The sequence below is a fragment of the Bacillus sp. BS1807G30 genome (assembly GCF_040047675.1).
Taxonomy (GTDB): Bacteria; Bacillota; Bacilli; order Bacillales; family Bacillaceae; genus Bacillus; species Bacillus altitudinis.
In genome coordinates, this window is the sequence record NZ_CP157353.1 from 1,957,037 (window position 1) to 2,187,722 (window position 230,686).

Consider the following 230,686-nt stretch of genomic DNA (forward strand, 5'->3'; position numbering starts at 1 on the left):
GTTTTTCTTTTGGCAACTGGCTCATTTTATTAAAAGCGCCTCTTAATTTAAAAGAACGAACAACTTGCAGGTCCTCTCTTTTTAAGTAGACATTACATTCATATCGTTCAGAAAGTCGCTCATTTTTTTGAAGTGGTGTATGAATCACTACATCCTTCAAATTTTGATGGGCTTTTAAGATGTCTTTCACTTGAATTAGCGTGTTTTCTTTGAGCAACGGTTTCATGTACAAGATCCTTTCTCTTTAACCTTATTTAATTTGTCATTATAACATGAATATTCAAAAAATAAACCAATAGATCATGGATCGGAGATAAATTTCATGAACTTTTTCGTTTTTCTATACATTTGTTCTAATTGGGTGTTATAATAAAACCAATTAGAACCAAAAGAAAGGAATCGCTCGATGACCACACATCCGTTTGCTTCTATATATGGAGAACACCAAGATATAAAACACGCCATTCATTTGGCTAAACAATTCACGAAAAACGATGAGCCTGTGTTGATCACAGGTGAAATTGGAACAGGCAAATCACGCTTTGCAAAAGAAATGGCCAATACATTTGCTGCGCAGGCTTCGATGAAACATATCTACTGCCCCATTGTAGATGAAGTGACTTTGCAGGAAGCATTTACTCATGCGGCAAATCATGTGCTTTATTTAGACGAAATCAGCGCATTCAGTATTCCTATGCAGCATCAGGTCATTCGTTTTCTCGAAGTTTCTCCTGCAACAAAAATCATTGCTTCTTCGTCTTTATCATTAGAGGCGATGAGCGTTTCGTCCAATTTTTTACCTGAGCTGTTTTATCGGCTCAATGTGCTTCATATCCCTCTCCCGCCGTTAGAAGATCGAAAAACAGATATTCCTATTTTAACCGCTGCTTTCTTTCAAGAACTGAACATGACGCCTGACATCGACTCAAGTGTGTGGGAAGTCTTACAGCAATATTCGTTTGAAGGGAATGTCCAAGAGCTCAAAAATATCGTTCATTATGCAGCCGCGATCCTCGAAGGGCAAACAGTTTTCTTGCATCACTTGCCACCTTTTGTATTATTACCTCAACAAACAGCTGGTAAAGGAAAAAAAGAAGAACACCAGCTCACGCTTATGGAGAAACAAGAATTTGTTTTCTTACTCGAAGCCATTAAGTCTCTAAATGAAAAAGGAGAAGCAGCCAGCAGACGTATCTTGTCTGAGTTAAGCAAACAAGGCGACATCCCGCTGACCCCTCAACAAGTAAGGAGTCGATTAGATGATCTTGAGAAAAAAGCCTATGTGACGAAAGGGAAAGGCAGAGCTGGAACGAAGATTACACTTGAAGGTCTCTCATTTCTGAAGTCGCTTGATGGTTATATACCGGTTCAATAAAGGAGGACATCCATTGTTTACTGTAAAAGAAGAAATTGCCAACGCGATTACACATGGCATTGGCGTCATTTTATCCATTCCCGCCATTGTTTTTCTCGTTTTATTCGCTGTTCAATACGGCACTGTCACTGACATTATTAGCTTTTCGATATTTGGCGCGTCGATGCTGCTGCTTTATTTAAGCTCTACTTTGCTTCATAGCATTCGGCACAAAAAAACAAAAGATGTATTTGAAATCCTTGACCACTCTGCGATTTATGTATTGATTGCTGGTACATATACGCCATTTTTGCTTGGCCCATTAAAAGGCGCACTTGGCTATACTCTTCTTGCAATCGTATGGGCGCTTGCTGCAGGCGGTATCGTTTTTAAAATCTTTTTCGTCAAACGGTTTATCATTGTATCCACCCTTGTTTATTTATTGATGGGCTGGATGATTATCATCGCAATTAAACCTCTGTACATTCAATTAACAGGAGCTGGATTCAGCCTCTTACTATTAGGCGGTATTTTGTATTCAGTCGGAACGATCTTTTATATTTGGCGGAAAATTCCCTATCATCATGCGATTTGGCACAGCTTTGTTCTCGGAGGAAGTGCATCCATGTTCTTCTGCATTCTATTTTATTGCGTCAACATCCCAGCATGATCAAAAAACCAGCATCCGAATGTGGATGCTGGTTTTTTCTATGCACGCTTTTGTGCGTAATCACTCATCTTGACCGGTGCTTTTATATGGATATCGACATTAACTGGACGAAGTCTTTTGACGATCTTCCCTGTTAAAAGACGGTCTGTGCCGCTTGTTTCAACCGGAACAATTGGGCAGTTACATTCGTCAGCAAGCGTTTCTGCCATGACACGATACTGTTCAGAAAGCAACAGACTCTGGCCAGATAGAACTCTTTCCCTTGCTTCTTCTAATAGCGCCTCATCAGATTGATTCTGCTTGATCACCGCCATCTTCTTCAACCATTGTTTTAAGATGGGATAGCGAAACAGATGCGGTTTTGCCATAAAAGCAAATGGCTTCTCTAAGTGACCAATCAGCAATGTCGTCGTCACTGGATGATGTGCTTCTGTGACATAAATAACAGGGCCATCTGGCAGCCTTTTTTGCTGATGAATGGTCATGACGGATCCTGATTGATCAATACACCCTCTGGCAAACCTTTTTGCATGCTCATGGATGAGATGCATTCGTTTCGTATAGGAAATGCGTGGATCCGTTAATTCATGATCATACAAATGCCTTATACTTTTAAAAAAGGATACAACAACATAAATCGTTAAAAACCAATAACGAAACAACCGTACTCCTCCTACTCACTTATCCTTCTTTTCTGTCATACACGACAAATTCATAATTGTAGGGGTTCTTTTCGTCACGATGGCCTTTTTCACGTGATACAACCGTCCAATCATCTTCATCGTAATAAGGGAAGAAACGGTCGCCTTCAAATGAATGATGAATGTGCGTGATATATAGACGATCTGCGTATGGCATCATTTCCTCGTACAGCTTAGACCCGCCAATGATCAATAATTCTTCCTCGGTCTTCGCAATGGTTAAAATATCATCGATTGAATGAACTACCTCGCATCCTTCAGCTTGAAAAGAAGAACTTGTGGTTAACACGATATTCCGGCGGTTAGGCAGTGCTCGTCCAATTGATTCAAACGTTTTTCTGCCCATGACAATGGAATGGCCACTTGTGACTTTTTTAAAATACGCTAAATCAGCGGGTAAATGCCAAGGCATTTGATTATCTTTGCCAATGACTCTGTCTTTTCCTGTCGCCACTATCATGGAAATCATACACTGACTTCTCCTTTAATATGCGGATGTGGATCATAGTTCTCGAGCACAAAATCATCAAACGTAAAATCAAAAATACTTTTGACATCTCTAGTGATGCGAAGCTGCGGAAGTGTGCGCTCCTCACGCTCTAACTGCATTTTGACCTGCGGAAGATGATTTTGATAAATATGAGCATCTCCTAGCGTATGAATAAACTCTCCTGGCTCAAGGTTTGTCACTTTGGCAATCATCATCGTTAGAAGTGCATACGAAGCAATATTAAAAGGCACACCTAAAAAGATATCTGCCGAACGTTGATAGAGCTGGCACGATAATTTACCGTTTGATACATAAAATTGAAACAAGCAATGACAAGGAGGCAGCGCCATCTGATCAATTTCTCCTGGATTCCACGCACTGACAATCAATCTTCTCGAATTAGGATGATTCTCAATATCATGGATCAGCTTGCTGATCTGATCCACTGTCTCTCCGTCTCCGCTCGCCCATGATCTCCACTGCGCACCATACACACGCCCTAGCTCTCCATTTTCATCTGCCCATTCATTCCAAATACGGACACCATTTTCTTGAAGATATTTGACATTTGTATCACCTTTTAAAAACCACAGTAACTCATGAATGATTGATTTCAGGTGTAATTTCTTTGTTGTTAATAGAGGAAATCCTTCCTGTAAATCAAATCTCATTTGGTAACCGAACGTGCTGATAGTGCCTGTTCCTGTTCTGTCACCTTTTTCATCCCCGTGCTGTAATACATGACGGCATAACTCTTTGTATTGTTTCATTTTTTTCATCCTTTATTTATGTTCTTGTTGTAGTTTACCTTATTTCTGCTTTTGTTGAAACCAATTGAAACCAAAAAAACATGTCTGCATGATGAGCAGACATGTTTTTCTTTTTATGCTTGATTCACTCGATCCTGCTCTTCGTCCTTAATATCTTGGTGAGAGTGAGCTATGCGGCTTGCTGCTGCTGCGGCAAGCGCAGCGACAAGGTCATCAAGGAAGGTGTGTACTTCACCAGGACGACCTTCATCTAATTCTCTAATAATACCAAATTTCTCTTTGTCTAGGTAACCGAAGTTGGTCAAACCGATTGATCCATATACATTGACAATGGAAAGCGGAATAATCTCATCAATTCCATATAGCGGTTCATCTGTTTCAACTAAATGCTGCAAAGGTTCTGGCAAAAGCTTTTTTTCTGCCAGCTGATCAAGAGCAAGTCCTGTCAAAACTGCGTGGACAATTTCCCTTTTATTCAGCACTTTTTCAACATTTTCAATGCAGACACTAAGTGGAAGATTTGGGTTGTATTTCTCTTGGAGTTTCAGCACAATATGTGCAATATCTTCTATTTTCACTCCACGCTCGTTTAACATCTGTTTTGTAATGCGAACCATTTCGTTCATTGTATACTTTTTCAATTGGCATGACATCTCCTTCTAGTGGCTCATCCAGCTCGGCGGGGTGTTTTTATCCCAGTAAATATTACCGAGTTCATGATGCGTCTGGAATCCATCTTCTGCTGTATGGTAGTGAAAGTTAAACCAATATCCGCTGTGAGGCGGCTGATCTCTCCTGACATGAAAACGAAGCAAATCTTCTCCAGTCTTTCTATTATAAATGTGGAAGATTTTTTCCCCATTTCCGCTTGAAGGCTGATCAGTTAAAACAACATCTTGAAATTTTTCGTCATCTTTGAAATTTGTTAAAAAGTCGGTTAACACTTGTTCAATTTTGGGTTGAATCTCTTCTCTATACTCGTCCTCAATGACAGGTGTGATTTTACGACCAAATTTGAGAAAGGATTGGTTTTCTGCACTTGATAGAACCTCTTGCTTATATTGCTCAAAGGGGTCTACCCGCTCTTTGTTGTCTTCTTGCGATAGTTCCCAGCTGCGCGTATCATCTGATGTATCATAAACTGCTGTATAAGGTGATTTATCAGATGAAGAAAGTTCAGATGGCTTGTCTGTCATCAAAGCCGATGGAGGAGAGATTAAACCAAAAGTCGCAATCGTAAAGAGTGCAACAAGCGTTTTTCTCATCCACATTTTCATGATATCTAATTCCTTCCATAAGTTATCATACTGCTATTCTAGCATATAATGAATTTTCAGTCATTCAATTTGGTCATTGAGTTGAGACTTTCTTTTTCATGATAAAACGTTTACAATGACAGTAACGACGACTAAAATTTGGGAGGAATGGATATGCTTGAAGGGTTTTTCATCACAGCTTCCTTGCTGACGTTATTTTATTTTGTCTATATGGAGATCACCGATTAAAAGCCCTGAAATAGGGCTTTTTTTATTGTTAAGAGTGATTAAAGTTTTGTTGATTTGTCTTCTTCTATTGAGATATATCCGTAATGGAATTGGGCGGTTTTACGTTTCATCACCTGAAATTGATAGGAATCAGTGGTAAATCGTGTGCTTTTCCAATGATCTTTTAAAACCACTCTTTTTCTAGCCACTCTCATTGCTTCTTTCACAGCGGTTTCATGGTCAAAATGATGCTCAGCTGCATGACGAAGCGGCATCATACTAGCAGACTCTTGTATGGTTTCTTCAAACATTGGATCAAAATAGACGATATCATAGGATCGATCAGGGAGCTTCTTTAACTGCTCAATACTATCCCCGCTGATGACAGATATCCGTTTCATCGCTTCGTCTGCCTCTCTCACACCTGTTTCCCATGTGCTGAGTCCTTCTCGAACAAGCAATGCCGTCATCGGATTTTTTTCAATGCCTGCCACTTCTCCATTGGCGCCTGTAGCGCAGCTTGCGGTAATCGCATCTGATCCTAACCCAAGCGTACAATCTAAAAAGGAATCGCCCGGCTTTAATTGTGCTGCTTCTATTAATGGATCTTTTTCACCACGAAGGACCCGCTTCACCCTAAACATCGCTGAGCTTGGATGGAAAAAGAACTTTTCACCATTTGGCTGATACCATTCAAATCGTTCTTTCCCAACAACGAGTACATCCCCCTGCTTAATCGCAAGCTGTTTGACAGATTGTTTACGCCGCTCGATATACTCACCATGCAAGTCCTTTGCGAGGGCCTTTGCCGTTTCAATTGTTTGTTCATTTGCTCTAAAGCTTGTTGTAATGAGCATGTCGTTCCTCCATCATAATCAAGAAAAAATGCCCTGATTGGATCACAGGACATTTCAACACTTGTATTAGCAATGTTTTTCAAATGCAGATAAGACGTTCTTCATAATATCTTCCATTTCATGACCTTCAATTTCGTCACGCGGGATAAAATGAACGAGTTCATTTCCTTTTAAAAGTGCCATAGACGGAGAAGATGGCTCCTCACCTGTGAAGTATTCTCTCATTTTAGCCGTAGCTTCCCGGTCCTGACCAGCAAAGACCGTCACAATTCGATCTGGTGCTTTTTCTGCTTTCATGACAGCTTGAGTAGCAGCAGGGCGTGCTAAACCGGCAGCACATCCGCATACGGAATTGACGACAACAAATGTTGTTCCTTCTGCTTCCTGTATCGTTTTTTCTACTTCTTCTTCAGTCGTCAATTCTTGAAACCCTGCACTTGTCAGTTCTTGGCGCATTGGTACGACGAGCTGACGCATATATTCTTCATATGCCATTGACATAAAAAAGCCCCCTCTATAATCCTTATGTTGTGAATAAAGGATACTATAGAGAGAGCCAATTTTCAAATGTTCAATTTCAGATTAAATTTTCATGATTCCGCCTGTATTGGCTGATGTCACAAGTTTTGAGTATCTGGCAAGGTAACCTGTTTTTACTTTTGGCTCAAAGCCTTTCCAGTTTGCTTTTCTTTTTTCCCATTCTTCTTCCGGGACATCTACGCTTAAAATGCGTTTTTCGATATCGACAACGACATGATCACCATTTTCAACAAAGGCAAGCGGGCCGCCTTCTGCTGCCTCTGGAGAGACGTGTCCAATAGACAATCCGCGAGAAGCACCGGAGAATCGTCCGTCTGTAATTAAAGCAACCTTTGGACCAAGTCCCATTCCAACAATTTGTGAAGTTGGTGCAAGCATTTCAGGCATGCCTGGACCGCCTTTAGGTCCTTCATAACGAATAATGACAACATGTCCTGCTTCTACTTTTCGATTAATGATTCCTTCAAGTGCTTCCTCTTGGGATTCAAATACGATCGCAGGTCCTTCATGACGCGTGATGCCGTCTTGTACACCGCCTGTTTTAATGATCGCTCCATCTGGCGCAAGGTTTCCAAATAAAACGGCTAAGCCGCCCTTTTCAGTAAATGGCTTGTCAATTGGATAAATGACGTTATAATCTTTTACCTCATGCCCTGCAATGTTCTCGCCTAACGTTTTCGCTGTGACGGTCATGGTATCTAAATGAAGAGCCCCCTCTTTTTTGGACAATTCATTTAGTGCAGCGGTCACTCCGCCAGCTTCATGTAAATCTTCAATATATACATCTGAAGCTGGAGCGAGTTTCGATAAATGCGGCACTCGTTCTGCTACTTCATTAATACGCTCAAGTGAATATTCAACGCCCGCTTCGTTTGCAATCGCCAATGTATGAAGAACTGTATTGGTTGAACCACCAAGTGCCATATCTAAAGCAAATGCGTTATCGATCGCTTTTTCCGTGACAATATCACGTGGTTTAATGTCTTTTTTGATTAGCTCCATCAATTGTTTTGCTGACTTCTTCGCAAATTCTCTTCGTTCTGGTGATGTCGCCAGAATGGTCCCATTTCCAGGAAGAGCAATCCCAAGCGCCTCTGCTAGACAGTTCATTGAATTTGCTGTAAACATACCAGAGCAAGATCCGCATGTTGGACAGCCAAACTGCTCTAATTCGTTTAATTCCTCTTCATTAATTTTCCCTGATTGGTATGCCCCTACGCCTTCAAAGACAGAAGAAAGAGAAATTTTCCTGCCATCACTTGTTCTCCCAGCTTCCATCGGTCCACCACTGACAAATACAGTTGGGATATTCACACGCATGGCAGCCATCATCATACCTGGCGTGATTTTATCACAGTTAGGAATACAAACCATGCCATCAAACCAGTGTGCAGACACCACGGTCTCTACTGAATCAGCAATGATTTCACGGCTTGGCAATGAATATCTCATCCCAATATGCCCCATCGCAATACCATCATCTACCCCAATTGTATTGAATTCAAATGGAACACCGCCAGCTTCACGAATGGCTTCTTTCACAATTTTTCCGAATTCCTGAAGATGGACATGCCCTGGGACAATATCAATATAGGAATTACATACGGCAATAAACGGCTTGCCAAAATCCTCATCTTTTACCCCAGCTGCTCTTAGTAAGCTTCGGTGAGGTGCTCTGTCAATTCCTTGTTTAATCATATTACTGCGAAGTTCTGCCATCTGTTTAAAAAGCCTCCTATACTACTAGTCTTGTTGACTGTATGATTTTGAGTTGATTTTATTTTACAAATTTTCTGTTTATTTAGCCACCTATAATAGATAGTGACTTATTTCTCTGCTGAAGCAAGTGCTCAGCAAGGATTGTGTCATAAAATCTGACCTCCAATATTCTATATTGGTACTACTATATAGAGTTTTTTCTCATATTTCAACAATATTCAAAATAATTTTTCTAAAAAAATTTTTCTGCCAATAAAAAAGCCCTTTTCAGAAAACAAGCTGCCTTTTATTGGCAGCTGTCTCATCGTCTTATGATTCTGATGCATTTTTTCTACTTTCTGTCATTTGCTTCCACACAGAGCCTTTTGCTTCTTCTCCGTGCTCAATTCGTTCGATGGCCATTTTCACTTGAAGACTGACTTCAAATTCAGGGTCCTGCTCCGCTTCTTTTAAAGCTTCGAGTGCTGTTTCGTCACCTTCTTCATAAAGGAACATGGCCGCACGCCAGCGGACAAGCTTACTTGGGTCCTTTAAGGCTGCGATCATCGCTTCAATCGCACTAGAATCACCAAGATCTGAAATACAATCTCCAGCAGTTCTTCTAACCGTCACTGTTTTATCTTCAAGCCCTTTATATAAAATAGGCAAAATGGCTGGATCTTCAATCATGCCAGCATTCACAACAGCTTGTCTGCGAATCGATGTTTTTGGATCCTCCATCGCTTTCATTAAAACAGGTATATCTTTTTTCTCTGGCTGCATTTGCTCTAAATGAGCAAAACGTTTCTTCCAATCTTCATCGCGCAGCATCTCTTCTGTCACATCATATGCTTTTCGGTTCACTTGTTTATCTACAGCCTCTTGACCTTCCTTCACTGCCTCTGTTAAACGGGATAAACGCTCGTCGTCATATGCAGCTTGAAGCTCTTCTGTGACTTCTTGACCGATATCAGCAAATTCTCCAAAACGTACGCCATGTTCTTTCCACACACGTTCAAATACAACATTATCTGAACTGCTTCTTAGCTTTAAAATCGCTGCCTGGAAACGTTCAGGCATTCCAAATCGTTCTTCTCTTTCACCGTCTGTCAGCTTGACCTGCATCGGAATTCCATTAAACATTTGAACAAACACTTTGACTTCTCCAAATGTGTCATCACCTGACTGCGATTCTCCCTGAAGACCTTCTGTTTCTTGTCCAAAGGCTTCTCTGACTTGCTGTAAAATACCCTGCCAGTCAAATTTCGCATTACGCTCAACCGCTAAGAAATCGGCTACATGGTAAACACCTTTTACACCTTCAATGGTTAAAATGCGCTTAATCATCTCTGGCGCTTCGTCTTTTTGATCTTTTTTGTAGTTATTGCTTTTTCCGCCTGCAAGCGCTTCTGTCAAAATGACTTTCATTGTATTCGGGCTTGGCGTTGGTTCTATGGCAGTTATTTTCATCTATACATCCTCCTTACACACATAAAGACCCTACTCATCTGTAAGGCCGCATTCTTCTTTCCATGTCTTGATAAATAGACACATAAACTCATGCCGCTCATGAGCCAGCTGCTTTCCAGCACGTGTGTTCATCAAGTCTTTTAATTGAAGCAGCTTTTCTTGCATATGCACAAGTACTGTGCCTTGGTGAGCACCTTCTGTATAGTGAGGCTCCCCTTTTGCACCTGCATATGTAAACACCCTTGCAATCCCAGTTGCTCCTATCGCATCCAGCCGATCTGCATCTTGAACAATGGCCCCTTCTAATGTCACTGGCTTATGTTGCATATGCCGGTGCCGAAAAGACATCGTTGTAATGATATCCATGATATAGCGAATATCTCGCGTGTTCACTTCCCACAAAAGGAGCTGCTGCTTGAGATCATGCGGTGAAAGCTTCCATTCACTAGACAGCTTCTCATCAATGACATCATGGACAATCGCCGCCATTTCAATGACAAAAAGCGACCCGCCCTCCTGTTGTGCAATATGGACGGCAAGCTGGCGCACACGATTGATATGAACTTCATCGTGTCCAGTCGGTTCATGCTTTAGCTGTTTTGAAACAAAGGAGGCAGCTGCCTCCAATTGTTCTTGCTGCTTACTCGAATACATGCTTATTTCTCCAAAAGAGCGATAATGGAGCTTTCTAATTCTTTTGGTGGTGTTTTAGGAGAAAATCGTTCAGTCACTTCTCCGTTTTGATCAACGATAAATTTTGTAAAATTCCATTTCACCGTTTTTGTACCAAGCACACCTTTCGCATGACTCGTTAAGTATTTGAAAAGCGGATGCGCATTGTCACCATTGACATCTACTTTTGCAAACATCGGGAAGGTCACACCATAGTTCAACGAACAGAATTCTTGAATTGCTTCTTCCCCTTCTGGCTCTTGATTCATAAATTGATTGCACGGAAATCCTAAAATTTCAAGGCCCTTTTCATGATATTGATCGTATAACTCTTGTAATTGTTTAAATTGAGGGGTCAGTCCACATTTGCTCGCTGTGTTAACGATGATCAGTACTTTCCCTTTGTAATCTGCCATTGATTTTTCCTGACCGTTAATGGTCTTGACCTGAATATCATAAATTGACATCTCATAGCCTCCTAGGATTCACTTTTTCCTATCGTAACATGCTTCTTTTAGAAAATCGCTTTTTATGCTTCCTGCTAAAAGAGTCCAGTCACATTGCCGTCTTCTAATAAATCCATCTCAAGTGCCGCAGGTTTTTTAGGGAGACCTGGCATGGTCAGAATGCTTCCCGTTAGTGCAACGATAAAACCTGCTCCTACAGATGGTTTTAACTCTCGAATCGTAACGGTAAAGCCTTTTGGTCTGCCGATTAAAGCCGGATCATCCGATAGTGAATATTGCGTTTTTGCCATACAAACCGGCAAATGGGCCCAGCCATTTTTCTCAATTGCAGCTAGCTGCTTTCTTGCTTTTGATGTAAGGTTGACGCCGTCTGCACCATAAACCACTTTGGCGACTTTTGACAACTTTTCTTCAATGGAATCTTGCTCCTCATATAAATAAGAAAAGCTGTTTTCATTCTTTTCAATGAGTGTCGTGAGCTCTTCAGCAAGTGCTGTACCGCCAGCTCCTCCTTCTTCCCATACATTGACGGCTTTGACTGGATGTCCATTCGTTTCGCACCAGTTTTCTATTGCTTGAATTTCTTCTTTTGTATCGGTAATAAAACGGTTCACTGCAACGATGTATGGTAGACCGAAGGCTTGCACTGTTTCAATATGCTTCTCTAAATTATGTATACCTTCTAATACAGCCTGTGCATTTGCTTCCTTGAGCTCTGTTTTCTGCATTCCGCCATGCATTTTAAGCGCCCTAACAGTTGCTACAATGACAACAGCGCCTGGTTTAAAATCACCGGCTCTTGTTTTGATGTGAAGAAATTTTTCCGCGCCGAGGTCTGCACCAAATCCCGCTTCTGTTACGACGTAATCTGCTAGTTTCGCCGCCATTTTTGTGGCAATTAAACTATTGCATCCATGTGCAATATTGGCAAAAGGACCACCATGAACAAGGGCTGGAGTTCCTTCAATCGTTTGAACAAGGTTTGGTTTCAGCGCATCTTTTAAAAGCAAGGTTAATACGCCTTCGTAACCTAGATTTTCAACTGTGACCGGTTCACCTTCTTGATTGTAGGCAACAACAATAGAAGAAAGACGTTTTTTTAGATCGTTTAAGTCGTCTGCTAAACAGAGGATGGCCATCATTTCGGATGCAACCGTAATATCAAACCCATCTTCTCTAGGGTACCCATTTAATTGACCGCCAAGTCCAACGACCACTTGTCTTAGAGCACGGTCGTTTAAATCTAACACTCGTTTCCATACAATTCGGCGTGCGTCGATCCCAAGCTCATTTCCGTGATGGATATGATTATCAATAAAAGCAGATAAAGCGTTATGTGCAGATGTAATCGCATGAAAATCCCCTGTGAAATGAAGATTGATTTCTTCCATAGGCAACACCTGTGAATATCCGCCGCCAGCTGCACCACCTTTAATACCCATTGTAGGCCCTAGTGAAGGTTCACGCATGGCAATGATCGCTTTTTTCCCAATTTTCTCGAAGGCTTGACCGAGGCCAACTGTTACGGTGGACTTCCCCTCACCTGCTGGCGTTGGGTTGATCGAAGTCACAAGAATCACATTTCCTTCTTTTTGTTCCTTTAAACGGTCAAAAATAGTCAAAGATATTTTCGCTTTTGTGAAACCATAGCATTCTAATTCTTCGTCATGTATTTGTAATTTTGCTGCGATGTCTTGAATCGGTCTCAGCTTTGCCTTTTGAGCAATGTCAATATCTGATAAATGCTTTGTGATCATGATTAATGGCCTCCTTTTTTGACAGAAACAGCTTTCTTTTTTGCTCTATTTTTCATTGTAACATAATTGAAACATTGAAATATCGCCAGAAAGTTCCTATAATGAAGTGAAATTAGCTTTGGTTCAGGGGGTGGCGAGTTGCCTATTAACATACCAGTTCATCTGCCAGCAAAACAAATACTAGAGAGCGAAAACATTTTCGTCATGGATGAGACAAGGGCATTCAAACAAGATATCCGTCCTTTGAATATCGTGATCTTAAATTTAATGCCAAAAAAAATACAAACTGAAACGCAGCTGCTGAGAATGCTCGGAAATTCTCCTTTGCAAGTGTATTTTACATTTTTGATTCCAAGTACACATACACCGAAGAATACATCGAGAGAGCATCTAGATGAATTTTATACGACCTTTGACTCGATTCGCCATAAAAAATTTGATGGCATGATCATTACAGGTGCACCAATTGAGCATTTAGCTTTCGAAGAAGTTTCCTATTGGAAAGAACTGCAGGACATTTTGGACTGGAGTAAAACGAATGTGACGTCTACTCTCCATATATGCTGGGGGGCACAGGCAGGTCTATATCATCATTATGGCATTGAAAAAATCAAGCTTCCAGAGAAAAAATTCGGTGTCTTTGAGCATCTTGTCAAAGAGAAAAAAGAAAGATTAGTAAGAGGTTTCGATGAAGTATACTATGTCCCACATTCTAGGCATACAGATATTAATACAGAACAATTAAAAAACACGCCGAATCTAAAAGTATTGAGCACGTCTGAGGAAGCTGGTGTTTGTTTAATTGTTTCAGATGATGATAAACAAGTATTTTTAACTGGACATCCTGAATACGATACAGATACATTGAAGCAGGAATATGAAAGAGATTTGTTGAAACATGATACAGTCAAAAAACCCGTCCACTATTTCATAGAAGATGGAGACACATTAGTCCCAGTGAACCGCTGGAAAGCCCATGCTACTTTGCTGTTTATGAATTGGCTTAATTACTATGTTTATCAAGAAACACCATATGTGTGGGAATAAAATAGACTGTAGTCTGATGATAAATGCTTAAAATGTGTTAAAATACAAATGGCTCTGTCTTCCATTATCAATTTAGTCTGTTTGTTTTTTAAAATTAGTTTAATTCTTTCGTAACGAATGATATGCTCTCGCTGTTTATATGTTATCTTTATGTATATGTAGACCTATGAGATTTATAGTTTTCGTACGAAGTTTTGTTGTTGTTGATTACATTTGAGGTGAATATTCTTGAATACCAATAAAAAAATATTAATCTTGACCGCAAATTATGGAAATGGACATATGCAGGTTGCAAAAACACTGTATGATGAATGCAAATCCCAAGGGTTTGAACATGTGATAGTTTCTAATTTGTATCAAGAATCAAATCCCATTGTGTCCGAAGTGACTCAATATTTATATTTAAAGAGCTTCTCCATTGGGAAACAATTTTATCGCTTGTTTTATTACGGTGTAGATAAAATTTACAATAAACGCAAATTTAACATTTATTTAAAGATGGGAAATAAGCGTCTTGATGAATTAATTCAATTACACAATCCGGATATCATCATCATTACATTCCCGATGATTGTTGTACCTGAATACCGAAACAAAACAGGTAAAGTCATTCCAACATTTAATGTGATGACAGACTTTTGTCTTCATAAAATTTGGGTACATGAAAACATTGACCGATACTATGTTGCAACCGATTATGTGAAACAAAAGCTAGTAGAAATCGGCACACATCCAAGCGATGTCAAGGTAACAGGCATTCCGATTAGACCACAATTTGAAGTAGACGTGCCTAAATCGATCATCTATAAAAAATATGGATTATCATCAGACAAAAAAGTCCTTCTCATTATGGCGGGTGCCCATGGTGTACTAAAAAATGTGAAGGAACTGTGTGAAGCACTACTTCTTGACAGTGAAGTACAAATTGTTGTTGTGTGCGGTAAGAATGCAGCGCTGAAGCAATCGCTTAGCGAACTTGAACAAGCACACCCAAATCAATTGAAGGCGCTTGGATATGTGGAACAAATTGATGAATTGTTCAGAGTAACGGACTGTATGATTACAAAACCGGGCGGGATTACATTAACAGAAGCAACAGCAATTGGTGTCCCAGTTATTCTTTACAAACCTGTTCCAGGACAAGAAAAAGAAAATGCTCTTTTCTTTGAAGATTACGGCGCTGCCATTGTCATCAACAGACACGAAGACATTTTAGAATCTGTCACCAACTTGTTGCAAGACGAAGAAAAGTTAGAATCCATGAAACAAAACATCAAAAAATTACACTTAAAACAATCTTCTCAAACCATTTTAGAAGATATCGTCGAACAATCAGATCTGATCATGAGCAACAAATCGTATGCTCAAGCATTATCATAAAAAGGTGTCCGTCAATGACGGACACCTTTTTTCTTTTAACCTTGATTCCCATTCGTTGTATACACTTCTTCAAACGGCTGCACGACAACAAAGCCACTTCCGCTAAACTTCATTTGAATGGACTCTCCGCTTCCCCTGCCAATAAACGTTTTGAACGATACATCTGTCACAAATTCAGTCTGCAAATCTCCTGACCATGCGACCGTCGCATTCGGATCTGTATAAACAGAATCACCTGGCTGAACAATCAGCGTCAGCGGTTCGTAATGACTTGTGATTGCCACAAGACCTGGTCCTTCAAGTTTGACATTAAATAATCCACCTGCAAGCATGCCAGATACCTTTTTCATTAATTTAATATCCCACCGAACTGACGGTTCAAATGCGAGCAGGTCGTTTCCATTAACGAAAATAGACTCCCCTTGAGCCAATCGAAGAATCGAGATTTTTTTCCCTTGGTCTGCTACATATAATTTCCCATCACCTGTGGCCTTCATCAAAGAGGTTCCTTCTCCTGATAACATTTTTTTGAACATCTTTGACACACCGTGTTCAAACACACCTTCACGTTCAAACTTTATTTTCCCGCGATATGAAACCATGGAGCCTGTCTTTGCCCAAATGGTATCCGTTAAATTAATTTCTAACAATCTTGGTGTTTCAAGTTCGAAGACCCCTTCCCCTTTGTCTTCTTGCTGCGTATTCTGAACAAACTCCTCAATTGTGTAACGATTCATGACGCACCTCTTTCTGTATTTTTACTATATACGGACAAGTTATACATTAGGTTTCATGAGATTAGGACGTTTTATAGATAAATGTCATTCACTAAAAAAACAAAAAAATCAAACATTCTGCTCAAAATTTGGCTTGCCTGCTTGACGCTTTACTTTTGATGGTGTATAGTGGAACCATCATTTAACAACTGCTTAAGTCGTTAGGTGATGAAAAATTTTTTTTAGTATGCCAAAAGGTGTGCTACAGTACTAGGAGGAAAAAGCAATATGCAAAACGGTAAAGTAAAATGGTTCAATAATGAAAAAGGTTTCGGCTTCATTGAAGTTGAAGGCGGAGACGACGTATTCGTTCACTTCACAGCTATCGAAGGTGACGGTTACAAATCTCTAGAAGAAGGACAAGAAGTTTCTTTTGAAATCGTTGAAGGTAATCGTGGACCTCAAGCTGCAAACGTAACAAAAATCTAATCAACTCAATCAATGATGAAACGACAAAATAAAGAGAGGCGTATGCCTCTCTTATTTGATTTTCAGCTGAATTTCAATCGCTAAAATATTTTGCTTTAATCTTTGTTCAATTTCAGAGATATCTTTTTCGAGAAAAGGTCTTCCCTTCTTTGCTACATCTACCAGTTGCTCTAGATCACTGTACACCTCTTGAAATGTCCGATGTAATACCGTTTCAAAATCCTTATTATCCATGCCGGCCTTCCCCTTTTCCTCTATTATCCGTCACTTAGTCAAAAAGTAACTCAACCAAAACTTTCTATAGTTATATCGGCTCATTTTTCAGAATATGTTCTTTTTTTACACATTCTATTCGTTTTTTTTCGTGAGCGTATGATACATCTAGAGGAAAACCGGAGTGTACGCTTATTTTTTGAGTAATTCATTCCCGTATTGTTTGATCTTCTCTCCTACCGTGCATTGCTGTATACAAAAGGAGTGCGCGTATTTTTTGCCAAATTCTTTGCGAAAGTGCTTCTTAATCAAGCAATCTGAACAATACGTGTCTTGAAGATCTGTTAATTCTTTTACTGCTGTTTTTTTATCCACTTTATTCAGCTCCGTCTGCTTCTAATTTCAACTTACTTTCGATGGGGACGTCTGCAAGTATCTGTCTGGCAAGCTGATCTGCTTCTGCATTTTGTTTACGATCGATGACTTCATATGTTGGCGTGAGCTTCAGCTCTTTGATCGCAGCCTCAATTCGGTCGAGCCATTTGTTATGTATATCATCATAACAAGGCCATTCCCCTTTGAGCTGATTCATCACAACAAGAGAATCTCCTCTAATCGTAACAGAGTTTCTGCTGGCTCCCAGTTCTTTTAAAGCTTTTACCGCTTCAAATAAAGCCGCATACTCTGCCTCATTGTTCGTGGTGCTCTGAAAAGGCTGATTCTTCCTTAACCGGTATGCATCCTGTCCGAGCTGATAATACACGACAATTCCAAGCCCAGCATCACCTGTTTCTTTGCGAAAACTCGCATCAAAATAGACCTGAAGCTGATCGGGTTCAAGCCTAAGTTCTTCGTTTAGCTTTTCAAGTTCTTTCATCGACCACATCGCACCCTTTTCATCTTCAAATGATAGAAGTGACTGCGGTTCTTTTTTGTCTATATGTTTTGCTAAAAGCAAGGCTTCTTTGAGCTCCATCCAATCTTCTTGGAAAAAAGCAATGGACCCAATCGATTTCACTTTCATTGTATAGTGTGCTCTTAGTTTCATTGATCACATCGCCTTCCCGTACTTTTAAGGTAAACGTTCGTTATGCTATAATCAAAAAGTTACATTTTACATTTAGAAAGGAAGTTCATGTCACTTGTTTAATGAAGGTATTTGGATCTTATTTGCGATCATTAATTTTATCATTGTTCTTCTATTTTATAAAGGATTTGGCAAGATGGGGCTTTTCGTCTGGATTGGTTTTGCAACAGTTGCTGCCAATTTACAAGTGGTCAAAACCGTTGAATTATTTGGCTTAACGGCAACACTTGGCAACATTTTATACGGCAGTGTGTTCTTTGCAACGGACGTCCTCAATGAAAAATATGGACAAACCGAAGCGAAAAAAGCTGTCTGGATTGGCTTTGCCACCCTTTTAACATTAACTGTTGTCATGCAGGAGGCTTTGCTTTTCCATCCCGCTCCATCTGACATTTCCCAATCATCATTAGAAACGATATTTGGCTTTATGCCAAGGGTCGCTCTTGGTAGTCTTGCTGCTTATATCATCAGTCAAATGTTAGATGTTTATGTATATTCGTTTATTCGCCGGATATTTCCTTCAGACGGTGCGCTCTGGCTGCGAAATGCGGGGAGTACAATGATTAGCCAGCTGCTTGATACACTCGTTTTCACAACCATTGCCTTTCTTGGGACCTACCCATTCCATATATGGATCGAAATTTTCATCACGACTTATGTGATTAAATTTATCGTCGCTGCCATTGGCACACCTTATGCCTATGCGGCGAAAAAAATGGTTCCAATTGATGAAAGGGGGAAATAAATTGCCAGCTGAAATATATATTGACGGTGCTAGTGCCGGAAACCCAGGTCCATCTGGCATCGGCATTTTCTTGAAATATGACGGAAAAGCTGAGTCTTTCTCCATTCCTCTTGGCATCATGAGCAATCATGAAGCAGAGTTTTCTGCGCTCATTGAAGGCATGAAAATATGCGTAGAAAAAGGATTACGGACCGTTTCATTCCGCACAGATTCACAAGTAGTGGATCGTGCAGCCAATGCAGGATTTGCTAAAAATCCATCTTTTCGTCATTTTATCGATGAAATGCTGCAGCTTCAAAGCGAATTTGATTTATTTTTCATTAAGTGGATTCCGAGCAAGGAAAATCAAGTGGCTGATCAGCTCGCTAGAAAAGCGATTCACCTTTCAAAAGGATGAATCGCTTTTCTTTTGGTTATGCTAATGTGTGAGGTGATACGAATTGGATAAAGAGAACAGAGGCCGTGTCACAAACGGAACGACTCCTCAAGGTGATGCGCAGACAAAAGATAAACAGCCAATATCGCAATTAGAAAATAAGGCGAAAAAAAGCAACACAAAGGGCTAATACATGTAGCCCTTTGTTTCTTTTCTGCGTAAGAACAACCTTAACTGATTCCTAATTGACTTAAGCGGTTAACCATTGGTTCGATCCCTTTAATTTGATGCAAGCGCAGCATCGCGGCTACCCGCTCTGGATTGATGTTCATTTTTGTTTGATCAATCGGACAGCTGAGTGGTACATCACATTTAATTTCTGCCAGTATACGAGAAAGCTTCAGATCTTCTAAACCTGCTTGCATTTTCTTTTGCTGAGCTGCCGTTAATGCATGAACATTTTCTAACAGTCGATCAATCGTTTCATACGTTTGAATAAATTTCAATGCTGTTTTTTCGCCGATTCCTTTTACACCAGGGTAATTATCGCTAGTATCACCCATCAGCGCTTTCATATCAATCAGCGCCTTTGGAGAAATGCCCATTTCCTCTTCAAAAAGGGCTTTTGTATAATGCTTATAATTCCCGATGCCTTTTTGCATTAAAGCCACGGTCACTTGTTCATTCAAGATCTGCAGCAAATCTTTATCTCCTGTTAAGACGGTCACACGTGCTTCGTTTTGATAGATAGATGCAAGCGTTCCAATACAATCATCTGCTTCAAAACCTGTCACACCAATGTTCATGATCCCAAGTTCTTCTGTCGCCTCTTTTGCTAAATCAAACTGCGGGACAAGCTCAACAGGCGCCTCGCCTCGATTGGCTTTATAATCTTGAAACAATTCGTTCCGGTATGTCTGGCTTCCCATATCCCAGCAGCAAACGATATGAGTCGGCTCAAATGTTTGGACAGCTGTTAACAAATGCTTCAAATAACCATTCACTCCATTTGTCGGCACACCACGATCATTTATCATAAAATTGCGATGGACAGCCGTCGCATAAAACGACCTAAAAAGAAGGGCCATTCCATCTACAAGTAATACGTGTTTATTCATTCATCTAAACTCCCTTTTTATAAACAATACTCCTATTCTATCATAGAACATCGAAACGAACATAAAAAAGGCGCCTTCTTCTTTTTGATAAAGAAGAGGCAGCACGATTACTTTTTACCATATTGCATTTTTTTCGTTTCCGCTTCTGCGTAGGATGGCATGTCTTTTTCCTTCGGCATGCGCTCCTCCTGCTGCTTTACGTTTTGCTTGTTTGCCATGATCATTCCCCTTTCTGGTTCATTTGTTAAGATGACCAAAAATGAGAAAGTTACTCTTTACTTCTGTTTACGCTGGGTGTATTCCTCCACCATCTCAATCGTGACATGTTTACGAAGCGGAACAATTCCGCCTCGGGCAAGCTCATTCATTTTAGACGTAATGGCATTGATCTCATCTGTTGAAAATGGTTCATTGTGTTCACATTTTTTCACAGCCGATTCAATCGCCTGCTCTCTTTTTTGTTCAAGTGCAAGAAAAGATTGGATATGGGCATGTTGTTTCTGTGAATGTGCAGAAATTTCTTCGTGTACGCTCGTCATCGTCTATCAGCTGCTTTCTTTTTTATATAGTCTATCATGAATCATATCGTTTTCAACTGGTTCTTCCATTCATTTGTTTGTTCATAAACTTGTTCAATGATCGCCTGTTTTTCAGCATCTGTTGTAAGGCTCGTCATAAATGTCTGTTTTTGCTCATTGAGCTGTTGGAGAGCATCTTGTTCGTACCTTTCCGTATAGGTCTTCACTAGCTTTTCATATCTGCTCAGCAACTCTTCTTTTTCGTTATCTGCCCAACGTGTTGTCATTTGATGTAGAACATCTCGAATGGCTTCAATAAACGTAGCCTTTTCATTTTGCTCAAAAAAGGCTTTCGCTGATTTTTGTTTCTTTAAAAGCGGCTCAAATGGTGCAATCTCTGCTTCGACTTCAATTTGTTTTAGCTCACCGTTTTTCTCCTCAGGGGCTGACAGGCTGAGAGAAAAGTAAGGATCTTCCGCACATGCAGCCTGCATCCCTTTTTCCCACTCCTCTTGGAAATAATGGTGGATAAACGATTCCATTCGGATATCAAGCGCCTTGAGCTCCTGCACAAATTCAAATTCATACTCCTTTAACGCTTTCTCAAGTGCCTTTTTTAACTGCTGACCAAAATTCCCTTGAGATATGCCAGGATAAAAGGCCGACTTTAACAGATCATTCGCAAATAATGAAAGCCGCTGTACAATATGATAGAGCTGTTCATGCACGTCTTTTTTTACGCTTTCGGTCACTAGCTTAGACCGTTTCACATCTTGCATTTTTTCGAGAATGGCTTCATAGGATGTCTTGATGTTTTTCTTTTCAGCTTCTTTCTCATCTTCTGATTGATGCAAGGTCGCACGTAGTCTATCGACCGTTGTACATAATGTACTAGCTTCAAAATGCAAAAGTTCAATGGCATCTTTCGTTAATTCTTCCTCAATAAAATAGTCGAGCTGTTTTCTCAGTGTTGCATATTGATTATAAGATGTCGGCTCTTTCCCTTCGATCTCTTCCTTACTAGACACATGATGCAGGTTTGGATTGCGGATGCCTTCTTTTGTGAGCTCGCTTCGTACATAGTCAAATACGGTTTCAAGCTCTGCTTGATCCTTAGCCAAATCAGCTGCATTGATGATAAAGAACATTTTATCCATGCTAAAGGAATCTTTTACGAGTCCAAGCTTCCGTAAAAATGAGCGATCAGCTTTTGAGAAAGAATGCTGATAATACGTTAAATAAAGAAGGGCGTCTGCATCCTTCATATACTGGAAGGCGATTTCTGTATGACGCTTATTCATACTGCTTGCACCTGGTGTATCGACAATCGTCAGCCCTTTATCTGTCAGAGGTGTACTTAAATACACCGTCACTTCCTTCACCACACAAGAAACAGATTCTTCCGCTACATAAGGCTTTAATTCTTGAAGTGTGACATGTAAATTGGTTTGGTTGTCAATGTCATCATGAAACTTGGCATAGGCTTGTAGAAAATGTTCTACAATGATTCGGTGATCCTGTTCGAGCTGCCGTTTTTTCAGCACTCTTTCCAGCTTTGCCTTAAACGAATCTCCTTTTTCTGTTGAGATCGAAAATCCAAGAATCTGATCGAGTTCCTCTAGAATGTCCTGCTTGGTTTTAAACACCACTTTGACACTTTCATGAGGATGATCTTCCGTAGGTCGTGTCAGTTTGTTAATTGTTGCAGTTGTTGGCGTAGGAGATGATGGTAACACCTTCCGTCCAACAAGCGCATTGGCAAAAGAAGATTTTCCAGAACTAAAAGCGCCAAATAATGCGAGTGTAAATTCTTTTGCCTGTAGCCGTTCTGTTCGTTTTTCAAAGGAATCTCTTTGAGACTTTAGAATATCTAAAGGCGATAAAATGCGGGAAAGCTCTTTAAATTGTGCAATCGATTGTGCTGTCGTTAAATGCTGCGATTGACGGTAATGATTGCGCTCTGTCCGGTCAGCAGCTAGATCGCTCTCTTCAGCATGAATTGATGCGTGATTCTTCTCCAGCTGGTCGTGCTGCATCCATTGCTTTTTCGCATAAAACCAGTCACCCGGGATATGTTCATCCGTTCCGTTTTGCCAAATATCCCATATATGCTGAATATCTAGTCTTATTTTTTCATTTTTTTCGTTGTACCCCTCAAGGCTCTGAAGCTCTTGTTTCGCTTGTTTCCATTTTTCCTCTTGCTTCTCTTGTTCATTCCGGAGCTGGTCTTTCAAGGTCTCAATCATCTGTTCAATCAATTGAAGCGCTTGCTGTTTTGCCTGTCTTTTCAATGCTTCACCAGCATCTTTCGCATATTGAAGAACGTATTCGTTAGAAAAAGTTGCCCCTTGGTGAATGACCTTTTCAAGCACGGATTCTTCAATAGGTGTCTCAAATGCCATGGCTTTGTCTAATAACGCTTCGCCAAGCTGATGCTGTTTTATTTCTTTTTTAAGGAGCTCGGCAATGTGCCAGTCAACTTCCGCTTTCATTCTCTTTTTTACATCTGCTAAGAAATCATTTGCCCGCTTTTCCTTTTCCTGCTCGGTTTTATTTTTTGCAAAAAGTAAACCCACTTTAAAGCCAGGTGCTTTCGATTCGATATAGTCACTTGCAAGCTCTCGCATCTTAAATGGCGTGAGGTTTGCATTTTTTAAGATGTTCTCTACTTCAGAAGACACTCCATCTTCTACCTGCTTTGCACCATTTTCAATAAATCGGCGTTTCTCTTCTAGTTCTTTCACTTCATTCCTTTTTTCTTGAAGCTGCGCGTCAAGGTCCTCTTCATGCAGTTCTTCTTTTAACGAGTCCATATGTTCTTTTAAAACATGTTCAATTTTCTGCTCTGTATAGGCTCGAAGCGATGCTTTAGGCATGGTTTGTAATTCTTGTAGTTTCTTCACTAAACGGATCATTTCGTTTTTTGGGTGTGCCTCATCCGTCACAGAAGTAAAATATAGATGTTCTTCTTCAATGCCTTCTTTTAAAAGCATCTCAACGATTTGTTTTTTGTAGTCTTCAAAAGTTGTCTCTTGTTCATCATGCCGATCCACTTGATTGACGATGAAATAAAGATTAGGCACTTTCTCTTTAATCGAGCGAATGAAGCGAATGTTTTCTTCAGAATGGACATGGTTATAATGAACGACATAAAAAAGAGCATCCGCTTGATGAAGAATAGAAGCGGCGGATAAAAAGTGCGCATGATCCGTTGAATCAATTCCCGGTGTATCGATGAGTGCCACTTTTTCTTCAAGTCCACTATAATCACCGCTAATTTCCACCATCTCAATTTGTTCCCCATCTTTACAAAAACGCTGCACCGCTTCTTTATCATAAGAACCGCTCATTTTTGCAAAACGTCCATCAGACGTATGGAGCTGAACTTCACTGACCCCTTTCCTGACAACAACCAAGTTTGCACTCGTTGGAATTGGGCTTGTGGGTAGGATGTGATCATGAAGAAGATGATTCACTAGTGATGACTTACCAGCAGAATAGTGGCCGGTAAATGCGATATACACTTCTTCTTCAGCTTCCTTTTTCATAATAGATGCAAGTTTGGCTGCGCGCTCGTGATCATCCCTTTTCAGAAGGCTTTGATATAAAGCACCTGTAGTTTGAACGAGCGAATCTCGAATAGACAAGTCTTTCATGACGATAAACCCCTTTGTTTTTAGAAAAGTCAGTTATGTATGTGTACCATTTTACACAAAATAAAGAGATTTTTCTTCTGATCTGAGGAAATAAAAAAAATCTGCTGCCCGATCAGTCACAATGGACTGCAATCAGGAAGCAGATTTTTTTGAAACACCTTTTAATACGAAGCCAATCAATAAGCTGTATACACAGACCGTACCGAGTAAGAAAATCATTGTCATGTGATCACCGTCCATCCTTCATGATTGAGAATGTTTATCATTAATGAAAGTGTAGCACAATTGATAATGATTTTCAATATTAATTTAGTAAATATTGATTCAGCGCTTTTTCTTCTGTTTGTATTCTGACCATCATCATCCATCCATTTAAACAAGTAAACAAAATGGCAGTAATAAATGCGTTAAATAGCAGCGGAATGAACATCAGTTCAATCGCCACCACCACATAGTTAGGATGTTTTAACCAGCGATACGGCCCCTTTTTCACAATCATCGCATTGGGAACGACTAAGATTTTTGTATTCCAATACGTCCCAAGTGAACATAGTGCCCAGTACCGAATCACCTGGGTAGCAAGCAGGAACACAAGCAGCAATAGGAAAAAACGAGACGGTTGACGATGCAGCAGCCATGTCTCTCCAATAAGCGAGAGGAAAAATGCTGCATGCATAGCGACCATATAAGGATAATGGCTTGCACCAAATTCGATCGCTCCGATCGCCTTCACCTTCTTTTCATTTCTTTTCGCCACAAGCATTTCAATGAGGCGCTGACAAATGAAAATGCCAATCACTATCCAGAAAATCATCACGAGAGCCCCTCCCATTTCATGAGCAATAATTCTGACGAAAAGCCTGGACCAAGTGCTCCGCAAAGCCCCACCTGTCCTGCATCTAGTGACTGATGTTCAAGAAAATGCTTCATGACATATAAAACGGTGGCAGAGGACATGTTTCCATGCTGTTTCAGAACCTCTTTTGAAGAAAATAGCTGATGATCTTGTAAAGATAGGCTTTCAAGATAGGCATCAATCACTTTTTTTCCTCCAGGGTGAGCAAGAAAAACGGATACATCCTCTGTTGAAAACCCTAGCTGATGTAAAAATTGATCCACTTGCTCTTTTAACCACCCAGAAATGATGGACGGAATATCACGTGAGAAGATGACCCGAAATCCGTCGGCGGTAAAATCCCATCCCATCACATCCTCAGAATCTTTCATGGTCACTGACTGCGTACCAAGCACTTTAGGTACTGTTTTTAACCGCGTATACTTAGAGGCAGCCTTTTTTCCAGTTAAAAGAACGGCCGCAGTCCCGTCACCGAACAGTGAGGTTCCAATTAAATTGCTTTTTGATTGATCTTGCGGCTGAAAAGTGAGGCTGCAAAGCTCGCAGGCAACAACTAGCACTTTCGCTTCTGGATACGCCCTGATGTATTCATAAGCTCGGGATAAGCCTGCCGCCCCGCCCCCGCAGCCTAACCCCCAAATTGGCACTCGTTTCGTATAAGGAGAAAATGGAAGAACATTCATCAGCTTTGCATCAAGACTTGGCGTTGATAACCCTGTACTGGAGATGAAAAACAAAGCATCAATCTCATCAAAAGGAACTGGCTTTGTAAGGAACGCTGTTTCATGCAGACAGTGAAAAACGGCTTCTTTCGCATGAGCCAATGCTTTTTCGACATAGAGATTATTTTTCTCTTCAAAAGAGTGATGTTCTTGATACCAATCAATAGGCTGGACAAACTGCCTGCTCTCTATTTCGCCATTATTAAAAGCTTTTAATAGTCGATCAATGTCTTTAAACGATCGTTTAAATTGAGATCTTGCAAATTGAGCAGCTGCTTGCTGATCCACATGATGTTTTGGCAGACTTGTTCCAACTGAAAGAATGTATGCCATCGGCTTCACCTCTTTTTTCGGTTAATATCCCCAATCAAAAAAAGGATATACATGCCAAAACGACACAATTCAGTCAAAATATTTTCCTCCGTCTAACTTTTTGTCTTGACGACAATTGATAAATATTGGATAATATAGGTGAAAACATGATGTAGTTTTCCTCCTTCACAGGTTCGTTCCAAGCCAAGCGAACCTGCTTTTTTTATGCAATTTAAGTTCAAAAATAATGTTGATTTAATGAAAAATAAAAGAACTCCGTTAATTGGGAGTTCCTCTGTGAATGACCTCTCTTAAGAACATCTAAAGAGCAAACCCTCACCTAAATCTTTTCAAGGATTGACTTAATAAAATCAGTTTTTTCATGTGCGTATTTGTGTTTGTCATTTCCATGTAAACTTGATAATTTAAGTTTAAGCTGTTGGTACTCACTTCTAGCTTGCTCATTATTTCTCAAGTAATCTCTGAAATTTAACTGTTCAAGTAAATACTTATTATGTCTTTGGTACATATGGATTTGATGTGTTCGTGGTTCTCCTTTATTAAAGTAGTGTCTTTCAGGTAATACGTTTGTTCCTTTATATGAGTAACCGAGTCCTTCCAACGCTATTACACATTTTTCTCCATCAAAAAAATGTTCTATTTCAATTGCAATATCAATAATTGGCTTAGCGCTTAAACCTTTTACTGCCGTACTTCCAATATGATGTACATTCACTATGTATGGACCAATATCACCTATAATCTGTCGCTTTTCTCTTTCAAATTCTTTTGTCCACTCAATTGACCAAGGCACTAAAAAAACTTCCCCTCTTGGTAATCCCAACATTTACTTATCCCACCTTTTAACACCCATTTGGAGAATGTTAATAAACCAACTTTATCATAGGTCCCATATGGAGAGAGAAGACAGATTTCAACAATCATCCTATTCGTTTAGATCTATTTCTTGGTTGATGTCATTCAATACGATTCTTAACAATTCACTCTCATCTTATTTTATATCTAAAGAACAAAAATTCCCTTCAACCGATTATTAATAGAGTTATTTAACATAGCTTTATACAAAAAAAGACCTCTCAAATGAGAAGTGCAGACCGTAGACAAACCCCACCTTTCATTTAAACATGAATGGATCACCTTTTTTCTGATCAACACAAATAAATAACCATAAAATGCTAATTTATTTGATAATTATATATGAAAAGGGGGTTTTTTCCTGTATACTTAATCAATATGAGCATCATGAAAAACAGTGGAAAAAGACAGAATCTACTACATGATTCGGCACAAAATTTAATTGACTGGAGTGATTGTCATGAAAAAGGTGTCCAAAAAACAAACACCCTACAACACGATATTTCTCTCGAAGATAATTGGTTTAGTGCTTCTTACACTGTTTCTCTTTTTTATCTGGGATATGTCTAAACCCCATTTGCAGGCGACAAATGGGCAAGCAAAAATTGTTACTAGCAGTGACTTCCGAGACACAAGTATCAGTCTGAAAGCAAAAGATCATTCTACAAGAACATTGGATCAACAATTTAAGACCAATCCAAACCAACAGACAACGAATAAAACGGTCTTTTTAACATTTGATGATGGTCCTTCTGCTACATCAAATCAGCTGTTAAATGTCTTAAAAGCACATCAAGTGAAGGCGACATTCTTCATGCTTGGACCGCAAATCCAAGCTCACCAAGCAGCTGTGAAAAGACTTTATCAAGAAGGACATCAATTAGGGCTTCATGGCATGACGCATGATATAAACCGCTTTTATCAAAACAGTGAGTCTCCCGCAAATGAAATGAGAGAAGCTCAGCGCATTCTTGCTTCTGTTACAGGCGGTTACACCCGTCTTGTGAGAACACCTTATGGCAGTGTTCCAAATTTAACATATGATCAAAAAGTACGCTTAAACCAATATGGCTTTATCTACTGGGATTGGACGATTGATAGCCTTGACTGGAGATATAAAAACTCACAATATGTTCAAGAGGTATTGAATCAACTGCAAATGTTTGAGAAAAATAAACCATGGGAACCAAAAGTGATTTTAATGCATGATCAACCCTCTACCACGAACTATTTAGATAGCCTGATTACACAACTAAAAGCAAGGGGCTATACATTTGCAGTCATTAACGAAACAATGCCCCCGGTACAACATTAATAGCACTAATCACAAGAAGCCCGTATCCAAAGGATGCGGGCTTTCAGCTCTCCAAAGAGAAGTGATTACATAACAGATTGCTTAGGTTCTTCCGTTAGCTCCTGCTCTGTTTCTTTTTTAAAAGGAATCATGTGATAAATAATATGAAGCAAAATAGCGGTAAAGCTTCCGGCGACAATTCCGTTACTTGTTAACAATTTAATCGATTCTGGCAAATGCTCAAACATTTGCGGCACAACCGTTACTCCGAGCCCGATGCCAACTGAGCATGCGACAATGAGTAAGTTTTCCTGTTTGGCAAAATCGACGCGTGAGAGCATTTTAATCCCATACGCAATGACCATGCCAAACATGGCGACCATTGCACCGCCTAGAACGGATTTTGGAATAATCGTTGTAAATGCCGCGATTTTAGGAAAAAGGCCAAATACCATTAATAATACACCTGTCACCACAATGACCTGATTTTTCTTCACACCTGTTAATTGGATCAATCCAACGTTTTGGGAGTAGGCTGTGTATGGAAAAGCGTTGAAGATACCGCCTAATAAGACGGCAATTCCCTCTGCACGATATCCCTTTGCTAAATCCTTCTCTTTTAATGAACGATTCGTTAAATCTCCGAGCGCAAAGTATACACCCGTTGATTCGACTAATGACACAATGGCAACTAATGTCATTGTCATGATTGGTGCAAATTCAAAAGTAGGCAGCCCAAAGTAAAAAGGCTCAATGATGCGGAAAACTTGTGCATTCGCCACTTCTGCTGTCTCCACCTTCCCTAAGAAAGCAGCAACTGCTGTCCCAAGTAGAATGCCGATTAAGATGGCAATGGCTTTCATGAATCCCTTTGTAAATCGATAGAGAAGGACAATGATAAACAATACAAGAAAAGCAAGTCCAAGATTCTCAAAAGAACCATAGTCTGCACTTCCTTCACCACCTGCCATATTGTTCATGGCGACCGGAATTAAGGTAATTCCAATGATCGTGACGACGGAACCTGTGACAACGGGCGGGAAGAATTTCACAAGCTTCCCAAAGAAAAATGAAAGAGCAATGACAATACACCCTGCGGCGATAATACTTCCATATATAGACGAAATTCCATATTTAGAGCCAATCGCAATCATAGGAGATACCGCAGTAAATGTACAGCCTAGTACAACAGGCAAACCGATGCCAAAAAAGCGGTTTTTCCATACTTGAAGCAGTGTGGCGGCACCGCACATGAAAATATCTGCCGAAATTAAGTACGTCAGCTGGGCTGGCGTGAGCCCAAGCGCATCTCCTACAATGAGCGGGACAAGAACCGCACCTGCATACATCGCCAGTACATGCTGTATCCCTAGCGAAAGGGTTTTGGCTTTTTTAGCGGCACTCATGATTGTACCTCGCGTACAAACGTGACTTTTCCTTCCTCGAGCGATTCGATACGTGCGAGTGACTCGACTCTATAGCCCATTTGCACAAGTTCTTTTCTTCCAGGCTGGAATGATTTCTCGATAACAATTCCAAAACCAGCTACTTTTGCTTTCGCTTGCTTTGCGATGGCAGCTAGTCCCTTAGCGGCTTCTCCATTTGCTAAAAAGTCGTCGATAATTAACACACAATCATCCTCACTAAGGTGCGTGTTAGAGACAGCAATCGTACTTTCTACTTTTTTGGTAAAAGAATACACACTTGCTGTCAAAAGGTTATCCGTTAAAGTCAGTGATTGCCGCTTTCGGGCAAAAACAACTGGCACATGAAGGGCAAGTCCAGCCATTACAGCAGGTGCAATACCAGAAGATTCGATTGTGATAATTTTAGTAATTCCATCATGCTTAAATAATCTAGCAAACTCTTGACCGATCTCATGCATTAACACAGGGTCAATTTGATGATTTAAAAAAGCATCTACCTTTAGCACTTGATTTGACAGAACGATTCCTTCGTTCTCGATCTTTTGACGTAACAATTCCATCATTCTTCCTCCCAGCATATTAGCAACTTTCATTTTTTTGCATAAAAAAAGCATTGCTGTCCATTAAGGAGCAAGCAATGCGAAAACGATCCACGGGATCTTCAGCTCATACAAAAGCTGTTTCATTTTGCTCACTCATAGTCGGACGGTATCGGTGTCCGGTAGAAACTTGCGTGCCTTCATCACGCGATTATATGAGTGTTTCATAGTGTTCAAATTATAACAAGATTTCAGACACTTGGAAAGCACTTTTCTAGAAAAATACCGAACTTAAATAATCATTAAGCTTTAAACGTTCGTTTTTAGAATATTCAACCAGCAAAAAAGCACCCTTCTGATCAAAGGGTGCCTTTCATTTATGATAAATATAGTTTCGTGTACTTATCTGTTAAATAATCAATTAAGTATTGAACATTTAATTCTTCACCAGTTGCGTCTTGAATGATCTCAGATGGCTTTTTCCGTTTTCCATGCTTGTGGACATGTTCAGTTAGCCATTCTTTTATCGGTGCAAAAGACCCATTTTGAATCAGTTCATCAAAACCCGGTAAATCTTTGATCATTTGCTGCTTTAATTGCGCCGCATACATATAACCAAGTGCATATGAAGGGAAATAACCAAAACTACCATCAGACCAGTGAACATCCTGCAAAATACCAAGCGCATCGTTAGGCGGCGTAATGCCAAGATATGCTTGGTATTTTTCATTCCATAACGCTGGCAGATCTTCAACGGCTACTTCTTCATTAAAAATGGCTTTTTCAATTTCATAGCGAATAATAATGTGAAGCGGATACGTGAGTTCATCTGCTTCAATTCGAATGTAAGTCGGCTTCGATTCATTCACCGCATGCACAAATTCTTCTAAAGTGACATCTTTAAATTGTTCAGGAGATGCCTCTTGCAGCTTTTGATAATACGTTTTCCAGAAATCTTCATGTCTGCCGATAAAGTTCTCAAAGAAAAGAGACTGTGATTCATGAATACCCATTGATGTGCCGTCACATAAGAGCGTTCCGCTCAGTGCCTCATCAATATTTTGTTCATAAATGGCGTGGCCGCATTCGTGAATGGTGCCAAAGATCGCCATGCGAAAATCGTGCTCATCATAACGCGTCGTCACACGTACATCCCCTCTGCTTAATGTCACAGCAAATGGATGAACCGTTGTATCAAGTCGTCCTGCGTCAAAGTCATACCCTAACTCTTTTAAGAAAAAGAGACTCAGCTCTTTTTGTTTGTCGATCGGGAAGCTTTTCGATAAAAATGATGTATCTGGTTTATTTGGCGAAGCTTCAATTTTTTTCACGAGAGGAACGATGGCGTCTCGAAGTGCGCCAAATTTTTGATCGAGTTGTTCAACCGTCATATCCGGCTCATAATTATTGAGCAGCACATCATATGGCGTTTTTTTCACGCCCCAGTATTGAATGAAACGCTTGTTAAAATCAATCAGCTGTTTTAAATAGGGCGCAAAGAGTGAAAAATCTGATTTCTCCCTTGCTTCTACCCAAACATGTTCTGCTTTTGATTGTAGAATGGAGTATTCTTTAAATTCTTCTTTTGGAATTTTACTGTTTTCATCATATTCTTTTTGCGATAATTCGAGTGCCTTCTGTGTGTCTTTTGACAGCTCTTTTTTTTCTTTATTTAAAGCATCAAGAAGATCTTTCATTTCATCAGAAGTCTTCATATTAAAGATATCGCTGGATAATTGACCGATGGTTTCTGCTCTGAAATCAGCGCTTTTTTTAGGCGCTTGTGTTCGAGAGTCCCAATAAAGTAAATGAAGCGCCTCTGTATAATGGGCGATTTTTCCTAGTAATTGATAAAACGCTTTCTCTTTTGATTCAAGACTCATGCGTTCGTTCCCCCAATCAATAAAATATGTATGTACGTTTCAAGGCTACTTCAATAAATGTTCTTTTGTCAATGAAAAAGGAGGATACGCTGATCGTATCCTCCTCTTATTGAATGGTTTTCTATCATTAAGAGATCACTGGCTTTACTGGAAGAACGGATTCAATTTTACTTTGCAGCTCAATATCTTTCTGACTGCCAAAGTAAATATGAATGCTGCCAGCATCTTGGCTTGTCCGAATCAGTCTCCCAATGCCCTGCCTTAGACGAAGCAACATGTACGGAAGATCCACTTCAGTAAATGCATCTTTCGCTTCATTCCGTTTTGCTTCAAATACTGGGTCATGCGGTGGATATGGAAGTCCCCAAATGACCACATTTGTTAGCGACTGTCCTGGAATATCCAGCCCTTCCCACAAGTGAACGGAACATAACACAGATGTTTCATCCGCTTGGAACTTTTGAACAATGGTACTGATCTCCTCGTCTCCTTCAAAATACACATGGAAAGGCAGTGATTCATTTGATTCATCGAGCTGCTTTCTAAATACATGCAGTTCATCAAATGAAGGGAATAAAATAAGAGATCGACCGCCATTTTCTTTTACCTGAGATAGCACGTGCTGACCTTTTACAGCTGACTCTGTCATTGGCTGCTGAATTCCGTGGAAATACATTTGCATTTGCTCCTCATAATCATACGGCGAAGCCACACTCATGGATAAATAATCTTTGATCCCAAGGCTTTCAGCTAAATAATCAAATGATTGATTTTCAGACAACGTAGCAGATGAGAAAATATAAGGGATTTTTTGTGAAAATACCTTTTCACCAAGCACCTCTGCTACCGTTTTTGGCATGACGACAAAGGTTGTATCTAATTCCTGTTTCTCCAGCCAGCTAATGGCATTTTTCTGATAAAGCGACAGAGAATACGCCATCTGTTCAATGTACTCTTCCACAACAGACAATTCATATTGATCAATTGTGTACATCTCTGATTCAAATACGAGCGCTTCTCCAATCTTCTCAAGCAAATCACATAATTCACTTGCTGAACGCTTCACCTCATCTACACGACCAATTTCAAGACGGTGTGATCCTTTGATTTCTTTGGCATTCGTTTTTAAGAGGTAAAAGAACTGATCGTTTGTTGCAAGTGCATCTTCAACAAGTTCTGCAAACTCTTCACGAATGTCATTTTGCAAAAGACGCTCTAAAAACGTTTCTAGTGTTGATTGCTTCACTCGGTATGTTAGCGCTTTTTGTGCTGCAAACTCAAGAAGATGTCCTTCATCAAATACAACAGAGCTATGCTCAGGAAGGAGCGGCAGCTGTCCTTCACGTTTACGTGACTCCTTTGTCCATACATGCTCCATGTAAAAGTCATGAGAACAAATGATGAGGTCTGTGGCTTTTCGGTAATGGTCTCTTGATAAATTCAAGCCACAGCGGTGCCGCATGTCGCACGTTAAGCAGTCCTGAAAAGAGTCATAACCAATTCTTGACCACTCATCATTTGTTAATTCTGGATACTCTTTTCGATCACCATACGGATAAAATGTCTGCATCCCATGAGATTCATGAACAAATGAAGGAAGCGATTCATAAATGTCGAGCCACTTCTCATCATCTTCACGTTGCATCGTTTTCTCTAGTTTCTTTAAGCACAAATATTGATCATGCGATTTACTTAATCTCGCATCTATTTGAATATTAAGGTGATTGGCAATTTTATAGATATCACCTTCTTGTTTGACCAGCTGTTCAATTAACGTTTCGTCTGCACATGCAATGATCGCAGGTTTCCCTGTATATCTTGCATATGTGACCGCAAATAAAAGGTAAACGATTGTTTTGCCTGTGCCTACCCCAGCTTCGGCAAACATCACACTTTTTTCTTTAAAGGCTCTTTCTAACTGAAAAGCCATGAATATTTGTTCATCTCGAAGATCAAAGCCCTTTTCTGGCAAGATGTCATAAAACACATCACCAATCCAGTTGCCCAGTTCTTCGTAAAAATTATGTTCTTTTGTTAATGAAAAAGGCAAACGAGATGCTGTCACCTGCTCCAACCCCCAACTTTTGAATCATTCAGACATTCAATAGTAACATTTATGCTGGGGTATGACAATCTTTTTTTAAGAGCGCAGGCGATGCTGGTAGCTTTCCTTCATTAAAAATGCGTGCTCTGAATGGTCTATGTAGTTTTGAGCCATTGCCAAGTTCTCGATGGCTGCCGTAAGTTTAGCAGATTGTCCTGTTTCAACCCCTTCTATTTCTCGGGCTGTTGAAGCGAGTGCTTTTTGAATTAACTGAAATTGATCATAATGAATCATGAAGACACCTCTTTTTTTAAAATCAAGTTCAGTTTATTCCGTCCCATCAAGACTTATACCTGTTTAGCATAAAAAATCCACACCTTCTCGTGGTGTGGACATTTGTTACGATTCAGTTGTTTGCTTTCTAGGCCGGCGTTTTCCCCAGTATTGATAATAGTCTGTTTTAATAAATCCATTAAACAGTTTTCTCTTTTTCGTCGCTTTTCTTCCGAAACACTCTTCGAATTTTTCATGTGACGTTAAAATGTAAATGGACCACGTATCTAGGTTCTTCAATGCTTCGCCCATGCCTTGATACATTTTTTCCACAGCTGGCTTATCGCTGAGACGTTCACCGTAAGGCGGATTTCCGACAATCACACCATACTCATCTTTTGTTTGGAAGTCTTTCACTTGCATTTGCTTAAATTGTATCAGTTCACTAAGTCCAGCTTCTTCTGCGTTCAGTTTCGCAATCTCTATCATGCGATGATCAATATCGCTCGCGATAATGCGAAGCGGCTGATCATAGTTCGCCTTTTCTTCTACTTCAAGGCGTGCTTTGTTCCAAACGTCCTCACCGATCCATTCCCATGATTCAGATGCAAACTCCCGGTTAAATCCAGGGGCAATGTTTTGTCCAATCATCGCTGCTTCGATGGCAATTGTTCCTGATCCGCAAAAAGGATCGACAAACGGACGGTCAGGTGTCCAGTTCGTTAATAAGACAAGCGCCGCTGCAAGGGTTTCTTTAATCGGCGCCCCGCCTTGATCTGCACGGTATCCACGTTTATGAAGACCCACACCAGACGTATCGAGCGTCAGCAATACTTTATCTTTTAAAAGCGCTACCTCGATTTTGTATTCAGGACCCGTCTCTTCTAGCCATTCAGACTGTATGTTGTAAGATGATCTAAGTTTTTGCGCGATAGCCTTTTTGACGATACGCTGACAATCCGGCACACTGGCAAGCTGAGATTTAACAGATTTACCAATGACAGGGAATGTACTATTTTTCGGTAAAAAAGCGGCCCAGTCAATGGCTTTTGTCTGCTCAAAAAGCTCGTCAAATGTCCTGGCCGAAAATTCAGCAACTTGGACCTTGATCCGATCTGCTGTACGCAGCCATAGATTCGCACGGCAGATGGCAAGTGCATCTCCTTGAAAAATGACTTTTCCATTATCTACAGTGCACTCATACCCGAGGTCTCTTACTTCTTTTGCAACAATCGCTTCAATTCCCATTGGAGCTGTTGCGATGAGTGTATAGGTTTTCATTTGTTTATCACCTGTTTTCTCGTTCTATTCTGTAATCAAGATAAAAGCTCTCCATATGTAGAAATAGGAGAGCTTTGATTTCATCATGTTTATGATAACGGATATAACGTTCTGTAAGCCATGTTTTGTTCCATCGTACTGCAAACGGCAAAAGCCTCGTACTCAGGTGGTAATCATCTATCTACAGAATTCTCTGTCCTTCTCTCCGTTTGGTTCCTTTGAGAAAGTTCCCCTACCAAGTTTGGGTTTCTCGCTCGAGGGGTTTACCGCGTTCCACTCTCAACATTTCTAGTGAGACTTCGTCACTGTGGCACTTTCAAGGATACTTTGCCATATCCTAAAAGGACGTAGGCATTTTTCCTGCCGTCAGCCTTTCCCAGGCTGCCCTGGCTTATTTTTTCGCCAGGCACGAACACTACGGGCATCTCAGCACCGTGCGAGCATGGACTTTCCTCTGCAATGTCAAAGCATTACAGCGATTACCCGAACGTTAATCAACATGCGTTATTATAAACGACAATGTCATCTGACACAAGCTTTTTTGGTATTACTCAATCATAAAGTTTGCTACCGAAAACGTGTTTCTCAAGATTAGATAGTCTTTTTAAAATATCAAAGTTTGTTGTATTGGACTGTGCAGGCTGTCTTTTCCCTTGCTCAACCGCTTCTTCAAGCTGTTTTGACAAGTGAAGGTTTTCTTGTTGGAGTTTTTCAATTTCTTGATGGAATGTCTCATAGTCTTTAATGACCATATCTAGAAATTTATCGACTTCTTCTTGTTTATACCCTCGGACACCTGTTTTAAATTCTTTTTCTAAAATTTCTTTCGCAGAAAGCTTTACTTTATCAGCAAGCATCTTTTTCACCTCATATCGTGAATTCATAGTATATTTTTTCAGAAATACGTGACGTTGTCAAATTTTCTCTTGCTTTTAGTCAAAAAACGGATCTTCCGCCTCAACCTGTGCTCTTAAATCATCCATTGTAATATACATAATTGGGTAGTCGGTATAGGTTTCAGCTTCTTTGATCATATATTTTGGCGAGCCTTCGTGCTCGGGATCATATAAGACGAGAAGGCCGTCCGTTTTTTCAATAAAAAAGCGGTTCTTTTGTTTAAATTGTGCCGGACTTTCATACGGTCTATGCGTGACACTTTCTACAAAATCAGCTTGTGCAAGAACGCCTTCATACAGCTCTTTATTTTGTTCATTCCAGCGCTCTTCCTGTTCATAAAATGGTGTAATGACAGCAAGTTTTAAATCTGGGTACTCCTCTTGAAGCTCAAAGACCACTTCAGCTGTCCATATTTCTGCCCCTAACTGACCTGAAATGAGCACCCATTCTAGCCCGTCTTCAATGAGTGCCGCCAGCCTTTTCCGAAGTTCCGCTTTTATGTATTGAAGTGCAGGCTCGTCTTGTTTGAAGATCCCAAGCTCAAATGGCTTGTACCCTGTGACAGCGATAATTTTCATTTTTTCACCTGCTTTTAAAAAAAGGGACTTATAAAAGTCCCATTTCACTTTATCTGTTACAGCAAGGTCCACCGCAGTTAAAGTGTTGATGTGTTGCCGGGTCCACCTGAGAAAACGTATGCGGGAAGTAGTGAACATGTTGGAAATTTTGGTGATGAACATTTGTTACATGCTGCGGGTGGATGTGCGGCACAATTGTAGTTGACTCACTGTGCGTACAGCAGTGATTCGTTGGATGTACAATTGGCTGTGTAACATTTGGATTGCAATGATGATGATGATACATGTAGCATTCCCCTCTCCTTGATTTTCTTACATTAACAATGTATGAATCAAGAGGTGTACATGTACTAATGCATTAACCTATTTTAAAAGTTTGCAAGAAAAACATCTTTATAGTTTGAAAAAACAAAAGCGACCAATATGACAACAAGAAAAAACAAGTAGAAAAGACCCTTATACATGCTCTACGCTCCTCATTCAATATCTAACGTTATTTTACAGGATTCGTGACTTTTCTACAATAAAAGTGCTAAACAATTTTTATTTTCGGCCGAGAGCCGAACGTTGTCATTTTTTGCGCTTTCCCAGGCAATAATTTCATTGCCTAGCTTTTCTTAAGAGCCGCTTTTCTCGCTTGTCAAGTTCCACAATGTCTCGTTCACTTAAAGACGATTGTGATAACAATGTTTGGGTAATGGAAAGGGCTGCTTTTGGATCTTTTTGACGGTGTTCTTCATACTTTGCAAGCTCTACACCCGCTTTTAATCTTACATGAACATCACTTGATTCAAATAGACGTTTCCATATGCATGCCGCTTCATCCCATTGTTTTAATCGCTTGTACTGTAACGATAGATCATAAGCTGCTTGATCCGCATGCTCAAACGCTGCTCCTGTTAATTCTTGCAGGTGCTTTGTTGCTTCCTGTACATCACGGTGAGCAAGATGCCACTTAGCTAATGCATATTTCTCATCGTCTTCCTTCACCGCATCTTTGGATAAGATTTTTTTAGACAAATGAATGTAGAGACTGATTAACGATAAGACATCAAGTTCATTGTGAGTCAAAATTCCTTCAATCAGTTTCGGGTTTTGTTCCTTTAAAAAGTGAAAATAGATCATTGGTGCGAGGAACCCTGGTGTATCTCCCTCTCGATTGACGTGCAGTTCCTCTTTTTCTACAACCGAAAGAGCCATACGCTCATATTTATGTTTCCACAATCTCCTTGACCCATGCAGAAGGTCAAAATGACCAAATTCAGGTAGAGCAGGTATTTGATCGCGTAATAATGTATGCCTCGTTTTGACTTGAGGCCAGTCAAATGATTTTCCATTATATGTCACAAGTGATTCGACATCCACCTCACTAAGAAAGCTTTTGTAAAGTGCCGCTTCATTTCCTGGATTCGTCAGCAGATGTTGTTTTACCACCACTTTATCTGAATAAACTCTCGCATGCCCAAGCAAAAAAATCATATTTCCCGTTCCGCCAGATAGTCCTGTTGTTTCTGTATCGAAGAAAAATAGCTCGTGAGGCTTGTAGCCTTTTGCAGAAAGAGAATGCTGAATCTCACTTTTGTTCCATGCACTCACCATCTCCGGCAGTTCTGCAAATGAATATCGCCCATGCTGATGGTCAAGTGGATAGGTCACTTCCCGAATGAGGCAGAAAGAGTCTTCAAAGTAGTAAGGAGCTGCACCTAATTCCCCCCACTCTTTTAGAAATGGAATCGTTTCAGCCGTCACAGTGTGCGTTTGTCCCTTTTTTACTGCCCCACGCTTTTCATCTGACTGATTGTGCGACAGGTGTTTTTTCATTCTGTTTAATTTTCCTTTTAATGACATGAGTAGGTCTATTCCTCCTTTCCCTTAAAATCCTGCCATCAATTGAATGATACTGCTTTTTCCATTGATCTCTTTCATTTCCATGCCAATACAAGATGGGCAGCCGTTCTCGCAACTGCATCGCTCAATCAGCTGAGTGGCTGCACGGGCAATTTCATCAAAGCGAGCCTGGACCTCTTTACTTAAACCGATTCCACCTGGGTAATGATCATATAAAAATACGGTCGGTTTCCCGGTATGGGCTGCCTTTATTTGAGAAATGACATGAATGTCTGAACGGTCACACATGACAAACGCCGGAACAATATGCTGAAGAACATTGGCAATACCGAGCAAGAGCTGTTCAAGTGTTTTTTCTTCAAATGTCCGTTCTGCTTCATGTAATTCAAACCAAGCAGCACTCGTATGAATCTCTTCTTCAGGTAAGTGAATCGGGCCGGAACCGATATTTTCCCCAGTTGATAATCGAATTTTTTTGAAAATGGTCGGCATTGCATTGACGGTCACATCACCGTAGTGAACAGATACCGCCTCCTTCTCTGTTGTCTGATCAATTTCAAGCACCTTGAGCTGAACTGCTAAATTCGCATCTGTATAATATTCTACATCGACTTGTTTCACATAAGCCTTAAGATGCTCATAATCTAGCTTTTCCACTTGATACTGAACCCCTTCATGTAAATAAATCGCTTCATCATGAAGTAAGGTCATCGCACTGAATCGATCCATCTCCCCAATAATTCGAACGTTCGCTACATCGGATTGATCGACAATGACGACATTTTCCTGACTTGCAGATCTCAGACTGATGCCATGAGCCGGGAACGATTGATCTGACCAATAATAACGGTTCCCGCTGAAATGAAGAACCCCTTCTTCATGTAAGTATTGCAAGATTTCTTCTACTTCCATACTGCCAAACTGTTCATCTTCTCGAAACGGTAGCTCGTAGGACGCACATTTTAGATGATCGACTAAGATGATAAGGTTCTCAGGATTGATTCTTGCCGATTCAGGTGGTCTGTTAAAGAAGTATTCAGGGTGTCTGACAATATATTGGTCAAGTGGCGATGAGCTTGCGACCATGATAATGAGTGCTTCCTCATGACGCCTTCCAGCTCGTCCAGCCTGCTGCCACGTACTCGCTACACTGCCAGGATATCCGGTCATGATACAGACTTTTAGCTGTCCAATATCTACTCCTAATTCTAGTGCGTTTGTGCTGACAACACCGAGAATGTCTCCTTCCCTTAAGCCTTTTTCAATCATGCGCCGCTCTTTCGGCAAATAGCCCCCGCGATAACCACGGATCGATTTAGGACCAATTTCTTTTTTCACTAGTTCTTGAATATGACTTAGGATGACTTCAACTCTTACCCTACTTCTAGCAAAAACAATCGTTTGAATTTTTTCTTTTAAAAATGTTTTAGCGAGCTGATTCACAACAGTGGCCGCACTTTGTCTAATATTTAATGGCTTATTGACGACTGGCGGGTTGTAAAAGACAAAATTCTTTTTACCGCTAGGCGCTCCGTTTCGTTCAATGAGATGCACCTTGCTTCCGGTCAGCTGCTCTGCAAGCTCTTTCGGATTCGCTATGGTCGCTGAAGTACAAATAAAGGTCGGGTCACTTCCATAAAATGCACAAATTCGCTTTAGTCTGCGAATGACATTGGCGACATGACTGCCAAACACGCCTCGGTATGTATGAAGCTCATCAATGACAATATACTTTAAGTTCTCAAATAAACTGACCCATTTCGTATGGTGAGGCAAAATTGCTGAATGCATCATATCTGGATTTGTGATGACAATATGTCCTGCCTGTCTGACGCGCTGGCGAATCGCTGGGGAGGTGTCCCCGTCATAGGTTTCACTGTGAATTGGAACATCCATCTCATGAATGATTTCGTTTAATTCACTTTTTTGATCTTGCGCGAGTGCTTTTGTTGGAAATAAATAGAGGGAGCGGCTTGTCTGATCTTCTGCGATCGACTGAAGAACTGGCAGATTGTAGCAAAGCGTTTTACCTGAAGCTGTAGGTGTCACAGTCACCACATTCTCACCATCCATCACACGTTCAAAGGCTTCCTTTTGATGAATGTATAGTTCGCTCACACCTCTTTTTTCAAGCGCCACTTTGAGCCTGTCATTTACTCTTTCAGGAATTGGAGAAGTCCGTGCAGGCTTCGCTTCAATTTCATGCCAATGCTCGACCTGTTCATCTTTTTTTAAATCTTCTATGAGTTCGTTCATTGTTTTCTTCTTCATCTGGTATCCACCTCTCATTCTAGTGTACCGAATATTTGTTTGCATGACTAGGCGGCAATTTTTTGATGCGCCGCTTGTGAGCAAATATTTTGATGTGTTGTAACAGGATCTATTACACTTCTATAGTGAAATGATTTTATTAAGGAAGAAGATGATGAGATTGAAAAACGAATTTAAGCCTTTATTTGAACCTTTTATATTCCCAGGGGGTGCCTCTATTGATGGCCGTTTAGTCGTTGCACCAATGACACACTTCGGTTCTCATGAGGATGGCACGATCTCAAAGGAAGAAATTGATTTTATTACCGCTAGATCAAGCGAAATGGGCATGGTCATTACCGCATGCGCAAACGTGACGCCAGATGGTAAGGCGTTTGAAGGACAGCCTTCTATTGCAAGGGATGAAGATATACCCGGCCTTCAAAAGCTTGCTTCTGCGATTCAAGCGAAAGGAACAAAAGCCATTATGCAAATTCATCATGGCGGCTCTCAGGCTCTCCCTCATTTAGTCCCAAACGGTGATGTCGTTGCGCCAAGTGATGTATTCAAAGATGGAAAACAAATTGCGAGAGCTTTGACAGAAGAAGAAATTCCTCACATCATCGACTCGTTTAAAGAAGCAGCAAGGCGCGCGATCCAAGCAGGATTTGATGGGATCGAAATCCATGGAGCGAACGGATATTTATTACAGCAATTCTACTCCCCGCATAGTAATCAGCGTACAGATCAATGGGGCGGAAGCGAAGAAAAGCGTCTCGCATTTCCAATTGCAGTAGTAGATGCAGTGAAAGAAGCAATCAAAGAGCATGTAACAAAACCATTTATCTTTGGATACCGATTATCACCTGAAGAACCAGAAACACCTGGTTTAACCATGACAGAAACATTTACTTTAGTAGACGTACTTAAGACGAAAAACCTTGATTACTTGCATATTTCTTTAATGGAGATTGACGCTAAAGCAAGACGTGGTGCTGATACAAGTAAGACGCGGATGGAGCTATTAAAAGAGCGCTGTGGTGACACGCTTCCACTCATCGGTGTCGGCAGCGTCATTACAGCTGAGGATGCACTGAATGCATACAATCAAGGGATTCCACTCATCGCTGTTGCAAGAGAAGTCATTGTTGATCCCGATTGGGCAGTAAAGATTAAAGAAGGCAGAGAAAACGAGATTGAAACCGTCATTAAACGCAGTCAAAAAGACAAGTACTTGATTCCAGAAGGTTTATGGACTGTCATGGAAGCAAGTAAAGGCTGGGTTCCAATGGAGGATTAATCTCCTCAATAAAAAAACTACCCTATCAACTCAGGGTAGTTTTTTTGGATTATTTCATTTTCACTGTAAAAAGTTTGGACGTCTGCTTTTCTACAGAGCCCTTAGGTTCTTTGGTAAGATGTTCTACTAAATCACCATTCATTATGACAATTGGTGTCACTGTGCTTGCCGCTTTTTCTTCGATCAGCGCTAAATCACACGTAATGAGAGGATCACCTGCTTTCACTTTATCCCCTTCTTTTATGTGTGCTTCAAAGCCTTCACCATTTAATCCAACCGTTTCAAGTCCGATATGAATCAGAAGCTCAAGCCCCGAGAGTGTTCGAATCCCAATTGCATGTTTTGTATGGAAGAGTTGAATAATTTCACCATCTACTGGTGACACAATGGTGCCGTTTTTTGGTTTTACAGCTACGCCGTCTCCCATCATCTTTTGAGAAAAAACGGGATCTGGTACATCGGTCATATCCATTAACTCTCCATCAACTGGAGAATAAATGACTTCTTCCTTTACATCATCTTGGTTTTTTCCGAAACCGAATAATTTTTTCAGCAATGTTCATTTGCTCCCTTCAAGCTTTGCTTCTAGATCTATTTAGCGTATAAACACCTTCACGCCCATACACCTTGCTTCATTCAACACTATTTAATCATAATTTTTTCCTCTCATCAATTGATAACCGCCTGAGCCCCTTTTGCATAGGCTATAGATGAGAGGTGATTCAAATGAAACATGAAAGTGAAAAGAAACACGAGTTGTTAGCAAATGAAGACATTCTATATGAAGCGATTGAACAATTTTTTGCATCATCGCCGTTTCACGACATTTTAAATAGTGCGGAGGCGCTGATGACCACAAGCCATTCACTTGCGTCCATTACAACCGATGTGGCAGAAGATGATCAATATGTATATATTGAGATTCGATTTCCAGACCATTTTGTCGAAGGTGATATCGCACTAGAAGTGAAAGCGCAATATTTACACTTATCGGTACAGGAAAAAATCAAAACAGACATGACTTCCTCCTATTCGAGCTTTACCAAAACCATTTTAATGCCTGCAAAAATAGATGAAACCAATATGAAGAGCGTTTGGAAAGATCAATCTCTTCGTGTGACTGCGCCAAAACAAACAACCCAATAGATGTATATCTATTGGGTTTTGCTATGCTTTAAAAATGCTTGTAAATCCTTTCGCCAATGAGCCCACTTGATTCATTGTACTCATCATTTGTCCAGCAGTATCAAACATTTTATTAAAATCGTATTGCCCATTCGTTTTTTTAAATTGTGACAGCACACTTTTAAATTGAGATGATTGCTGTTTTTGTGGCCTTGGCAAAGGATAAGGATTCATAGGTTGCTGCATAGGCATCATGCCCGGCGGCTGCATTTGCGGCTGATTCATTGCTTCAGGCTGCGGCTGATAAGGCTGGAAGTTTTCCTGATATCCAAAAGGCGGCTGATAGCCTGCAGACGGCGGCTGGTTCATTTCACCTTGATATGGAGGCATGAAATATTCTGGAGGCTGCGGAGGCTGCTGCATATCTGGATACGGAAAAGGCCGTTGCTGAAATTGATTCATTTCATAAGATGGCTGGTTTGAATAAGGGAACATGTATCTCGCTCCTCTCGCTCTGAAAACATATTGAAGTCAATGATATATTATGTTCAGGAAGCAGAAGATGTGCCTACAGCAGCCATAAGAAAAACGCAGACTGTTTCATCAGCTGCGTTTGTTGATTTCTTCTATTAAAAGGTTCAGTGTATAAATCACTGACTCAACTAAATTTTTCACACGAGGTGCATGCTGTTTGCCAAAATAAGATTGCAGCACAACCTCTTTTCCATTTTCTTGGACGGCTTCAAGCTGTTCTTGATGTAAGTATCTAGGTTTGGCCTGATGAATAAATGAGGTAGCAGCAGTAAGCCACTCTTCCATTTGCTGATCAAATTTGACAACGGCCGGCTGAATATCGTTGTAAAAATCATAAACTGGGTATTCCTCTTCTGCCTTTCCCTTAAGGTACTGCTCGTATGCTTCTTCGATCCACGTGATCAACTCTTGTGTATGTTTCAGTAATGTTTGATTATCCAAAGTGTTCACCTCTATGAACCATCCTATCAAACGTTTACTTATTGCTCAAATAGAAAAGCTATCCGGCGTGATATGCGGGTCTTGCCGCCAGCTTATACTCTGCTGCATGAATTTTCAATTCACATTCCTTCACTTCAGATTCAAGACGGTCAATGATTTGTTCTTGCTCCTCTACGGCAGCGTTTTTTGTTTTTTTGACAGCTAAAGACAGTTCTTCTTCCACCTCATCAATCTTTCGCTCAATTTCCTCTAACAACTGCATAATGGATTCTTTTGATACAAATTCGCTCATCATCAGATTCCTCCTTTATCATCTCTCGTTACATTCTCTTTTCTTTTACTCCCTCCTTCATACATGACAAAACTAGAACTAAATCGCCAATCTAAGTGAAGATAAGCGCAATTTCTTCCATTTCGACACGTGCTTGTCCTTCTTTGTATGATCGCGTCCGATTGTGTAAATTCTAAGGACAAAGGAGGTAGATGTCATGAAAAAGCAGCAAGCACCAAAAGAGCAAAAAACAAAAGGGAAAGAAAATAGTACAGATCAGCTTGATAAAAAGCTCGGCGGCCCTAACCGTCCATCCACGTAAAAAAAGCAGGTACCCCCTGCTTTTTATTTATGCAAAAAATAGTGTTCTAATGAGAAAAGAAAACGAAGCTGCCTTTTTTTATGAAAATACCAGTCGGTCAGCTCAATTTGTTTTGGTAAACGCTCTGCTTCAAACAAGGATGGACTCAATTTCTTTTGAAACCAATCTTCCCTTTGATCGTCTAATGAATGTGTCATGACTGGATACACCGTTCTGAGGAAAGGGCTTGACCTTCGCGCAATCCCTAAAAACGATTCAAAATCAAATCGAGATCCCGTATGCGGCACGGTATGCAAAAAATGATAAAAATCCGAAAACAAATCGGCTCGAAACAATAGTTTTGCTAGTTTTTTCCCTAACGTAATGCGCTCTTTTACTTGGGAAAACTTTCGTATGGTTAACCCGTACAAATGCCCGTCTACTGTCGGAAAAACGACAGTTTGAAAATGTGCCCACTCGCTGAAAAGATATTGAATCGAGTGAAAAACATTCTTTTTCAGTAGAGGATTTTGTATAATAGGAGATTGTATAGTATATTGTTCATTTATGATGAGTGCATGCAGCAATCGCTCTCTGTCACGCTTTTGCCAAAATCGTTCCCACTCAGCGCTCATAAAACGAGACACACCGAAATGGGACAGCAAATGAAATAAAGGTTTGCGGCACCTTTTTGACCATTCATACAAGAGAAGCTGCGGGTAAGCATCTGAAAAGATCAGCCAATTCGCTCTTTCATACGCTGTAAAGAACAGATGCCCTTGCTGATCCGTTAAACCCGGATGGAAGAGCTCGCCTTTTAAATCTGTCATGGACCATCCAGCATTTCTCGAGACAAAAGAAGCAAGCAGAGACCATTTCATCTCTGGATGACGGTCATAAAAGCGCTTGTACGCATTTGTCCTTGTCAGGTTGTCCTTATTTTTCGCTTTCGTTTCATGTAAAATATGCTGGGTAATCATGTGCTCTTGTTGTGACAACATGGTGATCTCTCCAATACAAAATGCATTAAAAGGAGGCTGAAACTTGATGATTCGGTATCCTAACGGAAAATCGTATCAGCCCATTCAACAAATTGGGACAAAAAAAAGAATCAGCGGCGAATCATCTTATAGTAACCGCGGGATGACGCTTGAAGCTGACTTAAATGAAACGAACCAGTACTATTTGGTCAACGGGATCGCAGTCATTCATAAAAAGCCTACCCCTGTTCAAATTGTCAATGTGGATTATCCAAAAAGAAGCGCTGCTGTCATTAAAGAAGCCTATTTTAAACAATCCTCCACAACAGACTACAACGGGGTATACAAAGGGCGCTATATCGATTTTGAAGCAAAGGAAACCAAAAGCACCACCTCGTTTCCGCTCAAAAATTTCCACAACCATCAAATTGAGCATATGAAACAGGTTGAAAAGCAAGGCGGTATTTGTTTTGTTATTATATCCGCATTTGGTTCCGTTTATTATTTGTCCGCTTCTGACCTCTTCTTCTTTTGGGAGCGGCAGCAGCAAAACGGCCGTAAATCCATTAGCAAGGATGAATTAATGGAAGCAGGCCACCTCATGACACTTGGATATTCGCCAAGAATTGATTATATTAAAGTAGTGGAGACACTTCATTTTTCGGATGAAAGCAAGCAGCATTTACGTTCGAAAAAGGTTTAACACGAAAGGTTGAGATGTGATGTCTGATCAATTTACAAGTCGTGAACAGCGACGTAAAGCAAGTCAAGAAAACAATAAGAAGCAAAAGAACAAAAAAGGCAAAAAGAAAGCAGGTCTATTTAAAAAAATATTTTTATCTTTACTCGTGATCGGTCTTCTTTGTTTAGTAGCCGGAATCACAACTTTTGCCGTTTTTGCATCAAGCGCTCCTTCTATTGATGATAGCAAGCTAAAAACGCCGTATTCTTCAAAACTTTATGATAAAGACAAAAAAGTCTTTGCAGAAGTCGGGGCGGAGAAAAGAACGTATGTCTCGATTAAAGATATACCCGACGTGGTAAAAGATGCGTTTATTGCAACTGAGGATGCACGTTTTTATAAACACCACGGGATTGATCCTATCCGTATTGGCGGTGCTCTTGTCGCAAACGTCGAGGACGGTTTTGGAGCAGAAGGTGGAAGTACGATTACACAGCAGGTTGTGAAGAACTCCCTGCTTAACAATCAAAAGACGTTAAAACGTAAAGTTCAGGAAGTGTGGCTCTCGATTCAGCTTGAGCAAAAATACTCTAAAGATGAAATTTTAGAAATGTATTTAAACCGTATTTTCTTCTCTCCTTATGCTTATGGGGTTGGGAAAGCGGCTGAACAATTTTTCGGAGTGACAGATTTAAATAAACTAACTGTAGCACAGGCTGCTACACTTGCGGGTATGCCGCAAAGTCCTTCTGCCTATAACCCTGTGAAACATCCAGAGGCAGCGGAAAAACGCCGTAATATCGTTTTAGGTCTAATGAAAAAACAAGGCTATATTTCAGAAAAAGATTATGAGGAAGCAAAAGCAACACCTGTCAGCAAAACCGTTGTTTCAGCTGATAAATATAAGAGTCAAAACTCAAGTAAGTACTCTGCTTATATTGAAGAAGTCATGGAAGAAGTACAGAAAAAAGCCAAAGTAGATGTATCAACAGATGGATTAAAAATCTATACTTCTCTTGATCGAAAAGCACAGGATCATCTGGATGACATCATCAATGGGGATTCAGCCGGATTTACGAAAGGTATGCAAGCTGGAGTCACCCTGCTAGATACAAAAAATGGTGAAATTCGTGCCATTGGCGGTGGACGTGATGTGCCAGCCGGCGGCTTTAACTATGCCACTGATGCAAAACGCCAGCCGGGATCTACAATCAAACCAATTTTAGATTACGGCCCTGTAATTGAAAACAAAAAATGGTCAACATATCAGCAAATTGATGATGCGCCTTATACGTACTCTAACGGTACACCAATTAACAACTTTGACAGAAGACACTTAGGGAAAATGTCGATGAGAAGTGCTTTGGCACAATCACGAAACATCCCTGCTTTAAAAGCTTTCCAAGAAGCTGGTACAGATAATGCTGTTCAATTCGCCAATAACTTAGGTCTGGACTTACCTTCTGACATTCCTGAGTCTTACTCAATCGGCGGATTTGACGAAGGTGTCTCTTCACTTAAAATGGCTGGTGCATTTAGTGCATTCGGTAACAACGGATACTATAATGAACCGCATGCCGTAACGTCTGTTGAATTTAATGACGGAACGAAGCTTGACTTAACTCCAGACTCTAAAGCAGCCATGAGTGATTACACTGCATTTATGATCACAGATATGCTGAAAACTGCTGTACAATCTGGAACAGGTACACTCGCACAAGTACCGAATGTTCAAGTAGCTGGTAAAACAGGTACAACCAACTTTACACAAGATGATATTAATAAATACAACATCCCTTCTGGTGGTGCGAAAGATTCATGGTTTGTCGGTTACACGCCGCAATACACAGCAGCTGTGTGGACCGGAATCGGCAACTCAAAAGATGCGGACGGCAAAATGTGGCTCACGGATTATGAACAACGTGTTGCCAAAGTGGTCTTCCAGAAATTAATTTCTCAAATTGATGATGGAAGCGGCTCATTTGAAAAGCCAGACAGTGTCGTTGAAGCAACGGTTGAAAAAGGATCAGATCCAGCGAAGTTAGCTGGACCAAACACACCAAGTGATAAGAAGACAACGGAATACTTCGTCAAAGGAACTGTCCCAACAAAAGTTTCTGACACATATGAAAAGAAAGAAGCTGACAAACCATCTGACTTAAAAGCGGTGTATGATGAAGAGAAAAAATCGATTACACTCACTTGGGGTTATGATGACGATGCAGATGCAACATTTAATGTGAAGCAAGCGGTCGATGATGGCGGCTATAAAGACATTCAAAACAGCTCTTCTAAAGAAGCCGTCATCTCTGATGTAAAGCCAGGATCCACCTATAAATTCCAAGTGACAGCGACTGTAGACGATGTCACAAGTAAAGCTGCTTCTACCTTCCTCACCATTAAAGATGACGAAGAAGAGGAAGAAAAAGCAGATGATGAGAACAAAGAAGAAGAAGAGCCACAGCAACCTGATGATGAGCAGACAGATCAAACAGATGATAATCAAAACCAAGGTGGCACTGATGAGCAGAAGCCTGATGATAAAAAAGATCAAGGCGGAAATACCGAAAATGGTGATGGCTCAGACAGTACAAATGGAAACAGCAACTCACAGAGCGATGCCAATAAAGATAAAAAGAAAGACGACGAGAAAGCCAATTCTCAAAGCTCAAATACTCAGTCAAATTCTACTTCACGCAAAGAAAACGAGTAACAAAAAAGCACTTGCCCTATGTGGCAAGTGCTTTTTTAACGATTTTGTTTTAACTTTCTGAGTGCTTCATATTTTCCATACTGCTTTTTGAGCTCTGTGTATAACTCGTCCAATTGAATAAAGCAATGATATTGAGTAGGTTTAAGCAAAATAAACTCTAATCGTTCTGTCCAGTTAATGGGGGCTACTGGAAACGTCTGTTGTTTGATTTCCTCCCAATCAATGGTTTGAAGCTTCTCTCCTTTGATCCAGTAAAACATTGCAATCATACTGACAATGCCTTGCAGCATATCATCCTCTTCACACCGAGATTTTCTCGTTTGAAAGCGAGGAAGCATGTTGTCTTTTAATTCATTCCACAGATCAAACATCAAAGGAACAAATTCTTCCGTTTTCTGCCACGGTTGCTCATCTAGTAAAGATTCTGAAGATAGATCAAATGCGAGTGGATTAATTCTTAATATATCCTTTATTTCGCCGCTTATCTCTACCTTTTTCTCTTTAAGCTTTTCGACATATGAAGTGAAAACAGATGCTCCGCTCATGCCAGTTTCACCAGCCCTTTTTTCAGCCTCTTCTGCCCTTCTCTGCACATATCAAGAAGTGGACAAGATTCACACTGCGGCCGCTGCGCCTTACAGTGATATCTGCCGAAAAAGATGAGACGATGATGGGTCAAGGACCAATCCTCTTTTGGCACCTTCTTCATTAAGGTTTGCTCTACCTCAAGAACAGAATCCTTCCAGCGGCAAATCCCAAGTCGTTTGCTGACACGCTCGACATGTGTATCTACTGCAATGGCGGGAATTCCAAAAGCGACAGACACAACGACATTTGCTGTTTTCCGTCCAACCCCTGGGAGCTTAATTAGCTCATCTCGATCTCTTGGCACTTCACCGCCATAATCTTCAATCAGCATTTGGCTTAATTTTTGAATGTTTTTTGCCTTATTACGATAAAGACCGATCGAACGAATATCCTGCTGCAACTCTTCAAGCGGCACACTTAAATAGTCTTCTGGTGTTTTATATTTTTGAAATAGATGTTTGGTCACTTTGTTCACTAGAACATCTGTACATTGCGCTGAGAGTGCGACAGCAATCACTAGTTCAAATGGATTGGAATGAACAAGCTCACACTCAGCCTCTGGAAACATATCTCCTATAATATCTAAACATTCATTGATTTGTTTTTTTGATAACATGCCTTCTCCTTTATTGGTTATTGTTCCAGCCAATTATAAAAAGGAACTTGTCGTTTATATGAAGATGTTTCTTCTTTTGAAGGTGGGGCTTTTTGCTGTGAACGGAAATGCTGGCTATGCTCTTTCGCTTCTTCCGCTGTTTTCAGCCCTTTCTTTTTCCACTCAAATAAAATTCGATCGATATAGCGGAAATTTAATTTTCCTGATAAAACGGCTTCTCTTAGAGCAAGACGAATCATTTCAGCATCATGATGGTCTTGGTCCATCCAGATCGAGAGTGTTTCCCCTTCAAGAGGAGAAAGTGGTCTGCCAAACTCATCTTCAAATAGCGCATATAAAGACTTTTCAGCCTGGACATGATTTTTTTGTACGTCTTTCGCCTGTTTTGCTTCTAAAAAGTCATACAGCACACCCCATAAGGGTTCTACCGAGTACCGGTCATGCTGAATACCAGACCTGTCTTCAAACGGCTGGATCGAAATAAACCCTTTTTGAATCAAATACTGCACCATATAAGCACATTCTTCGGCCGAAATGGTCATACCATGTGAAAGCTCTTCAAATGTCTGAAAAAAGACGCCTTGTTCTTCATTCATTTTAATCTTTAACATGACCATCATTTGTGACTCATTCAGTCCTAACTGCTCATAATGAGCAATCAGCAAATTAGGCAAACTGGTCGAACCCATTTTCTGCATATCTATAAATTGCTGCCTTTTCATCGGATACACCTCTTCACTTTCAGTATATCACGTTTTTTCATACGTGCTGTCCTTAAGACGTTTGAAAAAGCCTCCATATATTGGAGGCTTTCACGTCTTAAGGATATAAACGGTTTAATAATCTTGGGAATGGAATTGTTTCACGCACATGCGGCGCTCCGCTAATCCAAGCAACTGTTCGTTCAAGTCCAAGACCAAAACCTGAATGTGGTACAGAACCATACTGTCTTAATTCTGTGTACCATTTGTACGTTTCTTGATCTAACCCATGTTCTTTTAACCTTGCTTCAAGCAGATCTAAATCGTGAACACGTTCAGAACCGCCGATAATCTCTCCATAGCCTTCTGGCGCAATTAAATCTGCACAAAGGACGACATCATCACGGTCTGGTGCAGGCTGCATATAAAATGGTTTTAATGAGGTTGGGTAATGAGTGATAAAGACTGGTTTATCATAGCTTTCGGCGATCGCTGTTTCGTGCGGCGCACCGAAGTCATCTCCCCATTCAATGTCATCAAATCCTTTATCCTGCAAGAATTTAATCGCTTCATCATATGTGATGCGCGGGAATGGTGCTTTGATGTTTTCTAATTTTGCTGTATCACGGCCAAGTGTGTGCAGTTCTACTTTACAATTTTCAAGTACACTTTGAACAACGTGAGACACATAATTTTCTTGGTACTCAAGGTTCTCATTAAATTCAACAAATGCCATCTCAGGCTCGATCATCCAGAACTCGATTAAATGACGTTTCGTTTTCGATTTTTCAGCTCTAAATGTTGGACCGAATGAGAATACTTTTCCGAGTGCCATCGCAGCAGCTTCCATGTAAAGCTGTCCACTTTGAGAAAGGTATGCATCTTCATCAAAATATTTAGTAGCAAACAGCTCTGTTGTTCCTTCTGGAGCACTTCCTGTTAAGATTGGCGGATCCACTTTCACGAAGCCTTCTTGATGGAAAAACTCATATGTAGCACGAATAATTTCATTACGGATTTTCATAATGGCATGCTGTTTTTTAGAACGCAGCCATAAATGACGGTGATCCATTAAGAATTCTGTTCCATGTTCTTTTGGTGTAATTGGGTAATCTGTTGCTTCGTGAATCACTTCAATGGATTTCACTTGTAATTCAAAACCAAGTGGTGAACGTTCGTCTTTTGTTACTTGTCCTGTGACATAGACCGATGTCTCTTGTGTCACTGATTTCGCAAGTTTAAAGACTTCCTCTTCCACCTCTGCTTTTACAACGACTCCTTGAATAAAGCCTGTCCCGTCGCGAAGCTGCAAGAATGCAATTTTCCCGCTTGAACGTTTATTGGCAATCCATGCGCCGATGGTTACTTCTTCATCGACGTGTTTGAACACTTGATTAATAGTTGTTTTCAACATATTTCCCTCCAAAGCCAGAAAGAAACTCACCTTGTTAGATAGGTGTGATTCTTTTTTCATACATTTTATTATAACCGTTCTAAATCAGCATGGTCAACGCAAGACAGAAGAAACTATGGTGTTAAATTTTTTTCCACTCGTCCTGTCGTAAAATCAACATAGCTGAAACTATATTGGTTGTTCTCATTTAAGTACGTTACTTCCCAAAGGAGGACGTCACCTTCTCGTGCTAATTGAACATTTTTTAGCTTAGAAATGGTGTTCTCCTTTTGAACGGCTTGTACTGCTTGGTTTGAAGTAATGCCTTCTTTTGCTTTTTTAGCAATGACTTTTTCTTTTTTGCTGGCAGGTACCCACACATAGATCGCTTCGTTTTGTTTGTTTTTACCTTCCACAATAAATTGCTTTTCTTTCCCAACAAAGGTATCCACTTGCTCTACTTGTGCTAATGATGCTTGCTTTTTTGCTCGTTCAATCGCTGACTCATGACCTTCTTCTTTTTGTCCCATGGCCATTTGATAAATCCACGAAAAGCTAATGATGCCAATGAGTAAAACGAGCGCAGCAACGGATGAAATAATCCAAACTATTTTTTTCATGTCAAGCTTCCCCTATGTGCGATATATGGTAAATATCGCTTGATTTTGATCTTCTTGATCTAATGCTAATCCAAACATAAGATCTTCCCTTTTAAGCGTTCTGTTGAGCAAATCGACGATTTTGTATAGGTCTTCTGAATGCTTAATTTGAACAGTTGAAAGTACCTCTATTTTACTTTCCACTTCTAATTCCTCCTCGGTACGTAAATATTGTTAGTCATACTTTTCAATGTGAGAACCGATACTATTTTTACAACGGAACATAAAAAGCCGTTACGATAAATTAACTCCAAACCCACACCAGCGAAAGGCCGCTTATGACAGCGGCTTTTCGTTGTTAAGCTTTTCTATATACGCCTCAAGCGACTCTTTGGACATCTCGTGAACTGGCGCATGATGAAGTGATTCTAAAAATAGTTTTCCATACGAAGCGGTTTTCACTCGGCGGTCTAAAATCAGCAATGTTCCGATGTCTTTTTCCGAGCGAAGCAAGCGGCCTGCTCCTTGCTTAAAAGTTAACACAGCTTCCGGGAGAGCGACGGCTTTAAAGGGATTCTTCCCCTGTTTTTTTGCCGCTTCACATTTTGCTTCAATGAGCGGTGAATCGGGCGGGCGGAAAGGCAGCCTTGCCATAATGACGGTCGTTAGCTCTGAGCCAGGAAAATCCACACCTTCCCAGAAACTCCCTGTTCCTAGCAAGATGGCTTGCTTAGCCAATTTGAACATTTTCGTCAATTTTACAGGGCTCCCACCTGTCAAACCTTGAGCAAACAATGCCGATTGCATACCTTCTGATTTCAGCTCTTCATACACTGCTTTTAACATCTCATGTGAATTAAATAACACCAATATTTTCGCTTGATCCTGCTTTTCCATGATCTTAATATATTTTGCAGCTTGCTTCACATAATCGCGTTCATCACGGTTTGTGATCGGTGGCATGTCAGCCGGTACAACGACCTTAAGCTGTTTTTCAAGTTCAAAAGGTGAATCAATTTGGACAAGGTGTGGATAAAAATCTTGCAGGCCAAATCGTTCCAAGCAATAATCAAAGCGTCGATTGATGGTGAGCGTCCCTGATGTGAGGACGACGCTTTTCTTGTTCATAAAGAACCGATCAGCTAGCAGCTCCCCTGTATCCAGCGGCTGTGCGTGCATAAAGACAGCATTCTTGGCACCCTTTGCATCAATCTCAATCCAAACGGTTTCATCATTGTTTGGTTCAAAGATAAACCGGTACAGCGTACTGCAGAATGTCTGCATAAACGACATCACTTGATCGTATTCTTCTGCTTCAAATGCAAAGTGTTCTATGAACTGATCACTTTTGTGAAGCAGCTCATTTTTTTGCTGCTCATACAGTTTCTCACAAGCAATTAATAATGAACAAAGCTTACTCGCTGATTCTTTAATTCGGACCCACTGAGCATGTTTTGAATGATGACGGACTCTATGAATGAGACGATTGATGTCCGCTTTTGGTTTTGTCCTTTTGACAAAAGAATGAACGGTACTAAAAAATGCGTCACTTTCCATCTGAAGCTGCTGAAGATACTCGTCCATTTCAATAAAGGTGTCAGTTGATAAACCTGCCCCATGAAATCTCTTTTTCAATTTCTTAAGCAGCCCGCCATGCAAAGAGCCAAGCTGCGTTAATTTCGCATGAAGCTGGATATAAGACGCACTGTCACCTAGCGTTTCATTGGCTGTTTTTTCAAATTGATGGGCCTCATCAATCACATAGACGTCTGCATGCTGAAAGATAGAAGCTCCTTCCGTTTGGGATAAAAGCAGGCGGTGATTCGTCAAAATTAAATCAGCGGTTTGAGCCTTTCGTTTAGCCCGTTCATAAAAACAATGTTCTTTAAAACGGCGTTTTTTCGATGTAAATGGCATGTGTACACAAGAGATACGGTCTTTTATATTTGCAGCTCCTGACGGTAAATTCAGTTCAGACAAATCACCTGTTTCAGTGACAAGAAGCCACATTAAAATTTGCGCTTTTGTTAAGACAACATCATAGTTATCATCTTCCTCATGCAGGACATGCTCAAACTTATCTAAACAAATATAATGTGCCCGCCCTTTAAACACACAGGCGGCTGGCTCAAATGGGAGCAACTGCTTGAGTAGCGGAACATCGCGCTGAAGCATTTGCTGCTGCAGTAAAATAGAATATGTACTGATAATGACAGGTTTTCCTGATTTCTTTGCTTCTAAAGCAGCTGGTATAAGATAAGCGAGTGTTTTCCCGATTCCCGGCGCCGCTTCAATTAACGCATAAGCTCTTTCATGGAACGCATCTCTTACTTTGTTCATCATCGTGAGCTGGCCTTCTCTTACTTCATAGCCTTCTAATGTTTGAGGAAGCTTCTCTTTTATCTCCTCAAACAGCTGCTCGTCGTCAGCGCCTACTGCATATGTCGATTCAGTGATAGGATTGGTCACATCTTTCACAGCAAAAGATCCTACTTCTACAAGCGAATCATCCTGACTCGTGTGATTGGTTTCAAGCTGCTTAATTAAAAGTCCTATATCACTTAGAAGATAAGAGGATAACCTGCGAAGCTGTTTTAACACATTTGGCGGTGTATTCCTTAATTGATGTAATAAGGTTAAAAATAACATGGCAGTAACTTCCGCATCACTATCCGCCCTGTGCGGGTGGTCATGTGGAAGCATGAGCTCTTCGCTTAATTCAGTTAGCTTATAACCTTCAAGCTCAGGATAAAGAATTCTAGAAATTTCAACCGTATCAATCGCTAGCACATCCAGCTCATTTTTCCCGCATGCTTTTAGTTCATCGTTTAAAAAGTTCAAATCAAAATGAACATTGTGCGCAACAAAATAAGCGCCCTGTATGAGATCATACACCTCTTGGGCAATGTCCTCAAAAAACACCGCGTCATCAACCATGTGCTGCTTAATACCTGTCAGCTGTTCAATAAATCCAGGAATCGTTTTCCCTGGGTTCACATATTTTGAATACCGTTCGACAATTTGTCCATTTTCAATGACCACCGCAGCAATTTGAATGATTTTATCACCTTTTTTTGGTGAATTCCCGGTGGTTTCAATATCAACGACAACAAACCTTTGATCGGTCATAAAATGGACACCTCAATTCCTCGTTCCACTCATAGTGAAACACACTCTGGGCAATATAGCTGAAACAGAACAGCTTCCTTATGATGAAACTGTTCTGTTTCCATGTGAGCGTGCGTTATAAAATCGTTCTCGCAGGCTCTTGCCCAATCATTTGTTCAATTTGATTTTGTTTATTTAACACGACCACTTTAGGTGTGTGCGATTTCGCTTCTTCCTCTGACAACATCCCATAAGCGATAATAATGACTTCATCTCCTGGCTGAACCAATCTTGCTGCCGCACCATTTAAACAAATGACACCGCTCTTTCTTTCTCCAGGGATGATATATGTTTCAAGTCTAGCACCATTGTGATTATTGACAATTTGCACTTTCTCATTTGCCATCATGCCTGCCGCATCAAGCAAATCTTCATCGATAGTAATACTGCCTACATAGTGTAAGTTTGCTTCAGTCACTGTCGCTTTATGAAGTTTCGAGGTCATAAAAGTTCTATACATGTTTTTCACCGCTTTCAGGAACATGGAAAATCACATTATCAATCAGTCTTGCCCGGGAGAACTTCACAGCAATGGCAATGATCACTTGCCCCGTTAAGTGCTGAAGGGGTTCAAGCTCTGGATAGGAGTAAATCTCAATATAATCGATTTCTCCACTTGTTTGAAGAATCTCCTCTTCCACTAATTGATAAATACGATTTACATCATGTTCACCCTTTTCTACAGCTGTCTGTCCTTTTTTTAATGCCCGGTATAAAGCAGGTGCTTCTTGCCTTTCTGTTTCAGACAAATACACGTTTCTTGAACTTTTCGCTAAACCGTCTTCTTCTCGAACAGTAGGAACAGACACAAGGTGAAGATCAAAAAAGAAATCCTTGATCATCGCATCGATAACAGCGACTTGCTGTGCATCCTTTAGACCAAAGTATACATTGGTTGGTGCGACAAGGTGAAACAGCTTTGTGAGCACCGTGACAACGCCGTCGAAGTGTCCTGGGCGTTTCTTCCCGCATAAGACGTCTGTACGCTTTTGAACAGTCATCGTAATCGATGGCTCATCTTTGTACATTTCCTTCACATCAGGTGTAAATAATATATCTACTCCAGCTTCTTCAGCAAGACGCTGGTCTCTTTTCATATCTCTTGGATAGGATTCAAAGTCTTCATTCGGTCCAAATTGCAATGGATTGACAAAGATGCTCATCACCACAATGTTATTTTGATCTCTTGCTTCTTTTGCAAGCGTAAGATGTCCTTCATGAAGGAAACCCATTGTAGGGACAAATCCAATGGAATGCTGCTTCTTTTGATGCTGCTTGATCATTTCTTTTAATTCATGAATATGGGAAACAACCTTCATTCCTTGATCCCCCCATATAAACCATCAAGGACTTCTTCTTTCATATGAAAGGTATGAGCATCCTCTGGGAATGTGCGTGCTTTTACTTCTTTTGTATATTGTATGAGCGCTTCTTCTAATACAGCATCGATTTGCGCGTATTGTTTCACAAATTTAGGTGTTCTAGACACGCCGTACCCTACCACATCATGGTAAACGAGAACTTGTCCATCTGCTTCAGCCCCTGCCCCAATTCCGATCACAGGAATCTTTAGCATGTCAGTAATCCGTTTTGTCAGTTCACCAGGTACACACTCTAACACAAGGGCGATGGCACCTGCTTCCTCACATTTTAGACTATCTTCAATCAATTTCTGTGCACTCTCTTTGTCTTTTCCTTGCACTTTATAGCCGCCAAGGACACCGACTGATTGAGGGGTGAGCCCTAAATGGCTTACAACAGGAATGCCGCCTCTTGTAAGTGCTTGAATGGATTCAAATACTCCGTCTCCACCTTCAAGCTTTAAGGCATCAGCACCGCTTTCTTGCATAATGCGTGCTGCATTTTTCATCGTTTCTTCTAATGAATAATGATAAGACATAAATGGCATATCCGTCACAACAAATGTGTCTTTTGCGCCTCTTTTGACTGCTTTTGTGTGATGAATCATATCATCCATCGTCACTTGCACTGTGGAATCAAGTCCAAGGACAACCATCCCAAGTGAGTCACCAACTAAGATCATGTCGACTTCCGCTTTTTCCGCTTGCTTTGCAGCTGGATAGTCGTATGCTGTCAGCATCACGATAGGTTCGTTTTGTTCTTTCATTTTGAAAAAATCTAACTTTGTCTTCATTTGTTCCTCCTCATTCTGGAGAGGAGATGGCTTGTCTGATCTCACACGCTTTTATCTCTCATGTGCAGACGAATCATCCCTCTGTCCAAGTCCCTTAGGATCAAGGCAGAAATTTATCGAATTTTTCTTCCTAACAGGTACAGTTCTTTTTCAGATACTGCCCACACGAAGTATATCAAAAATGTGCCGGGTGTTCCACTTAAGTTGACTTGATCTCAATGTCAGCGGAGTAGATGTTTTGGATTCCGCCCTCCGTTTCGAGTAAGAGAACGCCTTCATCATTAATCCCAAGCGCCGTTCCAACATATTGTCCATTGACGGTGCGTGCGATGATACGCTTTCCAATGGTCATCGCATACGATTCCCATAATTGTTTGATCGGAGCAAAACCATATGTCATATATTCATCATACCTTTTTTCAAAGGTGGACATGATGGTTTGAATCAGTGCCGCTCTGTCTACCTTTTCACCCAGCTCCATTTGCAAACTCGTCGCAACATCCTTTAATTCTTCAGGAAAATCATTTGCCGTCTGATTCACGTTAATGCCTGGGCCAATAATGACTGCGTGAACTTGGTCAGCTTCTGCTTTTAATTCAGTCAAAATACCAACGACCTTTTTTCCGTTTAGCAAAATATCGTTTGGCCATTTGATCGATGGACTGAGACCCGTTTGCTGCGCTATGGCTTCAGCGATCGCGACAGATGCTAAAAGCGTCATTTGCGGCGCTTTGTGCAGCGGTATTTCTGGCCGGAGAATCAAACTCATCCATATGCCTGTCCCATTTGGTGAGTGCCACGTTCTTTGAAGGCGTCCTTTTCCGTTTGTCTGATGATCACTGACAACAAGCGAGCCGTGCGGGGCTCCTTTATTGACGAGGTCATGGGCAATGAGCTGAGTTGAGGCGACTTCTTCTTGAAAATAAATATGCCTGCCAAACAGCTCTGTTTCCAAACCAAACAGAATTTCGTCTTCACTAATTTTGTCCGGTTTACGAAGCAGCCGGTATCCTTTTCTTCTGACCGCTTCGACCTCATATCCCTCTTTTCGCAAATCCTCTATATGCTTCCATACTGCCGTTCGGGAGCAGCCAAGCTCATCACATATTTGCTGGCTTGAGACAAAATCTTGCTCAGATGCTGTAAATAGTTCAATTAATCGTTTTCTAATCGCTGATCGCACGCTATGAGCCACTCCTCTATGGCTTCTTTTCGGTTTTCAAGCTGGTTTTGCAAAACGGCTTTTTTCACAGAAGCAAGCTCTTCTGCAATCCATTTACCAGCTGGCTTTTGCCGAAAGGCCATCAAATCTTTTCCTGACACTGCAAGGTCTTGAAGCTGTTTAATCGGCAGCGCATCATATGAACGTTTCGCCGCCTCCAGCTCATCAAAGAAAATGCGACGCTCATGTTTGAGCTGCGTGATTTTCATACTAGAAAGCAGGACATGTTCACCAGCTTCAAACATTTTTTCCGCATCCCAGTCACAATCAACATATTTGCTAATGGCAACGGCTTCTTTTAAAAGTTTCGTTGATAACTTCCATTCTTTTAAAAAGGACACCGCCTCCGCCTCATCTAGACCAAGTAAATGGATAAAGGCTCCCCACACCTCATCTAACCCATCCAATAAATAATACGGGAAAGCTTGGAACGTTTCATTCAGCTGATCCTTTTTGAGGCCAGGCAATTCTTCATACAATTTGGTGGAGATGAGCACCTTGATGGCTTGCTCACAGTAGCGTCCTTTTAAAAGTTTTTCCATTTCAATCTTTTTGCGCTCAACAGATATGTTGGCAAGCAGGTGTTTATCTTTTTTCATGGCTTCTTCCGTCTCTTTAGAAAGCTCAAACCCGAGCTGGCTTAAAAACCGCACCGCTCTCATCATCCGAAGCGCGTCTTCTTGAAAGCGGCACGCAGGATCTCCAACCGTTTGAATTCGTCTCCGCTTAATATCCCGCTTACCGCCTACATGGTCAATGATGTCACCATGAATATCCATGGCTACTGCATTGATCGTTAAATCTCTTCTTAAAAGATCTTCTTTTAGTGATGAAATAAACGCCACTTCTTTAGGCCGGCGAAAGTCTTCATATTCTGATTCAGTCCGAAACGTAGTGACCTCATAGCTGACCCCGTCAAGTAAAACAATAACAGTGCCATGCTCTTTGCCGACATCTACTGTTTTATCAAATAAAGACTCCACCACATCAGGTGTGGCATCTGTCGCAATATCGATATCCCCAACTTCCCTGCCTAAAAGGACATCTCTCACCGCACCGCCGACAAAATAAGCTTGATACCCATGTTCGTGCAGCGTATGTAAAATAGGGATCGCATGTGTGAATGGTTCATTCATCTTCAACATCACCTTCGATCAATTCTAAGTAAAGCTCTTCATACTCTCTCACAATTTTGTCAGAAGAGAAATTGGCTTCCACACTAGACTTGGCTGCCATCGATATTTGCTGATGGTGCGCATTGTCTTTCAGAATAGTGATGGCATGTTTTGCTGCTCCATCTACATCACCAAGCGGAACAAGGAATCCTGTCTCTCCATGTGCAATCACCTCTGGAATTCCTCCAACGTCTGTTCCTATACAAGGTACTCCGCATGCCATTGCTTCAAGTAGTACAAGACCAAAACTCTCTTTCTCAGAAAGCAGCAGCTTCAAATCACTAATCGAATAGAGCTCCTCCACCTTCTCTTGCTTGCCTAAAAATAACACGCGGTCCGTTAATCCAAGCTTTTTCACAAGCTCGCAAACAACCGATTTTTCAGGGCCGTCCCCAATCAGTAGCAGTTTTGCATTCACCTGTTCAGAAATCTGTTTAAACACATGGATCACGTCATGCACCCGCTTCACTTTACGGAAATTTGATACATGAATGACGACCTTCTCATCCTGCAGAAGACCATAATGCGTCTTCAGCACTTCGTGATCTTCACGCAAATATACGCGCTCATCGACGAAATTATGGATCGTATCAATTTTTTTATTCGGTTTAATCAGATCGTATGTCTGCGCAGCTAATGAATGTGATACAGCCGTTACGCGGTCAGATGATTCGATCGCAAACCGGATGACTTCCTTTAAAGATGGGTCATAGCCTAAAACCGTAATATCCGTGCCGTGAAGCGTGGTGACGACTTTGACAGACTGTCCAGTCATTTGCTTAGCTAAGAACGCACAGACGGCGTGAGGGACCGCATAATGCGCATGAATAATATCAAGCTTCTCTCGTTTTGCCACTTCTGCGAGTTTACTTGCCAGTGCAAGGTCATAAGGCGGATATTGAAACACAGCATATTGATTGACATCCACCTCATGAAAATAAATATTCGGATACACTTTATTGAGTCTAAACGGAATACTCGAGGTAATGAAATGAACATCGTGCCCTTTTTCAGCTAAACGTTTTCCAAGCTCTGTGGCAATAATGCCCGATCCGCCAACACTTGGATAACAAGTGATTCCGATCTTCAATTTTTTCATAATTACCCCCCAAGTAAGTCATCATCCATCAAAAGTGGCTTCTTTGTCAGAAACCCTTCTGCAAAAGGTTTATTGACTTCCCTTCCATACATCGACTCTCTCATTTTGACAAAATCAATATAACCATTTACAAGCGGTGTCTCCACTGAACTCTCTGTTTTGACAAATTGGCTTTTATACGCATGTAAGCTATCAATTTTTTGGTTCATCTCGTCTGAGATATCGATCACAAAATCTGGACGATGGTGGCCGTTAATCATGTAATAATACATCTGGCTTATTTTATGCGCTGGCTGCTTGTATGAATCTTCAAATTTATGTATACCTGCAGAAAAAGCGGCCTCTTCTACAAGTGAACCCGCATGACCATGATCAGGATGTCGATCTTGGTGGTGCGGGGCAAAAATAAGTCTCGGTTTGTATGTTCGGATGACACCTGCAATTTCTTTCATCGCTTCGTCATTGAGATAAAGTCCTCTATCTGGCAGCGTGAGCTGGATTCGAGTCGTGACGCCTAAAATGGCAGCGGCTGCTCTGGCTTCTTCTTTTCGGCTTTCAACCGTTCCATTTGAAGATAATTCAGCCTGAGTCAAGTCACAAATCCCAACACGTGCCCCTTTTTTTACGTATTTTGCAATCGTTCCACCCATACCGATCTCTACATCATCGCTATGGGCACCGAATGCAAGGATATCAAGTGGTTTCATGTGTTCCTCCGTTTTTTGCTACATCTCGAAAATCAAACGTACCTTTATTTAAATTCCTGACTAAAATTTCGGCAGTCCCCATATTGGTCGCTAATGGAATGGCATACACATCGCAAAGCCGGATGAGTGCAGATACATCCGGTTCATGCGGTTGTGCAGTGAGAGGGTCTCTAAAAAAGAGCACAAGATCCATTGCATTATCAGCAATCATGGCACCAATCTGCTGATCCCCTCCAAGTGGTCCTGATTGGAAACGATGAACGGGAAGCCCAGTCGCTTCTTTCACTCTTAAACCTGTTGTTCCTGTTGCATAAAGTGTATGATCTGCCAAAATATCTCGATACGCAATGGCGAATTGAATCATGTCACTTTTTTTCTTATCGTGAGCGATTAAAGCAATGTTCATCAGGGGTCCACTCCTTATTAGTCGATAATATTTTCTAAGCCATAGACGAGTTGATCAATATGCATCACCTGTTCAACAGAAAGCTTCACACCTGACATAAATGATGCACGGTTATAAGAGTCATGACGGATCGTGAGCGTCTGTCCGTCCATTCCAAACAGCACTTCTTGATGAGCAATCATGCCTGGAAGCCTTACGCTGTGAAGGCGGATGCCATCATAATCTGCTCCTCGTGCACCTTCGATTAGTTCTTTTTCTTCAGGGTGCCCCTGTTTTTTGCTTTCTCTTACTTCAGCAATCATTTCAGCCGTTTTTAATCCTGTACCGCTCGGAGCGTCCAATTTTTTATCATGATGAAGCTCAATGATTTCAACATCAGGAAAATAATTTGCTGCCATTTTGGCAAACTTCATCATTAAAACAGCACCAACAGCAAAGTTAGGCGCAATAATACAGCCTATCCCTTTTTCTTCTGTTAATTGCTGAAGTTCTTTTAGGTCGTCTTCTGAAAAACCTGTTGTGCCTACGACTGGACGTACGCCATGTTCAAGGGCTTTTTTTGTATGTACTTTCCCGATTTCTGGGGTCGTCAAATCAATTAATACATCTGGTGCTGTTTCTGAAAGACACACGTCAATATCCGTATAAATGGGCGCATCAGATGTTGTATGAAGCACATCAGATAGCTTTTTCCCCTCATGTGTGTGATCAAGTGCTGCTACCAGTTCAAAATGGCTTGTTTCTTCTGCCAGCTTGACAGCCTCTATCCCCATTCTTCCTCTTGCTCCAGCGATTACGACTTTGATGGTTTGGTTCGTCATCTTCTCTACTTCCCTTCTTTTTTCGTCCAGCGGTCTTTGTCTCTTGTATTGAATTTATGCATCACACGATCATGGGCTTCTTCAAGTGATATATTGAGTGAATTGGCAAGGCATGTTAACACAAACAGCACATCGCCAATTTCTTCTTCCATGCTTTTTTCTGTTTCAGTTGTTTTTTTCGGCTTTTCTCCATAGTAATGGTTAACCTCTCTTGCCAGTTCACCTAATTCTTCTGTCAGACGGGCCATCATGGCAAGCGGGCTGAAATAGCCTTCTTTAAATTGTCCTATGTAATCATCTACTTCTTGCTGCACGTGACGCAGCGTTTTTTCATTCGTCATGAAGCTCATCCTCCTATCCATCTCTTACATGTTAGCGAAATCATAAATATTTGACAAATGTTTAAAACTCAGTTTGCTTGTTTCTCTTCCATACCATATAATATTATCGCTGTCTAAGCAAAAAAAGGAGTGATCTTTTGCTAAAAGAAATTCGTCTTAAAAATATCGTGTTTATTTTAATAGGATCTGCGATTTTTTCTTTCGGCCTTGTTCATTTTAATATGCAGAACAACTTGGCGGAAGGCGGATTTACAGGTATCACACTGCTTTTATATTTTCTATTTCACATTGACCCATCTATTTCAAACCTTGTGTTAAACATTCCGATCTTTTTTATCGGCTGGAAAATGCTTGGCAGAACCATGTTTACATATACAATTGTAGGAACCGTCAGTCTTTCTGTCTTTCTAGCCATCTTCCAGCGCTTTCAAATACATATGCCTCTTCAGCACGATTTAGCCTTAGCCGCACTCTTTGCAGGTGTGTTTATCGGAACAGGCCTCGGGATCATCTTTAAATTCGGCGGGACAACAGGCGGCGTTGACATTATTGCAAGACTGATCAACAAACATTATCAAGTCGCAATGGGAAGAACGATGTTTATCTTCGATGCGTGCGTCATTACCATCTCTCTCACCTATTTAAATTACAAAGAAGCCATGTATACACTTGTTGCCGTATTTGTTGCTGCAAAAGTCATCGACTTCATGCAAGAAGGCGCTTACGCTGCCAAAGGAGCGATGATTATTTCTGAAAAGGATGACATCATTCAAAAGAAAATCACAGAGGAAATGGAGCGCGGAGTGACCATTTTAAAGGGTGTCGGCTCCTATACGAAACAGGAACGCAACGTCCTTTACTGCGTCGTTCCAAAAAATGAGCTTGTCCACCTCAAGAGCGTCGTAACTTCCGTCGACCCTCATGCCTTTGTATCAGTGAGTGACGTGCATGACGTACTTGGTGAAGGCTTCACATTAGATGAACATAAAAAGCCGCTCAATCCCCATTAAAAAAGAAGCCCGATAACGGTGCTTCTTTTTTTATGACTTTGGATAATCGGCTTGTCGCTTTTGCTTTTTTTCTTTTTCAGCACGGTATTTCCTAAACCCAACATACGTTAAAGTGAGTAAAATCATACTTCCTGTTGTTAAAATGACCCATAAAAGCGATGGATCCGCTTCATCTTGATCAACGTTCGCAAACACACTTGATAAATCTTCTTCGAGTTTCGTGAGACGCTCAAGCTTTGTCCCACTCGATGCTTTTAAAAATTCACCTTGTTCAATTACTTCCATGTGCTGCTTAATCGTTTGCAGCTTTTCAGGCGAGATATCAATGGTTAAACTCGGATAAATCATATCATACAATGAAACCAGCTCATTCCAAGTTTCATAGAACGTCGTCGATTCTGGATCTTTTACTTCTTTCTTTAATGTCGGAAAAGACCCCATAATCGGCTTCTCGAGAGATCCCCAAAGAGGTTCTGAATTTGATTGTATCGCATCGAGAAGCATTCTAAACTGAGAGGCATACCGAAGTTTTTCGCGCTCATTTAAGTCTTCCTGCGGGAGTCCTTTAATGATATCTTGATAGCCAAGTGTAATTTGCCGAACCTGCGTATTCGTCAGAGTTCCACGCCAATTCTCAGCTTTAAATGTCTTTTCAGCATACAATGCAACTTGTAATGCCTCATCATATTTAGCTTGTCTCGTTAATTGAAAGATTGAATCTGATAGTTCCGTTAATTCTTGCAGCGCTTTAGCAGCTGTTGTTTCCTCACCTTTTGCAGCAGCTGGATGCAAGACAAGAAATAATAATAGAATCATCGCGATTGACTTTCGTTTCATGCAAGTCCCTCCTAGCCTTTCTCCATACAGCGTATGAAGAAAAGGACAAGGTTAGACCAACATTGTTAAGGGAGTTCAAGCTTGACCGATTTTTTCGAGAGGACAAGATAATACGAAACAAGAAGAACGGCAATACTTAACCAAAACGTCACGTAGCCGATCTCATTTGAATAGGCAGAAAGCATAGAATAACGCGGCATCATTCCAAATACATAATCAATCACATCATTATGTAAAATCCATATGCCTGCTACAACCAAATGACGCATGTGAAAACGATAATACGGCGCAAATAACACAGCCTGTACCGCCATCGCAAAGTGCGAACCAATTAGCATATATCCTTCCCACGGAAAATCATCAACAGAAACGAGCACGAAAAGATTCATCCCTACAGCCCATAATCCATATTTGATCAAGGTGACAAGGGCCAGTGCTTCAAAATAAGGAGCATGGCGTTTCATTAGAAAGGCTAGTAATACAAATAAAAAGAAAAAGCTTGCCGTCGGACTGTCTGGAACAAAAGGTAAAAAGATAGCCGGCGTCTCAACGAGCTGCGGGATATACCAGTAGTAGCCGTACACAGTACCAAGAAAGTTGACAATGAGCACCAGCACAAGCATGTAGCGTGTGGCTAGCAGATATTGAATCCATCTCATATTTCTCTTCACTCACGATCTGTTAAAATCAGAAAAAAGCTGACAGCGCCAGCTTTTTTCTCCTTTTGAGTATATCCTTGTACTTGCATTTAAACAACTGAATTATTTAGATTTGACCTCAGATAAATATTTCGAGAGCTTTTCAAGTTCTTCATCGCTGCCTTTAAAAATGCCCTTAGGCATGTTGCCTTTACCTTCTACAGCGATTTTCGCAATTTCCTCTGGTGCTAAACCATTGTCAACAAGTGACGGTCCAGCTGCCCCGCCTTGCATATTATCTCCGTGACAGGAGATACATGTCTGCTCTTGATAGATTTTATACTCTTCAGCTGAGGTATCAATCTCTGCTTCTTTCTTGATTTCACCTTGCTTCGCAGCTGCTTCCCAGTCATGAGTAGCAACAGACTCCCATGTTAAATAGGTTGCTGCACCAACTGCAAGAATCATCATCCCAACTGCAATTGGTCTTCGATATGGCCTGCGTTCAGGACCAGAATCAAGAAATGGCGCGAGTAAAAGAGCACCAAACGCAATTCCAGGCATAATCATTGCGCCAACTACCGTATAACTCCCTGCAGCAAACTCATATTTTAACAACTGGTACAAAAATAGGAAATACCAGTCTGGCAGCGGAATATAGCCCGTATCTGTCGGATCAGCCATCCGCTCAAGCGGAGGTGCATGAACAACAGTTAGGACAAGAAATCCAATTAAAAAAACAGCACCTACAAGCCATTCCTTTAAAAGAAAGTTCGGCCAAAAGGCTTCGGTTTTTCCCGGATATTCGGAATAGTCTTTAGGTATGTTAGGTTTTCTTTCTGCCGGTATTCTGGAATCTCCGACAAACTTCATCCCTTTTCCCCTATGCAAAGTCATCCCCTCCTCATTGAACATTCATCAAACGCAAAATTTTACAGCGGTCCAGAAATTCCTTGCTTACGAATCATAATAAAGTGGGCAGCCATCAGCCCAAATAATGCCGCTGGCAAGAAAAAGACATGGATAGCGAAAAATCTCGTCAGCGTTTGTGCACCTACAATGTCAGGATGACCTGCAAGCAGCGTTTTAATCTCTTTCCCAATGAAAGGTGTCGCCTCTGCAATTTGAAGACCAACCTTCGTCGCAAATAGCGCCTTCATATCCCACGGTAAAAGATATCCTGTAAAACCAAGTCCAAGCATCACAAAGAAAATGAGCACACCGACAATCCAGTTTAGCTCTCTAGGCTTTTTATACGCCCCTTGGAAAAAGACCCTCAGCGTATGTAAAAACATCATAACAATGACTAGACTCGCACCCCAGTGGTGCATCCCTCTTACAATCTGTCCGAATGCCACTTCATTTTGCAAATAATAGACAGATTCCCATGCGTTTTTAATATCCGGTACATAATACATCGTTAAAAACATGCCCGAAAGGACTTGAATGACCGTCACAAAAAACGTTAAACCGCCAAAACAATACACAAAAGCAGAGAAATGATGTGCTGGATTGACGTGCTCAGGCACTTCATGATCCGCAATGTCTCTCCATATCGGTGTGATGTCCAGCCGCTCATCTACCCAATCGTAAATCTTGTTAAGCATCGTTACCCTTCCCCTTTCGGCACAGCTTTTCCAAGATAGAGGTATCCGTCCTTCACTTGCTGCTTATAATGATCAAGCGGTGCAAGCGGTGGAGTTCCGGGTACGTTTGTACCATCCTTGTCGTACAGCCCATAATGGCATGGGCAGAAAAATTTGTTTGGATTTTTCGGATCACTGTTCCAGTTCACTGTACATCCCAAATGTTTACAGATTGGCGATAAAGCGACAATTTCATCCCCTTCTTTGTACACCCATGCAGACCTAGATTCCTTTGACTCATACCATGCATCTACTTGATCAATTTTAAAGTCAAAGCGCTTCGGTTCTTTTGTCAGTTCATCTACACTGACAACTTGAACCATATCCTGATCCTCTGTTCCTTTTAGCACAGGGTCAAGCGCAAAGCGAACCATAGGCATGAGCATTCCAGCGGCCATAAATCCCCCCACGCCGGTCAACGTGTAATTCAAAAATTGACGCCTGGACACTCCATGTCTCTTCTCGCTCATTTTTTTCTCCCCCCTCAGGTCGTCAGCTACTTTATAACTGAATTAGAAAAAATTTCATAAAACTAGGACACCCTCATAATATATCAATCTATTCACAAGGTCAACAGCCTAAAAAGCTATGTACAATGCAAATGTAAGGGTTTTTATGAAGGGTTCCATTTTTGTAACAAAAAGTTCAAAATTTGTTCTACACTGTCTTGAATGACTTTTTGCTTTAAATTGACCTTTAAATGCTCAAGCGGAACAGACTGCAATATAAATGCCGATTCGATCACTTCTAGCTGTTCTTTCCATTTGTTGTCAGATGTGATAAACACAACATGCTGAAAATGTTCTTGCAATGATTGTTTTACTGCAAGTATGTCTTCTTGCTTACGATTATTTACTTCTAAATATGTATGTGGAGGAAAAAGAAACACTCTGCCTTTCAGTTGCCTTTCAAGATCCTCTGCCACAAGCATTGTAAACTCACCTAAAGACACGGTTTGTTTGATATGGCTTGCATCTATCCCAACTAATGGAATGATAGCGGTATCAATGTAATCTTTAGATTGTAAAAAGAGATCCGCGTCCTCCGCCTGAAACTTCATCTAGTTCCCCTCTTTCATCACATAAGCCCTGCCTGTATAGGGCAAGGCTTATTGGCTTGGTTTATGATAATAGGCTTAATTCTTTTGCTAACTTATTAAATGTTTCTTGATCATGACGGTCAAGCGCTTCATCGATTTCTTTCATCAGCCGTTCTTTTTGGAAAGTAGCGATAGAATGCTCTAGCACTTTCTCAGCAAGATCTTTATCTTTTTCATTTTCATAAAGATCTTTAGGAATATGAGGATTTGTTTCAAGTACAGCGGCATATTCCGGCGAACGATATGCAGATCGGAAATTCAATTGAATAAACAAGTCTTGCTGTTTATTCAAACGAATATCATGAAATGATTTTTCTGCATCTGTCGTCATGATATTTTCTTTATAAAATCTAAAGGGAACTTCATCCACACAGTGTGTTGACATAATAATTCCCCTTGGGCAAAATTCTGCTTGCTCTACAAAATGAACCTTTTCCATCAAAGAGTCGTGACTCATTAAATAATTTAATATCCAAACACACTCTCTTCGCTTTAACTGATAATGGTTTAAGAACCACCGGATAAATTCCTTCTTTTCATTGACAGAAACAGGGGTCTGCATGTTATTCCCTCCTCTATCGTAAATTAAATTGCTATATATGAATTATTCAACAAACCAGTTCTTCATTCCTGCAAACTATAAGGAAATTTCGTCTTCAATTCTTAAAATCGTTTCTTCAATTTCTTCATTCGTGCCATCTTTCTGAAGAACTTTTCGTAATAACGGCAAGGCTTCTTTTTGTCTGCCTTCTTCTAAAAGGAACGAAGCATATTCATATAAAAAGTCACGTTCCTCATCAAAATCAGGCAGAGCAAGTTTGAAATACTCAGCGGCTTCATCGTATTCTTCTCGTCCGACAGAAGCAGAAGCAGCATACCAATTCCATTTTGGATCTTCTTCCCCAAAGCTTTTAACCTCTTTAATCACATCCAGAATTTCATCAAACAGCTCTTCATTTAAATAGATCGCAAGCAGCGTTTGAACCGCTTCAATATATCCTGGATCAAGAGCAAGTGCTTCTTGAAGCAATTTTTTCGCATCTTCCGAATGGCCATTTTTCAAATCAATCTTTGCCCCATATAAATATAACTCTTTGTTATACTCATCCACTTTAATTCCTTCTTTTACTATCTCTAAAGCTTCATGATATAGTCCTTCTTCCTCATAGCTTTTGGCTAAAGGCATATAAAGCGACGAATACGAAGGATCAATATCTTTTAGTTCAGAAAGCTGCTGAATAGCCGTTTTCGTTCTGCCAGCCCTCATCGCTGTAAATCCGTAGCCAAAAAGTGTATTTGGATCCACTTGATCCTTTACAGCCTTTTCATACCATTCAAGGGCATCTTCAAATTCTCCAGCTGTGCTTAATGATTCAGCGAGCCGCTGATATACATTGACACCGCCAATTTCATTTTGTTGATCGGCCACTTTGTAGAAATAGTCGGCTGCTTTCTTTGAAAGACCTTGAGAAATATACAATTCCCCTAAAGCAAAATCAATGACGGCTTCATGAGGTAGTAACTCTTTCGCTTTTAAAAGCTTTTGTTCACTGACTTCAAATAGTCCTTGCATTTGATACAAATCTGCCATTAACAATAAACTCTCTGGATACGCATCGTCATCTTCAGGAATCGTTTCAAGAACTGCTATTGCCTTCTCTTCTTCATCAGAGTCTATTAACAGCTCTGCATAAAAACAGGTTAATCCTGTTTCTTCTGGATATAAATCATGTAAATCACTAATGAGATTCCGTGCTTTATCAATATCTCCCCAGTCATAATATAACTGAGCTGCCTGCGCTTTTTCTTCATCATGAAGATGCTTCTCTGCTTGAGCAAGTGTTTGGAGTCCCTTTTCAGTCTCACCCGCCTCAACTAATTTTATGGCTTCTTGTAATGAACTATTCAAATCAAACCGTTCCTTTCTGTTTCCAAAAACCTAAACTGTTGTTACTTCATATCATAATCGACAGCTGCATATCCAGCAAATATGTTGCTCTTTTAACATGAAGCCATTTTTGTGTTTTGAAGACTCTTTTTCAATCAATACTTTACTAAACTGACGATTTGTAAACCGAATACGCTAAAAAATTGTTTTTGAATCAGCAAAATGCTCTTTTTCAAGGTTTCACCTTGAGACAAGCTATGCTATAGTTCTTTCAAATATGCAAAAGGAAAGAAAAAGCCTGAGGAAATCCTCAGACTGTTTGCGTTAAGTATTCAATGTGTTCAAAGAAATTTGGGTAAGATACACGTACTGCATCTGTATCTTCAATCTCGATTGCTTGCTCTGTTATACAAGCCGCAATTCCTAACATCATACCAATTCGATGATCTCCGTAGCTTGAGACGACTGCGCCGCCTTTAAGGCTCGTTTTACCATGAATCTTCATTCCATCATCTGTTGCTTCAATATGAGCACCTAGTTTTTTAAGTTCTGAAACGACTGTATCAATACGATTGGTTTCTTTCACTTTTAATTCAGCGGCATCTTTAATGATCGTTGTTCCTTCTGCTTGAGTAGCTAGGAGCGCAATAATAGGAATTTCGTCGATGAGTCTAGAGATCATATCACCTGAAATGTCGATCCCTTTTAATGAAGAGGTAGAGATCGTTAAATCACCGTACGGTTCTCCGCCTTTAGCATCCACTTCTTGAATGTCGAGGTCTGCACCCATTTGTTTTAGCACATCTATAATACCAGTTCTCGTTTTGTTCAAACCGACATTTCTCAATACAATCCGGCTGTTTGGAACGATAGATCCAGCCACTAAGAAAAATGCAGCTGAAGAAATATCTCCAGGGACAAATACATCTGTTGCTTTTAACGTTTGTCCACCTTCAATTGCAACACTTTGTGCATCTTCATGTAGCGAGACACCAAACATTGATAACATTCTTTCGGTATGGTCTCTTGATTTATGCGGTTCAGTTAACGTCGTTGTTCCTTCTGCCTGCAGTCCAGCTAGAAGGACAGCCGACTTAATCTGGGCACTGGCAACTGGAGACTCATAAGAGATAGCTTTTAAATTGCCCCCACGAATAGAAAGCGGTGTATACTCGCCACTTGCTCTGCCATCTATCTTGGCTCCTAATTGTCTTAGCGGACCTGTTACCCGTTTCATCGGTCTTTTGGCAATACTTTCGTCTCCGATCAGCGTACTGTGGAACTCACAGCCAGCCAAGATTCCCATCATTAAACGAATAGTCGTGCCAGAGTTACCGACATCGAGAATATCACTCGGCTCTTTAAGTCCTTTTAGTCCCTTACCATGAATGACAACATCTGTACCTTTTTGTTCGATGTCGACACCCATTTTTCTAAAACAATCAATCGTGCTTAAACAATCAGCGCCAGGAAGAAAGTTTTTTACTACTGTAGTACCGTCAGCAATAGCGCCAAACATCACAGATCTATGAGAAATGGATTTATCTCCTGGAATATGAATTTCTCCATTCATAGGAGCACTTTTATGAATTTTCATGTTCCTCACCTCAATCAGCATAAAATGTATCGTAATTTGCTCTATTTTTTATACAGAGTTCTGCCCGCTTTCGATCGTCATCTGTTTGAAAACTGATGCGTAAAATCCCGTTAATGTCTTCTCGCGTTTCAATAATACGGATATTTGTAATACTAATGTTTTCATTTGCTAGATATCCTGTAATTTCCGAAATAACACCAGGATGATCAGGCACATCGACATAAAGATCATAAAAAGCAGGGATAGCTCCTTTTTTCCTTAGAGGCAGGCCGTCGCGATATTCCTTGGCCTCTTGGAAATAAGAGAATAACCCCTCAGCATCTTCTTGTTGCACAAAGGATTCAATGCGGTCAATCTCTTTTTTCCATTCATAAAACCGGTCTAAAATCTTGTTTTTATTGTGCAAAAGGATATCGCGCCACATTGCAGGATTACTTGATGCAATACGGGTAATATCTCGAAAGCCTCCAGCAGCAAACCGTTTTACAAGAGGAAATTCTTCTTCAAAATGATGCGCTTGATGCACAAGACTGGCAGCGACGATGTGTGGAAAGTGACTAATCACACTTGTCACAGCATCATGTTCTTCGGGTGTCATTTCAATGAAATGAGCATTGGTTCCCTTCAGCAGATCCTTCAAACGGTCAACAGCCTGACGACTTGTTACTTTTGCTGGCGTTAAAATGTAGAATGCATTTTCAAATAAAAAGTCTTTCGCTGCAATGACACCTGATTTATGAGACCCTGCCATCGGATGCCCGCCAATAAATTGGTAATGATCAGGCAACGTTTTTTCAGCAAAGTGAACGACCTTTTGCTTTGTGCTCCCTACATCCGTAATCGTGAGCTCTCTTTCAATTCCAGATACTGCAATATCACTTAACATTTTGACGGTTTGTTGTACTGGCGTTGCCAAAATAATCGTTGCTGCTTCATTTAAGCCTTCTATAAAGGACTCGGCAGTCGCGTCGATGATCCCTAGTTTTGTTGCAGCAATCATTTGTTCTTTAGAGACATCATAGCCTACAATTTTTTTATGTGGAAATTCTTTTTTAATCGACAGTGCAATAGAACCACCAATTAAACCAAGTCCAGCGATTAATATGGTTTCGTTTGCTTCATTCATGTTCATCACCTGATTTTTCGCGAAAATTAAACAAGCTGTTTCAATAGCTTATATGTATATTGGATGAGTTACAACGAAAGCCATATCCCATAAACAGGATATGACTTCATTGTTATGCTACGCACGAATGCCTTGTAATAAATCGGCAAGTGTAGTTAAGATTTCTTCATTTTGCTCCTTTGTTCCAACAGTAATACGCAAAGAAGTTGGGAATCCGAGAGCTTGACCAGATCGAACGATATAGCCCTTTTTCAAAAGTGCATTGAACAGCTCATCTGCATCTCTTTTAAAGTCAATCAGCACAAAGTTTGTTTGAGATGGATAGATAAATAGTCCAAAACGTTCCGCAAATTCTTGATATTGCTTGAGACCTGCTTCATTTTTTTGTCTGCACGATTGAATGAAGTCTTGATCTTTAATGGCTGCACGTGCAGCTGCCTGAGCGATACGACTTGTATTAAAGGGCTCTCTCGCAGGTTCAATGGCGGTGATCAATTCCTCTGAAGCAACCCCATAACCTACTCGAAGTGCCGCAAGTCCATATGCTTTAGAGAACGTGCGCAGTACAATGACATTTTGATAGGCTTTTAATAGAGATAAACTGTTGGGAAAGTCTTCCGCACGAACATATTCAAAATATGCTTCATCTAAAACGACAAGCACGTGAGCAGGCACTTGATCTAAAAACGATACGAGCTCAGATTCTGACAAATGATTTCCTGTCGGATTGTTCGGGTTACACACCCAAACGACTTTTGTGTTGTCATCCATCGCATCCAGCATTCCCTTTAGATCATGAGCTCCTCCATTTAGAAGTGGTACTTCTCTAATCTCTGCATGCTCAATTACTGCATTGTGACGGTATTGCGGGAATGACGGAGATGGGATCACCGTATTTGTATGTTGATCAAGGAATGCCCTAGCAATAATTTGCACAAGTTCATCTGAGCCATTCCCGAATATTAATTGTTTTTCATTTACTTGAAGAAACTCAGCCAGTTCCGTTCTTAAACTTGCACTGTATCCGTCTGGATAAATCGCTAAATGTTCGAGTTCAGCTTGTATGGCCTCTCTTGCATGTGTGGAACATCCAAAAGGGTTTTCATTTGAAGCCAATTTCACAATTTTGTCTAATTGATATTCTTTTTTGACCTCTTCAATTGGTTTCCCAGGTTGATACGGTTTTAGCTGTTTTAATTGATCTTTGATTTGCAAAATGTTTCACCTCATTTGAATGAATAGAGGGGACTAAATGTTTTTGCATATGTTTCAAATTCTCTTAAAGCCTCTTGGCGTGTATCACTCGCTACTAATTGTTCTTGAAGCTCTTCAATTTTTTTGACAAGTGCACTGCCGACAACGACACCATCACTCATTTTATTCATTGAGTCTACTTGTTCTCTTGTTGAAATACCAAAACCTACAGCAACTGGTATTTGACTCAGCTGTTTCACTTGTTGAATAAAATCTGTAATCGATGCGTCGAAAGATTGTCTGACACCTGTGACGCCGAGAGATGAAACACAATACACAAAACCTTCTGCCTGCTCTACAATTTTTTCTAATCGTTCCTTGCTTGTTGGTGCAACGAGTGATATATATGAAATGTCGTGTGCTTGACAGTTCTTCTGTAGCTCGCTGCTCTCTTCAAAAGGCAAGTCGGGTGTTAAGAGTCCCGAAATATGATTTTTGCGCAGTAAAGCGAAAAAGTATTCTGTGTCTAATTGTAACACAGGATTATAATACGTAAATAGAATTACAGGAATTTTTACGCCGTTTTTTTTCATCTTTCCTGCTAATTCTATCGCTTTTACGATATTCATACCATGATGAAGTGCTCTTTTAGAAGCTCTTTGAATGACAGGGCCGTCCGCTAACGGATCGGAATACGGCACACCTAGTTCAATCGCATGTGCCCCTGCTGCTTGAAGCGCGAGGGCTAAATCAATGGTGATCTCTTCTGATGGATCACCCGCTGTAATAAATGGAATAAATAATTTCTGACCTTGCTCTAATTGAAATGTGATCATTTTGTTTCACCCTCACTTTCAAGCACATTCATTAATGTATGCACGTCCTTATCTCCTCTGCCTGACAAGCAGACAAGAACAATGTCGTCTTCACTCATGTTCTCGCTCATCTCAAACGCTTTTGCTAAAGCATGTGCAGATTCGATCGCTGGCAGGATTCCTTCTTTTTCTGTGAGCAGCTTTAACGCATCTAGTGCTTCTTGATCTGTCGCACTCACATATTGAACCCGGCCGCTCGCATGCAAGTACGCATGCTCTGGCCCGATCCCCGGATAGTCTAATCCAGCTGAAATGGAATAGGGCTCAATAATTTGACCAAATTCGTCTTGGATCAAGTATGTCAAAGATCCATGTATGACACCTTTTGTCCCTTTCGTGATGGTTGCTGCATGAAGCGGAGTGTCGATTCCTTTCCCAGCAGCTTCTACCCCAATGATATCGACCTCTTCATCTAAGAACGCCCGGTACATTCCTATCGCATTGCTTCCGCCGCCAACACAGGCAACGACTTTATGAGGAAGCTGCCCTTCCTTTTCAAGTATCTGTGCTTTTGCCTCATCTCCGATCATCCGCTGAAATTCACTGACGATTTGAGGATACGGATGAGGTCCAACGACTGAGCCGATCATATAAAAGTGGTCACTGCAATGCTGGACCCAATAGCGGATGGCTTCATTGGTTGCATCCTTTAATGTTCCGTTCCCGCTAGTAACAGGTATGACTTCAGCGCCGAGTAGTTTCATTCGGAACACATTGAGTGATTGTCTTTCCACATCTTCTTTTCCCATAAATACAGTGCAGGATAAACCGAATTTTGCCGCCACTGTTGCAGCAGCTACACCGTGCTGACCTGCTCCTGTTTCGGCGATGATATTTGATTTCCCCATTTTTTTCGCTAGCAGTGCCTGCCCAAGCGCATTGTTAATTTTATGAGCGCCTGTATGGTTTAAATCTTCTCTTTTTAAATAGATTTTAGCACCGCCGAGATATGCCGATAATTGATCAGCATATGTGAGTGCGGTTGGTCTGCCTGAATAGTTTTTCAAAAGCGATATATATTCCTTTTGAAAAGCAGGGTCTTCTTTTAATTCACGAAAAGCTTGTTCGATCTCTTCTAGTGGCTGCATGAGCGTTTCAGGAACGAATTTCCCTCCAAATTCTCCGTATCTGCCAATCTCATTTGGATATGCGTACATGGTTCAACATCCTTTCTTCGAGCACTTTCATCTTTGTACTGCTTTTCTTCCCGTTTTCTTCTATACCGCTTGAAAGGTCTATGGCGTCTGGACCAAAAGCAAGCAGATCTATTATGGTATCTGGCGTGATCCCGCCAGCAATGGCGCAAGTTTTCCCCAGTTGTTTTGCATGCTGAACATATGAAGGCACTGCCTCCCATGCAAAAGCTGTTCCAGAACCGCCTCTCATTCCTTTCACTTTCGCATCAATGAGAAAACCGTCGACACTTGGAGCAAATGCCGTCATATGTTCAAGTGTGTCGTTTACATCGGGGTCGTGATGGAACACTTTCCAAACGAGCGCCTTCGTTTGTTGTTTGATGTCGCTTGCATCTTCTGGCGTCTCATCACCATGAAGCTGCACAATATCTAAGGGGAGGTTGTTTGTGATCTCGCACACTTTTGGTGTTTTTTCATTCACAAATACGCCCACTATCTCTTTTTTGCATTTTACTTGTGACAGCCAGTGTTTCACTTGATCTGGATCAACTCGTCTTTTACTCGGCGCAAAAATAAAACCGATGGCATCCGCTTGTGATTGCGAGATGCATGCGACATCCTCTTGTGAGACAGCCCCGCAATATTTTAAATAAGGTTTCATCCTATTCATTCTCCGAACAATGCCTGAACGGCTTTCTCCTGTGATTGTTCCCTCATTAAAGATTCACCAACAAGAACGGCGTTTGCTCCGTGCTGTTTCACAAAGGTCAGATCATCAAATGTCTTTATGCCGCTTTCACTTACTAGTAATACGTCTTTTGGAACAAGTGGCGCGATCTCTTTTGTTTGTTCAACTGTTGTTGTAAACGTATTGAGATTCCGGTTGTTCACACCGATGATCTCAGGAGTGAATAGGTGTAAGATCTTTTCTAGTGTATGTGCTGCATGTACTTCAACGAGGACATCCAGTCTTTTTTCTTTCGCTTCTGTATAGAGCTCATACAGCTTTTGCGGCTCAAGCACCTCTCCAATTAATAAAATGGCATCTGCCCCTATCCGTTTCGATTCTTCTACTTGTATAGAGTCAATAATGAAATCTTTTCTTAGAATAGGACGTGTGATGTGTTCTTTAATAAGAGACAAATATTCGTTTTTCCCTTGGAAAAACGGTTCATCCGTTAAGACAGATAAACAATCTGCATTTGATGCTTCGTATGCTTTTGCTGTCTGTAAAGGATCAAAATGAGGCTGAATGATCCCTTTGGAAGGAGACGCTTTTTTCACCTCAGCAATCAGTCCAATCGAGCGGTGAGGATTCATAAGGGATTCTTTAAATGATCGTCTTTCATAATGTCCATCCTCAGGTAATTGCAAGGTTTTCACATGTTCTTTTTTACGGGCGATAATTTGATTAAGCATAGATCTCTTCCTCTTTCGTTTTTTGTTTTAGACGGGCTAATTGTTCTTTAGCTGATCCGTTTTTGATCGTTTCTAATGCTTTCATTGTTCCTGCCATCAGACTCTCTGCTTTTCCTGCCACATATAATGCGGCCCCAGCATTAAGCGCTGTAATATGAAGCGGTGCTCCACCCGCTTGATAATTCAATATATTCTGAATCAATTTGGCGCTTTCTTCTGGTGATTGGACCTGAATGTCTGATAAATGCCCTTTTTCAAGTCCGAAGTCTTCTGGGTTTAACGTATATTCTGTCATGACACCTTTTTTGAGTTCAATGATGTATGAATTTGCTGTAATGGTTAATTCATCCAGCCCATCATCTCCGCAAACAAACAGGACATGTTCTGGCTCTAAAGGAGCAAGAGCTTTCGCCATGAGCTTTGCCTTTTCCTTTGCATACACACCAATGATTTGCTTTTTGGCCTGCATCGGGTGGCAAAGCGGTCCTAATAAGTTAAATACCGTCCGAAATCCGAGCTGCTTGCGTACGGCGGCTACTTGTTTCATAGAAGAATGATAGAGCGGTGCAAATAAAAAGCCCATGTTTTTCTGCTGTATTTGTCGTCTTGTTTCTTCAGGTGTGGATTGAATTTGAATACCAAGACATTCTAGCACGTCAGCACTCCCGCTTTTAGAGGAGACGGAACGATTTCCGTGCTTGGCGATTTTCGCCCCAGCAGCCGAAGCAACGATGGCAGCAGCTGTTGATATATTAAATGTTGATAAACCATCGCCTCCTGTCCCGCACGTATCAACGACATCAAGTGATCTTTCTACTGGTGCTGCATGCTGCCTCATGGCTTTCACGAAGCCTGTCATTTCTTCGGCTGTTTCTCCTCGATGCGCTAAAATAGATAGACTAGCAGCGACTTCAGCATCTGTTAACGAGCCGCTCATCATATCATGCATCAGGCCATTCGCTTCTTTTTCTGATAGTTTTCCTCCATTAACAAGAGCTGATAGTCGTTGATTCATTTGGCACACTCTCCTTTTCTGAGAAAATATGTTCAGCAAGCTGAATGGCTTTTAGAAGTGCTCCTGCCTTATTGCACGTCTCTTCCCATTCGTTTTCTGGAACGGAATCAGCGACAATGCCGGCACCTGCTTGTATAGAAGCAGTCTGATGTTTGACGCTCATTGTGCGAATGGTAATACAGGAATCGATATTGCCGTCGAAACCAATATAGGCAATACAGCCGCCATACGTCTCTCTTGGCTCAGGCTCCATTTCGTTTAATAATTGCATCGCCCTAATTTTTGGGGCGCCTGTCAATGTGCCTGCTGGAAAAGCGGACATAAGCGCGTCTACTGGATGTGTATCCTGCTTCAGCTTCCCTGTCACAATAGAAATAATGTGCATGACGTGCGAAAAGTTCACGACTTTTGTAAAAGTTGGGACAGACACACTGCCATATTCTGCCACACGCCCCACATCATTTCGAGCCAGATCCACTAGCATGTAATGTTCTGCTTTTTCTTTTTCATCATCGAGCAACTCTCTTGCTAGTGCATCATCTTCTTCTTTTGTCATTCCTCGTTTTCTTGTACCAGCAATTGGATGGATTTCTAAGTGACCGTTTTTCGCATGGATTAATCGTTCTGGCGAGCTTCCGACTAAGTCTCGATCTTTTAATTTCATAAAATACATATACGGTGATGGATTGACAATCCGAAGCACACGATACAATTCAAATGAGCTCACTGTCACTGGAATGTCAAAACGCTGAGAAAGTACACCCTGGAAGATATCACCCGCTCGAATGTACTCCTTGATTTTTTCGACATCCTTTAAAAATTTTGCTTTTTCATAGGTAGACGTCACCTGTTCAAACGAAGGGGGTTCATTCATATTCCCTGAGATAATCAGTTCTTTCATATCAATTTTTGTATGAAGCTGCTGTACCATCAGTTCAAGCTGCTTTTGATTTTCTCGATAAACCAGAATTTTTTCTTCGTCTGTTTCATGACCGTTCAGCTGCGTGTACTGAATAAAATGAACTTGGTTTGTTTCGTGATCAAATGCGATCATTGTTTGGCAAACAAATAATGTGCAATTATCTGTCGTTGATGCATTCGGATGCGGCTTGACAGACGGCTCAATGTTTGGAATGAGGTCGTAACTTAAGTACCCTACGGCTCCACCAGTAAATGGGATATCAATTTCAGGTGTCTTGATTAGATATTGCTCTTTCATCCAGTCAAGCAACTCTTTCAGCTCCGCTTTTTGCATCACTGACTTTCCCGCAGCGTCACGAGCAACATAATGGTCTTGCTCGTCATGTAATGTTAAAAAAGGATGTAATCCGATAAAGGAATATCTCGACCAGCTAGAAGATTCGTCTTTGCTTTCTAGCAAATACACAATATCCTGTTTCAGTTTCTCGACAATTTGAATGGGTGAGAGCGTATCAACTGTAATGGTTTCAACAATCGGGATGGTTTTGTAAAACTGACTGTCTCTTAAAAATTGGGTAAGGTTTGATTGGGATTTCATAAGCACACTCCTTAAATGGAATTAAGGAGAATGAGGGGACATCTTGAGGATTTGTTTGAGTATACGAAATAAGCCTAAAAGAGGCTTCGCTCTTTTAGGCAGTATGATTAAATAGAAGTATCGTATCTCTGCTCAACTCTACTCATCTCAACTACCCTAGTCTCATTCTCATCTTCTCTAAGCTTGCAATGCCGTTCACACCTGTGTGTAAACTTCGGCTGTTCATATCGTATTATAATTCCTTGTTTTTTGTCAACTGTAAATCAGGCCGAAGCGTGACAGCCTCTTCCAAGTATATGTGCTGTATGTCTTCCTGCTTGACATCTGTCTGAACGGTCATTAAAACGCGAATACACTTCTTTAGACCTCCATCAATGTCAAGCTCTTGCATACAAGTGACAGGCACATAGGTCCATCCTTCAAACTGCCTGAGTGCTTTTGCTGGAAAAACGGAGTGAATATCTTGTGTAGCTGAAATCAAGATCTGCACGACACGCTCTGGATCTACTTGATTTTTTGAAATGATCGCTTCTAGCAGCTGCTTCGTTTTGGTTAACACTTCTGTTTCTGTATCTTCTGTCACAGTTGTAGCCCCGCGTATCCCGCGAAACATCATAGACAGCCCTCCTCCCGTTTCCATTCTTCGAGCCAGTGATACAGCTCATCTTTTGTGAAAGATTGCAGGGTGACGTCTCCAACTTGTTTTAGCAAAACAAACTGAACACTCCCGCCTCTTGCCTTCTTATCACCAATCATGCGATCGACAAATGTTTTGGTTGAAATCGTTTGTGTGACTTGTACTGGGAACCCTAGTTCTTTCATCCACACTTTAAGTTTCTCGCGATCTAGGCTGAGTCCTTGCTCTTTTTCACTGACATATAAAGCAAACTGCATGCCAATTGCAATGGCATCTCCATGCGTGATCGCACCGTATCCATACTCCGCTTCAATGGCATGCCCTAGTGTATGACCTAAATTCAAGTATGCCCGCACACCTTGTTCTTTTTCATCTTCTTGAACAATGGATGCTTTCACTTGAATCCCTTGATAAAGCATATGTGCCAGTTCATCCTTTGATAATTCTGTCAACGAACGAATGGACATCAGTTCTGATAAAAAGACTTCACTTGAAATCAGTGCATGTTTTATCACTTCTGCAAAGCCTGATCTCAGCTCTATTGGTGAGAGTGTCTCTAGCATACTTGTATCATAGATGACAGCAGCCGGTTGATGAAACGCACCAATTAAATTTTTGCCGAGCGGATGATTGATTCCGGTTTTTCCGCCGACTGCACTATCATGTGCAAGCAGCGTGGTCGGTACTTGAATAAAATCAATGCCTCTCATATAAGTGGCAGCAGCAAAGCCAGCCAAGTCTCCAATCACCCCGCCTCCTAATGCAATGATGCATGAGGAGCGGTCGAGTTGAAATTGGATGGCTTTCGTATGAATCTGCTCAAACTGCGCAAAAGATTTTGATTGTTCTCCGTTTGGCACCACTACTTTTTGTACAGACCATTTCTGTTTCAGTAATTGAACCATTTCATCTCCATAAAGGGCATCGACGGCTGAATCTGTCACGATAAAGAGCTTCGTGTAGGATCGCCCAGTGGAAGTAATCAATTCTACGATATTTTGTCTAATCCCATCACCGATATATACAGGATAAGTGGCTGAAGACGTCTTCACTTCCAGTGTTTTCATTAAAACTCCCTCTGAAGCTGGCGCATTTTGTCCACATTTTCTTTAATGCGATCAATTTGATCAAGGCCAAACTGCTCAACTACAGCATTGGCGATTTCCCATGCAACGACTGCTTCTGCCACAACACTTGCGGCTGGAACAGCACAGCTGTCAGAACGCTCAATACTTGCAGAGAAAGGTTCTTTTGTTTCAATATCCACGCTTTGCAATGGTTTGTATAAGGTTGGGATTGGTTTCATAACCCCTCTTACGACGATCGGCATGCCAGTTGACATTCCGCCTTCAAGACCACCTAAGCGGTTTGTTTTTCTCGTATAGCCTTTTTCTTCATCCCAGATGATTTCATCATGAACTTCACTGCCATTTTTAGAAGCTGCCTCAAAGCCAATACCAAATTCAACACCTTTAAAAGCGTTGATACTCAGTACTGCGCCTGCAAGCTTGCTATCCAGTTTGCGGTCATAGTGCACATAGCTGCCGACTCCAACTGGCATCCCTTCAACGATGACTTCGACAATACCACCAATTGAATCGCCGTTTTTCTTCGCTTCGTCAATGGCATCCATCATTTTTTGACCAGCTTCACTGTCATAGCAGCGAACAGGTGATTCTTCTGTTACTTTTTGCAAATCTTCAATAGATTTATAAGCGGTATGGGAAGCTTTTACTCCACCAATTTCAAGGACGTGACCAGCCACTTTGATTCCAAGGTGAGCCAAAATTTGTTTAGCTACTGCACCTGCTGCTACACGAACCGTTGTCTCGCGTGCTGATGAGCGCTCTAATACGTTTCTCATATCACGGTGACCATATTTAATCGCACCATTTAAATCCGCATGTCCTGGTCTTGGACGAGAGATTTGACGCTTCATTTCACTCTCTTCTTCTTCAGTAATCGGCTCTGCACCCATGACCTTTGTCCAGTGCTTCCAATCATTATTTTCAACAACAAGTGCAATAGGAGAACCTAATGTTTTCCCGTGGCGAACACCACTTAACACTTTCGCTTGGTCTTTTTCAATCTGCATTCTTCTTCCACGGCCATGACCTTTTTGTCTTCTAGACAGTTCATAATTGATGTCATCCTGCTCTATGTAAAGTCCCGCTGGAACTCCTTCAATAATTGTGGTCAGTTGTGGACCATGTGATTCACCTGCTGTTAAGTACCTCATGACTTATTCTCCCTTCATCGCATTAACGCTTTTAAGTAAAACTATGATAACACACTTCCTACTAAAAAGTCAGCTACTACCCCTTCTTTTGATAAAAGAAAGTATCAGCAGAGGTTAATCCAAACTTTTCTGGGTGAAAAATTTGTTCTGTAGAACCAACAAATAATACGCCATTTTGCTTTAAACTGCTGCTCATTTTTAAGTAAATTTCTTCTTTCGCCTCTTCTGTAAAGTAGATGAGAACATTTCGGCACACGATGAGATCCAGCTGTTTTTCATATGGATCCGCTAAAAGGTTGTGTTTCTTAAATTGAATGTGCTTTCGAATCTCATCCTTCACCGTGTAAAATGAAGAATCTTCTTTTGTGAAATATTTTTGCTTGATTTGATCTGGCACCTCTTGCAAAGATCGTTCATGATATCTTCCTTTTTGCGCGGATTGCAAGACTTTATCATCAATATCCGTTGCAATAATTTGGAAGTCTTTCACAAGCGGATGGCTTGATAGCAGCATTGAGAGTGTATACGGCTCTTCTCCAGTAGAGCAAGCTGCACTCCATATTTTTAGGGTGCCACTGTTTTTTGAAAGCAGCGGCAGGATTTTTTGATCAAGTACTTCCCAGCGCTGATAGTTTCGGTAAAATTCTGACACATTGATCGTCATTCGATCCATCGTTTCATCTAATAGCGCTTTGTCCTTTTCAAGAGCAGACGCAAATGCCTCAAAATCTTTATATCCTTTTTTATCATAAAGGGATGTTAATCTTCGTTTCATTTGTGCTTCTTTATATAAGTTCAGATCTATCCCAGTTAGTTTTTTCCATTTTCCAACAAATACTTGATACTGATCCATCAATGTCCTCTCCTGTCTCATCTATCTTTGTCCTAGTATAGCTGTTTTTATCATAAATTTGTATCATCTCATGCGAAAATTCGTATAGAAATCTCAATATAAAAAAGCCAAAGTGATCATTTGATGAACACTTTGGCTTGAACATTAATAAATCCAGCTGGAGATCGTTTGATCCCAGTTTGTCAGTTCTTCTTGTTTAAAGAAAAGGTTGATTTCTCTTTCGGCACTTTCTGGTGAGTCTGAGCCATGGATAATATTTTTGCCAACAGTTAATCCATAGTCACCTCTTATCGTTCCCGGAAGCGCTTCCTTCGGATTTGTCTTTCCAATTATCTGCCTTGTTACGTCTACGACTTGTTCACCTTGCCATACCATCGCAAATACAGGTCCTGACGTAATAAAGTCAACCAATTCACCGAAAAATGGTTTTTCTTTATGCTCTCCGTAATGTGTTTCTGCTACTTCTTTTGGAATGCTCATGAGCTTTGCTCCAACAAGCTGAAGCCCCTTTTTTTCGAATCTTGACACAATTTCACCGATTAATTGTCTTTCCACACCATCAGGCTTGACCATAAGAAATGTTTTGTCCATATACGTTTTCCACCCCGTCGTTATGTATGTATAGGCTTACATTGTTACAAAGTGATCGTATCATTTTTTTTTATAATAATCAATTTTTGACAAAAAATTTCACAAAAAAACCAATCAACGAAACGTTGATCAGAATTTTCGTTTACCAATATATTTTGCAATCGACGCTAATGATGATTTAGCCCGCCCGCGCGGAAGTTGATCGAGCTGTTCAAATGCTTTTTTCAAATACATTTCACTCACTCGAATGGAACGGTCGATCGCATCTGTTTGTTTGAGATGTTCAATTACAGGTTTCAGCTGCTTTTCTGTCGTTTCACTATTGATCAGCTTCAACTGACCTTCTAACGTCGGGTTCTGAAGCGCATATAAAACAGGAAGAGTGACATTTCCTTGTAAAAGGTCCCCACCAACAGGTTTGCCTAATTCTTCTTCAGTTGATGTAAAATCAAGGACATCATCAATGATTTGGTACGACATACCAACATAGTACCCAAACCAGTAAAGGGCTTTATGTGTTTTTTCATCTGTTCCAGCTGCAATCGCGCCTAATTGACAGCTGCCTGCAATAAGCAAAGCTGTTTTTCGTTTAATTCTTCTTAAATATGTACGAAGGTTTTGGTCCATGTTGTATTTATCTTTGACTTGTTCTATTTCCCCAAGACAGAGCTCGACGACCATTTTTGACAAAATTTCATGTGCCATTGGGTGATTGATTTTCGTCATGTACTCGAGTGACCTTGCAAATAAGTAATCCCCCGTGTACATCGCAATTCTGTTGTCCCATTTTGCTTTAATCGTCGGTTTTCCTCTTCTTAGTTCTGCATCATCAATGACATCGTCATGGACAAGTGATGCCATATGAATTAATTCAAGCGCTACGGCTACATATTTAATTTTATTAATATCATAGTCACCAAACATGCCTGATAGGAGAACAAAAACGGGGCGGATTCGTTTCCCGCCCGCTTGCAGCAAATGAAGACCGGCTTCACTTAATAATGCATAATCAGAGCGAACGGTTTGTTCAAGCTCTTTTTCAATTATATCGATATCATGATTTAGAAAAGAAATCATTGCTTTTAGTTTCATTATTTTCACCCAAATATCGTTTATTCAAAGCTTCTTTCCGATATGTGTTGCTGCTACACCGCCTGTAAATGGATGATACGAGACATCAGATAGACCGGCCTCTTCAAAAAGAGACGCCAGTTCTTTCATGCCAGGGAACGTTTTGGCTGATTCTTGAAGCCATGAATACTCCTGATAGCTTTTGGCAAACAGCTTGCCAAAGAGCGGCATGATGTATTTGAAATAGACATAATACCCTTGTTTAAACCCAATCATCTCAGGCTGTGATGTTTCAAGGCAGACAACCATTCCACCGGGTTTTACCACTCGTGTCATTTCCTTTAGCACTGTTAAGTAATCAGGGACATTTCGAAGGCCAAAACCGATTGTGACATAATCAAATGAGTTGTCCTCAAAAGGGAGCTCCATTGCATTGCCGTGGAGCAGCTCAATTTGATTGTAGCCGCCTGTTTTCACCTTTGTTTCGCCAACACTCAGCATATTTTTACTGAAGTCAAGGCCTTTGACCTCGCCTGTTTCTCCAACAGCGTCTGCAAGCGCAATTGTCCAATCGGCAGTTCCGCAGCATACATCTAGTGCTTTGGCTCCTTTTTGAACATTCATGAGCTTCATTGTTTTATCGCGCCATTTTTTATGCTGTTTAAAGCTAATGACAGAGTTCATTTGGTCATAGTTTTTATAAATTTTTTCAAATACACCGTGTACTCGCTGTTCTTTTGATTGCTGCATGACTTACCCTTCTTCCACTTTCTGATGGTACGCAGGTTCATTTTTCATATGATCCAAGCGATTTAATAGCTCTTTTTGAACGATCGGAGAAGAAACTAGATGCTCCTTGATTGATCGTTTGGCCTTTTCATAGCCTTCATTCTCAAAGTTGTCAAAACATGTATAGGCGTCCGTATAGCTATCGTTCAAAAAAAGTTTTAAATGTTTGTCGTCTTCTGCTTGTTTCATAAAACGTTTATAAACAAGGAAGCGACTTGCAATTTCATTCCAATGCGTCAATTGAAAGTGCTCAGAAATTCTTTGGAATAGCGCAGATTCCACTGTAGCAACACTTTTATAAAAGTGGGCTGCATCTTGAATGGATCGATCATATAGTCTAATTTTATGTTCATTAATCTCTTTGATCGCCGTGGCGAGAGTGCGGATCATGTAAATATCTTTCATGTCAGAGAGAAGAGAGTAATAGAGACCGCTGAAATAGTCTCCTGCTAGGATGGTCAACTGACGATTTTTGAACTCGTCTTGTTTGATGGCTGCAGCAGTTGTGACTTCGTCATGGGTATCAAGGGCAATTTGCACAAGCATCGCCGTTAAAATATAATTTTCTTTTTTCTCAGCATCGATTTGAGCTTCATCAAACATTGCATGAAAAAGAAGGAGCTTATCTTCATCGATGAGCGGCGCACGCAAATGCTTCGCCAAATAAGGATGAGAAAGCTTTTTGTTTAATTTTATATTCAGATTAGATAAAATTCCGTAGATGTCTTGCAAAGATATCACCCTTGTCCCAAAAATTACAGTTTCATATGTAGCTCTCTAGATTGTATAGAGATTTATTATACCATATCAGGCCTGACTTTCATGCTATCAAGTGCATAGTCGTGCGTTATTTCTTTGCTTCGCTTTGAATTTCACCAAAGCTTGTTTGAATGACAGCATCGCCCCGCACTTTGATGGCTGATGTGTGCTCAGTAAATTGTGCGATAATGACTTCACCTTTATCGAGCTTTTCGGAATGGTGAAATCTTGTATCGGAACCTCTAGTTAAGCCGATCACATTGACACCATTATCAATGGCTTTAATCACCACAAAATCAGATGCTTTATTTTCACTCAATCTGTTCACCTTCCATCTATGGATTAGTCGTTTTTAATAAAGGAAAGCACTTCTGCTCTTGCTGCCGCATCATTTGCAAATGTACCGCGTACGGCTGAAGTGACTGTTTTAGCGCCGGGCTTCTTCACTCCGCGCATCGTCATACACATATGCTCTGCTTCAACGACAATCATCACACCATGTGGATTTAAAGTTTCCACCATACTATCTGCAATCGTTGATGTAATGCGCTCCTGAAGCTGCGGGCGCTTTGCCACGGCTTCTACTGCTCTTGCCAGCTTGCTGAGTCCCGTTACTTTTCCGCCGCGCGGAATATAAGCGACATGGGCTTTGCCATAGAATGGCACAAGATGGTGTTCACACATTGAATGAAAAGCAATATCTTTGACAAGAACGAGTTCTTCATGATCTTCACCAAAAATGGTTTTAAAATGTTCTTTTGGATCTTCATTTAATCCCGAGAACACTTCTTCATACATTTTTGCTACTCGTTTTGGGGTATCAAGAAGTCCTTCACGATCTGGATCTTCTCCGATTGCTTTTAATATATCGCGTACTGCGTGTTCGATTAATTCTTTATTTATTTCACTCATGTATTATATCCTCCAAAGGCGATTACATTTCATTCAGATTCTAGCACACTTCAGATCCTAAAAGCAAAGGAGAGCGTTCTAAACAAACCATTTGATTCAAAAGGAAAAGCCCCTTATCAAAGGGGCTTTTCTAGACCAGTGTGAAACTGTATATGTATAACTCCTTCAATAGGATCATTACACATAACGATTATTTACCTGCCACCGCGTCTTTAAGTGCTTTACCTGGTTTGAAAGCAGGTACTTTGCTTGCAGGGATTTCGATCTCTGCACCAGTTTGTGGGTTACGTCCTTTACGAGCTGAACGCTCACGTACTTCAAAGTTACCAAAACCAATAAGTTGGATTTTGTCACCATTTTTAAGTGCATCTAAAATTGTATCAAAAACAGAATCAACTGCTTTTGTCGCGTCTTTTTTAGATAACTCGCTTGCTTCAGCAACCGCGTTAATAAGTTCTGTCTTGTTCATGCCTTTCACCTCCTCCCAAAAATATGCATTCAATAGATTGTTATCATTTCTTCACAATTCATCTTCTTTCTATACACTTTTTTTGAAAAAAAGAGCGTCTAGAAAGCGTCATACATGGCTTTTCATTAGAAAACTTCTCTTTGAAGGAATGTTTGTCCAACAAAGTGAAGATTTTCTGTAAGTAGATTAACACATATGAAATACCATATCAAGCATTTTAAAGGGAAGAATCCTTATTCGTCAAGGATTAAGGGCACTTTTGCGAACGAATATTCCTAATTTCAGCCTGAATCTGACTAATCTTTATACAATTGTCTTTTTATGACTTAACCCGCACGCAAAAAAAGACCCCCATCAATGAGAGGTCTCACATCCTATAGAATAATCGCGATCAGACCGCCTGATCCTTCGTTAATAATTCGTTCAAGCGTTTCCTTTAGTTTATACCTTGCATTTTCCGGCATCAGCGAGAGTTTTGCTTGAATGCCTTCTCTGACAAGCGAGCTGAGTGAGCGTCCAAATATATCGGAATTCCAGATAGAAAGCGGATCATCTTCAAAGTCTTGCATTAAGTATCGGACGAGCTCTTCACTTTGTTTTTCTGTTCCGATAATCGGCGCAAACTCACTTTCTACATCTACCTTAATCATATGAATAGATGGCGCGACTGCTTTTAATCTGACGCCGAATCTTGATCCTTGCCTAATGATTTCCGGCTCATCTAAACTCATATCCGACAAAGCTGGTGCCGCAATTCCGTATCCAGTCTGCTTCACCATTTTTAAAGCGTCAGACACTTGATCATACTCCGTTTTCGCATGTGCAAAATCTTGCATGAGCTCAAGAAGGTGATCTTTGCCCCTAATTTCCACACCAACCACTTCTTTTAGGATATGATCATATAGATCATCCGGCGCATACAGATCAATTTCTGCGATCCCCTGACCCATTTCAATGCCTGCTAAGCCTGCTCTTTCGATAAAATCGAATTCACTGAACTGACCTACCACTCGGTCAACATCTCTTAATCTCTTAATATCCTTGACGGTTTCTTTCACTGAATCCTGATAACTCTCTCTTAGCCAATGATCTTCTTTTAGTACCATGACCCAGCTTGGCAGGTTCACATTCACCTCAAGCACTGGGAATTCATATAATGCTTCACGAAGTACACTGAGGACGTCTTGTTCTCTCATACTTTCGACACTCATCGCGAGTACAGGAATATCATATTTTTGACTAAGTTCCTGCCGCAGCGCTTCTGTTTCAGGGTGATAAGGTCTCACAGAGTTGATTACCATAATAAACGGCTTTCCAACTTCTTTGAGTTCGTCAATGACACGTTCTTCTGATTCAATATAGTCATGTCTTGGGATTTCTCCAATTGATCCATCTGTTGTAATCACAACACCAATGGTGGAATGCTCTTGAATGACCTTGCGTGTACCAATTTCCGCTGCTTCATGAAACGGGATTGGTTCTTCATACCACGGCGTATTAATCATTCTCGGACCATTTTCATCTTCATAACCACGTGCACCAGGCACGGTGTAGCCTACACAATCGACAAGCCTAATGTTGACATCCAGGCCGTCACTCACGTGAATGGATGCCGCTTGATTTGGCACAAATTTTGGTTCTGTGGTCATAATGGTTTTTCCTGCTGCGCTTTGCGGCAATTCATCCTGTGCTCTTGCACGGTCTGCCTCATTATTGATATTCGGGAGCACCACGAGCTCCATAAACTTTTTAATAAACGTAGATTTCCCTGTACGAACAGCTCCAACGACTCCTAAATATATATCGCCTCCTGTTCGTTCAGCGATATCCTTGAAAATATCGACTTTTTCCAAGTGATCCCCTCCCGGACTTGCTATCCTCGTTTTCAAATAAAATACTCTATACTTCAATCAAACGGTGCTTGAAAGGTGTCAGGACAATATATGTGTATGACGTTGTCCTATTTGAATATGACACCTTTTTTGTTTTGAGAGTATGTTTAGCCATAAAAAAACCTTTCTCCTCATTTATATGCAGAGGAGAAAGGTTCATTCTTGTTTATGACGTCTTTTTTTCTAAAAAAGCCGGCTCACCTTTTTTGTTGATCGTATATGGAACAGAAAACGCTGGTACAAACGGGGTTTCCTGCCAATAGACATCTTGAATATTTTCACCTGGTTTCAGCTTTTGTTTCGTATTTTTCAAAATCTGGGCAAAATCACTGCGATAGTCAACATAGATTTCGCCATTTGAGGAAATCAGTAATGGAAGTGATTCACCCGTGACAGGGCTCGTCACTGTAGGCGGTGCTTTTAACCCTAGTTTTTTTTCATTTAACGTATATAAATCTTTAGAGACTACTTTGCCATATGGCGGATATGTATGTTCATCTTGATATATTTTGATCCTTAGACGTAATTCACTGATCGTTTGTGTCATTTTGACATCAAGCAGTTTCACCGTTGGGTTTTGTTCGACGTCTGTGAGGACATAGATATATTCGCCCCCGCCTTCAAAAGATGTCGACGGTACATCGTGTAAATATCTTGGTGACAGACGCTTAAAGTCAATGACATACTTCTGATAAATAGGTGTGTCGCCTTCTTTTGTTTCAATCGGTAAAAGGCCATTTGTCGCTTTTTGAAAATCTTCAATTGCGGTCTGCACACTTTGCAGCTGCTCTTTATATGGCACGCGGTTTTCAGCTTTACGATTCTCTGGATAGAGGCACCCCGTAAGTAAAATAAGTGTTAACAGCATGACACTGATTTTTGCTTTGATCATCACATTCTTCCTTTTTCTTTATTCATTGACTGGTCCGCTAAATACAACTAAAAACACAATGATACCTGATATGAGCATTAAGCTGTACGCGACAGTTGAGGCTGTTATTTTCAGAAACCGGCTCTTCAGCTTAAACCTACTCAGATAAATGGTTACAACGGCTAAAAACATGAGCCCCATTGAACCAAGCGCAAACCACATCTTGATTAAAGCAAAACTCATCGTGCCTGTCCCCCTTTAATACAAACGAATTGTAAGCGTTTATATTTCATTCTAAACCAAAATTAAGTAAAATATCAATCATTTTTCCAATCAATTCAGAAAAAAGTGCATAAAAAAACTGAAGCAAAGAGGGGGACTCTGCTTCAGTCATTAGGTCGACTATTTTTCCTCATTCTGTAGAGGCAAAGCTCTATTCAAACTTCATTGTTATGTTATGCAAGTCTTCCCCTTCTTGCATCCTCTACACGCCTAAGTTCAGTCTTCCAATTATTTTGTTTGGTTTTCGAACATGTTCACAAGGTCTTCCATCTCATGTGTTTTCACACGTGCCATTAATGATTCTACAGCATCGTCTACCTTTTTCCCTTCAAATAGGACGCCGTAAAGAGCCTCTGTAATCGGCATGCTGACCTTGTATTCTTTGGAGAGCTGATAAGCGCCTTTTGTTGTGCGGACGCCTTCGACAACCATCCCCATTTTTTCAAGCACTTCTTCGAGCTTATATCCTTTACCGAGTAAATTCCCGCAGCGCCAGTTACGCGAATGAACACTTGTACATGTGACAATCAAATCTCCAACACCTGTTAATCCGGCAAACGTAAGAGGGTTTCCTCCCATTTTTGTGCCGAGGCGGGCGATTTCAGCAAGACCCCTTGTGATGAGCGCTGCTTTCGCATTATCGCCATATCCGAGTCCGTCTGTGATCCCTGCCGCAAGAGCGATGATGTTTTTCAGCGCCCCGCCAATTTCCACACCAATCACATCAGGGTTTGTGTACACTCTGAAGTTATTGTTCATAAACAAATCTTGAACAAATTGAGCCGCTTCAATATGTTCTGATGAAACTGTAACAGTTGTCGGATGACGCAAGCCAACTTCTTCAGCGTGACTTGGTCCTGACAGGACAACAACTGCTTCTCTTTTTGCTTCTGGGACTTCTTGTTCGATCATTTGAGAAATTCTAAGAAGTGTATCTGGTTCAATTCCTTTACTGACATGAACAAATGGCACCTTTGACGTAATGAACTCATTTGCCTGTTTCAATACTTCTCGAATGGCCTTTGTTGGCACAGCGACAATAATCGCATCTGTCCCTTCTAGTGCCTGTTTCATATCTGTTGTCGCTTGAATAGACGCTGGTAATGCAACATTAGGCAAGTAATCATGATTTTCATGTTTCTCATTGATTTGATCAATTAATTCTTGTCTATGTCCCCACATGTGTACATCATGATGATTATCAGCTAATACAAGCGCAAGAGCTGTTCCCCAGCTCCCTGCTCCAAGTACTGAAATTTTCTTCATCCTGCTCACCCTTTTTATTTTCTCGCTCTCGCAAATATTTTAATTGGTGTTCCTTCAAAACCAAATGCATCTCGAATTCGGTTTTCTAGGAAACGCTCATAAGAAAAGTGCATAAGTTCTGGATCATTTACAAACACAACAAAGGACGGCGGTTTGATCGCCACTTGTGTTGCATAGTAAATTTTCAGACGCTGTCCGTTATGGGTCGGCGTTGGGTTCATTGCTACGGCATCCATGATAATATCGTTTAGAATGTTCGTTTGAACGCGCATCGCATGATTTTCACTAGCGGTAATGATTGTTGGCATTAACGTGTGAATTCTCTTTTTCGTAAGAGCAGACATGAATAAGACAGGGGCATAATCAAGGAATTGAAAATGCTCACGAATGTTTTGCTCAAATTCCTTCATTGTACGCTCGTCTTTTTCAACAGCATCCCACTTGTTCACAATGATCACAACGGCTTTACCCGCTTCGTGTGCGTAGCCGGCAATACGTTTATCCTGTTCAATAATGCCTTCTTCACCATCAAGAACTACAGCGACAACATCCGATCGATCAATGGCTTTCAACGCACGGAGTACACTGTATTTCTCTGTTGTTTCATAAACTTTCCCTTTTTTCCTCATACCAGCTGTGTCGACAATGACAAAGTCACGTTGGTTGTACGTAAACATTGTATCTACAGCATCTCTTGTTGTACCAGCGATGTTGCTGACAATGACACGTTCTTCACCGAGCATCGCATTCACCAAAGAGGATTTCCCTACATTTGGGCGGCCAATTAAGCAGAACTGTACCACTTCTTCATCATACTGTGTATCTGGTAAGTTTTTGAAATGCTCTGCGACAGCATCAAGCAGATCACCTAGACCGAGTCCGTGCGTTCCAGAAATCGGATACGGTTCGCCAAATCCAAGTGCATAAAAGTCATACACGTCGCTTCTCATTTCAGGGTTGTCCAATTTATTGACAGCAAGTACGACAGGTTTTTTCGTGCGATATAAAATTTTTGCGACTTCTTCATCCGCAGATGTGACGCCATCTCTTCCATTGACCATAAAGATAATAACATCCGCTTCATCCATTGCGATTTCAGCCTGATGGCGAATTTGCGCCAAAAACGGCTCATCTCCAATATCAATTCCACCAGTATCTATTAAATTAAAGTCATAATTTAACCATTCAGCAGAGCTATAGATTCGATCTCTTGTTACACCAGGTGTGTCTTCTACAATCGATATTCTTTCGCCTGCGATTCGATTAAAAATTGTAGATTTTCCAACGTTGGGCCTTCCAACAATGGCTACGACAGGTTTACCCATAGTACCCTTCCTTTCAATCCAGCCGCGATTCAATATGTTCATCATCATGTTTCAACCGGGATTTATAATTTTCATTCAGTTTTATGAAATAAACCCTTCAAACATGAAGGGTTCAACTTATATATTATATCAATTTTTAATCAGACCACAATGAATAACTTAAAAATGTTTGACGATCAAGTAAAGATCTTCTCCAATGCCGTGTGCAATTCCATCTAAAATGGCCTCTAAATTCATGGCATACATGTCGAGCTCTTCTTTATTTTCACAGAAAAAAACGGCTGTTCCGCCAATGACCCGCTCTTTATTTGTTGTCGCCACAGCCAATATAAATTGTTCAATGGTGTTCGCCATGCCCTATTACCTCACTTTCTTTTTAATGAAATCTGTCGGCATTCTAATGGCATTTTCTAAAATAGGCACCTCTTCTAATACACGGACAGCCAAATCTTCACGCTGCCATTGCGGTAAAATGAATACGCCAAGTGTGCCATTATTCAGATCACGTTTTGCGAGCGGACAAAGCGATGGTTCACCAGAATCTCGGTATACACCAAGCACGTTGGATAAATCAAATAAGATGGCTTGCCGCTGCCCAAGGTTTGCGATGGTTGTGGCCGAGTTAAAATTCTTTGGAGTCAAGATGAACCCCATTCCGTGCTCTAAAATCAATTTTTGCTTTTCAGGCAGCCCGATATTCATAATGTAAATATCATTTACGTAAAGTCCTGCGCCGTCAAAGCGAAGTTCCCCTTTTTGAATATTCACGATATCCTTTAATTGGCTCCCTGACATTAATAGTTTTGCCATGAAAAAACAAAGAATACCGACCACTGTCCCAACGACGAGCGAGAAGAAAATACAGGCGGTCGTTGTAATAAGGGCAGTAAGAATGGCAATATAATTTCGACTTTCAAAGGCAATCGCAATGCCTTCGATATATGTACTGCCTCGTGAGACAAGCTCGTACGAATCCATTTGGGTCAATGTATTTCTTTCCATATTACGCACATCACGAAATTGCGTGGCTGCAAGCGTCAGAAAGGTAATAGCAGTGAATTCTTCCTGGATCAGTGCAGGCATAATAATAGCACCAAGCCCTGATGCGATAAAACCAAGCGCAATGTGAATCACTTGTCCATGAATATATGTGGGATATTGCCGATAATCAGTTCTTAGCATATAAAGCCTAGCCGCCATCCCAAAGATGACACCAATAATCACAGGAAACGTGTAATCCGTCATGTTGATTTTGCAGCCCCTTTTACTGGTTTTCTAGATGAACGGGTGTTCAAGAGTTTTTCAAGCTGACCTACACCTAATAGAAAAACAGCTCCTTGAACAGCCATGGAAAGAAACGAGAGATCTCCTATGACAATGGAAGATGTGAGGCGATGAATCGTAAGCACATAAAGGGCTTCCCCCAGACATATAGCCATCATCCATAAAGTGATCCGTTCCGTTAACTGATGCCCATATGTTAAACACATCAAGATCAGCAAGGCAAATACAACCCAGTCCACCTTTATTATCGTGAACCAAACTGGATCATATAATGCAAAAATCATAAAAAAGGCATACGCACTGACCATGGAACCTAATTGCATGATTCGCATGATTCGATGAGCAGGCCGAAAGATCACGAATGACATGCAAGCATATAAAAAGGTCATCAAAAATCCTGCATTGATCCTAATGTCTAAAATAGAAACCATGACATGACTGCATATAATATGAATGAGAACACATACGCCCAGCACATTGCGCCATGTGCTTTTCTCCATGATAAATGTCACCATAATCCAAACGAACCATATTGACCAATAATAGTACAATGCCTCCAACCCTCATCACCTCAATTACATTATGGGAAAATCTCCAGTTTTTAAACGTATGAGAAGGTGCGGGATTTGCATGAAATAAACAAGAGGTGACACCCTAATAGTTGAGGAGGGATGTATGATGGGTAAGGATAGACAGGAAAAACGCCTAAAGGCATCAAGAAGAGTTGAATCTGACCGTGATCAATCCATTCATCACAAAGGGGCAACAACTTTAGAAGGCCCGGAAGACGCTCGCAAAAGAAATCAATAAAAAAAGACATGTGATCATCACATGTCTCAGCGTGTAGACAAACCCTCGCATTCGATGTCAGTCCTGCGCGCTGGTGCTCACGAATGTCAAATTCGCTCCGCAAAAGTAGCTGTCTTTCATAGACTGTAAAGGTTTTCTTTCACGCTGAAAAGAAGACAAAGGGCTAAAATTTCATTTAGTCCTTTGTCTTCTTATTTCTTAAACTATAGTACGTAGTATCCACGCCTCTTTCTTTCAGCCAATGACTTGTTTCCCCTGTAAGCACAATCGGAGCTTGCCGTAGCTCCTCAATTGTCTTCATGCCAAGTACTGTCATCAACATCTTCACATCATCTTGTAGATCAATGATATCAGAGATGAGGTCCTTTTCTCCTCCACTCGTCAGGGATTTTAAGAAAAAGCCGGCTAATCCAGCGGCAGACGCACCAAGAGCAATTGATTTTGTCACATCAAGTGCATCTTGAATGCCTCCAGAAGCTAGGACGGTTTGATCTGGAAAGGCTGTATGTACTTCAGCCAGACTCGCTGCAGTTGGAATTCCCCACTGGTCAAAATAGCGAAGTGCTTTTTGACGGCGCAGGTTCTCGATTTTAGAAAAATTCGTTCCCCCAAATCCGCCTACATCAACAGCAGCAACTCCAGCATCAAATAATTTCTTTGCTGTTTCCTTATTCATCCCAAATCCAACTTCTTTGACGACAACAGGTACCTCAATTGATTCAGTGATGGCTGCGATCCGCTCAACAGCACCTCTGAAATCACGATCTCCTTCAGGCATGACGATCTCTTGAATCACGTTTAAGTGAATTTGGAGCATGTTTGCCTCCAGCATGTCAACGGCATCCCGTGCTTGCTGAATTGTCGCCTCACTGCCTAAATTGGCAAAAACGAGTCCATCCGGATTCATCTTTCGAACCACTTCATACGTACGACGTTCGTCTGCATCTTTCAGTGCAGCCATTTGTGATCCGACTGCTACTGGAATATTGGTTTCCTTCGCTGCGATAGATAAAGAGCGATTAATCTCATAGGTCGATTCTCCGCCTCCACCAGTCATTGCATTGATAAAAATTGGCGAACCGAAAGTCAGTCCGCCAATTGTCGTATGTGTATCAATTTGTGATGTCGCAAGATCTGGTAAACTGGCGTGAACGAAGGAAACATCTTGTAAACCTGTTGCTGCATGCTGGCCAGTCGACAAAGCATGCTCAATATGCTGTTTCTTTCTTTCTGCTCGCGTCAATTTTGATCACCAAATTATTTTAGTTTATTGAGTTTATCACCAATCAGGTCACCAAGCTGGAATCCGCTTGTATTTTCTTCTTTCGCCTGATATTGACGGTAATCCTCTTCGATTTGTTTTTCAGGATTCTCTTCTAATTCACGAATGCTAAGTGAAATGCGCTCTTCATCTTCATTGACATCAAGCACTTTCACTTTCACAGTCTGCCCTTCTTCAAGGACTTCTTGAGGAGTACCAATATGTTTGTGTGAAATTTGGGAAATATGCACAAGTCCTTCTACACCTGGCAGAATTTCAACAAATGCACCAAAGCTCACAAGACGTTGAACGGTTCCTTCAAGAACATCACCTTGTTTTACCTTTTCACCAATTTGGCTCCAAGGTCCTGGTAATGTTTCTTTAATAGATAGTGAGATACGTTCGTTATCGCGGTCAACAGCAAGAACTTTGACTTTCACTTCCTGTCCTTCTTCAACAACGTCAGATGGCTTTTCGACATGCGCATGGGATAGTTGAGAAATGTGAACTAATCCATCAATGCCGCCAATGTCAACAAATGCACCAAAGTCAGTCAGGCGCTGCACTTTTCCATCAATCACACTGCCTACTGCAAGCTTTTGCAGGAAGTCTTGCTTCTTGTCTAATTGTTCTTGCTCAACGACTGCACGATGCGATAGAATCACGCGGTTTTTTTCGCGGTCAAGCTCTACCACAACAAGCGAGAGTGTTTTTCCTTTGTAGTCAGTGAAGTCTTCTACATAGTGTGCCTCAACAAGAGACGCAGGAATAAATCCGCGAACACCAATGTCGACCACTAGACCACCTTTGACAACGTCTTTTACTTCTGCTTCAAATACTTCTTTTGTTTCAAACTTTTTCTCTAGGTCTTCCCAAGCGCGGTCTGCATCAACAGCACGTTTCGATAAAATCAAAGCATCGTCTTCGACCTTTGTTACTTTAAGCTCTAACTCGTCGCCATCTTTCACGACATCTGATGCTTTTTCAACGTGAAGACTTGATAATTCACTGATTGGGATGATCCCAGGTTGTTTCACATTGACGATATCTACATTGACATGCTTGTCCTCAACTTTAGAAACAATCCCTTTCACTACATCTCCAACCTCTGGTACCTGAACATCGATTTGATTCATTTCCTCTGTCATTTCGATAACCTCCTTGGTCCAAACCTACACAGCTTAGTTAAAACGACTGGGTGAATATGTGTCCTTAGCATGATGATTGCCAGCCGAATATGTATTATAGAAACATTCAAATCAACAGAATTGCTTGAATGATCAATAAAAATAGTATTAGTATAAACTTCTAATAAAAGACCTTGTTTGTCAAGAGATAAACCTCTAACTTATAAAAGTTTTCTAAAATTTCTTACTGTTTTTCTACACGCTCTGCTGCATCTAAAATTTTACCTGCAACCTCTTGAATAGAAAGAGAAGTCGTGTCAATTTCAATGGCGTCATCTGCTTTCTTCAGCGGTGATACCTCCCGCTCAGAATCAAGCTTGTCACGTCTTGCAATCTCTTCGATCAGCTGATCGTAGTTGACATCATAGCCTTTTTTCTGATTTTCTTCAAAACGACGTTTTGCTCTTTCCTCTACTGACGCAAGCAAGAAAATTTTCACTTCTGCATCTGGAAGAACATGCGTGCCAATGTCTCTTCCATCCATGACGACACCGCCTCGGTTCCCCAGCTCTTGCTGCCTGCGGACCATTTCTTCCCTAACAGCTCGATGCTTTGCAACAACAGAGACTTGATTGCTTACGCGGTCTGTTCTGATGTCTTCTGTGACATCGATCGTGTCTAAATGTACTTTTTGACCTTCGTCAGTTGACACAAGTTCAATGACTGTGTTTTTCAATAACGCATCAAGTGCCTGTTCGTCTTCAAGATCTACGCCTTGATTGAGTGCCGCAAGTGTAATTGCGCGGTACATCGCACCTGTATCGATATAAATATATGATTTTTTCGCTGCGACAATTTTTGCCACAGTACTTTTTCCTGCTGCAGCAGGACCGTCAATTGCGATAGATAATTTCTTTTTCATAATACCTCTCCTTGATTGAATCTCCCTTATGAATTGTAACACGATCACCGCTCAAACGGGGGAATTTTCTATCAATCCTTTTGCTTAAATGTCTCAATCCAATCTTCAATGCTCATGTTATTCACACCCTCGTATTGTACGACTTTTGACAAAAATAGTTCTCCTTTCGTCAAGTGAAGGGTGACCTGAACCGCTAAAAGCAGAATGAGCTGAATGAGCACTGCTTTGAATAGCCATCTTTCCATTGTTTTCATACAAAAAGCCTCCAACGCTAGATTCTTTCTCTCTAGTATGGAAGCTTTTGACAACCTTTATTCTTATACTTTTTTCACACGTGTTAGAAGCTGCTGCTGGAAGCAGTACTTCATGATGTGCTGCTGGTGGTCGTTTGTGATTTCAGTAAATTCCATGATCGCTCTTGTTTTCCCCGTCTGTTCATCTTGATAAACACGATTCATTTCTGCAATCGCTTTAATTTTCACTGGTTCTTTAAGTGAAAGTTCAAACTCTGTGACGACCTCGCCATATTCTTTTAGTGAGACACCTTCTGGAACAGCAATTGCTACACCGCCAGCACTCATATTGACAATAAATGTGTCGAAGGTTTCTTCACCATTTTGCGTAATGGACGCTTTCACCATCGTATCCACTCGAAGATATTCTCTTCGCTGAAGCCGGATCATTTCTTCTTTTGGCGGAATCGAAACGACAATCATCGGGATATCTTCTTTTCTTTTCCCAATGACTTTGCTTGTACATTTGTATGGAATTTGATTTTCATCGAAAAAGAAGACGGTGATTTCTGTTTCTTGATTTAAATAGATCGTGCGCCCCGTTTCTTTATCAGCTGGATAATTAATGCAAATATCATCGTTATTATTTTCCAAAACTTTCGATTTTGCAGTTTTCACTTCTTTGTTCTCATTGACATACTCAATTGTGATTGCATCCCCTATTTGTAACATTCCTCATCACTCTTTTCATCTGTGAAATCGTATCCTCTCTTATATTAAACCATGTATAAAACAAAAGGAAAAGGCTTATTCGCCTTTTCCTCGCTTCCTTTTCTATAGGTCTTTATATATAGGTTCTGCATTTTTTAGTTTATCTACTCTTTCTTCTTTTCCAGTATCTGCATTAATGAACATTCGGTACGTGTCGTTTTTAATGGTTCCTAAAAACTCATAGCAGAGAACTTCCTCTGACATATCATTTTGAACAAGAGCTACATGTGTATCCTCGATCTTCACATGTTTATTTAAGGTCTTTTCAGCTTCTTTTTGAGAAATTTTTGGTGCTTTCATGTCACGTTTTCTGTGATTCATTAAATAGTCTTTCGCTGAGAATCCCACAACCTCTCCATCATCTAAAGCGACTTTCATTCGAATACTATCTGGATAAAGCAATACGTTATTCTGTAAAGGGACATAGGTAAATACGCCGATATTATCAAATTGTGCACTCTCATCTAAATGAAATGATTCAGTATCGAATCCATGCTTCTTTAAGAAACTTAGTGCTTTTTCTGAGGCATCATTTAAACTGATTTTTTGTTTGTTCACTTCACGGTTCTGAAGAAGATAAACAGGATGGCCTCCTTTTTCAGTCAAGTCTAAATAAAAGTTTGCCCGGTTGTCAGGGTCAGACATTGACAGGCTGTAGACATCACGGTTCGTTTTACTCCCACTTTTTCTCACCTTAAAATCTTGGTTATGGTCAGGCGCAAATTGCTGGGCGATGCGGATCGCTTCTTTTTTTGAAATCTTTTGGCCTTTTAAGTGGTTGTAGCCTTGCGTTTCTGATTCAGTTGACACATTTGTAGGGCCGAGATCAACATCTGCAAACGCATCAGCATTTCTCTCAACGGTTTTCAATCCGTCAATGATGGTGTTGTCGTTTTTTCGATCTCCATCAGCCAGTGCCATTTCAACATCCATCCATTTTAAATTTTTGTTGAGTACGAGATGCTGCACTTGTCTAAGCTCGTTTTGAATATCTGCCGCTTGATCATATAAAGTGGTAATGGTTTTGTGTGTATCCTTGTTTAATGGTTCATCTGATAAAGATTTAAGTGACGATTTGTAGCTAAAGTCACCGACATTCGCTAGAAACTCTTCTGTTTTGTTAAAAGGCATCAATGTGAGCGGAAGCTGGCTGACATTGTTATGCGCTTCTGATGACATTCTCCATACATCTGCAAGTGCTGGAGATATAGATGTTTGGCTGTTCATCGCAAGTGTTGCGCCAAGTTTATCGTGCAGCTGATCGACTTGATACGTTAGATCATGGAAGGCTCTTTGATAGTTGTTCTCTGCATGAAGCAGCACTGCATCTTTTTCTTGATGCTCCTTATAGCCCCAGTATCCTGTTGAGATGACAGCAATTCCTAAAATAGCAATCAATATTCCTCTGATCATTTATTTACACCTCTTTTTATTCACAGAAAATATGTTTCCCGATTCGTTTAATTTGTGGCCTTCCCCAAATCCATGGGCTTGTTGCTGTATCAGGATTAAAGTAATAAACGGCGCTTTCAGATGGGTCCCAGCCATTAATGGCATCAAATACTGCCTTTTTAGCGGTTTCATTTGGCGCCATATAAAATTGTCCATCTGCTACAGCGGTAAACGCAAGCGGTTCAAAAATGACACCAGCAATCGTGTTTGGAAAGGTCGGGTTGTTTAAACGGTTTAAGATGACGGCTGCGATCGCTACCTGTCCTTCATAAGGTTCACCTCTCGCTTCACTATAAACAGCTTGTGAAAGGAGCTGAATGTCATTGCTTGAAAAACCACCTGGCATGTTGGCTGCTGTTTGTTTCGGCGTTTGATTTGCTTGACCATTTCCTGACTGCTTTCCAGACGAGCTGTTTCCTCCGCTTTGACTTTTTTGATTCTCTTTTGCACCTTGTGCTGTCTTTTTTTGCGTGTTTCTTTGCGCAGGAGCCTTTGTTTGCTGATCAAGAGGTTTCCCGCCATAGTGCGTAAACTGATTCCCTTTTTGCAACTGCTGTTGCACAAACTCTTTATAGTATTTCGTCTTTTGAACTAATAGGCTTTTTGTTTTTTCCCCTACGAGTCCATCGACTTTCTTTACACCAAACTGGCTTTGAAAATTGCGCACGGCCCAGTAAGTTCCCCAGCCATACACCCCGTCTATTTTTCCATTGTAAAAACCATTGTATTGGAGCCTTGCCTGGAGCTCGACGACATCTTCTCCTGTAGCTCCCCGCTGAATCACTTGATTTGTGAAAGCTTCACTTTTTTCAGCTGTCATCAATGAAGACGCGAGCAGAACAATTGAGAAGATAAGGACGATTTGTTTCATGAAACGAGCTTTGTCCATATTTGATCCTCCTGTACTTTTGATGTTTGAATATATGTTTCTTCCGATCCCTATTTTTATACATTCATCACAGGAGGGAATTGGATGGAAAAGACAAAAAACGCCCTAAAGACGTATAGGACGTTTTCCAATTTAAATTTGTACCATCTTCACCGCACGGGCTTTTTTGGCTTTCCGCAGACCAAACCACCATAAAAAAATCATGAACGGCAACATGATATATCCCCAATTTTTCATGCCAAGAAGAATGAAATCATATAAACCATGAAAAAGGATAGGAAGTATTAAAGAGAGAATCAGCCATTTTCGCTGCTCTTTTTTATCAGAGAAACGAGCTTTACCTATATAAAACCCCATCACCACACCAAATAAAGCGTGGCTTGATACAGGCAGCAAGGCACGTGTAAACGCGTACTCTACCCCATGACCAACTAAGTACAGAATATTTTCAAGTGTCGCAAATCCAAGCGAGACACTTGTTCCATAGACAATCCCGTCATAGTGTTCATCAAACTGTACGTGCGCATAGACACTGACCATTAAAATAAACCACTTTAATGATTCTTCTAAAAAACCCGATGTCACAAATGAAATCACGATAGGATTCGTGGCGATATTTTCCTCTTGGAGGACATACTGAATAAACATGGTTGGAAACACAAGTATGACACCTAGCATAAAAGATCTGATGACCATATGAACCGGCTCATTGTCGTATTGATCTTTCAAATAAAAATAACTTAAAAGTGCGATGCCGGGAGCTAAACCTGCTGAAATGATTGCGATCATAATCAGACCTCTTTCCCTACATTATCCTTTATTATCGTACCACGAATCACCCCTTTTTTATATGACTCGAGCCCATTTTCCCAAAAATAATCTTCTATATAATCCCAATTTACATAAAAAAGAACTGAATCCCTTAGAAGGACCCAGTTCTTTTTTTACCCGTTGATTCTTTTGTTGATTTCTTCTGCAATTAACCCGCCATGAAATCTTCCATTTTCAATAAAAATTTCGTTGGCGTTGTTACCAGCTGCAATGACCCCTGCAATGAAAATACCTTCTACATTTGTTTCCATTGTTTGTTCATCAAATGCTGGGCGGCCTGATTCTGGATCGATTGTTACACCCATTTTTTCTAAAAATGAATGATCAGGATGATAACCTGTCATCGCAAACACATAATCACTTTTCACTCGATCTGTTTGGCCCTGCTGGTTTGTAAAGACAACATCCTGTTCTGTGATTTCCTTCACCTCTGCACCAAACTCCATTCGAATGGTGCCATTTCGAACAAGCGCTTCAAACTCTGGTAAAATCCAAGGTTTGATGCTGGATGAATATTCAGTTCCTCTATATAAAACCGTCACCCTGCTTCCGCATTTAACAAGTTCCAGGGCAGCATCAACACTAGAGTTCTTCCCGCCGATCACCGTCACATCTTTATCAAAGTAGGGGTGTCCTTCTTTAAAATAATGATACACATGAGGAAGGTCTTCCCCTTTTACATTCATATAGTTAGGATGATCATAGTAGCCAGTCGCAATCACAACATAGTCACATGTATAGTCGTCTTTTGATGTATTCACGGTAAAATGGCCATCTTTTTTCGTCACAGCGTTTACCTTTTCAAAAGCATTCACACGCAGGCTTTTTCGTCTGACCACCTCTCGGTAATAGGAAAGCGCCTGAATACGAACGGGTTTCCGGTTTTCAGTGATAAAAGCGACATCACCGATCTCAAGCTTTTCACTTGTACTGAAGAAGGTTTGGTGTGTAGGGTAATGATAAATACTGTTGACCACATTGCCCTTTTCAATCACAAGTGCATCAATCCCAATTTGCTTGAATGCAATGGCAGCTGATAGACCGCACGGGCCGCCTCCTATTATGATCGCTTTTTCTTGTTTCATTTGTTCCACTCCTGTCGTTTCACTGCAATAACAATTGCTTGGCTGTTTGATTCTTTGCATAATCCCAATAAAAAAATCTCCTATTTAAGGATAGGAGATTTTTAGGCGCGATGCAAATAAGTCGCTTAAATCCAGCCTCTGAATCGAGAAGCTTCAGCCATTTTACGTACACCGACCATATATGCTGCTAGTCGCATATCAATACGGCGGTTTTGCGCCATTTCATAAATATTATTAAATGATTTCACCATCATATCTTCTAAACGAGTTTCCACTTCTTCTTCTGTCCAGTAGAACCCTTGGTTATTCTGAACCCATTCAAAGTAAGAAACAGTCACTCCACCCGCACTTGCAAGTACGTCTGGAACAAGCAGTACACCACGATCTGAAAGAATTTTTGTCCCTTCCAATGTCGTTGGTCCATTTGCTGCTTCTACGACAATTTTGGCCTTAATGTTTGCCGCATTATCTTCTGTAATTTGGTTTTCAATGGCTGCAGGTACTAAGATATCACAATCTAGCTCAAGCAGCTCTTGGTTTGTAATTGTATCATTAAATAATTTAGTGACGGTTCCAAAGCTGTCACGTCGGTCAAGCAAGTAGTCAATATCTAGACCATCTTCATCATACAAACCGCCGTAAGCATCTGAAATTCCTACGATTTTCGCTCCGGCATCATACATAAATTTAGCCAAGTAACTTCCTGCATTTCCGAATCCCTGAACGACAACACGAGCCCCATTGATGTCAATTCCTTTTTTCTTCGCCGCTTCTTTGATACAGATCGTTACACCTTTTGCCGTTGCAGTATCACGTCCATGTGAGCCTCCAAGAACAATTGGTTTTCCTGTAATAAATCCTGGCGAGTTAAATTCATCAATTCTAGAATACTCATCCATCATCCATGCCATGATTTGAGAGTTTGTAAACACATCTGGTGCTGGAACATCTTTTGTTGGTCCAACGATTTGGCTAATTGCGCGAACATAGCCGCGGCTTAGTTTTTCAAGCTCCCTAAATGACATTTCTCTTGGATCACAGATAATACCGCCTTTTCCTCCGCCATAAGGAAGATCCACAATACCACATTTTAAACTCATCCAAATTGAAAGCGCTTTTACTTCTTTTTCAGTAACGTTCGGGTGGAATCGTATTCCGCCTTTTGTTGGACCGACAGCATCATTATGCTGCGCACGATAACCAGTGAAAATTTTCACCGATCCATCATCCATACGTACTGGAATTTTGACCGTTAATAGGCGAATTGGCTCCTTCAGCAATTCATACACTTCTTGCGGATAGCCCAATTTATCAAGCGCTTTATGTATGACGGTTTGAGTTGACTTTAAAACATCTAGCTTATCTTCTGCGTTATGAGCGGCGTTTTGATCGGCTGCCATTAAAATAAACCCCCTAGAAATCTTTCATGATCTACTGCTCCCTTTCAAGCAATAGTATACACCTTCGTACTGGTAAAGCAAAGGTAAAAAGCGTTTTTTATCAAAATAAAATATCAGCGTTTATAAATATAAAAATGGATATAAAAAAATACTGTTGTTTCATCACAACAGTATTAAATATAATAGAAAAAAGTGATTAAAAATACAGTTGAATCGTTTTCACTGCATCTTCCTGCATGATCACTTTTCCGTATTCTTTTAACCGGTGAATGGTTAATGTCGTCGGTGAACCGAACTCCGCTAAAATAGAAATGACCGTATCTGCAGACAGTTCTTCGAAATCATCTAGGCTGAGAAAATATTGACCTTCATAATGGTAAACTGTACCCCCTAAAAGTCCAATACGACTTAAACTATGGGACAGTTGAATCACATCTTCAAACGAGGCAAATTGATAGAGCACATGCTTGCTCTCGTCGAGCTTGACTTGCATCTCAATGTAATCTTCATCAAACTCATCATCAGCATCTTCCTGCTGACTCTTTGTCACAATGACGACCATCCCCTGCGCCTGAAGAGAAAATACTTCAACAGCAATCGGTCCATTCGCTTCAAAACCGAGCTCCTGATTCGCTTCGTTCATCATGTCTTTAAACAGCTGATGAACTTTGAACGAATCTTTCCAAAGGTCTTCTTTCGTAAGACCTCGGTCTGTCAGATCATCTAGTGTGAGAAAAATTTTGATTTTATTATAATTCAGACGCTCTAGCCGCATAACGTTCCCTCCTGCCTCTTCTAACACACATCATACTGTAGTATATGAGATGATGAGTCATAGGTTCTTAATTTTGTATTCAGTTTACACTGTGTCAAGACGGAAGACAAGCATGAAGCTATGCTTACGGTGACTTTTATGGAAAATATTGATGGGGCATCAACTTAGCGCATTTTTAGCGGCATTAAATAGATCAGATGGGTTTCTGGTTCTGCTCCAAGTCGCATCGGAATCTTTGTTGTTCCGTAACCATTACTAATCAGAAAGAAAGCACCTTTGACTTGGCCTGTTCTTCCTTTTTCATACGGACCAAATTTCCCAATACGAATTTGACCCCCATGGGTATGACCGCTCAAAACAAGATCAATTCCCTCTTCTTCACTCATCAAGTGATGCACATCTGGGTTGTGTGATAAAAGGATATTCACATCTTCTTTGACAAACTCCGGCCGTATCGCTTCATAATCTGCTTTTTCAAGCCGGATATCATCGATTCCGCCTATTTTAATGGGCTGTCCTTCAAAATCCCACACAGCCGTCTCATTTTGCAATGTCGTCACCTGATAGGTATGGAGGATGTCTTTGAGTTTTTGCTGATGCAGCTCATGGTCATTATTCCCCCACACAAAGTACACCGGGGCAATCCTTGCTAAACGTTTCACATTTTCTTCGACTCTAGCATAAGGGACTCCCTTTTCAGCTAAGTCCCCGCCGATCATAATGACATCAGGCTGCTGCTCTTCCACTTCCGCTAATAAAGTATCACTAATTAGACGGCGATGTGTATCAGAAATAAAGAAAATGACAGCAGGTCGATCTGACTTAAGTCCTTCTATTGTAAAGTAATGCTTTTTAATGTTGTTTTGTTTTGCCGTTTTCACCATTTTCGCTGTTACACACACACCTGTTGTCACAGCCGCTATGGCAGCAGTAAATCCGATGGCATATTTCATTATGAATGACTCCCTTGTATCAGCTTTCTTTTATAGGACGCTTGAATGAAAAAAGACGTTTCAACTGTTTAAACGTCTTTTGCTCAATTATTTACTTTCATAATAGAGGTTGATGTCATATTGCGTCTGCATGAAGTGAAAAACGGCCTCGCGCTCTTTCCACTGATTTGATTGAGGCCATAAATCTGTGCTTTTCTGTATAATTTCACATCTGAGCTTATGATATTCATCCTCAGCCTTTTCTTCTTTTTTCTTATAATAATACGATGCGTAAAAAGCAAACACTTCAGCCATGATCCAAAACAGAAACACCTCATGGCCAAGCAATGTGGCAATCATCGCTTCCGGCTGCAGGGAGCCCCCGCTATTAGCTGTTATCACAAAATAAAACAGAAGAATCGCAAGTGATAAAAGGGCTGTCCATTGCCACCTTTTGCATTGTTTTGCAAACCCCTCGTATTTGCGCTTCCTTTTGATCAATGTTTCAATCATTTTCTGTGTCGGCTGATCCATATAGCGGCTGATTGCGTGCAATGTCATCACATACACCCTTGTCCCTTTTTTCTACATATGTATGTGCTTTTCGATTCATTCATGTCAAATATTAATTTTCTAATGGGATATTCAATACTTGTCCGCTGTACACGCTATTTCCTTTTAAATGATTGTAAGCTCGAATTTTCTCTTCCCCTGATCGGTTTTGATAATACTTCATGGAAATTCGATACAAGTTTTCCTCTGGTCCAACAGTATGCTGCACGACACGAACAGGCTTTTCTTCCTGCTTCTTCTTCTCTTCTGCTTCTTTTCGCTTTTTTTCTTCCTGCTGTTTTTGAAGAGCGAGCTGCTGCTGCTCACGCTTTTTTGCAGCTTCGGCCTTTTCACGCTCAGCCTTCTCTTTAGCGGCTTGTTCTTTTTTCTTTTGCTCTGCTTTTTCTTTTGAACGCTGCTTTTCTTTATCAGCATCTTTCTTTTTCTTCTCATCATCAGACGCATCCGCTTTGTCAGCGCTTGAATCATTTTTTGTGTCAACAAGTGCTGACGGGACTGGATCTGTGTCAGCACTCGATGTTTTATCAATATAAACACCTTGATTGTTGTTATCGTTAATTTCCTTTGATGTGTAATAAATCAACAGGAAGAAAACCGTGACGACAATAATAGGAAAGATAATAGCCAGTGTCGTAAACAATGGATTACGCACCTTTTTGGTTCGCTGCTTTTTATATTCATGAAAATCTTCTCGTGTAGGAAAGTGAGAGTCATCTGAAGGATGCACTTTTTCTTCTTCAAGATTTTCCTCTACATCATCATCATGAATGTTTGTCAGCTGCTGCTTTTTTCTCTTCATTCTCGACATTTCTTCCATGTTCATCCCTCCCCCAATATTTAAAACGAATTTGACATGCAAAGACTAGGTCAATGACAAAGTGTGTCATGACAGGAACGAATAAATTTCCTGTCCACTCGTATAAAAGTCCTAAAAAAATACTAATAGAAACCACAAGGATAAACAAGAGTATTTTTGACAAGTAGCGAAAGTGAAGAAGTGCAAACACAATGCTTGCAATCTCCAGTCCAAATTGCTGCTGAACGATCCCGCGAAATAAAATTTCTTCTGAAAAGGCAATGAGCAGCGTTAACCAAACAATATGCGGGATGCTGCGGTTTTTGAACATTTTTTCATTTAATCCGCCATCATCATACATATGAGCCGGAAACACCTTCATGACAATAGCGTCGACAATAATCACAAGCAAAGCGCCGCCAATTCCATAAGTCAGGATACGCATATCTCGGATCTGCCATAGGGCTGTAAAATCAGTCCAATGATCAAACATAAACATCCCTAGTAAAAAAGAGACAATCAGCATGAGCAGCTGTGTGAAATACAACTGTTCTACTACTTGTCGATCGGTTAATTTTTCAATAATACGGCGATGTTGTTCAATCAATGCTGCGCCTCTTTTGTCAGGTGAAACAGACGATCCAGCTCGGTCTTCCAGTGTTTCATTTCATTCAGCTCCAATGGTTGATCTTTTTTTTCGTAATCAGACAGGTCAAGTCCGCATGAAGAGCAGCAGTTCCCAAATGAAGCGTCCTCCGTTAGATCAAGCTGCTCATCAAAGTATGATAACAGAGATTGCCTAAAGCAGCGATGGCCAGTGATATGCTCTTTAAACTGCCACACTTTTTTTAGCTTTTCTGTTTGTCTATCCTGCAGCTTTTCTTTCAGCTTCTTCATGAGCAAACGGGGCAGTTCAGTTTGGTACATCATGTAATAATGCGAGAGCATTCGCGCACGCGTCTCCTGAAGCCCTGCTTCCATCAATTGTTCACGTAATTTCTTTTCATCATTTATCGGCATTTGTGATACTCGGGCTAAGAAAAAATCAATTTCTGGATCATCAAAACCTTCTGCTTGAATCAAATGACTTTGAATATCCGCATCCTCTTCTGTATATAAAAGAACGCTCACACTATTTTTCCCGTCCCGTCCAGCTCTTCCAATTTCCTGCATAAATGCTTCAATTGACTGAGGCGGACTCATATGAATCACAAAGCGTATATTTGCTTTATCAATTCCCATTCCAAAAGCACTTGTACAGCAAATGAGATCAATTTGACCACTGATAAATTGCTGCTGGATCAGCATGCGGTCCCCTGACTCCATTCCGCCATGATAAAACTCTACACGTTGATGCGTTTTTTGTTTCACCAAACGTGAAATATCTTCTGTCATTTGCCGGGTCGGACAATAAATCAGCCCAGGCCCTTGAAGGGTTTCCACAAGCTCAAGTGCTCGTTTCTCTTTTGCTTCTTTCGTTTCATGCGCCTCTTTTAATAGTGCAATATTCGGCCGGTTGACTGAATGAATATGAACATCTGGATGCTCTAGCCGCAACGTTTGCACAGTATCTTTTAAGGTTTGTTTCGTCGCAGTTGCCGTTAGTGCTAAGGCGACAGGATTGCCGAGCGCTTCTCTCCATTCTCCAAGCTTGGAGTATTCCGGGCGGAAATCATGTCCCCATTCCGATATACAGTGAGCTTCATCTACAACGAATAGACCCACATGCATCGCTTTGAGCTGCTCTACCAATACCTCTGACATAAGCGCTTCAGGTGCGACAAATAAAAATTTATATGATGGCAAATGCCGAATAATATGTCTTCTTTCCTGAAAGGACAGTGTACTGTTAAGCGCAGCCACTCGCTTTTCACCGCGCATTTTCATGCGTTCTACTTGATCTTCCATGAGTGATAAAAGAGGTGAAATGATCAGCACTAACCCGTCTGTCAAATAGCCCGGAATTTGATAACAAAGGGACTTCCCGCCACCAGTAGGAAGCATGGCAACCGTATCTTTTTGTTGAAGTACACTTCGAATAATGTCCTCCTGACCTGTTTTGAAGGCATCATAACCATAATATCGCATCAGCGTCTGATGAAGCTTATCCATTTGCTTTCACCATCCTTGTCAATGCCAATCGTATTTGAAAATAAGTAAATGAATGCTCGAGACTTTCTTTGATCAGCTTCATCTTGTTGGTTTGGAGCTGACCGGCTACCTCATGTATCGCCTTTTGAGCTTCACTGCTGACATATGGTTCAATCGAGAAGCTCGGCTCATGTATCGAGAGCTCCACAATATGATCTTCGATTGTCGCTTTTTTTAATGAACGAATATGAGCAATTTGATCAATACTGAACCCTTTTTGTACAAGCTCAAGCGTTTTATGGGTAGAGGTGGTCAGCACACGTTTGAATTGAAGATCATCTATCATTCGCTGGATGATCGGTGCCTCACCTTTTTGCGCACATTGAATAAAATAATGGAGCACATTCCAAAAACGCAAGTAAACATACCATACATCTTCTTTCATCCATTCCGCCATTTGCTGATACGTCCGTCCGATTCTTTCATTTGAAGTCAATGAATAAACAAAAAGCAGTGCCTCTTGATCAGTTAAATGAGCAAGAAGTGTTTCAAGCTCATGATGGATATCTTCAGAAAGCTTTTTCTTCTGGTGATATTGCGAGAAGAAGAATTTCGTCCAGCTTTGAACCGATACATCTCTTTGAATCGGCACATAGTGTTGTGACCTCGCTGCATGATGTGAAAGGACCTGCACAAGTAAAGACAGCCTCATCCATAACACCTTTGCTTTATCATGATACTTGGCACCATCAAAATAAACTGGCATCGGTTTTTCAGTGAAACACTGCCTGAGCATACTTATTCCTGCATCTGTGGCGATGAATGTATCCCCTGCCTTTCTGATGAAGTGCTGCTCTTTTAGCCTTTGCACAGAGCGGTTCAGCTGATCCCTCGTAAAAGCTGGATAGCAGCCGAAGTAGCTAGAAAGCTGAAACAAACTTGCATCCTGTATCGTTTGTGATGATTTTTTCCCTTTAAAAAGATGGTAGACAGCACTAATGGAGCGTTCGCCGTTCAATTTATGTACGCTGTCCATCAACATGACATCCAAGTAATGAATCGTCATTGACCAAAGCACCTGTCTTCCTGACAAAATTCGAATATTTTCTCCCTTTATTTTAACAGATTTCATTGAAGAAGAAATGTTTAAACTCAATTAATGGGGGAAAGTTATGAACAAACCCTTATGTGATAAGCATTCTCAATCACTTTACAGTTGAAATGTGAATTTAAAATCATTACAATAAGGTTTGAGGAAATTGGTTTTTTATCGGTGAAACTAAAAAGGTTAAACCATTTGTTCCATCGAACAATCTGGGAGGTATTTTTTTAACATGGCAAAATATACAATTGTAGACAAAGACACATGTATTGCTTGCGGCGCATGCGGTGCAGCTGCTCCAGACATTTATGATTATGATGATGAAGGCATTGCATTTGTCACGCTTGATGACAATCAGGGGACTGTAGAAGTTCCAGAAGTACTTGAAGAAGATATGCTTGATGCATTTGAAGGTTGCCCAACTGACTCAATCAAAGTTGCGGACGAAACTTTCGATGGTGATCCACTTAAGCATGAATAGGATAAAAGCCCCTTTAAAAGGGGCTTTTTTTATATTAACTATTTTGAAGTCGGCGTTTATTTTCAAACCACGGACGCATTTTGACAAAAATGAAACTAAAGACAATGGTGATGATGATTCCTTTAATAAAGTTAAAAGGTAAGATTCCTGCTGTAATGGTTGTTTTAAGCGCATGATCTGATAGTTCAGGTGCGTTTAAAAACCATGTGTACGCTGGAAGGAACAAGAAGTAATTTAAAATGCTCATCATGACGGTCATAAGCACTGTACCGATGACCATTGACCACGCCATTCCTCTTGCTGATTTGATTTTTTTAAACATAAAAGCGACTGGCAAAATGAATAATGTGCCTGCAATGAAATTGGCTACTTGCCCAACAGGAACACCGGACATACTGCCCTGAATGAGGTAATGTAGTACATTTTTTAAAGCCTCAACGGCAATCCCTGCACCTGGCCCATAAATCAAAATCGCAATAATCGCCGGAATATCGCTAAAATCAATTTTTAAATACGCTGGAAGTCCCGGAAAAGGGAAATCTAATAAAATTAATACAAACGAAATACTGCTAAGCATACTGGTAACAACTAAACGTTTTACTCTACTTTGATTCAATATTCTCTCTCCTTTTCGATCAAATCTTTCGAAAAGAGGATTGTTCAATTTTAGCCACAAAAAAACCGCTCTGAATACATACACAGGAGCGGGAAATTTAGGCTACACAAATAAACGTATAAACAGACATGTTTTCAACGTTTACGAACCTCCATCTTCTCCCATCCAGACTATACTGTCGGCTTCGGAATCACACCGAATCCTGCCAAAAAAGGCTCGCGGGCTTAGAGACTATGCCTCATCACCGCCGGTAGGGAATTACACCCTGCCCCGAAGATTGATCATTATTCAATTCGACATCATTATATATGATATATGAGCATTTGTACAGATAAAAATCCTGAGCAAATTCATCAGTTTTAAGAAATCGTAAAAAACCTAAAATTTATAATGACAAATGCGTAAAAATTGGTTATCTTTTGTTTAAAGGTGTCCATTCTTGATCAAGACACTAAAAAATGTTCGTGTTTTCTTTTTCGCTTTACTGCTTTAATTTGATTGACACAGTGAAAAGGAATATGGTAAATTATCAGATATTTATGACGTTTATTTTAGGAGGAAATCTTACGATGTTTCGAGTATTAGTCTCAGATAAGATGAGCAATGATGGTCTTTTACCACTATTAGAATCAGATTTTGTTGAAATTGTTCAAAAAAATGTAACAGAAGCAGAAGATGAATTACACACGTTTGATGCCTTACTTGTCAGAAGTGCCACAAAAGTGACAAAAGAACTTTATGAAAAAATGACTTCATTAAAAATTGTTGGCCGTGCCGGTGTGGGAGTCGACAACATTGACATTGATGAAGCAACAAAACACGGTGTGATTGTCATCAATGCACCAAATGGAAATACGATTTCAACGGCAGAGCATACGTTTGCGATGATCTCATCTCTCATGCGTCATATTCCTCAAGCGAATATTTCTGTTAAATCAAAAGAATGGAACAGAGGCGCATATGTCGGTGCTGAGCTTTACGGAAAATCTCTTGGGATTGTTGGCTTAGGCAGAATTGGAAGTGAAATCGCCCAGCGTGCAAGAGCATTTGGCATGACGGTCAACGTATTTGACCCTTTCCTCACAAAAGAACGTGCCGAAAAAATTGGTGTCAATGCAAAATCACTTGATGAAGTGCTTGAAGTATCAGATATTATTACAGTACATACACCTTTAACAAAAGAAACTAGAGGACTTCTCAATAAAGAAACAATCGCAAAAACGAAAAAAGGTGTTCGTCTAGTGAACTGTGCACGTGGCGGCATCATTGACGAACGAGACCTTCTTGAAGCACTTGAAAATGGTCATGTCGCAGGGGCTGCTCTCGATGTATTTGAAGTAGAACCACCTACTGAGAATCCACTTGTGGATCATCCAAACGTCATTGCCACTCCGCATCTTGGTGCATCTACAAAAGAAGCACAATTAAATGTGGCGGCACAAGTCTCTGAAGAAGTTCTTCAATTTGCAAAAGGACTCCCGGTCATGTCATCTATTAATCTACCAGCGATGACAAAAGACGAGTTCAAAAAAATCCAGCCTTATCATCAATTTGCAGGAAAACTTGGACGTCTTGTTTCTCAATCGATGAGAGAACCTGTAAAAGAAGTCAGCATTTCATATGAAGGATCTATCGCAAAACTCGAAACATCGTTTATTACAAAAAGTCTGCTTTCTGGCTTTTTGAAAGAGCGTGTCGATTCAACTGTAAATGAAGTCAATGCTGGTATGGTGGCAAAAGAACGCGGCATTAGCTTTAGCGAGAAAATTTCTTCAAGCGAATCTGGCTATGAGAACAGCATTTCCATTGAAGTCAAAGGTGACCTTTCTACCTTTACATTAAAAGCAACGTATATCCCGCATCTAGGTGAACGTGTCGTTTCTATTAATGGTTTCAATATTGACTTTTACCCAGATGGGCACCTTGTCTATATTCAGCATACTGACGCACCTGGTGTCATCGGTCAAGTTGGAAAGATTTTAGGCGACCACGATGTGAACATCGCAACAATGCAAGTAGGCCGTAAAGAAAAAGGCGGCGAGGCCATCATGATGCTTTCTTTTGATAAGCACCTTGAAGATGAAATTGTCCAAACGTTAACTAAAGTGAGCGATATTCTTTCTGTACGTCTGATTGACCTATAAAAAAATGGTAAACCTCATGCTTTTGCATGAGGTTTATTTTGTTGAAACGATTAAACGTTCACCTGTACGTATGAGATTCTTTGTCAGTGCATTGATTTTCTTCAATTGATCAACGGTCATTTGATGTGCTTTAGCAATGGACCAGAGCGTGTCCCCTCGTTGTATGACATATGTATGTTTCTCATATCCATCTACATGAAGGGCTGGCTCTTGGAAACGATCTCTTGCAATGATTGTGAGCGGATCTACTGCATCTTCTTTATTAACTGACCAATTACCCCTGTGCACCTCAAAATGCAAATGAGTGCCCCTAGAAGCGCCTGTGTTGCCTATGATGCCGATCGGCTGCCCTGTTTGTACATGATCACCATTCTTCACAAAACGCGCATTTAAATGCGCATAGACGGTTTCATATCCATTGGGATGCCGAATAAATACAACTTCTCCATATGTAGCAGATACATAGGAACGAGTAACCACACCTTCGCTTGCAGCAAAAATGGATTCTCCTTCTGGTGCAGCAATGTCTAACCCCTTATGCGAACCACCTCTTGTCCCAAACAAATCAGTGACTTCACCTTTGATTGGTTCCACCCACTCGGTTGTTTTCTCTGCATGGGCAAACGGTGATAAGGTCAAGAACAAGAAACAGCTAGCACATATGTAGCAATACCTTTTCATCAGTGACTTCCCTTCTTTGAAGTTCTTTTCATGACAGCTTAGTATACCTCAAGGAAGCCCTTTTCTATACATGAAAAAAGAACGCAATAAGTTGCGTCCTTTAGCGTTCTTTGATAACAACTGGGTTTGGCAGTGCCGGTACCTCTAGCGGTTCTTTTAATTCATATGGTCCTACTTGATCTGTTCCTGCATTTTGTATCGTGACATCTGTAAAACCGAAATCTTTCGCTGTGAGCAGCAGCCCTTCAATAAGTAAAATATGATCAATTGAGTCCGTTAATTGTGCTGATGCTCCAAACGTGATGGTTGCATGTTTTCCTTTTGATGTCACCTTTTGAATAGGCTCTTCTTTAATGAGTGGATCGAGTCCTGCATCATTCGCCCGCTTCATCGCCTCTACCGCATCTTTATAAGAAGGATAATCATCTTTTGAGGGCACCAAAAATGTCCCGCTCTTATTTTCTAAAACGTAGTAAGCGTGCTTTGTTTGTTTATTAATTGAAATGGTACCAAGACGGCCATTCGTCCCTAATTGAAGGTGCGAGCCATTGACAGACTTGACCTGTACTTGTTTATATTGGCTCCATTTTAACGTTTCTTTTACCATGTCTTTAAAACGGTTGGCTTCTTTTAATGTATCAAGAGACAAATCATTTTTCAGCTGAAAAATCAGTGTGTCTCCTTTTTCACTCACATCCACCATATCCATATAGGCTTGAAGAGGTTTTGTCATTTCAGGCAGCTCCAGTTTTTCATATGTATCAAGAAGCGCCTGCACATCGTCATGCTTATTTTCTTTTTGAATACTGATTGGGACAACTTGAGAAGTCGATTCATCTATGTATGAAATCGTCATATACTTTTCTTTGTCAGATGCATAAGCAACATGTGAAGGATCATTTGTGTTTTTTACAGCCTCTAATGTAGCATTCACCTGTCCTTTTTCAGCACTCGAGTCCATTTTCACTTTCTTTATATCTTGAGCAGCCGGCTGAAATAAATGAGGAGAAATCAAAAACGCCATAAATAAGACCACAACGGTTGCGACCGCTGGACCGATCCATCTGGCACTTTTCTTTTTCTTCCCGCTTGCCATCAGCATTTGCTGGTAAATCTGCTTAGATGAACGGTTGTCCTCCACCTTTGGAAGCTGACTGAGTAATACTTTAATTCGTTCTTCGCTCCAATTGGACCTGTTCGTTTTCATTCACTAGCTCCTCCTTCAAAAGCTCCATATGTTTTCGGAGCACTTTCAGGCCTCGGTGCTGCGTTGTTTTGACTTTGCTTTCCGAGAACTTTAGCGCCTTGGCCGTCTCCATGATTGAGTAGCCTTGGATAAACCTTAAAATGATGACGGCTCGTTGATCAATGGTGCAATGATCAAGTGCGGCATAAATTTCTTTGATATTTTCATCCTGTACAGCCAATTCATCTGGGAGCAGGTCTGGATCTTTTACATCCTGTTTATCCCAATCAAACGTGCCGAGCACCCGTTGTCTGATGGTTTGCTGTTTGCGAAACCAGTCAATTGCCACATGCCTTGCAATTGAAAACAGCCATGTTTTCTCGCTGCTTCTTCCTTCAAAAGTTTTATATGAGTGAAGTACCCGAATGTAAACCTCCTGCACGAGATCCTCTGCCTGATTTTTATCTTTTACCATATAAAATAAAAATTGGTACAAATCTTGATGGTACGAATCATATATTTTTTGAAAGGTTTCATGCATAGGAAACCCCTCCGTTCACTTATTTTTGTCGAGTGACTCTCACAAAACGTTACATTACAACTTTATGACAAATATATTACAAGATCGACAATTTGGAAAGGGCTTTTTGTTTAACTTCTCCTTAAAAATATGAAAATAGAAAAAACACTTCATTTTCTTTCGAAAAGAAGTGTTTCTCATGTAACAAGATTCTTCGTCAAGATTAGACGAGTTCCTGCTTTTTTTTCGGAATATAGAAAGTAAAGTGAGTACCTGTTCCAGCTTTACTATGTGCATGAATGGAGCCTTGATGCGCTTCTACGATGTTCTTCACAATCGCAAGGCCCAGCCCCGTACCGGAACGTCCTCTTGTTCTTGCTTTATCTGCTTTATAGAACCGTTCAAAAATAAATGGGAGATCCTCTTCAGGAATGCCGCTTCCCGAATCTTTCACATCCATCTTGAGCCCATTTTCCACCGATTGAACTGAGAAGTGAACTTCTCCGCCTTCAGGTGTATGACGAATGGCATTATCGATGAGATTTGTAAAAACCTGTTCTATTTTATCTGGATCAAATACAAAATACGGTTCTTCTACTTGAATTTCATACGTCAGGTTGATTTGTTTTTCTTTCGCAATTCCAAGGAATTTACGGTAGATTTTTTCAGTTAGCTCTTCTGTATCAGTTGATTCAAGATTCAGTGTAATATGACCAGCTTCCATACGTGCAAGATCGAGAAGATCATTCACAAGACGCCCCATTCGAAGTGATTCATCATAGATAATTTGGGCAATCTCTTTCTTTTCCTCTTCTGATCCGGCAATGTCATCGACAATCGCTTCACTATAGCCTTGCAGCATAGCAATAGGTGTGCGGAGTTCATGACTAACATTTGCAATGAAGTCTTTTCTTAGCTTATCAAGTCTTCTCTCTTCTGTCATATCGCGAAGTACCGCTACCGCCCCTCTGACATCTTGCTGGTTATAAAGCGGAGACATGAGAAGAACCCAAGTACGCCCTTGCAGGGTGACTTCGATCATTTGCTCTTTTTCCGTACTGACGGCAGTATGAAACAATTCACGCGCTTCTGGCGGCAGTTCATCCCCATCTTTGATCTTCATATTTTGCTCGTAATACCAAGCCTGCAAGAATCTTTCTGCAGGAGGGTTTGTCATGAGGATCGTTCCATCAATATTGATCGTGATGACACCGTCTGCCATACTGCTGAGAATGTTGGACAAATGTTCTTTTTCTTGATTTAAAGCGGTTATATGAAATTTAAGCTGCTTACCCATTTGATTAAAGGCGATCGCCAGTTCCCCAATTTCATCTTGCGTTAAAATAGGAATCTTTGTATCAAATTTCCCTTTCGCCAAATCTTGTGCTCCCTCTCTCATCTTTCTGAGAGGATAGGTGACACGAGTGGATAAGAAGAAAGCGAAAATCGTGGTGAGCACAATCGCAATTCCGGCTGCGAGGAAGATATAACGCGTCGTATGTTTTGTTGTCTGCTCTACTGCGAGGAGGGATTGAGAAAGAAAGACCATCCCTTTCTTTCCGTTCGCCTCGTAAGGAACACCTACTACAATGCGTTCATCCTTCTGATTGCCTGTATCAGATTCAGCTCGTTTACTGATTTTTTTTCGTTCTGTCAGTGCTTTGTTCAAATCTTTGTCTGCTTCAATTTGTTCTTTTGTGATCGCAGGAAGCTTCCCGCCTTTTTCAGACGAATACCATTCTAGTCCATCCTCTTGAACAATCGCGATACTTGTCAATTTATCAGCTAGTTCTGATGTAATCGATCTTGCAAGTGATTGATCCTCATGGCTTTCTAAAATGACTGCTACTTTGTTGGCCATTTGTGTTAAATCAGACTTTGCTTCTTCCACATGGTAATTCTCAATGAACTCTAAAAGAAGCACAGTTAAAATCGATAAAACAATGAGCACGAGGAAAAGAATGGTTAACCATAGCTTTCCTACGACACTTTTCCACAGCTTCATTCAGCGCCGACCTCAAATTTGTACCCGACACCCCATACTGTCACGATTTTTTTCGCTGCTTCTGGTGACACTTTATTTAGTTTTTCGCGTAGCCTTTTGACGTGGGTATCCACTGTTCTCAGATCCCCAAAGAATTCATACTGCCACACTTCTTTGAGAAGCTTTTCCCTGTCATAGACCTTATCCGGCGTTTTTGCTAAGAAGTACAAAAGTTCGTATTCCTTCGGCGTGAGGCTAACTTCTTTTCCATCTGCAGTGACCCGGTGTGCATCATGATCAATGGATAGATGAGAAAACACAAGAACATCTTTTGTGGTTGTTCCAGTATTGAGATATGACGTTTGAGACGATCTTCTTAACAGTGCTTTCACACGAAGAACCACTTCACGCGGACTGAAAGGTTTGACGATATAATCATCCGTTCCTGCCTCAAAACCTTGCACACGGTTGGCTTCCTCACCTTTTGCTGTCAGCATAATAATTGGTGTGGCTTTTTTATCTCGAATTTGATTACACACTTCGATCCCATCTGTCCCAGGCATCATTAAATCAAGCAAAATGAGGTCATAATCGGTTTGAAGTCCTTTTTGAATGGCCTCATCCCCATTTTCCGCTTCATCAATTTCATAATTTTCCCGTTCTAAATACATTTTTAAAAGGCGACGAATTCTTGCCTCATCATCGACGACTAATATTTTCGTTTGAGTTGTGTGTTCCATTAGACAATCCTCCTGCTTTCTCCGTTGTTACATACATTTTAACAAAAAGCCGAATCGAATCATAAAAGTTGGCCTTTTTCATGCGATTACGCGTAAGAATGAAGCCCCGCAATCACTAGGTTGACAAAGATGAGGTTAAACATAATGATCGCAAATCCGATCACAGCAAGCCAAGCGGACTTTTCACCATGCCAGCCTCGTGATAACCGAAGGTGGAGATAGGCGGCGTAAAATAAAAATGTAATTAAAGCCCATACTTCCTTCGGGTCCCATCCCCAGAATCTCGTCCATGCAATTTGTGCCCAGATCATCGCAAAAATAAGACCGCCTAACGCAAATACAGGGAATCCTATGGAAACAGCCCTGTATCCAATTTCATCGACTAAATCAAGATTCACCTGTCTTACGAGCGGCTGAAGCAGCGCACTTAGTCGTTTGCGAATGATCAATCTTAGCAGTCCATAAATGATCAGCCCAACGCCAAATGACCACAGCACTGTATTCACCTTTCTACCTGAAAAAACAGGCGGCAGATCAACCACAGGCTCTAAACGATCTTTTGTGATAAGTTCTCCTTTATGAGGTCCTACTAAGGCAGGCAGCTCATAGACCATGACGCTCTCTTCTTTATTTTTATCTACCCAATTAAATTCCGCTTCATACCCTGTCATTCTAAAGATGGACGTGACAGCGATAAATGCAAGGGTGACCACAATCATAAACATGACCAGCTCTAAGCCAAAGGTTTTCTTCCCCGGTTTTGTTTGATCGACATGCTTCAAAAGAAAAATCACACCTGCCACAAAACTGATCGCCAAAATGGCTTGACCAAGCGCTGCTGTCGTGACGTGAATATATAGCCAATTACTTTGAAGCGAAGGAATCAGCGGTGAAATATCCGATGGAAACATGCTTGCATAAGCAATGATTAATAAAGCGATTGGAAGTGTGAATAAACCTAGCACAGACACTTGATAGACAAAATATAAAATAATAAATGCGAGCACCAGCATCATGCCAAAGGCTGTGGTGAATTCAAACAGATTACTGACTGGTGCGTGACCAGACGCGATCCACCTTGAAATAAAATAGCCAAATTGACTCAAAAAACCAATGATGGTGAGCGTTATGCCGATAAGTGCCGCCTTATTTTTGCGCGGACCCTCTTCTTTCTTTTTTCCTTTAATGGCCCCTCCAAAAAAAGGAACTGCCGCTAAATAAAATAGAAAAGCTGCAAATAACAGGTTTTCACTGACTGCCGCCATCTAACCCTTCCCCCTTGCTTTTGCTGATACTTGTTGTATCAGGCAGTTCTTTTTGATCCACTGGCTGTTTGATGCCACTGCCGTGCAGCAACACCTTAAGATCAGACTTTAAGCCGAACCAGTTTTTGTTTGTATGTCCTGCCACAAATACTTTTCCATCCTTTGCCGACAGCCAGATTCTTCTATGCTGCCAGTACATCCCTTGTACGACACCAATCATAAAGATGATTCCGCCAATAATAAGTACCCCGAGTGTTAAGTCTTTTCGAACCGTTAAACCTGTCACGTTTTTTGTTTCAACCCGGTCAAATTTCATTTTATAAAGATTGTTATCAGAACCCTCTACTGTCTCTTGAATTGCGACAAAGCTTTTTTCACCTTTTGGTTTTTCAGGAGAGATCATTTCAAATACGAACGCAGGATTATTTGGATTCCTCGTTTTCGTACTAGGTGTGCCATCTTCGTCAAAATAAAAATCAGGCAAATAACTCATCACCTTGACTTTGTAACCGCTACCAAGATCATATTCTGACTTAGGCTCCAGCAGATTAATCTTCACTGTTCCGAAAGATTTCTCAGTATCTTTTCGAATCAGCTGAAAGACCATTTGATCGAGTTCATTTTGTTTAAAATCCACTTGATATAATGAGAAATTGTCAAACTTAAGCGGTTCATTCACTTTAATATCGTGTTCTGTTACCTGCTTTAGCTTTGGCTTTTCACCAAAAACAACTTCCCCTTCACGTTTGTATAAAACGGCATCGGTTTTATAACTTTTGACGACTTGACCATCGCCAGCCTTTTCAATCGCATTTTCAAAGACTTCTTTTTCTTTTTCAGATTCATAGCGGTCAATTGAAAACGCGTTATTCTTTAAGAAGTATTGGCCTCCCGTCCCTGGGATTGGTGCCGTTTCGCCTTCTCTTACCCATAATGTTTCATCCACGTACATTCCCGGAACAAACCGGAGCATGGATCCAATGAGAAATATAATTAATCCAATATGATTGACGTAAGGTCCCCAGCGGGAAAAGCGGCCTTTTTCAGCTAAAATATGTCCATCTTCTTCTCGTACGCGGTAACGCTTTTGTTTCATCTTACTAACGATGCCTTCATATGTATGTTGATCTAATGTTTTGTTTGTTTCGCTGAAAAGACGCTGCCTTCTCATAAAACCTTCTTTTTTGACAACCCCTTGATTTTTGAGTGCACGATAAAGTGGAATCACTCGATCAAGGCTGCAAATCACAAGGGAAATTCCGATAGATGCGACAAGGGCTAAAAACCACCAAGAATTATAAAGATCATGGAATCCAAGGATGTAATATAACTTGCCAAACGACCCATACTGCTCCTCATAATAAGTGGAAGCTGATGCACCTGGCGGAATAAACCGCTCCTGCGGAAAAATAGTTCCTAGCGAAGAAGCTAACAGTGTGATGACAATGAGCCACACACCCACTTTTACGGAAGAAAAAAAGTTCCATACTTTATCAACAATCGTTTTGTTGTATGTTTGCGAGCGTCTTGCACTGCCGTCATATCTCATATCAAGCAGCTTTGATGAATTTTTCTCTTTTGCTGCAATGGGATTCCCGCATGATTCACATAGAACAGTACCGATTGGATTAATATGTCCACACTCGCACTTTACCTCTTTCATTCTATGACCCCTTTGGTTTAATCAAATTCATATATTCATAGACATTACGTTCTGTCATCGTTCCCTTTATGACTTTGATTACTTTGCCTTCAGGATTAATTAAAAATGTGGTTGGCAGCGGCGTAATATCATATGCCTCTGTCACTTGACGATCTTTGTCCATGGCAACAGGAAAATTCACGCCATAAGCATCCATAAAGTTCTTCACAGCAATATTGGATTCCCCCACATTCACGGCAACAATTTCGACACCGCGATCCTTGAACACTTCATACTGATTTGCCATATAAGGGAATTCCTGCTTACATGGACCGCACCATGTACCCCAAAAATTGAGAAAGACGCCTTTGCCTTTTAAGTCCTTTAATTCAATCCGTTCCCCATCTACCGATTGAAGGACAAAGTTAGGCGCAATAGATCCTTCTTTGACTTGATCCTGTTTGGCAAATACTGAGTTATACATCGTATAACATAGTGCAGCAAGCATCACGAGGAGAATGCCCGTCCGTATGAAAAATCGTCTTTTCTTCATCTGAAGTACCCCTTCCCCATAGACATTCAGGTAAATTATAGCATTCTCCTTCTTTTGATGCTTCTTCATTTTTTGAAGTTTATGTGAAAATTAAAAAGCGCTTTTCCCATGATCCGCAATCGCTCTTAGGCGTTTTACTTCATGCGGCGTCAATTCTCTGCGATCTCCTGGTCTCATGCCTTCAATATGAAGGAAAGCATATTGCTCTCTTTTGAGTTTTAAAACGTCGTGTCCGATTGCTTCAAACATGCGGCGAACCTGTCTGTTTCTGCCTTCATGAATGGTTAATTGCACAATACATGTTTGCTTTCGTTTATCAATCGAAAGCATTTTGGCACGGGCAGGTGCTGTTTTTTTATGGTCTAACATGATTCCTTTTTCTAACTTTCTAAGCAATTCTTTTGAAGGGATGCCTTTTAGTTTCGCTGCATACGTTTTATCAATTTGATATTTCGGATGCATGAGCTTATGGGCAAATTCGCCATCATTTGTAATCAAAATTAAACCGCTCGTATCATAATCCAACCGGCCGATTGGATACAGACGCTGCGGAACATCATCAAAGAAGTCTGTCACGACTTTGCGTCCTTTATCATCCTCGGCAGCTGAAATGACGCCGCGCGGTTTATAAAGCATAAAGTAAACCGGTTCTTCTCTTTCAAGCTTTAAGCCATTGACTTCAATTTTATCTGAAGAGCCCACCTTTACTCCGAGCTCTGTCACTGTTTCACCATTAACGGTAACTCGTCCTTCTTTAATTAATTCTTCAGCCTTTCGTCTAGAAGCGACGCCGGCATGGGCAATTACTTTCTGTAAACGTTCCATTTGTCTTTCACCTCATGTACTATCTTACTTGCTTGGCTTGAAACAAACAAGCATTCGTGGAAAAATAAGCGTTTCATCTGTCTAATTTCAACAAAAAAGCTGTTTTCCATCCACGAAATAAAAAAAGCACCTGATTAGGCGCCGCTAAATAACAAACTGACGATAATAATCGATGCAATGATCCCAATCAGGTCTGCTAACAGCCCCACTTTCAGTGCATCTCCCATTTTTTTAATACCAACTGCTCCAAAATAGACGGTTAAAATATAAAGGGTCGTATCTGTTGACCCTTGCATAACGGCGGCAAGCTTGCCGATAAAAGAATCTGGACCATAAGTCGCAATTAAGTCTGATGTCATACCAAGCGCCGCTGTTCCTGATATAGGGCGTATCAAAGCTAGCGGCACCACTTCTGTAGGAATACCAATCGCTGTAAACACAGGTTTCAATAATTCCATGACAAAGTCAAGGGCACCTGATGCTCGGAAAATCGTAATGGCGACAAGCATACCGACTAAATACGGAATGATTGAAAAGGCAATTTGAATGCCTTCTTTCCCGCCTTCTACAAATGTTTCGTACGTCGGTACTTTTTTAATCGTCCCTGCAATCAATATTCCTGCGATGATCAGTGGAATCAAAGCAAGTGACAGCCAGTTAATAAATGCCACAAGATCACCCCCGCCTGCTTCTGCGATAGTGGAAATAGCGATCAATCATAATCGCACCGATACCTGAAATAAGTGTCGCCAAAATGGTTGGACCTACAATATCTGTTGGCTGATCTGCGCCATAGGTCATACGAATGGCAATGACAGTCGTTGGCACAAGTGTGATAGAAGATGTATTGACTGCTAAAAAAGTGATCATAGACCGGCTCGCCTCATTTTTTCCGCCATTTAATGCTTTCATCTGCTCCATCGCCTTAATCCCAAGTGGAGTGGCGGCATTGCCAAGGCCAAAGAAATTTGCCATGAGATTGGACAGAATATACCCCATCGCTGGATGATTCGCAGGAATCTCAGGAAATAGTTTTGAGATAAAGGGCCGGCATAATTTACTAAAGAAATGTAACAACCCCGCTTCTTCTGCGATCTTCATCAATCCTAGCCAGAATACAAGAACACTAATCAACCCAATTGAAATGGTGACCGCTTCTTTTGATCCTTTAAAAACAGCTTCGTTCACTTCATGCATCGTTCCGTTAAACATTGCATAGACAAGACCGATGACCGTGAGGAATACCCAGATCAGATTGACCATGAAGATCCGCCTATCGATGTCTGAAAGACAGACTTAAACATTTCTTGAAAGCTTTTTTGAGGCATTCGGTTGCGTTTATTTTCATAAAAAATGGGGACTTGCTCAATCACCTGACCATCGAGTAAGAACGTCATTTTCCCTACTACATCTGGGATCGCTTCTTTGTTTTTCTCCCATTTCTTTTCAGGCGTCAGCATTTCCGTTTCGATTTCCACTAGTTTTTTCTCATCTTCATTTAAAAAATAGTCCACATCCCGCTTAATAAACGCTTTTTTTTCGTAAAAAGTCCCTTTTAACGAAGCGAGCCTGCCTTTTTCAGCAAGCACATACGTTTTATAGTGATCAAATGCATACTCAAACATTGAGATGTGATCCTTCCAATCATCCGGTGCATTAATCGTCACAGCAATGAGCGCAGCATCTCCTTTTGCAGCTGTGGAGACAAGCGTGCGTTTTGCAAGTTTTGTATATCCTGTCTTCCCTCCAGTCGAATATTGATATAAACCAGTGAGCAGCTTGTTTTTGTTTTTCCAATAACCTTCGATTGTTTTTGCTTTATAAAAGGTGGTACCGGCAATTTTTTGATATTGCTGATGCTTCATGGCGTATTTCGTTAAGATTGCCATATCATAAGCTGATGAATAATGGTTTTTATGATCATCGAGTCCATGCGGATTTTGAAAATTCGTATTCTCCATGCCTAGTTCAGAGGCCTTTTGGTTCATCATAAAAATAAAGCCTTCTAAGCTGCCACCAACATGTTCTGCAATGGCAACAGCTGCATCATTTCCAGAGCGCAGCATGAGCCCGTATGTCAAGTCTTCTAAGCTCACCTTCTGTCCTTCCTTTAAATAAATCGAAGAACCTTCCGCTTGAATCGCACGTTTTGACACTTTGACCATGTCGTTCATTTTTCCTGATTCAATGGCTAATACAGCCGTCATAATTTTTGTGATACTGGCGATTCTTCTTTTTTCGTGCTCGTCCTTTCCAAATAGGACTCTGCCTGACTGTCCATCTATTAAAATGGCGCTTCTCGCACTCACCGATAATGAAATGTCTGCTTGAGCGTGTGAGGAAAAAGGCAGTAAGAGTGTCAATAGAAGAAGGACTGCTGTTCCAATTTTTAAATAGGGCATGTTCATTCACGTCCTTGTCCGTTTTGTACAAGTGTATGCGCGGCTGAAAAAGTTATGATGCCTCGTCCATAAAAAAAAGCAACTCTCATGTGAGAGTTGCCTTGTCTTCTTTATACCATTTTCATTTGCTGATGAGATGTTGTATATTCCAGCTCTTCTCTCATCGTTAAAAACTCTTTTTCTAATGAAGAAAACAAACATTTGACTTCAGCCGATACTTCATGATGGAAAACAATGCAGCTTTTTCCTGTGTAGGCTGAACGGCTATCTTCATACCATGTATCCTTTTTTGGTGTAAAAAACTCTTCAATACATTGATGATAAATACGATGAAGCGTCTGCTGTGCGGCTTGCTGCGGGAATGTCTGCTGCTGCCCGATTTTCCTGCAAACCGCCGCGGCATCCTCGCTATAAACTGCAAGCTTCCGCAATGTACTTAATATGTCACAATAATAGGCTTCCGCTTCCGGGTTTAATCGTTTCAAGCTTGATAAGGTAGCTTCGTTCAGAAAATCATTCATTTCAACTGCAACCTTTGATAAAAAAACGCCTGCTTGATCAACTTGAGCCTTTACATTCATATGTGCCATTTGTTTCGTGTTTACCTTCCCCTCATGGCTTTGTCACCATTTTATCTTTCAAACAAAGGTTTTAGACCTAAAATCTTTGTTATATTTTATCATACATTTTTCCTTATTTTGAACTATTTTATCTCTTCAAATGTTTGATTGAAGTTTTCAAAAAAGAGATCAGCCTCTTCTTGCACCCCATCTGCTTCCACATTCTCTGGAAGTGGCGGCAATTCATCTAAGGCTTTTAAACCAAATTGCTCTAAAAAGGTAGGTGTTGTCCCATAAAGGATCGCTCGTCCCGGTCCATCGGCACGTCCTACTTCACAGAGCAGTGCTTTGGCAACTAAACTATGTAGCACTCGTTCTGATTTAACGCCTCTGATCTCCTCGACTTCGCTGCGTGTAATCGGTTGTTTATACGAGACAATGGCGAGCACTTCTAGCGCTGCCTGTGACAAACCTTTCGATGGTGTCTCTACTAATTTTTTTAAATATACGCTGTATTCTTTTTTCGTCAGCAGCATATATGAATCTGCATATTCAATGAGCTCAATTCCTCGTTCTTGTTTTTGATATTCTTCTTTTACGGCAGACATAATATCAAGCAATGCTGCCTCATCAACTTCAAGAACAGACATGAGCTGTTTTCTTGTTAAGCCTTCGTCACCTGCTGCATATAGCAGCGCTTCTAAGATGGCTTTCCAATTCACGATATCAAGCGTCATGAATCGTTTCACTCCCTATGATATAAATATCTTCAAAGTTTCCTTCCTGCTCCAGCATGATTTGATGGCTCTTCATCAATTCGAGAACAGCAAGAAATGTCACGACAAGGTGTTCCTTTTGATCATGTTGAAATAAAGTCATGAAATTGGTCCGCTTTTTTGTTTTTCTTAAATGGTTCATAATCTCATTCATTTTGTCTTCAATCGGGATTTCTTGTCTTGTAATCTTTGATGGTGCTGGTTTTGTTATTTTTTTGCGGTTCAATACCTTTTGGAACGCACCTAACATATCATACACCGTGACGTGTAAGTTTGTGTCCTTCGCTTCTGCTTCTTTTGCAAATTCACTTAAATCACTTGGTGGTTTTGTAAAGGCGTTTTGCCGCTCTTCTTCACGTTCCTTCAGTTCTTGCGCTGCATTTTTATACTTGCGGTATTCAATTAATTTGCCAATCAGCTCATCACGAGGGTCCTCTTCTTCTTCCATCAGGTCTTCATCAAACAGCTCTTCCTCTTGTTTTGGGAGAAGCATTCTGCTTTTAATGCTCAGGAGGGTTGCAGCCATCACCAAATACTCACTTGCAACATCAAGTTCAAGCTCCCTCATCGTGTGGACATATAATAAATACTGCTCCGTAATTTTAGCGACGGGAATATCATAAATATCAATTTCCAAACGGTTAATTAAATGTAAAAGCAAGTCCAAAGGACCCTCAAACGAATCTATTTTCACCTGATATTCCAGCATTCTTTTCTCACCATTTCTACTGTCTTCTAAGTACCGTTTTCATCGGCTAACCTTTAGTATAAGACACCATAAAGCTCTCGTCCAATATAATTTCGACCATGAGGCAGCAGGCAAAAAAAGAAAAACAGTGGATTCGCCCATACCAATGAGGGCATTTATACATAGAATACCATTGTAATCAGAACTGATGAAAAAGGAGGCCGTAACATTATGGGAGATGGTTATTACTTCGGCGGAGGATTTGCGCTTATTGTTGTGCTGTTCATCTTGCTGATCATCGTTGGCGCGGCTTGGGTTTATTAAAGAAACAGAGCGTCCTTTCATAAAGGGGCGCTCTTTCTTCTTTTCTTTTCGGTATGTTAGACTGATAGTGGAAAAGGAGATGACCGCTGTGTATCCTAAAGCGTACGTGGCTTTTTTACATGAATTTCATACGACAAGAGATTATTTTGAGTGTCATGAAATTCTTGAAGAATTTTGGAAAGAAGATCCTCCTCATCAGCGCAAAAAGTACTGGGTGGGTCTCATTCAGCTTGCTGTTGCTTTGTATCATCAAAGACGAGGGAATGGAAAAGGAGCAAAACGGCTGATTTCAAACAGCCTTCATATATTAGATTCGGACCGGAACATACTAACAGAATTAGGTCTTGATGAAGAGGCATTTCTTTTACTGCTGAGAACACTGAAAAAGAAAATCGATGAAGACATGCCCTACGAAAGTGTGATGCTGCCAATCCGAGATGAAACGCTTCTTTCTTTATGCCAAGAGATGGCCCAAAATGAAGGCTTAACCTTCGGACAGGAGAGCAACTTATCCCATACATTCTTAATTGAAAAGCATAGACTGCGTGATCGAACGGACGTATTGCTTGAACGTGAAAAACAGATGGAACGTAAAAAAAGCAGAGGCATATAACCTCTGCTTCAGCGTGTAGACAAACCCTCGCATTCGGTGTCAGTCCTGCGTGCCGGTGCTCACGAATATCGAATTCGCTCCAGTACTCGTCCTTCCTAGACTGCAAAGGTTTTCTATCACGCTGAAAAGAAGACAAATGGCTAAAATCAAGTTCATTTTAGCCATTTGTCAACAATCTAAAGCAGAGGCATATAACCTCTGCTTTTACATGTGTGATATTTAGTTTGTTTCACTGTGACACTTATGAAAGAAGCCTTGCGTTAATTCATTTGGAATGAGTGTTTTCGTTTTGAATACTTCTTCCACGGCTAATACCATTTCCTTGCCGATGCCTTGGTCACGATGGGACGGATTGACACTAATATGTTCGATTTGTACTTGGTCGTCTGTTTTCAGCACACCAATCGCACCGACGATATCCTCACCATCTTTCCAAAGGAACAGCTGCCGATCTTCATCCATTTCATACGACTTTATCGTCTGCTGAAGCTGTTTGACGTCTTTCTCACCCGGCATAAAGGACAGGAGTCCCATGGCAATTTTTTCAAAAGACCTCTTGTAACGAATTAACATATATACCCCTCAATATTAAAATTATCCTATTTTCCAGCAAATGTCTTATGAATCACTTGCTCATCACACATTATAAACACTTTTAGGTTGTTTTTAAACTCTTTTTCATCAAATTAACGAAACGTTCGATTTAGGTTGGCCATTTCAATAGCAGCTGCAGCCGATTCACTGCCTTTATTTCCAGCCTTTGTACCGGCTCTTTCAATGGCTTGTTCAATAGATTCTGTTGTCAGTACACCAAAGATAATCGGCACCCCTGTTGAGATGGCACTTTGTGCGATTCCTTTAGCCGCTTCATTACAAACATAATCGTAATGTGATGTTGCCCCGCGAATCACGGTTCCAAGTGTAATGACTGCATCATATTTTTTTGTTTCTGCTAGTTTTTTTGCCATATACGGAATTTCAAAAGCCCCCGGCACCCACACGACATCAATATCGTCACCGTTTGCTCCGTGTCTAAGCAATGTATCTTCTGCTCCGTCTAGCAGTTTGCTTGTAATGAAATCATTAAATCTAGCGACGACGATTCCAAACTTTAATCCTTCTGCTACTACATTCCCTTGTATTGTATTCATATGTTCATCATCCTTTTTTGTGATTTTTATTTTGTTTTCATTGTCGTTGTTTGCTTGTTTATATATGCCTGCAATGCTTCAATCGTCAGCATCTTTAAATCGTGTTCTTTTTGAATTTTTTGCAGTTCGGGTACACGGGCCATGGTTCCATCTGCATTCATAATTTCACATATGACACCCGCTGGCACTGAACCCGCAAGTTTAGCAAGATCAATGGCCGCTTCTGTATGACCTGGTCTTTCTACTACGCCTCCCTCTTTCCCAATAAGAGGGAAAACATGACCTGGGCGGGCAAAATCTTCTGGTTTTGACTCTTTATTTAACATGGCCAAAATGGTCGTTGAGCGCTCAAAAGCACTTATACCAGTTGTTGTTGACGTATGGTCGATGCTTACTGTAAATGCTGTATGATGTGCATCCGTATTTCGCTCGACCATAGGATGCAGATCCAAGTGTTTCGCAATCGAAGCATGAACTGGTGTGCAAATAAGACCTCTTCCATGTAAAGCCATGAAGTTAATGACTTCCGGCGTTGCATGCTCAGCAAGTGCCACAAAGTCTCCTTCATTTTCTCTGTCTTCATCATCTACTACGATAATGATTTCTCCTCGTTTCAGGGCATTTACTGCCTCATCAACTGAATGATACATACAATCGCCTCCTAGAATCCGTGCTCTTTTAAAAATGATGGGGTTAATCGTGATGGCTGCTTTTCGTTTTGCTCTTTTGTTAAAAAGCGATAAATGTATTTACCGATCATGTCACATTCAATATTTACTACATCCCCCATAGATTTAGTCGGGAAAATAGTTCCTTCAAGCGTATGTGGAATGATAGAAACTGTCACGTGAGCATCTCGCAAATCGAAAATAGTCAAGCTGACGCCGTCTATTGCGATCGATCCCTTTTTTGTAAGCATATCTGTGAGGGTCTTGTCCATTTTCAAATCATAGTAAATGGCATTACTCTTCTTTTCTACACGGGTAATCACAGCCGTTCCATCAACATGGCCTGAAACAAAATGACCGCCGAATCGTCCATTTGAGGACATCGCTCGCTCTAAATTCACTTGGCTACCTGGTGCAAGCTGATCAAGTGATGTCGCTTTGACCGTCTCAGGCATCACATCTGCCGCAAACTGTTCTTTTGTGAAGCTTGTAACAGTGAGACAAACGCCATTGATGGCGATACTATCGCCTAGGTGAACATCTTCTAGTACACGACTGCACTTGATGATGATTTCCATGGCATCTGCGGATCTTTTGCTCAATGACTGGACTGTACCCACTTCTTCAATAATCCCCGTAAACATGTGATCCTCCCTTTCTCTTTCTTTTGTATTTCTCACTTTATGAAAAAGCGATGTTTGGGACATGTGATCGATTGAACACCTTCGTCGCTTTTTATGGTCCATACAAGGTAAATGAGGGATCACCTAATAAACACTGCATGCGATGACTATATTGACATACAGAAAGCCCCGGAAAAATTCCGGGGCTGTGGTTTTTTTGCATTAGAAATAAAACTATGATCAACACTTATTTTTGTTCATACATAGCTTTCGTTATCCTTCTCCCATCCAGACTTTCACTGTCGGCTTCAGCTTCTCACTGAATCAACCGTTAATAAATTAACGGGTCACGGGCTGTAAAGCATTTGCTTTATTACCGTCGGTCGGGATTTTCACCCTGCCCCGAAGGATACAATCGATATTTAGCTGTCCTTAGGGGCTATTATAGCGATCCTTGTTGTCAAATGCAACAATCAAGATTTATTCACCTGTTCATAAAAAAAGCCTCCTTATAGGAAAGGAGACTTGTTAATTGACGACTTTTACTACTTTTATAAGACCGTCTATTCTTTTTTCATTACTAAAGTATGCTTTAATACGATCGCCTTTTTTCAGATCGGCCACATCATCTTCAAATTTCTTTCCATTAAAAATGATTTTCGTGCCATTTTTGGCTTGACCGTAATACTCATCACCATCAATTTTTGTAATGGTATATTCATAGATTGTGTAATCTTTGTCATTATTTGTTAAGCTTTCGCCGATGGCTGTTGGCACATCTTCAATTTTCATACCATTCATGTATAAATAACCTGCGCCTAAACAAAGCAGTAAAACAAATAAGATTGCGATTTTTAATTTGATTTTCCCCATATTTAGAACCTCCATCATCTGCACTTCGCCTATTTGTATGTTCTATTCCTTCTTTTGATGAAATAAAACCAAAAAAGCTGATTTTCATTAATGGTTACTTATATAACGATTCAAATGGACTTTTGGTTCCACCTTTTCATCATTACATATGATACGAATATGCGTTCTTTATTAAGGGGGTCTTTTTTCCTCTTTATCTGTTAGCAGGGTGAATAAGATAGACGAGCTTTTTGATTATATTCTTTTCTCTAGTGCGAATAGATCTTCCTCTAACAATTGAGATCTTTGAACAGCGATATTTCGGCTGTCACGAACCCCTTGATTATAATAGTAGCTTCCAAGATGTTTTGTGATAAATTCTAATATATTGATGGCTGCTAATTCACCAATCTCCTCTTCTCGTTCTTCGGCAAAGTAACGCTGAATAGCAATCATCATCTGGTTTTTTTCTTCTTTTGTTAATGGTTTCAAAGTATCTCCTGCTTTCTTTCAGCATGATCACACGCTTTTTAGATTTGCACTTTCACTTATTTTTAGAGCTGCATATGGTGACACTCACGAATACGAATGTTTGTTCTCTTATCATATCACAAAAACGTGTCCATCACACCCTAAAAGAAAAAGCGTGTTTTAATCCATTGATCAAAATACGCTTTTTTTATATAGACTATTTATTTCAATATGGATAGTATCGTCGCTATAGAATGATCTACAAATGAACGCTCTGGGCGAGATTTCATGAGGACTGTAAGTCCAATAAAAGAAACGACCAGCGCCTGTGCTAAGGCTTTGGCATTCAGACTGCTTTCGAGCTCACCCGAGCGAATACCTTGTACAATTTTTTCTTCAAAAATGACCGAAAGATACATTTGATGCTCTCTTGTGAGAATTTCAAATTTCTCTTCGTGGGGGGCAAGTTCGACTATTGTATTGATGCAGAAGCACCCTTTACTCGGCCCATCTCCATATTCCTCTTCTACTAATTCAGTAAATAATGTACGAAATGCTTCCTTTGCAGACAGATTGTTTTGCAGTTTTGATCGAATATGTGCTGCATGCTGAGTTGTATATTTGCGTAATGCTGCTTCAAACAATTCCTCTTTATCACCGAACGCTGAGTATAAGCTCGGCCGCTGTATTCCCATTTTTGCAGTTAAGTCGCTTAATGTAGTGGCTCTGTACCCTTTCTCCCAAAAAAGCAACAAAGCCTCATCTAACGCTTTTTCCTCATCAAATTCCCGTTGTCGAACCATCATCAACCCTCATTTCTATCATAAAAATCTCTCACTAGATCAATCATCTATTTCTTATAAGGATATTTTTTACTTATCGGTATATTATCATTTTATTTTATTGACATATCATTGTCAAATTGACTGCCTCTCTCAAGATCTTCACTACATCATCTTGACTTTAAAACGTTTCTATGGTTATCTTTAACAGGAATTATTTTATACCTAACAGTATATTATACTCTTTAGTACAAAAGGAGATGATGACATGCATGAAAAAAGAAAAATGAATGCCGTTGAACATTCTGATCTGGAAACGACTCATTTACAAATAACCACCCGATCAACGATGACTCGCAATATGGCTCTACTGTTTGCGACAGCCTCCGGGATGGCAGTTTCAAACATATACTTTGCACAGCCATTATTAGACTCCCTCGCATCCGAGTTTGGTATCAGCTATTCATCCGTTGGTATGGTCATTACGATTACTCAGCTTTGTTATGCGCTAGGACTGCTACTGATCGTACCACTTGGTGATCTGTTCAACCAACGGCGGCTCATCGTAGCTCAAATGCTAGTATCCGTGTTATCTCTCATTCTAGTCAGTATCGCCCCTACCGCCACCGTCCTGTTCATAGGACTAGCTGCGGTGGGACTGCTCGCTGTAGTCACTCAGGTACTCGTAGCATTCGCAGCGACATGGGCCGCTCCTGAAGAACGTGGCCGCATAGTGGGCTTGGTTCAAAGTGGAATTGTGATTGGTATTCTTCTCGCACGAACGTTTGCTGGTGTACTAACCGATCTCGCCGGCTGGAGATCAGTCTATCTCGTTTCCGGCGTGATGATGCTGATCATCACTGGCGTGTTGTACCGGTATCTTCCTCGTGCTGACAACAAGAGAGTCTCCATATCCTATGTGAACTTGCTCGCTTCAATGTTTATATTGTTCAGACAAGAACGAATTCTACGTATTCGTGGCGTACTGGGTTTTCTGATCTTTGTTGTGTTTGGCACGCTGTGGACTTCACTTGTGCTGCCTCTCAGCACTACGCCATACAATCTGTCACATACGGCGATTGGTGCATTTGGCCTTGCTGGAGTTGCCGGAGCATTAGGTGCCGCTCGAGCTGGAAGCCTTGCTGATCGAGGCTTAGGACAGTTAACAACGTGCATCGCCCTTGTCCTATTACTCTTTTCATGGTGTTTTATTTTTTTCACTGAATATTCCCTCATTTTATTAATCGTTGGTATCGTCATTCTTGACCTATCTGTGCAGGCCGTTCATGTGACCAATCAAAGTATGATTTTCATGGTCCGGCCTGAGGCGAGAAGCCGGCTGACTGCTGCTTATATGATTTTTTATTCCCTCGGCAGTGCGCTCGGTTCTATTGTATCAACTAACATATACGCAAACGCTGGCTGGAATGGGGTATGTTTATTTGGAGCCTCTATCAGCGCCTTAGCCCTTTTATATTGGATGATCACCTACCGCTTCACGGCACAGATCACAGGAACATCAGATTTAAAATAAAAAAACACCGCAATTAAGCGGTGTTTTGGATTAAGCATCGATAACTTCGACTTTTTCCATGCCTTGTCCTTGTTCCATATCAAGAACAGCTTCGATACCAGATGTTACTTTGCCAAAAACAGTGTGAACACCGTTTAAGTGCGGCTGTGGGTCATGTACGATAAAGAATTGGCTGCCGCCAGTGTCTTTACCAGCGTGTGCCATTGATAATGAACCTCTCTCGTGCTGATGAGGGTTTCCTTCTGTTTCACATTTAATTGTGTAACCAGGTCCTCCAGTTCCATTACCGTTTGGATCGCCGCCTTGGCTTACGAACCCTGGGATCACGCGGTGGAATTTCAATCCATCGTAGAAGCCTTCATTCGCTAATTTTTCAAAGTTTGCTACTGTACCTGGAGCAGCCTCTGGGTAAAGTTCAAACTCAATTTTCTTTCCATTCGTTAATTGTATGTATCCTTTTTTCGCCATTTTTCACATTCTCCTTTCAGGTTAAACAACGCTCATTATAGCACATTTTCGGTCATGTTAAACATCCCCTGCTTACCTAATGTGATTTACCTCTTTTGCCAACATTGATAAAATAAAAGAGCTTGATCCTTTTCTCCTAAGGAAATGATCACAGACTGAGCAAAACACTTCATCATATTGGAGGTTTCAAACATCTTTAAAAGATAATTGAAACGTCAGACTGATTTGTTACGTCTATATGATGGAGTACGATTCAAATCATGTACTCAAAAGATGAGTTTCTCACCATCGAGAAACGCTTTCGACTTGAAGGAGGTCAACATGTTTAAAAAAACAATGCTTGGTATGATGGCAGCGCTCCTTTTACTGATTGGTGCGCCAAAAGTCAGCTTAGCGGATGCAGCTGTCGGCGATGTCATCGTCACACTCGGGCAAGACTTAACACCGGCTGATCGCCAGAAGGTGCTTGACGAGTTGAATCCACCTGAAAATGCGACAAAAATTGAAGTAACCAATAAAGAAGAGCATGAATATTTAGGAAAGTATATCCCTCGTTCTTCTATCGGGACGAGAGCATTATCATCTTCATCCATCACCATTGAAAAATCAGGTACGGGTCTGACTGTGGATACACATAACATTAAGACCATTACAGATGAGATGTATTTAAATGCTTTAATGACCGCAGGCGTGAAAGATGCAAAGGTTGTCGTGACGGCGCCGTTTGAAGTATCTGGCACAGCAGCATTGACAGGTTTATTAAAAGCCTATGAGGTGTCAAGCGACAAAGCCATTCCCGAAGATGTGAAACAGGTGGCTAACGAAGAGCTTGTAACAACATCTAAATTGGGTGACTCTATTGGAAAAGACAATGCTTCTGCTCTGATTGCAAAAATCAAAGATGACATTGCCAAAAATGGAGTTCCTAAAACAACAAAAGAAGTGGAAGAAAAAGTAGATCAAGCCGCTTCTGATTTGAACTTAAATCTGACGCAGGACCAAAAAGATCAACTTGTCTCTCTCTTCGATAAAATGAAAAATATCAATATCGATTGGAAACAAGTCGGATCTCAAATTGATAAAGCAAAAGACAAGATTACAAAATTCATAGAATCAGATGAAGGGAAAAACCTTCTACAGAAAATTTGGGATTTCTTTGTCTCCATTTGGAACGCGATCGTCTCTGTATTTACTGGTGGAAAATAAATGTCATAGAAAAAGCTGCCTGATGATCAGGCAGCTTTTTTTAAGTCGATGATTTCACTTTTGATTGATAAGGTAAATCCAATTTGACAATGTCCTCATATGTCTCACGCTCAACGACAAGCTGCGCTTCCCCATCTTCTACAAATACTACAGCCGGGCGCGGGATGCGGTTATAGTTGTTTGACATGCTGTAGCCATAAGCTCCTGTACAAAAGACAGCTAATAAGTCTCCCTGTGATAACTCTGGCAGATCAATATCCCAAATGAGCATATCTCCACTCTCGCAGCATTTCCCTGCAATGGACACAGTTTGATCATGCGTTTGGCTCATTTTATTGGCGCTCGCTGCTTCATATTTTGCTTGATATAAAGCAGGTCGAATGTTATCACTCATTCCGCCGTCAATGGCTACATAATCGCGAATGCCAGGTACATGTTTGGATGAGCCGATCGTATAAAGAGTGGTTCCCGCATCTCCAACAAGGGAGCGACCTGGCTCAATCCAAATTTCAGGCATCTTAAACTCATAGCGGGCTACATTTTCTTTCACCGCTTGAATAATTTTCTCCACGTATTCAGTTGCTGGAAGTGGTTCGTCCTCTTCTGTATAACGGATGCCAAAGCCTCCGCCTAAGTTCAGCACTGTGGAAATAAATCCAAATGATTCTCTCCATTCATCTAGCTTCAAGAAAATCTTATCTGCCGCAAGGACAAAACCAGCTGTATCAAAAATTTGTGAGCCGATATGACAATGAACACCTAAGAGCTCGATCACTTCTGATTTAAGCACTTGTTTGACCGCTTCGTCTGCTTGTCCATTATGAAGATCAAAACCGAATTTTGAATCTTCTTGACCTGTTGTAATATAGTCATGCGTATGTGCTTCAACGCCCGGCGTGATGCGGAGTAGTACTTTCACCTGTTTTGACAGCTCTTGACCAAGCTGTTCAATGAGCGTCATTTCATAGAAATTATCAACGACAATACAGCCAATTCCGTGCTCTAGTGCCATCTTTAATTCTTCTCTGCTTTTGTTGTTACCATGGAAATGAATTTTTTCTACTGGAAACCCGGCACAAATGGCTGTGTGCAGCTCCCCGCCTGAAACGACATCAAGTGATAAGCCTTCTTCTTTTGCCAGCTGGAACATGGCAATAGAAGAAAACGCCTTACTCGCATATGCCACCTGAGCTTTTAGTTCTTCTTCAATAAATGCTTTCTGAAAGCTTTTTGCACGCTCCCGTATTAAAGCCACATCATATACATAAAGTGGTGTCCCATACGTTTCAGCTAAAGAAACGGCATCAACACCACCAATTTCTAAATGTCCGAGTTCATTTTGTCTGCAAGTGCCGTGTAAATACAATGTCATTCCCTCTTTCTCCGCCTCGGCTGAAAAAAGACAGCTGCACAAGCTGCCTTTTGCCGTTTCTCAAAGTTAAAAATACAATATCACAATCTTCAGCCACTTTCAACGAGCGTTAAGAATTTGGCGGAATTTTTGATCTGTTCTGAGGGTGAACGATGCTTGGCCTTACTTTTGAGCCAGGAACAGACGTCCGAATGAGCACTTGCCACAAAGCCTTTCCATTAAAAGGAATGAACGGCCACATATAAGGTGTCTGTAAGGAACGAATGGATGTTAAATAAATAAGTAACAGCGTAAAACCGATGATCAATCCATTCAGCTTAAAGATCGCTACTAGTGCTAATATGATCAGCCGGATGATTTTATTAGCGACACTCAGTTCATAACTTGGAGTGGTGAATGTGCCGATGGCTGCTAGCGAGACGTATAATATGACCTCTGGTGTAAATAAACCGACATCAATTGCAATTTGTCCAATTAAAACGGCTGCAATCAAGCCCATGGCAGTCGACAAGGCGGTCGGCGTATGAATCGCCGCCATTCGTAAAAATTCCACCCCAAAATCAGCAAGGAATACTTGGAGAATGACAGGGATATGGGAGGGTTTGTTAAATCCAATATAGCTTAGATTGTCTGGCAGAAGATTCGGTTCTAGAATAAAAAGAAACCAGATCGGCAAAAGAAAAGTAGAACATAAGATGCCTAAAAAACGCACCCATCTTAAAAAAGTCCCAACCGCTGGCGCCTGGCGGTATTCTTCAGCATGTTGAACGTGATGAAAAATAGTGGTTGGTGTAATGATGACACTAGGGGATGTATCCGTAATGATGATGACATGCCCTTCTAATATATGGTTAGCGGCTACATCTGGGCGCTCGGTGTATCGCACAAGCGGGAAGGGATTATATCCTTGCTTAATGATAAATTCTTCTATTGTTTTATCAGACATCGTCAGTCCGTCAACTTTGATCCCAGACACTTCTTTTTCGATAATATCAACAAGATCAGGGTCAGCAATGTCTTCAATATAACAAACACAGACGTCTGCTTTAGAGCGCTCGCCTACTTTAAGCATTTTGTATCGCAGTTTTTCATCCCGCACTCTTCTGCGAATGAGTGCTGTGTTCACAATGATGTTTTCAACAAAGCCGTCTCTTGCACCTCTGACAACCTTTTCTGTATCCGGTTCCTCCGGCATTCTGCCAGGGTAGCTCCTGACATCAATAATAAATGCGTAATTTTCACCTTCGACAACGACTGCCACAAGTCCAGACAGCACTTGATCCACTGCTTCATCAAGCGTTTCAACTTTTGAGACTTGCTGATTGACAAGACGGTTTTCTACCACACGTGCAAGATCATCTGATTCAGGTTCGTTGTCATTGATTTCAATCAGTTCTTTTAATAAATAGATCACATATTGTGTATCACATAATCCATTTACATAGTAAAGCTGGATTTCCTGATCATGGACATAAATTTTCCGAACGCCAAGGTCAAAGCTGAGACCCATCCCGACATTGTCTTTGAAAAAATCTTCATTTTTCTTTGGATCTCGGTACACATGCACCTTGTCTTTCTTCATGGAAACCGCTCCTTTCTAAAATTAATTCGACTGCCTTCATTGTAATGGGGGACCCTTTGCTTAGATCATCTTTCCGTCCCATCTTGCCAATATCTCCAATGCCGACAACAATCGGAAGCTGTAGTGAATCGAGACAATACACTGTATCTCCACTCATTTTGTGTGGTTCCATTTCTGGAAGTCCATGTTTGTCAACGCCGTATTCTGTCAGTTCACCTTCCCGGTCAATGGAGACATGTACCTTTGTCCATTCCGCTTGATGCGTTTTAGATGCGACTGCAATGGCGCCAATCACTTCAATTTCAGGGTGACGTGCTACGTGCTTCATGGCCGTTTCCCCTGTTCCTTCACCTGTTAGACCAGAATCATCAAACATGACAAACACTGGGTCATATGGCGTTTTCAAAATCATCTGGACCAGTTCTGGTCCTGTTCGTTTGCTCGGATTCCCTTTTGAGCTGGAAATACATCTTCCGCCGACTTTCTTTGCGACAAGCTCAATCGTTTTGGCAGCATATATATCTCCGTCTGTCACTAAAATGACTTTGCGTCTTTGCCCCATATTAGGTTATCCTTTCGGTTTAAAGATAAGTGCAATGATAAATGAAAATAAAATCGCAGCTGATATTCCAGCAGAGGTTAACTCAAAAATCCCAATTCCGATTCCAATAAATCCGTGGACATCAGCCTGATGCATCGCCCCATGAAGCAAGCTATGACCAAAGCTTACGATAGGCACGGTAGCACCCGCTCCTGCAAATTCAATAAATTTATCATAAATACCAAACCCGTCTAAAATCGTCCCCGCCACAACAAAGGTGGTCATGACATGTGCCGGTGTGAGTTTCAGTACATCAAGTAAAAGCTGGCCGATCACGCAAATCAGTCCGCCTGCAACAAAAGCAATCAAATAATCCATTAGCTTTCTCCTCCTGCACGCTCAAATACAACTCCGTGCGCAATGGTTGGAATGGTCTCTTTTTGCTGAACCATCATTGGGCTGAGAAGCGCCCCGGTTGCCACAACCAATACTCTTTGCAAATTCCCTGCTTTCATTTCTTGAAAGATGTGACTGAATGTCACGACAGCTGAGCAGGCACAGCCGCTGCCTCCAGCGAATACATTTTGATCAGGTGTGTATATGATTAATCCGCAATCATCATGCTTCCGTCCAAGCTGAATGCCATCTTCTTTGAGAAGATCCTTTAAAATAGGCGATCCAATTCCAGATAGATCTCCTGTTAAGATGAGATCATAATCATCTACTGTTCTTCCTAAGTCTTCTAAATGTTGTTTGATTGTGTCTGCCGCTGCAGGCGCCATAGCCGAACCCATATCGAATGGATCTGTAATCCCAAGATCCATCACCCGTCCGACGGTGGCACTTGTAATTTGAATTTGGGAAGGTTCTTGGCTGATGACGACAGCACCGCTCCCTGTCACTGTACTTGTTGCTGTATCGGGTTTTTGCCCGCCATATTCTGTTGGATTACGAAATTGCCGCTCTGCTGTCGCATTGTGACTGCTTGTCGCAGCAAGTGCTCTATTGGCAAAGCCACCATCTACTAGCGCTGAGGCAATGGCGACTGATTCCATAGATGTGGAGCAGGCACCAAATAAACAAAGAAACGGGATTTTGAGTTCTCTTGCCACATAGTTGGCTGTCACGTTTTGGTTCAGTAAATCTCCTGCCAGCAAAAGGTCAATATCACTTTTTTGCAAATTCGCTTTTGATAAGGCCATTGATATGGCATCATCCATGAGCTGCCTTTCAGCCATTTCCCAGTTCTTTTGATAACAGTGCATTTCATCATAAGTTTTATCAATGAGATGACCGATTGGGCCTTCTTTTTCTTTCGGTCCTGCAGCTGTTCCTTCCGCATTCACATAAAGCTTGTGTTCAAATACCCAAGATTGCTTACCTGTTAGTTTCACGTTTTATTCCTCCTACGAAAACATCTTTTCCAAGACGTATCGAATAATCCCTACGACATATGCCGAGACGACACCAAACACAATGACGTTCCCAGCCAGTTTAAACATGTTGGTCGCTACACCTAACACAAGCCCTTCACTTTTATGCTCAAGAGCCGCACTTGTCATACTGTTTGCAAATCCTGTCACCGGTACAGCTGATCCCGCTCCAGCAAACTGGCCGATTCTATCGTAAATACCAATACCAGTTAAAATAGAAGAAATTAAAATAAGGGTTGCCACCGTTGGATTCCCTGCTGTCTTTTCATTAAAATCGAAAAAGGTAATATAGAAATTTTGCAATCCCTCGCCTATCGCACAAATCAAACCGCCGACAAGAAAAGCCTTGATGCAGTTTAGTACATAAGGAGGTTTCGGCTGATACGTTTTCACTTTAGATGGATAGTTCTCTTTTAAACTTGACACTTGTTGTTCCCTCCACATTTTTAAATATAAATAAGCCAATGAAATAACGAGCCAAACACCTTCCCTAAGACGATGGCCATGAGCAGCAGCACAATTTTCCCGTCCATTCCAATTCTTTTCGTTAAGATAGGAAGTACATTTAACACTTCAGTGAGTGCGGCTGCAAGCATGCCGACAAAAATGCCAGATAAAAGACCGATCGGAAGCGCTAGCCATTTGGATAAATGCAAATGGACTTGACTTAAAGTAGCCCAGCCGCCAACGACCGCTCCACTTATCACGGCAGCCTCATATCCTTGAATGAAACGCTGCGTTTTCGTTAATTGCATTAATCGAGGGATAATACCAAGCACTGTGAGAAACGCCACAAATCCTGCCCCTACCGTTAAACCGCCGCCGAGCCCAACAAGCACCACAAAAAGCCATTTACCGATCATGAATATCTTTCAATGTTTCTTTGTTTTCATTGAGTGCGACATAATGATCAAGATCGAGCTGATATTTAAACATTTCCACTTCAAGCGGACTTGGCTCTTCGTTTAAACGCTTTTTAAACACATGATTGAAAAATAAAATCATGCCAAAACCGAGTCCAAAGCTATATGGAATTTGTAATAAATAAGGATGCTCAACCGTGTTTCCAGTAATCATCTCGTAAAGGCGGATATGAACAAGCCGCATACTAACATCCTCATGGAAATTCATGATGGCAAGGGCCGCTCCGACAAATAAGAGGAGCCATACAAACACGAATAATACGGGGGACAGCTGGCGTTTGCCTGTGTCTATTTCAACAATGGCTTCTGAGCCTCCGACCGTTTGAATGTCGATGTCAGGCCACGCTTTTTTGATCGTTTTGACCACATGCATGATATCTAACACAACGATGTGACGATCCTTTTTGCTGACATGGTATATCGGCATTTTGCTCAACTTTTGCACAGCACTGTCATCTCCAGTGATTTGGGCAATATCCTCTAAATAAATAAGCTGATCATTACCAGTCTTAATCCGATGGCGCAGCCGAATAAAGATTTGTCCGTCCATCCAAGTCACTTCCTATACGATGGGTTAAAAATAGTATGTGGTGAAAAATGGTTCTCATACTGAAAGAACTTGATTTACCGGTAATTACCACACAAAAAAAGCCAGCCGAATTGGCTAGCTGTCTTTTTGATCCATTTGCATTTGGATTTGTTTTAAAATCTTCTTTTCAAGCCGTGAGACTTGCACTTGGGAAATTCCGAGTCTTTCTGCTACTTCTGATTGTGTTTGGTCTTTATAATACCTTAAATAGACAATCAGTTTCTCGCGCTCTTCTAATTCTTTAATCGCCTCTTTCAGCGCAATTTTATCAAACCATCTTTCTTCTGAATGATCGGCAATTTGATCGAGCAACGTAATCGGATCGCCGTCATTTTCATACACGGTTTCATGAATAGATGATGGTGAGCGGACCGCTTCTTGAGCGAGGACGACATCCTCAGGTGTGATGTCCAGATATTCAGCGATTTCCTGAACAGTCGGCATTCGTCCATGAGATTTAGACAATTCGTCCCTTGCCCGCCTAATTTTATTTCCAAGTTCCTTTAAGGACCTGCTGACTTTGACGGTTCCATCATCACGAATGAAACGCTGAATTTCACCAATGATCATTGGAACGGCATAGGTCGAAAACTTCACATCATAAGACAAATCAAATTTATCAACAGATTTCAGCAGGCCAATACAGCCTATTTGGAACAGATCATCTGGTTCATATCCTCTATTTAAAAAGCGCTGAACAACGGACCAAACAAGACGCATGTTTTTTTCTACGAGGAGGTCTCTTGCTTGTTGATCTCCGTCTTGGCTTTTTTTGATGAGCTGTTTCACTTCATCATTAGACAGCTGTGCTTTTTTTGCTTGCTTTTTTACCTCCACATCCATATGAGCAGCTCCTTAATTACAAAGCGCTTTGCTTTTTGATAGATGCTTTGTTAAGCGGATCGTTGTGCCCATTTCTGGAGATGAGTCCACCATGACATCATCCATAAAGTTCTCCATGATCGTAAAACCCATCCCGGAACGCTCTAAGTCTGGTTTCGTCGTAAAAAGCGGCTGCCTTGCTTCCTCAAGATCTGAAATGCCCATGCCTTCGTCTCGAATCGTCAGATACACAATATGGTCATCCAGTGTGACGCTAATGTGCACCTTGCCGTCTGGATTCCCGTCATACCCGTGAATGATCGAGTTCGTGACCGCCTCTGATACAACGGTTTTGATTTCTGTTAGCTCATCTAATGTTGGATCGAGCTGAGCGATGAATGCTGCCACCGTTACTCTCGCAAAGGATTCGTTTTGACTTAAAGCAGAAAAAGTCAGATTCATTTCATTTGTCATGATGCCACCCCCAATGTTTGCAGCGCAGTTTGCTCTGAAGGCTCCATACGAATAATTTTAAACAAGCCGGACATATCAAATAAACGGTTCACTGCTGGCGAGATCGCACAGACGACCATTTCACCGCCAAGCTGTTTAATTTCTTTGTATCTTCCTAAAATTACTCCGAGCCCAGAGCTGTCCATAAACGATAAATCAGCTAAATTCAGCACGATGTGGCGAATGTCCTCTGTTTCCAAATAATTCGTCACCTTTTGTCTCAATGTCTCTGCGGAGTGATGATCAAGCTCCCCTGTCAACCGAATGCAAAGTACGCTCTCTTTTATTTGAAAATCAATACCAAGGCTCATCTTTTCTTCCTCCTTGCTCTATTTTCGGATAAAGAATGTTTCTCTTTCTTCACATGCAAATCCTTCACCATGACAAAACTAGTGATCATTCGTCACATTTAGATGTTCTTTTCGTTCATAGCAAAAAAGACTGCCAGTTGCAGCAGTCTTTCACCTTTTACTTCCATTTAACAAATTCGGCCATAGCCCGTTTGAAGAACGTCCAAACACCGGCTTTTTCCATATCTTCTTTCGCTTCAACAGGACTTTCATGAAGCACTTTTCCATCTTTTTTCAAGATGATGGTGCCAAGCTTCGTTCCTTTTGAAAATGGGGCTGTGACATCTTGAGATAATTTAATTTCTTTTTTGATCTGATCGACATTTTCACCTTTTTTCGTTAGAAGAGAAATCGGTTCAGACGTGACAAGCTGAATTTTTTTCTTTTTCCCTTTGCTCACTTTGATCTCTGCTACGTCTTGACCACGCTTGTACAGAGGATGCGTTGTATATTGACTAAAAGCGTAATCCAGCATTTTGACGACTTGGGCATTTCTGTCTTTTGGTGTACTTGCGCCGAATACAACAGCAATCACGCGCATGTTCCCTTTTTTAGCGGATGCAGTTAGACAGTATTTCGCCTCGCCTGTAAACCCTGTTTTCACCCCATCCACACCTGGATAAAATTTAATGAGACGGTTTGTATTCACAAGCCAGAATTTTTTATCCGTGTTCTGACGAAGATAGTCTTCGTATACACCTGTGAACTTGGTGATCTCTTCATATTTCAACAGCTCTTTTGCCATTTTTGCCATATCATGAGCCGTGCTGTAATGATCTTTTTCAGGAAGTCCTGTTGGATTTTGAAAGACCGTTGAGGTGAGCCCTAGCTCTTTTGCCTTTTTGTTCATTTGCTCAACAAACTGTTCTTCAGATCCAGCAATATGTTCTGCCATGGCAACTGAAGCATCGTTTCCTGACGCAATCGCAATGCCTTTTAGCATGTCTTTAACCGTCATTTCTTCTCCCGGTTCAAGGAAAATTTGTGAGCCCCCCATAGATGCTGCATGATCGCTCGTTCTTACTTTATCAGTCATTTTTAATTTTCCTTGATCCATCGCTTCCATGATGAGAAGCATCGTCATGATTTTGGTCATACTTGCAGGGGCAAGCTTTTCATCACTGTTTTTGTTGTAAAGCACTTTTCCCGTGTCACGTTCCATTAAAATCGCTGATTTGGCTTCATGCGCCAATTCTGATGTTTGTTTTTCTCCTGGCTTTTCAATCTTTTCTTTTGCCATCGCTGATGGTGAAACCATTGAGATAAGGATCATTAAAGTAAACAATGCACATATATGACGTTTCAAGTGGCAGACCTCCATTATCGTAATCCTTTCTATTTTTTCCTCATAAAGGCTGTTTTATTCAGAGATCGTTTGATTGCCATAAAAAAAAGCCCTCTGTTTCATGAACAGAAGGCTTTTTCACACGATCTATGAGAGTTGTTTGACAACATCTTTCACTAAATCAAGGAAACTTGCTTTCACTTTTTCCGTCACTTCGATCACTTCATCATGAGAAAGCGGCTGATCTAAAATACCTGAAGCCGCATTAGAGATGCATGAAATACCAAGTACTTTTATGCCTGCATGACGTGCTACAATCACTTCTGGCACAGTCGACATACCGACTGCATCAGCGCCAAGCGTTCTGAGGAAACGAACCTCTGCCGGTGTTTCATATGAAGGGCCAGTCATTCCTGCGTAAACCCCTTGCTGCACAGATATGCCTAAATGTTTAGCCGTTTTCTCTGCAAGTGCCAGCAAATCTTTATCATACGGTGCAGACATATCAGGGAAACGAACCCCTTGACTGTCGTTTGGTCCAATTAACGGATTGGTCCCCATCATATTGATATGATCTGTAATCAACATAAGATCGCCAGGATGGAAGGACGTATTCACACCGCCCGCTGCATTTGTCACAATACATGTTTCAATGCCGATTTCTTTCATTACACGGACAGGAAATGTCACCTGCTTCATATCATACCCTTCATAGTAATGGAAACGTCCTTGCATGGCACAAACGACCGTGCCTTTCAGCGTTCCAATGACGAGCTGGCCTGCATGCCCTTCTACTGTTGAAACAGGGAATCCAGGAATATCTTCATATTTCAATTTGATTGGATTTTCAATCTCATCGGCTAAAATGCCAAGACCTGAACCTAAAATCAATCCAACTGTTGGTACATATGTCGATGCTTGTTTAATATATGCCGCCGCTTCTGAAAACTGTGCTCCCACGTGATTTCCCCCTATTTGAGTTTAGATAAAAAGCTTGTTCCGTATTTTGGCAGCGTTGATTTAAAATTATCTGCTACCGTTGCCCCAAGATCAGCAAATGTTTTCGCTGTTGGTAGCTCATTCGCTTCTTGATGCTTTTTGCTGTAAGCAATAAGCGGAACGTATTCTCTTGTATGATCTGTTCCGTGATGAACCGGGTCATTTCCGTGATCTGCTGTGATCACAAGCAGATCATCCTCTTTTAATAGATCAAACACTTCAGGTAGACGTGCGTCAAATTCCTCTAGTGCCTTACCGTAGCCTTCTGGATCTCTTCTATGTCCATAAAGCGCGTCAAAATCGACCAGATTTAAGAAGCTCAGCCCAGTAAAGTCTGATTTCAGCGTCTCAACTAGCTTGTCCATTCCATCCATGTTGGATTTCGTTCTGAGTGAAGAGGTGATTCCTTCTCCATCATAAATATCAGAGATTTTTCCGATCGCAATGACATCTAGTCCATCATCTTTCAATTCATTCATGACGGTACGGTCGAATGGTTTTAATGCATAGTCATGACGATTTGGTGTTCTAACAAATGCCCCCGGCTCCCCGACAAATGGACGAGCGATGATGCGCCCTACCATATATTTTTCATCTAAAGTCAGTTCACGTGCGATTTCGCAAATGCGGTAAAGTTCGTCTAATGGCACAACTTCTTCGTGTGCAGCAATTTGCAGCACAGAATCTGCTGAAGTATAAACGATTAAATCGCCTGTTTTCATATGCTCTTCGCCAAGCTCATCAAGAATTTCTGTACCAGACGCTGGTTTATTTCCAATGATGCCACGCCCTGTTTTTTCTTTTAATTCATTTAACAGTTCATCTGGAAAGCCGTCTGGAAAGACTTTAAATGGTGTGTCGATGTAAAGACCCATAATTTCCCAATGCCCTGTCATTGTGTCTTTCCCGTTGGATGCTTCTTGCATTTTTCCATAATACGCAAGCGGTTTTTCGTCCGCTGGAATTCCTTTAATTTCTTTAATATGACTTAGCCCAAGCTTCGCCATATTCGGCATATGAAGCCCGTTCATTTTTTCAGCAATATGTCCAAGTGTATCTGCACCTACATCATTAAATTCAGCAGCATCAGGTGCTTCCCCGATTCCTACTGAATCCATCACAATGAGGAAAATACGTTTATACTGATAATCAGGCATAAAAAAGCGCCTCCTTCAATATTCTTGTCCTTTCACCTTTCACAACTGGAGAGGTCAGACATCTCAAGTATAAACCGTTTTCAAGTCAATTGACAACCATAAACGGTCCAAACATAAAAAAGCATGATACACGTTCACCGTGCCATGCTTTACTTATGCCCTTGGATGGAATTTGTGATACACGTCTTTTAATCTTGTTTTTGTGACATGTGTGTAAATTTGTGTAGTAGAAATATCGGCATGTCCGAGCATTTCCTGTACGGCTCTAAGATCCGCACCGTTTTCAAGCAAATGTGTCGCAAATGAATGTCTGAGCGTATGAGGCGTCAATTCTTTTTGAATACCTGCTTCTATGGCTCGTTTCTTTAAGTTCTTCCAAAAGCCCTGCCGCGACATTTTTTTTCCGTGATGATTCAGAAATAAGGCATCGGCCGGCTGTTTTTTGAGCAGCTTGTTTCTTCCTTTTTCTATATACACTTCAATCGCACTTGCAGCAGCTTCACCAATAGGCACGATCCGCTCTTTTCTTCCTTTTCCAAAACAGCGGATAAACCCCATGGTCAGATGCACATCTGCAAGAGTCAGATCAAGCATTTCACTTACGCGAATACCTGTTGCATATAAAAGTTCGAGCATGGCTTTGTCACGGTAGTCAAATGGTGTTTGCTGCTTAGGTGTATCGAGCAGCTTTTCTACCTCATCTAATGATAGAACTTTCGGTAATTTCCGCTCTGTTTTTTGTGATTCAATGTTCCATGACGGGTCATCTGTTGTCACTTTTTCACGGAGCAAAAATTGATGAAAGGAGCGTATCGATGATAGATGACGGACGGACGTTTTACTCGATTTCCCCTCGTCTTTTAACTGTTTTAAATAATGAATAATATGAAGGCGTGTGACGTCTTTTACATCTGTCAATTGTTCATGCGTCATTAAAAAAGACAAATAGTTCTGTAAATCTCTTTTATAAGAGACAATGGTATTTTCAGAGAGTCCTCTCTCTACTGTCATAAAATGAATAAAGTCGGATAATTGATCCTTCAATGGTTTCTACTCCCCGTTTTGATAAAAATAAATCAATCGATCCTGCCAGCTGTCTTGTTTCGGCTGATCCATTTCCATCACTTTTATCGCTGCACCTTCTGGTTTATCATAACGATGATAGCTTTCATATTCTGAATTTATCCATATCATAGCATAATAGAACAAGACGGTAAAACCAGTGAACAAGATAAATACTTTCATTACTTCACCTGTTGTTTTGAGCCATTTTCGCATGTTCTTCATGTCCTTTCTCGTGTTCTCATTACTTCAGCATATGCCAGGTGGGACAAGGAATATACAGCGAACATGCAAAAAACCTTTTCATTTTGAATGAAAAGGTTCCAATTCGGATTATTTGCCGGATTCATCATCATGACACCGGTGGCAAATACCATGGAATGTCAATCTATGATCCTTAATTTTAAATTTCCAGTCGCGTTCAATAATCTCTTCAACATCTTCTAATAAATCATCTTCTATCTCATCGACTGTCCCGCATTCCATGCAGACAAGATGGTGATGGAAGTGAGCGGCTCCTTCTTTGCGAAGATCATATCGCGAAACGCCGTCTCCAAAGTTAATTTTATCAACAACTTTCAGTTCAGTAAGCAATTCTAACGTCCGATAAACAGTAGCAAGACCAATTTCAGGAGACTTCTCTTTTACGAGGAGGTATACATCTTCTGCACTTAAATGGTCTTCTTCATTCTCAAGCAGTACTCTTACTGTTGCTTCACGCTGTGGCGTGAGCTTATAGCTGGAAGAATGAAGCTGTTTCTTAATTCGATCAATCCGATTTTCCATTGACTTTCCCTCCTACGCCACATTACTTGATCATTATATCAAATGATGTGCAGAGAGCCAACTATAATCATTTTAAATTGATAAATAAATTGATTATTATTTAATAATGATTATAAAATCATCAAAACAGAACACCTGCCAGCTTTTTCATCAGCATGAATGATAAGTATGATTCAAAAAAGGACGAAAGAGCAGCGAGGGTTAAAATCATCAGTAGAACAGAAGCATACCGGCCAAACCAATGGATTGGCGCTTGACTGATGGTTTTTTTCATAAAAAGCTGACCAATTAAACGAATGGAGAACGCAATCGCACAAGTTCCGATCACTAAATACGCTGGAATGAGCAAGATATTTTGAGGAAGCACCGAGACAAAAGATAGAAAAAAACCGCTAAGCCCCATTTGATTGACCAAAAAACCGACAGTAAACCCAACTACAATCCCTTTTAAAAAAATCATAAGAAAAATAAGCGGCAGGCCAATGATGGAAATTCCGAGTATCCACATGAGGCCCAAATATTTCATATGATGTAAAAAGCTTTGCAAAAACATTTCTTTTGATTCTGCTGCTTTCTCATTCGTCAGTTGACCAAAAAATTGATTTAAATAGTAGAATAAATCCTCTTTCTGACTCATTGTCATACTATTGACGATAATGGCTCCAAAAATGACGCCCATTAAAAATAGTACAGAAACAAACAAATAAATTGATAAATGATCTTTCACGTGCTGAAGAAGATGTTCTTTCCAAGACTTTTTCCGCATGCGCCTTCCTCCCAAATAGTAAAGGTTACTAGATTCTATGAGAGAGCAGACGAAACATGACAGTTTTATGAAAAGAAAAACGAGAAAGCAGCTGTACACTGCTTTCTCGTTTCCTTTATCGTGCAGCTTTTTGTACGTTCACAAGCCCAGCGCCATAATAAAAAGGTTCGCCAAGTTTTGTTGCCGTTTTTGTCAGCCTTTCACGCACTTCATCATTTGTCAGATTCGGATGTTTTGATAGAATGACTGCCGCAGCACCAGCTACATGAGGTGATGCCATAGACGTTCCACTCTTATATCCATATTCGTTATGAGGAATGGTACTTAATGTTGAAACGCCTGGTGCTGATACTTCCACTTCTTCCCCAACAGAGGAATCAAAGGCTCTTTGCTTTCGTTGATCCACAGATGCGACTGCCATGACAGAGCTGTATTTGGCCGGGTAATCTATCGTATTAAGTGACCCGTAGCTCCCAGCATTTCCTGCAGATGCGACAATGAGAATCCCGTTGTCATATGCTCGATCTACCGCTTCTTTCAGCGCCTCCGATTCACTTGCTCCCCCCATACTAATATTGATGACATCCATCTCATTCTCAATCGCCCATTCAATGCCTTTAATGATCCAGCTATAATAGCCGTCACCATTTTCATCTGCCACTTTCACCGCATAGATCGAAGCTTTTGGTGCCACACCCACGACGCCTACCTTATTATCTAGTGCTGCGATCGTGCCCGCAACATGGGTTCCGTGTTCATGCGGGTCAACAAGCGGATCGGACTCTGTTGGAACAAAGCTGACACCACCAGTTACATGTAAATCTTCATGCTTGCCGTCGATTCCACTGTCAAGAACAGCTACTTTGACATTCTGGCCGGCATATCCTCGTTTATGTACCTTTTGTGCTTTGATGCTTTTAATGCCATAAGGGACGCTTTGACCGCTTGTTTTCGCTTTTTGGTCTTCCTCAATAAAAGTAACTTCTTTTGCTTGATGTAGTTTTTCTTTTGATGCTTCGTTCAATGAAACTTTCATCATATCTATTTTCTCTATTGATTCTTTCACATGACCGCCAGCTTTTTCAACAAGCTGTTTTTGTGTTTTGTCTTGAACGGAAGAAGAAAAACCGATCATATACTCTTTTTTTGCTTGATCCTTTGCAGATACATCTGATGCGCCGAATGTCATCGATGCCAGCAGCATACTTGCCATACAAAGCCCTGCTCCAAATGATTTGACCTTCACGATACCCACTCTCCCTTTCATTTCTTTTTGTCATTTAACTACATTTTTAGACAAAAAGAAACGACCGTTTGTCCTATTTTTTAAAATTTTTCCAATTATTTGATCTACTTGTCACAAAAAAGCAAAATAAAAATGCTTATGATCCTGTTCATAGCGATCATAAGCATTCCTGCCTTTATGTTTTTTCATCATATGCTGCAAGGCTTCTTGTTTTGTTTTTGTCTTTCTTTCGTGTGTACTAAAATGCGGCATATTTCCTCTCGATTGTTCTGGATTTCGGCTGTGCTGCCTTTGAAGGTGTTCTCTCTTTTTCTTTGCTTTGCTTTTTCCCATTTCGCAAAACCCCTTTCGTTGTCGTTATGATACATGAAAGCATCTAAAAAAGATAGACGTATACACGCCTATCTCAAATTGTTGACAAAAGGCTAAAATGTACTTGATTTTAGCCTTTTGTCTTCTTTTCAGCGTGATAGAAAACCTTTGCAGTCTAGGAAGGACGAGCACTGGCGCAGAGCGAATTTGACATTCGTGAGCACCGGAGCGCAGGACTGACAAAGAATGCGAGGGTTTGTCTACACGCTGAGATAGATGTATACACGCCTATCTTTCTTTTCTCACCATATCAAGATGCGGAATTCCATCCTCATCATAACAATCTGAGACAGCTACGAAGCCAAACGATTCGTAGAACGATTTCAAATAAGCCTGTGCTTGGATTTTAATCTTTGTTTCGCCTAATTCACTGAGCTTTTTTATCGCCTGATCGAGCAGGATCTTCCCGTAACCTTTTTTCCGGCCGGCCTTCGTCACAAGGACACGACCAATGGACGCCTCTTTGTACATGATCCCGCTTTGGAAAATGCGGCAATAAGCGACAATCGTGCCGTTCTCTTTGGCGATTACATGCAGCGCCTCTTGATCACGATGATCAATTTCAGGATAAGGACATGTTTGTTCTACAACAAACACATTCACTCTTTCCATTAAAATCAGGTAAAGGTCCTCTTTAGACAGTTGTTCAAATGTGTGACATGTCCATTTAAGTTGATTCATGATTGATATCCACCTTACCGTAGACTCCGCCTCCGCCAGCGATCAGTCCAACTTCACCTCTTCTTGCTTTGATGATGTAATCGGCTGTTTTCTCAGGCAGGACCGCTTTTAATTCTTGTTCTGTTGCTTGATGAAGAATATTCATCTCTGTATGAAAGACAGCTTTTAACTTTTCTAACGTTTTGGCTCCAACACCCGGAATAAAATGAAGGGGAAGCTGGTGAACATAAGGAGGCCTTATTCCTTTGTCACTTTCTTGGTCAGCAAGCTCCTTTAACCGCTCACTCACCCCTTTTGTCATTCGGGTATGGCCGCATGCTTGGCACTTTTCTTGATCCTGACTGTCAGGTCTTACCCCGCATTTCTCACAGGTCGTATGATAATACTTTCCGAGCCGCGGAGCGAGCCCATAATTTCCAGTGATATTTCTGCCATCTTTTCCTTGAAGCGCTAGCTCAAATTCAGCAAAGGAGGCATGATCCATTCGGATCTTCGTATATTCCCGCGCAATTTTCCCTAAAGAATGGGCATCTGAATTTGTTAAAAAAGGATAACGGTTTAGCTCACTTAGCTGGGAGGCCATAGACGTATCACAGCTAAGGCCAAGCTCAACAGCATCGATGAGTTCTGGATCGAATACTTCGGTTAAAGACGTATTGACCCCTTTGCCGTATAAACTTTTATGCGGCGTAAAAATATGGGCAGGAATAAATAATCCCCCTAGTTCCTTCACCTTATGCTGAAGCGTTCTCCCATCCACATATAACCGCTGTGAACTCAAATGCACATTTTTCATATGAAGAGAAAGCCATGCGGAAAACTCAGACATTTTACGAAGCGTGGGCATAAAGGCAAGCACATGAATCGGACCTTTTGATTGGTCATCATTGATTTCTAGCTCACTGCCTAAAAGCAAAACGGTCTTTCCAAATGATAACCCGCCATCGCTTAGTTCCGTGTATATGCCTTCCTCTACACCTTCTATCAATTCTTCTAGGACTTCAGGAGATTGTGCATCAATCACACCAATCATCCCCATCCCTTTACTTTGAGACGCTTCAATGAGAATTTGGTCAATGGTCAGTGACCTTGCACCTGTAATTTTGACAGCCCTGCCTGTTCTTGTTCGACCAATATGAATATGGATATCTGCAAAGAATTCCCTCATTTTGTAGACTTAAGTACCTCTTGCAATTGTAAGTATTGAATGGCATAGGCTGTTTTCGCATCATAAATATGTTGTTTCTCAATGAGTTGCAGCGCTTCTTCTAGTGAAACTTCCATCACTTCAACAAATTCATCCTCATCCAACTCGCGTTTTTCTTCAAGCGGGACCAGCTGATCGGCAAGGTAGATATGAACAATTTCATCCGCAAACCCTGGTGATGTATAAAAGGCTGTCAGCTTTTGGAGCGCCTGAGTTGTATAACCTGTTTCTTCTTCTAATTCTCTCAGTGCTGTATGTGCCGGCTCTTCTCCTTTTTCTAATTTTCCAGCCGGAATTTCAACGATGGATCTCTCCAGTGCTTTACGGTATTGCTTGACCAAAATGATTTTATTCTCGTCTGTACGTGCAATGACTGCTACTGCACCTGGATGTTTAATGATTTCGCGTTTGCCTGGTTTTCCGTTCGGCAATGCTACATCTTCAAGAACCAAGTCAATGATTTTTCCGTTATATAATGTTTTTGACGATAATGTTTTTTCTTCAAAGTCCTTCAATTTTGTCAGCTCCTCGTTCTACTTTCACTTTTTACTTCATTCATTTTAACATAGATGTTTTAGGAGGATCCAAAATGCGGATGCCCGCTTCAATGCGCCATTTGAAATCACCTAGCTTGAATTCCAGAATTGTTTCACTTAATGTGAAAGGATAGGAGTGTGATTGAATTGAAAAAAAGACGAATTGGCACCTCTGATCTCTTGGTTAGTGAGGCGGCACTAGGATGTATGTCCCTCGGGACTGAAAAAGAAAAAGCGCTCTCTTTATTAGATGAAGCCATTGATCTTGGGATTAACTATTTGGATACAGCTGATTTATATGATTTTGGAACAAATGAGGAAATTGTCGGGGAAGCCATTAAAAACAGACGCCAAGATTTGATTTTGGCCACAAAAGGTGGAAACCGCTTTGAAAAAGGGAAATCTGGATGGGACTGGGATCCTTCAAAAGCATACATAAAAGAGGCAGTGAAACAAAGCCTGAAACGACTTCAAACAGATTATATTGATTTATATCAATTGCATGGCGGCACAATTGACGATCCAATTGACGAAACCATCGAGGCATTTGAAGAATTGGTTGAAGAAGGTGTCATTCGCTATTACGGCATATCGTCGATCCGTCCAAATGTCATTAAAGAATACGCCAAAAAATCAAACATCGTGAGTGTGATGATGCAATATAGTTTACTCGATCGCCGCCCAGAAGAATGGTTTTCTCTTCTTGAAGAACAAAGCATTAGTGTCGTGGCAAGAGGTCCTTTAGCAAAAGGCTTATTAACTGAAAAACCCCTTTCGCAAGCAAGTGCTGCGATTCAAAAGAATGGGTATCTTGAATATTCATTTGAAGAGCTCCAGCAGGTCATTCCTTCGTTAAAGAAAGTCGCTTATGACCTATCACTGACAGAGCTGTCCATTCAATACTTGCTCAAGCATTCTGCAGTCAGCTCTGTTGTTTTTGGCGCAAGCTCGGTGAAACAGTTAAAAGAAAATGTGGCAGCGGCAAATGCACGTTCATTAAGCGATCAAGAAGTAAAAGCTTTGTCATATTTCACAAAACAGTCTGTGTATGAGACGCATCGTTTGAATCAATAGAAAGCAAAAAGAGATCACATGCATGCATGTGATCTTTTTTTAGCGTATGTATATATGGATGTACGTTTTCATGTTCTACATGCAAATGGGAGAACAACTTGCCACTTACGTTTTGTTTCGTTCATCCAGCAGCAGCGAGCTAATTAAGATTTCCTCTAAGACTGAGGGGCTAAAAGCCCCCGTTGACTGATTAACTTTTGCTGCTACTTTCATAATATCCATAATTTCCAGCTTTGCCTTTAAAGTAAAATGTAGTACCAAAATTATTGAAACTATTTGCAAAAACACCATTATCTGAGTACATACATAATCTATTCGCTTCTTTTTTAAAAGGAGTTTCGGAACAATCTACAATTTTAGTAGCCTTCGTACGCAGATCTGCATCTGTTGAATGATTTGTAGCAAGAGCTTGTCCAGAAATAGGTAAAAGCAAGCCTAAAGATAAAGCAACTCCAGTCATTGTTCTTCTCAATTTCATGTGAATCATCTCCATTCCCAAATTTTGTAATACACCTTAATTATAAGAGGAATGACTCTTTCCTAAAAGGGTCTTAACTACTATTTTTGGGATAAAAAGGAATTTAAATAAATCAATACTCCTCGTTTTGATTTATCGTTTATAAAATACGTTTTGTTTTGGTTTGAACGTAAAATCCTATTGGTGCGATTCTGAAATGAAGTGATACGAGGGAGTCAGACGTGTTTTCTCTCAGGCTCATGTAGTATGTTTTCATCTCAATGATATAACATAAAAAAGGGAGCATCGTAGCTCCCTTTTTTAACTTTTATACTTTCTCCAGTCTAAATGACTTTCATCTAGCAGCTCTGAGAAGCTTTTATTTTTTTCTTTTTCTTTCTGTTGCCGAAGGAGGTCTTGTCGTTTTTGTTCTTCTCTTTTTTCTGTCTCGGCGGCCAGATTCTGCTTCATTTGAAGGAGCTGCTGTTTCACATCATCCTTTATGCCGTCCTTTAGCTTTGCTTGATCTTGATTGGTCTTTTTCACTTTGCCTCTCTCCTTTTGCTTTAGTGTATCATCCGTTTTATTTGCTCAGCAAGAGTCACGCCAAACTCCCAACATGTGGTATGATCATCATAGAAACCCTTCGGAAAGGAAGAATCAGCTTGAAGAAGAAATGGCTCGCTATACTTGCCTTGGTATTATTTCCACTAGCTGCAATCGGCATTTTTTTTACCAATAAAATGATGTATATTCGAAAATTAACGGATGAAGAGCTCATGAAACGAGAATCAGATGAAGGGCACTATCATCACGAGGAGTTTCAACAGCTTCAAAAAGAGAAAGTTTGTATTCCTTCAGCATTTGGTTATGATCTTCATGGCTATTTTGTACCGCTCCCTCATACAACACGCACCATCGTTCTTTGTCACGGGGTTACCGTCAGTTTGATCAATTCCGTGAAGTATATGAAATTATTCCAAAAGCTTGGATGGAATGTGCTGCTTTATGATCATAGAAGACATGGGATGAGCGGCGGAAAAACAACGAGCTATGGATATTATGAAAAAGAAGATTTGGCTCAAGTCGTCAAGTGGCTGAGAAAAAGACTTGGAGAAAAAGCAATCATTGGGATACACGGAGAATCGATGGGCGCAGTCACAACTTTATTATATGCTGCAAAACCGGATGCAAGCGCCAATTTTTACATCGCTGATTGTCCTTTTGCTTCTTTTGAGGATCAGCTTCTGTATCGATTAAAAACGGATTTTCGTCTTTCAGGACAGTGGATTCTTCCACTAAGTGATCAAGTGTTGAAATGGCGGGACGGATACAGCATTCGACAAGTTTCTCCACTTGATGTAATCGACCAGGTGAAAGAACCTATCCTTTTTATTCATAGCCTCCATGATGACTATATCCCTTGCGAGCAAAGCGAGCAGTTATACGCACGCAAAAAGGGTGATAAACGGCTATTTATTGCGCCACATGGTGCGCATGCGATGTCTTATAGTGACAATAAGGAAGTCTATGAACAAGAGGTCGAAGCATTTCTGGAAGCATTTCAATTCAATCAAAATGAAAGAGGAGAATGAACAGCCGTTCGTCTCCTCTTTTTGCTAACTTATACGATAGTCACCACTGTTGTATGGTGTCTGCCCGCCAGCTCCATATGGCTCTCTTCCGATTGCTGCTGACTCATGACCGATAATCCTGCAGTTGCTGCCAATAAAAGAACTATCAAACTCATTTTCATATAAATGACCTCCATTTTGAATTTTTGATATGGCTTGAATTTTCCTTTCATAATACCGGGTAGAAACTTCAAATAATCCAAGCTCATTATAATAATGTGCCGCATCAAGTGCCAGTTCCTCAATATCTGGGTATAAGCGCTTGTCCTCCAACAAATCTAATGTATCGTCTATGATTTTTATTTCTGCATCAACGTATAATGCTTTTAAAAACTGAAACTTGCAGATGTAAATTTCATCTTCTAAATCACAGGCTTTCATAATACCTTGTTGATAGAGGGTTAACGACTCTTCTATTTGTTTTTGTTTAAACAGGATTTGGGTCAGCATAAATAGTGGGTCTAGAGAGCGATTCAGATGGGTTAAATTCTCCTTTTCAAACACTTCAAGAGAGTCTTTGAGATAGCGACTTGCTGTAGCAAGATCGTTCATTTGGTAATAGCAGTTACCTAAGTTGAAAAGGGCCGAACCTATGACTCGAGGGTTTCCAATAGAGCGTGCTCGCTTTAGAGCATTTTTAAAGTAGGGCAATGCATGTTCATAGCATTTCAAATCATCATAGTTTGCACCGATGACAAATTCACAGTGGATGATTCTCAGCGTGTACGTTCTGTAGGCAGAGTACGTATCTAACGCTTGCAAAGCATAGTGCATCGAAAAGTGGGTTTGTTTCATGTGGTAGTATATTTCTGCTAATTTAAAATAAAATTCTGCTCTTTCTATATCATCTGATATGAGATTGAGCTTTTTTTCTGCGGAACGGTAATAAGCAATGGCACTCAAATAGTTTCTCTGTTCAAATTCAAACATTCCTGTAAAAAAATGAACATAGTATTCAAGCATATCCGTTAATTTGGTCTGCGAATGTTCAATTGTTTCTAGAAGCTTCTTAATCTCCTCATCATTCGAGGCTTTTTTTGCCGGTTCAAAATATTCAAGCATGACCTTATGTCGAAAATCCATCAGCTGGTAAAAAAGCAGCAAGTTCTGATCTTGCTCCATCTCAAGGATTTCCTGCTCGATCTCGGCCTTTAGCTTCTCTGCTTTCATGACATGAAATCCGCAAATCTGCCTATACCATTCGTTTATTTTGATTCCAACCTGAGGCGATGACAGCTTGAGCTTCAATTCACCTTAGCACCTCCCTCCTCATGTACGATACATGTTGTATTCTATCATATTTCCTCGAATGGAAGAAATATGAAATGTCGTTTTTCGTAAAGTTTTCGGTATCCCGCAATAACCGCTTTCATTGCCGATTTTTCGGCATTTACAGTCTCTATTTTTCTCTTTCTATTTTTCTCATTTTGTCGAAATGTTTGTTAAAAATGACTTTTTATCGTTGAAAAATCTCATTTTTCAAATTAGACAGTTCTCCTGTTTGATGAGATGATGATGGCACAAAAAAAGCCCTCTTCAGCAAAGGGCTTATAACACGTCTGTTACGTGTTCCATATTCTCTTTTATCCAACTGACTGCTAATTCAAGCGTTGGAAATTCTTCCGTTTCAAATGTGACTTCATCTTGGAGAAGCCAGACGTCCTTTTTTACTGAATCCATTCCACCGATTGACCAGTGCAAAAGGCTATATGGATGATTATTATTTAAAAACGACACCCACGTTTTATTTTGTGCCGTGTTTTGTATCACTTTCAGCTTTTGATCCACTACGTTTCCACCTTACTTTACAAGTATACCCATTCTCGGGCTGAGTATTTGTTGAGGACTTTTCAACATAAGTGTATTGGCTTTTTCATTAAAATCAATCGTCATTTCCTCTTCAAAAAACACCTTTTGTGCTGTGTGTATATATAGTTTTAAATGTTGGCTATTATTAAGTGGTTCCCATTCACCTGTTCTTTCACTTGTTAACCAAAGCATTGGTACGCCACTCACTGCACAGCCACAACCTTCTGAATCGTAGCGAAGCAGTAATTCTTTCGTTTCGTTTCCTGTTTGCTGTTTTTCTATATATGTTTTAGCCAGTTCTGTGATGTGAATATACATGGCGAACATCCTTTTTAAATTGATGCTTACATTGTAACACATAAAACACCATAAAACATGACACACGACTAAATCCGAAAGTCATACTCTTTGAAATACACGCTCTTCTCACTAGGATTATATCTATCTATTGGCTCTTTCTGCATCCTGTTTTTTAGAATTATACTGATGACGCTATCAATTTTAAAAGAAGAAACAGGAGGTTTTAGATCGTGAAAAAAAGATTATCTCTCTGCTTCATCGGGGCGCTGATATTGATGTTGAGTTTCACTATGCCAAACATGAAAGCGGCATCTATCCTTGATGAAGTACGAGAAAGCTATGCGACTTATACGGGATCTGGTTACTCAGGGGGCGCCGCTTTATTAGATCCTATTCCATCTGACATGAAAATTACGGCTTTAAATCCCCATGACTATAACTATAAAAGGGTAAATGCGGCACTTGCAGGGGCTTACCTTGAAGTAACGGGACCAAAAGGAAAAACCGTTGTGTATGTAACCGATAAATATCCAGAAGGAGCAAAAGGAGCTCTTGATCTTTCACCTAATGCCTTTGCCAAAATCGGAAATATGGCAGATGGGAAAATCCCAATTAGTTGGAAAATTATAAAAGCACCGATTAGCGGAAATGTAGCTTACAGAATAAAAGAAGGTAGCAGTGAGTGGTGGGCTGCGATTCAAGTACGCAATCATAAATATCCGATTATGAAAATGGAATATTACAAAGATGGAAAATGGGTGAACATGGAAAAGACAGACTACAACCATTTCCTTGGCTTTCATATGGGGTCTACATCTCTTCCTGTTCGAATCACAGATATCCGCGGGGTCATAGTAAAGGATCAATTACCCGCTCTTCCGTCTACTGCTGCTTCACAGGCCTATATTGTAAAAGGCAATGTTCAGCTTCCTAATTAACGAGGAGAAGAGGCAGCTTATTTAAGAGCTTCCTCTCTTCCTTCTCTATCCCAGCGATATGCCTCATTTTCTATTTCTTTTATGATTTCATTCTTTCCTGCCATATAGCTTTGTATATCTTCCGGATACTGATTTGCTAATTGTTCCTTGACAGACGCATACGCTACAGCTCGTTCTGGGTGGACTCTTAAGTAATCTCGAAACAATAAATGTCTTTTCACATCAGGATGATTTCTTTCATAAACATGGACATGATGCGTACGATTCAAGCCACCCTTTTGAAAAAAACGTCTCCCTTTTATACCATTTTCACCGAGCGCTTCGTATCCAAGGTGTTCAAATCTCTCTTTTTTTCTATCGATCTCTTCTATATCGCTTACTTCTATTAATATATCTATAATTGGTTTGGCAACAAGTCCTGTAACTGACGTGCTGCCTATATGGTAGCCTTCTATCCAGATCTTTTGAATGATTTGCTTGAGTCGCTGCTTTTCTTGACGGAATTCTTCATGCCATTCGTTTTTGAATTCGACAACCTCAACCTTGCGTCGCGGTGTCCATTTCATTTTTGATAGGGTGAGCTCTTTTTCCACATGAATGACATTTGTTTCAAAAAACCCTAATTTTTCATATAGCCTTTTTGCAGGGGTGTTTTCCTGCCCTGTGGTCAGTTCTATCGGAACATTCTTCTCTATGATTGTGGACATAAGTCTTGTTCCAATACCCTGCTTTAGCGCTTTTGGATGCACAGCCAATCGACTAATGATCAAACAATCTTTCAGCTCTTCATAAGAGACTACACCTAATAAGAGATCATGTTGCTGAAAACCAATAAATTGCTCTTTTGCTTTCATGACATCTTGAATGGTCTCTTTTAATGGCGGAAGATCAGCATAGCCAATTTGTTCAGCTTCTTGTTGGTATGCAGCTAGTTGAATATGTAAGATTTGCTTTGCTACATCACTTATTGTGTGATCTAAATGAACAATCATTTCATTGGCTCCAGCTTCTTCACAAATAACACACGGTCTTCATGAATGCCATCGTAATCTGAAAAGACTGAGATGCCATCTACTGTTTTATCTCCCTTTTCTATCTGAAACCCGAGTTTTGTATGGTAAGCAATGGAGACTTTATTGATAGGAGCTGTGACAGCTTTAATTGTTGTTCTTCCTTCCTTTTCAGCCGCTTCATAAAAAGCTTGATAGAGGATTTTACCTATCTTTAATTTACGGTGATCTGGGTGGACACCAACAAAGTGAATATAGGCTTCATCCGAATGAGATTGCGATAAAAAACCAACCAAAAAGCCGATCAGCTCTCCCTTTTCAACGACAACAAAACTTGTTTGCTGGAAATGTTCAAAAAAGAGCTTTGGCAATTTTGCACGCAAATCTCTGCCTCCCCACCAGCTTTGAATGACGGATGTGACTGCGTAAAAATCTGACGGTTTCACTTGACGTATCATGATGGCCTCGCCCCTTTTTCCTTTTTGGCTTTCCTTTGATTCGTTTTTTCTCAAAAATGCGATTGTTTCAATAGTCTACTGTCTGATCAAATGGTTGTAAAGACAGTATGCCTGTCTTTTTTCATATTCACTTGTTGGTTCTTCGTCTTTCAGCCGTCATCTCCTTTTAAATCTTCACACTTATTTCAAAAAGTTCACTTTTTGTGCGAAAGTTTCATTCATTTGTTATGTTAAGATGGTTCATATAGGAAATGGTACAAATGTTTATTGGAGATGATGAGATTGGTTTGGGTTGTTATTTCGCTTGTTGTGTTTAGTCTTTTAAAGCTGCTTGTCACCTCTTTGCCTTCTGGTGTTGTTGAGCGCCTTTTTAGCCGCTACGCCGTACATGCTAAAGTAACAAGTGAGCAAACAAATATTACTTTTCAAGGTCGTTCGCTTGATGAGCAGCGAGCATCTGAAATCATTCAACATTTTAATGATGCGATCTTTATTGAACGCTATTATATTTACCCTGGTGATGAAGAACGCTTTCTTCATCCGAATGAAGGGCCAGCGCCGCTTATTATGCAAACAAAGCATGGGAAACATGATGTCACCCTTTATCTGTTCCATTATGATGACCATGTGGATGTGGTTCGGCAGTTTACACATAAGCCAAAGAAAAAGCTGATGGCTTATCGTCTGCGTTCTGAACCGCTCCAAACATTCCACAACATGGCACATGCCTAACAATTGTTGCAGCAGACGAGACGAAGTGTTCACCACTTCGTCTTTTTTGTATGAACAGCTTTTGAATGATTTACCAGTATGAATTTCACCTCATGTTGTTTACAATAGATATAGAACATACGTTCTAAGAGGTGAACTATAATGAATGAACGAGCCATTCTGCTTGTGGATATGCAATCATTTTATGCATCAGTCGAGAAGGTGGAGGCGCCTCATTTGGAGAATGTGCCGCTCATTGTCTCTGGAGATCCAGAACGAAGAAGCGGAGTCGTCCTGGCAGCCTGCCCTCTCGCGAAGAAACGTGGCGTACAAAATGCATCAAGGTTATGGGAAGCACAGGAGAAATGTCCTGAAGCAGTGGTTGTACGTCCACGTATGCAGCGCTATCTGGATGTCTCTGTCATGATTACAGAACTGCTTGAACAATACACAGACCTTGTCGAGCCATATTCCATTGATGAACAGTTTCTTGATATTACAGGCAGTCTTACACTATTCGGCTCTCCACATGAGATCGCTCAACATATACAAACAACGATTATGAACCAGACTGGCATTTACGCACGTGTGGGCATCGGTCCTAATAAAGTGCTCGCTAAAATGGCCTGTGACCATTTTGCCAAAAAAAACACATCCGGCATCTATGAACTGAGTGCCGACCGGGTTGCTGCTGATTTATGGCCGCTTCCAATTGGGAAATTATTTGGCGTCGGCAAACGAATGGAGCATCATTTGAAACGAATGGGCATCAGTACCATTGGCACACTTGCTACTTATCCGTTAGACCGATTAAAAAAACGCTGGGGAATTAATGGGGAGCTTCTGCAGCGAACAGCTTTAGGACACGATCCCTCTCCAGTCACTATTCATACACATGATCAGCAAAAAGCCGTTGGGCATCATATGACCCTTCCCCGTGATTACGCATCTTTTGAGGAGATCAAAGTTGCTCTTCTTGAATTGAGTGAGGAAGTCGCTCGGCGGGCACGTTTTAAGCATTATCTCGGTCAAACGGTGTCTGTTGGTGTAAGAGGGGCTGATTTTTCACATCCAACAGGCTTTCATCGACAAATGAAACTTCATTCACCGACACAGTATGGCTCAGATATTGCAGAGGCAGCGATTCAGCTATGCCAGCAGCACTGGGATGGCCAGCCCATTCGCAGTGTAGGCATTACCCTCTCACAGCTGCAGCCTGACAGCCACTATCAGCTGACTTTATTTGATCATCATTTGAAGAAAGATCAACTCAGCAAAGTATTTGATGCGATCCATCTGAAATATGGACCTGCGGCATTATTGCATGCTTCGTCACTGACAAGCGCAGGGCAGGCATATCACCGCGCCGAAAAAATTGGCGGGCATTACAAATAACGGAGGCGAACAAGCATGAATCCCAATAAATTAACACCTGGATACAACATCATGTGGGAATCAAGCCGAATGATGCTACCAGAGCACCGGGAGCAGCTTCTTGCTCAAAAACGAAAGAAAAAAGAATATACACCTCTTCCGCTCAGCTCCGATCAGCTAGAGGAAATGAATGTTTTGATCACACAGTCGATTACCGAGGATCAAGCGATTTGCGTGACATATGTCTCATCAGGCATAAAAGCACAGTTTTGGGGCTGGGTGAAAGCCATTCATTATGAAACACGCCAAATGAAAATCGTGAATGACGAAGATGTTCTAAACCTTTCCTTACATCAAATTATTGCCATCGATCTCAATTGATTTTCGCAAAACGAAAACATGATCATTGAAAAACCCGCTTCGTTTTTCTGAAAAAATTATGACCCATCAAGGCTTAAAACCTTGAAAACGAGGCATATGCTCTTCGAATGAACGGAACGGTTCAAGCTTCTCTGTCATTTGACGGATGACTCCTCCATCAAATTGTGTATTTAATTTGCACAATTTTTCATGTATGATTGGAACATCTTACAAACTCAGGGGAGACACAGCATGAAAAATAACTTACGCACTTTACATCCACTTAGTTGGACGATCATCATCGGCACGATATTTGGCCGAATGGCGACATCCATGAGCATTCCCTTTTTAGCCGTTTATTTGACACAAGTCAAAGGCGCCTCAGCCTCTTCAGCTGGATTGATCATTGCCGTCAGCTCTCTTATTGGGATTGTTGCGAGTTTTTACGGCGGCTATGTTTCCGACCGAATTGGCAGAAAAAAGGTCATGCTTTTATCCATCTTTGGCTGGACACTTGTCTTTGTTGGCTTCGCGTTTGCAGATGCCATTTGGGTCTTCTTTTTTATGAATGCTTTAAATGGACTGTGCCGGGCGCTGTTTGAACCAACGTCTAAAGCACTCTTATCCGATGTCACCCCATCGAGCATTCGGTTGTTTGTTTTTAACTTACGGTATACGGCCATTAACATTGGTGTCATTTTCGGCCCGCTGCTTGGCTTATATCTCGGGTCATCAAAAACGACTTTTCCATTTCTCGTCGCTGCCCTCATTTACTTGTTGTACGGGTTAACGCTGGCATGGCAATTTCAAAAGCATCCAGTGGCTGCTCCAGAAAGCACCAAACAAATCGGCGTCAAAAAAGCTCTTTCCATTATTCAGAAAGATACGGTCTTTAGCATCATCCTCATTGGCGTTACTTTATGTTCATTTGGCTATTCACACCTAAGCTCAACACTGCCTCAATATTTATCGGCATCTCCTATGATTGAGGATGGCCCTAAACTGTTTGGGTATCTTTTATCCTTAAACGCAGTGGTTGTCATTGTCGTTCAGTACCCTCTGATTATGATCGCTAAGCGCTATTCAACGATTTTGTCGTTAACGACTGGGAACGTGCTTCTAGCAGGCAGTTTGTTTGCCATTGCTTTTTCACAAAGTCTCGGTACGCTTGCTTTTATCATTGTCGTGTTTACGATTGGTGAAGTGCTGCTCTTTGCGATGATGGATCTGTTTGTAGACAATATTGCAAAACCTGAAGTGAAAGGATCATACTTCGGCGCAATGGGGTTTTCTCAGCTCGGCAGCGTCGTCGGACCGTTTGTCGGAGGATTGTGTATTGACTTATTTGGCGCAGCCCATCCCCTTTCTATTTTTTCAGTCTTGGCAATTGTCACCGCTGCAGGCGTTCCGTTTTTACTCATCGGATACTACCGCCTAAAAAAACGAACGGCGGCTGCCGTGGCTGTGAAAGTAAGTGGAGGTCATTAAAAAAACCGCTCTCAATTGAGCGGTTTTCTTTATACCCTGCGGATGGCGATCTCTTCCACCTTATGCTGATCGCCTTTTTTTAAAATCAAATCGGCTCTATATTTTGTCGGCAAAATATTTTCATATAAATTTGGCCGGTTCACTGTATTCCAAATCGTGCTTGCCATCTGATCTGCTTCTTCATCCGTCAAATCTTTGTATTGATGAAAGAAGGATTCAGGATCTTGGAAGGCTGTTTCCCGCAGCAAACGGAACCGTTCTTTATACCAGCATTGAATTTGCGTCTCAGCGGCATCTACATAAATCGAAAAATCGAAGTAATCTGATACAAACACGCGCGGCTCATCCTTCAGATCATCCAGTGCCGGTGATTGCAACACATTGATCCCTTCAATGATCACAATATCTGCATCTTCTACTGTCTCATACACCCCTTCAAGACGGTCATAGGTCAGATGTGAATATACAGGTGCATGCACAGTTTGTTTCCCTGATTTCAATTCATTTAAAAACGAAAGTAGCGCTTTAACATCATAGCTTTCCGGGAAGCCTTTCTTTTCCATCAGCCCTCGATCTTTTAACTCTTTTTGTGGATACAAAAAGCCGTCCGTTGTTACGAGACTCACCTTCAGTCCATCTCCAAGCCTTGATAAAAGTGTTTCAATGATACGTGCTGTCGTGCTTTTTCCGACGGCCACACTTCCTGCAATCCCGATTAAAAAGGGGATTTTCGCATGATGCGGGTAGTTTAAAAAAGCATTTACATGCTGATTTTTTTGTTTTTCTGCAAAGACGTGCAATGTCAGAAAACGAATAAGCGGTATGTAAATATCTCGAACTTCTTCTAGAGATAAGTAGTCGTTTAATCCTTGAAGTGCTCTCACTTCTTCTTCTGAAACAGATACCGGCATATATTCTCCAAGAGCGGCCCATGCCTCTCTCGTATGGCGTGTATATAATGTATTAAAATCTAGTCGTTCGTCACCCAAAGTCTTTCCCACCAATCTAAACTAAACTCATAACCAAAAAGACGATAATCCGATTGTAGCTTAAAATGAAGGCGCTGTCTTTATTTTTCAACGAAAGTTTGCTTCTTTTGCGAAAAAAAAGCATTAAATAAAGGAAAATGAGGGTAAATAAGAGTATTCAGTTTGATAGATAGAAGGGAGCATACCAAATGAAATATGTGATGATTGGCGGAGATGCAGCAGGAATGAGCTGCGCTATGCAAATATATAGAGAGGATCCAGACGCACATATTGTAGCTTTTGAAAAAGGAGAGATTTTCTCATATGGACAGTGCGGACTCCCCTACTTGATCGGCGGTCTCATTGATCATCACAGGAAACTCATCGCACGCAGCGCTGACACTTTTCGTGACAAATACGGAATTGATGCCAGATGCTTACACGAAGTGACCTCAATCGACCCGGAACAAAAAACAGTATCGGGTATTCATTCTAAAACAAAAGAGCCCTTTACAGAAACGTATGACCTCCTGTTAATTGCGACAGGAGCAAGCCCCGTCACACTTGATCTAGACAGTCATTCATTAGAAGGTGTCCACGTATTAAAAACAATCCCGCATGCGCTGTCTATTTTAGACAATCTAAAAAAAGATGTCACACATATCACGATCATCGGCGGAGGATATATCGGCTTAGAAATGGCAGAAAATTTAAAAGCGCTAGGAAAAGACGTTCATATCATTCAGCGGGGTACAGCACTTGGCCCAGGCTTTGATCCCGATATAGCAAAATATCTGAAAGAAGAAGCGAACAATCAAGGCATTCAAGTAGTACTTGGTGAAACAGTGCAAAAATTAAAGGGCAAGACACATGTAACAGCTGTTCAAACAGACAAGCAGACCATTGAAACAGATATGGTCATCATCGCCGTTGGTGTCACTCCGCAAACATCCTTTTTAGACAGCACAGGAATTCAGCGACTTCAAAATGGTGCAGTTGTTGTGAATGAATACATGCAGACCAATGTACAAGATATCTATGCGGCGGGTGACTGCGCAGCAACCTATCACCGTATCAAAAAGGAACTGGACTATATTCCGCTCGGCACGACAGCAAATAAACAAGGAAGAATCGCAGGCTTTCATATGACAGGAACAAACCGCGCGTTTCAAGGCGTAACCGGCACAGCGGTGATGAAATTTATGGACGTGACAGCGGGACGAACGGGTTTATCAGAGAAAGAAGCAAAAGACGCGGGCCTTCCTTTCTCCACCATCACCATCGACAGCACTGACCACGCTGGATATTACCCAGATGCAGAGAAAATGAAAGTGAAACTGATTTATAGAAGCGATGATCACACCTTGCTTGGCGCACAAATCATCGGTAAAGAAGGTGTTGATAAACGAATTGATGTCATGGCAACGGCTCTTTATCAAGGGCTGACTGTGACAGACCTTGAAGATTTAGATATTAGCTATGCCCCTCCTTTTAACAGTGTATGGGACCCACTTCAGCAAGCGGCAAGACGAATATAGAAAAAGGAGTGAAGCCATTGACCATTCAACAAATTGCTACTATTGAAATTCCTGTGACTGATATCCCCCGGGCTGTCTCTTGGTATGAACAGATTTTAGAGATGATCGTTCTACATCAATCAGAAGAAGCCGCCATGCTCACTTTTACTCATGGCGAGGGACCTTCTTTTTATCTCGTCAAAACAAAACACGAGAAACGAATCTACTTTATGAACTCTTTTACAGGAGTTCGGCATAGTATGATTGATTTATTTGTGAAGGATTTAAAAAACTTTCACCAGTATTTAAGCGAGCATAACGTCACCGTATCGGATATTCAAATATTAGCTGACCCAGACTTAGGCGGTTTTAGCTTCGAAGATGTTGATGGCAATGTCTTTGGCGTCACCAATATTAAGCCCCATCAAACAAAAAAAGAAACCAGCCTGTGACCGGTTTCTTTTTTTGTTATTTTTTCATCATCGCTTTCCGTGCTGCTTTTTCAAATAAAAACGGGAATAATTGATACAATTTACTGCCAGCATTCATCCATCCTGGTAAATTAATCTCTCTTTTTTTCGTCATCATGGCGGATACGACCTTCCCTGCTACCTTGTCAGCACTGAGCATCATAAAATCAACATTTTTCACATATTCACCACTGCGGTCTGCAATGGTAAAGAAGTCTGTGGCAATCGGTCCTGGATTGACGGTTGTGACATGAATTCCGCTGTCTGCCAGCTCCATTCTGAGGCTGTTTGAAAATCCGAGAACCGCATGCTTTGATGCGGAATAGATGGCGGATTTAGGGGTGGCAATTTTGCCTGCCTGTGACGCAATATTGATAATATGTCCCTTCCCTCTTTGTTTCATCTCAGGAAGGACCTTTTTTGTGCAGGCAATTAAACCAAAGACATTGACCTCAAACATCGACACCATTTCCTCAATGGATGCGTCCTCGACGAGATCGAACACACCAAAGCCGGCATTGTTCACCAAAATATCAACAGCTCCCACTTGTTGATAGGCTTGATCAATGTCCTCAAGCTGACTGACATCAAGCTGAACGATGTGACATACGCCGCCAGCACTTATAATCTTTTCTTTTACACCTGTGAGCTTTTCAATTCGTCTTGCTGACACAATGATTTCTGCTCCTTCGGCTGCTGCCAAGTACGCCATCTTTTCACCAATACCGCCTGAAGCACCTGTAATCCATATTCTCTTTCCTGTTAGTCGCCCCATTTATTTCACTCCTTCATTTGCTCGATAATAGAGGGTTCCGTCTTTTTGCACTTCTTCAATTTGTCCAGCCGCTAAAAGCACATCAAGCTGCCCGACTGTCTCAGACATTGTCAGAAATAATGCTTCTTCATACAGGCCCGGAAATAAGGTGCGGCAAAGATGAAAGGCGGTCATTTCCTTTCGTTGAAGCAGCTGATACATCGTATTTGCCCGTTTTTCCTGTTTTTTAAATCTTTCTTCGATCAATTCGTGATGAGAGGTAATGAGCTGGCCATGCCCTGGATAAATCGCCTGAATGGGCAAATGCAATAAACGCTTGAGTGATGCTTTATATTGAAGCAGCGATTTTTGACGTTCTGTTCCTTTCACCGGTGCTTCCATTAACGGATTGGAAGAAATGGTCGTAAGCAGCAGATCACCGCCGATGAAATTCCCTGTTGTTTCATCTAAAAAAGAAAGATGAGATTGTGCATGTCCTGGGGTCTCCAGCACTTGGAAATGCTCATGTCCCTTCAAACGATCGCCTTCTTTTATGACGTCATCAACATGTGCCGTACATGAATATGTATAGGACTGCCTCACAATTCTTTCACACTCACCTTGACGAAGCGGCACACCTAACTGCTGAAAAAAATCATTCATAAAATGGATTTGACGCTGTTTAAACGCTGCATCCTGACTAATATAGGGCTCATTCAACTCATGTCCGATGACACGGACATGGGGTTTCATCAGATCTAAAAGACCGACATGATCTGCATGATGATGTGTCAAAACCACTTGATCAATATCATCTATTGATAAATGATGTTCCTTTAATTGCGTGACAAAGGCATGATGCGCCTCTTGTGTCATCGGTCCGCAATCGACTAAGGTCACGGCATCGCCTTTTAATACATATGCATGGACATCCCCAACCGCAAACGGTGTGGGAATGGATAATTGAATCATTTCTTCTTTCACTTTTATACGTCATCTCCTGCTTTTTGACTCATAGATTATCTGAACTTCCTCTTCTTTATTCATTGTATCTTGCAAAGGGCAGACTGTCATGCGGTTTAGATGGTCAATTTTTTTATCTCTCCCTATTGACACAAACTTGTCCATCGTTGCATAATGAACAACAAATATAAGATGCGCGATGACAAGGATTAGTAAGCAAAATAATGATGCAAGAGAGTGAGGTCCGCCGGCTGTAAGACTTCACCATCCTCTTATTTGCTGAACCTGCCCTTTGAGCTGTTAGGCAAACCTAAACGTTTCCCGCGTTAAGGGACTAGAGCTGAGTATGTATGATTGCATGCTAATTGAGGGTGGTACCGCGAAAAACCTTTCGTCCTTTGCAGACGAGAGGTTTTTTTATTTTCTACAAGGAGGAGCAGCTTATGAGTAAAATTGGATTTATTGGTGCAGGCTCAATGGCCGAGTCTATGATTAAAGGTCTTTTAAAGAGCGGCATTATGTCAAATGAAGATATCATTGTCACAAATAAAACAAATGAAAAACGATTAGAAGAATTACATGCACGTTATGGAGTCAAAACAGATTTCGCTCGTTCCTTTATTTATGAAGAAGCCGATATGCTGGTGTTTGCTTTAAAACCAAAAGATGCGGAAAGTGGCATTTCTGAAGTAAGGCCCCATTTAAATGGACAGCTGATTATTTCTATTTTAGCGGGCATTTCTATTGAAACCATTCAGCATTATGCTAGCGCAAAAACGGCGGTGGTTCGTGCCATGCCAAATACATCAGCGGCCATACAACAATCAGCTACTGGCATTGCTGTCAGTGATGAAGTCACAGAGGCGCAAAAGGAAAAAGCAGTTCAGCTGTTTGAAACGATCGGTCATGTGACGGTTTTAGATGAATCACAGCTGAATGCGGTCACAGCGATTGCCGGCAGCGGTCCTGCCTTTATTTATCATTTGATTGAAGGAATGGAGCGAGGTGCATCGGAACTTGGGATGGACCAAGAGACAGCGAAATTGCTCATTTGTCAAATGATTGCAGGCGCTGCAAATATGCTTCAGGATAGCGGTAAGGAACCTGCTGAACTTCGCAAAGAGATCACGAGCGAAGGTGGAACGACAGAAGCAGGACTTAAAACCCTTGCTTCCTATCAATTTGAAGAAGCGATTGTCGATTGTGTGAAAACAGCGACAAAACGCGCAGCAGAATTAAACGACATGTTTTCAGCGAGTACTTATAAGTAAGTGAGAAAAGCACCTGCCTTGATGACAGGTGCTTTTCATCTATCACTCGATGCTCTCATGGACATGATGGCTTTGATTTGATCGAGGTGATGAATTTCATGTAAAGCAATGGTTTCAGCTAATATTTGAACTGTCATCACCCCTTCTTCAGGATGGAGACCTGAAAAATCCCATGTATCCTTTTCTAATCGTTGTAGTGTTTTGTTTCTGCTCTCTTTTAAGCGCTCGATCAATGCACTGACCTCTTGTGCGGTATATGTTTCATAAGCTCTTCCCTTCACATATATCTCTGGATCATATGATGCGAAAAGCGTGTGCTCATTTGATATTGCCTGCTCTATCCGCTCTGACCAGACTTCTTCCGTATCATACAAATGTCCAACAATTTGTTTAATCGACCACTTGCCTTCCCCAAAAGATTCATCTAATGTAGCCTCATCACATGTCCATACTAACTCCTCAAGCTTACGCAAACTCTCATGAAGTGATCTCATGATCTCTGTTTTTGTTAGTACTCCTGTTTTCACTCTCACAATCCCCCTTCAAATATATGTAAGTATTATTCTATATCATACTCTATTTCTTTAGACAGAAGGTGATTGATATCAAGAAAAGCCCTATCATGACGATAGAGCTTTCACTTAATTCTTTTCTAATAAAGCATGAATTGTTGATTGTAAGAGCGACGGCAAAACGCCAAAAGAGAATGGGACATGCAGCCGTTCTGTCCATTTGTGCGCATCCTTTCCTAATGGACCAACGTTGATGACAGGAACGTTAAGAGCTTCTTTTTCTCCTTGTGGTAACGAGTAACCTTTTTGGTATAGCGGCATGTTGGCTGTATAATCCTCTATATCTTGATTTTCAAGCTGTAAGTAGCTTAAATCAGATAAACCAGGAAAATATTTGACTTCTTCTACTTCGATTCCATAGATCTCTTTTGCTTCTCTTTGAATCTTCTTTAAGGTCGTTTGAATATGCAGATCATCTGTTGAAGAAACAGATGGGTAAAATGGCGGACTATAAAACAACACAATCAGTGCTCCATCTTCCTTACAAAGGGTCGTCAGTTCTGATACAATTTTGGTTGAAAAATCACGATCCCCTAGCTCACCCCGGTTGGCAAAGGCGTAGTTGACAATTCGCTCGACCTCCTGCTTGCCGGATCGTTCAGCAGCTTTTTCGTACAGCTCATGATACGTTAACACCGTGATGTTTGTATCGATGGGTGTAAAATGTTTAAAGCGTTGAAATGCAGCGGTTTTCTGTTTGAGATTGGCTTCGATTTGGGCTGCTGCTTGTTTCGCAGTTTCATAGAGGAGCCCGTGAAGCTCTTCACTAGAGCGGTTCATCATCAGCACATTAAATAAAGAAACAGCCGTGTGAGGCGTTTGAACAGAGTAAGCTTCTTTCAAATCCTTTTGCATCAAATTGGTCGGAGGTGGTGTCACTTCACCATCTACTTCCTCACAATAATCACTATTCAGTTCTAACAGCCTGTTTAATTCAGATACCATAAAATTTGCATTTAATCCTGAGAAGGGCTCACCTACATGTGTTTCAATTCCTTTGCAGAAAAATCCCGCAAGTACCTTCCCTATACTACCTGTATAGATGTATTGGTGCGCATCCCCGGGATACTTTTCAAACATCGGCTCACTGTTTAAACAAGCGGTATACTCAAGGTCATATGTCTCCTTGAGCTCCTTTAGTTTCGGAACAGCCTCCAGCATCCCCTGTGAATTCACTTCTTCATCTGGCACTGTGACGAGCAGAATATTTCCTTCAAACCTCCCCGCCATGGCTCTTTCTAGCATGGAAAGCTGGACAGTCAGGCCTGCTTTCATATCCATGGACCCTCGTCCAAACAGCCAGTCACCTGAAGCTAAATCCTCTCTTGCCCTTTTTGGAAGAAGTGCACTTTTTTGAGAAAAGGACGCCATTAACTCTTCGGGCTTACACGCCATATTTTGAAATTCTCCGTAATCCTCTGTATCGACGACATCAAAATGGCTGAGGAGTAAAACAGTACGTGGCAGCGTACTTCGTTTGACAAGTGCCGTTAAAAAATACCGGCCATCTTTCATTGGATGCAAAGCCAAGTGATCAGGATGCTGTTCAAAATACGGCCGCTCCCTCAGCAAGTAATATAAATATTCCGCTAATGCGACTTCTCCCGTTGTACCAGATATGCTTTCATACTGCATAAGAGCTGTGAGTAGCTCCTTTAGTTCACTTTCCGTTTGCCATTTCATCCGTTTATCCCCCTTTGATGTCCATATCTTTCATTATACAAAATCATGTACAAAAGCTATATGGTTTGAGCACCTTTTATGACGAATGTTTGAATGGCTGTTATAATCGGCTATACCATTCTATGAGGAGGCGAAGGTAATTGGAAACAAAGCTTTTTTCACCTTGGACATTAAAAGGTGTCACACTCAAAAACCGCATCGTCATGTCCCCGATGTGTATGTATTCATCCTATGACCGTGATGGAAAATTACAGCCTTTCCACTTTGCACATTATATTTCCCGTGCGCAAGGTCAGGCAGGATTAATTATGGTCGAGGCAAGTGCTGTTTCACCTGAGGGAAGAATTAGTGATCAGGACCTCGGAATTTGGAGTGATGAGCACATTGAAGGGTTTGCCTCATTAAACGAACAAATCAAAGCGTACGGAACAAAAACGGCCATCCAGCTAGCCCATGCAGGACGCAAGGCTGAGCTAGATGGTGACATTCTTGCTCCATCCAGCATTCCATTTGACGAGCAATCTAAAACACCTCTTGAGATGTCTATCGATCAAATAAAAGACACAGTTCAGGCATTTCAAGATGCCGCTGTCCGCGCCAAGAAAGCTGGATTTGACATCATTGAGATTCATGGTGCGCATGGCTATTTGATTAACGAATTTCTCTCACCGCTTGCCAATCACCGGACAGATGAATATGGCGGTTCACCAGAAAATCGTTATCGCTTCTTGAGAGAAGTGGTTGATGCAGTCAATGAAGTGTGGGATGGACCATTATTTGTCCGTGTATCCGCTTCTGATTACACAACAAAAGGACTAGATATTGCAGATTATATTGGCATTGCCGCATGGCTGAAAGAGCAAGGAGTCGATCTAATTGATGTGAGCTCAGGCGCTGTGGTGCAAGCCAGCATTAACACATTCCCCGGCTACCAAGTCACCTTTGCTGAGAAAATAAGAGAAGGTGCCGGCATCCAAACAGCCGCTGTCGGTATGATCACATCTGGTATACAGGCCGAAGAAATTTTACAAAATCAGCGTGCTGACTTGATCTTTATCGGCAGAGAATTTTTACGGGATCCGTATTTCCCAAAAACAGCCGCTAAAGAGCTTCGTACATCCATCGAAAGCCCGCGCCAATACGATCGTGCTTGGTAACATCTCTAAGCAAAAAGGTGTCTATTTTTTGAAATAGGCATCTTTTTTGTTTTTAAGAGAAACATCTTTGCCTTTTGTGCCGTCTTTTAGCTAAAGAACCACTTAGAGGAGATGGAAGAATGAACTCGGCATTGATTGAAAGAACGTATCATATAGATGGACATCACTTTTATACAAGGCATCGTCAAGGGAAAAAGGAAGCCACCATTATTTTTGAAGCAGGATATGGAATTTCAGGCGATACGTGGGCGAATATCGCTCGTGATATTGACCCAGAGCTTGGTGTTTTCTTATATGACCGTTTAGGTAATGGAAAAAGCAGCGAAAGCAAAGAAGGAAGAACTTTGCATGATCTTGCGGATGATTTAGATACACTCTTACATCAAGCCAATATTCAGCCGCCATTTCTCATTGTGGCGCACTCATTTGGCTCTCTTGTCAGCCGCTTATGGGCAAGCCGCAGAAAAGAAGATGTTATCGGTATGGTCCTTCTAGACCCAGCAAGTGAGGATCAAGAGCAGGTCATTCTGCCGCTCTTATCAAAGGAAGAACGCACTTCATATATGACGCAGTTCACAGCAGAATGTACACATGAGGACTTTGAGCAAATGCTGCGTACGACCAAAGAGGAGCAAACGCATTATGGGATGATGCCCCTTCTTGTCATTTCATCAGGCAAAAGCCGCTTGTTTCATCCAGCACATGAAGCTTGGCTCAGGCTCCATAAACGAATGCTCACATTGTCATCCCAAAGCGGATGGATTCAGGCGCAGAACAGCTCGCACTATATTCATCACGATGAACCACATATTGTGCAGCTTGCGATTTATGATGTATGGTGTGCAGCAAAACAGCCTGCCACTTATTATCAAACAGCTAACTAAAAACAAAAACTCCTTGACCGGACATCAGTCAAGGAGTTTTTTTCGTTATACCGTTGGTGCTGATTGACTTTTCTCAGACAGCAGCTTTTCAATGCTGACAAGCTGAACGCATAACGTAAAGATGTCAATCGCCTGCTCTAGTTCTTCAAGCGTTGGGAACGTTGGCGCAATACGGATGTTACGATCAAGCGGGTCGTTTCCATAAGGATATGTCGCCCCTGCACCTGTTAGTGTCACACCGGCTTCTTTCGCTTTTTGCACAACAGCTTTTGCACAATGATCGAGTGTATTTAAGCTAATAAAATATCCGCCATTTGGTTTGTGCCACTCAGCGATGCCTGTTCCACCAAGCTTTTCATCAAGGATCGAAAGAACGAGGTCAAATTTCGGCTTAATAATCGCTGCATGCTTTTTCATATGTTCCTTCAATCCTTCTGGATTCTTGAAGAAACGAAGGTGTCTTAATTGATTGATTTTATCTGGCCCAATGGTTTGAACTGATAGCTGTTTTTGAATAAAGCTGACGTTGTCCTGACTAGATGCCATCAGTGCAACACCCGAGCCTGGGAACGTAATTTTAGAAGTAGAGGCGAACATAAACACACGGTTTGCATGTCCTGCTTTGTCTACTGCTTGAAAAATATCTTTTAACGTATCAGGCGTATCTGTTAGATGGTGGACTGCATAGGCATCATCCCAAAAAATACGGAAGTCGTCTGCTTTTGTCTGCATGGAAGCAAGACGGTCAACAACCTCATCTGAATACGTAATGCCGTCAGGGTTGCTATATTTTGGTACACACCAAATCCCTTTGATGGCTTCATCTTCTGCAACCAATTTTTCTACCTGATCCATGTCAGGTCCATCCGACTTCATATCTACCGTAATCATCTCTATGTTAAAATGCTCACAAATGGCAAAATGACGATCATACCCTGGGCTTGGTGCAAGGAATTTTACCTTTGGAAGCTTGCCCCAAGGTGTTTTGCTGCCATATACGCCGTGAGTCATGGCACGGGCAATTGTGTCATGCATCATATTCAGGCTAGAATTACCGCCAATGATGATTTGTTCTGGCTTCAGATTGAGCACACTTGCAAAAAATTTCTTTGTTTCAGGAAGGCCTGTCAAGCCGCCATAGTTTCGCACATCTGTACCATCCTCAGCTGTCATTGCATCCTTTGATGTCACGACATCGAGCATGCCCATAGATAAATCGAGCTGTTTTGGTGAAGGTTTCCCTCTAGACATGTCTAAGTGTAAGTTTTTACTTTTGTACGTTTCATACTCTTTTTGTCGTGCTGCATATAGGTCATTTAATTCTGCTTCACTTAACGCTGTAAAACCGCTCATCTTTGATTGTGCCTCCCGTATTCTTCATAGTGTAATTCGTCATTTGTTTTTTCTTCACCATTTTACCACTACCTGAAAAAGAGCGTCATCATAAATATCAAAAAAATCACACAACTATTTTTGACGATTCATCCAATTTTTACAGGGTACGGTCAATAGGAAAAGAAAAGAAATCATGTGCAGCTTCAGTCAGCGGGAATATATCGCGGGCTTCTTTGAGTAATTGTTTCATTGACTCTTCCCCTTGGTACCGTGCACTAATATGGGTCAAAATCAGTCTTTTTGCGCCTGCTTCCTGCGCTGTTTTTGCTGCCTGTTCTGTCGTACTGTGATAATAATTATAGGCTAGTTCTGCATCTTCTTTCCCAAATGTTGCTTCATGGACTAACACATCCGCATTCTTGGCAAGCCTTGTTATATTCTCGCACAAACGGGTATCTCCTGAAAATGCAACGATTCTCCCTTTTTTAGGGGGTTCCAAATAATCGGTTCCATCAATCATTCTTCCATCTTCGAGTGTAACGGTTTCCCCATTTTTCAACTTCTGATACAAAGGTCCAGGTTTTACACCGATTTTTTTTAGGTCTTCGGCTTTTAGTGCACCGGGTACATCTTTTTCCACGACCCGATAACCGTAAGCTGGGATCCCATGAGACACTCGTTTTGCTTCTACTTGAAAGGTATCATCTTCAAAAACGATCCCTTCCTCTATTTCTATGATATGCAGCGGATAAGTCAAATGCGTTTGCGTCGCTGAAAGTGCCGCGTTTACAAAAGCTTTAATGCCGCTTGGACCATATATCGTCAATTTATCCTCTCCGCCTTGAAAGGACCTGCTGCCAAGCAGACCCGGGAGACCATATACATGATCACCGTGCATATGCGTGATAAAGATCTTCTCAATTTTTCTTGGTTTAATCGTTGTATGTAATATTTGATGCTGCGTCGCTTCTCCGCAATCAAAAAGCCACACGGCTTTTCTCTCTTCTAAAAGCTTCAGCGCAGTGCAAGTGACGTTTCTTGTTTTTGCAGGAATGCCTGCACCTGTTCCTAAAAAGAGCAGTTCCATTACGATTTCCTCCTACAGCCGGTATACAATCTCTTCATTCATATAGAATACATGAAGACAGGATAAATGTGAATTCAGCGGAATTTTTGAAAAAAGTCAAACTTGGGCAGAAAAAGTCGAATCAAATGTTTGCTTTACGAACAATGAACCTTTAAAATAAAGAAAATGTACATACATTCTCGGTTTTTACAACAATGCTACGAATAAAGTGAGGTACTTTTCGTGAATACAGAAACTAACTATCCAAAAGCAGTCATTGTCATCTTTGGCGCAACAGGAGACCTTGCAAAACGCAAGCTCTACCCTTCTATACATAGACTTTATCATAGCGGAAAGCTTGGAGATCAATTCGCTGTTGTAGGTGTTGGACGTCGTCCTTGGTCTCATGAAGACCTAAGAGCTGTGGTAAAAGAATCGGTCTCTTCTGATGATGCAGAAGCAAAAGCAGAGGAATTTATTTCTCATTTCTATTACCATGACTTTGATGTCTCAAGCCCTGCTTCCTATCAAGCACTGAACACACTTCTTTCTGGTCTTGAAGATACATACAGTATCCCAAATAACCGGATGTTCTATTTAGCGATGGCACCGGAATTCTTCGGAACCATTGCGAAGTTTTTAAAAAGTGAAGGCGTATCAGAAACGACTGGATGGTCTCGACTTGTCATTGAAAAACCGTTTGGTCATGACCTCCCTAGTGCCAAAACATTAAATGAAGAGATCCGAGATGCATTTACAGAGGATCAAATTTATCGTATTGACCACTACCTCGGTAAACAGATGGTGCAAAACATTGAGGTGATTCGTTTTGCGAATGCGATCTTTGAACCGCTTTGGACAAACCGCTATATTTCAAACATTCAAATCACATCGAGTGAATCATTAGGCGTCGAAGACCGTGCGAGATATTACGAGAGTTCTGGTGCACTGAGAGATATGGTACAAAACCATATGCTTCAAATGGTTGCACTACTAGCCATGGAGCCGCCGATTAAGCTCAATACAGAGGAAATCCGTAGCGAAAAACGGAAAGCATTGCGTGCGCTTCGTCCTTTCTCGAAAGATGAAGTGGATCAATTCTTTGTCCGCGGACAGTATGATGCAGGAACGATTGATGGCAATATGGTTCCTTCCTATCTTGAAGAGCAAAATGTGGACCCAAACTCCAACACAGAAACATTCGTTGCAGGGAAACTTCTCATCGATAACTTTAGATGGGCCGGGGTACCATTTTACATTCGTACAGGAAAACGTCTAGAAAAGAAATCCACTCAAATCGTGGTGCAATTTAAAGACATTCCGATGAACCTGTACTATGGAAACGGGAATTCCATGCATCCAAACTTACTTGTGATTCACATTCAGCCAGACGAAGGCATTACCCTTCACCTGAATGCTCGCAAGCTTGATGGCGGAACGTATGCTAAACCAATTAAGCTTGACTATCAAACAAATTACAACGACATCATGAATACACCAGAAGCGTATGAAAAGCTGATTCATGACTGTTTGCTAGGTGACGCAACAAACTTTGCCCACTGGGATGAAGTGGCACTGTCTTGGAACTTTGTTGATCCAATTTCAGAAAAATGGGCTGAAACCAAAACGTTAAAACCAAATTATCCTGCTGGTTCTATGGGACCAAAAGAAGCAGATCAGCTTCTTGAAAAAGATGGATATCACTGGTGGAATATATAAAATCAACAAAAAAAGAGCAGTCTCCCGATTGAGGGGGTTCTGCTCTTTTTTTAAAGTCGTGTTTTCGTAATTTCAACCGTTGAAAAATCAAATTTATCATAGCGATGATGGCTAAAGGAATATTCAAACGGCCGACCTGTGTTTAAATAAGCCACCTGCTCCACTTCTAGCACCGGATCCGTAGGGTCACAGCCTAAATATTGCTGATCAAGCTGATCTGATTTAGCCGCTCTAATTTTTTTGTGCGCTCCTGCCACTTTTAAATGAAGTGTGTTTGTAATGTAGCTATAGATAGACCCCAATAAAACCTCTTCATCTATTCCCTTAATGACATTGACAGGCATAAAGGTTTTTTCTAATACATATGGCTCTTCTTCCACCAAACGGAGCCGAATAATGTCATAGACGGGTGTGCTTGAGTCAATGGATAAATGAGCTGCCACCTCTTCACTTGGAAAATGCACATCAAAGCGAATGATTTGGCTCGTCACGTTTTTATCTGCCATCACTTTCGTGAACCCTTTATTTTCATGACCTGATACGTTGATCGCACCTTGATTTAGCGCTGCCTTCACAATAAATGTGCCATGACCTCTTTTTCTAAAGAGCAGACCTTCCGCCACTAAAAGATCAAGCGCACGCTTCATCGTCATTCTGCTGCATTTAAATTCAGCGGCAAGCGAGTTTTCATCTGGAATGGGTTGATCTTCTGGATAATATGCTGTTCCTATTCTTTTTCTAATTTCTTCTGAAATGAGTTCGTACTTTGTCATCTCACACCACCAACTGACTTGTTTTTTCATATCCTATCATAGCGCTTTCTAGCCTTCCTCTCATTCTACACTAAGCCTAGTGCGCTTAAAAGGTTCGAGCCACTTTCATTTCAATCCTTTCATCTTTACATAAGAAAAATACTTGCCCTTTTCAAGGAAAGAGCAAGTATCTTGATTAGAAACCATTATTCTCTGAAACCGATTGAAACCAGTAGCCACTTTTTTTGATGGTACGTTTCCCGTCTTTCTCAAGGTCCACTGAGACAAATCCATAGCGATTTTTATAGGCATTCGACCATGACCAATTATCCATAAACGTCCACAGATGATAGCCTTTTACATGACTTCCTTCTTGAATGGCTTGATGCACCCATTTAAGATGCTCAGAAATAAAATCAATGCGGTAATCGTCATGAATCATTCCTTCTTCATCCTGAAACCGCTCTTCTCCTTCGACACCCATTCCATTTTCAGAAATAAAGCATTCAATATTCCCATAGTCTGTCTGGACTTTTTTCAATATATCGTAAATACCCTTTTCATAGATTTCCCAGCCGCGGTACACATTCATTTTTCTGCCCGGCATTTCAAAAGAATCGAAATAATGGTCTGGCATAAATGGTGCATCAGGGTGAGGCATATGTTCCTTTGCTTTCACTCTTCTGGGCTGATAATAGTTGATGCCGAGAAGGTCGATCGTGTTCTCTTGAATGAGTTCAAGGTCTCCTTCCTCCATAGCTGGCATCAATCCTTCTTTCTTTAACACGTCCACTAGCTTTTCAGGGAAATGTCCTTTCACTGCTGGATCTAGGAAGGACCGGTTAAAGAAGGCGTCAGCCATCTCAGCTGCTTCGACATCCCGCGGATTCTGGCTTCGCGGATACGAAGGAGTAAGGTTGAGGATAATGCCTATTTTCCCATCCTGCTTCATCTCTTTATAAGCCGCAATGGCCTTAGCATTTGATAAAATCTCATGAAATCCAACTTGCACTGCCTTTTGGAAATCAACTTCGTTTGGATAATGGAAGCTATACATATATCCACCCTCTACAGGAACAATCGGCTCGTTATGGGTAAACCATTTTTTAACCCGGTCGCCAAATAGCTGAAAACACAATGTCGCATAGCTGACATAATCGTCTACGACCTTCCTGTTTACCCATCCTCCCGTCTCCTGAAGCGCCATTGGCATATCAAAATGATACAAGTTCACAAACGGTTCAATGTCACTCGCTATCAGTTCATTGATCACATCATTGTAAAAAGCCACAGCTTCTTCATTAACAGCCCCTTTTCCCTCAGGTAAAAGGCGTGACCATGAAATAGATAGACGAAACGAGTTGTGCCCAATCTCCTTCATGAGTCGGATATCCTCTTTGTATTTACGATAAAATTGCGAGGTCACAGCTGGACCGACGCCCTGAAAAAAACGATTCGGCTCTTTTTCAAACCAGTGATCCCAAATGTTCGGTCCCTTTCCATCTCCTGGATAACTGCCTTCTGTTTGCGTAGCAGAGGCAGAAGATCCCCACCAGAAACCTTCTGGAAATGTATATGATTGACTGTTAGTTTCCATCGACATGTATTGAGTCTCCTTCACCTTTGATGTTTGTTTGTTTCGTTTTTTCTGTCGTGACTATTTTTTCATTTTTCACATTCATACGATCAATAAATTTTAGGAACGGGAACCAAATAACAAACACAATCATTAAATTAAACAGCTGAAGCAGACCGCCCGCTAATGAATTTGTTGCCATGACTCCGCTAATAAAGATCGGTACTGTCCATGGAATATTCACGCCTGTCGGAGGCGGCACAATACCTGCGGCCATCGCAAAATAAGAAATACAAGTAATCACCATTGGCGCCAAAATCCATGGAATGAGAATAAGCGGGTTCATCACAATCGGTAAACCGAAGATAATGGGTTCATTGACGTTAAATAAACCTGGTCCTAAGCCGAGCTTTGCTACTTGTTTCAATTGCTTACTTTTAAGAAAAATTAAAATCGTAAACACAACAGCTAGCGTCATACCGGTTCCACCCATACCCACTGTATAGATTTCGATAAACTGCTTGCTGATGATGTTCGGAACCTCACCTGTTTTTGTGTAGCTTTCTAGATTTTGAATGGACAATGTATTCCAAATCGGGTCCATGACAGAGTTGATAATAATTTGGCCGTGGAGCCCAAAGAACCAAAGAATTTGTATAAAGAAAATAGCGATCAAGGTCGGGATGATACCGCTTCCAAGTCCGACAAGCGGCGCCTGAATCGCATTGTAAATCAAGTCATGCATGTTGGTTTTGAACCCTTGTGTAATGATGATATTGATCAGTAAAAAGGTTGTGAGTGTCAAAGTAGCCGGGATGAGTGCAGCAAAAGACTTAGAAACAGCTGGCGGAACCCCTTGCGGCATATTGATGACAAATTTCTTTTGGACAAAATAGCGATAAATTTCAGCAGACAAAAAGCCTGTGATCATTCCAAGGAACATTCCCTTTGCGCCCAAACGATCGACTGGGATGACGCCTGCAATGGATGCACCGCCCTCTTGTTCTAGTAAAAATGGCGTAAGGAGCAGAAAAGAGGCTAAAGCGATCACACCGCCAAAGACAGCTTCCACATCATAGCTTTTCGATAAATAGTAGCCAATCCCAAATACAACAAACACACTCATAATGCTGATGGTCGCACTAGGTGCAATATTCAGTGCAGACTGAACACCTTCCAGTGCTGTTTGACTCATGATCTTATCTAAAAATGGCAGATTCATTAATACGACCATGATGGAACCAAAAATCGTTAATGGGAACGCAAGCATAAAGGCATCCCTTAATACCCCTAGATAGCGATTGTTGTTCAATCTCCCAGCAATCGGAACCAAAATCGCACTTATTTTATCAAACATTGGTTTCCCCCCTTGTTTACACCCTTTATTGTTTCAGTGATTGCAATATCGGTAAGAGCTCTCCCACAAGCTCTTTTATCGTCATCGTTGACATGAAATGATCTTCGGCATGCATGAGCAGCAAGGAGAATGAAATCGTTTCTCCGCTTGCCTCTTGCTGTACCATTTGAAAATGGATATCATGTGCATTCCGCAAGTCATCTTCCGCTTCTTTGAGAAGGTCAGATGCTACTGTTTCATGACCTTCTCTAAATTGTTTAAGAGATTGAAGCAATTTGCTTCGTGCATTTCCGCTGTGTAAGATCAATTGAAAACTGATTTGTTCTTCCGTGAGTCCTTCGAGTGTTTTCTTTTCCATCCTTTAAGATTCCCCCATCAATGAAACCGCTTGTTCATACGCTTTTTGTCCATCTGCTAGCCCATACGCCTGCATATCGATGACCTCTACTTCAATCCCATATTTTTGAGCTTCTTTTTGAAGATCCCCTTTTAAAAAACTCATTTGTGGTCCAATTAATACAACATCGGCATGTGCCATTTCTTTTCTCGCTTGGTCTTGTCCGACTGCCCAAATCTCTGCTTCTTCCCCTATAGACTCAGCATGTGCCTTCATCTTTGTGACTAGTAAACTCGTAGACATACCTGAACTGCATGCTAATAAAATACGTTTCATTTCTCTCACCCCATTGTTGTAATAAAAGCGCTTCCAGTTAATATTATATATTTTTATTTTTAAATGTCTAGACATTTAATTATATATGTCTGTATTTTATTTTAAAAATGACCGTATCAATACTCACAACAAGCTTTCAGAGCAAAAAAGATCTCATCCAGATATGAACGAGACCCCTTTTCTTTTAAAAAATACTCTCCGAATGAACCATAAAGTAGCTTCTTCTTCAGAAGACAGTCTTTGAGAACTTTGTTAAAATAAGTGCGAATGACTTAGCTCATTCAAAAACCCAATTTTTCATCCCATAAATCATGAGAAGTAACTGCCCAGAGATGGAAACAGATTCTATTCCCACTCAATTTGATGGATAGGTAAACGTCTTTTGCTGCTACTTTTCGAATCTATTCATATCTTTGCAATCAAAAGGAGTGGATATCATGGCAGTCACTCATTTGTGTGAAGCCTGTAAAAGAAACGAGATTGATGTTGTAAAAATTTCTGATGAACCAGCTCAGCCTTATCGATTATGCAATGATTGTCACAGGCGGCTCTTAACCTATTCTTTACGGCCAATTGAATGGTATCACTTAGCGATCATCCACTCTCCAAAGAAATTTTTATTGCACGATGATTTTTATGAAGAAGACGGAGAGGCTTGTCAGCCAGAAGAAGATGTATTGGTCACAGCAGAAGAGAAAATACCCACATTACAAGCGGTTCAACATGATTTGGAGTCTTTATTAGATTTCTCAATCACAAGATGGTTTCTTCAATACGATGTCATCAATGCCCTGAAAAAACACGATACACAAAAAATGTTGATGTCTGTAAAAGCTAGATTTTATGGAACGGAAAATCATGAAGTCAAATCAAGAATGCTAGAGATCGCAGCTGATGTTTTAGGTACTGCAGCTTCGGATTGGGTAAGAGAGCTTTGGGAGAATGATGCCGATAAATTTTTTCATCCGCTTTCTTGGGCAGCAGCCAGTAGTTTACCAGCCGAGGAAGGAATGAGACGTATTTTTGATCAATTGAAATGTGTAAGTGAAAAGGAATTGCCAATGATGGCTCTCTCCAGCCTATATCGTTTCCGTTCACATCACATACTTGATTGGATGGAGTCTCATTGCTCCTCTTTTAACGACAGTTGGGGCAGGTTGGCATCAGCATGCTTTCCAACATGGCTCAGAATGAAATCTTGGCTAAACAAAGGAAGACCTTTCAGTTTAATTGCACTCGATACAATGGCGAACTGTCTAGCAGTTAAAAACGATCCATTTATCGAGGAGTTATCACCTAAAATACTTCGTACAGATATCAATGAAATAGAACCCATTTTATATGATTATCTTCAAAAAGATGGCGTTCCTCGTGTCAAAACGAAAGTAGGCATCATCGTGAAGAACAAAGAAGCCATATTTGAATAAGCCGATTAAATGGATAAAAGCGTGTGCAATGTTTATGCTCACGCTTTTCACTAGCATGACAACATACTAGATCATAATTTGATGTTGTGTTATCCTCTGAGCCCAGCCCGTGTTCATCACGATTATCCTTTTCCTGCTTGGAATCCCGGGTACTTGGTCATACCGCCGTCTACATATAACGTCAACCCTGTCACATAGCTCGCTTCTTTTGATGCAAGCCAGACAGCACATGCTGCCACTTCTTCAGGCTTTCCGATATAGCCAATTGGTATCAGCTCAATGACGCCCTTTTTCAATGCTGGATCATCAAATTTTTCGGCATTGATGGGGGTATCAATTGCACCTGGTGCAATACTGTTTACACGAATTTTTTTAGGGGCATATTCTAATGCCAGCGTTTCTGTCAAAAGCTTGGCGCCTCCTTTACTTGCTGCATAATGGACAAAATGAGGCCACGGAATTTGCTGATGGACCGACGACATATTAATAATCGACCCCTCGATCCCATGTTCTGTCATATACTTTAATGCATCACGGCAGCCTAAAAACATACCTGTTAAATTGGTAGACATCACTTTGTTCCAATTATCTAGCGTCATTTCAGTTGAAGGAACTTCATTTTCAATTCCTGCATTATTGATCATGACATCAAGACTGCCATATGTATCAACAGCTTGATCAATCATCGCCTTCATATCCTCTTCTTTTGATACATCCCCTTGAATTTTAACAGCCTGTCCGCCACTTTTTTGAATATGAGCAATCGTGTCGTCCGGGTTTTCTTTATCGGAGAAATAATTGATCACTACATTGGCTTTTTCTTGTCCAAACCGGCGCGCCATCGCCTGACCTATCCCTGTACCTGCTCCTGTGATGAGAACTGTTTTTCCTTCCAAATCTGGATACATTCGTTTAACCTCCTATTTTGTAAAACCTAGCAGCACACCACCTGCGATAATCATCAAGCAGCCTGCAATAACAAAGCTTGTTTTAGATGCTTTCTCTTTTAATAAATAAATACCGCCTAAAGTCGAGATGACAATTCCTGTTTGAGACATGGAAAAACTTACTGCTACGCCAATGAGTGGAATCGCCAAAAGAAGCCCTAGATTTCCTGTCGACCACACAAGACCAGCAATGATATTTCTGAATGTATATTTGCTAAACGGGTCTTGCTTTAGACTAATCGCTAACGATGAAAGCAGCATGCCAACAGATTGCGGAACGAGCGCAGACCAGCCATCTATATGAAACCATCTTAAAATGACAACATATCCGACGTAGCCTACGGTTGAGATGAGCAAAATGATGATTCCCTTTTTAAAATTGCCGCCTTCGTTCCCGCCACTCTTTTTTTGACCAAGTGATGTCATGACAACACCAGCAATAATAAATAAAATAGCACAAGAACCAATAAGTATGACCGTCATGGTTTGCCATTCTTTGAAGACGATGACACCAAATAATGTCGTGCTCACAAGCTGCATACCCGTTGATAAAGGAACAGCCTTTGACACCCCTAGAAAGGCGACACTTGAAAGCTGATTCATTTGCCCTATACTCCAAAAGATCCCAGAGATAACGGAAACCGCAAAAATAAGCGGTGTCAGTTCCGGCATTTTGATCAAATAGGCGCCGATTGAAAACAAAAAAGCGCCGAGGGTAATGCCGAGTGTTTGCTGATAGGCATTCCCGCCAAGTTTGACACTGATGAGAACAATACTTCCCCAAAATATCGCTGGGAGAAGTGCATATAAAATGCCCACTTCTATCCCTACTTTCTGTTCTTTTTTACTTAGCATCCCTCTTTTTCGGATTTTTAGCCGAATAGATGTAAACACAAAAAAGACCTTACCAAGGTAAGGTCTTTTGAGGTTTTATACTTATTTCATCCATTCAGTATGGAAGACGCCTTCTTTATCTGTGCGCTCATACGTATGTGCGCCGAAGTAGTCACGCTGTGCTTGAATTAAGTTAGCTGGAAGGACAGCTGTACGATAGCTATCAAAGTAAGCAAGTGCACTTGAGAATGAAGGAACAGGAACACCTTGTTCTACTGCAAGTGAAATCACTTTACGAAGTGATGATTGATAGCTTTCTACGATATCCTTGAAGTAAGGATCAAGCAATAGGTTTTTCAATTCAGGGTTACGGTCATAAGCTTCTTTGATTTGCTGCAGGAAGGCTGCACGAATGATACATCCACCACGGAAGATCATCGCAATTTCACCGTATTTCAAATCCCAGTTATACTCTTCAGACGCTGCTTTCATTTGCGCAAAACCTTGTGCATATGAGCAGATTTTACTCATGAAGAGAGCTTTTCTAACAGCTTCGATTAATGCTTGTTTATCTTCAGCTGATTGAGTTGGCTCAGGCCCTTGAATTAATTGACTTGCTTCCACACGCTCATCTTTCATCGCAGAAATAAAACGTGCGAAAACAGATTCCGTAATGATTGGAAGCGGGACACCTAAATCAAGTGAGCTTTGGCTTGTCCATTTTCCAGTTCCTTTTTGGCCGGCTTTATCTAAGATGACATCTACTAACGGCTGGTTTGTTTCCTCATCCACTTTTGTGAAAATGTCAGCTGTGATTTCGATTAAGTAGCTGTCAAGTTCGCCTTTATTCCACTCTGAGAATACTTCATGAAGCTCACCTGCTGATAATCCAGCGACATGCTTCAAGATAAAATATGATTCAGAGATCAATTGCATGTCTCCGTACTCGATACCGTTATGAACCATTTTGACATAATGTCCTGCTCCATCTGGACCGATATACGTTGTACAAGGCTCACCATCTACTTTCGCAGAGATGGCTTCTAAAATTGGTTTCACTAGCTCGTGCGCTTCTTTTTGACCGCCAGGCATGATAGAAGGACCTTTAAGTGCGCCTTCTTCACCGCCAGAAACACCTGTACCAATGAAGTGAATACCACTTTCCGCAAGCTCTTGGTTACGTCTTTGAGTATCCTTGTAATATGTATTTCCACCATCAATTAAAATGTCACCTTTCTCTAGGTGAGGAAGTAATGATTGAATGGTTGCATCTGTTGCTGCACCCGCTTTTACCATTAAAAGAATTTTACGCGGCGTTTCAAGCGATTGAACAAATTCTTCAATGCTGTATGTGCCTACAACGTTTTTCCCTTGTGATTCTTGAAGAAACTCTTCTGTTTTGCTGCTAGATCTGTTATAAACGGACACGGAGAAACCGCGGCTTTCAATATTTAGGGCAAGGTTTTTCCCCATAACGGCTAGTCCAACGACACCGATTTGTTGTTTTGACATAATTCTGACGTCCCTTCTAACACACTATATTGATTACTGCTGAAATGATGTACCCTTTGAAATTACCACAACATCACCTCTTTTATCAAGTTTTCAGGCTAGTCATTTCCTCTTTCGTCCTGAAAAAAGTCTTTATTAAAACTTGTACCACTTGTTTTGCTCTCTTTTTCCTTAATGGTCACCCCTCTTTGAATGAGTGGTTTACCGTATTTTTCTTTCAATCCGTCTAAAAGAGATTGGAGCGGTTCGTCTTTTGCATCTTCTGTATAAGAGAATAAATCAAGCTGCTTGACGGCTGATTTTCGTTCCACAAGATCGGTCCCCGTCACACCTAAAAGTCTTACTGGCTGGTCATTCCAATGCTTTAGGAATAGCTGCTTTGCCGCCTCAAATAGATCTTCCTTTCGATCAGTTGGATTCGTGAGTGTGACGCTCCGTGTGATATTTTTCCAGCTTGCATAACGAATCATAATGAGCAGCCGATTCGCCATCACTTCTTTTCTTCGTAATCTGGCACTCACCGATTGCGACAGTTTCTCTATTAATGAGACCAGTTCATCTGTATCATCAGAATCGTGAGGAAGAGTGGAAGAATTGCCGACAGATTTAAATTCGTATATTCTTTCTGGATCTACAATGCCGTCATGCTCTCCGTTTGCCTTTTGCTTTAACCTCGGTCCATTGATGCCTAATAACTCTTTCAGCGCATATTCATTCGCTTTCGCTAAATCTTCAATTGTATGAATTCCGATGGTTTTCAGCTTATCTGCCGTTTTCTGTCCAACCCCATGCATGTCACCTGCCGGGAGCGGCCAGAGCATTCTCGGGACATCTCGTTTACGCAAAATGGTAATGCCCATTGGCTTTTTCCAATTAGACGCCATCTTAGCTAGAAATTTATTTGGTGCAATGCCAATGCTAGAAGGAAGCATGAGCTCTTCTACTAGCCTCGTTTGAATATCATGAGCGGTTTTCACGGCATGCTCCGCATAAGGGGTATTGGTTAAATCAATATAGCCTTCATCAATTGAAACGGGTTCAACTAAGTCACTATATTCTCTTAGTATGGTAAACATTTCTTGTGAGGAGCTGCGGTACCGGTCGAAGTTGGGTGTACGCACAATCAGTCCCGGACAAAGCCGCTTCGCTTCCCAGAGTGGCATCGGGGGCTTCACACCGAGTGCTCTTGCCTCGTAGCTGCAGGTCACAACAATCCCTTTGCGCTCTTTTGCATTTCCGCTAATGGCTAAAGGTTTCCCTCTCAAAGAAGGATCATACGCCATTTCTACGGATGCATAGAAACTATTCATATCAATATGAAAAATGATTCGCCCCTTCTTTTGAGAATCAGCCATTTGCTTGCCTCCTTAGGTGATCTACTTTCCTTCACTTCACCGTGATTTCACCTGTTTGTTCCATTAGACATTTCATATGGTGTATAGTACACTGTGAGTAATGAAATGGATGTGATAATCATGATTATTGATACATTCAATGAAGTCTTTTTCCTTGTTGAATTCTTTACGATTATTCTTCCAGCGCTGACCGCCATCGGTATTGCTTTCTTATTAAAAGACTGCCGAATGAACGAGCACCTCGGAGGACATCGTTTAGAAGAGTTGGACGCATCTTGTTTGAATCGAACAGACTTTCTGTTTATCATATATGATCGCATTACAACTTGGATTAGTAAAGTCATTCGAATGAAAAGATCATCAAATGATGATGAAGACCATTCGCTTCCTCTCTCTTATTAGATTTTATTATTGAGGAGGAAATGAATTGAAACGTTTATTGACAATTTGTACGACTTTATTTTTGATGATGGTAGCGTCACCGGCATTTGCTGCGAGTGCGCAAACAAATACAAGCTCTGATGGGTTTTTCCATCATTATTTTGTTCAGCCTTTTTCTGAGTTGATTATCTGGCTTGCGAACTTTTTCCATGATGACTACGGTTTATCCATTATGTTCGTGACATTGATTGTCCGGCTGCTTATTTTCCCGCTTTTTGCAAACCAATTTAAAAAGCAGAGAGTGATGCAAGAGAAAATGGCACTCGTTAAACCTCAGATTGACCAAATACAAAGCAAATTGAAAAAAACGAAAGAACCTGAAAAACAAAAAGAACTGCAAATGGAAATGATGAAAGTATATAAAGACAACAATGTGAACCCGCTGGCAATGGGCTGTCTGCCGATGCTGATTCAAATTCCAATTGTTCTTGGCTTTTACTCGGCAATTCGCTCAACACCTGAGATCGCAACACATTCGTTCTTATGGTTTAACTTAGGACAAACTGATCTTTTGGTGGCAATCTTTGCAGGGGCCATGTATTTCTTGCAATTTTATGTCACACAAAAATTCGCAAAGCAATCAGGCACCCAAACAGAAGCTGCACTGAAACAAGCAAAAATCATGGGCATGATTTTCCCAGTCATGATGCTGTTTCTGTCAATTAATGCTCCCGCTGCTCTTCCTTTATATTGGATGACAAGTGGACTTTTACTCACCATTCAAACGATTATTTTAAATGTGATGTACCAAAAATCAAAAACAAAAGCTGCGGCAAACGATTCAATTAACCCAGCAGCTGAATAAATTATAGCCCCCTTACCTAAACATGATAAGGGGGCTATATTTGTCTTCTGTAGAGCGCAACAAATAAAAGATTCGTGAGCTCCGGCACGCAAAATGACCCCTTATCCATGGATAAGGGGCCTTTGTTTATGCCAATTCCTCTTTCAATCGCTCAGGCAATTGATCAAGATCCTCAATTTTCCCTAGAAACTTATTAGGGTCCACTTGTAAAATCATCTTGTTCTCTCTCTCAACGACGCCGAAGAAATATTCAGATGCTTTTGTGTTCATATGAAATGGCTTGATCTCACTTAGCTCGATATCAATGATATCTTTTGCATCAGAAACAAGGCAGCCAATCATTTGATCGTTTAATTCAAATAGTAGAACCTTAGACTGTTCGGTTACATCCAGAGGTTTTCCGTGCAGCATGACACCTGTGTCACTGACTGGAATGACCTCTCCTCTTAACGACATGAGTCCTTTAATCTCTTTTGGAAGGTTCGATACTTCTTGTAAATAAGGGACCTTCTCAATCGAGCGTATATGCTCTACGCTGATACCAAAATCCTCTTGTCCCACTTGGAAAATAATGATCTTTTGCGTGCTCACAGAGTCTCCTGCCTTTACGATGGATTTGTCGTTTCTTCGATAATGGCGAGAACCATTTCAGCTGTCTTGACTAATTCTTCAATCGGCATTTTCTCATTTTTCGTATGAATATCTTCATATCCAACAGCTAGGTTGACAGTTGGGATGCCATTTCCAGCAATGACGTTTGCATCACTGCCTCCCCCGCTTGTCTGTAGTTCTGAAGGACGGCCAATTTTCGCAGCCGCTTTTTTCGCCACTTCAACGACTTGATCGCCGTGTGAGAATTTAAAGCCTGGATACATGATGTCAATTTGTACATCGGCACTTCCGCCCATTTCTTTAGCGGTTTTTTCAAAGGCTTCTTTCATTTTTGCTACTTGTGCTTCCATTTTTGTCGGTTCTAAAGAACGCGCCTCTGCCAGAATATCCACTTGATCACAGACAATATTCGTTTGTGTTCCACCTTCAAAACGGCCGATATTCGCCGTTGTTTCTTCATCAATACGGCCAAGCGGCATGCTGGCGATCGCTTTTGATGCAATCGTAATCGCAGAGACGCCTTTTTCTGGTGCCACACCTGCGTGAGCTGTCTTTCCGTAAATGGTTGCGCGTACTTTCGCCTGTGTTGGCGCAGCCACGATAATGGTACCGACCTTGCCATCTGAATCAAGGGCATAACCATATTTTGCTGTCATCAGTTTCGGATCTAACGCTTTTGCTCCTACAAGTCCTGATTCTTCACCAGCTGTAATGACAAATTCAATCTTGCCATGCGGTACATTTTTCTCTTTTAGGACACGGATCGCTTCAAACATTGCAGCAAGCCCTGTTTTATCGTCAGCACCAAGAATGGTTGTGCCATCTGTCTTGACATAGCCGTCTTCAATGACTGGCTTAACGCCATTACCTGGTACAACTGTATCCATATGAGAAGTAAAATAAATCGTATCTGCCTCTTGATTCCCTTCAAGTGTGCAAATAAGATTGCCTGCTCCGTGGCCGGTTGTCTCTTTTGAATCATCTTCAACTACATTAAGCCCTAAATCAGTAAATTTCTCTTTTAGGACTTCAACAATTTTTTCTTCATGTTTTGTTTCTGAATCGATTTGAACAAGTTCTAAAAATTCGTCTAATAAGCGTTTCTCATTGATCATGATGAAGCTCCTCCTCTTATAGCGGCATGTTTCCATGCTTTTTTAACGGTCTATCTTCTTCCTTACTGCGAAGCAGGTCAAATGAGCGAATGAGCCGCTCTCTCGTTTCATCTGGCATTAAAATATCGTCGATTAATCCTAATTGTGCTGCCTTCATGACACTAGGTTCATTGTCCACCTCACGCAAAGCAGAATGAACAATTTCGTCTGCAAACGATTTTCCCATGACATCAATTTCTGCCTCTGGCCATGCATATACAAAGTCAGCACCTAAGCCCTTACTATTCATCGCAACGTATGCACCGCCAAACGCCTTTCTCAAAATCACAGTGATCTTTGGAACGGTCGCCTCAGCATACGCATACAGAAGCTTTGCGCCGTGGCGGATAATGCCTGCATGCTCAGCTTTCTCACCTGGCAAAAAACCAGGAACGTCCACAAGGGTTAAAATGGGAATATGAAATGCATCGCAAAATCGAATAAACCGAGCCGCTTTATCAGCAGCATCGAGGTCAAGGCTTCCTGCCAGCACCTTAGGCTGATTGGCTACAAGACCAATGGAAGACCCTTGTAATCTGGCAAAACCTGTGACGATATTTTTGGAGAAACAACGCTGCGTTTCAAAAAAAGAGCCGTGGTCGGTGATCGCTGTCACCACTTGTTTGACATCATAAGTACGTGATGGCTCCTTTGGCAAGATGTTCCCAAGATCGCTCGCATCATGCTTTTGCACCTTACGATGAATGACAGGCCGTCGTTTCGTTGGTATGTACGTTATAAGCGTTCGAACTGCTTTTAACACGTCTCTCTCATCTTTCCCTGTATAGTGCACATTCCCGCTTGTTTGATGCTGAACTGCTGCACCTCCAAGCCGGTCAGGACAGACCGTCTCTCCTGTTGCTTTTTCTATCACTTTCGGACCAGTTAAAAACATATGAGCTGTTTGCTCCGTCATGAATACAAAATCCGTCAATGCAGGTGAATAAACTGCACCTCCCGCACAGGAGCCTAAAATAACGGATATTTGCGGAATTTGACCAGAGTACAGCACATTCCGTTTAAAAATCTGACCATATCCCTCTAATGATACCACACCCTCTTGAATTCTCGCACCACCTGAGTCTTTTAGACCGATAACAGGCATTTGATTTTTAGCCGCCAAATCCATTAAAGCCGCTATTTTTTTCGCATGCATGTCCCCTAGCGAACCCCCGTACACGGTCGCATCTTGTGCATATACACCTACTTGTCTCCCATGAATCAGTCCCGTCCCAGTGACAACGCCATCCCCTATATGTTCTGAGCGGCAGCCTTTAGCAAATGACTGAATTTCCATAAAGCTGCCTTCATCAAGAAGTTCATGAAGCCGCTGCCGAACAGTCAGCTTTCCTTTGTTTCGGTGAGCCGCTGCTCGTTTTTCACCACCGCCCCTTAAAGCTTTCTCGCGCCATTCAGTCAAGTCATTGAACGATTCATGCATCTTCCTGTTTCTCTCCTTTCAAAGGCTCACACAATTCAATTAGCACACCTGACGTTTCTTTTGGTGAAATAAACGCAATGCGCTTTCCGTTCGCACCATTTTGTGCGCCCTTTTGAATGAGTTGCATGCCGAGCTCGTCAAGTTGACTGAGATTAGCCTGAATGTCACCTGACTTTAATGCAATATGATGAAGCCCCTCTCCTCTTTTTGTTAAAAAGGTATGTAATGTGCTGTGATCCGACATCGGTTCAATCAACTCAATGTGCAGATCACCTAGGGAAGCAAAAGATACTTTGACCCCTTGATTTGGAAGTACTTCTATGTCTGAAAATTCCCAGTTAAACAGCCTGGAGAACGTACGTGCTGTTTTTTGAATTGAAAAAACGGCAATGGCTATATGATCGATTTGATTCATCCGTTCACTTCCTTTGTACATCACTTGTCGCCTGCGTAAAAACGAGCTAGAATAAAGAAAGGTGCGCTCGTCGCAAAAACATTTAATTATAGGGGTGCGATATGTCTCAGAAATTCATGAAATTTATGGTATTGCTCATGATTAGCTTACTGTTAATTTCTTCACTTTTAGCAGGAGCGGCAGCCTTTTTATAAAGTGTTGATAAAAAAGCAGACAAGCAGGTGATTCGTTTTTTAACGAATGGCCTGTTTGTCTTTGGCCAGTTTTTCAAATGCATCGCTTGATGTCGTGATCCATACCTTTGTACCAACTGGAAGCTGATCAAATAGCCGTTCTACATCTTGATTATGAAGACGTACACAGCCCGCCGTAATAAATTTCCCTATCGATGTCTCATCACTTGTTCCATGAATACCATAGGTTCTCCCGTCGGTTCCTCGCGCATCAAATCCAATCCACCTTCGGCCGAGTGGGTTATTCTTCGCGCCGCCTTCAATATTTTTTCTTCTGTAATAAGGATCTTTCGCTTTGATCATAATCGTAAATTCACCTTCTGGCGTTAAATCAGCTGTTTTGCCAGTAGAAGCCGGGTAGACTTTTTGAATTTTCCCATGATCAATATACGCAAGCTCGTTCGTTTGTTTATTAATAATGACATACGGGTCTCCTGGAAGCGGGTTTTGCCCGAGCGGCCAGATGGGTGAAAGGGACATGGTCAGCACAGTATAAAATAAAAGACGCATAGGCTCCTCCTTTTTCATTAGATTGACCAATGAAGGAGGAACTCATGCGTCTTTATTCTTTCATCCCTTTAAAATAACTTTTCAGCACCAAATATTGTTCCATTTCTCCGAGAAAATGAAAGAGTGCGGCTCTAGCTTCAAATTCTTCACGTGTTTGCGGAAGCGGCAGTGCATCAAACTCTTCTTTCATATCAATCAGGCGTCTTAAGAACTTATGCGCCGTGTTCCCTGGGTGAATATGTTCTCGTAAATCTCTAATATATTCTGCAATGATTTGCCCATGCTCCGTTGTAACAGAAATGGACGTAATTTTCGGAAGCACCCGCTCAATGATTTCAAATTGCTTTTGTCTCATGTTGAAATAATGATAATACAGATTTTCATGTCTTAAGACATGATTTTCAACATCACGGTATGCAAGAGCTTTCGCTTCTTTAATCAATTGATGCGTCTCTGGAATTTCTTTTCCTGTCCAGTCTTGTTTTCCGGTCATTAAATATTGCTCGATTTCTTCAAAGATTTTCGCAAAATTCGCTTCAATTTGTTCACTGTATTGTTTCAGCTTTTTATCAACGCTAGGCATATACAGGTTCATAATGAGTGCGACCCCTACACCAATGGTGATGAGTAAAAGCTCATTCCAGATGAGATGAAGCGTAATGCCTCCAGACATATACAAATGAAGGATAATCACTGAACTTGTGACAATCCCTTCTTTAATCCGAAGCAAGACCGTTGTTGGAATAAAGACGAGCAGCATCAGTCCAATGACGAAAGGATGATACCCAATCAGATCAAAAAACAAATAAGAAAATAAGATGGCAAGACTGCATGCGGCAAAGCGGGCCCCAGATGCGAGGAGTGACCTTTTTTTCGTCACCTGAATACATAGGATCGTAATAATGCCGGCAGCTGAATAGTTTTGCAGACCGAGCATTTGTGCAATGTAAATGGCTAGAGCTGTTCCTAATGCTGTTTTCAGCGTTCGGTAGCCGATTTTAAACATGATGTGATTCACTCTTTTCTGTCTACTTTTGTGAAATGATGAACTTTTTTTACTTTCCCCATTATAATCAAAAAAAGAAGGAGATGTTAAGTCTCCTCCTCGTTTTTTTCATTATAATATTTTTTGTAAGAAATCTTGAGCACGCTGTGAAGACGGAGATTCAAAGAATTCTACAGGATTTGCATCCTCTACAATTTTCCCATCATCCATAAAGATCACACGGTCTGCCACTTCTTTTGCAAAGCCCATTTCATGTGTGACGATCATCAGCGTCATCCCAGATTGAGCGAGCTCTTTCATGACCTCTAATACTTCCTTTACCATTTCTGGATCAAGAGCAGACGTCGGCTCGTCAAAAAGCATGATGTCTGGTGTCATCGCAAGGGCACGTGCAATGGCGACACGCTGCTTTTGACCACCTGACAGCCGGTTCGGATAATCATCTTTTTTCTCTAAAAGTCCGACCTTTTTTAAAAGCTCCTCTGCCTGCTTGATGCTGTCTTCCTTCGATTGGTTCTTTACATTCATTGGCGCATACGTAATATTTTCTAGCACTGTTTTGTGCGGGAATAAGTGAAAATGCTGAAATACCATACCAATATTCTCGCGCACTTTTAGTGCATTTGTTTTTGGATTGGTAATTTCCGTCCCCTGAATCGTAATCACTCCAGAAGTCGGTTTTTCAAGTAAGTTAATACAGCGAAGAAATGTTGATTTTCCTGAACCAGATGGCCCGATGACAGCTACCACTTCGCCTTCTTTAATTGTGGTATCAATCCCTTTCAACACTTCATTTTTACCGAAAGATTTTGTGAGTTTCTCTATTTTAATCATTTGATTTTAACTTCCTTTCCACCGATTTGCCGACGAAGGTAAGAATAAGCACGATGACATAATAGATGAGACCCGCAAAAATAAGCGGTTCAAGATAGTTATAGGTGACGGCACCTGCTTGATAAGCTCGTCTCATGACATCGCCCAGTCCAATGACTGTGACAATCGCTGATTCTTTTGTCAGTGTAATCGTTTCGTTCACAAGTGCTGGTGAAATATTTTTGAATGCTTGCGGAAGCAATAAGTCCTTCATCATTTTAGCATACGGAATACCTAAAGCAACGGCCGCTTCTTTTTGCCCTTTATCAATGGCATTGATTCCTGCACGAATGATCTCAGAAACGTACGCCGCCGAGTTTAGTGAAAAGGCGGCTACAGCAGCCCAGTATTGATCAATTTGAAAGCCGAGCAGCTGCGGAAGACCAAAATAAATAATCAAAAGCTGAAGCACAAGCGGTGTGCCTCGGAAGATTGACGTATAAAAATCTGCTAGCCAGATAAGCGGCTTAAATACACTAATTTTACAGAGCGTTAATAAGATTCCTAAAATAAAACCAAGGAACAGTGATACCACAACAATAGAAAGCGTTACTTTAAGACCTTCTAAAATAAAGGGCATCTGAGGTATGACATCTTTAAAATCCATCATGATATTCTCCTTTTTTTCCTTCAGATAAAATCAAAGAATAAACAGGAAAAAAGTTCAACACATGTTGAACTTTTCAGCGCTTTCTACTTGATTTTCATGAATGACGCTGATCCTTTTCCTGACTTACTTTTCATCAGCAAACCATTTTTTAATGAGTTTATCAAGTTCGCCATTATCCTTCATTTCTTTTAATGATTTATTGAATTTCGCTGTTAAGTCGCTATTTTTTTTGAATGCAATGGCTGAACCTTCGTTTGAGCTATTCAATCCAAATGCTTGGAAATCTTTTTCCTTTTTCAAGTAGCCAGCCGCTACTTTATCTTCAATAATAGCTGCATCAAAACGGCCTGCTTTAATTTCTTGAATGATATCAGAAATTTTATTACGATCTTCAACTGTTAAGTTATATTTCTTTTGCAATCCGTTTGCTTCATCTTGCTGGATAGAACCTAATTGAACGCCAACCGTTTTGTCTTTTAAATCTTTCTCTGTTTTCATACCGCTAGATTTTTTTGATACAACCAAGTTTTCAGCATTGTAGTAAACATCTGAGAAATCAACTTGTTTTTTACGTTTTTCAGTAGGTGTCATGCCTGCAAGCACAATATCAGCTTTATTTGTTTTAAGAGCTGACACGAGGCTTGCAAAGTCCATATCTTGAATTTCTAGCTTGTAGCCGTTCTTTTTCGCTAGAGCTGTAGCAAGGTCGACATCAAAACCGATAATTTTATCACCGTCTTTTGATTCAAATGGCGGATAATCTGCTGAAGTCGCCATAATGAGTGTTTTGTCGTCTCCTGATGCGTTTGAATTATTAGAAGAAGTTCCGCATGCTGCTAATGCAGTTGCAAGACCAGCTGTCATAAGTAATAATAACCACTTTTTCATATGATAATGCCTCCTAGTATTTAAAATCATGAGTAGATTTGAATATTTATTCACTATAATGTATTTTAAACACTTTCTTTTTGATATGCAATAGTATTTTGCTAAAATTATTTTGATTCTTATGTCATGTAAAACAAAAAAACAGACCGATCAAAAGACCGGACTGCATTTGAATAATTCATTCAAAAGTAACATGTTACACTTCTTCGCAATACTCATCGAAAGCGGCTTGAAGTTTTGACACCACTTCCATCGGTTCATGTCCTTCGATTTCGTGACGTTCGACCATTTTAATGATTTTCCCGTCTTTTAATAGAGCAAATGATGGTGAAGATGGCGGGAAACCTTCAAAGTATTCACGTGCTCTTGCGGTTGCTTCTTTGTCCTGTCCAGCAAACACTGTGAGCAATTGATCTGGACGCTTATCGTAATGAACAGAATAACCAGCCGCTGGTCTAGCAATACCACCTGCACAGCCGCACACTGAATTCACCATGACAAGTGTCGTTCCTTTTTTCGTCAGCGCTTCATCGACTTCTTCAGCTGTTGTCAGTTCCGTATAACCTGCCTGTTTAATCTCTTCTCGTGCTTGTTTCACAATATCATTCATAAATAAATTAAAATCAATATTCATAACCGTCCACTCCTTCTACGTACCAAACCATTTTAACTACATCATATCAAGGAAAACGCCGGCGGGCAAATGTCTTGTTTCGCCCCCTTCACTTTTTTCAAACGTCGTTTATGACCTGTGGAATTGGGGAAAAGTGATAGTAAAGTGATGAAAGGGAGAACTGCGTGATGGCACAATTCAAAAAAGCGATACTCATTTATAACGGAAATGCTGGACAAAAAAACATGGAAAAAACACTAGGTCAAACAGTGCCTCTTCTTTCTTTACATATTGATGAACTCATCCTTAAGCCTACAAAACAGCCGAATGATGCCTATCATTTCTGCCGCGAGATGGATGAGTCGATTGAATTGTTGATTATACTAGGCGGAGACGGAACCGTCCATGAATGTATGAATGGAATTGGCGGTTTAGAAAAAAGGCCAGCTGTAGCGATTTTACCTGGCGGGACGTGCAATGACTTTTCTAGAACGCTAGGCATCCCGCAGCAGATGCCAAAGGCCGCTCAAATGGTGATAGATGGCACTGAAAAAAAGGTCGATTTAATCAAAGCAGATGATCGATACCTTTTAAATTTTTGGGGGATTGGTCTCATCGCAGATACCTCAAACAATATTAATGATAAAGAAAAAGCTGTCCTCGGAAAAATCAGTTACTTCACGAGCGCTCTTCGAACCCTTCAGCAGACAGAACCTTTCTACGTACGCATTGAAACCGAAGAGGAAAACTGGGAAGAAGAAGCTGTGATTGTCCTTGTCATGAATGGGCACTTTATCGGTACAAATAAATTAGATCTGCCAAATGCTTCAATTGATGATGGAAAAGCCGAAATTTTAATTTGCAGAAATACGAGTTTCTCTGCTTTAAAAGAGATTTTTTCAATGAACCGCGAAGAGCTAGAAGATTTTAAAGGTGACCTGTCTCTTATTCAAGCATCCCGCATTCATATTCATACAAAAGAGGAAATGGATGCAGATACAGATGGTGAGGTATATATGACTGCTCCTTCTTCCCTTGAAGTATTAAAACAGCATTTGACCTTTATTGTTCCAGCAGAATAAAAAGCGCCTGCATCATTTCGATGCGGGCGCTTTTTTGATATAACGTCTGTATAAATATTCAAGTGCATACCCTAGCAGTGTACCTATAAGAAGGGAAATGCCTAATAAACTATTGGCGACTCCTTTAAATCCACCTATCATCAACAAGCAATAGGCGATTTGAATGATTGAAACGATTGATATGATGAGCAGTAAGCGTTCAGGATGATTGCGTGATTTGGAAATATACCGAAGAAAAGCGAACGCAATGGCTGTTATAAACATCAGACCAATCGTAAGAAAAGCAAAGAAATCTAATCCAGACATCTCATCGCTCCTTTCTGATTGATATGGAAATCCCCCTCTCATTGTGAGAAGGGGACATATAAATGAGCTTAATAGACGGACGTCTCTTCGTCAATGCCTTCAAGAATTTGTTTAATTCTTTGCAGGAATCTACCGCATACAAGACCATCGAGTACTCTATGATCTAATGAAAGACAAAGATTCACCATATCTCTTGCGGCAATCATACCATTTACAATCATCGGGCGCTTTACAATAGATTCTACTTGTAAAATGGCTGCTTGCGGATAGTTAATGATCCCCATTGATTGAACCGAACCAAATGATCCTGTGTTGTTCACAGTGAAAGTGCCGCCTTCCATGTCACTTTGCTTCAGTTTGCCTTGTCTGACCTTGGAAGCAAGTTCATGAATTTCTTTGGCGATTCCCTTAATCGTTTTCTCATCCGCATCTTTAATCACTGGGACAAAAAGAGCGTCATCTGTTGCAACAGCAATGGAGACGTTGATCGCTTTCTTTTGAACAATTTTATCTCCAGCCCACATGCTGTTCATTTCAGGAAATTCCTTTAAGGCCTGAGCCACTGCTTTGACAAAGAATGCAAAGAACGTCAAATTAAAGCCTTCTTTTGCTTTGAATTGATCTTTTAGCTGATTTCTTCTTGTCACAAGGTTTGTCACATCCACTTCCATCATCGTCCAGGCATGTGGAATTTCATGCTTGCTTCTTAGCATGTTTGCGGCAATCGCCTGTCTAATCGGAGTGACCGGCAGTTCAACATCTCCAGGCATTGAAGAGATGGAAGGAGCCGCTTTTGCTTGTGACGGCTTTGCAGGCTCCGTTTGACCCGTACCATCACTCACAGGTGCTGCCGTTTCTTGTGCCCCTCCACTTTCGATAAGCTTCAGCAAATCTTTTCTTGTGATTCTGCCGCCAGCTCCCGTTCCTTGAACAGCCGCTAAATCAATTCCGTGCTCATCTGCTAAACGCAGGACTGCCGGAGAGTATCGTTTCTTTTGACTCTGATCCACATTTGTTTGGTCAGGTTCTGGTGCTTCATCTTGCGCAGGCGCCTCTTCTGTTTTCGCACTCTGCTGCGCACTGCCTTCTACTTCAATTTCACAAAACACTTCTCCTACTTGAAGTGTATCACCCTCTGCAGCCACTAGTTTAGTGATTGTTCCTGTAAAGGATGACGGAACCTCTGCATTTACTTTATCTGTCATGACTTCCGCAATCGGATCGTATTTATTCACATGATCGCCAGGTGAAACGAGCCATTTGCTAATGGTTCCTTCTGTTACACTTTCACCAAGCTGAGGCATTTTCATTTGTTCAGTTGCCACTTTGAAACCCTCCTCTTTCTTAAAACGCCGCTAGTTCTCTCATTTCAGCTTCTACCTTATCCGGATTAACCATGAAGAATTTCTCCATTGTCGGTGCATAAGGCATTGCAGGGATATCAGGTCCTGCTAGACGTTTAATTGGCGCATCTAAATCAAACAAGCAGTGCTCTGAAATGATGGCAGCCACTTCACTCATGATGCTTCCTTCTTTTGTATCTTCTGTTAACAAGAGTACTTTCCCTGTTTTTGATGCCGCTTCAATAATCGCTTCTTGATCAAGCGGGTACACTGTACGTAAATCGAGAATATGAGCAGAAATTCCGTCCTTCGCAAGGCGCTCTGCTGCTTGGAGGGCAAAATGAACACAAAGGCCATATGTAATGACCGTAATGTCATCGCCTTCTCGTTTCACATCCGCTTTTCCAATAGGGAGCGTATAATCCTCTTCAGGCACTTCTCCTTTAATGAGACGGTATGCACGTTTGTGTTCAAAGAACAATACAGGATCTGGATCACGCACTGCGGCTTTTAACAACCCTTTGACATCATAAGGTGTAGAAGGCATCACAATCTTTAAGCCTGGCTGATTGGCAAAAATGGCTTCGACCGATTGTGAATGATAAAGCGCCCCGTGTACGCCGCCCCCGTAAGGAGCACGAATGACCATTGGGCAGCTCCAATCATTATTGGAACGATATCTAATTTTTGCAGCCTCTGAAATGATTTGGTTGATGGCTGGCATAATAAAATCCGCAAATTGCATCTCCGCGATCGGACGCATTCCATACATAGCAGCCCCAATACCTACACCTGCAATCGCTGATTCGGCAAGAGGTGTATCCATGACGCGCGCTTCTCCAAATTGCTCGTAAAGACCCGCTGTTGCTTTAAATACGCCGCCTTTTTTCCCGACATCCTCTCCGAGCACAAACACTTTCGGATCTCGCTCCATTTCTTCTTTCATCGCTAATGTGATAGCGTCTATATATGACATAACAGGCATTTTTCTTCCCCCTTACTCCGCATACACGTAACGAAGTGCGCTTTCTGCATCGGCATAAGCTGCATTTTCCGCTTCATCAGTGGCTTCGTTTACGATTTGCATGATTTCTTTGGTCATGTCTTCTTTCATTTCAGAACTCATGACATTTCCTTCGATTAAGTACGTTTCATATTGAATGAGCGGATCTTTCTTTCTTGCTTCGAGCACTTCTTCCTTTTCTCGATAGCTAGAATCATCGTCATCACTTGAATGCGCAGTTAACCGGTAAGAAATGGTTTCAATCAATGTTGGGCCTTCACCTCTTGCTGCACGGTCTCTCGCTTCTTTGACCGCTGCATACACTTCAAGCGGATCATTTCCATCAACCGTCACACCAGGCATTCCGTACCCTATTGCACGATCTGAAATACGCTCACATGCCACTTGTTTGTCATACGGGACAGAAATCGCATACTTATTGTTTTCACACATGAAAATAACAGGCAACTTATGCACCGCAGCAAAGTTGGCGCCTTCGTGGAAGTCTCCTTGGTTTGAAGAGCCTTCACCGAACGTGACAAAGCTAACAAAATTCTTTTGCTCTAGACGCCCGGCAAGTGCGATGCCAACCGCATGAGGAACCTGCGTTGTCACAGGTGATGATCCAGTCACAATTCGGTTTGATCTTTGCCCAAAATGACCTGGCATCTGTCTCCCGCCTGAGTTTGGATCGTCTTTTTTCGCAAAACCAGACATCATTAAATCTTTCGCCGTCATCCCGAATGCAAGGACAACCCCCATATCACGGTAATAAGGTAAAACGTAATCCTCTTCCCTATTGAGGGCAAAAGCGGCACCGACTTGCTGCGCTTCCTGTCCTTGACAAGAGATGACGAATGGAATTTTTCCAGAACGGTTTAACAGCCACATCCGTTCATCAATTTTTCTTGCTAAAAGCATGGTTCTATATATGTCAATCGCTTGTTCATCTGATAATCCTAATTCCTGATGACGCATGTTACTCATCATGTTTCCCTCCTTGATTAAAAATGGATCGCCTTTCCGTCAACAGCCAGTGCTGCCTCGCCAATTGCCTCTGACAAGGTTGGATGCGGGTGGATCGTCTGCCCCACTTCCCACGGAGTTGCATCTAGTACTTTAGCTAATCCAGCTTCAGATATCATATCTGTTACATGAGGACCAATCATATGAATCCCTAAGATATCATCTGTCTTTTGGTCAGCAATGATTTTGACAAATCCATCAGACTCTCCAAATACAAGCGCTTTTCCGATGGCCATGAAGGGAAACTTCCCAATCTTGACTTCGTAGCCTTGCTCTTTTGCCGCCTGTTCAGTCAGCCCAACACTAGCGGTTTCTGGGTGAGAGTAAACACATTTAGACACGAGCGTTTCATCAAGCGGCTTTGGATCTTGACCAGCCATATGTTCTACTGCAATCATGCCTTCATGTGATGCGACATGCGCCAGCTGAAGACCGCCAATGACATCACCTATTGCGTAAATATGCGACTCTTTCGTTTGATAATGCTCATTCACGACAATGCCTTGCTTTTCTGTCTGAATGTCCGTGTTTTCAAGACCTATGCCTTCCACGTTTGGCACTCGGCCAACTGAAAGAAGCAGTTTCTCTGCTTCAAACGACTGAGTGTCTCCACCTTGTTCCACTTGGATCTTGACGAGATTCTCGTGCTTTTCGGCAGTATCTGGCAGAACCTTCGCATTTGTCACTAAGGTAATCCCTTTCTTCGTCAAAAGCTTTTCCATTTCTTTAGAAATATCTTGATCCTCTGTTGGCAAAATGCGATCTGCAAATTCGATCACTGTGACTTTTACGCCAAAATCGTTAAGCATGGAAGCCCACTCGATCCCAATCACGCCTCCGCCGACAATCAGCATGGACTGAGGGAGTTCTTGCAGTTCAAGTGCTTCGTCTGATGTAAGGATGTGTGTTCCATCCGCTTCAAGCCCAGGCAGGACGCGCGGTCTTGACCCAGTCGCAATGATGACCTGCTTTGGAATCAGCATTTCATTTTCATCGCCATTCGCCATTTCTACCGAGATGGTGCCTGGCATTGGCGAAAAAATCGAAGGGCCTAGGATACGGCCTATTCCTTCGTATACATCAATTTTCCCTTGTTTCATTAAGTGTTTGACGCCACCTGCTAATTTGTCGACAATCTCTGTTTTTCTTTTTTGTACGCTTGCAAATTGTAAGGCAATTCCGCTTGCTTCAACGCCAAATTCAGCGGCACGTTTGACCGTTTGATAGACTTCTGCACTTCTAAGAAGCGCTTTAGATGGGATACAGCCTTTATGAAGACATGTTCCACCGAGCTTTGATTTTTCTACGACTGCTGTTTTCAATCCAAGTTGAGAGGCACGAATGGCTGCTACATAGCCGCCTGTGCCTCCACCAAGAATGACGAGGTCATATTCAGTTGCCATGACTTGTCACTCCTTTCTCCGCCTTTTGATCATTTGGGTATTCTTTTGGTGTTTCTTCTTCTTTTAAAATACGAAGCGCCCCTTCTGCTAAGGATTGCAATTCATTTTCACCCGGGTACACAACAACATCTGAAATCCAGTCAATGTATCCTCTAATGCTTGACGTAATTTGTTTGCTGTACGCAAGGCCGCCTGTTAACACAATGACGTCTACAGCTCCTTTTAAGACCGCACTAGCCGCACCGATTTCTTTGGCAATTTGATAGCACATCGCTTCATAAATAAGCGCCGCACGCTCATCACCTGCTTCGATCATGCGCTCTACTTTTACTGCATCTGTCGTACCAAGATAGCCCGCAAGACCGCCTTCACCAATAATGCGTTTGAGCATTTCCTCTTGCGAATATTCACCAGAAAAGCATAAATTGACAAGGTCACCTGTTGGAAGAGTACCTGCCCGCTCTGGGCTGAAAGGACCCTCGCCATGAAGACCGTTATTCACATCAATGACTTTTCCTTTTTGATGTACACCAATCGTAATTCCGCCGCCCATATGGGTAATGATCATGTTCAAATCTTCATAACGTTTTCCAAACGAAGCAGCCGTTTTTCTTGCGACTGCTTTTTGATTTAACGCATGAAAAATGCTTTTCCGCTCAATTGTTGGCAGTCCTGAAATACGAGCAATCGGCTGTAGTTCATCTACGACTACTGGGTCCACAATAAAAGCTGGGATGTTAAGACCAAGTGCAATTTCTCGGGCAATGATTCCGCCTAGATTAGAGGCGTGCTGGCCAGCATACCCTTCTTTTAGATCTTCAACCATTTGCTCATTTACTTCATATGTGCCACCTTCAATCGGACGAAGAAGACCACCGCGTGCGCAAACTGCATCAAACTTTGAGATGTTCATCCCCTGTTCATGCAGTGTTTTCAAAATGGTTTCTTTACGGAAAGAAAATTGATCAATGATATGAGGAAACTGCTTGATTTCCTCATCTGTATGTCTTAATGTCGTTTCAAAAATAGATCGTTCATTATGAAACACACCGATTTTTGTTGAGGTAGAGCCAGGATTAATCGTGAGAATACGCCATTCTTTTGTCAGCAAAAACAAAACCTCCGTTTCAACTCATTCATCCATTTAGCGACGACTTAAAATATGTTGACCATTTTGCAGGAATTGGCTTCTTGATTTGCGCATTCTTTCAATTCGCTCTTCAGCCAATCGGTCTGCCGCTTTATAAGTTGGAATGGCATCACGGTTAGAGATTTCAATCACTCGCTCAATGTTTTGGTAAATGCCTTCTACTTTTTTCATTGCACGATCTGCATTATAGCCATAAAGCTCATCTGCAACGTTAATCACACCGCCTGCATTGATGACATAATCCGGTGCATACACGATGCCCATTTCATGAATAAGATCTCCATGATGTGTTTCTCTCAGCTGGTTATTCGCTGCACCTGCAATGACTTTTGCCTTTAATTTAGGAATCGTCACATCGTTAATGGTTGCACCGAGTGCACATGGTGCGTAAATATCACATTCTTGATCATAAATATCATCAGGGTCTACCGCTTTTGCACCGAAGTCTTCTACAGCTCGCTGAACTGAGTCTTTGTTGATATCAGTGACGATGAGCTGTGCGCCTTCTTCATGCAGGTGTTTACATAGGTTGTAAGCCACGTTTCCAACACCTTGAACGGCAATTGTTTTTCCTTCTAGTGAATCTGTACCGAATGCTGCTTTTGCAGCTGCTTTCATCCCTTTATATACACCGTAAGCAGTCACTGGAGATGGGTTTCCTGAAGAACCAAATGCAGGAGAGATTCCTGTGACAAAGTCTGTTTCTTCATGGATAAGATCCATATCTTCTACCGTTGTACCGACATCTTCAGCGGTGATATAACGGCCATTTAATCCTTGAATGTAACGGCCAAAAGCACGGAACATTTCTTCATTCTTGTCTTTTCTCGGATCACCGATGATGACCGTTTTACCGCCGCCAAGGTTAAGCCCTGCCGCCGCATTTTTATAGGTCATACCTCTTGCAAGACGCAAGGCATCTTCGATAGCTGCTTCTTCATTTTCATATGTCCACATTCTTGTTCCGCCGAGTGCTGGCCCAAGTGTTGTATCATGAATGGCAATGATGGCTTTTAAACCAGACTGTTCATCCTGACAAAATACAAGCTGTTCATAATCGTATCGTTCCATATATTTAAAAAGTTCCATTTTCTTTTCCTCCTATTACTTTCACTTAATTTGATGTACAGATGGCAAGTGCAATTGAATAGAGCTTACTTTCTGCTGAATCAGACCGGCTTGTTAAAGCAATCGGGGCCTTCGCTCCTGCCACCACAGCCCCCACTTTTGCATGAGCAAAGTAGATGAGAGATTTATAAAGAATGTTGCCTGCTTCAATGGTTGGCACAAGCAAAATATCAGCATGACCAGCCACGTCACTCGTAATATTTTTATGAGAAGCTGCCGTTTGAGAGATGGCATTATCTAAAGCAAGCGGCCCATCAATCAGGCAACCAGAAATTTGACCTCTTCGATTCATTTGCGCAAGGCTTGCAGCTGTGAGTGTCGAATCCATCGCTGGGTTTACGACTTCTACCGCTGATAATACCGCCACTTTGGGCATATCATTTCCGACAGCTTGTGCGACTTGAACGGAATTCATCGTAATTTCTTTCAGCATATTTAAATCAGGCGCAATGTTCATCGCAGAATCCGTCACATAGATAAAACGGTCAAAGCCCGGTACTTCGAAGGCTGCAACATGTGAAAGGACACTCGCTGTCCGAAGCCCATACTCTTTATTTAGGACAGCTTTTAACAATACGGCTGTCGGGACATGACCCTTCATGAGAATATCTGCATGATTTTCACTTACTGCCTGAACGGCAATTTTGGCAGATTCTTCGGGTGAATCTGAATGAATAATATCTATCCAGTCTTCATTGATCTCATGCTGTTTGACTAGCTCCTTTAGGTTGCGTTTGTTTCCAACCAGCAGGAAGCGAGCGACTTTTCGTTCGATTGCCATTTTGATGGCATGAAGCACTTCTTCGTCTTCTGCATGAGCCACAGCCGCTGTTTTATTCTGCAGCTGCGAGGCTTTGATAATCAGATCGTCAAGCTTCATACTTGCCCACCTTTCCTTGTGCTCGGTTCCTCTTTTTATATGCAAGTTCCGTGCCAGCTTGAAATGTGTGAAAAATAAACCTTTTCGCAAAGAAATTATGCAATTTCTTGCAGGTTACGTGCATGTTACTGCATGCTATCTTTTGCAAGCTGATACTTATCCATTTTATAGTAAAGATTTCGAATGCTGATCCCTAACGTTTTCGCTGTTTTTGTGCGATTGAATTGATGTTTTTCAAGGGTTTGTTTGATCAACTGCGCTTCAAATGCTTCTACAGCATCTGAGAGCGTCTCCCCCTCAAATTGACTAACAGCCAGTTCCTGCTGCTCTTTTTCCTCATGCTCGTCTGACTCCATGAAGGCGATATGCGCTTCATCGATCCATTCTTCTTGCGGATTCAAAAAGATCATCGCTCGTCCAAGCACATTTTCAAGCTCTCTCACGTTGCCTGGCCAGCTATATGATCGAAGTCTATGAAGCGCACGATCTGTTAAGCCGCTGACGTTTCGCCCATAGTCTAAATTGATCTTCTGGATGAGGCGTTTACTTAATGATTCAATATCTTCGAGACGCTGTCTGAGCGGTGGGATCGATATCGGGTATCTATTCATTCGATAATATAAATCCTCTCTGAACTTCCCTTCTGCCATCGCCTTTTCAATATTGACATTTGTCGCTGTGATCACACGCACATCGACCGGTATCGCTTTCGTTCCGCCTACCCGAACAATTTCTTTTTCTTGCATGACACGCAGCAATTTCGCTTGTGTACTTGGCGTCATTTCACCGATTTCATCTAAAAAGATGCTGCCTTGATTGGCTTCTTCAAACAGCCCTTTTTTCCCGCCTCGCCTTGCACCAGAAAACGCTCCTTCCTCGTAGCCAAACAGTTCTGACTCTAAAAGAGTTTCTGATAAGGCAGCACAGTTGACACGGACAAAGCGGTTGTACTTGCGATCACTTTCATTGTGAATGGCATGTGCAAACAGCTCTTTCCCAGTACCTGATTCTCCGCGGAGTAAAATGGTTGCCGGCGTTTTTGCGCCCAGCTTTGCCTGCTCAAGTGCGACAAGCATTTGTTCACTTTCTCCAATAATGTCTTCAAATGTGTACTTCGCTTCAAGTGTTCGGATGAGCTGTCTTGCTTTATTTAATTCATTCGTCAATGATTGAATTTCGGATACATCGTGAATGACACCGACACTGCCTTTTAGAATGCCGTCCACAATGACAGGTGCTACATTGACGATGACATCTTTTTTATTTGGACCAACCTTCATTCTGACGCCACGAACAGGTCTTCTTGTTTCAAGCACCTTTAAGTGCATGCTTTCCCCTTCGGAAATATCAGCACCAGCTGGTTTACCTACGACCTCTTTATCCGTTAAACCGGTCATTTTCGTATAAGCACGGTTGATCAAAATACCTTTCCCCTGCTCATCGACAACCGATATGGCTTCATCTGATGATTGAATAATCGCCTCAAGCATCGTTCTTACTTCTTTGAGGTTTGTCACTTCTTCCGCAAGCTCCACCGCATCTGTTATGTCTTTAAAGATCGATAAAGCACCTAACATTCTCCCCGCGTCATCAATAATCGGCAGACGGGTGGTCACAATTTGAATTTGCTGATTCAAAAATTGCTTTTGGTTAAATTCCGGCTCCCTTGACCTTAATATATCGGGAAGTTTTGTGTTCGGAATCACTTCTCGAATGTGACGGCCAATCGCATCCTTTTGCGAACACCCCACCATTTTGGCAGCCGATCGATTAAACAGGACCACTTCTTCATCCATATTAATAAAAATCATGCCATCATTCGTTGCATTAAAAATGCGGTCATGTTTATAGGTTTGTTCCTTCAATATTTGAATAAGCTGTTGTTTCTCTGCCATTAATTCTGACATGACGTATGCCATCGAGCTTGGCACAATCACAGCATGCTCTGGTTTTTGTTCAATTAGTTCCTTCAGTACAGCAGAACTGCCTGTGGTTTCAATGATGATATCAATGTCATCTTTTATGTATTCTTTCCAATCCGTCGTCGTCTCAATTCCATTCTTTTTCGCTTCATCCATCCCCGGTGCCTCGAGATCAAGGTCGGCGATCGCAATGATTTGAACCGTATTTGTTTTCAGCAATGTTTCAAGCAGTGCTGATCCACCTTGTCCTGCACCGACAATCAAGACTCTCTGCATCCCGTTACCCCTTTATATGAAAAATTTTGCACACCATATTTTTCCGTTGCAAAAAATTGCACAACACCTATATTACCACGTTTTCCTTTCTTGACAAAATATTTTTTGAATTAGACAATGGAAGTAAATGACGTTTAAGGGGACATTCGATGGGAAGACTACTCGCATTAGTGATTATTTTAATACCTGGAGCCTTTGCAGCACTTGGCATTAAGCTGCTGCGGGACACTGTTTTCGGCATCATCATTGCACCATTTCCATATTTATGGCTGCAAGGAATTGCAGGGTTGTTATTTTTAGGGGGAGGTCTTTATGTTGTTGCAGGATTTATTTTATATAGAGACCGTAAACGAAATAAAGTAACAACTCGTTTTAAGCAAAGGTAATCATGAAAAAGACCCGCTGTTGATAGCAGGTCTTTATTTCATTTCTTCTCTTATTTTGACGGCACGATCAGGAAAATCTGTAAAGATTCCATCAACACCCAAGGTCAACATATTTTTTATTTGCTTCTCACTGTTTACAGTAAACGGTCTGATCACTTGTTGGTCTGCATGGAGAGCGGATACAACTTCTTTTGTCACCCCAGCGCCCTTTATATTCGGATGGTACCCCTTAGCCGGGATTGTTTTTAAATACATCTCCGGCTGATGAATCACATCCATCGTGAGGACCGCCAGTTCAATGTGCGGCATCAGCTTGTGAAAAAGAGCTAAACTGCCGTGATGAAATGATGAGACAAGCACACGATCCTCTATTTGAAAGTGCTCAATTTGCTCTTTTACTTTCTCTTCAATCCCTGGATATCGATAAATAGAGTTTTTTAATTCAATGTTGATCATAAAGGATGGTCGCTGCGTCACTAGCTCTAATACTTCTTCTAAAAGAGGAATGGAGACCGCACCCGTTTCTTCATAGAAAGAATGACTGGCATCCCCTCTTTTTAACTCTTCATATGTATAGTCTTTCACTAACCCTTTCATATTGGTCGTTCGATTCAGCTTTTCATCGTGAATGACAGCCAGTCTGCCGTCTTTGGTGAGCTGAACATCAAGCTCAATTCCATCCGCTCCAGAATGGAGTGCGTGCTCAAAGGCAATCATGGTGTTCTCTGGATAGTTTCCTTTAAAGCCTCTATGTGCAAAAATTTTCGTCATATGCCACCTCTAAATATGATGATTACCTATATTATGACGTGTCTGTTTTCGTTTTTCCAGTTTGAGCACATAAAAAAACCTCTTCTGATTAGAGAGAAGAGGTTGACAGGTAAATTCGATCACGTAATCGCTCTGATGGCTTGCTCTGTCGTCTCTGCGTCAAGAGCAAAAAGGGAAGAAACAACTGCGACTGCTGTAACGATTGTTACACCTAACAACAACTTTTTCATAAGATAACCTCCACTTTCTTTTGAAGTATTTGTGCATCGAATTTCTTTTCAAGAAAACGAATGGCATTTTGATAATCATTTCGTTCCTTGAAGTATTTCGATATTTGTTCAGACAAATCCTCAAGCTCCACATATAATCTATTTTTTTCTATGTAGTCTAATTTTTCAGAGAATACGTCTGCTGCTCCACTATTTTCGCACATCAGATCCAAAATTTCAAATTTTACTATATATTCATTATTTTGGATATCACAGCTATATTGAATCCCCTCTTTAATATATTCTTTCGCCTCATGATCTCCTAAATGAACTAAGGCATTTGCGAGAACATATAAAGATTGGATGAAATAATGGCTATTGTCGCGATGAATTTGAATGCTCATCCCTTTTTTGGCGTATTGTGCGCTTTTTTCATAATCATGTTTTGCGTAATAAAGAACCGCTAAATTGTGATAGCACTTCCCAATCAGCACTTCATTGTTAATGCGCTTACTTTTCTCAAGTGCCTCTTGGTACTTTTCCTCAGCTTCATCAAACTGTAGTAAATCAATACAGTTGCTCGCATGTAAGATTAAGCTGTCAATCGCCTGTGCGGTATATTCCTCATGCGCTTTAAACGTATCAATGGCTTTTTTAATATGATTAATGGAAATGAAATTTTGCTTCAGTTCGTAATAAATGGAAGCGACTTTATGATGAAAAGTCCCTACTTCAAGATCTTCATTCACACGTTTTAGACGCTGCTCTGCAATCTTATAAAAACTAATCGCCTCATCATATTTTTTGACATAGGCGGCATATTGGCCTTTATAAAAGTAAAAATAAAAATTAATAATGTCATCTGCTTTTTCATCCAGCGTTCCGACACTTTTCATAATCTGATTGGCTTTTTCAATATTTCCAAGTAACATTTCATGTCTGCCGTCGACTAGCTGATAATAAAGAAGAACTTCTCGGTCCTCATCTGTATTTTTTAGCAAATTCTGAATTTTCTCTTTATAGACAGCAGATTTTTCTAGGTCATTCTGAGAAATGACCCTCGTCCACTTGCTAATTTCGTTCGCAACCTCAGCAGAGTGGATTTTCAGCTTTCCCATAACCTCACCCTCTTCTTTTCATTATTATAGCATAGTAAAAGAATGTGAAAATTATTAAATTCGACAATGGGAATATTCAGTTCAAATGGCACAATCTCTAAGAAGCCAGTGACTTTAAAACGCCAACCAATCGGGTCAATAGAAATAGAACTTTCGATCTCATTTGCTTTATTTACCAATTACATAAGACCTTTTCCTCTCATCCTTTTTCTTACGAATGAGCGTTTTCTTCTTCTATAAGCCAGTTGATTAGCGTAGCTGATTACCACTATTTTATGTCCTATTCATTTCTTTCATGCTTTATTTTTCATTTTATTCTGAAAATAAAGCGACCCGTTTGTCCAATTTAAACATTAAAGATGATTTTATCAACATATCCATTTTTTAGCAATATTTTACAAAAATAAAAAAACGCCTCATTGAAGAAACGTTTTTTTATGGACGTTGACTTAGCTTGCTCTATGCTCTAAACGCAGACGATCAGCCACCATCGCAATAAATTCTGAATTGGTTGGTTTGGCTTTTGACATGCTGACCGTGTAACCAAAGAGTGAGGAAATGGAGTCAATATTCCCTCTGCTCCAAGCCACTTCAATGGCATGACGAATCGCTCGTTCTACCCTGCTGGCTGTCGTGTTAAATTTCTTTGCAATGTCTGGGTACAATACTTTTGTAATACTGCCGAGTAGTTCAATATCATTGTACACCATCGAAATGGCTTCTCTTAAGTATAAATAACCTTTAATATGAGCTGGCACGCCAATCTCATGAATAATTGTCGTAATGCTCGCATCTAAGTTCTTACGTTTCGGTTCAGGTTTGCTGCGAAGGACACTGTTTTGGATAGATGAAGATCGATGGCTGACTTGTGTGCCGTTTCCACTGACTTGACGAATATGACCTACGAGGTTTTCCATATCGAATGGTTTCAAAATGAAATAGGATGCGCCCAAATCGACCGCTTTTTTCGTTACGTCTTCTTGTCCGAAAGCCGTCAGCATAATGACACTTGGCTGTTTGGTCATTTCATTGTTTTCACGGAGGCGTTCCAGTACAGCAAGACCGTCTAAATGAGGCATGATAATATCTAAGAGGAGAACGTCGGGCTCTTTATCTTTAAATAATGTCAGACATTCCTGACCATTATACGCCACGCCAAGTACTTCCATATCTTCCTGTCCCTCAATATACTCTGTCAAAAGGCCAACAAGTTCTCGATTGTCATCAGCTACACACACTTTAATTTTCTCCACGTTCTTTCCTCCCCAATGTCGATTCCTTAGTCTTTTGCATTTCTCTTCTGAGTGTTCAATTCGACAAAACCATGCTATCCCCTTTAAAAAAGTTTAATTTTCCGAATAATAGAGCATTATCTAGCTTTTTCTACGTTTTTCTTAATGAATCGACGATTATTGCAATTTGACAATACACTGTTTTCCATTTTGTCGAAAAATCTCTTTTTCCTTATTTTATAACATGATGGAAGAGAAAGAAAGGGTAGAAAAAAACTGCCGGAAGATTCGCGGCAGTTTTTCGTCAGCTTGCTTTTTTGTTTTTTTGATAAAGATCAATTCCTGCTTCTGACAGCATCCATTCAATGTGTACGCCGTATCCGCTTGTCGGGTCATTGACGAACACGTGAGTGACCGCTCCAATGACTTTGCCATTTTGGATGATCGGACTTCCGCTCATTCCTTGAACGATCCCGCCCGTTTTGCTTAATAAGCGCTCATCCGTTACTTTAAGCACCATTCCTTTTGTTGCCGGGAATTTTTGCGGTGTTGTGCTGACGATTTTAATATCAAATTTCTCTACTTTATCATGGTCCACAACCGTTAATATTTCGGCTGGACCTTCTTTTACTTCATTTGATAATGCAACTGGAAGTGGTTTGTCTGCTACATGATTTTCAAGTTTTTCGGTTAATGTACCAAATATACCGAATGGACTGTTACGTGAAATATCACCTATCGTTTTTCTTTCGGAAGAAAACCTGGCCAATTTTTCTCCAGGATTGCCTCCTGTCCCTTTTTCAATGGATGTGACGGTTGATCTGACAATTTCACCATTGTCGACCACGATTGGTTTTTTTGTATCCATGTCAGAAATCACATGCCCAAGGGCGCCATATTTTTTAGAAGATGGTTCAAAGAAGGTCATCGTCCCGATTCCTGCTGCGGAATCACGAATATAAAGACCGATTCGATAAGTACCTTCACTTGCATCTTTCGCGGGTGTTAATGTCGTTTGAAAGGTTTTATGGTCTCTTTTTATGAGTAAATGAAGGGTTTCCCCCGTTTTTCCGGCTTTCTGAATAAATGGGGTGAGGTCATTCATCTTCTCCATTTTGTGACCATTGATCTCAATGATCATATCCCCTGATTGAATGCCTGCGGCTTCACCTGGTGATTTTTTGCCGTCTGCTGTTGTGATTTGATGAAAACCGACAACGAGAACTCCGACAGAGTGGAGTTTGACGCCAATGGATTGTCCTCCAGGAATGACTTTTAATTCGGGAAGAACATCGACTTTTGTTTTCTTAATAGGAAATCCTTTAAAATCATAAACAATTTCGGCTTTTCCCGCCTTTTGTCCCGTTACTTCAAGTTGATTCTTTTTCTCTGAAAGACTAAAGGCTGGTGAAGAAGCATTGGCTGACGCTTCAATTGATGTATCAATCGAATGCTTCTCGTGTTCAAATACTGCGACAGTTGTTGGAATGCTGATATATTCCTTCACTATGCTCATAAACCCTGTACTTATTAAAGAAACAAGGAGAATCACACCAATGGCTTTTCTCATCTTTTCGGGCATTCATTTTTCACTCTCCTCGCTCCTTACCCACACCAGAACATTAATGTTTTGGCTACATCTTTACTTTTGCCTTCTTAGCGAGGATTTATAACCGACACCTTTAGAAAATGATTGGATAAATTGATAAAAGAAAAAGACGAAATCATGCGTATATACGGCGAATATGAGACAATATAAAAAAGGCAGCTGTTGTTTCAGCTACCCTGTCGTTTTGACATCATTTGCTTGGTGCAGTAATTCTTTTGCATGCTGTTTTGTGAGCTCAGTGACTTCTACACCAGCAATCATTCGGCCGATTTCACTCACTTTTTCATCATCACTTAGTGGTTTGACGTTCGTCATTGTTCTACCAGCTTTAGCGCGTTTAGAAATAAAAAGATGTGTATCAGCCATTGCTGCGACTTGCGGCAGATGGGTAATACAGAGTACTTGTGAGCCTGCTGCTACTTTATAAATTTTTTCAGCAATGGCTTGTGCGACTCTGCCGCTAACGCCTGTATCCACTTCATCAAATATAATGGACGTCACTTCTTGTTTCGCTGAGAAAATACTTTTCACTGCCAGCATGACACGTGAAATTTCTCCTCCAGATGCTACTTTTGACAAAGATTTCATCGGTTCACCCGGATTTGTAGAAATGACAAATTGCGCTTGATCTATGCCATTTTTCCCGAGCTGTACGGGTTTTCCATCTAAAAGCGGGCAGTCCGTACTGCCAAATGGTGCATATCGAATCGTAAAAGCGGTATCAAAAGAAGACTTCTCCATATATAAATCCTTCAATTCAGCTTGAATGTGCTTCGCCAGTTTTTTCGCCCATTTTTTACGGAGCTCTGACACGTTAAGCGCTTCAAGCAATGCATCCCGACTTATCGCATCAAGTTTGTTTTTAAGTGTCTGCAAATGGCTGTCTCGATTTTGGATTTGGTCTATCTCCTCTTCAATCTTAGCCGCATATTCTAAAATTTCCTCAACGGTTGTGCCGTACTTTCGCTTCAGCTGCTTCATCTCATTTAACCTAGACTCAATAAAATCAAGACGGGCTGGGTCAAATTCTAATTGATCAAGCATGCTGCGCATTTGAAAAGTAGAATCTTCTAATAAATAATAGGAGTTTGACACTTGCTCAGAGAGCTTTTTCAGATCGTCGTTGATCTCAGAAACTTGCTCAAGCTCGCTTGAAGCCATTCCAACCCAATCAAGTCCTCCCTGCTCATTACGCAGAGCATTATATGCGTTTTGAAGCGAGGAAAAGATTTTTTCAAAATTGCTAATTTGATGACGTTCCTCTTGAAGCTTCTCATCTTCTCCAGGCTCTAATTGTGCCGCTTCAATCTCTTCCAGCTGAAATTGCAATAAGTCTAACCGGTGAACCATTTCCTGTTCATTTTCAGACAGCTGTTTGAGCTTTTGCGCTGTCTTCATATATTGATCATACGCTTCTTGATACTGCGAGAGAGCAGGTGCAATTTCTTCTGCTCCAAATTGATCAAGCAAATGCAAATGATTTTCATCCTCCATGAGCAGCTGATTATCGTGCTGTCCATGTATATCAAGCAAAAGCCGGCCAACTTCTCTTAAAAGCGAGATGGTGACAAGCTTACCATTAATGCGGCAAATGCTTTTCCCGCTTTGATTGATATCACGGCGAAGAATCATCATTTCATCAGATGCATCAATTCCTTGCTCCTCACAAAGGGCAAATACAGGATGATCTGCTGGTACAAGAAAAAGACCTTCAAGCTCTGCTTTTTTTTCGCCATAACGGACAAATTCGGATGATCCTCTTCCCCCTACGAGAAGTGAGACAGCGTCAATCATGATTGATTTTCCGGCACCTGTTTCCCCTGTTAGAACTGTGAGTCCTTTTTCAAACGAAACCGTTAACTCCTCAATGATTGCAAAGTTTTTAATGGTTAGTTCTGCTAACACTCATTTGACACCTCTTTTTGTAAACCTGATCTCTTTATAGAAGCTCTAAAATTTTGGACGAAACGGTATCCGTATCGTCTGGCGTGCGGCAAATGATTAAGATGGTATCATCCCCACAAATGGTTCCCATAATTTCTTCCCAATCTAAATTATCCATTAAAGCACCGATGGCTTGAGCGTTCCCAGGCATTGTTTTTAGAACGATTAAATGACTGGCAGCATCCATTTTAATAAATGCGTCCATTAAGGAACGCTTTAATTTTGATAGCGGGTTAAACCGCTGATCTGCAGGAAGGCTGTATTTATATGTTCCATTATTTGTTGGCACTTTGACTAAATGCAGTTCTTTGATATCTCTTGATACGGTCGCCTGTGTGATGTTATATCCATCCGCTTTTAAAATATCGACTAATTCGTCTTGTGTTTCGATTTCTTGGCTTGCGATAATTTCTCTAATCTTAATATGTCTTTGACCTTTGTTCATTTTGACCCCCCTAGGCGTTAGAATCTCAGTTTGTCTTTACGTTCTATGTTATATGATGCACACTTCAAAAAACAAGCATTACGTGAGAAACGGTTAATTCTGATCTTTTGACCATGTAAAAAGGAATAATAGCGAGCTATTATTCCTTTCAGCATGTAGACAAACCCTCGCATTCTTTGTCAGTCCTGCGCTCTGGTGCTCACGAATCCCAAATTCGCTCCGCGCCAGTATTCGTCCTTCCTAGACTGCAAAGGTTTTCTATCACGCTGAAAAGAAGACAAAGGGCTAAAATCAAGTTCATTTTAGCCCTTTGTCAACAATCTAAAAGGAATAATAGCGAGCTATTATTCCTTTTGTTTCAATAATTCATGTGTCAGCCGGCTCAGGACTGTTTTTCTTTTCTTTCAATACGGCATGGGCTTCTTTGACGACTTTTTCAAGTTCAGATACTGGAAGTGCCGTATTCTCTTCTTGATCGGGATGCAGGACCAAGTGGAGGAGAAATTCGATATTTCCATCTCCGCCTGTAATGGGTGAAAACGAAACATCCTTTACATCATAGCCTTCTTTTGCAGCAAATTGATTCATTTCTTCTAGCACACCAAGATGTACAGAAGGTTCTCGCACAATGCCTTTTTTTCCAACAAGCTCTCTGCCCGCTTCAAACTGCGGCTTTACTAGCGCAATACAGTCGCCGCCTGGGATAAGAATATGCTTTAATGCGGGAAGAATGAGTTTGAGCGAGATAAATGATACATCAATAGATGCAACCTCTGGTAATCCTTCGGTGAAATCTGCCGGAACAGAATGGCGGAAGTTGGTGCGTTCCATGACGATCACCCGATCATCCTGTCGTAATTTCCACGCAAGCTGATTGTAGCCAACATCCACAGCATAGGATTTGACTGCTCCATTTTGGAGTGCGCAATCTGTAAATCCCCCTGTTGATGAGCCGATATCAATTAAAAGCTTTCCTTCAACGGTTAAATCAAATTCTTGAAGTGCCTTTTCGAGCTTTAGCCCACCTCGGCTGACATATTTCAGCGGATTCCCCTTCACAGTCAGCGGGGTATCACGAGCGATTTTTTCTCCTGGCTTATCCAAACGGTTTTCATTTGAGTAAACGATCCCTGCCATAATGGCGCGTTTTGCTTTCTCTCTCGTTTCCATTAGTCCTTGTTCGACTAATAAAACGTCAAGTCGTTCTTTCTTTGATGTCATGATCCAATTCCTTTTCTTGGTGCTGCGGGAAGCAGGTCACGTAACGTTTCAGCAGCCTGTGTTTTCGTCAGTCCAATTTCCTCAAGTAGCGCATCGACACTTCCATGCTCAATAAATTCATCTGGAATGCCCATACGTTCTACTTTTATATGAGACGCTTTTTTGTCGTGAATATATTCTAGTACGCTGCTGCCAAATCCACCCTGAAGCACCGCTTCTTCTATTGTTAAAATTGGCAAACCTTCAGACAGTATCTCATTTAACATGCCTTCATCAAGAGGCTTAATGAAACGAGCATTGACAACACGAATTGATTTTCCTTCTTTTTGCAGTTCTTCTGCTGCCTGTAGCGCCATTTTAATGGTTGTACCGAATGTTAAAATGACAGCATCTTTCCCGGGACGAAGAACTTCCCAAGAACCAATTGGGATGGTTTTCAGCTGTTCATCCATTTTGACGCCTAGTCCATTTCCACGCGGGAAGCGCATGGCAATTGGACCATCATCATATTGAATGGCTGTGTTGACCATATGCTGTCCTTCATTTTCATCCTTTGGCATCATGAGAACCATATTCGGCATATGACGCATGAAAGCAATGTCAAACACACCTTGATGCGTTTCTCCATCTGCACCGACAAGACCTGCACGGTCAATTCCAATGAACACATTGAGATTTTGACGGCAAATATCATGCAGCACTTGGTCATAGGCTCTTTGGAGGAACGTTGAATAAATCGCTAAAAATGGCTTCATGTCCTGTGTAGCAAGTCCAGCTGCCATTGTTGCAGCGTGCTGCTCTGCAATTCCAACATCAAACATTCGCTCTGGGAATTCTTTTGCAAACCCTTCAAGCTTTGAGCCAACAGGCATTGCAGGTGTAATTGCGACAATCCGCTCATCTTGCCGTGCCAGCTTTCTGACGGTTTCACTGACGAGACCACTCCATGACGGTGCGGCTGCTGTCGGTTTTACAAAGTCACCTGTGTCGATTTTGTATGGTCCTGTTCCGTGCCATGTGCCGATCTTATCAGATTCGGCCGGCTTATAGCCCTTTCCTTTTTTCGTGATGACATGAAGGAGAACCGGGCCTTTTGTTTTCTTTGCGTACTCAAGATTCTCAAACAAATCTTCATAGGAATGTCCATCTACTGGTCCTAAGTAAGTAAAACCCATTTCCTCAAAGAACATACCAGAGACAAGCAAATATTTCAGACTGTCCTTGATACGTTCTGCTGTTGCAGCAAGCTTCCCGCCTACTGCTGGGATACGCTTGAATAAGTATTCAAGCTCGTCCTTTACCCATTGGTATTTACCAGCTGTACGTAGTCTGCCAAGCATTGTATGGATCGCACCAACGTTTGGCGCAATACTCATTTCATTGTCGTTTAAGATCACAATCATGTCTTTTTTTTCATCCCCGATATGGTTCAGTGCTTCTAACGCCATACCGCCGGTTAGTGCACCATCGCCGATAATCGGGAGAATGTATTCATCTGTTCCTTTAATGTCACGCGCTGCCGCCATTCCCATTGCACCAGATAATGAGGTTGAACTGTGTCCAGTCTCCCAAACATCATGTTCACTTTCATTTCGTTTAGGGAAACCGCAGAGCCCTTTATATTGACGAAGTGTATCAAACTCGGCGCCTCTTCCAGTTAACAGCTTGTGAACGTAAGACTGATGTCCAACATCCCAAAGAAATTTGTCTTTCGGGCTGTCAAATACTTTGTGAAGTGCAACAGTAAGTTCAACGACACCAAGGTTTGGACCAATGTGCCCACCAGAGTTCGCTAACGACTCAATTAAAAACGTGCGAATGTCCGCACTAAGCTCCTCTAATTCTGCATTTGACATTCCTTTTAGAAACGTTGGATTTTTTATTGATAAAAGATCCAATCAGGATCAACTCGCTTTCAACAAAATTTCTATCTACATATATAATGCCTTATTCCTATGAAAACCAATTCAGGAATAAGAGTTGTCTCATCATGATAAACTGTTTACAGTTTACCACAATTGCTCGAGGACCCTCAAATCTAGGCTGTTTTTAGTGATCTCGTGAGGCAATCAGATCGCATAAATCATGCAGCAATTTTTGCTCTAACTCAAGATTTGAGACAATTTCTTTCGCACGAGTAATATGTTCATCCAGCTTTTCTTTTGCTCCTGAAAGCGTTAATAAAGAAGGATATGTCGACTTTTCATTTGCTGTATCGGAGCCGATCCGCTTTCCTATTTTCTCTTCGCTGCCTTCAAGATCTAAAATATCATCACGGATTTGAAAAGCAATGCCAATATGATAGCTGAATTCTCTCAGCTTTTCGATCTCATCATCAGGTGCACCAGCCAGTATCGCACCAGCAACCACACTAAAGGTGAGTAGCTTTCCTGTTTTGCGAGCATGAATCGATTCTAATTCAGAAAGAGGGATTTGTTTCTGTTCTGCTTCCATATCATCAAATTGCCCGCCAACCATTCCGAGTGCACCTGCTGATGTAACAAGTTCATCGATGATTCTAAGCTTTTGATCAGCAGGTACATCGTCAGATAATTGCGATGTAATCAGACGGAAGCTTTCAGTGAGCAGCGCATCACCTGCAAGAACGGCTGTTGCCTCGCCGTATACTTTATGGTTGGTCGGCTTTCCTCTGCGCAGATCATCATCGTCCATACAAGGAAGATCATCATGTATCAAGGAATACGTATGAATCATTTCCACTGCGCAGCCTACTGGTATACCGTCTTCTTCCCTTTTTCCATACGCATTTAAAAGAGCAAGAACAAGCACAGGACGCAGTCTTTTTCCGCCAGCTTTCAGAGAATAAAGCATAGAAGATTTCAGCTCTTCTGGAATAGACAATTCCTGCACATATGTAAATAAATAATCTTCAATTGCTTGTTTTCGTGTTGTTAAAAATTCGTTTAAGTTACTTGTCACCAGCATCTGCCTCCTTCACTGAAAAAGGAGCCAGTTCACCGTCCTCTTTTAAAATGAAATCCATTTGCTTTTCAACATGCTGTAATTTTTCATGGCAAAGTTTTGAGAGTGTCATGCCCTCTTGGAAATAGTGGATGGCTTGTTCAAGCGGTACATCGCCTTCTTCGAGCTTTCCCACAATCTCTTCAAGTCCTTTCATGGCCTCTTCAAATGTCATTTGTTCTTCTTTTTGTTTATTTGATTCTGTCATGATGATTGCCCTCCTTCTCAATAACCTCACAAATCAGACGTCCATCCTTCATTGTAATCGTCAGTTGATCCTTCGTTTCTACTTGATTCACACTTTTAATGAGCTCATCTTCTTTATAGGCTAAACTATAGCCTCTTTCCATGACTTGAAGCGGATTTAATGCATTTAGTTTACCAAGAACCGATTGGAACTGCGAATGAATTGATTTCATTTGCACATTCATGCTCCGAATGAGCTGTTCTGTTTCATTGGCGTGGCGTTTTTTCGCCTGAAGCAGCTGCTCTTTTGGATGAAGCGGCTTCAGCCTATATGTTTGGCGGTCAAGTTGACTGCGTTTTTGTTCCATTTGTCTTGTCAGCTGTTTTTGAAAACGATCAAATACCAAATCAAATTGCTGCTCTTTTTGCTCTTGTAATCGCTTTGGAAAACGGAAAGCATAAGAGGATTGAAGTGCCACAAGACGGTCTTTTGCTTGTGACGTTCGATTTTTTACCGCTCTTGTTAACCGAATGTCGATTGATTTGATTCGTTCGATTAAGTCGGCGGTGCTTGGAACAGCTAGTTCTGCTGCTCCTGTTGGTGTGGGTGCTCTCATGTCTGCAGTGAAATCACTAATGGTAAAGTCTGTTTCGTGCCCAACCGCAGAAATGATTGGAATGTCTGATGCGAAGATCGCTCTTGCGACTGCTTCTTCATTAAAGGCCCAAAGTTCTTCAATCGATCCTCCGCCTCTCCCGACAATCAAGACATCACAAAGCTGTTTTTCATTGGCTTCTTTAATCCGTTCCACAATCGAACGCGGAGCATTTTCTCCTTGGACTAATGCCGGAAGCACAATGATCTTGGCCTGCTGATAGCGCCGATTGATCGTGGTAATGACATCTCGAACAGCTGCTCCTGTTGGGGATGTAATAACACCAACAACCTCTGGAAATTCAGGAATTGTTTTTTTATAGCGCTCATCAAATAAGCCTTCACTTGCTAGTTTCTTCTTCAGCTCTTCATAGGCAAGATGAAGAGCACCAACACCATCAGGCTGCATTTCTTTTGCATATAATTGATAGCTTCCGCTCGGTTCGTAGACTTGAATTCCGCCACGTACGAACACTTTCATTCCGCTCTTTGGTGAAAAAGGCAGCTTGGACGCGGAGCGCTGGAACATGACAGCTTGCATACGTGCATTTTCGTCCTTTAAGGTGAAATAAACATGACCTCTTGAATGAATCTTCACATTTGATAACTCACCTTTGATCCAAATATCTTCTAAATGAGGGTCAACATCAAATTTTCTTTTTATGTATTTTGTAAGGGCTGTGACCGTCACAAAGGCTTTTTCACTCATGACGTATTCCTCCTCTTCAAAAACGCACATTCATCCACCGGCAGCACGCAGGTGGATGAATGGATCAAGCTTATGATAATGTACGTTTTGCTGATTTAACCGTATTGTGTGCAAGCATCGTAATTGTCATTGGACCCACTCCGCCAGGGACTGGTGTGATGTAAGAAGCTTTTTCTTTTGCTGCTTCAAAGTCAACGTCCCCTACAAGTTTCCCCGTTTCTAGACGATTGACTCCTACATCAATGACAATAGCGCCTTCTTTAATTTGGTCAGCTTTAATAAAGTTTGCTCGACCGACGGCAACAACTAAAATGTCCGCTTTTAACGTATGTTCTGAAATGTTCGCCGTTCTTGAATGACAGTAGGTGACGGTTGCATTTTCGTTTAATAGCAATTGTCCAACTGGTTTGCCGACGATATTGCTTCGTCCTACAACGACCACTTCTTTACCAGAGAGATCCACACCTGTTTTGTTCAATAATTCAACAATACCTGCTGGTGTACAAGGGAGGAATGTGTCTTCTCCAAGTAGCATTTTCCCGATATTCAGCGGATGAAAACCATCTACGTCTTTCTCTGGTGAAATTCGTTCAATGACGGCTTTTTCAGAAATATGTTTTGGCAGTGGAAGCTGAACAAGAATTCCGTGGAATTGATCATTTGCATTGTACTGATCAATCATCTTTAGCAATTCCTCTTCTGTTAAAGAAGCATCTAAATGATCAAGCTGGAAATGCATGCCCATGGCTTCTGCTGCTTTTTTCTTCCCGCGTACGTAAGAAAGTGAAGCCGGATCATCACCGATTAGAATAACGGCAAGACCAGGTGTGACTCCTTTTTGTTTTAGCTCTTCTACTTCTTTTGCTAATTGTTCACGCTTTTCTTTTGCTGTTTCTTTCCCATCGATGATTGTTGCTGTCATGTCGAATCCTCCTATTACTGCTTTAGGTCGTTTTTAATGTTTGAAAGTACACCATTTACAAATTTCGGCGCCTTATCGTCACCGAACAATTTAGCCAGTTCAATGGCTTCATTCATTGAAACACTCACCGGGATATCTTCTTGATATACCATTTCGTACACAGACAGCCTTAAAATGGCTCTGTCTACGTTCGCAATACGATCAAGTTTCCAATTCACAAGATGCTGTGAAATCATGTCATCGAGCTTGTCCTTTTGTTCGAGCACACCGAAAACCAGTTCCTCGAAAAAAGGATCTGATTCTTGTTCATCCAGCGCATGTGTAATGGCCTCTTTCGGATCAATATTGCTGACATCAATTTGAAATAATGTTTGTAGCGCCTTTTCTCTTGCAGTTCTTCTTTTCATTATTTACTCCTTTAACCACTTTATCCGCTTGTCGTTAAGCCATACAGAGATCATAACATATTTTGACCGTAGTCGCACCAAGATCCATGCGAGCTGTGACGAAAAACGAATCACTCCATTCGTGACGTAATCATCATGCGGAATTTTCCCAAAAATGGGCTTTAAAAAACCAAAGAGGCAATGCCTCCTTGGTTTCACTTCAACCCTTTTTACATTTCTTGATCAACTTCAGCTTCAGCTGTTTTTGTATCAAATTGAATGCCAACGACATGAATGTTGATTTCATTAATCGTTAAGGCCGTCATGTTTAAAAGGGTTTGACGGATATTTTCTTGAACAGCAGTGGATACCTTTGGAATGGATAGGCCAAATTCAACCACACAATACACATCAATTGTGATGCCTT

Annotated in this window: 254 protein-coding genes, 1 other RNA gene, 3 riboswitches and 1 other annotated feature (2 of these 259 cut by a window edge); of the genes, 41 read left to right on the forward strand and 214 right to left on the reverse strand. The window is 41.1% G+C overall.

What is annotated here, in order from left to right; genetic code table 11:
• Positions 1-226, reverse strand: partial view of a threonine ammonia-lyase IlvA gene (gene ilvA, locus ABG082_RS09935; protein ID WP_045035067.1) — the 5' end (the start) only. The gene continues 1,043 nt to the left of window position 1, outside the view; only the first 226 of its 1,269 coding nucleotides appear in the window; the start codon lies at positions 224-226; its stop codon lies off the left edge, out of view.
• A gap of 180 nt (positions 227-406) precedes the next feature.
• Here ilvA and ABG082_RS09940 point away from each other — a divergent pair, with 180 nt between their 5' ends.
• A complete protein-coding gene (locus tag ABG082_RS09940; RefSeq protein WP_348936058.1) occupies positions 407-1,375 on the forward strand; it encodes a sigma 54-interacting transcriptional regulator in 969 nt (322 codons plus the stop codon).
• A 13-nt stretch (positions 1,376-1,388) separates the two neighbouring features.
• On the forward strand, positions 1,389-2,024 hold the full coding sequence (locus ABG082_RS09945) for a hemolysin III family protein (RefSeq protein WP_008346394.1): 636 nt from the start codon (positions 1,389-1,391) through the stop codon (positions 2,022-2,024).
• Between the two features lie 38 nt (positions 2,025-2,062).
• Here the strand turns inward: ABG082_RS09945 and ABG082_RS09950 are convergent, their stop codons facing one another.
• The 12 genes from ABG082_RS09950 to ABG082_RS10005 form a co-directional block, all read right to left on the reverse strand.
• On the reverse strand, positions 2,063-2,686 hold the full coding sequence (locus ABG082_RS09950; protein WP_008346393.1) for a lysophospholipid acyltransferase family protein: 624 nt from the start codon (positions 2,684-2,686) through the stop codon (positions 2,063-2,065).
• A 19-nt stretch (positions 2,687-2,705) separates the two neighbouring features.
• A complete protein-coding gene (gene folA, locus ABG082_RS09955) occupies positions 2,706-3,194 on the reverse strand; it encodes a type 3 dihydrofolate reductase (RefSeq protein WP_017367467.1) in 489 nt (162 codons plus the stop codon).
• Entirely contained in the window at positions 3,191-3,985 is a 795-nt protein-coding gene (locus tag ABG082_RS09960) for a thymidylate synthase (protein WP_017367468.1), read from the reverse strand. The genes folA and ABG082_RS09960 overlap by 4 nt, the downstream gene beginning before the upstream one ends.
• 113 nt (positions 3,986-4,098) lie before the next feature.
• On the reverse strand, positions 4,099-4,626 hold the full coding sequence (locus ABG082_RS09965; RefSeq protein WP_008346387.1) for a phosphatidylglycerophosphatase A: 528 nt from the start codon (positions 4,624-4,626) through the stop codon (positions 4,099-4,101).
• An 18-nt stretch (positions 4,627-4,644) separates the two neighbouring features.
• Positions 4,645-5,262, reverse strand: a complete 618-nt coding sequence (locus ABG082_RS09970) for a YpjP family protein (protein WP_024718552.1) — start codon at positions 5,260-5,262, stop codon at positions 4,645-4,647.
• Between the two features lie 266 nt (positions 5,263-5,528).
• Positions 5,529-6,326 (reverse strand): class I SAM-dependent methyltransferase, encoded by a 798-nt coding sequence (locus ABG082_RS09975; RefSeq protein ID WP_272511643.1) that lies wholly within the window; start codon positions 6,324-6,326, stop codon positions 5,529-5,531.
• A 66-nt stretch (positions 6,327-6,392) separates the two neighbouring features.
• Positions 6,393-6,827: a BrxA/BrxB family bacilliredoxin gene (locus ABG082_RS09980; protein WP_348936059.1), complete on the reverse strand. Its 435-nt coding sequence runs from the start codon at positions 6,825-6,827 to the stop codon at positions 6,393-6,395.
• 81 nt (positions 6,828-6,908) lie between these two features.
• Complete coding sequence (gene ilvD / locus ABG082_RS09985) at positions 6,909-8,585, reverse strand: dihydroxy-acid dehydratase (RefSeq protein WP_007500822.1); 1,677 nt, start codon at positions 8,583-8,585, stop codon at positions 6,909-6,911.
• 309 nt (positions 8,586-8,894) lie between these two features.
• Positions 8,895-10,034: a conserved virulence factor C family protein gene (locus tag ABG082_RS09990; RefSeq protein WP_116307034.1), complete on the reverse strand. Its 1,140-nt coding sequence runs from the start codon at positions 10,032-10,034 to the stop codon at positions 8,895-8,897.
• Positions 10,035-10,064: 30 nt separating this feature from the next.
• Positions 10,065-10,688 (reverse strand): HD domain-containing protein, encoded by a 624-nt coding sequence (locus tag ABG082_RS09995; RefSeq protein ID WP_348936060.1) that lies wholly within the window; start codon positions 10,686-10,688, stop codon positions 10,065-10,067.
• 2 nt (positions 10,689-10,690) lie between these two features.
• Positions 10,691-11,173 (reverse strand): glutathione peroxidase, encoded by a 483-nt coding sequence (locus tag ABG082_RS10000; RefSeq protein ID WP_007500827.1) that lies wholly within the window; start codon positions 11,171-11,173, stop codon positions 10,691-10,693.
• Positions 11,174-11,247: 74 nt separating this feature from the next.
• Positions 11,248-12,930 (reverse strand): formate--tetrahydrofolate ligase, encoded by a 1,683-nt coding sequence (locus ABG082_RS10005; protein ID WP_008346376.1) that lies wholly within the window; start codon positions 12,928-12,930, stop codon positions 11,248-11,250.
• 138 nt (positions 12,931-13,068) lie between these two features.
• Between ABG082_RS10005 and metA the strand changes: the two genes are divergently transcribed.
• Positions 13,069-13,977: a homoserine O-succinyltransferase gene (metA, locus tag ABG082_RS10010; protein WP_008346374.1), complete on the forward strand. Its 909-nt coding sequence runs from the start codon at positions 13,069-13,071 to the stop codon at positions 13,975-13,977.
• 228 nt (positions 13,978-14,205) lie between these two features.
• Positions 14,206-15,357, forward strand: coding sequence for a diglucosyl diacylglycerol synthase (locus tag ABG082_RS10015; protein ID WP_007500831.1), 1,152 nt, complete (start codon positions 14,206-14,208; stop codon positions 15,355-15,357).
• Between the two features lie 35 nt (positions 15,358-15,392).
• Here the strand turns inward: ABG082_RS10015 and ABG082_RS10020 are convergent, their stop codons facing one another.
• Positions 15,393-16,094, reverse strand: coding sequence for an AIM24 family protein (locus ABG082_RS10020; protein WP_007500832.1), 702 nt, complete (start codon positions 16,092-16,094; stop codon positions 15,393-15,395).
• Positions 16,095-16,361: 267 nt separating this feature from the next.
• On the opposite strand from ABG082_RS10020, the gene cspD reads away from it, so the two are divergent.
• Positions 16,362-16,562 (forward strand): cold-shock protein CspD, encoded by a 201-nt coding sequence (gene cspD / locus ABG082_RS10025; protein WP_003215784.1) that lies wholly within the window; start codon positions 16,362-16,364, stop codon positions 16,560-16,562.
• A gap of 51 nt (positions 16,563-16,613) precedes the next feature.
• Here the strand turns inward: cspD and ABG082_RS10030 are convergent, their stop codons facing one another.
• The 3 genes from ABG082_RS10030 to ABG082_RS10040 all read right to left on the reverse strand — a co-directional run bounded on the left by ABG082_RS10030 (position 16,614) and on the right by ABG082_RS10040 (position 17,823).
• The gene (locus ABG082_RS10030; RefSeq protein ID WP_008346368.1) at positions 16,614-16,796 is read right to left on the reverse strand and encodes a hypothetical protein; all 183 of its coding nucleotides are present in this window, start codon (positions 16,794-16,796) and stop codon (positions 16,614-16,616) included.
• Between the two features lie 171 nt (positions 16,797-16,967).
• The gene (locus ABG082_RS10035) at positions 16,968-17,150 is read right to left on the reverse strand and encodes a zinc-finger domain-containing protein (protein WP_008346366.1); all 183 of its coding nucleotides are present in this window, start codon (positions 17,148-17,150) and stop codon (positions 16,968-16,970) included.
• 1 nt (position 17,151) lies between these two features.
• Positions 17,152-17,823: a ribonuclease H family protein gene (locus ABG082_RS10040; protein ID WP_017367474.1), complete on the reverse strand. Its 672-nt coding sequence runs from the start codon at positions 17,821-17,823 to the stop codon at positions 17,152-17,154.
• Positions 17,824-17,917: 94 nt separating this feature from the next.
• Here ABG082_RS10040 and ABG082_RS10045 point away from each other — a divergent pair, with 94 nt between their 5' ends.
• Genes ABG082_RS10045 through ABG082_RS10055 form a run of 3 tightly spaced genes read left to right on the forward strand, consistent with a single transcriptional unit; the run spans position 17,918 to position 19,173 of the window.
• Positions 17,918-18,607, forward strand: coding sequence for a queuosine precursor transporter (locus ABG082_RS10045; protein ID WP_007500834.1), 690 nt, complete (start codon positions 17,918-17,920; stop codon positions 18,605-18,607).
• 1 nt (position 18,608) lies between these two features.
• On the forward strand, positions 18,609-19,004 hold the full coding sequence (locus ABG082_RS10050) for a reverse transcriptase-like protein (protein WP_008346359.1): 396 nt from the start codon (positions 18,609-18,611) through the stop codon (positions 19,002-19,004).
• A 43-nt stretch (positions 19,005-19,047) separates the two neighbouring features.
• A complete protein-coding gene (locus ABG082_RS10055; protein WP_008346357.1) occupies positions 19,048-19,173 on the forward strand; it encodes a hypothetical protein in 126 nt (41 codons plus the stop codon).
• Between the two features lie 40 nt (positions 19,174-19,213).
• Here the strand turns inward: ABG082_RS10055 and ABG082_RS10060 are convergent, their stop codons facing one another.
• From ABG082_RS10060 to ABG082_RS10090, 7 genes are all read right to left on the reverse strand, one after another.
• Complete coding sequence (locus ABG082_RS10060; protein WP_008346355.1) at positions 19,214-20,101, reverse strand: 5'-3' exonuclease; 888 nt, start codon at positions 20,099-20,101, stop codon at positions 19,214-19,216.
• Between the two features lie 275 nt (positions 20,102-20,376).
• Positions 20,377-20,640 carry a YpbS family protein gene (locus ABG082_RS10065; RefSeq protein WP_008346351.1) on the reverse strand — a complete coding sequence of 88 codons (264 nt, stop codon included), beginning with the start codon at positions 20,638-20,640 and terminating at the stop codon, positions 20,377-20,379.
• A gap of 41 nt (positions 20,641-20,681) precedes the next feature.
• The gene (locus ABG082_RS10070; RefSeq protein WP_348936061.1) at positions 20,682-24,275 is read right to left on the reverse strand and encodes a dynamin family protein; all 3,594 of its coding nucleotides are present in this window, start codon (positions 24,273-24,275) and stop codon (positions 20,682-20,684) included.
• Positions 24,276-24,407: 132 nt separating this feature from the next.
• The gene (fbpC, locus tag ABG082_RS10075) at positions 24,408-24,515 is read right to left on the reverse strand and encodes a Fur-regulated basic protein FbpC (protein ID WP_306172627.1); all 108 of its coding nucleotides are present in this window, start codon (positions 24,513-24,515) and stop codon (positions 24,408-24,410) included.
• A 64-nt stretch (positions 24,516-24,579) separates the two neighbouring features.
• The gene (locus ABG082_RS10080; RefSeq protein WP_017367476.1) at positions 24,580-25,089 is read right to left on the reverse strand and encodes an isoprenylcysteine carboxylmethyltransferase family protein; all 510 of its coding nucleotides are present in this window, start codon (positions 25,087-25,089) and stop codon (positions 24,580-24,582) included.
• Positions 25,089-26,186, reverse strand: a complete 1,098-nt coding sequence (locus tag ABG082_RS10085) for a 3-oxoacyl-[acyl-carrier-protein] synthase III C-terminal domain-containing protein (protein ID WP_249668877.1) — start codon at positions 26,184-26,186, stop codon at positions 25,089-25,091. Before ABG082_RS10085 ends, ABG082_RS10080 begins: the two co-directional genes overlap by 1 nt.
• 319 nt (positions 26,187-26,505) lie before the next feature.
• Entirely contained in the window at positions 26,506-27,012 is a 507-nt protein-coding gene (locus tag ABG082_RS10090; RefSeq protein WP_348936062.1) for a GrpB family protein, read from the reverse strand.
• Positions 27,013-27,501: 489 nt separating this feature from the next.
• On the opposite strand from ABG082_RS10090, the gene ABG082_RS10095 reads away from it, so the two are divergent.
• Positions 27,502-28,356, forward strand: a complete 855-nt coding sequence (locus ABG082_RS10095) for a polysaccharide deacetylase family protein (RefSeq protein ID WP_348936063.1) — start codon at positions 27,502-27,504, stop codon at positions 28,354-28,356.
• Positions 28,357-28,421: 65 nt separating this feature from the next.
• On the opposite strand, the gene pbuX is transcribed toward ABG082_RS10095, so the two are convergent.
• The 12 genes from pbuX to ABG082_RS10155 form a co-directional block, all read right to left on the reverse strand.
• The gene (gene pbuX / locus ABG082_RS10100) at positions 28,422-29,741 is read right to left on the reverse strand and encodes a xanthine permease PbuX (RefSeq protein WP_035703325.1); all 1,320 of its coding nucleotides are present in this window, start codon (positions 29,739-29,741) and stop codon (positions 28,422-28,424) included.
• On the reverse strand, positions 29,738-30,322 hold the full coding sequence (xpt, locus tag ABG082_RS10105; protein ID WP_008346333.1) for a xanthine phosphoribosyltransferase: 585 nt from the start codon (positions 30,320-30,322) through the stop codon (positions 29,738-29,740). Before xpt ends, pbuX begins: the two co-directional genes overlap by 4 nt.
• Positions 30,323-30,440: 118 nt before the next feature.
• A riboswitch (purine riboswitch) is annotated at positions 30,441-30,540 on the reverse strand.
• Between the two features lie 138 nt (positions 30,541-30,678).
• A complete protein-coding gene (locus ABG082_RS10110) occupies positions 30,679-32,184 on the reverse strand; it encodes a carboxypeptidase M32 (protein WP_348936064.1) in 1,506 nt (501 codons plus the stop codon).
• A gap of 127 nt (positions 32,185-32,311) precedes the next feature.
• A complete protein-coding gene (locus ABG082_RS10115; protein WP_348936065.1) occupies positions 32,312-34,249 on the reverse strand; it encodes an ATP-dependent DNA helicase in 1,938 nt (645 codons plus the stop codon).
• A 75-nt stretch (positions 34,250-34,324) separates the two neighbouring features.
• Positions 34,325-34,522 (reverse strand): hypothetical protein, encoded by a 198-nt coding sequence (locus tag ABG082_RS10120; protein WP_008344634.1) that lies wholly within the window; start codon positions 34,520-34,522, stop codon positions 34,325-34,327.
• A 105-nt stretch (positions 34,523-34,627) separates the two neighbouring features.
• Positions 34,628-35,782 (reverse strand): class I SAM-dependent RNA methyltransferase, encoded by a 1,155-nt coding sequence (locus ABG082_RS10125; RefSeq protein WP_050827319.1) that lies wholly within the window; start codon positions 35,780-35,782, stop codon positions 34,628-34,630.
• Between the two features lie 109 nt (positions 35,783-35,891).
• An RNA gene (gene rnpB / locus ABG082_RS10130) (RNase P RNA component class B) lies at positions 35,892-36,273 on the reverse strand.
• A 60-nt stretch (positions 36,274-36,333) separates the two neighbouring features.
• Positions 36,334-36,639: a cell division regulator GpsB gene (gene gpsB / locus ABG082_RS10135; RefSeq protein WP_008344631.1), complete on the reverse strand. Its 306-nt coding sequence runs from the start codon at positions 36,637-36,639 to the stop codon at positions 36,334-36,336.
• Positions 36,640-36,714: 75 nt separating this feature from the next.
• On the reverse strand, positions 36,715-37,257 hold the full coding sequence (locus ABG082_RS10140; RefSeq protein ID WP_285850555.1) for a DUF1273 domain-containing protein: 543 nt from the start codon (positions 37,255-37,257) through the stop codon (positions 36,715-36,717).
• Between the two features lie 49 nt (positions 37,258-37,306).
• The gene (gene cotD, locus ABG082_RS10145; RefSeq protein WP_072368252.1) at positions 37,307-37,543 is read right to left on the reverse strand and encodes a spore coat protein CotD; all 237 of its coding nucleotides are present in this window, start codon (positions 37,541-37,543) and stop codon (positions 37,307-37,309) included.
• A 314-nt stretch (positions 37,544-37,857) separates the two neighbouring features.
• Entirely contained in the window at positions 37,858-39,105 is a 1,248-nt protein-coding gene (locus ABG082_RS10150; protein ID WP_348936066.1) for a ribonuclease H-like domain-containing protein, read from the reverse strand.
• Positions 39,106-39,129: 24 nt separating this feature from the next.
• Positions 39,130-41,376 carry a DEAD/DEAH box helicase gene (locus tag ABG082_RS10155; RefSeq protein WP_348936067.1) on the reverse strand — a complete coding sequence of 749 codons (2,247 nt, stop codon included), beginning with the start codon at positions 41,374-41,376 and terminating at the stop codon, positions 39,130-39,132.
• Between the two features lie 160 nt (positions 41,377-41,536).
• Between ABG082_RS10155 and ABG082_RS10160 the strand changes: the two genes are divergently transcribed.
• Positions 41,537-42,655: an NADH-dependent flavin oxidoreductase gene (locus ABG082_RS10160; protein WP_282833941.1), complete on the forward strand. Its 1,119-nt coding sequence runs from the start codon at positions 41,537-41,539 to the stop codon at positions 42,653-42,655.
• A gap of 49 nt (positions 42,656-42,704) precedes the next feature.
• On the opposite strand, the gene ABG082_RS10165 is transcribed toward ABG082_RS10160, so the two are convergent.
• Positions 42,705-43,211 carry a PTS glucose transporter subunit IIA gene (locus ABG082_RS10165; protein ID WP_065460619.1) on the reverse strand — a complete coding sequence of 169 codons (507 nt, stop codon included), beginning with the start codon at positions 43,209-43,211 and terminating at the stop codon, positions 42,705-42,707.
• Between the two features lie 170 nt (positions 43,212-43,381).
• Between ABG082_RS10165 and ABG082_RS10170 the strand changes: the two genes are divergently transcribed.
• Complete coding sequence (locus ABG082_RS10170) at positions 43,382-43,801, forward strand: Hsp20/alpha crystallin family protein (protein WP_073414769.1); 420 nt, start codon at positions 43,382-43,384, stop codon at positions 43,799-43,801.
• A 21-nt stretch (positions 43,802-43,822) separates the two neighbouring features.
• On the opposite strand, the gene ABG082_RS10175 is transcribed toward ABG082_RS10170, so the two are convergent.
• The 3 genes from ABG082_RS10175 to ABG082_RS10185 all read right to left on the reverse strand — a co-directional run bounded on the left by ABG082_RS10175 (position 43,823) and on the right by ABG082_RS10185 (position 45,047).
• Entirely contained in the window at positions 43,823-44,275 is a 453-nt protein-coding gene (locus tag ABG082_RS10175; protein WP_017359729.1) for a YppG family protein, read from the reverse strand.
• A gap of 108 nt (positions 44,276-44,383) precedes the next feature.
• Complete coding sequence (locus ABG082_RS10180) at positions 44,384-44,755, reverse strand: YppE family protein (RefSeq protein WP_017359730.1); 372 nt, start codon at positions 44,753-44,755, stop codon at positions 44,384-44,386.
• A 58-nt stretch (positions 44,756-44,813) separates the two neighbouring features.
• On the reverse strand, positions 44,814-45,047 hold the full coding sequence (locus ABG082_RS10185) for a DUF5446 family protein (RefSeq protein ID WP_234717153.1): 234 nt from the start codon (positions 45,045-45,047) through the stop codon (positions 44,814-44,816).
• A 196-nt stretch (positions 45,048-45,243) separates the two neighbouring features.
• Between ABG082_RS10185 and sspM the strand changes: the two genes are divergently transcribed.
• On the forward strand, positions 45,244-45,348 hold the full coding sequence (sspM, locus tag ABG082_RS10190) for an acid-soluble spore protein SspM (protein WP_017359731.1): 105 nt from the start codon (positions 45,244-45,246) through the stop codon (positions 45,346-45,348).
• A gap of 23 nt (positions 45,349-45,371) precedes the next feature.
• On the opposite strand, the gene ABG082_RS10195 is transcribed toward sspM, so the two are convergent.
• Positions 45,372-46,328 carry a DUF2515 domain-containing protein gene (locus tag ABG082_RS10195; RefSeq protein WP_348936068.1) on the reverse strand — a complete coding sequence of 319 codons (957 nt, stop codon included), beginning with the start codon at positions 46,326-46,328 and terminating at the stop codon, positions 45,372-45,374.
• A gap of 46 nt (positions 46,329-46,374) precedes the next feature.
• Here ABG082_RS10195 and recU point away from each other — a divergent pair, with 46 nt between their 5' ends.
• A complete protein-coding gene (gene recU / locus ABG082_RS10200) occupies positions 46,375-47,010 on the forward strand; it encodes a Holliday junction resolvase RecU (protein ID WP_142156170.1) in 636 nt (211 codons plus the stop codon).
• A 19-nt stretch (positions 47,011-47,029) separates the two neighbouring features.
• Positions 47,030-49,702, forward strand: coding sequence for a PBP1A family penicillin-binding protein (locus ABG082_RS10205; RefSeq protein ID WP_348936069.1), 2,673 nt, complete (start codon positions 47,030-47,032; stop codon positions 49,700-49,702).
• A gap of 35 nt (positions 49,703-49,737) precedes the next feature.
• On the opposite strand, the gene ABG082_RS10210 is transcribed toward ABG082_RS10205, so the two are convergent.
• From ABG082_RS10210 to ABG082_RS10290, 17 genes are all read right to left on the reverse strand, one after another.
• The gene (locus tag ABG082_RS10210; protein ID WP_348936070.1) at positions 49,738-50,247 is read right to left on the reverse strand and encodes a YpoC family protein; all 510 of its coding nucleotides are present in this window, start codon (positions 50,245-50,247) and stop codon (positions 49,738-49,740) included.
• Positions 50,244-50,906: an endonuclease III gene (nth, locus tag ABG082_RS10215; RefSeq protein ID WP_348936071.1), complete on the reverse strand. Its 663-nt coding sequence runs from the start codon at positions 50,904-50,906 to the stop codon at positions 50,244-50,246. The genes ABG082_RS10210 and nth overlap by 4 nt, the downstream gene beginning before the upstream one ends.
• Positions 50,907-50,923: 17 nt before the next feature.
• Positions 50,924-51,628, reverse strand: coding sequence for a DnaD domain-containing protein (locus ABG082_RS10220; RefSeq protein WP_008344601.1), 705 nt, complete (start codon positions 51,626-51,628; stop codon positions 50,924-50,926).
• Positions 51,629-51,725: 97 nt separating this feature from the next.
• Positions 51,726-53,018, reverse strand: a complete 1,293-nt coding sequence (gene asnS, locus ABG082_RS10225) for an asparagine--tRNA ligase (protein WP_024718525.1) — start codon at positions 53,016-53,018, stop codon at positions 51,726-51,728.
• 116 nt (positions 53,019-53,134) lie between these two features.
• Positions 53,135-53,620: a cell wall elongation/penicillin-binding protein regulator TseB gene (gene tseB, locus ABG082_RS10230; protein WP_008344597.1), complete on the reverse strand. Its 486-nt coding sequence runs from the start codon at positions 53,618-53,620 to the stop codon at positions 53,135-53,137.
• Between the two features lie 12 nt (positions 53,621-53,632).
• A complete protein-coding gene (locus ABG082_RS10235; RefSeq protein WP_008344594.1) occupies positions 53,633-53,803 on the reverse strand; it encodes a YpmA family protein in 171 nt (56 codons plus the stop codon).
• Between the two features lie 132 nt (positions 53,804-53,935).
• Positions 53,936-56,728, reverse strand: a complete 2,793-nt coding sequence (dinG, locus tag ABG082_RS10240; RefSeq protein WP_348936072.1) for an ATP-dependent DNA helicase DinG — start codon at positions 56,726-56,728, stop codon at positions 53,936-53,938.
• 115 nt (positions 56,729-56,843) lie between these two features.
• Entirely contained in the window at positions 56,844-57,227 is a 384-nt protein-coding gene (panD, locus tag ABG082_RS10245) for an aspartate 1-decarboxylase (RefSeq protein ID WP_017359738.1), read from the reverse strand.
• Positions 57,220-58,086 carry a pantoate--beta-alanine ligase gene (gene panC / locus ABG082_RS10250; RefSeq protein ID WP_348936073.1) on the reverse strand — a complete coding sequence of 289 codons (867 nt, stop codon included), beginning with the start codon at positions 58,084-58,086 and terminating at the stop codon, positions 57,220-57,222. The genes panD and panC overlap by 8 nt, the downstream gene beginning before the upstream one ends.
• Positions 58,083-58,922 (reverse strand): 3-methyl-2-oxobutanoate hydroxymethyltransferase, encoded by an 840-nt coding sequence (gene panB / locus ABG082_RS10255; protein WP_008344587.1) that lies wholly within the window; start codon positions 58,920-58,922, stop codon positions 58,083-58,085. The genes panC and panB overlap by 4 nt, the downstream gene beginning before the upstream one ends.
• 199 nt (positions 58,923-59,121) lie before the next feature.
• Positions 59,122-60,105 (reverse strand): biotin--[acetyl-CoA-carboxylase] ligase, encoded by a 984-nt coding sequence (locus tag ABG082_RS10260; protein WP_272511661.1) that lies wholly within the window; start codon positions 60,103-60,105, stop codon positions 59,122-59,124.
• Positions 60,078-61,280, reverse strand: a complete 1,203-nt coding sequence (locus tag ABG082_RS10265) for a CCA tRNA nucleotidyltransferase (RefSeq protein WP_017367495.1) — start codon at positions 61,278-61,280, stop codon at positions 60,078-60,080. Before ABG082_RS10265 ends, ABG082_RS10260 begins: the two co-directional genes overlap by 28 nt.
• Positions 61,273-62,418, reverse strand: a complete 1,146-nt coding sequence (gene bshA, locus ABG082_RS10270) for an N-acetyl-alpha-D-glucosaminyl L-malate synthase BshA (protein WP_348936074.1) — start codon at positions 62,416-62,418, stop codon at positions 61,273-61,275. The genes ABG082_RS10265 and bshA overlap by 8 nt, the downstream gene beginning before the upstream one ends.
• A 2-nt stretch (positions 62,419-62,420) precedes the next feature.
• A complete protein-coding gene (gene bshB1, locus ABG082_RS10275; RefSeq protein ID WP_025207539.1) occupies positions 62,421-63,125 on the reverse strand; it encodes a bacillithiol biosynthesis deacetylase BshB1 in 705 nt (234 codons plus the stop codon).
• Positions 63,112-63,531, reverse strand: coding sequence for a methylglyoxal synthase (gene mgsA / locus ABG082_RS10280; RefSeq protein WP_048001888.1), 420 nt, complete (start codon positions 63,529-63,531; stop codon positions 63,112-63,114). The genes bshB1 and mgsA overlap by 14 nt, the downstream gene beginning before the upstream one ends.
• A 17-nt stretch (positions 63,532-63,548) precedes the next feature.
• Complete coding sequence (gene dapB, locus ABG082_RS10285) at positions 63,549-64,352, reverse strand: 4-hydroxy-tetrahydrodipicolinate reductase (protein WP_017359745.1); 804 nt, start codon at positions 64,350-64,352, stop codon at positions 63,549-63,551.
• A 5-nt stretch (positions 64,353-64,357) separates the two neighbouring features.
• Positions 64,358-64,693: a nucleotide pyrophosphohydrolase gene (locus ABG082_RS10290; protein WP_008344575.1), complete on the reverse strand. Its 336-nt coding sequence runs from the start codon at positions 64,691-64,693 to the stop codon at positions 64,358-64,360.
• Between the two features lie 137 nt (positions 64,694-64,830).
• Here ABG082_RS10290 and ABG082_RS10295 point away from each other — a divergent pair, with 137 nt between their 5' ends.
• On the forward strand, positions 64,831-65,703 hold the full coding sequence (locus ABG082_RS10295) for a YitT family protein (RefSeq protein WP_003215598.1): 873 nt from the start codon (positions 64,831-64,833) through the stop codon (positions 65,701-65,703).
• Positions 65,704-65,733: 30 nt separating this feature from the next.
• Here ABG082_RS10295 and ypjB read toward each other — a convergent pair whose 3' ends face one another.
• The 36 genes from ypjB to ABG082_RS10475 all read right to left on the reverse strand — a co-directional run bounded on the left by ypjB (position 65,734) and on the right by ABG082_RS10475 (position 97,432).
• The gene (ypjB, locus tag ABG082_RS10300) at positions 65,734-66,540 is read right to left on the reverse strand and encodes a sporulation protein YpjB (protein WP_008344572.1); all 807 of its coding nucleotides are present in this window, start codon (positions 66,538-66,540) and stop codon (positions 65,734-65,736) included.
• Positions 66,541-66,605: 65 nt separating this feature from the next.
• Complete coding sequence (locus ABG082_RS10305; protein WP_058214026.1) at positions 66,606-67,199, reverse strand: DUF1405 domain-containing protein; 594 nt, start codon at positions 67,197-67,199, stop codon at positions 66,606-66,608.
• Between the two features lie 102 nt (positions 67,200-67,301).
• The gene (locus tag ABG082_RS10310) at positions 67,302-68,069 is read right to left on the reverse strand and encodes a menaquinol-cytochrome c reductase cytochrome b/c subunit (protein ID WP_008344567.1); all 768 of its coding nucleotides are present in this window, start codon (positions 68,067-68,069) and stop codon (positions 67,302-67,304) included.
• Positions 68,070-68,110: 41 nt separating this feature from the next.
• Positions 68,111-68,785, reverse strand: coding sequence for a menaquinol-cytochrome c reductase cytochrome b subunit (gene qcrB / locus ABG082_RS10315; protein ID WP_003215804.1), 675 nt, complete (start codon positions 68,783-68,785; stop codon positions 68,111-68,113).
• Between the two features lie 2 nt (positions 68,786-68,787).
• Positions 68,788-69,294, reverse strand: a complete 507-nt coding sequence (locus ABG082_RS10320; RefSeq protein ID WP_007500911.1) for a ubiquinol-cytochrome c reductase iron-sulfur subunit — start codon at positions 69,292-69,294, stop codon at positions 68,788-68,790.
• Between the two features lie 143 nt (positions 69,295-69,437).
• Positions 69,438-69,884, reverse strand: coding sequence for a YpiF family protein (locus ABG082_RS10325; protein WP_144610244.1), 447 nt, complete (start codon positions 69,882-69,884; stop codon positions 69,438-69,440).
• A 61-nt stretch (positions 69,885-69,945) separates the two neighbouring features.
• Positions 69,946-70,485, reverse strand: a complete 540-nt coding sequence (locus tag ABG082_RS10330) for a ReoY family proteolytic degradation factor (protein ID WP_008344562.1) — start codon at positions 70,483-70,485, stop codon at positions 69,946-69,948.
• A 75-nt stretch (positions 70,486-70,560) separates the two neighbouring features.
• Positions 70,561-71,832, reverse strand: coding sequence for a tetratricopeptide repeat protein (locus tag ABG082_RS10335; protein ID WP_324657366.1), 1,272 nt, complete (start codon positions 71,830-71,832; stop codon positions 70,561-70,563).
• Between the two features lie 289 nt (positions 71,833-72,121).
• Complete coding sequence (gene aroA, locus ABG082_RS10340; RefSeq protein ID WP_348936075.1) at positions 72,122-73,408, reverse strand: 3-phosphoshikimate 1-carboxyvinyltransferase; 1,287 nt, start codon at positions 73,406-73,408, stop codon at positions 72,122-72,124.
• A gap of 10 nt (positions 73,409-73,418) precedes the next feature.
• Entirely contained in the window at positions 73,419-74,534 is a 1,116-nt protein-coding gene (locus ABG082_RS10345; protein WP_348936076.1) for a prephenate dehydrogenase, read from the reverse strand.
• Positions 74,535-74,651: 117 nt separating this feature from the next.
• Positions 74,652-75,749 (reverse strand): histidinol-phosphate transaminase, encoded by a 1,098-nt coding sequence (gene hisC / locus ABG082_RS10350; protein ID WP_008344555.1) that lies wholly within the window; start codon positions 75,747-75,749, stop codon positions 74,652-74,654.
• Between the two features lie 11 nt (positions 75,750-75,760).
• Positions 75,761-76,564, reverse strand: a complete 804-nt coding sequence (trpA, locus tag ABG082_RS10355) for a tryptophan synthase subunit alpha (RefSeq protein WP_017359752.1) — start codon at positions 76,562-76,564, stop codon at positions 75,761-75,763.
• Positions 76,561-77,760 carry a tryptophan synthase subunit beta gene (gene trpB / locus ABG082_RS10360; RefSeq protein ID WP_348936077.1) on the reverse strand — a complete coding sequence of 400 codons (1,200 nt, stop codon included), beginning with the start codon at positions 77,758-77,760 and terminating at the stop codon, positions 76,561-76,563. The genes trpA and trpB overlap by 4 nt, the downstream gene beginning before the upstream one ends.
• Positions 77,741-78,409 (reverse strand): phosphoribosylanthranilate isomerase, encoded by a 669-nt coding sequence (locus ABG082_RS10365; RefSeq protein WP_348936078.1) that lies wholly within the window; start codon positions 78,407-78,409, stop codon positions 77,741-77,743. The genes trpB and ABG082_RS10365 overlap by 20 nt, the downstream gene beginning before the upstream one ends.
• The gene (trpC, locus tag ABG082_RS10370; RefSeq protein ID WP_348936079.1) at positions 78,406-79,158 is read right to left on the reverse strand and encodes an indole-3-glycerol phosphate synthase TrpC; all 753 of its coding nucleotides are present in this window, start codon (positions 79,156-79,158) and stop codon (positions 78,406-78,408) included. The genes ABG082_RS10365 and trpC overlap by 4 nt, the downstream gene beginning before the upstream one ends.
• Positions 79,151-80,173: an anthranilate phosphoribosyltransferase gene (trpD, locus tag ABG082_RS10375; RefSeq protein ID WP_017359755.1), complete on the reverse strand. Its 1,023-nt coding sequence runs from the start codon at positions 80,171-80,173 to the stop codon at positions 79,151-79,153. The genes trpC and trpD overlap by 8 nt, the downstream gene beginning before the upstream one ends.
• On the reverse strand, positions 80,145-81,692 hold the full coding sequence (gene trpE / locus ABG082_RS10380) for an anthranilate synthase component I (protein WP_348936080.1): 1,548 nt from the start codon (positions 81,690-81,692) through the stop codon (positions 80,145-80,147). Before trpE ends, trpD begins: the two co-directional genes overlap by 29 nt.
• A 232-nt stretch (positions 81,693-81,924) precedes the next feature.
• Positions 81,925-82,308, reverse strand: a complete 384-nt coding sequence (aroH, locus tag ABG082_RS10385; protein ID WP_181891506.1) for a chorismate mutase — start codon at positions 82,306-82,308, stop codon at positions 81,925-81,927.
• Positions 82,305-83,396, reverse strand: a complete 1,092-nt coding sequence (gene aroB / locus ABG082_RS10390; protein ID WP_348936081.1) for a 3-dehydroquinate synthase — start codon at positions 83,394-83,396, stop codon at positions 82,305-82,307. The genes aroH and aroB overlap by 4 nt, the downstream gene beginning before the upstream one ends.
• A complete protein-coding gene (gene aroC, locus ABG082_RS10395; protein ID WP_342494180.1) occupies positions 83,396-84,568 on the reverse strand; it encodes a chorismate synthase in 1,173 nt (390 codons plus the stop codon). The genes aroB and aroC overlap by 1 nt, the downstream gene beginning before the upstream one ends.
• Positions 84,569-84,644: 76 nt before the next feature.
• On the reverse strand, positions 84,645-85,421 hold the full coding sequence (locus ABG082_RS10400; RefSeq protein ID WP_342494181.1) for a protein-glutamate O-methyltransferase CheR: 777 nt from the start codon (positions 85,419-85,421) through the stop codon (positions 84,645-84,647).
• A gap of 144 nt (positions 85,422-85,565) precedes the next feature.
• Positions 85,566-86,012 (reverse strand): nucleoside-diphosphate kinase, encoded by a 447-nt coding sequence (ndk, locus tag ABG082_RS10405; RefSeq protein WP_003216015.1) that lies wholly within the window; start codon positions 86,010-86,012, stop codon positions 85,566-85,568.
• Between the two features lie 129 nt (positions 86,013-86,141).
• Positions 86,142-87,104, reverse strand: a complete 963-nt coding sequence (gene hepT / locus ABG082_RS10410; protein ID WP_007500951.1) for a heptaprenyl diphosphate synthase component II — start codon at positions 87,102-87,104, stop codon at positions 86,142-86,144.
• A gap of 24 nt (positions 87,105-87,128) precedes the next feature.
• Positions 87,129-87,833 (reverse strand): demethylmenaquinone methyltransferase, encoded by a 705-nt coding sequence (locus ABG082_RS10415; protein WP_007500957.1) that lies wholly within the window; start codon positions 87,831-87,833, stop codon positions 87,129-87,131.
• A gap of 3 nt (positions 87,834-87,836) precedes the next feature.
• A complete protein-coding gene (locus tag ABG082_RS10420; RefSeq protein ID WP_007500958.1) occupies positions 87,837-88,604 on the reverse strand; it encodes a heptaprenyl diphosphate synthase component 1 in 768 nt (255 codons plus the stop codon).
• A 115-nt stretch (positions 88,605-88,719) separates the two neighbouring features.
• Positions 88,720-88,950, reverse strand: a complete 231-nt coding sequence (mtrB, locus tag ABG082_RS10425; RefSeq protein WP_008344541.1) for a trp RNA-binding attenuation protein MtrB — start codon at positions 88,948-88,950, stop codon at positions 88,720-88,722.
• Between the two features lie 23 nt (positions 88,951-88,973).
• Positions 88,974-89,543: a GTP cyclohydrolase I FolE gene (folE, locus tag ABG082_RS10430; protein ID WP_003215789.1), complete on the reverse strand. Its 570-nt coding sequence runs from the start codon at positions 89,541-89,543 to the stop codon at positions 88,974-88,976.
• A 190-nt stretch (positions 89,544-89,733) separates the two neighbouring features.
• On the reverse strand, positions 89,734-90,012 hold the full coding sequence (gene hbs, locus ABG082_RS10435; RefSeq protein WP_003215863.1) for a non-specific DNA-binding protein Hbs: 279 nt from the start codon (positions 90,010-90,012) through the stop codon (positions 89,734-89,736).
• Positions 90,013-90,386: 374 nt separating this feature from the next.
• Positions 90,387-91,865, reverse strand: a complete 1,479-nt coding sequence (gene spoIVA / locus ABG082_RS10440; protein ID WP_008344534.1) for a stage IV sporulation protein A — start codon at positions 91,863-91,865, stop codon at positions 90,387-90,389.
• Between the two features lie 205 nt (positions 91,866-92,070).
• Complete coding sequence (locus ABG082_RS10445) at positions 92,071-92,796, reverse strand: hypothetical protein (protein WP_007500961.1); 726 nt, start codon at positions 92,794-92,796, stop codon at positions 92,071-92,073.
• An 18-nt stretch (positions 92,797-92,814) separates the two neighbouring features.
• Positions 92,815-93,018, reverse strand: coding sequence for a DUF2768 domain-containing protein (locus tag ABG082_RS10450; RefSeq protein ID WP_008344530.1), 204 nt, complete (start codon positions 93,016-93,018; stop codon positions 92,815-92,817).
• A 267-nt stretch (positions 93,019-93,285) separates the two neighbouring features.
• Positions 93,286-94,323, reverse strand: a complete 1,038-nt coding sequence (locus tag ABG082_RS10455; RefSeq protein ID WP_008344529.1) for an NAD(P)H-dependent glycerol-3-phosphate dehydrogenase — start codon at positions 94,321-94,323, stop codon at positions 93,286-93,288.
• A gap of 14 nt (positions 94,324-94,337) precedes the next feature.
• On the reverse strand, positions 94,338-95,648 hold the full coding sequence (gene der, locus ABG082_RS10460) for a ribosome biogenesis GTPase Der (RefSeq protein WP_008344528.1): 1,311 nt from the start codon (positions 95,646-95,648) through the stop codon (positions 94,338-94,340).
• 159 nt (positions 95,649-95,807) lie between these two features.
• The gene (locus tag ABG082_RS10465) at positions 95,808-96,002 is read right to left on the reverse strand and encodes a hypothetical protein (protein WP_008344527.1); all 195 of its coding nucleotides are present in this window, start codon (positions 96,000-96,002) and stop codon (positions 95,808-95,810) included.
• Between the two features lie 6 nt (positions 96,003-96,008).
• Positions 96,009-96,893 carry a YIEGIA family protein gene (locus ABG082_RS10470; RefSeq protein ID WP_007500964.1) on the reverse strand — a complete coding sequence of 295 codons (885 nt, stop codon included), beginning with the start codon at positions 96,891-96,893 and terminating at the stop codon, positions 96,009-96,011.
• Positions 96,890-97,432, reverse strand: coding sequence for a hypothetical protein (locus tag ABG082_RS10475; RefSeq protein ID WP_116307082.1), 543 nt, complete (start codon positions 97,430-97,432; stop codon positions 96,890-96,892). Before ABG082_RS10475 ends, ABG082_RS10470 begins: the two co-directional genes overlap by 4 nt.
• A 178-nt stretch (positions 97,433-97,610) precedes the next feature.
• On the opposite strand from ABG082_RS10475, the gene ABG082_RS10480 reads away from it, so the two are divergent.
• The gene (locus ABG082_RS10480) at positions 97,611-97,742 is read left to right on the forward strand and encodes a YpzI family protein (protein WP_008344525.1); all 132 of its coding nucleotides are present in this window, start codon (positions 97,611-97,613) and stop codon (positions 97,740-97,742) included.
• A 175-nt stretch (positions 97,743-97,917) separates the two neighbouring features.
• Here the strand turns inward: ABG082_RS10480 and fni are convergent, their stop codons facing one another.
• The 17 genes from fni to ABG082_RS10565 form a co-directional block, all read right to left on the reverse strand.
• Positions 97,918-98,985 carry a type 2 isopentenyl-diphosphate Delta-isomerase gene (fni, locus tag ABG082_RS10485; RefSeq protein ID WP_348936082.1) on the reverse strand — a complete coding sequence of 356 codons (1,068 nt, stop codon included), beginning with the start codon at positions 98,983-98,985 and terminating at the stop codon, positions 97,918-97,920.
• A 14-nt stretch (positions 98,986-98,999) separates the two neighbouring features.
• On the reverse strand, positions 99,000-100,151 hold the full coding sequence (gene rpsA, locus ABG082_RS10490; RefSeq protein ID WP_008344519.1) for a 30S ribosomal protein S1: 1,152 nt from the start codon (positions 100,149-100,151) through the stop codon (positions 99,000-99,002).
• 223 nt (positions 100,152-100,374) lie between these two features.
• On the reverse strand, positions 100,375-101,052 hold the full coding sequence (gene cmk, locus ABG082_RS10495; protein WP_017359766.1) for a (d)CMP kinase: 678 nt from the start codon (positions 101,050-101,052) through the stop codon (positions 100,375-100,377).
• A gap of 71 nt (positions 101,053-101,123) precedes the next feature.
• Positions 101,124-101,306 carry a YpfB family protein gene (locus ABG082_RS10500; protein ID WP_008344514.1) on the reverse strand — a complete coding sequence of 61 codons (183 nt, stop codon included), beginning with the start codon at positions 101,304-101,306 and terminating at the stop codon, positions 101,124-101,126.
• A 63-nt stretch (positions 101,307-101,369) separates the two neighbouring features.
• Positions 101,370-102,017: a flagellar brake domain-containing protein gene (locus ABG082_RS10505; RefSeq protein WP_007500975.1), complete on the reverse strand. Its 648-nt coding sequence runs from the start codon at positions 102,015-102,017 to the stop codon at positions 101,370-101,372.
• A 102-nt stretch (positions 102,018-102,119) separates the two neighbouring features.
• Complete coding sequence (ypeB, locus tag ABG082_RS10510) at positions 102,120-103,469, reverse strand: germination protein YpeB (protein WP_019744024.1); 1,350 nt, start codon at positions 103,467-103,469, stop codon at positions 102,120-102,122.
• Between the two features lie 16 nt (positions 103,470-103,485).
• Positions 103,486-104,397 carry a spore cortex-lytic enzyme gene (sleB, locus tag ABG082_RS10515; RefSeq protein ID WP_008344509.1) on the reverse strand — a complete coding sequence of 304 codons (912 nt, stop codon included), beginning with the start codon at positions 104,395-104,397 and terminating at the stop codon, positions 103,486-103,488.
• A 132-nt stretch (positions 104,398-104,529) separates the two neighbouring features.
• Entirely contained in the window at positions 104,530-105,186 is a 657-nt protein-coding gene (gene prsW, locus ABG082_RS10520) for a glutamic-type intramembrane protease PrsW (RefSeq protein WP_008344507.1), read from the reverse strand.
• A gap of 155 nt (positions 105,187-105,341) precedes the next feature.
• Entirely contained in the window at positions 105,342-106,313 is a 972-nt protein-coding gene (locus ABG082_RS10525) for a YpdA family putative bacillithiol disulfide reductase (RefSeq protein WP_008344505.1), read from the reverse strand.
• Between the two features lie 125 nt (positions 106,314-106,438).
• On the reverse strand, positions 106,439-107,713 hold the full coding sequence (locus ABG082_RS10530) for a Glu/Leu/Phe/Val dehydrogenase (protein ID WP_007500982.1): 1,275 nt from the start codon (positions 107,711-107,713) through the stop codon (positions 106,439-106,441).
• A 196-nt stretch (positions 107,714-107,909) separates the two neighbouring features.
• Positions 107,910-108,488 carry a genetic competence negative regulator gene (locus ABG082_RS10535; protein ID WP_007500984.1) on the reverse strand — a complete coding sequence of 193 codons (579 nt, stop codon included), beginning with the start codon at positions 108,486-108,488 and terminating at the stop codon, positions 107,910-107,912.
• Between the two features lie 164 nt (positions 108,489-108,652).
• Positions 108,653-109,441, reverse strand: a complete 789-nt coding sequence (locus ABG082_RS10540) for a metallophosphoesterase (RefSeq protein ID WP_317327552.1) — start codon at positions 109,439-109,441, stop codon at positions 108,653-108,655.
• An 87-nt stretch (positions 109,442-109,528) separates the two neighbouring features.
• Complete coding sequence (locus ABG082_RS10545; RefSeq protein WP_007500988.1) at positions 109,529-109,981, reverse strand: DUF2663 family protein; 453 nt, start codon at positions 109,979-109,981, stop codon at positions 109,529-109,531.
• Positions 109,982-110,045: 64 nt separating this feature from the next.
• Positions 110,046-110,810, reverse strand: coding sequence for a LysM peptidoglycan-binding domain-containing protein (locus ABG082_RS10550; RefSeq protein ID WP_039963980.1), 765 nt, complete (start codon positions 110,808-110,810; stop codon positions 110,046-110,048).
• Positions 110,755-111,396 carry a CPBP family intramembrane glutamic endopeptidase gene (locus ABG082_RS10555; protein WP_019744028.1) on the reverse strand — a complete coding sequence of 214 codons (642 nt, stop codon included), beginning with the start codon at positions 111,394-111,396 and terminating at the stop codon, positions 110,755-110,757. Before ABG082_RS10555 ends, ABG082_RS10550 begins: the two co-directional genes overlap by 56 nt.
• A complete protein-coding gene (locus ABG082_RS10560) occupies positions 111,393-112,901 on the reverse strand; it encodes an ATP-dependent DNA helicase RecQ (protein ID WP_348936083.1) in 1,509 nt (502 codons plus the stop codon). The genes ABG082_RS10555 and ABG082_RS10560 overlap by 4 nt, the downstream gene beginning before the upstream one ends.
• Positions 112,894-113,946, reverse strand: a complete 1,053-nt coding sequence (locus tag ABG082_RS10565; protein WP_348936084.1) for a helix-turn-helix domain-containing protein — start codon at positions 113,944-113,946, stop codon at positions 112,894-112,896. The genes ABG082_RS10560 and ABG082_RS10565 overlap by 8 nt, the downstream gene beginning before the upstream one ends.
• 268 nt (positions 113,947-114,214) lie before the next feature.
• On the opposite strand from ABG082_RS10565, the gene ABG082_RS10570 reads away from it, so the two are divergent.
• Positions 114,215-114,463 (forward strand): ferredoxin, encoded by a 249-nt coding sequence (locus ABG082_RS10570; protein WP_008344492.1) that lies wholly within the window; start codon positions 114,215-114,217, stop codon positions 114,461-114,463.
• 34 nt (positions 114,464-114,497) lie between these two features.
• On the opposite strand, the gene ABG082_RS10575 is transcribed toward ABG082_RS10570, so the two are convergent.
• A complete protein-coding gene (locus ABG082_RS10575) occupies positions 114,498-115,079 on the reverse strand; it encodes an ECF transporter S component (protein ID WP_019744031.1) in 582 nt (193 codons plus the stop codon).
• A gap of 149 nt (positions 115,080-115,228) precedes the next feature.
• Positions 115,229-115,361, reverse strand: a riboswitch (FMN riboswitch).
• 287 nt (positions 115,362-115,648) lie between these two features.
• Here ABG082_RS10575 and serA point away from each other — a divergent pair.
• Positions 115,649-117,223: a phosphoglycerate dehydrogenase gene (gene serA / locus ABG082_RS10580; protein WP_008344488.1), complete on the forward strand. Its 1,575-nt coding sequence runs from the start codon at positions 115,649-115,651 to the stop codon at positions 117,221-117,223.
• Between the two features lie 33 nt (positions 117,224-117,256).
• Here serA and ABG082_RS10585 read toward each other — a convergent pair whose 3' ends face one another.
• The 15 genes from ABG082_RS10585 to ABG082_RS10655 form a co-directional block, all read right to left on the reverse strand.
• Positions 117,257-117,904, reverse strand: coding sequence for a M23 family metallopeptidase (locus ABG082_RS10585; protein ID WP_026050105.1), 648 nt, complete (start codon positions 117,902-117,904; stop codon positions 117,257-117,259).
• 100 nt (positions 117,905-118,004) lie between these two features.
• Positions 118,005-119,111, reverse strand: a complete 1,107-nt coding sequence (locus tag ABG082_RS10590) for a hypothetical protein (protein ID WP_017367519.1) — start codon at positions 119,109-119,111, stop codon at positions 118,005-118,007.
• Positions 119,071-119,631 (reverse strand): RNA polymerase sigma factor SigX, encoded by a 561-nt coding sequence (sigX, locus tag ABG082_RS10595; RefSeq protein WP_007501006.1) that lies wholly within the window; start codon positions 119,629-119,631, stop codon positions 119,071-119,073. The genes ABG082_RS10590 and sigX overlap by 41 nt, the downstream gene beginning before the upstream one ends.
• Before the next feature lie 202 nt (positions 119,632-119,833).
• Positions 119,834-121,615: an ATP-binding protein gene (locus tag ABG082_RS10600; RefSeq protein WP_017359776.1), complete on the reverse strand. Its 1,782-nt coding sequence runs from the start codon at positions 121,613-121,615 to the stop codon at positions 119,834-119,836.
• Positions 121,612-122,334 carry a response regulator transcription factor gene (locus ABG082_RS10605; protein ID WP_003215596.1) on the reverse strand — a complete coding sequence of 241 codons (723 nt, stop codon included), beginning with the start codon at positions 122,332-122,334 and terminating at the stop codon, positions 121,612-121,614. The genes ABG082_RS10600 and ABG082_RS10605 overlap by 4 nt, the downstream gene beginning before the upstream one ends.
• A gap of 86 nt (positions 122,335-122,420) precedes the next feature.
• Entirely contained in the window at positions 122,421-123,599 is a 1,179-nt protein-coding gene (ccsB, locus tag ABG082_RS10610; RefSeq protein ID WP_048003377.1) for a c-type cytochrome biogenesis protein CcsB, read from the reverse strand.
• Positions 123,583-125,262, reverse strand: a complete 1,680-nt coding sequence (locus ABG082_RS10615) for a cytochrome c biogenesis protein ResB (protein WP_146271176.1) — start codon at positions 125,260-125,262, stop codon at positions 123,583-123,585. Before ABG082_RS10615 ends, ccsB begins: the two co-directional genes overlap by 17 nt.
• A 1-nt stretch (position 125,263) precedes the next feature.
• Positions 125,264-125,794, reverse strand: a complete 531-nt coding sequence (locus tag ABG082_RS10620; RefSeq protein ID WP_008344474.1) for a thiol-disulfide oxidoreductase ResA — start codon at positions 125,792-125,794, stop codon at positions 125,264-125,266.
• A gap of 90 nt (positions 125,795-125,884) precedes the next feature.
• The gene (rluB, locus tag ABG082_RS10625; protein WP_008344472.1) at positions 125,885-126,619 is read right to left on the reverse strand and encodes a 23S rRNA pseudouridine(2605) synthase RluB; all 735 of its coding nucleotides are present in this window, start codon (positions 126,617-126,619) and stop codon (positions 125,885-125,887) included.
• 134 nt (positions 126,620-126,753) lie between these two features.
• On the reverse strand, positions 126,754-127,290 hold the full coding sequence (locus tag ABG082_RS10630) for a spore maturation protein (RefSeq protein WP_019743084.1): 537 nt from the start codon (positions 127,288-127,290) through the stop codon (positions 126,754-126,756).
• A 4-nt stretch (positions 127,291-127,294) separates the two neighbouring features.
• Positions 127,295-127,882, reverse strand: coding sequence for a nucleoside recognition domain-containing protein (locus tag ABG082_RS10635; protein ID WP_007501015.1), 588 nt, complete (start codon positions 127,880-127,882; stop codon positions 127,295-127,297).
• Positions 127,870-129,021 (reverse strand): D-alanyl-D-alanine carboxypeptidase family protein, encoded by a 1,152-nt coding sequence (locus ABG082_RS10640; protein WP_019743085.1) that lies wholly within the window; start codon positions 129,019-129,021, stop codon positions 127,870-127,872. The genes ABG082_RS10635 and ABG082_RS10640 overlap by 13 nt, the downstream gene beginning before the upstream one ends.
• A 110-nt stretch (positions 129,022-129,131) precedes the next feature.
• Positions 129,132-129,611, reverse strand: a complete 480-nt coding sequence (locus ABG082_RS10645) for a YpuI family protein (RefSeq protein ID WP_254505569.1) — start codon at positions 129,609-129,611, stop codon at positions 129,132-129,134.
• 113 nt (positions 129,612-129,724) lie between these two features.
• Positions 129,725-130,318 (reverse strand): SMC-Scp complex subunit ScpB, encoded by a 594-nt coding sequence (scpB, locus tag ABG082_RS10650; RefSeq protein ID WP_008344462.1) that lies wholly within the window; start codon positions 130,316-130,318, stop codon positions 129,725-129,727.
• Complete coding sequence (locus tag ABG082_RS10655) at positions 130,308-131,066, reverse strand: segregation/condensation protein A (RefSeq protein ID WP_007501021.1); 759 nt, start codon at positions 131,064-131,066, stop codon at positions 130,308-130,310. The genes scpB and ABG082_RS10655 overlap by 11 nt, the downstream gene beginning before the upstream one ends.
• 210 nt (positions 131,067-131,276) lie before the next feature.
• On the opposite strand from ABG082_RS10655, the gene ABG082_RS10660 reads away from it, so the two are divergent.
• Positions 131,277-131,369 (forward strand): YjcZ family sporulation protein, encoded by a 93-nt coding sequence (locus tag ABG082_RS10660; RefSeq protein ID WP_008359694.1) that lies wholly within the window; start codon positions 131,277-131,279, stop codon positions 131,367-131,369.
• Between the two features lie 88 nt (positions 131,370-131,457).
• Positions 131,458-131,982, forward strand: a complete 525-nt coding sequence (locus ABG082_RS10665; protein ID WP_348936085.1) for a DUF309 domain-containing protein — start codon at positions 131,458-131,460, stop codon at positions 131,980-131,982.
• A 219-nt stretch (positions 131,983-132,201) separates the two neighbouring features.
• On the opposite strand, the gene ABG082_RS10670 is transcribed toward ABG082_RS10665, so the two are convergent.
• The 7 genes from ABG082_RS10670 to ABG082_RS10700 all read right to left on the reverse strand — a co-directional run bounded on the left by ABG082_RS10670 (position 132,202) and on the right by ABG082_RS10700 (position 136,550).
• Positions 132,202-132,555 carry a GNAT family N-acetyltransferase gene (locus tag ABG082_RS10670; RefSeq protein WP_008344455.1) on the reverse strand — a complete coding sequence of 118 codons (354 nt, stop codon included), beginning with the start codon at positions 132,553-132,555 and terminating at the stop codon, positions 132,202-132,204.
• 113 nt (positions 132,556-132,668) lie between these two features.
• Positions 132,669-133,133, reverse strand: coding sequence for a 6,7-dimethyl-8-ribityllumazine synthase (ribE, locus tag ABG082_RS10675; protein WP_007501031.1), 465 nt, complete (start codon positions 133,131-133,133; stop codon positions 132,669-132,671).
• A gap of 26 nt (positions 133,134-133,159) precedes the next feature.
• Entirely contained in the window at positions 133,160-133,783 is a 624-nt protein-coding gene (ribB, locus tag ABG082_RS10680) for a 3,4-dihydroxy-2-butanone-4-phosphate synthase (protein WP_008344453.1), read from the reverse strand.
• Positions 133,784-133,794: 11 nt separating this feature from the next.
• A complete protein-coding gene (gene ribE, locus ABG082_RS10685; RefSeq protein WP_026050106.1) occupies positions 133,795-134,445 on the reverse strand; it encodes a riboflavin synthase in 651 nt (216 codons plus the stop codon).
• A 251-nt stretch (positions 134,446-134,696) separates the two neighbouring features.
• A riboswitch (FMN riboswitch) is annotated at positions 134,697-134,838 on the reverse strand.
• A gap of 114 nt (positions 134,839-134,952) precedes the next feature.
• Entirely contained in the window at positions 134,953-135,297 is a 345-nt protein-coding gene (locus ABG082_RS10690) for a hypothetical protein (protein ID WP_008344451.1), read from the reverse strand.
• 234 nt (positions 135,298-135,531) lie between these two features.
• Complete coding sequence (locus ABG082_RS10695) at positions 135,532-135,768, reverse strand: DUF2164 domain-containing protein (RefSeq protein WP_017359788.1); 237 nt, start codon at positions 135,766-135,768, stop codon at positions 135,532-135,534.
• Between the two features lie 200 nt (positions 135,769-135,968).
• Positions 135,969-136,550: a TetR/AcrR family transcriptional regulator gene (locus tag ABG082_RS10700; RefSeq protein WP_050827369.1), complete on the reverse strand. Its 582-nt coding sequence runs from the start codon at positions 136,548-136,550 to the stop codon at positions 135,969-135,971.
• Positions 136,551-136,797: 247 nt separating this feature from the next.
• Between ABG082_RS10700 and ABG082_RS10705 the strand changes: the two genes are divergently transcribed.
• Positions 136,798-138,063 (forward strand): MFS transporter, encoded by a 1,266-nt coding sequence (locus tag ABG082_RS10705; RefSeq protein WP_348936086.1) that lies wholly within the window; start codon positions 136,798-136,800, stop codon positions 138,061-138,063.
• A 30-nt stretch (positions 138,064-138,093) separates the two neighbouring features.
• Here ABG082_RS10705 and ABG082_RS10710 read toward each other — a convergent pair whose 3' ends face one another.
• The gene (locus ABG082_RS10710; protein WP_007501040.1) at positions 138,094-138,531 is read right to left on the reverse strand and encodes a peptidylprolyl isomerase; all 438 of its coding nucleotides are present in this window, start codon (positions 138,529-138,531) and stop codon (positions 138,094-138,096) included.
• A gap of 321 nt (positions 138,532-138,852) precedes the next feature.
• Between ABG082_RS10710 and ABG082_RS10715 the strand changes: the two genes are divergently transcribed.
• Complete coding sequence (locus ABG082_RS10715; protein WP_008344446.1) at positions 138,853-139,737, forward strand: DUF1002 domain-containing protein; 885 nt, start codon at positions 138,853-138,855, stop codon at positions 139,735-139,737.
• Positions 139,738-139,777: 40 nt separating this feature from the next.
• Here ABG082_RS10715 and lysA read toward each other — a convergent pair whose 3' ends face one another.
• The 23 genes from lysA to ABG082_RS10830 all read right to left on the reverse strand — a co-directional run bounded on the left by lysA (position 139,778) and on the right by ABG082_RS10830 (position 157,938).
• Positions 139,778-141,103, reverse strand: a complete 1,326-nt coding sequence (gene lysA, locus ABG082_RS10720) for a diaminopimelate decarboxylase (protein ID WP_224564600.1) — start codon at positions 141,101-141,103, stop codon at positions 139,778-139,780.
• Between the two features lie 115 nt (positions 141,104-141,218).
• Positions 141,219-142,691, reverse strand: coding sequence for a spore germination protein (locus ABG082_RS10725; protein ID WP_007501043.1), 1,473 nt, complete (start codon positions 142,689-142,691; stop codon positions 141,219-141,221).
• Positions 142,645-143,253: a stage V sporulation protein AE gene (locus ABG082_RS10730; RefSeq protein WP_017367529.1), complete on the reverse strand. Its 609-nt coding sequence runs from the start codon at positions 143,251-143,253 to the stop codon at positions 142,645-142,647. Before ABG082_RS10730 ends, ABG082_RS10725 begins: the two co-directional genes overlap by 47 nt.
• A 6-nt stretch (positions 143,254-143,259) precedes the next feature.
• The gene (spoVAE, locus tag ABG082_RS10735) at positions 143,260-143,610 is read right to left on the reverse strand and encodes a stage V sporulation protein AE (RefSeq protein ID WP_007501045.1); all 351 of its coding nucleotides are present in this window, start codon (positions 143,608-143,610) and stop codon (positions 143,260-143,262) included.
• Complete coding sequence (gene spoVAD, locus ABG082_RS10740) at positions 143,610-144,626, reverse strand: stage V sporulation protein AD (protein WP_008344437.1); 1,017 nt, start codon at positions 144,624-144,626, stop codon at positions 143,610-143,612. The genes spoVAE and spoVAD overlap by 1 nt, the downstream gene beginning before the upstream one ends.
• A 12-nt stretch (positions 144,627-144,638) precedes the next feature.
• Complete coding sequence (gene spoVAC, locus ABG082_RS10745; protein WP_008344436.1) at positions 144,639-145,091, reverse strand: stage V sporulation protein AC; 453 nt, start codon at positions 145,089-145,091, stop codon at positions 144,639-144,641.
• Between the two features lie 20 nt (positions 145,092-145,111).
• Complete coding sequence (locus ABG082_RS10750) at positions 145,112-145,528, reverse strand: stage V sporulation protein AB (protein ID WP_007501049.1); 417 nt, start codon at positions 145,526-145,528, stop codon at positions 145,112-145,114.
• The gene (locus ABG082_RS10755; RefSeq protein ID WP_008344433.1) at positions 145,518-146,138 is read right to left on the reverse strand and encodes a stage V sporulation protein AA; all 621 of its coding nucleotides are present in this window, start codon (positions 146,136-146,138) and stop codon (positions 145,518-145,520) included. The genes ABG082_RS10750 and ABG082_RS10755 overlap by 11 nt, the downstream gene beginning before the upstream one ends.
• A gap of 114 nt (positions 146,139-146,252) precedes the next feature.
• Complete coding sequence (sigF, locus tag ABG082_RS10760) at positions 146,253-147,020, reverse strand: RNA polymerase sporulation sigma factor SigF (protein WP_007501051.1); 768 nt, start codon at positions 147,018-147,020, stop codon at positions 146,253-146,255.
• A gap of 12 nt (positions 147,021-147,032) precedes the next feature.
• Complete coding sequence (spoIIAB, locus tag ABG082_RS10765; protein WP_007501052.1) at positions 147,033-147,473, reverse strand: anti-sigma F factor; 441 nt, start codon at positions 147,471-147,473, stop codon at positions 147,033-147,035.
• Positions 147,470-147,823: an anti-sigma F factor antagonist gene (spoIIAA, locus tag ABG082_RS10770; protein ID WP_008344431.1), complete on the reverse strand. Its 354-nt coding sequence runs from the start codon at positions 147,821-147,823 to the stop codon at positions 147,470-147,472. The genes spoIIAB and spoIIAA overlap by 4 nt, the downstream gene beginning before the upstream one ends.
• A 157-nt stretch (positions 147,824-147,980) precedes the next feature.
• Entirely contained in the window at positions 147,981-149,183 is a 1,203-nt protein-coding gene (locus ABG082_RS10775) for a D-alanyl-D-alanine carboxypeptidase family protein (RefSeq protein ID WP_089374163.1), read from the reverse strand.
• Between the two features lie 111 nt (positions 149,184-149,294).
• The gene (locus ABG082_RS10780; RefSeq protein ID WP_008344425.1) at positions 149,295-150,107 is read right to left on the reverse strand and encodes a purine-nucleoside phosphorylase; all 813 of its coding nucleotides are present in this window, start codon (positions 150,105-150,107) and stop codon (positions 149,295-149,297) included.
• Between the two features lie 11 nt (positions 150,108-150,118).
• Positions 150,119-151,303: a phosphopentomutase gene (gene deoB / locus ABG082_RS10785; protein ID WP_008344423.1), complete on the reverse strand. Its 1,185-nt coding sequence runs from the start codon at positions 151,301-151,303 to the stop codon at positions 150,119-150,121.
• A 153-nt stretch (positions 151,304-151,456) separates the two neighbouring features.
• Entirely contained in the window at positions 151,457-152,347 is an 891-nt protein-coding gene (xerD, locus tag ABG082_RS10790) for a site-specific tyrosine recombinase XerD (RefSeq protein WP_007501057.1), read from the reverse strand.
• A gap of 6 nt (positions 152,348-152,353) precedes the next feature.
• Complete coding sequence (locus ABG082_RS10795) at positions 152,354-152,581, reverse strand: YqzK family protein (protein WP_008344420.1); 228 nt, start codon at positions 152,579-152,581, stop codon at positions 152,354-152,356.
• Between the two features lie 117 nt (positions 152,582-152,698).
• The gene (gene fur, locus ABG082_RS10800) at positions 152,699-153,151 is read right to left on the reverse strand and encodes a ferric iron uptake transcriptional regulator (protein ID WP_003215577.1); all 453 of its coding nucleotides are present in this window, start codon (positions 153,149-153,151) and stop codon (positions 152,699-152,701) included.
• 121 nt (positions 153,152-153,272) lie between these two features.
• Positions 153,273-153,917, reverse strand: coding sequence for a stage II sporulation protein M (gene spoIIM, locus ABG082_RS10805; RefSeq protein WP_017367532.1), 645 nt, complete (start codon positions 153,915-153,917; stop codon positions 153,273-153,275).
• Positions 153,918-154,032: 115 nt separating this feature from the next.
• Entirely contained in the window at positions 154,033-155,163 is a 1,131-nt protein-coding gene (locus ABG082_RS10810) for a S8 family peptidase (RefSeq protein ID WP_019743101.1), read from the reverse strand.
• A 111-nt stretch (positions 155,164-155,274) separates the two neighbouring features.
• Entirely contained in the window at positions 155,275-155,496 is a 222-nt protein-coding gene (locus ABG082_RS10815; protein WP_008344413.1) for a hypothetical protein, read from the reverse strand.
• A 267-nt stretch (positions 155,497-155,763) separates the two neighbouring features.
• Positions 155,764-156,216: a GNAT family N-acetyltransferase gene (locus ABG082_RS10820; RefSeq protein WP_272511678.1), complete on the reverse strand. Its 453-nt coding sequence runs from the start codon at positions 156,214-156,216 to the stop codon at positions 155,764-155,766.
• Entirely contained in the window at positions 156,203-157,384 is a 1,182-nt protein-coding gene (locus tag ABG082_RS10825) for a TIGR00375 family protein (RefSeq protein WP_050827375.1), read from the reverse strand. The genes ABG082_RS10820 and ABG082_RS10825 overlap by 14 nt, the downstream gene beginning before the upstream one ends.
• A complete protein-coding gene (locus tag ABG082_RS10830; RefSeq protein ID WP_272511680.1) occupies positions 157,381-157,938 on the reverse strand; it encodes an NUDIX hydrolase in 558 nt (185 codons plus the stop codon). Before ABG082_RS10830 ends, ABG082_RS10825 begins: the two co-directional genes overlap by 4 nt.
• Before the next feature lie 168 nt (positions 157,939-158,106).
• Here ABG082_RS10830 and ABG082_RS10835 point away from each other — a divergent pair, with 168 nt between their 5' ends.
• Positions 158,107-159,033 carry an aldo/keto reductase gene (locus ABG082_RS10835; protein WP_272511681.1) on the forward strand — a complete coding sequence of 309 codons (927 nt, stop codon included), beginning with the start codon at positions 158,107-158,109 and terminating at the stop codon, positions 159,031-159,033.
• 190 nt (positions 159,034-159,223) lie between these two features.
• Here the strand turns inward: ABG082_RS10835 and ABG082_RS10840 are convergent, their stop codons facing one another.
• Positions 159,224-159,511, reverse strand: coding sequence for an LCI fold-containing protein (locus ABG082_RS10840; RefSeq protein WP_171465553.1), 288 nt, complete (start codon positions 159,509-159,511; stop codon positions 159,224-159,226).
• Positions 159,512-159,811: 300 nt separating this feature from the next.
• Positions 159,812-160,036: a YqkE family protein gene (locus ABG082_RS10845; RefSeq protein ID WP_008343840.1), complete on the reverse strand. Its 225-nt coding sequence runs from the start codon at positions 160,034-160,036 to the stop codon at positions 159,812-159,814.
• Positions 160,037-160,155: 119 nt separating this feature from the next.
• On the opposite strand from ABG082_RS10845, the gene ABG082_RS10850 reads away from it, so the two are divergent.
• Positions 160,156-161,085, forward strand: coding sequence for an alpha/beta fold hydrolase (locus ABG082_RS10850; RefSeq protein ID WP_144610259.1), 930 nt, complete (start codon positions 160,156-160,158; stop codon positions 161,083-161,085).
• A gap of 24 nt (positions 161,086-161,109) precedes the next feature.
• Here ABG082_RS10850 and ABG082_RS10855 read toward each other — a convergent pair whose 3' ends face one another.
• From ABG082_RS10855 to ABG082_RS10865, 3 genes are all read right to left on the reverse strand, one after another.
• Entirely contained in the window at positions 161,110-162,372 is a 1,263-nt protein-coding gene (locus tag ABG082_RS10855; protein ID WP_035390735.1) for a tetratricopeptide repeat protein, read from the reverse strand.
• A 300-nt stretch (positions 162,373-162,672) separates the two neighbouring features.
• Positions 162,673-162,912 (reverse strand): YqkC family protein, encoded by a 240-nt coding sequence (locus ABG082_RS10860; protein WP_008343836.1) that lies wholly within the window; start codon positions 162,910-162,912, stop codon positions 162,673-162,675.
• Between the two features lie 12 nt (positions 162,913-162,924).
• On the reverse strand, positions 162,925-163,251 hold the full coding sequence (locus tag ABG082_RS10865) for an iron-sulfur cluster biosynthesis family protein (protein ID WP_317327570.1): 327 nt from the start codon (positions 163,249-163,251) through the stop codon (positions 162,925-162,927).
• A gap of 212 nt (positions 163,252-163,463) precedes the next feature.
• On the opposite strand from ABG082_RS10865, the gene ABG082_RS10870 reads away from it, so the two are divergent.
• Entirely contained in the window at positions 163,464-164,171 is a 708-nt protein-coding gene (locus tag ABG082_RS10870; RefSeq protein WP_348936087.1) for an expansin EXLX1 family cellulose-binding protein, read from the forward strand.
• A 17-nt stretch (positions 164,172-164,188) separates the two neighbouring features.
• Here ABG082_RS10870 and ABG082_RS10875 read toward each other — a convergent pair whose 3' ends face one another.
• Together ABG082_RS10875 and ABG082_RS10880 are read right to left on the reverse strand one after the other, a co-directional pair.
• Positions 164,189-165,163 (reverse strand): GNAT family N-acetyltransferase, encoded by a 975-nt coding sequence (locus ABG082_RS10875; RefSeq protein WP_348936088.1) that lies wholly within the window; start codon positions 165,161-165,163, stop codon positions 164,189-164,191.
• Positions 165,160-165,639, reverse strand: a complete 480-nt coding sequence (locus tag ABG082_RS10880; RefSeq protein WP_024718947.1) for a GNAT family N-acetyltransferase — start codon at positions 165,637-165,639, stop codon at positions 165,160-165,162. Before ABG082_RS10880 ends, ABG082_RS10875 begins: the two co-directional genes overlap by 4 nt.
• A 282-nt stretch (positions 165,640-165,921) precedes the next feature.
• Here ABG082_RS10880 and ABG082_RS10885 point away from each other — a divergent pair, with 282 nt between their 5' ends.
• The 4 genes from ABG082_RS10885 (at position 165,922) to ABG082_RS10900 (ending at position 169,572) form a co-directional block, all read left to right on the forward strand.
• Positions 165,922-166,371 carry a YfmQ family protein gene (locus ABG082_RS10885; RefSeq protein ID WP_041091963.1) on the forward strand — a complete coding sequence of 150 codons (450 nt, stop codon included), beginning with the start codon at positions 165,922-165,924 and terminating at the stop codon, positions 166,369-166,371.
• Between the two features lie 141 nt (positions 166,372-166,512).
• Positions 166,513-167,745, forward strand: a complete 1,233-nt coding sequence (locus ABG082_RS10890; protein ID WP_348936089.1) for a DNA polymerase IV — start codon at positions 166,513-166,515, stop codon at positions 167,743-167,745.
• Positions 167,746-167,760: 15 nt separating this feature from the next.
• Positions 167,761-168,105, forward strand: a complete 345-nt coding sequence (locus ABG082_RS10895) for a YolD-like family protein (protein ID WP_008343830.1) — start codon at positions 167,761-167,763, stop codon at positions 168,103-168,105.
• Positions 168,106-168,336: 231 nt separating this feature from the next.
• Positions 168,337-169,572, forward strand: coding sequence for an MFS transporter (locus tag ABG082_RS10900; protein WP_008343828.1), 1,236 nt, complete (start codon positions 168,337-168,339; stop codon positions 169,570-169,572).
• A 29-nt stretch (positions 169,573-169,601) separates the two neighbouring features.
• On the opposite strand, the gene coaA is transcribed toward ABG082_RS10900, so the two are convergent.
• A complete protein-coding gene (coaA, locus tag ABG082_RS10905; RefSeq protein WP_008342294.1) occupies positions 169,602-170,561 on the reverse strand; it encodes a type I pantothenate kinase in 960 nt (319 codons plus the stop codon).
• Positions 170,562-170,749: 188 nt separating this feature from the next.
• Between coaA and ABG082_RS10910 the strand changes: the two genes are divergently transcribed.
• A complete protein-coding gene (locus ABG082_RS10910) occupies positions 170,750-172,078 on the forward strand; it encodes a CoA-disulfide reductase (protein WP_348936090.1) in 1,329 nt (442 codons plus the stop codon).
• Positions 172,079-172,086: 8 nt separating this feature from the next.
• Positions 172,087-172,509, forward strand: a complete 423-nt coding sequence (locus ABG082_RS10915; protein ID WP_235562250.1) for a VOC family protein — start codon at positions 172,087-172,089, stop codon at positions 172,507-172,509.
• A gap of 16 nt (positions 172,510-172,525) precedes the next feature.
• On the opposite strand, the gene ABG082_RS10920 is transcribed toward ABG082_RS10915, so the two are convergent.
• Positions 172,526-173,302 (reverse strand): SDR family oxidoreductase, encoded by a 777-nt coding sequence (locus ABG082_RS10920; RefSeq protein ID WP_007501086.1) that lies wholly within the window; start codon positions 173,300-173,302, stop codon positions 172,526-172,528.
• Complete coding sequence (locus ABG082_RS10925; RefSeq protein ID WP_281215276.1) at positions 173,303-174,265, reverse strand: MBL fold metallo-hydrolase; 963 nt, start codon at positions 174,263-174,265, stop codon at positions 173,303-173,305.
• 169 nt (positions 174,266-174,434) lie between these two features.
• Positions 174,435-174,646 (forward strand) — a binding site (T-box leader).
• A 41-nt stretch (positions 174,647-174,687) separates the two neighbouring features.
• Between ABG082_RS10925 and proC the strand changes: the two genes are divergently transcribed.
• On the forward strand, positions 174,688-175,515 hold the full coding sequence (gene proC, locus ABG082_RS10930; protein ID WP_348936091.1) for a pyrroline-5-carboxylate reductase: 828 nt from the start codon (positions 174,688-174,690) through the stop codon (positions 175,513-175,515).
• Positions 175,516-175,550: 35 nt separating this feature from the next.
• On the opposite strand, the gene ABG082_RS10935 is transcribed toward proC, so the two are convergent.
• A complete protein-coding gene (locus ABG082_RS10935; RefSeq protein WP_046527207.1) occupies positions 175,551-176,042 on the reverse strand; it encodes a DinB family protein in 492 nt (163 codons plus the stop codon).
• Between the two features lie 114 nt (positions 176,043-176,156).
• On the reverse strand, positions 176,157-177,770 hold the full coding sequence (locus ABG082_RS10940; RefSeq protein ID WP_348936092.1) for a M20/M25/M40 family metallo-hydrolase: 1,614 nt from the start codon (positions 177,768-177,770) through the stop codon (positions 176,157-176,159).
• A gap of 140 nt (positions 177,771-177,910) precedes the next feature.
• Here ABG082_RS10940 and namA point away from each other — a divergent pair, with 140 nt between their 5' ends.
• Together namA and ABG082_RS10950 are read left to right on the forward strand one after the other, a co-directional pair.
• The gene (gene namA, locus ABG082_RS10945; RefSeq protein ID WP_017367553.1) at positions 177,911-178,927 is read left to right on the forward strand and encodes an NADPH dehydrogenase NamA; all 1,017 of its coding nucleotides are present in this window, start codon (positions 177,911-177,913) and stop codon (positions 178,925-178,927) included.
• A 119-nt stretch (positions 178,928-179,046) separates the two neighbouring features.
• Entirely contained in the window at positions 179,047-179,811 is a 765-nt protein-coding gene (locus tag ABG082_RS10950) for an alpha/beta hydrolase (protein ID WP_348936093.1), read from the forward strand.
• Positions 179,812-179,856: 45 nt separating this feature from the next.
• Here the strand turns inward: ABG082_RS10950 and ABG082_RS10955 are convergent, their stop codons facing one another.
• Positions 179,857-181,164, reverse strand: coding sequence for an aminotransferase class I/II-fold pyridoxal phosphate-dependent enzyme (locus ABG082_RS10955; RefSeq protein WP_017367555.1), 1,308 nt, complete (start codon positions 181,162-181,164; stop codon positions 179,857-179,859).
• A 139-nt stretch (positions 181,165-181,303) separates the two neighbouring features.
• Positions 181,304-182,233, reverse strand: a complete 930-nt coding sequence (rnz, locus tag ABG082_RS10960) for a ribonuclease Z (protein ID WP_035702824.1) — start codon at positions 182,231-182,233, stop codon at positions 181,304-181,306.
• A 222-nt stretch (positions 182,234-182,455) separates the two neighbouring features.
• Between rnz and zwf the strand changes: the two genes are divergently transcribed.
• Positions 182,456-183,931 carry a glucose-6-phosphate dehydrogenase gene (gene zwf, locus ABG082_RS10965; RefSeq protein WP_008342269.1) on the forward strand — a complete coding sequence of 492 codons (1,476 nt, stop codon included), beginning with the start codon at positions 182,456-182,458 and terminating at the stop codon, positions 183,929-183,931.
• Between the two features lie 50 nt (positions 183,932-183,981).
• Here zwf and ABG082_RS10970 read toward each other — a convergent pair whose 3' ends face one another.
• The 5 genes from ABG082_RS10970 to ABG082_RS10990 all read right to left on the reverse strand — a co-directional run bounded on the left by ABG082_RS10970 (position 183,982) and on the right by ABG082_RS10990 (position 188,289).
• A complete protein-coding gene (locus ABG082_RS10970; RefSeq protein ID WP_017357941.1) occupies positions 183,982-184,704 on the reverse strand; it encodes a GntR family transcriptional regulator in 723 nt (240 codons plus the stop codon).
• A 175-nt stretch (positions 184,705-184,879) separates the two neighbouring features.
• Positions 184,880-186,286, reverse strand: coding sequence for a glycoside hydrolase family 1 protein (locus ABG082_RS10975; RefSeq protein ID WP_348936094.1), 1,407 nt, complete (start codon positions 186,284-186,286; stop codon positions 184,880-184,882).
• On the reverse strand, positions 186,270-187,616 hold the full coding sequence (gene celB / locus ABG082_RS10980) for a PTS cellobiose transporter subunit IIC (protein ID WP_007501108.1): 1,347 nt from the start codon (positions 187,614-187,616) through the stop codon (positions 186,270-186,272). The genes ABG082_RS10975 and celB overlap by 17 nt, the downstream gene beginning before the upstream one ends.
• Positions 187,617-187,641: 25 nt before the next feature.
• The gene (locus ABG082_RS10985; RefSeq protein WP_017357943.1) at positions 187,642-187,974 is read right to left on the reverse strand and encodes a PTS lactose/cellobiose transporter subunit IIA; all 333 of its coding nucleotides are present in this window, start codon (positions 187,972-187,974) and stop codon (positions 187,642-187,644) included.
• Positions 187,975-187,977: 3 nt separating this feature from the next.
• On the reverse strand, positions 187,978-188,289 hold the full coding sequence (locus ABG082_RS10990; RefSeq protein WP_008342261.1) for a PTS sugar transporter subunit IIB: 312 nt from the start codon (positions 188,287-188,289) through the stop codon (positions 187,978-187,980).
• A gap of 437 nt (positions 188,290-188,726) precedes the next feature.
• Between ABG082_RS10990 and ABG082_RS10995 the strand changes: the two genes are divergently transcribed.
• Positions 188,727-189,716 carry a hypothetical protein gene (locus tag ABG082_RS10995; RefSeq protein ID WP_125590470.1) on the forward strand — a complete coding sequence of 330 codons (990 nt, stop codon included), beginning with the start codon at positions 188,727-188,729 and terminating at the stop codon, positions 189,714-189,716.
• 122 nt (positions 189,717-189,838) lie between these two features.
• Here ABG082_RS10995 and ABG082_RS11000 read toward each other — a convergent pair whose 3' ends face one another.
• From ABG082_RS11000 to ABG082_RS11015, 4 genes are all read right to left on the reverse strand, one after another.
• Positions 189,839-190,624: an SDR family oxidoreductase gene (locus tag ABG082_RS11000; protein WP_249476718.1), complete on the reverse strand. Its 786-nt coding sequence runs from the start codon at positions 190,622-190,624 to the stop codon at positions 189,839-189,841.
• Positions 190,625-190,636: 12 nt separating this feature from the next.
• Positions 190,637-191,482 (reverse strand): GRP family sugar transporter, encoded by an 846-nt coding sequence (locus tag ABG082_RS11005; protein WP_024718904.1) that lies wholly within the window; start codon positions 191,480-191,482, stop codon positions 190,637-190,639.
• Positions 191,483-191,599: 117 nt separating this feature from the next.
• Entirely contained in the window at positions 191,600-193,009 is a 1,410-nt protein-coding gene (gndA, locus tag ABG082_RS11010) for an NADP-dependent phosphogluconate dehydrogenase (RefSeq protein WP_008342251.1), read from the reverse strand.
• Between the two features lie 98 nt (positions 193,010-193,107).
• Positions 193,108-194,364 (reverse strand): DNA polymerase IV, encoded by a 1,257-nt coding sequence (locus ABG082_RS11015; protein WP_008342250.1) that lies wholly within the window; start codon positions 194,362-194,364, stop codon positions 193,108-193,110.
• 120 nt (positions 194,365-194,484) lie between these two features.
• Here ABG082_RS11015 and ABG082_RS11020 point away from each other — a divergent pair, with 120 nt between their 5' ends.
• Positions 194,485-194,766, forward strand: coding sequence for a hypothetical protein (locus ABG082_RS11020; protein WP_008342247.1), 282 nt, complete (start codon positions 194,485-194,487; stop codon positions 194,764-194,766).
• 25 nt (positions 194,767-194,791) lie between these two features.
• Positions 194,792-195,610, forward strand: coding sequence for a membrane protein insertase YidC (locus ABG082_RS11025; RefSeq protein WP_007501121.1), 819 nt, complete (start codon positions 194,792-194,794; stop codon positions 195,608-195,610).
• A gap of 126 nt (positions 195,611-195,736) precedes the next feature.
• On the opposite strand, the gene ABG082_RS11030 is transcribed toward ABG082_RS11025, so the two are convergent.
• From ABG082_RS11030 to mce, 4 genes are read right to left on the reverse strand one after another with little or no spacing between them, the layout of a single operon-like run.
• Entirely contained in the window at positions 195,737-196,201 is a 465-nt protein-coding gene (locus ABG082_RS11030) for a chemotaxis protein CheW (RefSeq protein WP_008342245.1), read from the reverse strand.
• Between the two features lie 14 nt (positions 196,202-196,215).
• Positions 196,216-197,337 (reverse strand): tripeptidase T, encoded by a 1,122-nt coding sequence (locus tag ABG082_RS11035; protein ID WP_348936095.1) that lies wholly within the window; start codon positions 197,335-197,337, stop codon positions 196,216-196,218.
• Between the two features lie 16 nt (positions 197,338-197,353).
• On the reverse strand, positions 197,354-198,817 hold the full coding sequence (locus ABG082_RS11040) for an acyl-CoA carboxylase subunit beta (RefSeq protein ID WP_348936096.1): 1,464 nt from the start codon (positions 198,815-198,817) through the stop codon (positions 197,354-197,356).
• A complete protein-coding gene (gene mce, locus ABG082_RS11045; RefSeq protein WP_348936097.1) occupies positions 198,810-199,232 on the reverse strand; it encodes a methylmalonyl-CoA epimerase in 423 nt (140 codons plus the stop codon). Before mce ends, ABG082_RS11040 begins: the two co-directional genes overlap by 8 nt.
• A gap of 101 nt (positions 199,233-199,333) precedes the next feature.
• Here mce and prli42 point away from each other — a divergent pair, with 101 nt between their 5' ends.
• Positions 199,334-199,426 (forward strand): stressosome-associated protein Prli42, encoded by a 93-nt coding sequence (gene prli42 / locus ABG082_RS11050; protein ID WP_017357951.1) that lies wholly within the window; start codon positions 199,334-199,336, stop codon positions 199,424-199,426.
• Between the two features lie 39 nt (positions 199,427-199,465).
• On the opposite strand, the gene ABG082_RS11055 is transcribed toward prli42, so the two are convergent.
• The 6 genes from ABG082_RS11055 to ABG082_RS11080 all read right to left on the reverse strand — a co-directional run bounded on the left by ABG082_RS11055 (position 199,466) and on the right by ABG082_RS11080 (position 203,986).
• Positions 199,466-199,975, reverse strand: coding sequence for a L,D-transpeptidase (locus tag ABG082_RS11055; protein WP_008342241.1), 510 nt, complete (start codon positions 199,973-199,975; stop codon positions 199,466-199,468).
• A 52-nt stretch (positions 199,976-200,027) separates the two neighbouring features.
• Positions 200,028-200,981: an aromatic acid exporter family protein gene (locus tag ABG082_RS11060; RefSeq protein ID WP_007501130.1), complete on the reverse strand. Its 954-nt coding sequence runs from the start codon at positions 200,979-200,981 to the stop codon at positions 200,028-200,030.
• Between the two features lie 111 nt (positions 200,982-201,092).
• Positions 201,093-201,815 carry an amino acid ABC transporter ATP-binding protein gene (locus ABG082_RS11065; protein ID WP_017357952.1) on the reverse strand — a complete coding sequence of 241 codons (723 nt, stop codon included), beginning with the start codon at positions 201,813-201,815 and terminating at the stop codon, positions 201,093-201,095.
• Positions 201,808-202,467, reverse strand: a complete 660-nt coding sequence (locus ABG082_RS11070) for an amino acid ABC transporter permease (RefSeq protein ID WP_024718895.1) — start codon at positions 202,465-202,467, stop codon at positions 201,808-201,810. The genes ABG082_RS11065 and ABG082_RS11070 overlap by 8 nt, the downstream gene beginning before the upstream one ends.
• A gap of 120 nt (positions 202,468-202,587) precedes the next feature.
• The gene (locus ABG082_RS11075; RefSeq protein WP_025207597.1) at positions 202,588-203,352 is read right to left on the reverse strand and encodes a transporter substrate-binding domain-containing protein; all 765 of its coding nucleotides are present in this window, start codon (positions 203,350-203,352) and stop codon (positions 202,588-202,590) included.
• Between the two features lie 196 nt (positions 203,353-203,548).
• Complete coding sequence (locus ABG082_RS11080; protein ID WP_007501138.1) at positions 203,549-203,986, reverse strand: BrxA/BrxB family bacilliredoxin; 438 nt, start codon at positions 203,984-203,986, stop codon at positions 203,549-203,551.
• Between the two features lie 167 nt (positions 203,987-204,153).
• Between ABG082_RS11080 and ABG082_RS11085 the strand changes: the two genes are divergently transcribed.
• A complete protein-coding gene (locus tag ABG082_RS11085; RefSeq protein ID WP_282833868.1) occupies positions 204,154-205,047 on the forward strand; it encodes a YegS/Rv2252/BmrU family lipid kinase in 894 nt (297 codons plus the stop codon).
• Positions 205,048-205,059: 12 nt separating this feature from the next.
• Here the strand turns inward: ABG082_RS11085 and ABG082_RS11090 are convergent, their stop codons facing one another.
• From ABG082_RS11090 to ABG082_RS11130, 9 genes are all read right to left on the reverse strand, one after another.
• Complete coding sequence (locus tag ABG082_RS11090) at positions 205,060-205,353, reverse strand: YesK-like family protein (protein ID WP_348936098.1); 294 nt, start codon at positions 205,351-205,353, stop codon at positions 205,060-205,062.
• A 68-nt stretch (positions 205,354-205,421) separates the two neighbouring features.
• Positions 205,422-206,678, reverse strand: coding sequence for a dihydrolipoamide acetyltransferase family protein (locus ABG082_RS11095; RefSeq protein ID WP_348936099.1), 1,257 nt, complete (start codon positions 206,676-206,678; stop codon positions 205,422-205,424).
• A 19-nt stretch (positions 206,679-206,697) separates the two neighbouring features.
• Positions 206,698-207,681, reverse strand: a complete 984-nt coding sequence (locus ABG082_RS11100; RefSeq protein ID WP_007501148.1) for an alpha-ketoacid dehydrogenase subunit beta — start codon at positions 207,679-207,681, stop codon at positions 206,698-206,700.
• A gap of 12 nt (positions 207,682-207,693) precedes the next feature.
• Complete coding sequence (locus ABG082_RS11105; protein WP_039955993.1) at positions 207,694-208,686, reverse strand: thiamine pyrophosphate-dependent dehydrogenase E1 component subunit alpha; 993 nt, start codon at positions 208,684-208,686, stop codon at positions 207,694-207,696.
• A gap of 17 nt (positions 208,687-208,703) precedes the next feature.
• Positions 208,704-210,128, reverse strand: a complete 1,425-nt coding sequence (gene lpdA / locus ABG082_RS11110; protein ID WP_254000649.1) for a dihydrolipoyl dehydrogenase — start codon at positions 210,126-210,128, stop codon at positions 208,704-208,706.
• A complete protein-coding gene (gene buk, locus ABG082_RS11115) occupies positions 210,118-211,245 on the reverse strand; it encodes a butyrate kinase (RefSeq protein ID WP_139761155.1) in 1,128 nt (375 codons plus the stop codon). Before buk ends, lpdA begins: the two co-directional genes overlap by 11 nt.
• Before the next feature lie 27 nt (positions 211,246-211,272).
• Positions 211,273-212,367: a branched-chain amino acid dehydrogenase gene (gene bcd, locus ABG082_RS11120; RefSeq protein ID WP_007501155.1), complete on the reverse strand. Its 1,095-nt coding sequence runs from the start codon at positions 212,365-212,367 to the stop codon at positions 211,273-211,275.
• 25 nt (positions 212,368-212,392) lie between these two features.
• Positions 212,393-213,286 (reverse strand): phosphate butyryltransferase, encoded by an 894-nt coding sequence (gene yqiS, locus ABG082_RS11125; RefSeq protein WP_046343939.1) that lies wholly within the window; start codon positions 213,284-213,286, stop codon positions 212,393-212,395.
• 125 nt (positions 213,287-213,411) lie between these two features.
• A complete protein-coding gene (locus ABG082_RS11130) occupies positions 213,412-215,484 on the reverse strand; it encodes a sigma-54-dependent Fis family transcriptional regulator (RefSeq protein ID WP_017367572.1) in 2,073 nt (690 codons plus the stop codon).
• 149 nt (positions 215,485-215,633) lie between these two features.
• Between ABG082_RS11130 and ABG082_RS11135 the strand changes: the two genes are divergently transcribed.
• On the forward strand, positions 215,634-215,870 hold the full coding sequence (locus ABG082_RS11135) for a DUF2627 domain-containing protein (RefSeq protein WP_008342229.1): 237 nt from the start codon (positions 215,634-215,636) through the stop codon (positions 215,868-215,870).
• Between the two features lie 33 nt (positions 215,871-215,903).
• Here the strand turns inward: ABG082_RS11135 and ABG082_RS11140 are convergent, their stop codons facing one another.
• The 14 genes from ABG082_RS11140 to ABG082_RS11205 form a co-directional block, all read right to left on the reverse strand.
• Positions 215,904-216,641, reverse strand: coding sequence for a glycerophosphodiester phosphodiesterase (locus tag ABG082_RS11140; RefSeq protein ID WP_008342228.1), 738 nt, complete (start codon positions 216,639-216,641; stop codon positions 215,904-215,906).
• A 226-nt stretch (positions 216,642-216,867) separates the two neighbouring features.
• Positions 216,868-217,968 carry a Rap family tetratricopeptide repeat protein gene (locus tag ABG082_RS11145; protein ID WP_007501159.1) on the reverse strand — a complete coding sequence of 367 codons (1,101 nt, stop codon included), beginning with the start codon at positions 217,966-217,968 and terminating at the stop codon, positions 216,868-216,870.
• A 449-nt stretch (positions 217,969-218,417) separates the two neighbouring features.
• Positions 218,418-219,221: a sporulation transcription factor Spo0A gene (spo0A, locus tag ABG082_RS11150; RefSeq protein WP_008342226.1), complete on the reverse strand. Its 804-nt coding sequence runs from the start codon at positions 219,219-219,221 to the stop codon at positions 218,418-218,420.
• A gap of 283 nt (positions 219,222-219,504) precedes the next feature.
• Complete coding sequence (gene spoIVB / locus ABG082_RS11155; RefSeq protein ID WP_025207604.1) at positions 219,505-220,782, reverse strand: SpoIVB peptidase; 1,278 nt, start codon at positions 220,780-220,782, stop codon at positions 219,505-219,507.
• 198 nt (positions 220,783-220,980) lie between these two features.
• On the reverse strand, positions 220,981-222,714 hold the full coding sequence (gene recN, locus ABG082_RS11160; protein WP_008342224.1) for a DNA repair protein RecN: 1,734 nt from the start codon (positions 222,712-222,714) through the stop codon (positions 220,981-220,983).
• A 34-nt stretch (positions 222,715-222,748) separates the two neighbouring features.
• Positions 222,749-223,198 carry a transcriptional regulator ArgR gene (gene argR / locus ABG082_RS11165; protein WP_007501163.1) on the reverse strand — a complete coding sequence of 150 codons (450 nt, stop codon included), beginning with the start codon at positions 223,196-223,198 and terminating at the stop codon, positions 222,749-222,751.
• Positions 223,199-223,564: 366 nt separating this feature from the next.
• Positions 223,565-224,419 (reverse strand): TlyA family RNA methyltransferase, encoded by an 855-nt coding sequence (locus ABG082_RS11170; protein WP_007501164.1) that lies wholly within the window; start codon positions 224,417-224,419, stop codon positions 223,565-223,567.
• Complete coding sequence (gene dxs / locus ABG082_RS11175; protein ID WP_008342222.1) at positions 224,416-226,317, reverse strand: 1-deoxy-D-xylulose-5-phosphate synthase; 1,902 nt, start codon at positions 226,315-226,317, stop codon at positions 224,416-224,418. The genes ABG082_RS11170 and dxs overlap by 4 nt, the downstream gene beginning before the upstream one ends.
• 151 nt (positions 226,318-226,468) lie before the next feature.
• A complete protein-coding gene (locus tag ABG082_RS11180; RefSeq protein ID WP_348936100.1) occupies positions 226,469-227,359 on the reverse strand; it encodes a polyprenyl synthetase family protein in 891 nt (296 codons plus the stop codon).
• Complete coding sequence (locus ABG082_RS11185; RefSeq protein ID WP_003215880.1) at positions 227,349-227,609, reverse strand: exodeoxyribonuclease VII small subunit; 261 nt, start codon at positions 227,607-227,609, stop codon at positions 227,349-227,351. Before ABG082_RS11185 ends, ABG082_RS11180 begins: the two co-directional genes overlap by 11 nt.
• Entirely contained in the window at positions 227,593-228,951 is a 1,359-nt protein-coding gene (gene xseA, locus ABG082_RS11190) for an exodeoxyribonuclease VII large subunit (protein ID WP_008342220.1), read from the reverse strand. Before xseA ends, ABG082_RS11185 begins: the two co-directional genes overlap by 17 nt.
• 70 nt (positions 228,952-229,021) lie before the next feature.
• Positions 229,022-229,873 carry a bifunctional methylenetetrahydrofolate dehydrogenase/methenyltetrahydrofolate cyclohydrolase FolD gene (gene folD, locus ABG082_RS11195; RefSeq protein ID WP_007501171.1) on the reverse strand — a complete coding sequence of 284 codons (852 nt, stop codon included), beginning with the start codon at positions 229,871-229,873 and terminating at the stop codon, positions 229,022-229,024.
• Positions 229,874-229,887: 14 nt separating this feature from the next.
• Entirely contained in the window at positions 229,888-230,280 is a 393-nt protein-coding gene (gene nusB, locus ABG082_RS11200) for a transcription antitermination factor NusB (RefSeq protein ID WP_008342218.1), read from the reverse strand.
• A gap of 209 nt (positions 230,281-230,489) precedes the next feature.
• Positions 230,490-230,686, reverse strand: the 3' end of a protein-coding gene (locus tag ABG082_RS11205; RefSeq protein WP_017357965.1) for an Asp23/Gls24 family envelope stress response protein. The gene runs 211 nt beyond the window's last position; the window shows 197 of its 408 coding nt (coding positions 212-408); its start codon lies off the right edge, out of view; its stop codon occupies positions 230,490-230,492.

Bases quoted from the DNA above. Each gene is read 5' to 3' on its own strand.
- tseB (WP_008344597.1), bottom strand. From the start codon at position 53,620: ATGAAAAAAATAGTTTGGATTATTTCATCCGTTGCTGCGCTCGTTTTA.
- ABG082_RS11055 (WP_008342241.1), bottom strand. From the start codon at position 199,975: ATGCGTCTTTTATTTTATACTGTGCTGACCATGTCCCTTTCACCCATC.
- bshA (WP_348936074.1), bottom strand. From the start codon at position 62,418: ATGAAAAAATTGAAGATCGGAATCACTTGTTATCCAAGTGTTGGCGGA.
- ABG082_RS10655 (WP_007501021.1), bottom strand. From the start codon at position 131,066: ATGCTGGAATATCAGGTGAAAATAGATTCGTTTGAGGGTCCTTTGGAC.
- yqiS (WP_046343939.1), bottom strand. From the start codon at position 213,286: ATGAAGCTTGACGATCTGATTATCAAAGCCTCGCAGCTGCAGAATAAA.
- folE (WP_003215789.1), bottom strand. From the start codon at position 89,543: ATGAGTGAAATAAATAAAGAATTAATCGAACACGCAGTACGCGATATA.
- ABG082_RS10030 (WP_008346368.1), bottom strand. From the start codon at position 16,796: ATGGATAATAAGGATTTTGAAACGGTATTACATCGGACATTTCAAGAG.
- bshB1 (WP_025207539.1), bottom strand. From the start codon at position 63,125: ATGAAACCACTTGATATCCTTGCATTCGGTGCCCATAGCGATGATGTA.
- ABG082_RS10585 (WP_026050105.1), bottom strand. From the start codon at position 117,904: ATGAAAAGGTATTGCTACATATGTGCTAGCTGTTTCTTGTTCTTGACC.
- ABG082_RS10890 (WP_348936089.1), top strand. From the start codon at position 166,513: ATGAATGAACGAGCCATTCTGCTTGTGGATATGCAATCATTTTATGCA.
- proC (WP_348936091.1), top strand. From the start codon at position 174,688: ATGAGTAAAATTGGATTTATTGGTGCAGGCTCAATGGCCGAGTCTATG.
- pbuX (WP_035703325.1), bottom strand. From the start codon at position 29,741: ATGAGTGCCGCTAAAAAAGCCAAAACCCTTTCGCTAGGGATACAGCAT.
- ABG082_RS11020 (WP_008342247.1), top strand. From the start codon at position 194,485: ATGATTATTGATACATTCAATGAAGTCTTTTTCCTTGTTGAATTCTTT.
- ABG082_RS10920 (WP_007501086.1), bottom strand. From the start codon at position 173,302: ATGGGGCGACTAACAGGAAAGAGAATATGGATTACAGGTGCTTCAGGC.
- ABG082_RS10000 (WP_007500827.1), bottom strand. From the start codon at position 11,173: ATGTCAATTTATGATATTCAGGTCAAGACCATTAACGGTCAGGAAAAA.
- ABG082_RS10940 (WP_348936092.1), bottom strand. From the start codon at position 177,770: ATGAAATGGCAAACGGAAAGTGAACTAAAGGAGCTACTCACAGCTCTT.
- ABG082_RS10690 (WP_008344451.1), bottom strand. From the start codon at position 135,297: ATGGGGAAAATCAAATTAAAAATCGCAATCTTATTTGTTTTACTGCTT.
- ABG082_RS10085 (WP_249668877.1), bottom strand. From the start codon at position 26,186: ATGGCATACATTCTTTCAGTTGGAACAAGTCTGCCAAAACATCATGTG.
- ABG082_RS11035 (WP_348936095.1), bottom strand. From the start codon at position 197,337: ATGATCAATGAGAAACGCTTATTAGACGAATTTTTAGAACTTGTTCAA.
- ABG082_RS10545 (WP_007500988.1), bottom strand. From the start codon at position 109,981: ATGACATTGCACGCAATCAGCCGCTATATGGATCAGCCGACACAGAAA.
- ABG082_RS10325 (WP_144610244.1), bottom strand. From the start codon at position 69,884: ATGAAGTTTCAGGCGGAGGACGCGGATCTCTTTTTACAATCTAAAGAT.
- argR (WP_007501163.1), bottom strand. From the start codon at position 223,198: ATGAACAAAGGTCAAAGACATATTAAGATTAGAGAAATTATCGCAAGC.
- panD (WP_017359738.1), bottom strand. From the start codon at position 57,227: ATGTATAGAACTTTTATGACCTCGAAACTTCATAAAGCGACAGTGACT.
- ABG082_RS10700 (WP_050827369.1), bottom strand. From the start codon at position 136,550: ATGGTTCGACAACGGGAATTTGATGAGGAAAAAGCGTTAGATGAGGCT.
- hepT (WP_007500951.1), bottom strand. From the start codon at position 87,104: ATGAAACTAAAAGCAATGATTTCTTTTCTAAATCATGATATCGATATA.
- ABG082_RS10455 (WP_008344529.1), bottom strand. From the start codon at position 94,323: ATGAAGAAAATTTCAGTACTTGGAGCAGGGAGCTGGGGAACAGCTCTT.
- ABG082_RS10620 (WP_008344474.1), bottom strand. From the start codon at position 125,794: ATGAAGAAAAGACGATTTTTCATACGGACGGGCATTCTCCTCGTGATG.
- ABG082_RS11100 (WP_007501148.1), bottom strand. From the start codon at position 207,681: ATGCCTGTTATGTCATATATAGACGCTATCACATTAGCGATGAAAGAA.
- ABG082_RS10820 (WP_272511678.1), bottom strand. From the start codon at position 156,216: ATGAATCAACTTAAATGGACATGTCACACATTTGAACAACTGTCTAAA.
- ABG082_RS11080 (WP_007501138.1), bottom strand. From the start codon at position 203,986: ATGAATATTGATTTTAATTTATTTATGAATGATATTGTGAAACAAGCA.
- ABG082_RS10705 (WP_348936086.1), top strand. From the start codon at position 136,798: ATGCATGAAAAAAGAAAAATGAATGCCGTTGAACATTCTGATCTGGAA.
- ABG082_RS10110 (WP_348936064.1), bottom strand. From the start codon at position 32,184: ATGAGTCTTGAATCAAAAGAGAAAGCGTTTTATCAATTACTAGGAAAA.
- ABG082_RS10060 (WP_008346355.1), bottom strand. From the start codon at position 20,101: ATGAATAAACACGTATTACTTGTAGATGGAATGGCCCTTCTTTTTAGG.
- folD (WP_007501171.1), bottom strand. From the start codon at position 229,873: ATGACAGCAACAATCATCGATGGGAAAGAAACAGCAAAAGAAAAGCGT.
- ABG082_RS10730 (WP_017367529.1), bottom strand. From the start codon at position 143,253: ATGGGGCAAAGACGCAAAGTCATTTTAGTGACAGACGGAGATATATAT.
- ABG082_RS10795 (WP_008344420.1), bottom strand. From the start codon at position 152,581: ATGCGAAAATGGCTCAAAACAACAGGTGAAGTAATGAAAGTATTTATC.
- gpsB (WP_008344631.1), bottom strand. From the start codon at position 36,639: ATGCTTGCTGATAAAGTAAAGCTTTCTGCGAAAGAAATTTTAGAAAAA.
- ccsB (WP_048003377.1), bottom strand. From the start codon at position 123,599: ATGGCGGCAGTCAGTGAAAACCTGTTATTTGCAGCTTTTCTATTTTAT.
- ABG082_RS09995 (WP_348936060.1), bottom strand. From the start codon at position 10,688: ATGTATTCGAGTAAGCAGCAAGAACAATTGGAGGCAGCTGCCTCCTTT.
- xpt (WP_008346333.1), bottom strand. From the start codon at position 30,322: ATGGAATTGTTACGTCAAAAGATCGAGAACGAAGGAATCGTTCTGTCA.
- ABG082_RS10195 (WP_348936068.1), bottom strand. From the start codon at position 46,328: ATGTTGTCACAACAAGAGCACATGATTACCCAGCATATTTTACATGAA.
- ABG082_RS10080 (WP_017367476.1), bottom strand. From the start codon at position 25,089: ATGATTTTCTGGATAGTGATTGGCATTTTCATTTGTCAGCGCCTCATT.
- ABG082_RS10865 (WP_317327570.1), bottom strand. From the start codon at position 163,251: ATGTATATTCACATCACAGAACTGGCTAAAACATATATAGAAAAACAG.
- ABG082_RS10305 (WP_058214026.1), bottom strand. From the start codon at position 67,199: ATGAGATGGATTCAATATCTGCTAGCCACACGCTACATGCTTGTGCTG.
- ribB (WP_008344453.1), bottom strand. From the start codon at position 133,783: ATGTATCATTCAGTTGATGAGGCAGTAAATGCCCTGAAACGAGGAGAA.
- sigF (WP_007501051.1), bottom strand. From the start codon at position 147,020: ATGGATGTGGAGGTAAAAAAGCAAGCAAAAAAAGCACAGCTGTCTAAT.
- aroB (WP_348936081.1), bottom strand. From the start codon at position 83,396: ATGAAAACACTGGAAGTGAAGACGTCTTCAGCCACTTATCCTGTATAT.
- ABG082_RS09970 (WP_024718552.1), bottom strand. From the start codon at position 5,262: ATGAAAATGTGGATGAGAAAAACGCTTGTTGCACTCTTTACGATTGCG.
- dapB (WP_017359745.1), bottom strand. From the start codon at position 64,352: ATGACGAACCAAACCATCAAAGTCGTAATCGCTGGAGCAAGAGGAAGA.
- ABG082_RS10480 (WP_008344525.1), top strand. From the start codon at position 97,611: ATGGGTAAGGATAGACAGGAAAAACGCCTAAAGGCATCAAGAAGAGTT.
- ABG082_RS10125 (WP_050827319.1), bottom strand. From the start codon at position 35,782: ATGAAAACCTATACACTCATCGCAACAGCTCCAATGGGAATTGAAGCG.
- ABG082_RS10560 (WP_348936083.1), bottom strand. From the start codon at position 112,901: ATGGATAAGCTTCATCAGACGCTGATGCGATATTATGGTTATGATGCC.
- ABG082_RS10755 (WP_008344433.1), bottom strand. From the start codon at position 146,138: ATGGACGGACAAATCTTTATTCGGCTGCGCCATCGGATTAAGACTGGT.
- ABG082_RS10635 (WP_007501015.1), bottom strand. From the start codon at position 127,882: ATGGTCAATCTGATCTGGGTATTCCTCACGGTCATCGGTCTTGTCTAT.
- ilvD (WP_007500822.1), bottom strand. From the start codon at position 8,585: ATGGCAGAACTTCGCAGTAATATGATTAAACAAGGAATTGACAGAGCA.
- ABG082_RS10725 (WP_007501043.1), bottom strand. From the start codon at position 142,691: ATGAAGAAAGACAAGGTGCATGTGTACCGAGATCCAAAGAAAAATGAA.
- deoB (WP_008344423.1), bottom strand. From the start codon at position 151,303: ATGCCTGATTATCAGTATAAACGTATTTTCCTCATTGTGATGGATTCA.
- ABG082_RS10320 (WP_007500911.1), bottom strand. From the start codon at position 69,294: ATGAGCGAGAAGAGACATGGAGTGTCCAGGCGTCAATTTTTGAATTAC.
- aroA (WP_348936075.1), bottom strand. From the start codon at position 73,408: ATGAAAATTCATAAAAGTGCTCCTATGAATGGAGAAATTCATATTCCA.
- ABG082_RS11130 (WP_017367572.1), bottom strand. From the start codon at position 215,484: ATGCAGAGAGTCTTGATTGTCGGTGCAGGACAAGGTGGATCAGCACTG.
- ndk (WP_003216015.1), bottom strand. From the start codon at position 86,012: ATGGACAAAACATTTCTTATGGTCAAGCCTGATGGTGTGGAAAGACAA.
- aroH (WP_181891506.1), bottom strand. From the start codon at position 82,308: ATGATGTTTCGCGGGATACGCGGGGCTACAACTGTGACAGAAGATACA.
- ABG082_RS10715 (WP_008344446.1), top strand. From the start codon at position 138,853: ATGTTTAAAAAAACAATGCTTGGTATGATGGCAGCGCTCCTTTTACTG.
- spoIVB (WP_025207604.1), bottom strand. From the start codon at position 220,782: ATGCCCGAAAAGATGAGAAAAGCCATTGGTGTGATTCTCCTTGTTTCT.
- aroC (WP_342494180.1), bottom strand. From the start codon at position 84,568: ATGAGGTACTTAACAGCAGGTGAATCACATGGTCCACAACTGACCACA.
- fbpC (WP_306172627.1), bottom strand. From the start codon at position 24,515: ATGGACGGTGATCACATGACAATGATTTTCTTACTCGGTACGGTCTGT.
- ABG082_RS10470 (WP_007500964.1), bottom strand. From the start codon at position 96,893: ATGACGGATTACACGTTTCCTGTGATTATTGGTGTCATCTTTGGGATG.
- ABG082_RS11185 (WP_003215880.1), bottom strand. From the start codon at position 227,609: ATGACAGAATCAAATAAACAAAAAGAAGAACAAATGACATTTGAAGAG.
- ABG082_RS11135 (WP_008342229.1), top strand. From the start codon at position 215,634: ATGGGAAGACTACTCGCATTAGTGATTATTTTAATACCTGGAGCCTTT.
- dinG (WP_348936072.1), bottom strand. From the start codon at position 56,728: ATGACCGATCAAAGGTTTGTTGTCGTTGATATTGAAACCACCGGGAAT.
- trpB (WP_348936077.1), bottom strand. From the start codon at position 77,760: ATGTACGCATATCCAAATGAGATTGGCAGATACGGAGAATTTGGAGGG.
- ABG082_RS10530 (WP_007500982.1), bottom strand. From the start codon at position 107,713: ATGGCAGCCGATCAAAACGCCGCTCATAACGCAGAAGATAAGCTAGAT.
- ABG082_RS10140 (WP_285850555.1), bottom strand. From the start codon at position 37,257: ATGAAAATTATCGCTGTCACAGGGTACAAGCCATTTGAGCTTGGGATC.
- sspM (WP_017359731.1), top strand. From the start codon at position 45,244: ATGAAAAAGCAGCAAGCACCAAAAGAGCAAAAAACAAAAGGGAAAGAA.
- ABG082_RS10445 (WP_007500961.1), bottom strand. From the start codon at position 92,796: ATGATCAAAGCAAAAATCAGTGTCATGCTGTTAACACTTATTTTACTT.
- ypeB (WP_019744024.1), bottom strand. From the start codon at position 103,469: ATGATCAGAGGAATATTGATTGCTATTTTAGGAATTGCTGTCATCTCA.
- spoIIAA (WP_008344431.1), bottom strand. From the start codon at position 147,823: ATGAGCCTTGGTATTGATTTTCAAATAAAAGAGAGCGTACTTTGCATT.
- ABG082_RS10500 (WP_008344514.1), bottom strand. From the start codon at position 101,306: ATGAAAACAATGGAAAGATGGCTATTCAAAGCAGTGCTCATTCAGCTC.
- ABG082_RS10600 (WP_017359776.1), bottom strand. From the start codon at position 121,615: ATGAAGCTGTGGAAAAGTGTCGTAGGAAAGCTATGGTTAACCATTCTT.
- sleB (WP_008344509.1), bottom strand. From the start codon at position 104,397: ATGGACAAAGCTCGTTTCATGAAACAAATCGTCCTTATCTTCTCAATT.
- ABG082_RS10985 (WP_017357943.1), bottom strand. From the start codon at position 187,974: ATGGAAAAGAAAACACTCGAAGGACTCACGGAAGAACAAATCAGTTTT.
- cspD (WP_003215784.1), top strand. From the start codon at position 16,362: ATGCAAAACGGTAAAGTAAAATGGTTCAATAATGAAAAAGGTTTCGGC.
- ABG082_RS10150 (WP_348936066.1), bottom strand. From the start codon at position 39,105: ATGTCATTAAAAGGAAAATTAAACAGAATGAAAAAACACCTGTCGCAC.
- ABG082_RS10710 (WP_007501040.1), bottom strand. From the start codon at position 138,531: ATGGCGAAAAAAGGATACATACAATTAACGAATGGAAAGAAAATTGAG.
- ABG082_RS11075 (WP_025207597.1), bottom strand. From the start codon at position 203,352: ATGAAAAAGTGGTTATTATTACTTATGACAGCTGGTCTTGCAACTGCA.
- celB (WP_007501108.1), bottom strand. From the start codon at position 187,616: ATGTTTGATAAAATAAGTGCGATTTTGGTTCCGATTGCTGGGAGATTG.
- ABG082_RS10550 (WP_039963980.1), bottom strand. From the start codon at position 110,810: ATGGAAGAAATGTCGAGAATGAAGAGAAAAAAGCAGCAGCTGACAAAC.
- ABG082_RS10880 (WP_024718947.1), bottom strand. From the start codon at position 165,639: ATGATACGTCAAGTGAAACCGTCAGATTTTTACGCAGTCACATCCGTC.
- ABG082_RS10415 (WP_007500957.1), bottom strand. From the start codon at position 87,833: ATGCAGCAATCAAAAGAACAGCGAGTACACGGTGTATTTGAAAAAATT.
- ABG082_RS10570 (WP_008344492.1), top strand. From the start codon at position 114,215: ATGGCAAAATATACAATTGTAGACAAAGACACATGTATTGCTTGCGGC.
- panB (WP_008344587.1), bottom strand. From the start codon at position 58,922: ATGAAGACAAAGTTAGATTTTTTCAAAATGAAAGAACAAAACGAACCT.
- ABG082_RS09960 (WP_017367468.1), bottom strand. From the start codon at position 3,985: ATGAAACAATACAAAGAGTTATGCCGTCATGTATTACAGCACGGGGAT.
- ABG082_RS10590 (WP_017367519.1), bottom strand. From the start codon at position 119,111: ATGAAAACGAACAGGTCCAATTGGAGCGAAGAACGAATTAAAGTATTA.
- ABG082_RS10990 (WP_008342261.1), bottom strand. From the start codon at position 188,289: ATGAAACGTATTTTATTAGCATGCAGTTCAGGTATGTCTACGAGTTTA.
- ABG082_RS11015 (WP_008342250.1), bottom strand. From the start codon at position 194,364: ATGGCTGATTCTCAAAAGAAGGGGCGAATCATTTTTCATATTGATATG.
- ABG082_RS10840 (WP_171465553.1), bottom strand. From the start codon at position 159,511: ATGAAATTGAGAAGAACAATGACTGGAGTTGCTTTATCTTTAGGCTTG.
- ABG082_RS10475 (WP_116307082.1), bottom strand. From the start codon at position 97,432: ATGGAGAAAAGCACATGGCGCAATGTGCTGGGCGTATGTGTTCTCATT.
- ABG082_RS11140 (WP_008342228.1), bottom strand. From the start codon at position 216,641: ATGACGAAAATTTTTGCACATAGAGGCTTTAAAGGAAACTATCCAGAG.
- ABG082_RS10525 (WP_008344505.1), bottom strand. From the start codon at position 106,313: ATGAAACAAGAAAAAGCGATCATAATAGGAGGCGGCCCGTGCGGTCTA.
- ABG082_RS10615 (WP_146271176.1), bottom strand. From the start codon at position 125,262: ATGAAAGAGGTAAAGTGCGAGTGTGGACATATTAATCCAATCGGTACT.
- ABG082_RS10090 (WP_348936062.1), bottom strand. From the start codon at position 27,012: ATGTTGGGATTACCAAGAGGGGAAGTTTTTTTAGTGCCTTGGTCAATT.
- ABG082_RS10565 (WP_348936084.1), bottom strand. From the start codon at position 113,946: ATGACGATTCATTACTTGGATGTCATGTTGATGGACAGCGTACATAAA.
- ABG082_RS09940 (WP_348936058.1), top strand. From the start codon at position 407: ATGACCACACATCCGTTTGCTTCTATATATGGAGAACACCAAGATATA.
- serA (WP_008344488.1), top strand. From the start codon at position 115,649: ATGTTTCGAGTATTAGTCTCAGATAAGATGAGCAATGATGGTCTTTTA.
- cotD (WP_072368252.1), bottom strand. From the start codon at position 37,543: ATGTATCATCATCATCATTGCAATCCAAATGTTACACAGCCAATTGTA.
- nth (WP_348936071.1), bottom strand. From the start codon at position 50,906: ATGTTATCAAAAAAACAAATCAATGAATGTTTAGATATTATAGGAGAT.
- ABG082_RS10875 (WP_348936088.1), bottom strand. From the start codon at position 165,163: ATGATTGTTCATTTAGATCACACAATAAGTGATGTAGCAAAGCAAATC.
- ABG082_RS10185 (WP_234717153.1), bottom strand. From the start codon at position 45,047: ATGAGCGAATTTGTATCAAAAGAATCCATTATGCAGTTGTTAGAGGAA.
- ABG082_RS09980 (WP_348936059.1), bottom strand. From the start codon at position 6,827: ATGTCAATGGCATATGAAGAATATATGCGTCAGCTCGTCGTACCAATG.
- rpsA (WP_008344519.1), bottom strand. From the start codon at position 100,151: ATGACAGAGGAAATGAATCAAATCGATGTTCAGGTACCAGAGGTTGGA.
- ABG082_RS11000 (WP_249476718.1), bottom strand. From the start codon at position 190,624: ATGTATCCAGATTTGGAAGGAAAAACAGTTCTCATCACAGGAGCAGGT.
- mce (WP_348936097.1), bottom strand. From the start codon at position 199,232: ATGAATCAAATCGATCATATAGCCATTGCCGTTTTTTCAATTCAAAAA.
- ABG082_RS10995 (WP_125590470.1), top strand. From the start codon at position 188,727: ATGGCAGTCACTCATTTGTGTGAAGCCTGTAAAAGAAACGAGATTGAT.
- trpA (WP_017359752.1), bottom strand. From the start codon at position 76,564: ATGATCACATTTCAATTAGAGCAAGGTCAGAAATTATTTATTCCATTT.
- ABG082_RS10095 (WP_348936063.1), top strand. From the start codon at position 27,502: ATGAAAAAGGTGTCCAAAAAACAAACACCCTACAACACGATATTTCTC.
- ABG082_RS10065 (WP_008346351.1), bottom strand. From the start codon at position 20,640: ATGACGAGCGTACACGAAGAAATTTCTGCACATTCACAGAAACAACAT.
- sigX (WP_007501006.1), bottom strand. From the start codon at position 119,631: ATGCATGAAACCTTTCAAAAAATATATGATTCGTACCATCAAGATTTG.
- ABG082_RS10365 (WP_348936078.1), bottom strand. From the start codon at position 78,409: ATGAATAGGATGAAACCTTATTTAAAATATTGCGGGGCTGTCTCACAA.
- panC (WP_348936073.1), bottom strand. From the start codon at position 58,086: ATGAAGGTTGTTTCCCATATTCATGAATTAAAAGAAATGATCAAGCAG.
- ABG082_RS11145 (WP_007501159.1), bottom strand. From the start codon at position 217,968: ATGGGAAAGCTGAAAATCCACTCTGCTGAGGTTGCGAACGAAATTAGC.
- xseA (WP_008342220.1), bottom strand. From the start codon at position 228,951: ATGAGTGAAAAAGCCTTTGTGACGGTCACAGCCCTTACAAAATACATA.
- ABG082_RS09990 (WP_116307034.1), bottom strand. From the start codon at position 10,034: ATGAAAATAACTGCCATAGAACCAACGCCAAGCCCGAATACAATGAAA.
- scpB (WP_008344462.1), bottom strand. From the start codon at position 130,318: ATGACGCTTGATATCGTGAATTGGAAAGCCATCTTAGAAGCGCTGCTA.
- trpE (WP_348936080.1), bottom strand. From the start codon at position 81,692: ATGAAATCCCAATCAAACCTTACCCAATTTTTAAGAGACAGTCAGTTT.
- bcd (WP_007501155.1), bottom strand. From the start codon at position 212,367: ATGGAACTTTTTAAATATATGGAACGATACGATTATGAACAGCTTGTA.
- ABG082_RS10605 (WP_003215596.1), bottom strand. From the start codon at position 122,334: ATGGAACACACAACTCAAACGAAAATATTAGTCGTCGATGATGAGGCA.
- ribE (WP_007501031.1), bottom strand. From the start codon at position 133,133: ATGAATACAATACAAGGGAATGTAGTAGCAGAAGGATTAAAGTTTGGA.
- ABG082_RS10265 (WP_017367495.1), bottom strand. From the start codon at position 61,280: ATGAATGAACCATTCACACATGCGATCCCTATTTTACATACGCTGCAC.
- gndA (WP_008342251.1), bottom strand. From the start codon at position 193,009: ATGTCAAAACAACAAATCGGTGTCGTTGGACTAGCCGTTATGGGGAAA.
- ABG082_RS10120 (WP_008344634.1), bottom strand. From the start codon at position 34,522: ATGATTCATTATGATCAATTTCAGTTAATTCAAAAAGCACTCGCTTCA.
- ypjB (WP_008344572.1), bottom strand. From the start codon at position 66,540: ATGAAACGAAAGTCAATCGCGATGATTCTATTATTATTTCTTGTCTTG.
- ABG082_RS10205 (WP_348936069.1), top strand. From the start codon at position 47,030: ATGTCTGATCAATTTACAAGTCGTGAACAGCGACGTAAAGCAAGTCAA.
- ABG082_RS10750 (WP_007501049.1), bottom strand. From the start codon at position 145,528: ATGATCGGTAAATGGCTTTTTGTGGTGCTTGTTGGGCTCGGCGGCGGT.
- ABG082_RS10505 (WP_007500975.1), bottom strand. From the start codon at position 102,017: ATGTTACAAATAGGGGATGCAATCACAATTGAGTATGTCAATGAGAAC.
- ABG082_RS10775 (WP_089374163.1), bottom strand. From the start codon at position 149,183: ATGGAGGTCTGCCACTTGAAACGTCATATATGTGCATTGTTTACTTTA.
- ABG082_RS10950 (WP_348936093.1), top strand. From the start codon at position 179,047: ATGAACTCGGCATTGATTGAAAGAACGTATCATATAGATGGACATCAC.
- folA (WP_017367467.1), bottom strand. From the start codon at position 3,194: ATGATTTCCATGATAGTGGCGACAGGAAAAGACAGAGTCATTGGCAAA.
- ABG082_RS10815 (WP_008344413.1), bottom strand. From the start codon at position 155,496: ATGGGAAAAAGCAAAGCAAAGAAAAAGAGAGAACACCTTCAAAGGCAG.
- ABG082_RS10330 (WP_008344562.1), bottom strand. From the start codon at position 70,485: ATGCAGACCCCTGTTTCTGTCAATGAAAAGAAGGAATTTATCCGGTGG.
- ribE (WP_026050106.1), bottom strand. From the start codon at position 134,445: ATGTTTACGGGGATTATTGAAGAAGTGGGTACAGTCCAGTCATTGAGC.
- ABG082_RS10645 (WP_254505569.1), bottom strand. From the start codon at position 129,611: ATGGCACATATGAATGTAAAGGCTCAAGTTGATCAAGCAGGCGTTTTT.
- ABG082_RS10640 (WP_019743085.1), bottom strand. From the start codon at position 129,021: ATGCCCTATTTAAAAATTGGAACAGCAGTCCTTCTTCTATTGACACTC.
- ABG082_RS10955 (WP_017367555.1), bottom strand. From the start codon at position 181,164: ATGAGCGGTTTTACAGCGTTAAGTGAAGCAGAATTAAATGACCTATAT.
- ABG082_RS10895 (WP_008343830.1), top strand. From the start codon at position 167,761: ATGAATCCCAATAAATTAACACCTGGATACAACATCATGTGGGAATCA.
- rnz (WP_035702824.1), bottom strand. From the start codon at position 182,233: ATGGAACTGCTCTTTTTAGGAACAGGTGCAGGCATTCCTGCAAAAACA.
- ABG082_RS11085 (WP_282833868.1), top strand. From the start codon at position 204,154: ATGGCACAATTCAAAAAAGCGATACTCATTTATAACGGAAATGCTGGA.
- qcrB (WP_003215804.1), bottom strand. From the start codon at position 68,785: ATGCTTAACAAGATTTACGATTGGGTAGATGAGCGGCTGGACATCACA.
- ABG082_RS09975 (WP_272511643.1), bottom strand. From the start codon at position 6,326: ATGCTCATTACAACAAGCTTTAGAGCAAATGAACAAACAATTGAAACG.
- ABG082_RS10020 (WP_007500832.1), bottom strand. From the start codon at position 16,094: ATGAATCGTTACACAATTGAGGAGTTTGTTCAGAATACGCAGCAAGAA.
- spoVAE (WP_007501045.1), bottom strand. From the start codon at position 143,610: ATGGATTATTTGATTGCTTTTGTTGCAGGCGGACTGATTTGCGTGATC.
- ABG082_RS11090 (WP_348936098.1), bottom strand. From the start codon at position 205,353: ATGTCTGGATTAGATTTCTTTGCTTTTCTTACGATTGGTCTGATGTTT.
- der (WP_008344528.1), bottom strand. From the start codon at position 95,648: ATGGGTAAACCTGTCGTAGCCATTGTTGGAAGGCCCAACGTTGGAAAA.
- nusB (WP_008342218.1), bottom strand. From the start codon at position 230,280: ATGAAAAGAAGAACTGCAAGAGAAAAGGCGCTACAAACATTATTTCAA.
- ABG082_RS10155 (WP_348936067.1), bottom strand. From the start codon at position 41,376: ATGAAGAAGAAAACAATGAACGAACTCATAGAAGATTTAAAAAAAGAT.
- ABG082_RS10900 (WP_008343828.1), top strand. From the start codon at position 168,337: ATGAAAAATAACTTACGCACTTTACATCCACTTAGTTGGACGATCATC.
- mgsA (WP_048001888.1), bottom strand. From the start codon at position 63,531: ATGAACATTGCTTTAATCGCTCACGATAAGAAAAAAAGTGACATGATT.
- lpdA (WP_254000649.1), bottom strand. From the start codon at position 210,128: ATGGCAACTGAATATGACCTCGTCATTCTTGGTGGAGGCACAGGCGGC.
- spoIIM (WP_017367532.1), bottom strand. From the start codon at position 153,917: ATGCGGAAAAAGTCTTGGAAAGAACATCTTCTTCAGCACGTGAAAGAT.
- trpC (WP_348936079.1), bottom strand. From the start codon at position 79,158: ATGCTTAATCAAATTATCGCCCGTAAAAAAGAACATGTGAAAACCTTG.
- ABG082_RS10170 (WP_073414769.1), top strand. From the start codon at position 43,382: ATGAAACATGAAAGTGAAAAGAAACACGAGTTGTTAGCAAATGAAGAC.
- ABG082_RS10005 (WP_008346376.1), bottom strand. From the start codon at position 12,930: ATGATCACAAAGCATTTATCAGATATTGACATTGCTCAAAAGGCAAAG.
- ABG082_RS11065 (WP_017357952.1), bottom strand. From the start codon at position 201,815: ATGATTAAAATAGAGAAACTCACAAAATCTTTCGGTAAAAATGAAGTG.
- hbs (WP_003215863.1), bottom strand. From the start codon at position 90,012: ATGAACAAGACAGAACTTATTAACGCGGTTGCTGAAGCAAGCGAGTTA.
- ABG082_RS10825 (WP_050827375.1), bottom strand. From the start codon at position 157,384: ATGAGGGAATTCTTTGCAGATATCCATATTCATATTGGTCGAACAAGA.
- recU (WP_142156170.1), top strand. From the start codon at position 46,375: ATGATTCGGTATCCTAACGGAAAATCGTATCAGCCCATTCAACAAATT.
- fur (WP_003215577.1), bottom strand. From the start codon at position 153,151: ATGGAAAATCGGATTGATCGAATTAAGAAACAGCTTCATTCTTCCAGC.
- ABG082_RS10465 (WP_008344527.1), bottom strand. From the start codon at position 96,002: ATGGCGAACACCATTGAACAATTTATATTGGCTGTGGCGACAACAAAT.
- ABG082_RS10345 (WP_348936076.1), bottom strand. From the start codon at position 74,534: ATGAATGAAGCAAACGAAACCATATTAATCGCTGGACTTGGTTTAATT.
- spoIIAB (WP_007501052.1), bottom strand. From the start codon at position 147,473: ATGACAAATGAAATGAATCTGACTTTTTCTGCTTTAAGTCAAAACGAA.
- ABG082_RS10175 (WP_017359729.1), bottom strand. From the start codon at position 44,275: ATGTTCCCTTATTCAAACCAGCCATCTTATGAAATGAATCAATTTCAG.
- ABG082_RS11040 (WP_348936096.1), bottom strand. From the start codon at position 198,817: ATGCATGAATCGTTCAATGACTTGACTGAATGGCGCGAGAAAGCTTTA.
- prsW (WP_008344507.1), bottom strand. From the start codon at position 105,186: ATGATCGCAATCATTTCAGCAGGTTTAGCTCCCGGCATCGCACTTTTA.
- cmk (WP_017359766.1), bottom strand. From the start codon at position 101,052: ATGAAAAAGAAATTATCTATCGCAATTGACGGTCCTGCTGCAGCAGGA.
- ABG082_RS10220 (WP_008344601.1), bottom strand. From the start codon at position 51,628: ATGAAAAGGCAGCAATTTATAGATATGCAGAAAATGGGTTCGACCAGT.
- ABG082_RS10660 (WP_008359694.1), top strand. From the start codon at position 131,277: ATGGGAGATGGTTATTACTTCGGCGGAGGATTTGCGCTTATTGTTGTG.
- ABG082_RS10210 (WP_348936070.1), bottom strand. From the start codon at position 50,247: ATGAGCGGAGCATCTGTTTTCACTTCATATGTCGAAAAGCTTAAAGAG.
- rluB (WP_008344472.1), bottom strand. From the start codon at position 126,619: ATGGAACGTTTACAGAAAGTAATTGCCCATGCCGGCGTCGCTTCTAGA.
- ABG082_RS11105 (WP_039955993.1), bottom strand. From the start codon at position 208,686: ATGAGTAACATGCGTCATCAGGAATTAGGATTATCAGATGAACAAGCG.
- ABG082_RS10535 (WP_007500984.1), bottom strand. From the start codon at position 108,488: ATGCGGCTAGAGCGTCTGAATTATAATAAAATCAAAATTTTTCTCACA.
- ABG082_RS10040 (WP_017367474.1), bottom strand. From the start codon at position 17,823: ATGAAACTAAGAGCACACTATACAATGAAAGTGAAATCGATTGGGTCC.
- ABG082_RS11170 (WP_007501164.1), bottom strand. From the start codon at position 224,419: ATGACATCAAAGAAAGAACGACTTGACGTTTTATTAGTCGAACAAGGA.
- ABG082_RS10670 (WP_008344455.1), bottom strand. From the start codon at position 132,555: ATGTTAATTCGTTACAAGAGGTCTTTTGAAAAAATTGCCATGGGACTC.
- trpD (WP_017359755.1), bottom strand. From the start codon at position 80,173: ATGAATCAACGACTATCAGCTCTTGTTAATGGAGGAAAACTATCAGAA.
- ABG082_RS10540 (WP_317327552.1), bottom strand. From the start codon at position 109,441: ATGAAATATGCCATCGGATTTACTGCTGCCATAGCGGCTGTGACAACA.
- ABG082_RS10450 (WP_008344530.1), bottom strand. From the start codon at position 93,018: ATGAGTTTTGCTTTAATCAAGATGTGGTTTGCGCTTGGTTCAATGGGG.
- ABG082_RS10970 (WP_017357941.1), bottom strand. From the start codon at position 184,704: ATGACAAAGTACGAACTCATTTCAGAAGAAATTAGAAAAAGAATAGGA.
- ABG082_RS10400 (WP_342494181.1), bottom strand. From the start codon at position 85,421: ATGGATCAGTATCAAGTATTTGTTGGAAAATGGAAAAAACTAACTGGG.
- ABG082_RS10975 (WP_348936094.1), bottom strand. From the start codon at position 186,286: ATGTCGATGGAAACTAACAGTCAATCATATACATTTCCAGAAGGTTTC.
- ABG082_RS10290 (WP_008344575.1), bottom strand. From the start codon at position 64,693: ATGACGAATGAAAAAACGCTGCGTCACGTGCAGCAAGAAGTAGATGAT.
- ABG082_RS10070 (WP_348936061.1), bottom strand. From the start codon at position 24,275: ATGAAAGACTTGTCTATTCGAGATTCGCTCGTTCAAACTACAGGTGCT.
- ABG082_RS10910 (WP_348936090.1), top strand. From the start codon at position 170,750: ATGAAATATGTGATGATTGGCGGAGATGCAGCAGGAATGAGCTGCGCT.
- prli42 (WP_017357951.1), top strand. From the start codon at position 199,334: ATGTCTCAGAAATTCATGAAATTTATGGTATTGCTCATGATTAGCTTA.
- ABG082_RS11060 (WP_007501130.1), bottom strand. From the start codon at position 200,981: ATGTTTAAAATCGGCTACCGAACGCTGAAAACAGCATTAGGAACAGCT.